Genomic DNA, 230,686 nt, shown 5'->3' with positions numbered 1-230,686 from the left:
CCGGTTTGGCCGGGTAACCCGCTGGCAGGTGGCGTTTCGCTGGAACGGCGCCTTCGTGATGGTGGCGCTGCCCTTGCTGATTGCCTGGATGGCGACCCTGGCGGTGTGGCACGGCGGTGGTTAACGGTGGCCAAGGGGGCGAGGTGCCAGGATGAACCGGTTCATGTTCTGATAAGCGGAATCTAGGTTCACAAATTGACGGTTTTCCTGGTCATACGGCGCTGAATGAAGCCTGTGTTTTGATACGCAATCCGATTGTGTTTCATTTTTGGCACGAGATTTGATTGGTACGTCTGGCAGTTGCGAAGCTGACCGATTAAAATGGCGCATCTTTAGGTATTCACGATACTAATAACGCGGGGCCGTCCCGGTGCTGGAGAGATCCTCCCGCCGGTCGTCACGGCTGGCCCCGGCGCTGGCGAAACCGTTGGAGGCACCAGAATGGCGAGAGCAAAAATGGATTCACCGGAATTGATGGTGGCCTCCGGCGATGGTGTGCCGGTCAAGCCAGAGAAAGATCGGAAGTTTGTTGAGGCGTTGTCCCGCGGACTGGACGTGCTCCGCGCTTTCAGCCAGGGCTCCGTGATCCTGGGCAACCAGGACATCGCGCGTATCACCGGCCTGCCCAAGCCAACGGTGTCCCGGATGACCTACACCCTCACCAAGCTGGGCTACCTGAGCTACAACATCCAGTTGGAGAAATACCAGCTCAGCTCCGGCGTTCTGGCCCTGGGTTACGCCTACGTCTCCAACCTCAAGGTGCGCCAGCTGGCCAAGCCCTACATGGATGAGTTCGCCCGCCAGACCAATATGTCCGTGGGCCTGACCTGCCGCGACCGCCTGCACATGATCTATGTGGAAAACCGCATGCCGCCGGAAGCGTCCCTCCTGCGCATGGAAATCGGCCTGAAGCTGCCCATGTCCACCACCTCCGCCGGCCGGGCCTACTACTGCGCCATTTCCGACAGCGGCCGCAAGCTGATCGACGACGCCATGGCCACCAAGTACGGCGAGACCTGGCCGGAGAAGAAAAAGGGCCTGGAGCAGGCCATGAAGGACTACAAGGAGCACGGCTTCTGCCTGTCCCTCGGCGAGTGGGACCGCAACATCAACTCTGCCGGTGTGCCCATCCATCTGCAGGACGGCACCATCATGGCGCTGACCTGCGCCGCGCCGTCCTATCTGGTGCCCGCCGAAAAGCTGCGGGAATCCATCGCCCACCAACTGGCCATGCTGGCCAGCGACATTGAATCGCTGGGGGTCTGAGCGGCCGGACACCTGAGTAAATAGTCGGGCGCGCCGGCGATTACCCAAGTTGAATCGCGTCGGGCGGGCAGGAACTGACGAAACCGTGCGGAGCCATGGATGGCGGAGCCGAGCGTACAGGGACGTATTCACAGCGTGTTTCGTCAGTTCCTGCCCGCCCGACGCAGGCTCCAAGGGCTGAAACCCGCAACCCGAGCCAGAAAAAAACCGCAGCCGAGAGGTTGCGGTTTTTTTGTGCCTGCTATTTAACTGGCGGTTGAAACGGCGTATAAACTTGTATTAAATCGTACGTATGTTTCGCTAGTTAAAACCACATTCCATATAAGTAAGAAGGCAAGGAGAGGTTATGTCCGAAGTCGTCAGCTATCGCCGTGAAGGTGTCGTCGGTGTGATCACCGTGAACTATCCGCCGGTCAATGCCCTGGGGCACGCCGTTCGCGCCGGGCTGGTGGCCGCCATCGAGCAGGGCCAGAAGGACGCGGATGCCAAGGTGCTGCTGCTGGTGTGTGAGGGCCGCACCTTTATTGCCGGCGCGGACATCCGGGAATTCGGCAAGCCGATGCAGGAGCCGGGCCTGCCGGAGGTGGTGCACATTATTGAAAGCAGCGAGAAGCCTGTGGTGGCCGCCATTCACGGCACCGCCCTGGGCGGTGGCCTGGAAACCGCCCTGGGTTGCCACTACCGCGTCGCCCTGGCCAGCGCCAAGGTCGGCCTGCCGGAAGTGAAGCTGGGCCTGCTGCCCGGCGCCGGCGGCACCCAGCGGCTGCCGCGCCTGACCGGCGCCCAGAAGGCGCTGGACATGATCACCACCGGGGATTTTGTGGGCGCCAGAGACGCGCTCGCCCTGGGCATCATTGATGAGGTCGCCGAGGGCGACGACGTTCGGGGCGCCGGCCTGGCCTATGCCCAGCGCATCGCGGACGAGGGCAAGCCGGTTCGCCGGGTCCGGGACCTGACCGACAAGGTCAACGCCGAGAAAGGCAGCGACGTGTTCAACCAGTTCCGGGACGCGCTCAAAGCCCGCGCCCGTGGCCTGTTCTCCCCGTTCAAGTGCGTGGACGCGGTGGAAGCGGCGTTCAACCTGCCGTTTGACGACGGCATGAAGCGCGAGCGGGAGCTGTTCACCGAGTGCATGGCCTCGCCCCAGCGCGCCGGCCTGATCCACGCCTTCTTCTCAGAGCGGGAAGTGGCCAAGGTCAAGGGCCTGAGCAAGGACACCCCGGTGCGGGACGTGAAGACCGTGGGCGTGATCGGCGCCGGCACCATGGGCGGCGGTATTGCCATGAACTTCGCCAACGTGGGGATTCCGGTCACCATCGTCGAGGTGAAGCAGGAGGCGTTGGACAAGGGCCTGGCCATCATCCGCCGCAACTACGAGAACTCTGCCAAAAAGGGCAAGCTGACCCAGGCGCAGGTGGAAGAGCGCATGGCGCTGATCACCCCGAGCCTGACCTACGACGACTTCAAGAGCGTCGACCTGGTGATCGAAGCCGTGTTCGAGAACATGGCCATCAAGAAAGAGATCTTTGGCAAGCTGGACGCGGTCTGCAAGCCCGGCGCGATCCTGGCCTCGAACACGTCCACCCTGGACATTGATGAGATTGCCTCCGCCACCAAACGTCCGCAGGACGTGGTGGGCATGCACTTCTTCAGCCCGGCCAACGTGATGAAGCTGCTGGAAAACGTGCGCGGCGAGAAGACCTCCGACGAAGTGAAGGCCACCGTGATGGCGGTTGCCAAAAAGATCAAGAAAGTGGGTGTACTGGTGGGCAATTGCCACGGCTTCGTGGGCAACCGCATGCTGCACAAGCGCGGTGCCGAGGCGATGGCCCTGGTGAACGAAGGCGCCACGCCCCAGCAGGTGGACAAGGTGCTGACGGACCTGGGTTATCCGATGGGCCAGTTTGCCATGTCGGATCTGGCGGGCATCGACGTGGGCTACCGCATCCGCGAGGAGCGCCGCAATGCCGGTGAGCACGTAGAGCCGAGCTGGATGGACAAACTGTTCGAGCAGAACCGTCTGGGCCAGAAGACCCAGGCCGGCGTCTACCGCTATGAGGAAGGCAGCCGCAAGCCGATCCCGGACCCGGAAGTGGAGGCCATCATCGAGGCGTTCCGCAAGGAGCAGGGCATCACCCCGCGGGAGATCACCGACCAGGAAATCCTCGAGCGCTGCATGTACGTGATGATCAACGAGGGCGCGAAGATTCTGGAAGAGGGCATCGCCGACCGCGCCCTGGACATCGACATCGTCTGGATCTACGGCTACGGCTTCCCGGCCTACCGCGGCGGCCCCATGTTCTGGGCCGACCAGATTGGCCTGGACAAGATCCTGAACGCGGTAAAGACCTACCAGGAGACCGTCGGCGGCGAGCAGTGGAAGCCCGCCGCGCTGCTGGAAAAGCTGGTTGCCGAAGGCAAGCGCTTCGGGGATCTCTGAGGCCTTGGGACTCTGGGGTCGAAAACGGGTTCAGATGAGCTTCATCTGACCCCAGGTCCGCCAAGTCCGAGGCCACCTCCGGGTCAGATGACATTCATCTGACCCCGGCTTTGAACCCCGGCTTTTACCTCCGGGTTCAGATGAACGCTTTCATCTGACCCCAACATCAAACTCCCGGGGTCAGATGAGGTTCATCTGACCTCTACCCACACTCTGCGGAGACTCACCATGTCAGACGCCGTTATCGTTTCCACCGCCCGCACCGGTCTGGGCAAGTCCTACCGGGGCGCGCTGAACAACACCCATTCGGTCGATATGGCCGGCCACGTGATCGCCGCGGCGGTTCAGCGCGCCGGCATTGATCCGGCGATTGTTGAGGACGTTATCCTCGGCGCCACGTTCCACGAGGGCGCCCAGGGCAAGAACATGGCACGGCTGGCGGCCATCCGCGCGGGCCTGCCGGTGACCACCGCCGGCCTGTCGATCAACCGGTTCTGCAGCTCCGGCCTCCAGTCCATCGCCATCGCCGCGCAGCGGGTGGTGTCCGAGAAGGTGCCGGCCATGGTGGCTGGCGGCGTGGAATCCATCTCCCTGGTGCAGAACGACAAGCTCAACAGCTTCCACGCCACCAACGAGTGGCTGATGAAGCATAAGCCCGAGCTTTACCTGTCCATGATCGAGACAGCGGACATCGTGGCCCAGCGCTACAACGTCAGCCGGGAGGCCCAGGACGAGTACGCGCTGATCTCCCAGCAGCGCACCGCCGCCGCCCAGGAAGCCGGTAAGTTCAACGATGAGATCGTGCCCTACGACACCACCATGCTGGTGAAGGACAAGGAAACCGGTGAAGTCAGCCAGAAGGCCGTGACCTTGAACCGGGACGAGTGCAATCGCCCGAACACCACGCTTGAGGGCCTTCAGGGCCTGGACCCGGTGCGCGGCGAGGGTAACTTTGTCACCGCCGGCAACGCCAGCCAGCTGTCCGACGGCGCCTCCGTGTGCACGGTGATGAACAGCACCTATGCCGAGAAGCACAACATCGAGCCGATGGGCATTTTCCGCGGCTTTGCCGTGGCTGGCTGCGAGCCGGACGAGATGGGCATTGGCCCGGTGTTCGCCATTCCGCGCCTGCTGGAGCGCACCGGCCTGACCATGGACGACATCGATCTGTGGGAACTGAACGAGGCGTTCGCCTCTCAGGTGGTCTACTGCCGTGACCGCCTCGGCATCCCCATGGAAAAGCTGAACGTGAACGGTGGCTCCATTGCTGTTGGCCACCCCTACGGTGTCACCGGCTCCCGCCTGACCGGCCACGCCCTGATCGAAGGCAAGCGCCGCGGCGCCAAGTACGTGGTGGTCACCATGTGCATCGGCGGTGGCCAGGGCGCCGCCGGCCTGTTCGAAGTGGTCTGATCCGGGAGCGTCGCCATGCAGCAGCACATCATCAACACCCAGGACCTGGCCTTCCAGCTGTTCGAGCTGCACCGGGTGGAGCGGGTCCTGCGGTTCGAGCGCTACGCCGACCACAGCCGTGAGACGCTTCAGGCGGCGCTGGACCTCGCCCTCAAGGTGGCGGCGGAAGCGTTTGCGCCCCACGCCCGCCTGGTGGACGAGGAAGAGCCCCGCTTTGAGAACGGCCGGGTGACGATGCGGCCGGAAGTGCAGCGCGCGCTGGATGTGCTCAAGGGCACCGGGCTGATGGCCGCGAGCCAGGATTACGAGCGCGGTGGCATGCAGCTGCCGGCGGCGGTGGCCCAGATGTGCGTGGGCATGCTCAAAGGCGCCAATGTGGGCACGCAGGGTTACGCGGGGCTGACCATCGCCGCCGCCAACCTGATCCTGGCCCACGGCACCGACGAACAGAAGCGGCGCTACGCCGAACCCATGCTGGCGGGGCGGTTCTTTGGCACCATGTGCCTGACCGAACCCCACGCCGGTTCCTCCCTCGGGGACCTGCGCACCCGCGCCGAGCCCCAGGCGGACGGCAGCTACCGGCTCTTCGGCAACAAGATCTACATCTCCGGCGGCGACCACGAACTGAGCGAGAACATCGTTCACATGGTGCTGGCGCGGCTGCCGGACGCTCCGGCCGGGGTCAAAGGCATCTCCCTCTTCCTGGTGCCGAAAATCGCGGTGAACGAAGACGGCACCCTGGGCGAGCGCAACGACGTCGCCCTGGCCGGCCTGATCCACAAGATGGGCTACCGGGGCACCACCTCCACCATGCTCAACTTCGGCGAGCGGGACGGTGCTATTGGCTACCTGGTGGGCGAGCCGCACCGGGGCCTGGCGGCCATGTTCCACATGATGAACGAAGCCCGCATCGGCGTCGGCCTGGGCTCGGTGATGCTCGGCTACACCGGCTACCAGCACGCCCTGGCCTACGCCCGGGAACGGCGGCAGGGCCGGCCGATGGGGGAGAAAGACCCGGCCAGCCCGCAGGTGCCCCTGACCCGCCACGCCGACATCCGCCGCATGCTGCTGGCCCAGAAGGCCTATGTGGAAGGTGGCCTGGCCCTGTGCCTGGAAGGCGCCATGCTGGTGGACGAGAAGAAATTTGCGGAAACCGACGAACAGCGCGCCCAGGCCGCCGGCCTGCTGGACCTGCTGACGCCGGTGATCAAATCCTGGCCGTCGCGCTACTGCCTGGAGGCCAACAGCCTGGCCATTCAGGTGCACGGGGGCTACGGTTACACCCGGGAGTACCCGGTGGAGCAGTTCTACCGGGACAACCGCCTGAACCCGATCCACGAGGGCACCCACGGCATCCAGGGCCTGGACCTGCTGGGGCGCAAGGTGTCCCTGGCCGGCGGTGAGCATTACCAGCGGCTGATGGCCCGCATTGAGGCCACCATCGACGAGGCGCGCCGGCAGGAACGGCTGGCACCGAACGCCGAGCGCCTGGCCGGTGCCGTGGCCGCCATGGCCGCGGCCACCGACCGGATCAACGCCGAGAAAGCGACGGGCAACGCCGAGAAGGCCCTGGCCAACGCCACCGTCTACCTGGACGCCTTTGGCCAGGTGGTGGTGGGCTGGCTGTGGCTACGCCAGGGCCTGCAGGCGCTCGCCGGACTGGCGGGGGACGGCGAGCAGAGCGCCGCCTTCTACCAGGGCAAACTGGCCGCGTGCGATTACTTCGCCCGCTACGAGCTGCCGGCGGTGGAAACCGCTGCCGCCCTGCTGGCGTCCCTGGACACCACCGCCCTGGAGATTCCGGACGACGGGTTCTGAGCACGTAAAACCGACTTATCCAGACAACAACGCACACAGGAGCAGCCATGGATCGTCAAGCCAAAGCGGTGGTCTGCCGGGAATGGGGCCAGCCCGTCCAGGTCGAGACCATCACCGTTGAGGGCCCGAAGCGGGGCGAGATTACCCTGAAGATCGCCGCCTGCGGCGTCTGTCACAGCGATCTTTCCGCCACCACCGGCAAGATTCAGTACCCGCCTCCCCTGGTGCTGGGCCATGAGGCCGCCGGCGTGGTGGTGGAAGTGGGCGAGGGCGTGACCGACTTCCAGGAAGGCGACCACGTGGTCAGCTCGTTCATCTCCATGTGCGGCAAGTGCCGCCAGTGTGTCCGGGGTCGCCCGGTGCTGTGCGAGAACGCCCGCAAGGCCATGTTCACCCTGCCGGACGGTACTGTGCGCACCAAAGACGCCAACGGCGAGCCCCTGAACGTGTTCGGCGCCTGCGGCGTGATGGCGGAGTACGCCACCATGCACGTGGACAACTGCGTGAAAGTGGAACCCGGCGTGCCCCTGCAGAACGCCGCCCTGGTGGGCTGCGCGGTGATGACCGGCGTTGGTGCCGTGTTCAACACCGCCCGGGTGGAGCCCGGTTCCCGCACCGCCGTGTTCGGCATTGGCGGCGTTGGCCTGAACGCCATTCAGGGCTGCGCCACCGCCGGCGCGGAGATGGTGATCGCGGTGGACAACAACCCGAAGAAACTGGCCATGGCGAAGGAATTCGGCGCCACCCACACCGTGGACCTGAACGAGGTTGACGACGCCGCCAAGGCCATCAAGAAGCTCACCGGCGGCGGCGTCGACTACGCCTTCGAGTGCGTGGGCGCCGGCCCGGTGGTGGAGCAGGCCTACAAGGCCCTGGGCCGGGGCGGCACCGCCGTGGTTGTGGGTGTGGCCGATCCCAAGGACAAAACGTCCATCACCACCCTGACCCTGCCGGCGGATGAACGCACCCTCAAGGGTAGCTGGCTGGGTTCGTCCCGTCCGCAGCATGATTTCCCGCGTATTCTGGGCCTGTACAAGGCCGGCAAACTGAAACTGGACGAACTGATCACCCGCACCTACACCATCGATCAGGCCGCCGAGGCCTTCGACGACATGGTGGCCGGCAAGAACGCCCGCGGCGTGATCGTGTTCGACTGAGCGATTTTTACTGAAGGGGGAACGGCAATGAAGGATCTGAGCAAGAACTACATCAACGGTGAATGGGTGGCCTGGTCCGGCGAGACTATCGACGTGCACGAGGCCGGCACCGGCCAGGCCATCGCCCGGGTGCCGTCGTCCGACCGCGTCACCATGGAGCGGGCCATTGCGGCCGCCAATGAGGCGTTTGATCGCTGGTCTGAGAGCACCCTGGAGGCCCGCATCAAGGTGCTGGAGCAGCTCCACGCCGGGCTGAAAGAGCGGGCCGCCGAGATTGCCGAAACCGTCTGCCGGGAAGTGGGTATGCCTATCAAGCTGGCCACCGGCATCCAGGCCGGCCTGCCGGCGACGGTCACCAAGACTTACCTCGACATGCTGCCGTCCTACCCGTTCACCGAGATGTCCGGCAACTCCGAGGTCCAGTACGCGCCGGTGGGCGTGGTCGGCTGCATCACCCCGTGGAACTACCCGTTGCACCAGGTGATCCTGAAGGTGGTGCCGGCCCTGGCCGCCGGCTGCACCATTGTGCTCAAGCCCTCGGAAATCGCGCCCCAGAGCGCGTACATCCTGGCGGAGATCCTGGACGGCACCGACCTGCCCAAGGGCGTGTTCAATCTGGTGTGCGGCCTCGGCCAGAGCGTTGGGGACACGCTGATCAAACACCCGGACGTGCGCATGGTGTCGTTCACCGGCTCTACCCGCACCGGCCATCTGATTGCCCACGCCGCCGCCGACGACTTCAAACGCATTGCCCTGGAGATGGGCGGCAAATCCGCGTCCGTGGTCCTGCCGGACGCGGACCTGGGCGCAGCGGTGAAAGGCACCATCAACAACTGCCTGCTCAATTCGGGCCAGACCTGCACCGCGCTGACCCGCCTGCTGGTGCCGGCGGACAAGCACGATGAGGCCTGCGAACTGGCGGCGGCCGCCGTGGCCAAGATGACCCCGGGCAACCCGCTGGAGGAAACCACCCGCCTGGGGCCGCTGGCGTCCGCGCAGCAACGGGACAAGGTGCTGGATTACATCCGCCTGGGCATTGAGGAAGGGGCCACCCTGGTGGCCGGCGGCGCCGAGTTCCCGGAAGGCTGCGACCCGAACGGCTATTTCGTTCGCGCCACCGTGTTCGGCAACGTCCGCCCGGACAGCCGCCTGGCCCAGGAGGAAATCTTCGGCCCGGTGCTGTGCGTGATTCCCTACACCGATGAAGCCGACGCCATCCGCATCGCCAACGGCACCGCCTACGGCCTGTCCGGCGCCGTCTGGTCTGGCGACCAGGACCGCGCCAAGCGGGTGGCCGGCAAGCTGCGCACCGGCCAGGTGTTCGTCAACGGCGGCGCCTTCAACCCGCTCGCGCCGTTCGGCGGCTTCGGCCACTCCGGCCTCGGCCGGGAGTTCGGCAAGTGGGGCCTGGAGGAGTTTCTCGAGGTGCGGGCACTGCAGCTGTAACCCTGGGGTCAGATGAAAGCGTTCATCTGACCCCGAAGTTCGGCTCGGGTTGGCGGGATAACCCTGGGGTCAGATGAAGGCTTTCATCTGACCCCGGCTTTGGCCCCGGGCCTCAGGCCTTGCCGCCGAGCAGGATGCGGACCGCGGTGCACGCGTCTTCCAGCTCCTCATCCCGGGGCTCGCGGCCGCCGAGGATGTCGCTGTAGAGGCAGGATTCGGCGAGGCGGACCATGAAGGACGACAGGCTGTCGATGTTCATCGGCGGGGTGATGTATCCCCGGGCCACCTGGTCCCGAAGGATGCGGGTGTTGGCCTCCACCGTGCGGCTGCGCAGGGTGGATTTGGACGAGGTCAGGATCTTGAGGGCGTACTCCGGATCTTCATTGATGAACCGGCGCAGGGGCTCGAAGTGCATGACGGTGGAGTTGATGTGTCGGTATACGCCCACAATAAAATCAATGCCCTGGCCGGGGGTGTTGGCCAGCGCGTCCTGCCGGAGCGGTTCGTACAGGGACCAGAGCACCTCGCCGATCAGCAGATCTTTGTTGCCCACCCAGCGGAACAGGGTGGCTCGGCCGATGTTGAGTTCATCCGAGAGAGACGCCAGATGAATGCGTTCACCTTTTAACCACATGCGCCGGGCGCGTTTGAACGCGTCGGCCGGCGTCGGCCTGGTTGTTGTTCTGGCTGTCACAGGAACCTCGTACCACAGTGCCGGACCATTCTAACGACAAAACGGACAACCCGCTATGAAGACACGTATCACCGAACTCTTTGGCATCCGCTACCCGATCATCCAGGGCGGCATGCACCACGTGGGCTTTGCCGAGCTGGCCTCGGCGGTCTCCAACGCCGGCGGCCTGGGCATTCTCACCGCGCTGACCCAGCCGACGCCAGAGGACCTGGCCCGGGAAATCGCCCGCTGCCACGAGATGACCGACCAGCCGTTCGGCGTTAACCTGACCTTTCTGCCCTCGTTCAAGGCGCCCCCGTACCCGGAATTCATCGACGCCATCATCCAGGGCGGGGTCAAGGCGGTGGAAACCGCCGGCCGCAGCCCGGAAGCCTACCTGCCCCAGCTCAAGGCGGCGGGCATCAAGGTGATTCACAAGTGCACCTCGGTGCGCCACGCCCTGAAGGCCGAGCGCATCGGCTGCGACGCGGTCAGCGTGGACGGCTTCGAGTGCGGCGGCCACCCCGGTGAGGACGACATCCCCAACTTCATCCTGCTGCCCCGGGCGGCGGAAGAGCTGACCATTCCGTTCGTGGCCTCCGGCGGCATGGCGGACGCCCGCAGCCTGGTGGCGGCCATGGCCCTGGGCGCCGAGGGCATGAACATGGGCACCCGCTTCCTGGCCACCCGGGAGGCGCCGGTGCACGACAAGGTCAAGCAGGCCATCGTCGAGGCGGACGAGCTGCAGACCCGGCTGATCATGCGCAACCTGCGCAACACCGAGCGGGTGATGAATAACGCCGCGGTGGAAGAAATCCAGCGCATCGAGAAGGAAAAGGGCGAGGCGGAAACCATCGACGACATCCGCCATCTGGTCACCGGCGCCAAGAGCAAGCTGGTGCTGCACGAGGGCAAGCTGGACGAGGCCGCCTGGAGCTGCGGCATGGTGGCTGGCCTGATCCACGACATCCCCACCTGCGACGAGCTGATCGGCCGCATCATCCGCGAGGCCAACGACCTGGTGCGCCAGCGCCTGGCGGGCTTCCTGGAGGACTGAGCGATGACCACCCTGGCACAACTGACGGACGGCGGCTGTTTCTTCGAGGGCCCGCGCTGGCACGACGGTCGCTGGTGGGTCTCGGATTTCTACCGCCACGGCGTGTTCACGGTCACGCCGGAGGGCCGGATGGACCGGGTGCTGGACATGCCGGAGCAGTCCTCTGGCCTGGGCTGGCTGCCGGACGGCTCGCTGCTGGTGGTGTCCATGCTGGATCACACGGTGCTGCGCTGGCATCCGGAGTTGGGCCTGTCCACCTACGCGGACATCGGCGAGTACGCCACCGGCCACCTGAACGATCTGGTGGTCTCGGCCGAGGGCACCGCCTGGGTGGGCAACTTCGGCTTCGATCTGATGGGCGGTGCGGACGTGGCCCCGGCCACCCTGGTGCGGATCGACACCGACGGGACCGTCTCGCCGGCCGCGGACGACCTGTGGTTTCCCAACGGCATGGTGATCACACCGGACGGTGGCACCCTGGTGGTCGGGGAAACCTTCGGCAACGCCATGACCGCGTTTACCATCGGCGCCGACGGTTCACTCACCGACCGGCGACCGTGGGCGGCGTTTGGCCCCCGCCCGGCCCTGGGCAGCCGCCGGGACATGCTGGCGCAGCTGTCGGTTGGGCCGGACGGCTGCTGCCTGGACGCCGAAGGCCAGATCTGGATCGCCGATGCGTTCAACCAGCGATGCATCCGGGTGGCCGAGGGCGGCGCCATCACCCAGGAAATCCGAGCGCCGGAAGGCCAGGGCGTGTTTGCCTGCATGCTCGGCGGCGACGACGGCCGCACTCTCCTGCTGTGCTGCGCGCCGGATTCCGCCGCCAGCCGCCGCAAGGCTGCCCGGGAGGCGGTGCTGATGACCGCCCGGGTAGACGTACCCCACGCCGGCCGGCCCTGAACGGATCTCCGGAATCGCACTGGCGGGCCCGGTGCAGCGCGTCTACAGCCAGAGATCCCCCACCGGCGTCTCCGGGCTGAAGTGGTGGCGGATCTGCGCCTGCAGCAGTTCCGCCGTCGCCAACGCGTCAATCAGGGCGTTATGGGCGGCGTAGTGGGGCAGGCCGTAGCGGGCGCGACTGTCACCGAGCCGGATCGACGTCGCCTTCTGGCCCACCAGCCGCTGCCACCGGCTCGGGCGCCGGTTCGGGTGCACGTGCGCTTCGATGGCCATGGTGTCGATCAGCGGAAACCGGATGCCTTCCCCCAGCCGCCACTGTAGCGCCACGTCCAGGAACGGCCGCTCGATGTCCCGGAAATGCACCACCGGAATGCGGCCGTTCAGCCGCTCGAAGAACGGGTCCAGCACCGCTTCGAGATCCGGCGCCTGGTCGATGTCGCTGTGGGTGATGCCGTGGATGGTGATGGAGGTCTGGTGCAGGGGCAGCCGGGGACGCACCACCTGGTGCCAGCCCCGGCTGACGGCGATGGCGTCCAGGGTGAAGGGCACCGCGCCGATACTGACGATGGAATGCTGGTTCGGGTCCAGCCCGGTGGTTTCAAAGTCCACCGCCACCAGTGGCACCTGGCCGATGGGGGTGTCCGGGGGCGGGCAGCCGGCGCCATAGAATGCCTTCAGGTACGGCGATCGGGCTTCCTCCGCCAGCACGCCGTATTGCTCCGGCCAGGACCGCTGGGCCAGGTCCCGGCGGGATTGGGTGTCAGGCCTGGACATATCGCCCTCCCTGGGCGTTGTAGCGGAACCGCAGAAACTTCTGGGCGTTGCTGACCACCTGGAAAGCGTCCTTCAGGTGGCTGCGCTCGAACGGTGACAGGTCCTCTGGCCGGACGTTGTTGTCCGGTTCCCGCCCGGCCTCGATGGCCAGCGCCTGATGGCGGATGCGCACGATAGAAATGAACTCCAGGGCGTCCCGGAGGTTGCCCACGTCGTCATCGAGCAGCAGGTTGGTCTGAGCAATCGCCTGCAGCCGGTCGAAGGAATTCTGCGCCCGGGAGCCACAGGCCAGGGCGTGTACCCGGATCAGATCGGACAGGGGCGCCGTTCCCCGGCGCTTGAGGTTGAAGGATTTGCGGTGCTGGCCGTCCTCCTCCAGCACAAACGTGCGGAAGAACCCCAGGGGTGGGGTGCGGTTCAGGGCGTTGCGGGCCAGCAGGGTGAGGAAGCGCTGACTCTTGCTGGCGGTGTCCGCCACCAGGGCCTTGAGGGTCTCGGCAAAGTCCGTCTGGCCGTAGATGCCGTCCAGGTCGAAAAAGATGTTGCTGTTCAGCAGCGCTTCGCCGCTCGGGTTCTCCATCCAGTTACGGAAATAGGTTTTCCACACCGCCAGTGGCTGCCGCCACTTGGGGTTGGTGGCCATGATGTCGCCGGTGCAGTACTTGTAGCCGCACTGGGCGAGGCCATCGCTGACGAATTTGGCCAGCGCCAGGAAGTAGGCGTCGTGGTCTTCCGGCACGAAGGCGTCGTCCAGGATCATGGCGTTGTCCTGGTCGGTCACCACCAGTTGCTCGTCCCGGGCCATGGAGCCGAGGGCCATGAAACAGTAGGGCACTGGCGGCGGCCCCAGTTGCTCCTCGCCCAGTTCCAGCAGGCGCTGGGTGAAGCTGCGGCCAATGCCGGCCATGGCGCTGCCAATCATGTGGGAGTTGGCGTCCTCGTTCACCATGCGCACGAAGGTGTCGCGCACGTCCCGGCTGATGCGCTTGAGCCCCCGGACCGTGTTTTGATGGTGGATGTTGCTCACCAGGTACAGGCTGCTCTGGCTCTCGTACTTGACGATGTCGGACAGGGCGATCACCCCCCGGACTTCGCCCCGGTCCATCACCGGCAAGTGATGGACGTTGTTGTGCAGCATGGTCAGCAGCGCCTCGAAGATGAAATCCCGGGCGTCGATGGTGATCAGGTCGGCGGACATGATGTCCCGGATCGGGGTTTCCGAGGGCAGCGCCTCGCACAGGGCGCGGGTGCGCAGGTCCCGGTCGGTGATGATGCCTTCCAGGCGTGGTCGGTCGCCTTGTTCGTCCATCAGCAGCAGCGCCGAGACGCCGTGTTCGGTCATGATCCGGGCCGCCTCCTGCAGGCGCACGGTGGTGGGTGCTGTCACCGGCCGGCGGGAAATCAGACGGGTGACCCGGGAGGTCATCAGGTCGTTGGATTTTTCCCGGCGGGACAGGGCCGAGCGCAGGCGGCTGCGGTCCTCGATTTCCACGTAATCGGCAAAGTTCTCGTCGTTCTCGAACAGTTCCTGAAAGATCGAATCCGGAATCCGATAGATCAGGGTGTCCTCAATCGCGGTGGCCGGAAACCGGGTTTTCTTGTGCATCAGCAGGCCGAACTGGCCGAAGATTTCCCCCTCGCCGATCCGGTTGTACAGCTCCCCTGACCGGCGGAACACCTCCACCGCGCCGCTGCGGATGTAGTACAGCCACTGGTTCGCTTCTCCAAGTTCCAGAATGGGCGTGCCCGCCCGGAAATATTCGATCTCGATGTTTTCCACCACCCGTTCCAGCAGGGACTCGGGCAGGTCGTCGAACGGCGGGTACTGGGCCATGTGATTGCGGATGTCGATGAGTTCCGGCTGCATAACGCTCCCTGGCGGGCCCGAGCGGGTGATCGGCGTGGTTCGGTGTTCGGAAAAATGTCCGTTAATCAACGACTATAGCAATCGACCGCGTCGGTGGCCACGGCCTCGCCATTGACCGGCTGGTAAGCGCTTGCTAGCCTTGCCGCACTTTTTCCAGGTGTCCGTCGCGAAGCGCGACGGATGAAACGGGAAATCGGTGCGCCAGGCTCCCCGCCCGGCAAAGCCGATGCTGCCCCCGCAACGGTAAGCAGGTAAACGGCGACCAATCGCGCCACTGTGCCCTCGGGCATGGGAAGGTGGTCGTCCGGGAACGCGCCAGTTCCGCCTGCCAGCCCGGAGACCGGCCTGGAAAAACACCCGGGGCTGCGGTGGGCGGCCGGGTGGGTTGCATCGGCCTGTTCTGGTACCCGCCCCCTGTGGCGCCCGCCCGGCCCCGCGCCCGCCTGCCCCCGTTCCGCAGCCAAGCCTGAACCCGCGCGGGTGCGCGCGGCTGCGGAGTTTTATCATGTCAAAACTGTCAGTTTCCCTGCTGGCGTCGGCCATTGCCTTCGCCACCCCCGCCGCCTGGGCGGCATCGCCCTCATCCTCTTCCTCACCGGATTCGTCGGCGGCTGAACCGGGCCGGGCGCTTGATCCGATTGTGGTCACCGCCACCCTCGGGCCAGAAACCGTGGGCGAAAGCCTGTCGTCGGTCACCGTACTCAATAACGATCAGATCCGCCGCCAGCAGCCCCGGGAGTTCCGGGACCTGCTTCAGGCCCAGCCAGGCGTGAATGTGGTGTCTGACGGCAGCTACGGCAAGACCACTAGCGTCTTCCTGCGCGGCGCGGGCAGCTCCGGTACCGTGCTTTTGCTGGATGGCATCCGGCTGCGGTCGGCCACCGCCGGTATACCGCCCTGGCAGTTCCTGCCGCCGGACCTGATCAGCCGGTTGGAGGTGGTCCGCGGTGCCAAGAGTTCCCTGTACGGCGCCGATGCCGTGGGCGGCGTTATCCAGGCGTTCACCCTGGATCCGAAACCCGGGAAAGGCGGCTGGGTGGAGGCGTCCGGCGGCTCCAACCAGACCGGCTCGGCGGGCGCCGGTGTCACCCTGAACGAGGACGGCAATTCCCTGCTGGTGGCGGGGGATCACCTGGAAAGCGACGGCACCAGCCTGAGGGAGGGCGGTGAGGACCGGGGCTTCCGGAATACCGGGGGGCTGGTCCGGGCCCGGCACGCGTTCGAGCAGGGCGGCGGAGTCGGCGTCACCTTCCTGCAATCCTCCGGCAATACGGAGTTCGAAGGCGGTGACACCGACTACACCATCCAGGCCGGCAGCCTCTACCTGGACGCGGTTGCCAGCGACACCTGGCGCACCCGGGTGCAGTTCACCCAGTCCCGGGACGAGCAGGAAACCTACGGCGACTACCCGAGCGTGTACGACACCCTGTCCCGCTCCGCCCGCTGGGAAAACACCCTCACCGCCGGCGTGCAGCAATTCATCATCGGCACCGAACTGTCCACCGATGAAGTGGACGGCACCGATACCTTCGCCGAGGACAGCCGCACCAACACCGCCGTGTTCGGCCAGGCGCTGCTGAATTTCCAGAAAACCGACGTCACCGCCAGCCTGCGCATGGACGACAACGACGCCTATGGCCGCAAGGAGACCGGTGGCCTGGCCCTGGGCTATCGGTTGGATGCGTCCCATCGCGCCCGCCTGAGCTACGCCACCTCGTTCCGGGCGCCCACCTTCAACGACCTGTACCTGGTGACGCCGTACTACACCGGTAACCCCGACCTGTCTCCGGAGAAGGGGCAGATGGTGGAAGCCGGCATCTCCGGCCACTACACCACCTTCTTCTGGGATGTGGCGGTGTACCAGAACGACGTGCGGGATCTGATCACCTACGTCTCCGACCCGAACACCTTCATTGGCACGGTGGAAAACGTGGAAACCGCCCGCATTCGCGGCGTGGAACTGAGTGCCGGTTACCAGACCACCCGCTGGGACCTGCGGGGCTCCCTCGCCTACGCCGACAGTGAGAACCGGGACACCGGCAAACGCCTGCCCCGGCGCGCCCGCACCACCGCCCGGCTGGACGTGGACCGGCTGTTCGGCCTCTGGTCCGTCGGCGCCAGCGCCGTGGCCGAAGGTGACCGCTACAGCGACGCCGCCAACGACCTTCCTCTTGCCGGCTTTGCCACCCTGGACCTGCGGGGCAGCTGGCAGTTCCTGCCGGACTGGACCGCGAGGCTGAAACTGGCCAACGTGTTCGACCGTCGCTACGCCACCAGCGTGGGCTACGACAGCGCGACCTTCGAGCCCTTTGACTACCTGGCCGCCGGCCGGACGGTCATGGCCACCGTGCGTTATGATGTGAGCCTCTGAAGACGTGGGAGCAGGCAATGACGGGACGGTGCGGATGAGTCGGGCCGTGGTGTGGCTCAGGCCGGTGTTCGCGGCGATCGCCATTGCGCTCAGCGGCGCGATGCCCGCGGTGGCCGCAGACCGCTGCGCTACCGATGCCCTGGACCGCAACGTTTGCCTGCCCGCCCCGGCCCGCCGGGTTGTGTCCCTCTCCCCCGGCGCCACCGAGCTGCTTTACTCCGCCGGCGCTGGAGACGCTGTAGTCGCGGCCAGCGCCTGGAGCGACTATCCGCCCCCGGCCCGGGATCTGCCCAGGGTGGGTGACGCCAACCGGCTCGACCTTGAAGCCATCGTGGCCGCCCGCCCGGACCTGATCGTGGCCTGGACCGACGGCAACAGCCGGTCCCAGCTGGAGCGTCTGTCTGACCTGGGGCTGACGGTGTTCTGGCTGACGCCCCGGACCTTTGATGACATTGCCCGGGCCGTTGTGGACCTGGGCCAGTTGACCGGGCACGACGCCCTGGCCCGGGACCGGGCGAACCGGTTCCTGGCGGGTCTGGCCGCCCTGCGTGACCGCTATCGGAACGCCCGGCCGGTCCGGGTGTTTTACCAGATCTGGGACGAGCCCCTGATGACCGTGAACCGGGACGAACTGATCAGCAAAAGCCTGGCACTGTGCGGCGCCGTCAACGTGTTTGCCGATGCCGACCGGTTGGTGCCCCGGGTGTCCCGGGAGTCGGTGCTACTGGCCCGGCCGGAGGCCATCCTGACCGCTGCGCCGGAAACCGATGCGGAGCGCGCCCTTGCGGCCTGGCGGGCGTTCCCGGATCTGCCGGCGGTGGCCCACGATAACCTGCTCGTGCTGCCGCCGGACCGCTTGCAACGGCCCACCCTGCGCATGCTCGACGGGGCCCGGGACCTCTGCCTGCGCCTGGAGGCCGCCCGTGGCCGTCTCTGATCTGCTACGGCCGCTGCTGCTGCTGGCCGCCCTCAGCCTGCTCGCCCTATTGGCGTCGGTCAGCCTGGGCAGCGCCGATCTGAGCCTGGGCCAGACCCTGCAGGTGCTGGTGGGCGGCGGCAGCGATCTGGACCGCACCCTGATTCTGGATCTGCGTCTGCCCCGCAGCCTGAGCGCGTTTGCCACCGGCGGCCTGCTGGCCGTGGCCGGTGCGCTTATGCAGGTGCTGTTGCGCAACCCGCTGGCTGACCCTTACGTACTGGGCCTGTCCGGCGGCGCGGCGGTTGGCGCCCTGCTGGCGATGCTGGCGGGGGCGGCCGGCGTTCTGGTGTCCGGGTCCGCGTTTGCCGGCGCCCTGCTCTCGACGTTTCTGGTGTTTGGCCTGGCCCGGGCCACCGGCGCCTGGACGCCGGCCCGCCTGCTGCTCACCGGCGTCGTGATTGCCGCCGGCTGGGGCGCGGTAATGACGCTGATTCTGGCCACGGCGCCCGGGCGCCGCCTGCCCGGCATGCTGTACTGGCTGATGGGGGACCTGTCCCAGTCCGGCCGTCCCTGGCCGGCGCTCTCGGTGCTGGTGGTGGCGTGCGCCCTGTTGCTGCCCCTGGGCCGGACCCTGAACGTGCTGGCCCGGGGCACCGCCCAGGCGGCGGTGCTGGGGGTGGCGGTGCGGCCCCTGGAGTGGCTGGTGTACCTGACCGCCAGTGCCCTGACCGCAGTGGCGGTGACCACCGCCGGTACCGTCGGGTTTGTGGGCCTGATTGTGCCGCACATGCTGCGCCTGGCCCTGGGCAGCGACCAGCGGCTGATCCTGCCGGCCTGTGCCCTGGCCGGTGGCACGCTGCTGGTGGTGGCGGACATGCTCGCCCGCACGGTGGTGGCGCCGGAGCAACTGCCGGTGGGGGTGATCACTGCCCTGATTGGCGTGCCCGCCTTCCTGTTCCTGCTGGCCCGGAGCCGCTGAGATGAGCCTGCGCGCCGATGAACTGGTGATCGACATTCCCGGCCGGGCGTCCGGCACACCCCTGTCACTGGCGTTCAATGGGGGTGAGGTCTGGGGCATCCTCGGTCCCAACGGCGTCGGCAAAAGCACCCTGCTGCAAACCCTGATCGGCCTGCGTCCGCCCCGGGCAGGGCAGGTGTTGCTGGACGACCGCCCGCTGCCACGGGTGCCGCGTCGAACCCGGGCCCAGCGCCTGGGGCTGGTGTTTCAGGAGCATCAGGACGGGTTTCCGGCCACGGTGCTGGAAACCACGCTGGCGGGCCGCCATCCCTGGGCCTCACCCTGGCGGATGGAGTCCGCGGACGATCTGGCCCGTGCCCGGGCCGCCCTGGAGCGCCTGGACGTCATGCCTCTGGCGGACCGCCAGGTGCATACCCTGTCCGGCGGTGAGCGCCGTCGGGTCGGTATTGCCACGGTACTGACCCAGTCGCCTCAGGTCTGGTTGCTGGACGAACCTACCAATCATCTGGATTTGCACCATCAGGTCGCCGTGATGGGCCTGATCCGGTCGCTGGCGGAGGAAGGGCGATCGGTGCTCATGTGCCTGCACGATCTGAATCTGGCGGCCCGCTGGTGCGACCGCATCCTGCTGCTGTTTCCGGGCGGGGACGCCTGCTGGGGACCGGCCCGGGACATGCTGGTGCCGGCGGTGCTGGAGGGATTGTACGGGCAGCCGCTGCGGTCCACAGAGCTGGACGGCTACCCGGTGTTCATGCCGGCGTAACGCCGGAACGTTCGGTCAGGCCGGCTTTGACGGCCCTGGGAGCGCTGCCGGGCGGGTCGCCGATGCGCGCACCGGTTCGGCGGCGGGCAGCCAGACCTCCACGCACAGGCCCGTTTCGCCGTCCTGGCGCCCGGTCAGGGTGAGGCTGCCGTGGTGCAGTTCGGCGATGCGCCGGGCGATGGCCAGGCCAAGCCCGGCACCGGCGCCCTGGCGCTGGTCCAGCCGGGTGAAGCGGCTGAGGGCCCGTTCCCGTTCTTCCGGCGCAATGCCCGGCCCCTGGTCGCAGATGCGTACCAGGAAGCCGCCGGTGTCTTCCCGCACGCAGGTGGTCACCCGAGTGCCTGCCGGGCTGTACTGGATTGCGTTGGCGAGCAGTGAGCGCATCATGGTGCTGATCAGCGCGTCGTGGCAGGACACCGGCGCCAGCGCGCAGCGGTTGTCCAGTTCCGGTTCGATCTGCTTTTTCAGGGCCAGCGGCGTTACATCGGCAATGCTCTGCTCCACCAGCTCGGTCAGGTCCCGGCGCTCCGGGCGGAATCCGACGCCCGAATCCACGCGGCTGAGCAGGAGCATCTGTTCAACGAGATGGACCATGCGGTCCACGGCGGCAATCAGGTCGCCGGCTTCCTCCGGGTTCTGTTCCGCCAGCCGCTCCAGGTTCAGACGCAGGGCCGAGAGAGGTGTGCGAAGTTCGTGGGCGGCGTCGGCGGAGAAGCGCCGCTCCCGTTCCAGGGCCTGGTTCAGGCGCCGAAGCAGGCCGTTGACGGCGTGCACCAGCCCGGAGACTTCCTTCGGCGCCAGGCGCACGTCCAACGGGTGGATGCGCTCCGGCGCCATGTCCCGGATCGGTCGCTCCAGCTTGCGCAGCGGCCGAAAACCAAACTGGATAGCGCCGATCACGGTAAGGATCAACAGCGGCAGGATCACAATCAGCGGCAGCACGTTGCCCATGGCAATTTCGCCGCTGAGCTCATCCCGGACGTCTTCCCGCTGGGCGGTCCGTATCCAGAAACCGGTCGCCGGGTCCTGAAGGGTGAAGGTCCGCCACCGGAAGTCCCCGATGCGCAGCCAGTCATAGCCGGCGATCAGTCCCTCCCGGCCCTCGTCACCCTGAAGCGTGTCCAGCACAGGGGTCCCGTCCGGTGTCCACACCTCAAACGCGATTTTCCGCTCGTATTTATGGCCGGCGCCGCCGGGCAGCACCTCGTGGCCCGCCTCGCTGTGGGATTCGTCGTCATCGTCCGTGTTGACCGCCTGGGGAACGGCCAGCGTTTGCGCAAGGGTGGCCGCCAGCTGGTCCCGGGGCTGGTCCGGGGAGAAATTCCGAACCAGGCCCTGGACAATCCGGGTGCTCTGGGCCAGCTCGGCGTCAAACAGCTCGTCCATCTGGTGGTCGCTGGCAAAGAAACCCCAGACGGCGGCAATCAGGGTAATCACCAGGATGGCGCCGGTAATCAGCAGCGCCAGTTTGCGGGTGAGGCTCATGAGCGGGGGGTACCCTCGCCCTGTCCGGCGTTGAGCAGATAACCCACGCCCCGGACCGTCCGGATGGCCTGCTTGCCAATGCGGCGGCGAAGGTGATGGATGTGCACTTCCAGGGCGTTGCTCTCGACGCCCTGTTCCCATCCGTAAAGCTGCTCTTCCAGCCGGCGGCGGGTGGCCACCTGGTTGGGGTGCCGCATCAGGTAATGCAGCACCTGGAATTCGCTCCGGGGCAGCGTGCTGATCTGGTCGCCCACCGTCAACTCCCGGCTGTCCGGATTCAGGGTGATGTCGCCGACCGTCAGACCGTTGCTCTGGCTGTTGCCGGCGCCGCGTCGGCAGACCGCGCGGATGCGGGCCTTGAGCTCGGCCATGGCGAAGGGTTTGGTGAGGTAGTCGTCGGCGCCGGAGTCCAGGCCTTTGAGCTTGTCGTCCAGGGCGTCCCGGGCGGTCAGGATGATGATCGGCGTCTGGCTGCCTTGCTGTCGCACCCGTCGGACGATCTCCAGCCCGTCCAGGCGGGGCAGGGTGAGATCCAGGATCACCAGGTCAAAGTGTTCGTTGGTGATGGCGTTCAGGGCCTGCTGGCCGTCGTCCACCCAGTCGACGGTGTTGCTGTCTTTGCGCAGCATGTCGAGCATGGTGCGGGCCAGCATGTGATCGTCCTCTACCAGGAGTATCCGCATCTGTCTGTCCGTGGTTGGTCACGCATCGTCGGTCGGGGTAACGCAGACGGGGCCAGGCAATGCCGGGCCCCGCGGCGACCGCTTGGATCAGTCGTCGATCTCTTCCTTCACCGGCTTGCCGTCCACCGGATTGTAGTAGATTTCAACCCGTTTGCCGTCCTTCTGCCAGCCGTAGATCTCGTAGCAGTTGGTGTCGGTGACGTTGAATTTCTTGATTTTGTAGCCTTGGTCTTCCAGGGACTGGCGGAAGGTATCCGCGTTCTGCCAGGTGGACTTGTCCGCGGTGGTGCACTGGGGGTCGGCCAGGGCAACGCCGGACAGGCTGGTGGCCAGCAGAACAGCGGCGGAAAAACGGATGGCTTTGATCATGGTCTCGCTCTCATCGTGGATGTCAGAAAAAACCGTCAGGAACGGGCGTCCGGTCAGGCGTGGTCGTCTTCCGCAGGCGCCCGCTTTTTGCCGGTGATCATTGCGCGCGCCAGGTTTTCACCGTGGCGCCGGCTGGCCACAAACACACCGGCGATGTGTGCGACCACCAAAACCAGAACACTGTTAGCGAGTACACCGTGAACGTCCTGAAGCCAGCCCTCACCCCAGAAGCGGTCGGTGGTCTGCAGCCAGCCCGTAAACGCGGTCAGCGACAGCAGCACCAGCAGGGTGATGATCATGGCGCCGCCGGCCGGGTTGTGGCCAAGGTGCCGGCGCTCGCGGCCGGCGACGATGTCCTTCAGGTAACCGAACACTTCCCGGGGCGGGCGCACGAAGTGGCTGAAACGGGCGTACTCTGGCCCGACCAGGCCCCAGAGCACCCGGAAGGTGAGCAGGCCGGCGATGATGTAACCGGAAATCTTGTGGGGGCCGTTCCATTCCCCGCCGGTCAGCCAGGAGAAGGAATAGAAGCCCACCAGGGACCAGTGGAACAGCCGGACCAGCGGGTCCCAGACGCGATGATATTCAGACATTGTCGGCTCCTTGGATGAGGCCTGTGGGCTGAGCGAGCGAGTGCGCCGTCGTGGGCGCCTGCGCGCCGGCGGACGGGTGGGCCGCTGGCAGGTGAAACAGTATGAAACGGCGGTTCTGGTCAATGGCGCTGCCCAGCGTCGCCAGTTTGTCCCGCCATGCCCGCTCCCGGCGCGGTACCGCCAGCAACAGGGGTTCGGCCGGGGCACCGTTGGCGAGCAGTTGCTGGAGCTGGTCCGGCTGGATCAGCCGCACCTTACCTTCGCCATAGAAACGGGCGGAGAACGGCAGGCGATCCAGGTAGGTTACCGGCACGTCCGGCAGCGATGGGCGTTGCTCGGTGCGCTGGATCATCGCCATTTCCGTGTTCAGATCGTCCGGGTTCAGCACCAGCCAGCCGGTGGCCAGGGTGCCGAGCACCGGCATCATGAACACGCCGGCGGCCACCAGGGGGCGAATCCGCAGGCGGGTATTCTCAAGCGCCGGCGGGGCCATCACACCCGCCGCCAGCACCGCCAGGAAGGGCAGCCCGGGCAGCACGTAGGTCCACAGGATGTTGCCAGAGAACGTAAAGAAGACCGCCGGGGTCAGGGCCGCACCGATCACCAGGCCGGTCACACCCCGGCTTTGCCCTTGCCAGGCGCCGAGATTGGCGGGCGCCTTCCAGCGCCGGCGCACGGCCGCCCACAGGGCGAGCGGCAGCCAGGGCAGGCTGGCGCCCAGCAGGTACAGCCAGATGGTGCCCCGGGGATACTCGTGGGCGCCGCCGTACAGATCGCCGGCCCAGTCGCTTACCAGGAACCGCTTGAAGTGTTCGCCGACAATGAAGTAGTCCAGGAATCCGGGGGTCTTGATCTCCGCCAGGATGTACCAGGGCAGCACCAGAATCGCGGTGGCCACGGTGCCATACAGCCAGGGCAGGCGCTGCCAGAGGGTCTTCCACTGGCCGGTAAGCAGGGCCCAGAAGAACACCGGTACGCCGGTCAGAACCACCGCCACCGGGCCTTTGGCCAGCAGGCCGACCACCAGCCCCAGGAAGAACACCCAACCCCAGGCGGCATGGCCGCCCTGCAGGCGGAGAATCAGCCCGGACAGGGTCAGGGTGGTGCCCAGGGCCAGGAACGAATCGGTCATCACCGTGCCGGCGCTGACGAACCCCAGTACCGTTGTGGCGTAGATCAGCGCGGCCCAGAGGCCCCGTTCCCGGGCGTCGGGGCTGTCCGGTGCCGGGTGCAGGCCGCGGCGGGTGCGGTAGATCAGCCAGACCACGGCCAGGTTGGCCAGCCAGGACGGCAGCCGGGCGGCAAACTCATTGACGCCAAGCAGCTTGAACGACACTGCCTGCAGCCAGAATGACAGCGGCGGCTTGCCCCAGAACGGCACGTTGGTGTCGAACCAGGGGGTAATCCAGTCGCCGGTCTCGGCCATGGTGCGGGCGATTTCCGCGTAGCGCGGCTCGGTGGTGTCCGCCATGGGCAGGAACGCCGACAGCCCGAGCCGAACCGCGAGTGCCGCCACCAGCAGCCACAGCAGAGTGTTAATGGTCCGTGTCATCGTTGGCAACTCGCAGTTTTTGGTAGGCGTCTTCCTGGTGCTCGTCGCTGTCGTCAGCGATGATGTAAACGGGGCGCTGCTTGGTCTCAAGGTAGATTCGGCCCACGTATTCCCCGAGCAGACCCACGCACAGCAGCTGAATGCCGGAGAGGAACGTAATGATGGCAATCATGGAGGCGTAACCCGGCGTGGAGACGCCCATGATCAGCGCCTTCAGTACCTGCCAGGCGCCAAACAGGCCACCGGTGGTGGCCGCCGCCAGCCCCAGCACCAGGGCCACCCGCAGCGGCCGGATGGAAAAGGACGTAATGCCCTCCATTGCCAGGTGCATCAGCTTGAGGTAGTTCCACTTGGTCTGGCCGGCCAGACGCGGGTCCCGGTCGAACTCCAGGGTCACGGTTGGCATCCCCACCCAGGCAAACATCCCCTTGAGGTAGCGGTTGCGTTCCGGCAGCTGGTTGATGGCGTCCACCGTGCGCCGGCTCATCAGCCGGAAATCCCCGGTGTCCACCGGGATGGGCGCGTCGCTGATGCGATTGATCAGCCGATAGAACGCCGAGGCCGTGGTGCGTTTGAGCCAGCTCTCGCCGGCCCGGGTGCGTCGCTTCATCAGCACCACGTCCGCGCCTTTACGCCAGTGCGCCACCATCTCGGGAATCAGTTCGGGCGGGTCCTGCAGATCCGCGTCCAGCAGGATCACCGCCTGGCCCCGAGCGTGATGAAGACCGGCGGTCACCGCGGGCTCCTTACCAAAATTGCGGGACAGCTGCAGCACCCTGATGCCGGGCAGCCGGCGACGGGCCTGAAGCAGCAGGGCCACGGAGTTGTCCCGGCTGCCGTCGTCCACAAACAGGAACTCAATGGTGGTAGCCAGGGCCAGGCGGAGTTCGGTCAGACGATTCAGCAGGGTAGGCAGCACGTCCGCCTCGTTGTGGACCGGAATGACCAGGGTCAGCTCCGGCGCAGCGGGGGCGGTGCGGCCCTGGGTTGAGGGCGGCGAAAGGGCGCTAGGCGTTGTCATGGAACACGTACCGTTGGGCAATCTTGAAATTGAACAGGGTGACCAGGCCGGTGGCCAGAAGCTGGGCGACGGTGATGGTCAGCTCAAAGTGGAGTAGCGCAGAGAAAATGGCCAGGTTCAGGCACCAGCCCAGCATCGCACCGCCCAGGTAGCGGGGAAACGCCACCCGGTGCCGAAGCGCGGAGGTAAAGGTGAACCGGTGCTGTCCCAGGTAGTTCAGAACCAGGCCGACGGTCGCGCCGGCGGCGGTGGCCAGCCTCGGGTCCAGGCCCGCCTCGACCAGCGCCGCCATCACCAGCCAGTGGGCCAGCGTGGCCACGCCACCGGTGACCAGAAATCTGGGCAATCGCGAGCCAGTGCGTGTGTCTGGGGTCAGGTCCATTGGCAGTTCCGATCTGCGTTGTGTCATGGCCGCTGACTCTAGGCGGCATTACTTAATCCAGCCTTAACCGGCGCTTATCGGCGGCCCTCTGGCGCTCAGACCCTCCGGTTCGGGAAATAGGCGCTTATGACTTTTCGGAATACTGGCATGTCGTTCCAGGCGATACCAGTAGCCTCCGTCCTATTTCACGACCTGCGTTCCTTAAGCCCGGTTTAAGCCAAAGGGAGCAGCCTGTTAATCGAGGTTTAAGACCCGGGACCTAGCGTGGAAGCCGTCAAGGGCCGCCTGTCGGAACATCCGGTTCCGTCCCGTGCCCGGGAGCGTTGTATGACAGACCCTGTTTCGTCGTCAGGGCGGGTATCGCTGGACGGTCCGGATGTGCTGCCAGTGCTTCGTATTGGCCGTCGCTGGCTGTCGGAGGTTCGCCCCGGGTCAGCGACGGCCGCCTCGGTGGCCACCTTTATCAGGGACCGGTTCCGGGTGGCTTACGGCGCAGAACCCGCGCTGCGGATTCCCGGCCTGTTGGCGCTGACCTCTGGAGAGGGTCGGCTGATGGCCGCCGTTGGCGCCCGCAACGCCGGCCGGGAGCGGTTGTTCCTGGAGGATTATCTGGTGGTGCCGGTGGAGCAACAGATGCCGGAACCCGGTGTGCCTCGCCACCGTATTGCCGAAATCGCCCATCTGGCGGGCGTGGAAGCCGGCGTCAGCCGGCACCTGTTTACGGCGCTGGCCCTCTGGCTGGACGCCGCCCGATACGACTGGGTGGTCTGTACCGGCACCGGGCAACTGCGCAACAGTGTTCATCGCCTGGGCATCGAGACCCCGGTGCTTGGGCCTGCGGACCCGTTGAGGCTGCCCGACGGCGGCGCCGACTGGGGGCGTTATTACGACCACCGCCCCGTGGTTATGGCCATTCACGTGGGCCGGACCCTGGAGGCGCTTGGCCACTTGGGCCTGACCCGGCGGGCGCTGTTTCTCGGCCGGCCGGAGCTGACCCTGGGGGCGTTGTCTGGCACCGGGTCCGACGCTGGCCGCAGTGACCTGGCGGCCGGCGGCTCCGGGGATTCTGGAGAGTGTGGAGAGCGTTATGGCATCACTGCCTGATGAATTGCGGGCTGCGGCCCGCCGCACCCCGGAGCGCGTGGCCCTCCGGGACGATCGGTCAAGCCTGACCTACCGGGAAACCCTCGTTGCCGCCGAAGCGCTGGCGGGTGAGCTTCGCGCCCGTGGCCTGCATCGGCTCGGGCTGTGTGGCGACAATGCCCTCGCCTGGGTGCTGGCGGATCTGGCGTGCCTGATGGCGGGGGTGGTGTGCGTGCCGATTCCGCCGTTCTTTTCCACCGGCCAGACCGAGCACCTGATCACTCGGGCCGGGCTCGAGGGGCTTCTGGACAGCCGGGTATCGGGGGAGACGCCCATCGACGATGGCGCCGAGGCCCTTGGCCACGGCGTGAGCCTGGTCTGCCTGCCCGCCGTCTCTGCCGCTGAGGGCCTTCCGGAAGGCACCGCCAAAATCACCTTCACCTCCGGCAGCACCGGCACCCCCAAGGGCGTGTGCCTGTCCGAGGCGCAGATGGCGGCCACGGCCCTTGCCCTGCGGGAGCGCCTGGAGGGCGTGGCCATGGCGCACCATCTGTGCATCCTGCCCCTGGCCACGCTGCTGGAGAACATCGCCGGCATCTATCTGCCCCTGTTGATGGGCAGTACCGTTACCGTCTTGCCCCTGGCCAGCCTGGGCATGAGCGGCAGCAGCGGGCTGGACCTGCCTCGCCTGATTGCCGGCCTGAACCGGGTGGCGCCGGACTCCCTGATTCTGGTGCCGGAACTGGCCCTGGCCCTGGTGACGGCGGCCGAGCAGGGGGCCTTGATGGCATCTTCGTTCCGCTTCCTCGCGGTGGGTGGAGGCCGGGTGTCCGCGGACCTTCTGGCCCGGGGGCGCAAGGCCGGGCTGCCGCTGTTTGAGGGTTACGGCCTGTCCGAGTGTGCCTCCGTGGTGGCGCTGAACGTGCCCGGCGCCGAGCGCGCCGGCACCGTCGGCCGGCCGCTGTCCCATGTGGAGGTCCGGACGGACGACGACGGTCATATCCGGGTGCGGGGCAATACCTTCCTGGGCTATCTCGGGGAGCCGCCGGCGGCGCCCGGTGGCTGGCTGGATACCGGCGATCTGGGGGCCCTCGACGGCGATGGCTTCCTGGCGGTGCAGGGCCGGGCCAAGAACCTGATTATTACCGGCTTTGGCCGCAACATCAGCCCGGAGTGGCTGGAGAGCGAGCTGGTCCAGCGCCTGGGCGCGCGGCAGGCGGTGGTGTACGGCGACGGCGAGGTGCACCCGCGGGCCCTGCTGGTGATCCCGGATTCCCGAGGCCCGGACGCCCTCCTGGCCGCCCTCGACGGGCTGAACCACACCCTGCCGGATTACGCCCGCCTGGAGGTCGTCCACGTGCGGCGCGAGCCGCTGACGGCGGCGGACGGTTACATGACCGCCAACGGCCGCCCCAGGCGGCAACGTATCCAGGACGACCTGCCCGATCTTTTGGCCGGCGCCCAGGCCCTGTTCTGCCGGCACCCGAAAGCAGACAGCAGCACCCCAAGCAAAACGGTAAACAACACGGCAACGAACGCCGACACCTCACACCCAACGTGTACGCCAGGAGACACTCATGGCCTTTTTTGATCGCCTGCAATCTGACACTGCCGAAGCCCGCGCCCATGTGACCGGCGCTCCGGTGATCCGCGCCATCCGGGAAGGCCGGTTCTCCCTGGACGGCTACACCTGGTTCCTCACCCAGGCCTACCACCACGTCAAACACACCGTACCGCTGATGATGGCCTGCGGCGGCCGGCTGCCCGAGCGCCTGGAGCCCGTGCGCAAGGCGCTGGTGGAATACATTGAGGAGGAGTATGGCCACCACGAGTGGATCCTCAACGACCTGGCGGCCTGCGGCATTGATAAAGACTCGGTGCGTTACGGCACCCCGGACACGTCCATCGAACTGATGGTCGCTTACCTGTATGACCGCATCCAGCGGGGCAACCCGGTGGCGTTCTTCGGCATGGTTCAGGTGCTGGAGGGGACCTCCATCGAGCTGGCCACGCCCCTGGGGGAGGCCATCCAGAAACAGCTGGGCCTGCCCAGCCAGGCGTTCAGCTACCTCTATTCCCACGGGGCCCTGGACCAGGACCACTTTGATTTCTTCCGCAACCTGATGGACAGCATCACCGATCCGGAGGATCAGCGGGCCATCATCGAATCCGCCCGCATGGTGTACCGGCTGTACGGCGACATGCTGCACAGCATCCCCCTGCCGGCCCGCGCCCGGGAGCACAACCATGCAGCTGCATGACCGGACCTTCCTGCTGCTGGGCGCCACCGGAGGCATTGGCCAGGCACTGATCGAACCGATGCTGGCGGCGGGCGCCCGCCTGGTGGTGGCGTCCCGGCACCCGGAGCGGATTGCCCACCGGGCCGGGGTGTCCCCCGTGCACCTGGAGCTGGGGGCGAAGGATCTCGCGGCCCAGCTGGACCGCCTGAGCGCGGCCTACCCGGACATCGACGGGGTGATCCACTGCGCCGGGCAGAACCGGTTCGTCAGCCTCGGCGAGATGTCCGAGGCGGACCTGGACGCCCAGCTGAACGTCAACCTCCGCTCGGCCCTGCTGGTGGCCCGCCACTTTGTGCCCCGGTTCGAACGGACGGGCGACGGCGCTCTGGTGTTCGTGGGCTCTACCTTTGGCAGCATCGGCTTCCCGGGCTACACCGCATACTGCGCCAGCAAGTTTGGCCTGCGGGGCTTCACCGAAGCTTTGCGCCGGGAGCTGGCGGACACCGCCCTGCAGGTGATCTACGTGGCGCCCCGGGCCACCCGCACCGACATGAATCCGGACGCGGTCAACCGCCTGAACCAGGCCCTGGGCAACGCCATGGATGCCCCGGAACGGGTGGCCGCACAGATTCTGCGTGCCATGAAAAACAACGAGCGCCGGCGCTTTCTGGGCTGGCCGGAGCGGCTGTTCGTGGTGCTCAACGGCATCCTGCCCCGGCTGGTGGACAAGGCCATGCTCAAGCAGCTGCCGGTGATCCGCCGGTTCCTCAAACCGGAATCGCCGGCCTGAGCCGGCGCTGCACGCCGGGCCGGTAATGAACGGCCCGGCGGCTATGAGAAAACGGTATTTCACGCAATATTCACTTTTGATATATCCTTAGAACAAAGTTATCCGGTGCGCCGGAGCCAACCCTGTTCTGACATCAAGGTGAGTGTTATGCGTGCCCCCCAGGTCCAGTCATTCTTTGACGAACCGACCAACACCTTCAGCCACGTGGTCCGGGACCCGGATTCCAAGGCCTGCGCGATCATCGATTCGGTGCTGGATTTTGATTACGCGGCCGGGCGTACCGATGTCCGTTCCGCCGACCAGATCATCGCCTACGTGCGTGAGCATGGCCTCACCGTGGAGTGGATTCTGGAAACCCACGTGCACGCCGATCACCTGTCCGCCGCGCCCTACCTGCACGAGCACCTGGGCGGTCGCACCGGCATTGGCGCCCACATCGTGGAGGTGCAGGCGATCTTCGGCAAGGTGTTCAACGCCGGCACCGAGTTCGCCCGGGACGGCAGCCAGTTCGACGTGCTCTTCCGGGACGGCGATCACTTCCAGATCGGCACGCTGGACGCCCGGGTACTGCACACCCCGGGGCACACCCCCGCGTGTCTGACGTATGTGGTCGGAGACGCCGCGTTCGTCGGCGATACCCTGTTCATGCCGGACTACGGCACCGCCCGCTGCGATTTTCCCGGTGGCGATGCCCGCACCCTGTACCGGTCCATCCGTACGGTGCTGTCACTGCCTTCGGAAACCCGCCTGTTCCTGTGCCACGACTACAAGGCGCCGGGCCGCACGGACTATGTCTGCATGACCACCGTGGACGAACAGCGGCGAAACAACATTCACGCCCACGATGGCATCACCGAGGATGAGTTCGTGGCCATGCGCACCGCCCGGGACGCCACCCTGGGCATGCCCCGGTTGATCCTGCCGTCGGTGCAGGTCAACATGCGGGCCGGCCACCTGCCGCCGGCGGAAGCCAACGGGCAGGTGTACCTGAAGGTTCCCATCAATCAGCTCTGAGCGTGCCATGACCGGCTTCAAGCGGTATCTGCCCATTTTGCAATGGGCCCCGGGCTACCGGCCCGACCAGGCCGCCAGCGATCTGCTGGCGGCGGTAATGGTCACCGTGATCATGATCCCCCAGGCCCTGGCCTACTCGGTGCTGGCGGGCCTGCCGCCCCACGTTGGCCTGGTCGCCAGCATCCTGCCGCTGGTGGTGTACGCGGTGTTCGGCACCAGCCGCTCCCTGTCCGTGGGGCCCATGGCGATCACCTCCCTAATGACCGGGGCCGCCCTGGCGCCGATTGCCGTGCCCGGCTCCCCGGAGTACATCACCGCCGCGCTGCTGCTGGCGGTGATGTCCGGCCTGATGCTGCTGTTCATGGGGGTGTTCCGGCTCGGGTTCCTGGCCAACTTCCTGAGCCATCCGGTGACGTCCGGGTTTGTCAGCGCCTCATCCCTGATTATTATCGCCAGCCAGATCAAGGACATTCTCGGCATTGATATGCACGGCCAGAGCCTCTGGGTGCTGGGCCGGGATCTGTTCGCGCATCTCGGCCAGACCCACTGGCCGACGGTGGCGGTGGGGGCCGCCAGCATCGTCCTGCTCTGGGGCGGTCGCCGGTTCGCCAAACCGGCGCTGCAGCGGCTCGGGTTTACCGCCCCCCGGGCCGGTTTGCTGTCCAAGACGGTGCCGCTGCTGGTGGTGGTGCTGTCGATGGTGGTGGCGTGGACGTTCTCGCTGGATGAACGCGGCGTACGCCTGATCGGCGAGCTGTCTGGTGGCTTGCCCTCCCTGGTGCTGCCCACCACCGACGCGGGGCTCTGGCAGCAGCTCGCGGGCAGCGCGCTGCTGATCGGCATTGTCGGATTTGTCGGTTCCCTGTCCAGCGGGCAGTCCCTGGCGGCCAAGCGCCGTGAGCGGATTGATCCGGATCAGGAATTGATCGGCATGGGCGCCGCCAACCTGGCCAGCGGCCTGTCCGGCGGTATGCCGGTGACCGCCAGCCTGTCCCGCTCCGTGGTCAACTTTGAGGCGGGGGCGGAAACCCCGGCGGCGGGTGCCTACGCGGCGGTCTGCATTGCCCTGACCACCCTGTTCCTGACCCCGGCCATTGCCTGGCTGCCCCGGGCCACCCTGGCGGCGGTGATCATCGTGTCGGTGTCTACGCTGATTGATGTGCGCTCGCTGGTGCGCACCTGGCGCTATTCTCTGGCGGACGTCGGCGCCATGCTGGCCACCATCGCCCTGACCCTGGCGCACAGCGTTGAGGCGGGCATTCTCGGCGGTGTGGTGCTGTCTGTTGGCTTGTACCTGTTCCGCACCAGCCGGCCCCACGTGGCGGTGGTGGGCCGGGTGCCGGACACCGAGCATTTCCGCAACATCCGCCGTTACGACGTGCAGCTGTGCCCGAACGTGGCGTTCCTGCGGGTGGACGAGAGCCTGTACTTCGCCAACGCCCGCTTCCTGGAGGAAACGGTGCTGGACCTGGTGACCCGGGAGCCGGCCCTGAAGGATCTGGTGCTGGTGTGTTCCGGCATCAATCTGGTGGACGCCTCGGCCCTCAAGAGCCTGGAAACCATCAACGAGCGGCTGCGGGACGCGGGGGTGCACCTGCACCTGTCGGAAGTGAAAGGCCCGGTGATGGACCGGCTCAAGCGCACCGATCTGCTCGATCACCTGGAGGGCCGGGTGTTCCTCAGCACCTTCGATGCGTGGCGGGCGCTGGCGCCGTCCGGTGAGTGTCCGCCGGCGGGCGTTGCCCCCTGAAGCCCGCCCATGCGGGCGTGAGGGCCTAGCCCCGCCAGCGGGAGCGCTTCTGGAGTTTACGCTGCAGGGTGCGCCGGTGCATGTTAAGAGCCCGGGCGGTGGCGGAGACGTTGCCGTCGTGTTCCCCCAGCACCCGCTGAATGTGCTCCCACTCCAGCTCCTCCACCGAGGGCGGCGCCGGCCGCAAGTCCGGCATCGTCTCTGGCTCAAAGGCCGCCAGCAACTGGTCCACGGTGACCGGCTTGCACAAGTAGTTCACCGCCCCCCGTCGCATCGCGTCCACCGCCGTGGCAATGCTGCCGTAGCCGGTCAGGACCACCACATCAAGTGCGGGATTGCGGGCCAGCAGTTCCGGCAGCAGGTGCAGGCCGCTGTCCCCCGCCAGGTTCAGGTCCAGCACGCAGCGGGCCGGGACCGGGCCGGCCATGGCCGCCAGCGCCTGTTCCGGCGTGTGCGCCAGCACCGTTTCCACGCCCCGCCGGGCGAGCGCCCGGCCCAGCACCGTCGCGAAGGCCTCGTCATCGTCCACCAGCAACCATGGCGTTGCCTCCGTCACGGCGTGTCTCCCATTGGGGTTTCTCCCGTCGGCGTTCTGAAGGTGGGCAGGGTGACGATCAGGCGGGTACCGTCGCCGTTGGCTTCGGCCCGCAGGTCGCCACCGTGTCGGCCGATGGTGGCATTGGAGAGGAACAGCCCCACGCCCAGTCCCTGTTCCGACTCGATGATCGCCTCGCCAAGGCGCTCCGCGCTGCGCTGCAGGCCGGCGCCCCGGTCGTCCACCCGCAGGCAAAGCCGGCCATCCGGCCCCGCGCAGGCGCTGACCTGAACCCATTCGGGGCTCGCATCCACGGCGTTGGCCAGCAGGTTGAGCACGGCCTGGTCCAGGGTGGCATCCACGGCGAGGCTCAGGTCAGGGGCGTCCATGTGCCAGTGAATGGGCTGTTCCGGCCAGAGTAGCGTGGCGGATTCCCGCAGGCGTGCCAGCCAGTCCCGTGCGGGCAGGGTGGTGCGCCGGGCCGAACGGACGTCCCGGGCGGCGAGGGTGAGCTGCTGGAGCTGTTGCCGGCACAGTTCCAACTGGTGCGCCATGCTGTCCAGGTCGTCGGTCAGGCCGGGCGCCGCCGGGGACACCGGGCCGGCCTGATGGCGGGCTTCTTCCAGCAGCAGGCCCAGGGTATTGAGCGGCGTGCCCAGGCGGTGACCGACGGCGGCCGCGGACAGTCCCAACGCGATGATCTGCTCGTCCCGCAAGCGGCTCTCCCGGAACTGCGCCAACTGGTCCTGCTGCCGTTTCAGGCGCCGTAACAGGGCGCCCACCACCAGCGTCAGGGTCAGTGCGGTGACGGCAAACGTGCCCCACATGCCCAGCAGGTGCAGGCGGGTCAGCGGGCTGTCCAGGGCTCCGATGCCACCATGGCCGGTGGCCAGCGTGCCCAGGGGCGAGTGCCAGAGGATCAGGGCGGTATAGGCGCTGATGCCCGCACCCGTGACCGCGAGCGCGACCGCGGGCGGCGCGATCACCATGCCCATGGCGATGGGGAGGAGCAGAAGCGACACGAGGGGATTGATGTAGCCGCCGGTAAACCACAGCCACACGGTGATCAGCGCCAGGTCTCCGAACAGGGACAGGCTCGCCGGCAGCGGTGACGCCAGCGGCCATCGGCGAAGCCACCACCAGGCCGCCCAGGCTAGCAGGCCATAGCCGGCGCTGATGGCCAGGGCGAGCGCCGGATGGGTGACCGGCACCCAGTACTCGGCCACCGGCACGGAGAGCAGCTGAACGGCGACCATCGCCAGCCGAAGGGTAAGCAGGTATTGGGCGGCCTGGCGATTGCCGGCCTGGGGGTACGTGAGCCATTCCATCGCGCCATTATAGCGGCTCAACGGTCGCCGGACCCGGGCTTTTTGGGTAACCTGTTTGCCGTTCCCGGTCGTACCTCCGCCGAGTGGTCGTCGGTCCGGTCGGGCGGTCTGTTTCCGGTGTCATCCCAGGCGAATTCCGCATGCGCAAACGTGTTGTTCCTGTCCTTATTCTTGCCCTTGGTGTGGCGGGCTTCGCCGCGCTGGTCGCGACTCGCCCGGAATCGCCGGTGGTCAGTCCGACCGAACGCAGCTGGCGCGTCGAGGTGCAGACCCTCAGCCCGGGCACCCACCAGCCGGTACTGCCACTGTACGGCCAGGTGGTGGCGCCGTCCCAGGTGGCGGTGACCGCCGCCCTCGCCGGGCGGATTGCGACGCGCCCGGTGGCGGACGGCCAGGCCGTCCAGGCCGGCGAGCTGCTGGTGGCGCTGGACCCGGCGGACGTGGATCCGGTGCTGGCCCAGGCCCGGGCCACGGTCGCGGACCTGGAGGCCCAAGTGCGTTCCGAGACGGTCCGGTTTGCCAACGACCAGCAGGCGCTGAAGAGCGAGCAGGCGATGCGTGACAACGCGCGACGCCAGCGCGAACGGCTGGAATCGCTGGTGAAACGTCAACTGGCGTCCCGGGAGAGTGTCGAGGCCTCGGTTGATGCCGAGGCCCGGGCCGGGCTGGCGGTAACGACGCGCCAGCGAGCCATCGACGAGCATCCGGCCCGGCTAGCCAGCCTCAACGCCCGTCTTGAGGAGGCCAGGGCGACCCTTGCCGCGGCCGAACGGGACGCCCAGCGAGCCCGTTTTACCGCGCCCTTCGATGGCCGGGTGACGGACGTCAAAGTGGCGGTAGGGGACCAGGTCTCCCGGGGTACCCCGCTGCTGTCGGTGTATCCGACCGCCGGGCTGGAGCTCCGGGCCCGTGTGCCGGATGTGTTTCGTGCGGAACTGCAGGCCGCCCTCGACCAGGGCAACACGCTGGAAGCCCGTGCCCGGGAGGGTGACGCCCGTTTTCGCCTGGACCGCTTTGCCGGCAGCTCGGATCCATCCGGTCCGGAGGGCATCTTTACGCTCATGGGTGACGCCGGTGCCCTTCGCCCCGGGACCTTCGTACCGGTTACGCTGGCTCGGCCGGCCCGGGAAAACACGGTGGTGATTCCCTTCAGCGCCCTGTACGGCGCCGATACGGTGTACCTGATGGACCAGGACGACCGCATGCGCCGGGTCCAGGTCCAGCGCATCGGCGAGGCTGTGGGCGCTGGCGGCGAACGTCAGCTGCTGGTGGCCGGTGACGCCCTGACTCCAGGGGTCCGGTTGATAACCACCCATCTGCCCAACGCCATGACCGGCCTGAAAGTCACGGTGGCGGAGGCCGGTCAATGAGCCGAGGCCGCGGCATCATCGGGTTCTTCGTTCATCACCGGGTGGCCGGCAACCTGGTGATGCTGTCCATGCTGCTGGGCGGCGCCCTGGCGCTGTCCCGGATGAATATCCAGTTTTTCCCGAATTTCGCCCTGGACGTGGTCACCGTGCAGGTGGTCTGGAGCGGTGCCTCCGCCGAGGACGTGGAGCAGGGCGTTACCGACCCCCTCGAGCAGCGGCTGCGTAACGTCAACGGCCTCAAGAAGATGACCTCGACCTCGGCCCAGGGCATCGCCTCCATCACCCTGGAGTTTGTGGAGGGCACGGACCCGATCCAGGCGGTGGACGATGTCCGCCAGCAGGTCGCCGAGTTCAACAACCTGCCGGCGGACGCGGAGGAGCCCCAGGTAACCCGGGTGGAGCGTTATGAGCCGGTCGCCCGCCTGCTGGTGTCCGGCGATGTGGACCGGCGGGAGCTGCGCCAGCTGGCGTACCGCTACGAGGACGAGCTGCTGGCCCGTGGCATCGATCGCATCAGCATCCGCGGCCTGCCGGAGCAGCAGATCAGCATCAACGTGCCGGTGGAGCGGCTGGAATCCCTGAACCTGTCCCTGGACCAGATTGCCGACCGGGTGGCCGTCGTGTCCCGGGACCTGCCCGCAGGCCTGCTGGCCCAGCAGGACGCTACCCGGGAGCTGCGCTCCCTGGACCAGCGCCGCAGCCCACAGGCGTTTGAGAATATCCCCGTGCGCGCCGGCGACCGCATCGAGTTGCGCCTTGGGGACATTGCGGTGATCCGCCAGGAAGCCCGGGCGAGCCAGACCACCCTGGAAAACGACGGCAAACCCGCCGTGGAGCTGGAACTGCAGCGGGCCGAAAACGGCAACTCCCTGGTGGCCGCCGACGTGTTGTCCGCCTGGCTGGCGGACACCCGGCCGGCGCTGCCGCCGAACTTGCAGTTGCAGGTGTACGACGAAACCTGGCAGTTGCTGAGCGAGCGCATCTGGCTGCTGATCAATAACGGCCTCGGTGGCCTGGTGCTGGTGGTGGCCCTGCTGTACCTGTTCCTGCCAGGGCGGGTGGCCTGGTGGGTGGCCCTGGGCATTCCCACCGCGTTCCTGGCGTCCATGGCGGTGCTGTGGCTGATCGGCGGGTCCATCAACATGATCTCCCTGTTCGCCCTGATCATGGCCCTGGGGGTGATCGTCGACGACGCCATCGTGGTGGGTGAGGACGCCGACGCCCACGCCCGGCTGGGGGAGGCCTCGCTGTTTGCCTCCGAGGGGGCGGCCAAACGCATGTTCTGGCCGGTGATGGCGTCCTCGCTGACGACGGTCGCCGCGTTCATGCCCCTGCTGGTGGTGGGCGGGGTAATCGGCAATATTCTGGCGGACATCCCGACGGTGATGATCTGCGTGCTGGCGGCGTCACTGGTGGAGTGCTTCCTGGTGCTGCCGGCGCACCTGCGCACCGCCTTTGTGCCCCGCAAGCGGGCGGGCGCCGAGCGTCGTCCCGGGCCGGTGGGCCGTCTGCGCCAGCGCTTCGAGACCGGCTTCGACCGGTTCCGGGAGGGCCCGTTCCGGCGCTGGTCCCGCTTCTCCCTGCACCACCGGGGTGCCACCGTGGCCGCGTCCCTGGCGCTGACCCTGTTCACGGTGGGCCTGCTGGCCGGCGGCCGCATCGGCTTCAACTTCTTTCCCACGCCCGAGCCTTCGGTGTTCTACGCCAACGTCAGTTTTGTGGCCGGCACCGACGACGGCACCGTGGACCGGTTCCTGGCGCAGATGCAGACGGCGTTGAACGACACCGAGCAGGCCCTGGGCGGCCACCTGATCCGGCACGCGGTGGTGACCCAGGGCGCCACGCTGGGCGCCGAAGGCAGTTCCCGCAACGGTGACGAGCTGGGCTCGATCCTGGTGGAGTTGGTACCGTCCGACCAGCGCCGTGTGCGCAATCCAGAGTTTATCCAGGCCTGGAGGAACCGGCTGACGTTGCCGGCGGGGCTGGACAGCCTGAACATCAGCGAGCGCCAGGCTGGCCCGCCGGGGAGGGACGTCAACGTGCGCCTGACCGGCAGCGACGCCCTGGACCTCAAGCAGGCGGCCGGCCAGTTACGCCAGGCCCTGGCGAGCCTGCCCGGCGTGCTGGACGTAGAGGACGACATGCCCTGGGGCCGGGAGCAGTTGATCTACCAGGTCAGCGCCTACGGCCAGGCCCTGGGGCTGACCACCGCCGATCTGGGCCGGCAACTGCGGGCGGCGTTCGACGGCGACGTGGCGCAGATCTACCAGGACGGTCGGGACGAGATGGAAGTCCGGGTGCAGTTGCCCCGGGACCAGCGGGCGCGGCTGTCGACCCTGTCGCGGATGAGCATTCGCCTGCCGGACGGGCGCTTCGTCCCGTTGACCCAGGTGATGAACCTGGACCACCGCCAGGGCTTCCAGGCCCTGCGCCACGCGGATGGACGCCTCGCGTTGGAAGTGACGGCCGCCCTTAATGCCCGGGTGGCCACCACCAGCCAGGTGCTGGACAGCCTCCAGGCCAGCGCCCTGCCGGAGCTGGCCAAGCGTTACGGCGTGCGCTACAGCTTCGAGGGCCGGGCCGCCGACCAGCGGGAAACCATGGCGGACATGCAGACCGGCCTGGTGATTGGCCTCGGCCTGATGTACGTGGTGCTGGCCTGGGTGTTTGCCTCCTGGAGCCTGCCGCTGATCGTGATGGCGATCATCCCGTTTGCCCTGGTGGGCGCGTTGATCGGCCACTGGGTGATGGGATTGCAACTGACCATCCTGTCCCTGTTCGGCCTGTTCGGGCTGTCTGGCATCGTGGTCAACAACTCCATCATCCTGGTGAGTTTCTACGGCGAGCAGCGGCGCAAGGGCCTGGGCATCGACGACGCCCTGAACGAGGCAGCGGTGCAGCGGGTACGGGCGGTGCTGCTGACGTCGCTTACCACCATCGGCGGGTTGCTGCCCCTGCTGTTTGAGACCTCGCTGCAGGCCCAGTTCCTGATTCCCATGGCCACCTCCATCGCCTTTGGCCTGGGGCTGTCCACCGCCCTGGTGCTGTTTGTGATTCCGGCGCTGCTGTCCTGGGTGGAGCAGGGCCGGGAAGCCTGGGCCCGCCGCCGCGGCGGCCACGCCGACCCCCTCGGGGGCGACGCCGATATCGACGAGATCTCGGCCGATGGGCCGGAAGGGGGGCGACCATGACAGAACGGGCGCCGGTGCTGGCGGCCCAGGGGCTGACCCGGGCGTTCGCCAGCGGCCACCAGACGGTGTCGGTGCTGGAGCGGCTCGATCTGTCGCTGGCGGCTGGACAGTCCCTGGCGCTGATAGGCCGGTCCGGGTCGGGTAAAAGCACGCTTCTGAACCTGCTGTGCGGCATGGACAGCGCCGACGCCGGCACCATCACCGTGCTCGGCGAGCGGTTCGAGGCGGGGGATGGCGAGCCTGCCCATGTCAGGCACCGGCGCTGGGCGGCCCTGCGCCGCCAGCGTATCGGCGTGGTGTTCCAGGACGCCAACCTGATGCCCGCGTTGACCCTGCTGCAAAACGTCCGCCTGCGGGCGCAGCTGGCCGGTCAGCCGCTGGCACCCTGTCGGGACTGGCTTGAACGCCTGGGTCTGGCCGCCGAGGCCGATCGCTATCCGGACCAGGTGTCCGGGGGGCAGCGCCAGCGCGCCGCCTTGGCCATGAGCTTCGCCATGACCCCGGCGCTGATCCTGGCGGACGAACCGACCGGCAGCCTGGACCGGCACACCGCCGATGAGGTCGCCACGCTGCTGTTTGATACCCTCGCCCGTTCGCCCGCCGGTGCCAGAGGGACCACCGGAGCCGCCCTGATTCTCGCCACCCACGATCCGGAGCTGGCGGCCCGCTGCGACCGGATTATGGACCTGGGCCACCGGGCGTCCGCCGGGCGAGCCTCCACTGACACGTCGTCATGACCCTCACCGGCGCGCTGCTCAGCCATTACCGACGCCACCCCCTGCAACTGGCTGCCCTGGCCCTGATGATCCTGCTGGCCACCATGCTCTGGTCCGGTGTGCACCAGCTCACCGGCCAGGCCCGGGACAGCCTCGCCCGGGCCGAGCAGTCGCTGTCCGGTGGCCGGGAGGCCGTTCGATCTGACGGCCAGCCGGTGACCGTGGACGATTTTGTCCGGCTCCGACGCGCCGGCGTGTGCGTGATGCCCTGGCTGGAGGTGCCGGATCCGGACGGCCCCGGCCGGCTGGTGGGCATCGACCCGCTGGCGGGCCAGTGCCTGGTCTCGGACAGTCACTCCGGCCGCGCGCCTGCCCTGGACGGCGACCCCTTCGTGGACATTCACCGGGCGGCGACGGTGTCGGCCGCCACGCCGGTCGATTCCCCCCTGCACCTGATTGTCGGCGAGTCCCCCGGCCCGCTGCCGCCGGGCTATGAGTCTGCGCCCTTCCAGCGGGGTCCGGACACCGGCGAACTGGGCCGGAGCTTCCTGCTCAACCTGGACGCGCTCGGGGCGCTGGTGCTGATGATCACCGCGCTGCTGCTGCGGGCGGTGTACCGGCTGGGGCAGGCGCAGCGGGAGACAAGCTTTGTGCTGCTGGCCCGCTACGGCGTGCCGGACCGGGTGATCCGCCGGCGCCTGGTGCTGGAAATCCTGCTGCTCTCGGCCCTGTGCATTGGCCCCGGGGTCTGGGCCGGTTCCGCCCTCGCCCGCCTGCTCGGCAACGGGTTCGGGGCCTCCCTGGAAGGCCTGTTCGACCTGCCCCTGTACGCCGGCGGCACCGACTGGCTGACCCCGGCGCTGGTGATGACCGCGGTGGTAGTGCTGGCCTGCGTCAGCGACCTGCTGGTGCCGGCACGGTGTCGCGCCTGGCTGGACCGTGGCGGCCGGTCGCTGTGGCCGGGGGTGATTCTGGCGGCCGTGGGTGGTGCGGCCGTGCTGGTGGTCTCCGGGCTGGCGGCCACCTTTGCCGCCGTGGCCGTGGTGTTTGCCGGCGTGGGCCTGCTGGTGCCCACGGTGCTGTCCCATCTTGCGGACCGCCTGGCGGCCCGGGGCGTGGATGAACTGCGCCGCTGGCGCTGGCGGGAGCTGGGGGTGATGGCCCGGCGGCTGGCCCTGCCGGTGGTGGCGCTGCAGTTTACCCTGGCCCTGGTGCTGGCGGTGCAGGCCCTGGTGGCCAGTTTTGAGCAGACCTTTGAGGGCTGGCTGGACCAGAGGTTGGCGGCGGACTGGTACCTGGACGTGCCCGCCGGCGCGGACGCCGGCCCGGCGGCGGACTGGCTGGCGGGCCAGCTGGCCGGTGTGGACGGCGCCGCCTGGCACCGCATTCGCCGTGGCTCGGCGACCGTGGCATCGATCGGCGCGGACGACGGCACCCGGGCCTCCCACCGGCTGGATCTGCTGGCGGTGGCCCCCATCGGCCCACTGCTGACCCGGTGGCACCTGCTGGCCAGCGCAGACCGCCCCTGGGACGCACTGGCCCGGGGCGACGGGGTGATGATCAATGAGCAGGCCGCCCGGCGCTTTGGATGGGTCATAGGCGATCGACTCCGGTTGGGCGAGGCCGCCCCGGGGGCCGCAACAGACGGCCTGCCGGTGCTGGGTGTTTATGCCGACTACGGCCGCCCGGAAGGCGAGGTGCTGGTGGCGGGCTCGCGCTGGCCCGCCGGCCAGACGCCCTCGTTCGAGGGGTTCGCCATCGAGCCCGGGACGGCCGATATTGACCGGTTGATCGACGGGGTCACCCGGCGTTGGGGCGGCGAAGCCCCGGAGGTGCAGGAAAACCGGGCCATTCGGGCCAGCGCCAACGCGGTGTTCCAGCGCACCTTTGTGCTGACCCGGGCCATGACCCTGCTTACCCTGGTACTGGCGGGCACGGCGCTGCTGGTGATGGGGCTGGTGTTCATCACCAGCCGGGCCTGGTATTTCCGTCTGCTCCGGGCCTGGGGGCTGTCCGGCCGTGAGGTGTTCAGCCAGTTGCTGCGCCTGTGCCTGGGGCTGACGCTGGGGGTGGCGCTGTTGGCGCTGCCCTTGGGCATCTGGCTGACCTGGGTGCTGGTGGGCCGGATCAATCCTGAGGCCTTTGGCTGGTCGCTGCCGATGGCGGTGTACCCGGGGTTCTGGCTGGAGCTGCTGGTGCTCAGTGCCCTGATTGGCCTGGGCATTGCCGGCCTGATGCGCCGGTCGCTGGCGCGGGAGGCGACATCGTGAGGCCGGTGCTCCGGATTACAGAGCGCGTGGTTGCCTCGGCTCGGGCGGGGCTTACCGTACGACACCGCCTGATGGTGGCCCTGTGGTCGCTGGTTCTGGCGCTGCTGGCTGGGTGCTCCGGCGACGACGGTGCGTCCGGCCCGGGCCTGGCGCCGACCCTCAGTGGCGGCGATGCCGGCGGTTTTCTCCAGCCCGGCCCGGACACCGGCCTGCGTTTCCCGGCGGATTTTGGGCCTCACCCCCGTTACCGGGTGGAGTGGTGGTACCTGACCGCCAATCTGACCACGGCCGAAGGTGAGCCGTTGGGGGTGCAGTGGACCCAGTTCCGCCAGGGCTTCCGGCCCCGGTCGCCGGACCAGGCGCCGCCGCCGGCGGACCAGTGGCCTCTTGAGGCCGCCTGGATGGCCCACGGCGCCGTCAGCTACCAGGGTCAGCATCGATTCGAGGAACGTCTGGCCCGGGGCGATGTGGGCAGCGCCGGCGCGGTGGCCGAGCCGTTCGAGGTCTGGCTGGACGATTGGCAACTGCAGCAGGTGGCGCCGCGCCGCTGGCACCTGACGGTTCGAAGCCGACAGGCCGAGCCCGGGTTTGGCTACGACCTGACGCTGACCCTGAACCGCCCGCCGGTGCCCCAGGGCGACCACGGGTTCAGCGCCAAATCGGCCTCGGGACAGGGTTCCATGTATTTCAGTCTCGTGGACATTCGCATTGAGGGCACCGTCACCCTCGATGGCAAGCGCCTTCAGGTTGCCGGGCAGGGCTGGTTCGACCGGGAGTGGAGCAGCCAGTTTCTGAAACAGGGGCAGCAGGGCTGGGACTGGTTTGCCCAGCACCTGGACGACGGCGACAAACTGATGGCGTTCCGGCTTCGGGACGCGGCCGAGCCGTTCGTATCCGGCACCTGGATACCCGCCGGCGGCGACCCGCAGCCGCTCACCGATGCGGAGCTCACGCTGACGCCCCTGGAACGCCGGGACGGCTACCCGGTGCGCTGGCGCCTGCAGGTGCCGTCCGAAGGGGTGGATATCGAGGTGACGGCGCCGCCGGGACGTTACGTCAACGACGGCCGCTTTCCCTACTGGGAGAGCCCGGTGCGGGTCAGTGGCAACCGGGCCGGCGTGGGCTACATGGAGCTGACCGGCTACGGCGCCACCGACGATTAATCCTGGGCGTTGGCGCCGATGCGGTGGATGCTCAGGTCGGCGCCGTTGAACTCCTCCTCCTCGCTCAGGCGCAGGCCGGAGACGGCCTTGATCACCCCGTAGACCACCAGGCCGCCGCCAAAGGCCACGGCAACACCGACGACCGTGCCGATCAGCTGGGACGCCATGCTGACGCCCCCCAGGCCGCCGAGGCCGCTCTGGCCAAACAGGCCACAGGCGATGGCGCCCCAGACACCGCAGACCCCGTGCAGCGGCCATACACCCAGCACGTCGTCCAGCCGTTCGATGCGGTCCTGGGCCCATTCGAACAGGTACACGAACAGGGCGCCGGCCACGCCGCCGGTGATCAGGGCACCGATGGGGTGCATCAGGTCGGAACCGGCGCACACCGCCACCAGGCCGGCCAGCGGGCCGTTGTGGATAAAGCCCGGGTCCTTGCGGCCCAGCACCATGGCCACCAGGATGCCGCCCACCATGGCCATCAGGCTGTTGACCGCCACCAGGCCGCTGATGCCGTCCAGGGTCTGGGCGGACATGACGTTAAACCCGAACCAGCCCACGGTGAGAATCCAGGCCCCGAGGGCCAGGAACGGAATGTTGGAGGGCGCAAAGGCCACCACCCGGCCGTTGCGGTAGCGCCCTTTGCGGGCACCGAGCAGCAGCACCGCCGCCAGCGCAATCCAGCCACCCACCGCGTGCACCACGACGGAGCCGGCAAAGTCGTGGAACGGTGCACCAAACCGGGTCTCGAGCCAGCCCTGGAAGCCGTAGTTGCCGTTCCAGGCCAGGCCTTCGAAGAACGGGTACACCAGGCCGACGATCAGGCCGGAGGCGATCAGCATCGGATAGAACCGGGCGCGCTCGGCGATGCCGCCGGACACGATGGCGGGAATGGCGGCGGCAAAGGTCAGCAGGAAGAAGAACTTCACCAGGTCGTAGCCGTTGTGGGCGGTAAGCTGATCCGCACCGGCCAGGAAGGTGGTGCCGTAGGCAATGTAATAGCCCACGAAAAAATACATCACCGTGGAGATGCCGAAATCGGTCATGATCTTGACCAGGGCATTCACCTGGTTCTTGTGGCGCACGGTGCCCACTTCCAGGAAGGCGAAGCCGGCGTGCATGGCCAGCACCATGATGGCGCCGATAAGGATGAACAGCGTGTTGGCGCTTTCGGTCAGGGTTTGTACAGCACTCGTGATGTCCACGGGTCAGGCTCCTGAGTGGTTGAGTCCGGGCTTGCATGGAATGAGTGCAGGTTTAGCAACAAGTGTTCCAAAACGAGGCAAACGCCGGTGGGCTGGGGCTCGGGGATGGACACGTCGTGTCGGTCATGCCCCGACGCACAAAACTGTGCGCCACGGGGGTGCGTTCAGGGCAGGAGTGCACCAAGTTGGAACAGGGCGGCCGGGGCGGCGCGAGGGAGGGATGAATCGGGGCCTGGCGGCCAGCTACCACCAGGCCTTGCCCCACATTTCCGGGTTGGCCCAGTGGTCCGGATTGTTCCAGGCGCGTTTGTGGTTGTAGGTGTCGAGATTGTAGGTGTAGAGGGTTTTTTCGGCGTCCGGGCCGGAGGGCGGCTGGCGCCGGAAACCCAGGGCCAGGAAATCCGCCAGGGACCAGGCCGCCTCGTTGGCCACCAGCACGGCAATCTGGTGGCAGCCCAGGTTACGCAGGGTGCCCAGCAGCTGGTCGCCGTCGTCATGAGACAGGGCTTCCAGGGTATCCGTAACAAGCGCCAGGTCCACCGAATGGGCGAAACTGACGGGATTGGCCAGCTGCGCCGGGGTCATGGACTCATGAAGGGCATCGCCCCCGGCCTGCGCCTGCCAGGCCGCGCCGGCCGAATCCGCCGCCGCGCCCACGGTCAGCAGGGAGCGGGGATGAATCTGCCCGATCAGGTCGATCAGGGCCCGGTGGTCTGCAGTCTGGGTATCGGTCTGGGCATCGGTCATGGGGTCAGTCTATCCGGTTTTTGGCCATCGCGCGTTGCCTGACATGGAGCCGTGCGATATCGCCGGGTTACAGGGGCCAGTCGGCCGCATCCACGGTATGCCGGCCCACCGGTTGCTCGGCCTCACCGCCCCAGCGGTCCACATAGGTGCCGTAGGGATCAAACTGCCGGGCCTGTTTGTCCAGGTTGAAGTGACGCCCACCTTTCGGATCGGCGCCCACGCCGGCCACGTACTGCCAGTTGCCGTAGTTGCTGGCGACGTCGTAATCGATCAGCTGTTGCTCGAACCAGGCGGCGCCATAGCGCCAGTCGATCTCCAGCTCGTTCACCAGGCAACTGGCGACAATCTGTCGGGCCCGGTTGCTGAGGTAACCGGTTTCCCGGAGCTGGTTCATGGCGGCGTTCACCAGGGGATACTCGGTGTTGCCCTCGCACCAGGCCTTGAAGCGGTGTCCGTAGAAGGTGCGGTGGCCGGCGGTCTTGCCGGCCAGGCCGTCCCGGTGAAACAGCCGGGCCCCGTGGGCCAGGGCGTACCAGTGAAAGTACTCCCGCCAGAGCAGCTCGAACCACAGCCAGTAGGTGGACTCGTTGCGGGTAACGGTGCGCTCGTACTCCGCGATCTGCCCCGCCACTTCACGGGCGGACAGGCAGCCGTTCGCGAGCCAGGGGGAGAACTTGGAGGAGCTGTCCCACTGGTCCAGGGCGTTGCGGGTTTCCTTGTAGGTGGCGATGTGGTGCTCGCCGAACAGGTAAGCCTTGAGCTGTGCCAGCCCGGCCTCCTCGCCGCCCAGGAACCGCAGCGGATGCAGCGGCTCGTCGATGGCCGGGCACTCGCCCCGGTTGTCGTCGGGAAAGCCCGGGGGCGGGGGCAGGGCGCCGACGGTGCGGATGCGCATCGGGCCGCTCTCGGCCCGGTCCTGCTTTTCCACCTGCCGTCGGAACTGGGAGAACGTTGGCGGCAGCTCCGCCAGTGGCATCGGCAGCTCGCCTTCCGGCAACAGGGAGAGCGTTTCGAACTGCTGGAACACGGTCGCAGGCAGTGCTTGCCGGAGCTGCTGCCATTGCCGGGCCTCGTCGGTGCCCGGCAGGCGGGAGCGTACCACCCGATCGATTCCGTGGGCCTGCACGAGCTTCGGCAGTACCGTGGCCGGGTCGCCAAAGGCGATGTGCAGTCGCTGGCCCATGGGCCGCAGGCTGCGCTCCAGGGCCATCAGGCTCTGCCACAGAAAACGCCAGCGATGCGCGCCCATCGGCCGGCTCTGCATCGGGCCTGGCTGGAACCAGCGGGGTTCCACCACAAACACGCACAGCAGCAGGTCCGAGCGGGCCGCCGCCAGCAGCGCGGCGTTATCGTGCAGGCGCAGGTCCCGGGTGAACCAGTACAGGGTTTTCAAACCGTTCGTCCTCCACATGCGTATTCCCGTGCGGCGAAAAGCAAAGAAGCCGCCAGACGGCCAGTGGACAGGGCTTTCCAGAACCGTCCTCCGCCAGGGATGGCGGAGGCCGAGCGTACAGGGACGTATTTACAGCGGGTTCTGGAAAGCCCTGTCCACCACTGGCCGGGCACGGAGCTAACAGGCTAATGCTTGCCAGACATACGTCCACCTGCCGGATCGGGATTCACCCGTTACAATAGCAGGGACCGTTACCCAAGAAGCCCAATCAGAGGAGCATCACCGTGATCAAATCCCGAGCCGCCGTGGCCTTCGAGGCCAACAAGCCGCTGGAAATCGTGGAAGTGGACGTGGCGCCGCCCCAGGAAGGCGAAGTCCTGGTGCGCATCGTCGCCACCGGGGTCTGTCACACCGACGCCTACACCCTCTCCGGTGCCGATCCCGAAGGGCTGTTTCCCACCATCCTCGGCCACGAGGGCGGCGGCATTGTCGAAGCCGTCGGCCCCGGCGTGAAGAACCTGCAGGTGGGCGACCACGTGATCCCGCTATACACCGCCGAGTGCGGCGAGTGCAAGTTCTGCAAATCCGGCAAGACCAACCTGTGCGGCGCCGTGCGGGAAACCCAGGGCAAGGGTGTGATGCCGGACGGCACTTCCCGGTTCTCCTACAAGGGCCAGCCGCTGTACCACTACATGGGCTGCTCCACCTTCTCCGAGTACACCGTGTTGCCGGAAATCTCTCTGGCCAAGATTCCCAAGGAAGCGCCCCTGGACAAGGTCTGCCTGCTGGGCTGCGGCGTCACCACCGGTATTGGCGCCGTGCTGAACACCGCCAAGGTGGAAGAGGGCGCCACCGTGGCCATCTTCGGGCTGGGCGGCATCGGCCTGGCGGCGATCATCGGCGCCAAGATGGCGAAGGCTGGGCGCATCATCGCCATCGACATCAACCCGGGCAAGTTTGATATTGCCAAGCAACTCGGCGCCACCGACGTGGTCAACCCGAACGACTACGACAAGCCGTTGCAACAGGTGATCGTGGAGATGACCGACGGCGGCGCCGACTACACCTTCGAATGCGTGGGCAACGTCAAGCTGATGCGGGCGGCGCTTGAGGCTTGCCACAAGGGCTGGGGCGAATCCACCATCATCGGTGTGGCCGGGGCCGGCGAGGAAATCAGCACCCGCCCGTTCCAGCTGGTCACCGGCCGGGTCTGGCGCGGGTCCGCCTTCGGCGGCGTCAAGGGGCGCACCGAGCTGCCGTCCTACGTGGAAAAGGCCGAGAAAGGCGACATCCCCCTGGACGTGTTCATCACCCATGAGATGCCGCTGGAGGACATCAACAAGGCGTTTGACCTGATGCACGAAGGCAAAAGCATCCGGACCGTCATTCATTTCTGATCCGGCGCGGTGGGTGACCACCGACCGGTAAATCGCCACAAAAAAGGGGAAAGGCCGAGGCCTTTCCCCTTTTGCGTTACGGCGTGGTGTACCACGCCGCTCTGCGTTTCGGTGGACCGGTCAGGCGCCCTGCAGGGCCTGCACCACCGCCTTGGCCGCGCCCTCGGAGGAGGCCGGGTTCTGGCCGGTGATCAGCTTGCCATCCACCACGATGTGGGGACCCCAGTCGTCGCCGCGGCTGTAACGGCCGTTGTTTTCCTTGAGCATGTCTTCCACCAGGAAGGGCACCACCTTGGTCAGTTGCACAGCCTCTTCTTCCGTGTTGGTGAAGCCGGTGACCTCGCGTCCGCCCACCAGGTTCTGATCCGGTTTGATGAACACGTTCTTGAACACCGCCGGCGCGTGGCAGACTGCGCCGATCACCTTGTCCTGCTCGTAGGCGGTCTTGATCAGGGCGATGGATTTGTCATCGTTCGCCAGATCCCAAAGCGGACCGTGGCCGCCGGGGTAGAAGATGGCGTCGAACCCGTTCATGTCCACGTCCGCCAGTTTCTTGGTGCTGGCAAGCATTTCCCGGGCGTGGGCGTCGTCCATGAACCGGCGGGTGCTGTCGGTAAGCGCGTCTTCCGCCTCGCTGTTCGGGTCCACCGGGGGCTGGCCGCCTTTGGGGGAGGCCAGGGTAATGCTGGCGCCGGCGTCCTTGAACACGTAGAAAGGCGCGGTGAATTCCTCGAGCCAGAAGCCGGTCTTGTGCCCGGTGTCGCCCATCTGGTCGTGTGAGGTCAGTACCATCAGTATGTTCATGGAGTCGCTCCTTTGGCGGTTAGTCGGTGTCGCTTGTGCGTTGACTCACCACAAGACGTGGCGCCGAAAACGTCGAATTCAACCGGCAATACGACCATTCGACCGGAGCGGACCGCCCCATCAACCGTCACAGACTGGCTATACTGTGGTCAGTGTACATTCAGGACCATTGAGGATACGGACGTTATGGCCCGCTGGCTGACCCTGCTGCTCGCCCTGAGCCTGCCCCTGGCCGCCGGCGCCGATGCCGTTGATGCCCCCAGCGCCCCGACGCTGACGTTGACGGTCGGCGTGGACAACGCGCCGCCGTACCGGATCATCGGGCCGAACCGAAAGAGCGGCCTGTACCTGGACATTTTCCAGGAAATCGCCGATCGCCTGGGCTGGCAGTTACGCTACCGGGAGGCGCCGTTTCGCCGGGTGCTTCGGATGGCGGAGCAGGGCGAGGTGGACGTGATGCTGGGCCCCCTGCGCACGCCGGACCGGGAGCAGAAGCTGGTGTTCGTGGCGCCGGCCTTTCCGCCAGAGCGCCGGCTGTTCTTCTACCTGGACGACAGGAACCGCATTACCCGCTACTCGGATCTTTACGGCAAGCGTATTGGCGTGCTCGATGGCGCCCACTATTTCCACCGCTTCGATCAGGATGGCGAGCTGGTCAAGGAGTCTGCGGCGCGCTATCGCAACCTGATGCTGATGATGGAGAAACAGCGGGTGGACGTGGTGATCGCCCCGGAACTGGTGGGGCGCTACACGGTCCAGAATCTCGGGCTGGATGTCCACGTTTCGCCGTTTTTCTTTCCCGGTGAGGCGTCATGGATTGCCGTTGCCAAGGGCTCCCCGGCCGTTGCCTATGTCGACGACATCCGCGCGGCGCTGAAGCTGCTGGAGATGAACGGCACCCGCGAATCGTTGATTCTCAAGTACCTCGAACCGTTTAAAGACTGACGTCAGAGCGGTCCCCGTCTACGACCAAATACCCTTTGGTGTTAAGCAAGCTAACCGGATAGACTCGGGCGGTTATCCCTGATCTTTTGATCCCAAAGCGACACCCAAACCCAACACCGAATGACCGACCGGGGGACCGACTCAGCCATGGCAATCTGGACCAGAACACCCAACCTCGAGCAGATGACCGAGAACAGCCGCAAGACGGCCGTGGGCCACATGGGCATCGAATACCTGGAGATCGGGGACGATTACGTGCGCGGCCGCATGCCGGTAGACGAGCGCACGGTCCAGCCCTTTGGCATCCTGCACGGGGGCGCCTCGGTTCTGCTGGCGGAAACCCTGGGCAGCATGGCAGCCAACTGCTGCCTGAAGGATCCGGATACCGTGGCGGTGGGCCTGGACATCAACGCCAACCACATCCGCCCGGTCAGCAAGGGGTGGGTCTACGGCACCGCCCGGGCGCTGCACATCGGCAGCACCACCCAGGTCTGGGAGATCCGCCTGGAGAACGATCAGGGCAAGCTCACCTGCATGTCCCGGCTGACCATGGCCGTTACCCGCCGGCCGTGAGCGACGCACCGCAAGCCGGCGTCCGCAGCGACGCGACGCGGGGCGTGCTGTTTGGCCTCGGCGCCTACACCCTCTGGGGCTGTTTCCCGCTGTATTTTGCCCTGTTCGAGGGGATTCCCGCGTTCGAGGTGCTGATCCACCGGGTGATCTGGTCCTGCGTGTTCCTGGCCGGACTGATTACCCTGATGAAACGCTGGGCCCCGGTGCGCGCGGCCCTGGGCGAGCCGCGCCGGCTCGGGTTTGTGCTCGGCTGCGCGGTCTTCATTGCCCTGAACTGGGGGGTGTACATCTACGCGGTAGAAACCCGCCAGGTGCTGCAGGCCAGCCTCGGTTACTTTCTGACGCCCCTGGTGAACGTCGCCATGGGGATGGTGATCCTGAGGGAGACCATCACCCGGCTGCAGGCGGTGGCGGTGGCTCTGGCGGGCCTGGCCATCGTCTACCAGCTCGCCCTTCTGGGGGTGGTGCCCTGGATTACCCTGACCCTGGCCTTCAGCTTTGGCAGCTATGGCCTGTTCCGCAAAAAAGTCGCCCTGGACGGCCTGTCCGGCCTGTTTGTGGAAACCCTGCTGCTGGCGCCGATGGCGCTGCTGGCCTGGGCCTGGCTGGCGAGCCGGGGCCAGTCGCATTTTTCCGACAGCGCGCCGGATCTGCTCCTGCTTGTGTCGTCTGGCGTGGTCACGGCGGTGCCCCTGCTGGCGTTTGCCGGGGCCGCCCGGCGCCTGCGGCTGGCCACGGTCGGCTTCCTGATGTACATCAACCCGACCCTGCAGTTCCTGATCGCCTGGCAGGTCTTCCATGAGCCCCTGAGCCCGGAGAAGCTGATCAGCTTCGCGATGATCTGGTGCGCCCTGGCGCTCTATTCGGTGTCCGCCTGGCGGGGACGGTCCCGGCGCGGTGCGTCGTCATTGGCGTCTGGCCGTTAGCCAGCTATCATCAGAACCGACAACAAGAATCCGGGGCCTGCTCCCCGTCATAACCGTCCAACAACAACGGAAGCCAACAGCATGAACCTGAGAAAGACCTTTCTTGCCGCGGTTGCCCTGGCAACGTCCGCGTTCAGCGGCGTCTCGACGGCCCAGGAGACCTACAACCTGAGCCTGGCCCAGACCTGGGGCCCGAACATGGTGATTCTCTCCGAGACCACCAAGCATTTCGCCGAGATGGCGGAAAAGATGTCCAACGGCCGGCTGCAGATCCGCATTGATCCCGCCAACAAGCACAAGGCGCCGTTCGGCATTTTTGACCTGGTGCGCAGCGGCCAGTACGACATGGGCCACACCGCCTCTTACTATTACAAGGGCAGCATCCCCAACGCCATGTACTTCACCACCATTCCGTTCGGCCTGATCGCCCCGGAAATGTACGCGTGGTTCTACTACGGCGGTGGCATGGAGCTCATGGAAAAGGTCTACAAGCCCTACGGCGTGCTGTCGTTCCCGGGGGGCAACACCGGCAACCAGATGGGTGGATGGTACAACAAGGAAATCAACTCCGTTGACGACCTCAAGGGCCTGAAGATCCGGACCCCGGGCTTTGCCGGTGAGGTCATGTCCGCCCTGGGCGCGGCCGTGGTCAACCTGCCGCCGGGTGAACTTTACGGCGCCATGGAGCGCGGCACCATCGATGCGGTCGAGTGGGTCGGCCCGGCCCTGGACTTCCCCCTGGGCTTCCAGCAGGTGGCCAAGTACTACTACTCCGGCTGGCAGGAGCCCGGCGCCGAGGTGCAGTTCCTGATCAACGATAAAACCTGGGACAAGCTGCCGGCGGACCTCCAGGAAATCCTGCGGGTGGCCATGCGCACCGCCGCCTATGACATGTACATCGAGAGCGTACACAAGAACGCCGTCGCCTGGGACGAAATGAAGGAAAAATACCCCAACGTGACCCACAAGGTGTTCCCGCCGCAGGTCATCAACGCCCTGCGTGACACCACGGAGAAGCTGCTGGACGAGGAAAAGGCGAAGGACCCGCTGGCCAAGGAAATCATCGAGTCCCAGCGTAACTACCAGAAGGTGGTGCGCAAGTGGATCGACATTTCCGACAAGGCTTACCTGAACAGTGTGTCCACGGACTGATCCATAGCGACCGTCGGACGTATTGAGTCCAGCCTACAAAGGGGTGCGGCATCGACAGAGCCGCGCCCCTTTGTGTTTGTAACGCTTTTTGTTTGTAACGCTTTCTGGAAAAATAGGCCGCTCTTCATGCAGCGCGGCGGGCAGCGGGCAGGGCCAATGACACAGACACTGCTTTCACTGAGCAATCTCACCAAGCAATTCGATGGCAAGACCGTGCTGGATGCCCTGGACCTGGACATCTTCGACGGCGAGTTCATTACCCTGCTGGGGCCGTCCGGCTGTGGCAAGACCACCCTGCTGCGGCTGATGGCCGGCTTTGAGCACCCGGACGACGGCCGCATCACCCTGGCGGGCGAGGACCTGACCCACACGCCTCCCGAACACCGCCCCCTGAACACGGTGTTCCAGCACTACGCGCTGTTTCCCCACATGACGGTGTTCGATAACGTCGCCTACGGCCTGAAGATGGAAAAGCGCCCGGCGGCGGAGATCCGCGAGCGGGTGAACGAGGCCCTGGCCATGGTGCAGTTGGAGGAGTTCGGCCGCCGCAAGCCCCAGCAGCTCTCCGGCGGACAGCAGCAGCGGGTGGCCATTGCCCGGGCGGTGGTGAAACGGCCGCGTCTGCTGCTGCTGGATGAGCCCCTGTCCGCCCTGGACTTCAAGCTGCGCCGGACCATGCAAGTGGAATTGAAGCGCCTGCAGCGGGAGCTGGGCATCACCTTTGTGTTTGTCACCCACGATCAGGAAGAGGCGCTGTCGATGTCTGACCGGGTGGTGGTGCTCAAGGACGGCCGCATCCAGCAGCTGGGCACGCCCCGGGAAGTCTATGAGCGCCCGGCCAATCTGTTTACCGCCCGCTTTGTAGGCGAGACCAATTTCTTCCCGGGCACCGTGACGACGGTGAACGGTGAGGACATTGAGGTGGATGTGTTTGGCCTGAACCGGCGTTTGCGCAAGCCGTCGTTTCCGGTGGCTCCGGGGCAGCCGGTGCATGTGCTGCTGCGCCCGGAGGACATCCGGGTGCTGGAGCCATCGGACGAGACCCACGGCGTGCCCGGCCGCATTGTGGAGCGCAACTACAAGGGCAGCACCCTGGATTCGGTGATTCACCTGGACGACGGCACCGAGGTTCTGGCCAGCGAGTTTTTTGACGAGGACGATCCCGCCTTCGACTATCGCCTGGGCGAGCCGGTGCGGGTGAGCTGGGTGGACGGCTGGGAGTGGCTGCTGCCGGAAGAGGCGGCGATGCCCGCCGGGGACGACAGCGCCGATGTCTAGCCTGCGTCAGCAGCCGTTCCGCGCGGCCGTCCTGACGCTGGTGTGGGGCTGGCTGCTGTTTTTGGTGCTGGCCCCCAACCTGCTGGTGGTGGGCGCGAGCACCCTGACCCGGGACCCGGCCAATTTCCTGTCCCTGCCCCTGAACCTGGACGCCTATCGCCAGCTGTTCGATCCGCTCTACCTGGATGTGTTCCTGCACTCCCTGACGATGGCCGCTACCACCACGGTGATCTGCCTGCTGATCGGCTACCCGTTCGCCTGGGCCCTGTCCCGGGTGCGCAAACAGCGGCAGATGTTGCTGATCTTCCTGTTGATCGTCCCGTTCTGGACCAATTCGCTGGTGCGCACCTATGCCCTCAAACTGCTGCTGGCCACCAACGGACTGATCAATTCCGCGCTGCTGGGCCTCGGCTGGATCGACGAGCCCCTGCGCATGCTGTACACCGAGGGTGCCGTCATCGTCGGCCTGGTCTACCTGCTGCTGCCATTCATGATTTTGCCCCTGTACTCGGTGTTCGAGGACCTTCGGGGTGAACTCCTGATGGCCTCCCACGATCTCGGTGCCGGGCGCCTGCCCACCTTTGTGCACGTGGTGGTGCCGCTGACCCTGCCCGGGGTGCTGGCGGGCGTCATGCTGGTGCTGCTGCCGGCCATGGGCCTGTTCTTTGTGCCGGACATCCTCGGCGGCTCCCGCAACCTGCTCGTGGGCAACGTGATCAAGAACCAGTTCCTGGACGCCCGCAACTGGCCCTTCGGCGCCGCGGCCAGCATTGTGCTGACCCTGACCATGGCGGTGTTGATGCTGGCGCACCGCCTCAGCAAGCGCCACATTGGTGAGGAGGACTCGCCCTGATGCGTTGGTTGCCCCGGGCCTGGCTGGGCCTCATCTACCTGCTGCTGTACGTGCCCATTGCGGTGCTGGTGGTGTTCTCGTTCAACGATTCAAAAAGCGGTTACACCTGGGGTGGCCTCAGCCTGCGCTGGTACGAATCACTGTTCCGGAACAACGCCATGGTGGAGGCCATGTGGAACTCCCTGTGGCTGGCGCTCTCCGCCGCCACCGTGTCAACCCTGATCGGCGCACTCACCGCCCTGGCCCTGCATCGCTATCGGTTCCGGGGCAAGCGGCTGCTCAACGGCATGCTGTTTGTGGTGATGATGTCCCCGGAGATTGTCCTGGCCATCTCGCTGCTGGCGCTGTTCCTGCTGGTCGGCCTTCAGCTGGGTTACGTCTCCCTGCTGCTGGCCCACGTGACCTTCTGCCTGCCGTTCGTGGTGATTACCGTAATGGCCCGGCTGAGCGGGTTTGACGACCGCCTGCCGGAAGCCGCCCGGGACCTTGGGGCCAGTGATTTCACCATGACCCGGACGGTGCTGATCCCGGTGATCATGCCAGCGTTGCTGGCGGGCTGGCTGCTGGGGTTTACCCTGTCCCTGGACGACGTAGTGGTGAGCACGTTCGTCAGTGGCCCCACCTATGAAATCCTGCCGCTGCGCATCTATTCCATGGTGCGGGTGGGTCTGAAACCGGAGGTGAACGCCCTGGGCACCCTGCTGCTGGTGTTCTCTCTGGTCATGCTATCGCTGTCGCAATGGATAACTACGAGGAGCAAATCATGAAAAAACTCGTGCTGGCCGGCCTGCTGCTGGCGGGGCTCGCGGGCTGCAGTTCCGATGAGCCGAAGGTGCTGAACCTGTACAACTGGTCCGAATACATGCCCCAGGAAGTGCTGGATCGCTTTGAGAAAGAAACCGGCATCCAGGTGGTCTACACCACCTATGACAGCAACGAGGCCATGTACGCCAAGCTCAAGCTGCTGGACGACAGCGCCGCCTACGACCTGGCCGTGCCGTCCACGTATTACGTGAGCAAGATGCGCAAGGAAGGCCTGCTGATGAAGCTGGATCGCAGCAAGATTGAGGGCTTCGACAACCTGGACCCGGAGCTGACCAACCTGGACGTGGACCCGGACAACCAGTACAGCGTGCCGTACCTGTGGGGCACCACCGGCCTGGCGGTGGATACCGCCGACATCGACCAGCCGGTGACCGCCTGGGCGGACCTGTGGAATCCGGAGTTCAAGGGCAAGGTGATGCTCACCAACGACATGCGGGAAGTCTTCCACGTGGGCCTGCGGGTGCTGGGCTACTCCGGCAACAGCACCAACCCTGACGAAATCGAAGCCGCCTATGAAAAGCTCAAAGCGCTGATGCCATCGGTGCGCACCTTCAATTCCGATGCGCCCCGGGTCCCCTATCTGGAGGGGGAAACCGACGTGGGCATGATCTGGAACGGCGAGGCCGTGATGGCCCAGGACACCATGCCGTCCCTGCAGTACGTGTACCCGAAGGAGGGCATCATCGCCTGGCTGGACAGCTTCGTGATTCCCAAGAACGCCCGTAACCCGGAAGCGGCCTACAAGTTCATCAGCTTTGTGCTGCGCCCGGAGATTTCCGCGCTGATCAGCGAGGACATCGGCTACGCGACGCCGAACCTGAAAGCCCGGGATCTGCTGGACCCGGCGGTGGCCAACAACCGGGCCAGCTACCCGAACGAGGAAGATATGAAGAACGCGGAGTTCCAGCTGGACATCGGCGACGACGCGCTCCAGGTATACGCCAAGTACTGGGAAAAGCTCAAGTCCGGTGAGTGATCCCCGGATTGGCCACCCCGGGCCTTAGGCCTGGATCGTTGGGCACAAAAAAACGGAGGCCGAGGCCTCCGTTTTTTTGTGGGGTTTTCTCTCGCTATTTATCGGCGAAGGCGATGTCCCGCAGAAACAGCGCGATGTCCGGAAAGGTGATGATCAGCGCGGCGGCGCCAATCAGCATCACAATGAACGGCGGTGTCCCACGAATCACCTCCAGGTAGGGCCGCTTGAAGATGGCGATGGCGGTGAAGATGTCGCAGCCAAACGGCGGCGTCGCCGAGCCGATGGCCACCTGCAGGGTAATCAGAACCCCCACCAGCACTGGATCAAGCCCGGTGGCTTTGACCGCCGGCGCGAAAATCGGCGTCAGTACCAGGATCACCACGATCGGGTCCACGAACATGCAGGCGATGAAGAACGCGATGGAGATCGTCACCAGCACGCCGATCGGCCCCATCTGATCAATGCCCACTGACTCCAGGATGGTCTGGGGAATCTGGGCGAAGGAGATGATCCAGGAAAAGCCGTTGCCTACGCCCACCAGGATGAACACCACGGCGGTGATCAGGCCGGTGGACTTGGCGATCTTCCAAACATCGCTCATGCGCAGGGACCGGAACACCCCGAACTCCAGCAGGAACGCGTAGAGCACACAGACTGCCGCCGCCTCCGTGGGGCTGAAGATGCCGCCATAGATGCCACCGACGATGATCACCGGGAAAAACAGGGGCCAGAGCGCGCTTCGCACGGCGCTGAATCGCTCACCCCAGGTGGACTTGGGCTCGGTGGGCACCTTGTTGATGTGAGCGTAGATCAGGCAGTAGATGGAGAACATGAGCAGGATCAGCAGCCCCGGCCCGATGCCGGCAATGAACAGCTCGGCGATGGAGGTTTCGGACACCACGCCGTAAATGATCATGCCGATGCTTGGCGGAATCAGGAACGCGATGTCGCTGGAGTTGATGATCAGGGCCAGGATGAACGGGTCCTTGTAGCCGGCCTTGAGCATTTTCGGCCGCAGGGGCGAACCCACCGCCACCACGGTGGCCTGAGTCGAGCCGGAGACGGCGCCAAACAGGGTGCAGGAGGCGGCGGTACTGACCGCCAGGCCGCCCTTGATGTGGCCGATAAAGGCCATGACCATGTCGATCAGGCGGTTGGCGGACTGGCCGCGGGTCATGATGTCCGCCGCCAGGATGAACATGGGAACGGCAATCAGCGAGGCGGGCCGGATACCCCCCATCATCTGCTGTACGAAGGTCTGCATCTGGCCGAAGCCGTCAAACGTCATCACGAAGCCGATCACGGCGCCCACGATCAGCGGAACCATCATCGGGAAGCCCAGCAGCAGCAACCCGACCATGACGATCATCATTATTGTTGCCATGTGTTTACCCCTTATCCTGGCGGTCGGCGTTGTCGTCGGGATCGTGGTCGTCGTAGCCGTCGGTAACGGCGGTCGACAGGTAGACCTCATCGCTGGTGATGTTTTTCACCGCCGTCAGCAGGTACTGAATGCCGGTGATGGCAAAACCCAGCGGGGCCCAGATGTAGATCCACCAGATCGGGAACCCGAGCGCGGGCAGGATGCGGCCCCGACTGTACAGGGTTTCGATGTAGCCGTAGGAGTAGTAGCAGAGCGCGAACATGATGACCGAGGTGACCAGGGCGATCACGATCATCAGCCCTTTGCGGCCTTTGTCCGGCAGGGCGTCGTAGAACGCGGACATGCGGATGTGGCGACCGTGGCGGGCGGCATAACCGATGCCGGCAAAGGTCACCAGTATGATCAGGATGCGGTTGATCTCACCAGAGAAAAACAGCCCTTCCTGAAACACGAAACGGGCAATCACGTTGACGCAGGTGTTCAGCGCCATGAGGATCACGCCCAGGGCCAGCAGGACGGCTTCGACCTTGCTGATGAAGACGTCAATCACGCCCAGGAATCCGGGCAGGCCGGACTCGTAGGTGCCGGTATCGTCTTCAACTTCCGGAGACTTCTCGGACATGGGATTTCAGCTCCGATGACGCGCCCGCACGGAAGACGACGGGGCGGGCGCGGGGTTCTTTCACTCAGTCTAAAAGGCTCCCCGTAGGGAGCCTGGTTCGGTGTGTCGCTCAGTCAGACTGAACGTTTTTCAGGTCTTCCTTGAACTGGTCCAGCAGTTTCTTACCGCTGTCGCCGGTCATCTCGATGAACTTCTTCTCCACCTGCGGTGCCTTGGCCTTGAAGGCCCCCATCTGCTCTTCGTTCAGGTCGGTCACCGTGACCTTATCGCTGGCCTTCTCGATTTTCGCCAGGGCCTTATCAGCCAGGCCGTCGATGTGCTTGACGATCTTGTCGAAGGCGTAGTCGCTGGCGTCCTGGACCAGTTTCTTGTCCTTGTCGGACAGCCCCTGGTAGAAGTCCTGGTTGGCCATCATGGCGGTGGTGAACCAGCCATGGTGGGTGAAGGTCAGGTTCGGGGATACCTCATACAGGCCGCCGGACTGGATCCAGAAGATCGGGTTTTCCTGGCCCTGGATCATGTTGGTCTGCAGCGCACCGTACACTTCGCCCCAGGGCAGCGGGGTCGGGGTGGCGCCGAAGGCTTCGTAGGTGGCGGACAGCAGCGGGTTGGTCATGACCCGGATTTTCTTGCCGTCGAAATCCGCCGGCTTGGTGATTGGCGAGTCCGCGGTGACCACCATCTCCCCTTCCGGGTACATCTTCAGAAGCTTCAGGCCGTGGTCGGCGTACAGCTTCGGGAACATTTTGTTGATGGCTTCGCTTTTGCGGAAGAACTCCACCACCGTATCCATGTCCGTGGGCATCAGGTAGGGGATGAAGAAGATCTGGGCTTCCGGAATCAGCGCGCCGGTAAAGCCCGGGGACTGGTTCACGAATTGCAGGATGCCTGCCTGGGTCTGTTCCATGATGTCGCTGGATTCGCCCAGTTCACCAAACCGGTAAATCTTCAGTTCGTGGTCGGAATGGTCCTCAATGTATTCCTTGAATTTGTAGGCGAATACATCCTGCACGTCGCCTTCGTACTCCTCGTGCGCATAGCGCCAGGTGTCGGCATTGACGACACTGGCGGCGGTCAGACCGGCCAGGGCCAACGCTGAAATCCCGGCCAGTTTCCTGAATTTGCTCATGCTGCTCATCGGGTTGTCTCCGCTCGTTTTTTTCATTAAACCGTTGTTACATTTATAAAGACTGGCAAAACACGGTGGATTACGCAAGAAATCGGCGGAAATAAGTGGCCTCGGTAACGAACCTGGCGGCAAATAGCAAGTCTCTGAATTTACGGCTGATTCGGCCCCTGATGCAGGTCTTTTTAGCGGTATTTTAAAAGCATCAAAGGGGGTTAGGGCGACCGAGTTCAGCGGGTTTCGGCAAGAATATCGAGGGCGTGCCGGCGGGCCGCCGGATCGTGGATGTCCACGGTAAACATGAGTTCATCCACCTCAACGGAGGCCAGGGTCCGGGCCAGCTGCTGGCGGATATCCGCGGCGTTGCCCTGAACCTGCAGCGCCAGGAAATCTTTTACGCCGGCGGCCTCGCCCGCGTTCCACAGCCCGTCCATGGATTCAACCGGCGGTTTCATCCACAGCGGCTGGCCCCGGAACAGGGCCAGGATGCGCTGGTAGCTGGTGGTGGCCAGGTAGCGGGCTTCATCAAGGCTGTCCGCGGCCACGGCGGGCAGCGCCAGCATGCTGTAGGGCCGGTCGAGCTGCTCTGAGGGCTGGAAATAGCGCCGGTACAGGGTCAGGGCTTCCCGGTAGAGGCGGGGCGCAAAGTGGCCGGCGAAGGCGTAGGGCAGGCCCCGCTGGGCCGCGAGCTGGGCGCTGTAAAGGCTGGAGCCGAGCAGCCAGATGGGCACCCGGGTGCCGGCGCCGGGTATGGCTTTGACCGGCTGGCGGGGTTGCAGCGGGCCGAGCAGGTGCTGCAACTGCGCGACATCTTCCGGGAACTGTTCGGCGCCCAGCCCGTCCCGACGCAGCGCCCGGGCGGTGACCGGGTCCGTGCCCGGTGCGCGCCCCAGGCCCAGGTCGATCCGGTCCGGATACAGGGAGGCAAGCGTGCCAAACTGTTCGGCAATCACCAGGGGCGGGTGGTTGGGCAGCATTACGCCGCCGGAGCCGACCCGGATGCGCCCGGTCTGGCCGGCAATGTGGCCGATCAACACCGAGGTGGCGGAGCTGGAGATGCCCTCCATGTTATGGTGTTCGGCCAGCCAGAACCGGTTGAATCCCAGGCGTTCGGCGTGTTGGGCGTAGGCCACGCTGTTGGACAGGGTGGTGGCCACGCTGTCGCCTTCGCGCACGGAGGCAAGTTCCAGCAGGGAATAGGGCAGGGTCTGGCTCATGGGGCTCCTCGTGTCGTCACTGCCGGTCATTGTCAGGGCTGACCGTAACAGTGCGGTCTATCGTATCATTTTCAACGATGGGTTCGGCTTGGCCGCCATCGATAACCCCGATTGAGGAGGCACCCGTGGCTCACGCAAGCGACTACTACGAAAGCGACACCACCCTGGCACAGTACCTCGAATTCCATTTTGGCGAACCTTGGCACGGCGAAGCGAATTTCCCGATGGAGTTGGCCCGGCTTTGCCTGGACGCCCTCGACGGCCGCGACGCCGGCCGCGCCCTGGACCTGGGCTGCGCCTGCGGCCGGGCCACCTTTGAACTGGCCACCCGGTTTGCCCACGTCGACGGGGTGGATTTTTCCATCGCCTTTATCGAGCAGGCCCGTGCCATGGCGAGAGATGGGGTGGTTCGTTACGCCAGGCCGGAGGAGGGCGCGCTGGTGAGCTACCAGGAGCGATCGCTCGCGGCGTTGGGGCTCGGGGACACGCCGTCCCGTGTGGCGTTCCACCAAGGCGATGCCTGCGCCCTCGATTCTCATTACCGGGACTACGATCTGATCCTGGCCGCCAACCTGATTGACCGGCTGTACGATCCGGCGGCGTTTCTTACCACGGTCCACGAACGCATTGCGGATCTGGGCCTGTTGGTGATCGCCTCACCGTACACCTGGCTTGAGGAATACACGCCTCAGGAGGCCTGGGTGGGCGGTTACCGGAAGGATGGCGAGGACGTGAGCACGCTGGACGGGCTCAAAGCCATGCTGGCCCCGCACTTCCGCCTGATGGCGCCGCCCCGGAGTTTGCCGTTCGTGATCCGGGAAACCCGGAACAAGTTTCAGCACAGTTTCTCGGAAGTGACCGTGTGGGAAAAACGCGATGACCCGGGCGCCTGAGGCCCGAGCCATCGCCGGCGAGCGGTGATTTACTTCGCCAGGTCCAGATCACCGGCCTGGTAGTTCACCGGAATGAACGAGTAACCCTTGTCGGCCGTGGTCAGATGGCCGACGCCCGGGAACGACAGGTGGGCGCCGCCCACCAGGTAGCCCTTGTCGGCAGCCCGGTCGAACTCCGCGTTCCGCACCACCACGGCGGTTTTCGGGTCGGAATCGAACTTGATGGCGACGTCCGGCTCGGCGAACTGCACGGCGGCGACGTGGATCAGGTCGCCCCAGAGCATCAGCACCTGTCCGTCACTTTCCACCCGGTATACGGTGTGGCCCGGGGTATGGCCGTGGGTTTCCTCGGCGGAAATGCCCGGCGCCAGTTCGGCACCATCTTTGAACGCCTTGAAGTGGCCAGCGTCCACGTATGGATTCAGGGATGCCATGGCCCCCTGGAAGAAGCCCTTGTCGCCTTCGGCGGCTTGCTCGAGGTTGTCCTTGTTCAGCCAGTAGTCGGCGTCATCGCTGGCGGCGCGCACAGTGGCGTTCGGAAACACCATCTTGCCGTCGGCCACCAGGCCGCCCACGTGGTCCGGGTGCATGTGGGTGATCAGGATCTCATCCACCTGCTCCGGCTGGTAGCCGGACGCCCGGAGGTTGTCCGCCAGTTTGCCGAGGGTGGGGCCGAACAGGCTGCCGGCGCCGGTGTCCACCAGGATCAGCTTGCTGCCTGTGTTGATCAGATACCCGTTAACGGAGGTTTCCAGCGGTGCGGAAAGATAATGGTTCGCCAGGCGTTCCTTGATGTGGTCCACCGAGGTGTTCAGCAGCAATTGGTCCACGGGCAGTTTGACTGTGCCGTCGGAGAGTGCGGTGATCTCGTACTGGCCCAGCGCCATGCGGTAGTAACCGGGCGCCTGTTTTTCAGCCAGGGGCGCGTCGGCGACGGCCTGGCCGGCGAGGAAAACGGTGCTGGCGACAGCGGCGCCGAGCAGTGAGCGACGAATGGTAAGCATGAAACCTGTCCTCCGTGGGTGGCTGCCAATATAGGCAGAAAACAGTTAGGTTCCCATCATACGGAGCATTGCGCCCAGTCGATCAGTTTCCTCCAGGGCCCAGATACAAAAAAGCCCCCGGCAGTACCGGGGGCTCGGAACCGGCAGCGGGCTGCGGTTAGAGGTCTTTGATGGCGCTGGTGGTGGCCTGGAGGACGTCTTTGGCGTCGCCCTTCACCATCAGGCTGTTCTCCCGGATGAACAGGCCGTTGGGGATGCCAGCAAAGCCCGGGGACAGGCTGCGCTTGACCACCACCACGGTGCGGGCCTTGTGCACATCGAGAATCGGCATGCCGTAAATGGGGGAGCCCGGATCCTCGGCGGCCGCCGGGTTCACCACGTCGTTGGCGCCCAGCACGATGGCCACGTCCGCTTGCGGCAGCTCCGGGTTGATGGCGTCCATGTCCTTGAGCTGGTCGTAAGGAATCTCGGCTTCCGCCAGCAGCACGTTCATATGCCCGGGCATGCGGCCGGCCACCGGGTGGATGGCGTAGCTGACGGTGGCGCCGCGCTTCTCAAGCTGGTTGGCCAGCTCCTTGACCGCGTGCTGGGCCTGGGCCACGGCAAGGCCGTAACCGGGCACCATCACCACCTTGCGGGCGCCGTCGAGCAGCAGCGCCAGATCGTCCGGGGTGGCGTACTTGACCTTGCCCTCGTAGAACTCGCCCTCGTCCTGCTTGGGGCCGCTTGAGGTCTGGCCGAAGGCGCCGCCAAACAGCACGTTGGGGAGGGAGCGGTTCATCGCCTTGCACATGACGGCGGTGAGGATCAGACCGGAAGCGCCCACCAGGGAGCCGGTGATGATCAGGCCCTGGTTATCCAGGACGAAACCCGTGGCTGCGCCGGCGAGGCCGGAGTAGGCGTTCAACAGGGCGACCACCACCGGCATGTCGGCACCGCCGACCGGCTGCACCAGGCCAACGCCCAGCAGCAGGCACAGGCCCACCAGGGCCGCAAGCACCAGCGGGTTCGGGTTGGCGTTGTTGATGAACAGGGTGCTGCCGACCACGACGGCAATCAGGCAGATCAGGGTGACCGCTTGCCAGGCCTTGGCGCGACCGGTTTCACCCAGGCTGCCCCGGAGTTTCAGGACCGCCACCAGGGAGCCGGTCAGGGTAACCGCGCCGATGACGATGGACGCCATGATGGCCACGGACCAGCCGGTGGTGCCCAGAATGTTCGCGTCGAAGGCGTGCAGCCAGGTGCTGGAGGCAACGGCCACGGAGGCGGCGCCACCGACGCCGTTCAGGGCGGCGACCAGCTCGGGCATCTGGGTCATGGCCGTGCGCTTGGCCAGCCAGACGCCGATGCCACCACCCACCAGCATGCCGGCAATGATGGTGACGTAGCTGATGATCTCGCCGTCGAGCATGGCAGCCACAACCGCGATGAGCATGCCGATGGCGGCCAGCTGGTTGCCCCGGACCGCGGTCTTCGGCTTGGTCATGCCCTTGATGCCGAGGATGAAGCAAACGGCAGCGGCCAGGTAGGAAAAGTTGATCAATGCAAACATGGTTAGTCCTTCCGCTTGAACATGTTCAGCATGCGGTCCGTGACCAGGAACCCGGCCACGATGTTGATGCTGGCCAGGGTCACGGCGATGAATCCAAGCACGCCCGCCACGCTCGGTGACAGGTCGGTGCTGCCGGCGCTGATGATGGCGCCGACGATGACGATGCCGGAAATGGCGTTGGTGCCGCTCATCAGCGGGGTGTGCAGGGTGGGCGGCACCTTGTTGATCAGCTCAACCCCGATGAACAGGGCGAGAATGAAAATGGTGAAGCTCAGAACGAACATCTCCATTACGCGTCCTCCTTCTGGGACTGGGCTTTCTCAGGGGCCGGTTTGGCCTTGGGCTCCTGGCCGTGCAGGACCTTGCCCTCACGCACCACCAGGGTGGCGGCGACGATGTCGTCCTCGAGGTCCGGCACCAGGGCGCCGTCCTTGGACATGTTGAACAGGAAGCCGGTGATGTTACGGCTGAGCAGCTGGGATGCGTGAACCGGTACCCGGGCCGGGTGGTTCACGTGGCCAACCAGGGTAACGCCGTCCACGTCCACTTTCTTGTTCAGCACCGTGCCTTCCACGTTGCCGCCGCGCTCGGCGGCCAGATCGACCACCACCGAACCGCTCTTCATGCGGTGCAGCATGTCCTTGTCGATCAGGCGCGGAGACGGCTTGCCGGGGATGGCGGCGGTGGTGATCACCAGGTCCGCGCGGGCGACGCAGTCGGACAGCTGCTGACGCTGGGCCTTGTAGAACTCCTCGCTCTGGGCCTTGGCGTAGCCGCCGTCGTTGGAGGTGTCGCCCTCGGGCACTTCAATCTTGATGAAGTCGGCGCCCAGGGATTTCACCTGTTCTTCCACTTCGGGGCGAAGGTCGTAGGCTTCCACCACGGCGCCCAGGCGGCGAGCGGTCGCAATGGCCATCAGGCCGGCAACACCGGCGCCGATCACCAGAACCCGGGCCGGGTGGATGGTGCCGGCGGCGGTCATCAGCATCGGGAAGTAGCGGGGCAGGGCCATGGCACCGGCCAGCACCGCGCGGTAACCGCTGATGCCGCCCATGGCGCTGAGCACGTCCATGGACTGGGCGCGGGTGGTGCGGGGCACCAGGTCCAGGGCGTAAACGTCCACGGACTGGCCGGCCAGTTGTTCCATCAGCGGCTTGTTGAACCAGGGGTCCAGGATGCAGATCAAGGATGACTCCGGCTGGATCAGCCGGGCTTCGTCCGCGTCCGGGGCACGGACCTTGAGGATCACGCGGGCCTGGCGGTACAGGGCCTCGGCGTCGTCGGCGATGATGGCGCCGCAATGGCGGTATTCGTCATCGCTGAAATGGGCGGCCAGACCGGCTCCGCTTTCCACCACGACTTCATAGCCGGCTTCCAGCAGTTCGGTCACGCCCGACGGTATGATCGCAACACGGTTCTCACCGGTCGTCCTCTCCCGAGGTATGCCAATCATCATGAGAAATGCTCCGTTTTAAGGTAAATGACCAGGACGGGGGTATCAGGGTCTCGGAATGGGGCGAGCAGACGGCCGCCGCCGGGATTGCCGGCGGCATAACCGTGGGGAAAAACTGTGAGCTGGCTCGCCATTTCGTGACCTCGTGGGCTGTCCCTGAACAAAAGGCCTAGTACTTTAGTCGAAATGGCGAGCAATTAGAACCGCTTTCGGCAATACGTATTTATCGAAAAAATCGATTCTGACAATGCCAAGGGTCAATTAGGAAACCGGGGTTCACTTCATCTCAAAGCCGCGGCCCACCAGGAAATCCCGCATGTGGGGGCGCAGTTTGCTGGTGAACAGGGGCTTGAGCTGCTCGGACCAGTTGGTGTCCTTGGTGCCGCCGGTGCGCTCCCGGTAGTAGGTGTGCATGCGGTCATCAAAGCCGGCCACCAGAGCCTCGTCGTCGCTGTCGCTGTAGTAGTCTTCCTTGAGAATGGCTTCCACGGGCAGGCGCGGCTTCACCTCGGGGTTCTGGTCCGGATAGCCCAGGCACATGCCGAACACCGGGTACACGTGGTCCGGCAGCTTGAGCAGGCGGGACACCTCGGCCGGGTTGTTGCGAATGCCGCCGATGTAGCACAGGCCCAGGCCCTCCGATTCCGCAGCCACGGCCACATTCTGGGCCATCAGCGCGGTGTCCACCGTCGCTACCAGCAGCTGTTCGGTCATCCCCTCAATCACCTCGGCACCGGCCCGGCCCGCGGCCTCCGTCGGCCGCTTCAGATCGGCACAGAACACCAGAAAATCCGAGCACTCCGCCACGTAGGTCTGGCCGCCGGCCAGTTCCGCAATCGCCTTGCGGTTGTCCGGGTTGGTTACGTGGATCACGGTATAGGCCTGGATGTGGTTGGAGGTGGCGGCGGCCTGGCCGGCCTCGATCAGCGCCCGGAACAGATCACGGGGGATGCGCTGCTCGGTGAACTTGCGGATGGACCGGTGGGTTTTCAGTCGTTCGATGGTGGGATTCATAATGCTCCTTCCTTTACAGGGGAATGAATGAGTGGCGTGCTGGCGCGGAACGCCGGCCCAGAAATCACGTAGGCTGCGCCCGGGTTGCTGGCCAGCGGTTCAGCAGGCGGTTCAGGCACGCCATCGCCGCCAACGTGGCCACCAGGGCCACGGCCATGGACGAAAACCGGTACAGGGCACTGAACACCAGGTCCTGGCCGGGTGAGAGGTACTGCCCGAACAGGATGCCCAGGGTGGTCAGGCCGCCAAAACCGACCGCTGACCCGCTGCCTTCCAGAATATGTACGCGGGCAAACAGCATCAGGCCCAACCAGAACGCAAGGGCCACCAGAATGACGTGGTGGTTCTGATTATACAGAAGAAGTTGCAACAGCAGGGCCAGGTTGCAGCCGAGCAGCGCGCCGACCGCCCGTTTCACGGCGGACACCCGCGCGCCGGGATAGGTCAGGGCGAACAGGATCAGCACCGTGGCCATCTGGGCGGAGAGCGAATCCCGCAGGTCCAGGGTCTGGAACACGGCGAAGGACAGGGTGACGGTCAGGCTGCCGATCAGAGTCTCATGGCGCACCTGCTGCGCCGGCTTGGCGGGCCGGATCGGGGGCTGACGCGGCTCGATGTCAGGAAACAGCGCATGCATCAGCCCGGCAATCAGCACCGCCAGGGCGCTGGCGACCCCATTGCTGAATACCAGATCATACACGTCCGTGTTCGGGTAGCTGGCAAAATGCAGCATGATGCTCAGGGTCAGCACGCCGTTGGCGCCGAACAGGAACAGCGGCCCCCGGGCCATCAGGCGGAAGCGCCCGGCGAACATCAGGAACACCAGCCCGAGGTTGATCAGCGGCATGTGCTGGGTCAGCCCCATCACCAGGGTGACCTCGAGGCCGGTGGCCACCGCGCTGGCCAGAAACTGGCGGACCACATGGGCGTTGAGTACCGGAATCATCGCCAGCAGAAACATCGGGAACACGGTAAAGAATACGCCGTAGTTCCAGCCCATCAGCTTGGCGACCACCAACCCGGTCAACCCGCCAAAGGCGATCCGCAGGGTCTGGCGCAGGTCGTTGGCACTGAGCCGACGCGGCGTGGCCGGGGCCTCAGTAGACATAATGCAGCACGCTCAGCAGGCCGATCTGAGCCCTGCCGATCCAGCGGGCCAGGGGACTGTCCACCGGCGCCAGCTGCACGGTGGCCCGGGCGCCGCTCGGGGGCAGGGTGTCCGGGCGCTGGTCGAGCTGCAGATGCACCCGGATGCGTTGGGCATCCCGCACCCAGCGATCGGTTTGGGGAATGTCGGTCAGGGTGCCGTCGGCGGCAATCTGGCCGTCCCGGACGCCGGCGTCCCGGGTGGTCAGGCGGGCGGGAAAGACCTGGCCGGGAAAGCCGTCCAGGGCGACCCAAGCGCGTTCGCCCGCGTTCGCGTGGCGAAGGCTTTTTTCGCGAAAGTCGGCAACCACATCCAGATCGTTGCCAATCTCCGCCATCACGGGGCTACCGGCACTAACCAGGTCACCGGGGGCCAGCTGTTGGTTGCTGATCCAGCCGGCCTGGGGCGCCCGCACGGTGGTTCGATCCAGATTAAGCCGCGCCGTGGCGAGGACGTTTTGGGCCTGGCGCAGGCGCAGGTTGCGGTCGCCGGTCTCACCCCGTTTTACCGTCAGCGCGGTAACGCTGGCTCGGGCTGCCTGCACCGACGCGGCGGCGGACCGATCGGCGGACATCAGCGCATCGTATTGCTGGCGGGAGATGTTGCCGCTGTTTCCCAGGGCTTCGGCCCGTTGCCGCTGGCGGCTGGCCTGCTCGGCGGCCGCGCGGACGGAGGCCAGCCGGGCCCGGGCGGCCGCGAGGTCGGCGTCCAGGGCGGCGTTGTCCCGGGTCACCTGCTCGAGCGCGAGGGCGGCTTTGCGAACCGCCAGCTGGTAGGGCTCCGGATCGATCCGGAACAGCACCTGGCCGGCCTGGACGGGCTGGTTGTTGGCCACCGCAACGTCTACCACCGGGCCGCTCACCTGCGGGGCAATGCGGGTAACGGTACGCAGTACCCGGGCCTGGGGCGTGACCGGCAGGAACGCGTCCGCGATCAGGTAATAAAGGAAGAGTCCGGCGAAGACAACCAGGGCGATGCGGACCCAGCGGCGGAAGTGTTGGTCGGGTGTCATTGCGGTGTCCTGTTAGGGCTTGTTCAGGCAGAGGCAGGCGTTGCGTTCGATGCGGTCCAGCAGCGTACTGAGATGCTGGCGCTCGGCGCTGGAGATGCCGTCCAGCAGGCGGGCGCGTGCTTCGCTGGCGTGGGCGTCGAGATCGGCCAGTACCCGCTGCCCGGCAGCCGTCAACGTGACTTCCCGCACCCGGCGATCGTCGTTGCAGAGCTGCCTGGCAATCAGCCCCTGCGTCTCCAGTTGCCCGAGGGTGCGTGTGAGGGACGGCAGCTCAATGCTGAGGGCGTCCGCCAGTCGCTTCTGGCTGGTGCCGTTGCCCAGGTGCCGGAGCATCACCAGCAGGGTCCAGCGGGGCGGTGTCAGCCCGAGGGGCGCAACGGTCTGGCTGATCACGGATCGCCACAGGCGGTGGACGTGAGCCAGTTGCAGGCCGAGTTCGGCGTCGGTATTGGTGGATAAACTTAGCATGCGAAGTATGTTATCATCGGATACTTAGCCTGCAAAGTAGTTTTTCGTGTTTGATTGGTTGTTTGTTGTCTGTTCTTTACTGCCCGCGAGGATGCCTTGACCCACGACAGCCCCACACCTCCCGACGCCGCCGCGAATTTTCGCCGGGTCTGCGTCGCCCTGACCGCAGTGTTCGTGGTCTATTCCATGCTTCAGGTCACCGTGCCCGTTCGGGCGCTGGACCTGGGGGCCTCGCCCCTGTGGCTTGGCCTGGTGTTCAGCGCGCCGTTTCTGCTTCCGTTGTTGATTGCCATTCCCATGGGCGGGCTGATCAATCGCTGGGGCGGCCGTCGGATGATGGTCTCTGGCGGAATACTGCTGCTGGCCGGGTTGCTGGTGATGCGCTGGCTGCCGGGCTATCCCGGCCTGCTGATTGGCCAGATGGCGTTTGGCCTGGCGCAGATGAACCTGGTGCTGGCGGCCCAGTCGGTGGTGTCCGGCCTGGCCCGGGGGGAAACCCTCGAGCGGTATTTCGGCTGGTACACCACCTGGTTGTCCGGCGGGCAGGTGGTGGGGCCCCTGATGGCCGGGGGCCTGATTCACTGGACCGGCGGCACCGACTGGCCGCTGCTGGCGGCGGCCCTGGTGGCGCTGGTCACGGTCATTGCCTCGGCCGGGTTGACCGGTTCGGCTGCGGAGCGGGTGCCCGGTGACCGGGCCAACACCGGATTCCGGGCCCAGGGCCGTCTACTGATGGGTAACGGCGCTGTGCAGGTGTCGGTGGGTGTCACCGCCGCCGCCATGTTTGCCATGAGCGTGCACGGCAGCTACCTGCCGGTCTATCTAGAGCACCTCGATATCGGGGCCTCGGTGATCGGGGTGCTGGTGAGCCTGCGCGCGATGTCCGCCATGGTGATCCGCCCGTTCATGACCCAGATAATCCGATGGCTGGGCGGGCGAAGCGTGACCCTGGTTCTGGCTCTGGGGCTGCTCGGCGGTGGGCTGGTCCTGCTGGGGATGACCGGGCAGGCCGTGATGATTGGCCTGTTCTCGGTGCTGGTGGGCATCGGGTCCGGGCTGTCCCAGCCCCTGTCGATGGTGATCATGGCGGAGAACGTGTCACCGGCCCAGCGGCCGGGGGCCCTGGCGATGCGCCTGATGGCCAATCGGGCGGTGAATTTCCTGGCGCCGCTGGCGTTCGGCGCCCTGCTGGGCGCCGGCGGCTTTGGCCTGGCCTTTCCGGTCACCGGTATTGTGGTGGCCGTCGCCGGCGCCTTGCTCTGGGCTTATCTGCGACGGCTGAACCGGCCGAGCTGAGATCAGCCCAAGTGCCGGGCCAGGAATTCCAGGGTGCGGCCGTGGGCCAGTGCCGAGGAGGGCTGGTGGTAGGCCGGGCGAGCCCAGCAGTTGAACCCGTGGTCCGCGTTCGGATACTCGTGGATGGTGGCTTCCCGGTGGTCGGCAAAAGCGCCCCTCACGCTGGCTACGGCTTCTGGCGGGATGTGCTTGTCCAGGCCGGCGAAGTGGAACAGGATCGGCGCTGTCACCTGGGGTGCGAGCTCCAGACTGTTCTGGATGCCGCCGCCGTAATAGCACACCGCTGCGTCCGGCTTGCCGCTGGCGGCTGCCCGGAACGCCAGCCGGCCACCCATGCAGTAACCCATGGCGGCAACCTTGCCGGTTACCTCCGGCCGGGCCCGCAGCCGGTCGACCGCCTGCGCCATGTCCAGGCCGGACTGCTCGACGTCGGCCGCCTGCATCATGCGGAAGGCCTTCGCCGTGCCGTCCTCGTCGTAGTCCAGGTCTACCCGTTCTTCCTGTCGCCAGAACACGTCCGGCGCCAGCACGACGTAGCCATCCAGCGCGTACTGCTCGGCCACCGCCCGGATGTGCCGGTTCACGCCCCAGATCTCCTGAATCAGCACCAGGCCCGGGCCGCTGCCGGCAGGCGGCAGGGCCAGGTAGCCGGAGAAGGTCTTGCCGCCGTCGCTGGCAATCTCAATCCACTGGGTCTGAACGTCGGACATACTCACCTCCTGAACACGTGTCGTGAAAACCATCATGGTGGGAGACGAGGATACGTCGTGTCCTTACGGTTTGTTCACCGATGCAATCTCGTACACTGAGGTGTTGCCGCTGACTTCATTGCCCACAATCAACAGGGCCTTGCCAGTGGGGCTGTGGTCCGCAGGAACAAACTTGAAGCCTTCCGGCCCCAGGTCGCCGGTGTCCGGGGCGTAGCTGCTGTCCGTACCGTCCGGCTGGACGGCCGGGTTTACGTCCCGGTCGTTCACGTACTGCACGAACTCGGGCGCCGCCGGCTTGCTGATGTCGTAGACCATGATGCCGCCCATCCGCTCCAGCCCGATAAAGGCGTAGATGTGCCCGTTGACCTCACCCACGGTGATGGCTTCCGGCTCGGCGCCCTTGTTGTCCGAACGGTCATCCCCGGTGTTCTCGGCGTTGTCGTTGTTGAAGTTCTCGCCATATCGCTCCGCCGTGATGCGGCCGAAGGCGTCGCCGGAATCGTACACCTGCTCGCCGGTGGCCATGTTCCAGATGGAAAACGAACGGCCGCCGTAGGCGTACAGGGTGGTGAAGTCCGTGCCGCCGTTCTTGCGCACGGTGGTGACGTAGGAGAACTTCAGGCGGCGCAGCTCGTCGTCCTCGCCGAAGCCGCCGTTGGAGGCAGACGTCAGCGGGCTGGTCAGGGTGACGTTATCCGCGGCGTAGTAATCCTTGGCGGAAAAGGCGTCCACGCACACGTTGTTGGCGGTGTCGAAGAAGTAGCCGGCGGTTTCGCACGTTGGCTGGTCTGACACGCCATCGAGCCAGTCCTGGCGATCGTCGCCCTCGTTGGCCGTGACCACGTAATCGACGCCGGCGACGGTAAACGCTGCAATCGAGTCCGGCATGTACATGCCCATCACCGGCCAGTTCTTGAGGTTTACGCCGTCCTTCTGGCTGGCGTCCAGGGTGTTGCCCGCCAGTGAGTGGTCCTTGAAGCCGAGGCCATAGAGGCGATCGACCCGGGCGTTGGCCAGGTCAATCACTGCGATGGCATTGTTTTCCTGCAAGGTCACATACGCCGTGCTGCTGTCCGGGCTCATCGCGATGTATTCCGGTTCCAGGCTCTGGGCGACGGTGGGCAGGTTGTCGGGATTGGTGGGGCTGTACCCGTCGATGATCAGCTTATCCAGGGGCAGCTCGCTGGCGCGGGCGTTGCCACTGTTGAAATCGGAGAAGCCGACGTTGACCGCGCTGAAGTCGCTGACGGTTACCAGGCTGACGCTGCCCTCCGGGTCGTGGACAAAGCCCTCATCCGGCTCGCCTTCGTTGGCGACCAGCACCTTGCTGCCGTCCGGGGTGAAGGTCACCATGTCCGGCCCTGCGCCGACCGAGACCGCTTTCGCAAAGGTCAGGTCCGCCAGGTTGATGAACACCACCCAGCCGGCGTCGGTTTTTGGGTTGGCCTGTACGGCGATGGCGGCGTAGGTGTCGTTGGTGGATACGGAGGTAACGTCGCCGACCAGGGCGGCATCTGCGACCACACTGTTGCTTACCAGCAGCGTGGGTATGTCGAGGGTCAGAGCCGGCGTATTCAGGCCACGGATGGCGGCCCCGTCGGCGGCGTTATAGACATTGACCGCACGCACTTTTCCGCTGGTGGAAAAGATCTGGCGATTAACGGCATCAAACGCGACGATTTCTGCGGCGGAGACGTCGAACCCCTGGGACGCGGAGCGGCCAACGCGGGTCAGCTCAATGGTCGTGTCCGGGGTCTCGGCGTTGTCGCCGGCGACCGGTGACGAGTTGCTGTCCGAGCCGCAGCCGGCCAGTCCGATCAACATGAGCGGAAGGCCGACGGCCAGTCCGTGGCGGGAATAACGCATGGTGGTTCTCCAGAGTCAAAAAGGCAAAACCTGACTCTGGCAAGCGTGTTTGACGTTTCCGTGTCTGTCGTGTGTCGGTTTGGTGTCAGCGGGCTTGCCACTGTTTCAACAGGGCCTCGTAGCGGATGGTGCGCCCGGGCGGCTTTTCGTTGGCCAGCTTCGGCTTCGGCGCGCCGGGCTGGGCCAGCCAGTAGTCTCGCCCTTTCACCTGTCCATCCGGCACGACACGGGGCGGGCAGTTCTGCGTCTGAAAATTCCGTTCGATCACTTTCAGGGTGCGGTCCTGCTGCTCGGCGAGGTTGTCCAGGGCCTGCTGCGGGCTGAGTTTGCCGGTAACCGCGTCGGCAATGTTGGTCCACCAGAGTTTGGACAGTCGCGGGTAATCCGGCACGTTCAGGCCGGTGGGCGTCCAGAGTGCGCGCTCCGGGCTCCGGTAGAACTCCACCAGGCCACCCAGCCGAGGCGCTTCCTCGTCCATCTGCGGAGAATCCAGATCGGACTGGCGGATCGGCGTCAGCCCCACCAGGGTCTTTTGCAGGGAGACGGTGTGGGACACCGCGAACTGGGCATACAGCCAGGCCGCCCGCTGGCGCTCCAGGGGCAACGCGCGGGGCAGGGTCCAGGCGCCCACGTCCTGATAGCCGGATTTCATACCGTCCTGCCAGTAGGCGCCCCGGGGCGAGGGTGCCATCCGCCATTTCGGCGTGCCGTCCGGGTTAGTGACCGGCAGGTTTGGCTTGGTCATGTCCGAGGTGAACGCGGTGTACCAAAATACCTGCTGGGCAATTTGGCCCTGGGCGGGCACCGGACCGGCTTCGGAGAAGTTCATGGAGACGGCCTCGGGCGGCGCGAACCGCTTCAGCCAGTCGAGGTATTTCTCCAGAGCGTACACCGCCGCCGGGCCGTTGGTGGCACCGCCCCGCTTCACCGAAGAGCCCACCGGATTGCAGCCCTCCATGCGGATGCCCCACTCGTCCACCGGCAGGCCGTTGGGCAAGCCCTTGTCGCCGGCGCCGGCCAGGGACAGCCAGGCATCGGTAAAGCGCCAGCCAAGGGACGGGTCGGCCTTACCGTAGTCCATATGGCCGTAAACCCGCTGCCCGTCGATTTCTTTGACGTAGACGGTGAAGAATTCGGCGATGTCCTCGTACGCGGACCAGTTCAGCGGCACCCCCAGCTCGTAGCCGTAGCGCGCCTTGAAGCGAGCCCGCAGGTCCGGGCGCTGGAACCAGTCATAGCGGAACCAGTACAGGTTGGCGAATTGCTGATCCGGCAGCTGATAGAGCTTGCCGTCGGCGCCGGTGACAAAGTCCAGACCGATGAAGTCGTTCAGGTCGAGGGTAGGCAAGGTGAACGCCTTGCCGTCGCCGGCCATGAAATCGCTCAGGGCCAGGGCCCAGCCGCTGCGGGAATGGGTGCCGATGTTGTCGGAATCGTTCACGAACGCGTCGTAGCGGCCCTTGGCCGTCATGATGCGCTGCAGGTTGATCTGCTGTATCACCTCGCCTTCGGGCTTCAGGTCATGAGTCACGTGAATGCCGGTGAGCTGGCTGAAGGCCGGCGCCAGCACCGTGGACTCCCAGGCGTGGGTGGGCAGTTGTTCCGACAGCACCGCGATGTCCATGCCCTGAAGCGGCTTGGCTACGGTGACAAACCACGCCAACTCTTCCGCCTGTTGCTCGGCGGAGAAGGTGGATTCGGGAAACGTGTCGGCAATCAGGGCGCGAATCTGAGCCTGCTTGTTGGCGGGCAGGCGATCGAACAACGGGCCGGCCAGGGCGGAGGTGCCAAACAGGCACAGGACGACGGTCAGCAACAGCGACGATTTCATGGTGACCTCTGATTATGTTTGTTTTCGGACACCTATCGAGGATATTTCTTAACCAAACATTCGTCAACGAAAAACAAGAAAAGCTGTCATATTTTGTTCAACTTACTGAAATAAAAATTAAAAAGCTGAATTTGCGGCGCCAGGCGAAAGAGCTAGTTAGGCTGCAACGAAAATTTCTGCGCAAAAAACGCTTTCATTCACTTTTTCTTGGCGGTAAGTTTGTTCTGTTTCGAACCGCATTTGTTGTTAACCGAACATGAATGCGATTCGGCGGCGCGGCCGGAGGGCGCAGTCTGCCGGCCCGTTTTTCAACAACACGTTTCTCTAACAACAACAGGAAGCGAACATGACTCAGAACAACAATGTCTCTCGTCCGGTCCAACGTCGTTCTTTCCGCAGGGCACCCCTGGTGGTAGCACTGTCCCTGGCCGCCAGCGGCCTGGCCACGCAGGCGTCTGCCGAGGTCGCTTTCCAGACCGACAGCGGCTGGGAATTCGGCGTAAATGGCTACATCCCGGTGTTTGCGCTGACCAGCGACAACGACAACACCGAAGAAAACGCCTTCCGCATCACCACAGGTTTCAACCCGGCCACGGCGCAGTTCAACATCCGTGCCCCACGTCAGTTCGGTCTGGATGTGTCTGGCCACTTCCAGCTTAACAGTCATCTGTCCGGCGCCGACGGCGTGCAAAACTCGGGTTTTGGCAAGGTCGATTACGGTCGGGTGTCCGGCGTTGAGAGCCGGGTGGCGGAATTCGCGGTGGCCGGTGATTTCGGCACCTTGAACATTGGTAAGGGCTTCGGCATCTTCGGCGTGCCGGCCATTGGCGACAACGGCAGTGGCCTGGGTGTGGGCCTGTTCAACCCGAACGCGGGCGACGCCACCGCCGGCCGTATTGGCAACGGCTACTTCTACGCCAACTTCAACCCCCGGGTGATCTACACCTCGCCGAGCCTCAGCGGCCTGCAGTTCAAGGTGGGTGTGTTCCAGCCGGAGAAACCGAAGGATGGCACGTCAGCGCTGAACGCTGCCGTGGCGACGGAATCACCGCGCATTGAAGCAAACGCGGTCTACACCGCCGACATGTTCAGCCTCTGGACCAGCGGCTTTACCCAGTCCGTCACCGTCAACGACCCGTCCGTGGACGATTTCACCATGTCCGGTATTGATGTGGGCGGTTCCGTTTCCGTGTCTGGCCTGTCCGTTCGGGGTAACTACTCCACCACCCAGGGTACGGGCAACTACGTGTTCGGTGGACACGGTATTGCCGGTGGCTCCCAGGAAGAGACCGCAGACCAGTGGTACGTTGAGACCACCTACGACATCAACCGGACAACCATCGGTGCCAGCTACGGCGAGGGTTCCGATGACCTCACCGACGTCGATACCGACCTGACCATGCTGTTTGCCCGCTACCGGGCCACCGACAACTGGACCGTCATGGCGGAGATCCAGGATTTCGGCAGCAGCGCGCCGGACAGCGATTACAACGCCTTCATCGTCGGTTCCCAATTCACCTTCTGATGGCCGGGGGCCGGTGCAACGCCGGCCCCATCGGTTGCCCAAACGAATAAAGCCGGGTGCCCGCAACGGGCACCCGGCTTTGTCGTGCCTGCGTGACACAAACGCAGGGCCTAAAAAAGCTCCGGCCGGCAGAGCCGACCGGAGAACACAGCCTGAGAGAGAGGATCAGGCGCTGTGGTGGAGCACGGCTGTCGGGCCGGGGTGAACCAGCTTCAGGCCGGACAGGTAGTGATCAAGGCTGGCAATCTGCTGCTCGGTGGCGTGCAGGCCCTGTTTGGTGCGGCGCCAGAGCACGTCTTCCGCGTTCAGCGCCCACTCCTTCTTGACCAGGTAATCAACCTCGGCCTGGTACAGACTGCCGGTAAATAGGCGGCCGAGATCGTCCACGGACTCGCAGCCCCGCAGGATTTCGTAGGCCAGGGTGCCGTAGGTGCGCACGTAGCGGCTCACCATGATGTCCGGCAGCCAGGGGAAATCCTGCCGAAGACGAGCGGCCAGGCTGTCATGGTTGTCGAAATCGCCGCCGGGCAGGGTGGCGGTGCGGGTCCAGGGGCCACCAGCGCTCGGGAAGAACTGACAGACCTTGTTCGTGACCGATTCCGCCAGCTTGCGGTAGGTGGTGATCTTGCCGCCAAACACCGACACCAGGGGCGCCTTGCCCTTATCGTGGCTGACTTCAAAACTGTAGTCCCGGGACGCCTTCTGGGCGTCGCCGTCTTCGTCGTCCATCAGCGGACGGACACCGGAGTAGGACCAGACCACGTCCTTGGGTTCGAGCTGACGCTTGAAATGATCGTTGATGATCTTCAGAAGGTAGTCGGTCTCCTCCGGGGAAATTTTCGCCTTGCTCGGATCACCCTCGTAGTCCACGTCCGTGGTGCCCACCAGGGAAAACTCGTCCTCATAGGGAATCACGAACACAATGCGCTCATCTTCGTTCTGAAGAATGTACGCTTCGGTGTCTTTGTTCAGGCGTGGGACCACGATGTGGCTGCCCTTAACCATACGAATGGTCTTGGGCGCTGGCATTGGCAGCGCTTCACCGAACAGCTTGCTCACCCAGGGGCCGGTGGCATTCACAATCATCGACGCGGAGACGGTCGCCTCGGCGCTGTTCTGGGTATCCCGCAGGGTAATGGTCCAGTCCTTGGCGCCCCGCTCGGCCCGTACACACTTGGTGCGGGTAAGGATCTTGGCCCCGTACTGCTGGGCCTTCTTGGCGGCCAGCACCACCAGCCGGGCATCGTCCACCCAGCCGTCGGAATACTCAAACCCTTTGGTAATTTCGGGCTTGAGCGGATCGTTGCTGGTGAACTTGATGGACCGTGAACCGGGCAGCAGCTCGCGTTTGGCCAGGTGGTCATACAGAAACAGGCCGGTGCGGATCATCCAGGCCGGCCGCAGGTGCGGGCGGTGGGGCAGACGAAAGCGCATGGGCCACATAATGTGCGGCGAGTTGCGCAGCAGTGACTCTCGTTCAGCCAGGGCCTCGCGCACCAGGCGGAATTCGTAATGCTCCAGGTAGCGAAGGCCACCGTGAATCAGCTTACTGCTGTTGGACGAGGTGGCCGAGGCCAGGTCGTTCATTTCGCACAGAAGGACTTTCAGGCCGCGACCGGCCGCGTCCATGGCGATGCCGGTGCCGTTGACGCCGCCACCAACAACAACGACGTCAAAGTGCTCATGCTCCATAGTCATTGTTACCTTTCTCCTGTTCGCATCGGCGCGCGCGGAGTCACTTCCAGTCACGCTGTCGATAATGATTCGAGTATCTCGAATATTATGCGAAACCGAAAAAGGTTCGTAAAGGAAAAATAGGAAAAAAAGCGAAAAATTGACGGCGCATCACAATTACCGGTGCCGGCAAGCAAAACCAGGGCGGTCAGATGATCGGTGCGTGCGCGGTTTTGGTGCGAAAACGCGCCTAGACGATGTGCAGGTCTACGCTGTGTTCGTCGAGCAGGTGGCGGATTTCCGCCGGCGGTTCACGATCCGTAAACACGTGGTTGGCCTGGGTGATGTTGCCAAGGCGGACCATGGCGCTGCGGCCGAACTTGCTGTGGTCGGCGGCCAGCAGAACCTGGTTGGAGTTGGCAATGATGGCCTGGGCCACACGGACCTCTCGGTAGTCAAAATCGAGCAGGGAGCCATCGTTGTGGATGCCGCTGATGCCGATGATGCCGAAGTCCATTTTAAACTGGTTGATGAAATCCCGGGTGGCCTCGCCGACGATGCCGCCGTCCCGGTTCCGTACCTCGCCACCGGCGATGATGATGTGGAAGTCCTCCCGGGCGGAAAGGATGGACGCCACGTGCAGGTTGTTGGTGACCACCTGCAGGTTGTTCTTCTCCAGCAGGGCTTTGGCGATGGTTTCGGTGGTGGTACCGATGTTGATGAACATGGAGGAATTGTCCGGAATCATCCGCACCAGGGCTTCGGCGATCCGCTCCTTGGCGTCCAGGTCCATGATCTTTCGGGCCTGGTAGGCGGTGTTGACGGTGCTGGAATCAATGCCCGCGCCGCCGTGGTGTCGCCGCAGTTTCTTCTGCTTGGCCAGGTCGTTCAGGTCCCGCCGGATGGTTTGAGGCGTGACTTTGAACTGGTCCACCAACTGCTCGGTGGTCACAAAGCCATTCTGCTGAATGAGCTCCATGATCAGATCCTGTCGTCGACGTTGTGCCATAGTCTTCCCCTGGTGTTCGTGTTCCGCCCCGGTCCACGTGTGCCTGTTGTTGTTCAATCCCGAACGGCGGTAAGGAGGTCTGCAAGGAGTTTACTGATTTTCAGGGGGTTGTGCAGCTATTGGTGGTCGACGGGTGACAAAGGTGTGCGTTTGCGGTCAAAATACCTTGGAAAATTTTTTCAAAAACGTAAAAATACGAACAAATAAGAAATTTCCGAGGCAATGACCATGAGCCAGTACCTGCTTTCCATTGACCAGGGCACCACCAGTTCCCGGGCCATTCTGTTTGATCTCCAGGGCCAGCCCCACGCCGTTCGCCAGCAGGAATTTCCCCAGCAGTTTCCCGCATCCGGCTGGGTCGAGCACGATCCGGAGGAGATCTGGAACTCTGTGCGCCGCACCATCGATTCGGTGGTGGCGGAGGAAACCACCGCGGCGGACGAGATTGTCGCGGTGGGGATCACCAACCAGCGGGAAACGACCGTGGTGTGGGATCGCGCCACCGGCAAACCGATCTACAACGCCATTGTCTGGCAGGATCGCCGAACGGCGGCCTTCTGTGAGTCCCTGAAGGCGCGTGATCTTGAGGCGGATGTCAACGCCCGCACCGGCCTGCTGATTGATCCTTACTTTTCCGCCACCAAGGTCCGCTGGATCCTCGACCACGTGGACGGCGCCCAGGCGCGGGCGGAGCGGGGAGAACTGGCCTTTGGCACCATCGACAGCTTCCTGCTGTGGCGGCTCACCGGCGGCAAGGTCCATCGCACCGACGCCACCAACGCCAGCCGTACGCTGCTCTTCAATATCCATACCCAGGACTGGGACGACGAGTTGCTGAAGCTGTTCGACGTGCCCCGGGCCCTGTTGCCGGAGGTGCTCGATTCCGCCGATGATTTTGGCGTGGTCTCCGAAGGTGGTGCCCTCAACGGCGCTCGAGTGCTGGGCATGGCCGGCGACCAGCAGGCCGCTCTGTTCGGCCAGACCTGTTTCGAAAGCGGCATGGCCAAAAGCACCTACGGCACCGGCTGCTTCCTGATGTTGAACACCGGCGACCAGGCGCTGGCCTCCCAGCACCGGCTGCTGACTACGGTGGCCTACCGGGTAAACGGCAAGCCAACCTATGCCCTCGAGGGCAGTATTTTTATTGCCGGCGCCACCATCCAATGGCTGCGGGATGGCCTGCGGCTGATTCGCGACGCCTGCGAAACCGAGCCCATGGCGGAGGGAACGCCGGTGGATCACGGGGTCTATCTGGTGCCCGCGTTTACCGGCCTCGGCGCGCCTTACTGGGACCCGAACGCCCGGGGCGCCATTTTTGGGCTGACCCGGGACACCGGCATCAAGGAAATTGTTACCGCCGGCCTGCAGTCGGTGTGCTACCAGACCAAGGATCTTCAAAAGGCCATGGAAAAGGACGGCCTGCGACCGGTCAACCTGCGGGTGGACGGTGGCATGGTGGCCAACAACTGGGTGTTGCAGTTCCTCGCTGACATCCTGGGGGCGCGGGTAGACCGGCCCTCCCTGGTGGAAACGACGGCCCTGGGCGCCGCCTATCTGGCGGGGCTGAAGGCCGGGGTCTATTCCTCCCTGGACGAATTGGCGTCACTCTGGCGCTGTGACCGCACCTTTGAGCCGGCCATGACCAAGGCCAAGCGGGATGAGCTGTACGACGGCTGGATTGCGGCGGTCAACCGACTGTAATCCCGCCGTCGTCACACTGTCTGTCGGCGTCATCCCGGACGCAAGGCGGGGCGTCAGCGAACGCCCAGCTCCCGCAGGCGCTTGTACAGGGTGTTTCGGCTGATGTTCAGTTCCCGGGCGGTGCGGGAAATGTTGCCCTCGTGTTTCTGGTACACCCGCAGCGTATCCGGCACCGGGGTCTTGCCGTGGCTCCGCTCCGGTGCGGCCCGCTGGGTGCGTGACGGGTCCGGAGCGGAGATCGGTTTCGGGGTAACGCGGGTGTCATCCGGCCCCTTCTGGGCGGTGATGTGCCCGGCGTCATGGGTGTCCCGGCCGCCGAGGTTTGTCGTCCCTCCCAGGCTTTCCAGAAAGTCCGCCGGCAGGTGCCAGGGTGCGAGGGTGTCTCCGTCGGCGATGGCGATGGCCACGCGAAGCACGTTCACCAGCTGCCGGATGTTACCGGGCCAGGGGTGTTGCTCCAGGGTGTTCAGCACTTCCGGCGCCAGGGTGTCCGGCTGGGTGTCGTCCCGGTAGGTGCGGTACAGGTGTTCGATAAGCTCCCGCCGATCGGTGCGCTCGCGCAAGGCGGGCAGCGCCACGGACAGGCCGTTAATGCGGTAATAGAGATCGGCACGGAACTGGCCGTCGCGAATCCGATCATTCAGGGATCGGTTGGTGGCAGTCACTAGCAGCAGGTCCACCGGCACGCTGTCGGTGCCGCCCACCGGCGTCACCTCCCGCTCCTGCAGCACCCTCAGCAACCGGGCCTGGGCTGCCAGCGGCATTTCGCCGATCTCATCCAGGAACAGCAGGCCAGTATGGGCCTTGCGGATGTAGCCGAGGGACCCCTGCGCCCGGGCGCCGGTAAACGCGCCCGGTTCGTACCCGAACAACTCGGATTCCACGAGTTCCGGCGGAATGGCCGCACAGTTCACCGACACCAGGGGCTTGTCCCGGCGGGCGCTGCCCTGATGCAGCGCTTTCACCAACACTTCTTTTCCCACTCCGGTCTCCCCGGTGATCAGCACCGGCACGCCCCGGGCCAGCACCTTGCGGGCCTGGTCCGCGCAGCGGCGCACACTGGCGTCGCCGTATTCAATCTGCTCCAGCCCCGGAGTGCCCGGGCCGTCCGTGGCCGCCGTGTCCGGGGGGGCGCCCGTACGCTGGGCCGCCGGCGGGCGACGCAGCCGGGCGCTCAGACGCACCTTGTCCCGGGTGACCAACTGAAACGGCGTGCGTTCGGGGTAATCCAGAATGTCGTCGCTCCGGGTTCGGAACAGGTCACTCAGGGCCCGGTTGGCGGTGGTCGTGCCCAGTAACTGATCTGCCCGCTGGTTGCTGGCGATCACCTGCCCCCCCCGATTGCACACGAGGATGCCGGACCAGGGGCTGTCGAAATTGTCGGCGTTGGAACTCAGCGTGATTTGCGGATGGCTGCCGCCAAACTGCTTCATGATCAGGCGGTTTTCCACCGACAGAGAGAGCAGGCGGACCATGCCCAGGGTGTGGGCCTGGGGCAGGTAGGCGTCGCTGAATACGCTGAGTACTCCCGCTAACTCCCGATTGGCACGGAAAATCGGCGCCGCGGACCCGATCAGGGTTCGGTTCAGACGAAGAAAATGTTCGTTTCGCTGCACCTGGATGGGTTCGCCCACGGCAATGGCGGTGCCAATGGCGTTGGTGCCACAGGCTTCCTCCCGCCAGCTGATGCCAGGCTGGAAGCGGTGCCGCAGGCGGATGTCGGTAATCCGCTCATCGCCCCAGCTGCACAGGATGGTGGCGTTCGGGTCCGCCAGAAGGATCAGGCAGCGGCTGTTCGACAGCACGTTCCGATAGTAGGGCAGCACCTCCGCTTCGGTGGCGGATCGCAGTTCCTCCAGCGTCGCGTCATCCGTCAGTGGCAGCGGGGTATCCACGGGCTCCTGGTCGTGATTCAGGCCCCAGGCGACGCAGCGGTTCCAGGAGGCTTCAATCCAGTGTCGGTAGTCGGTGGCGGCGGTTCGTTTCATGGCGGGTAGGTTCGCTTTGTCGGGTCCGCTTGTTCGTTTTACGGCGAAAGGCCCTGGTGTCTTAGCATTCTGACCGGGGGAATGCACGGAAAACTGTTCAATATTGGACAGTTCAACTGTTCAATGAGCTGTTCAGATTACACAAAACAGTGTTAAACGAAAACCATGATTTTCGGTTAGGAACATGCTGCCCTGACGTAAATTGCTAGCGTTTCCAATTAGATACGGGTTTATACCTAGGCTTTGTGAAAAAATGGTACGGCGTTTGCGTTACAGTGCTTCGAAATCGAATTTCCGGGCGCGCCACGGTCGCCCGGCCCGTTTTCACAACAACAAAAAGGTAAGCCTATGTCCCTAACACTGGAGAATGTCTCCCGTGAGGTCGACGGCGTCGATTACATCCGAGACGCCAATCTCACCTTTGAAGCCGGTTCGTTCAACGTATTGCTGGGCCGGACGCTGGCGGGAAAGACCTCACTGATGCGTCTGATGGCGGGTCTGGACAAGCCCACGGCCGGGCGCCTGCTTTATAACGGTCAGGACGTGACCGGCCAGCCGGTTCAGCAGCGCAACATCTCGATGATCTATCAGCAGTTCATCAACTACCCGAACCTCACGGTGTACGAGAACATCGCCTCGCCCCTGCGCCTGGCCAAGATGGCCGACAGCGAGATCGACCGGCGGGTGCGGGAAACTGCGTCCATGCTGCAGATCGAGCCGCTGCTCAAGCGCTACCCGCTGGAGCTGTCCGGTGGTCAGCAGCAGCGCACCGCCATGGCGAGGGCACTGGTCAAGGACGCCACCCTGATCCTGTTCGACGAGCCTCTGGTCAACCTCGATTACAAGCTGCGGGAAGAGCTGCGGGCGGAACTGCGGGCGCTGTTCCGGGAACGCCAGTGCATCGCCGTGTACGCCACCACCGAGGCTAACGAGGCCCTGGCCCTGGGTGGCACCACCACCCTCCTGCACGAAGGGCAGGTGGTGCAGACCGGTCCGGTGATGGATGTGTACCGGGCACCGGTCAGTACGCTGGCGGCGGAACTGTTCAGCGAGCCGCCCATGAACATGATCCGGGGCCGGGTGACCGACACCGAAGTCACCTTCGACGAGTACTCCCACCACGCGCTCACCCGCGAGCTGGCCCAGCTGGCCCCGGGCGACTACTGGTTTGGTATCCGCCCGAGCCACATCGGCCTGGTGCCGGCCCACAACGACGATTTCGAGATGTCCATGGAGGTGGCCCTGAGCGACATCAGCGGCTCGGAAACCTTCATGCACGTGCAGAACCGACATTTTGAGATGGTGCTCCAGCTGATGGGCGTACACCAGTATCACACCGGCGCGCCCATCAAGGTGTACCTGCCGGTGGACAAACTGTTCGTGTTTGACCAGAGCGGTTCGCTCGTTCACACCCCGTCCCAGACGCGTTCAGGAGGACTCTGATGGCTGAAATCACACTCAAGTCCCTGGCCCACAGTTACAGCGATACGCCCGAGGGCCCGGACGACTACGCTATTCGCCAGCTCGACCATGTCTGGGAGAAGGGTGGCGCCTATGCGCTGCTGGGGCCTTCCGGCTGTGGCAAGAGCACCATGCTCAACATCATTTCGGGGCTGCTGCAACCGTCTGAAGGCGACATTCTGTTTGACGGCAAGCGGGTGAACGAGCTCTCGCCCCGGGACCGCAACATCGCCCAGGTGTTTCAGTTCCCGGTGATCTACGACTCCATGACGGTGTACGACAACCTGGCGTTCCCCCTCAAGAACAGCAAGGTCCCGGCCTCCAAGATCAAGGCCCGGGTGCACGAGATCGCCGAAGTGCTGGAGATCGGAGACAAACTCTACAAAAAGGCCCGCAACCTGACCGCGGACGAAAAACAGAAGGTTTCCATGGGCCGTGGCCTGGTTCGGGAGGATGTCTCCGCCATCCTGTTTGACGAGCCGCTGACGGTGATCGACCCGCAGCTGAAGTGGAAGCTGCGGCGCAAGCTCAAGCAGATTCACGAGCAGTTCGACATCACCATGGTGTACGTCACCCACGACCAGCTCGAGGCCTCCACGTTCGCGGACAAGATTGCGGTGATGTACGGCGGCCAGATTGTCCAGTTCGGCACGCCGACCGAACTGTTCGAGCGGCCCAACCACACCTTCGTGGGCTTCTTCATCGGCAGTCCCGGCATGAACCTGATCGAGGTGCAGCGCTGCCCCCGTGGCGTCTGCTTCGGCGGCACCGTGGTGCCCCTGGAACCCTGGCAGGTGGACGTGCTGCAACGGACCAAGTCCAGCAACCTGAAAATCGGCATCCGGCCGGAGTTCATCCAGGTGTCCGAGATGGCTACTGAGGAGACCTTCGAGGCCGAAGTGCTCGATGTGGAGGACCTGGGAACCTACAAGATCGTCACCGTGCGGCTGGACCAGGAAACCCTGAAAGTCCGGCAGAACGAGGACTTCGAGGCCGCGGTGGGCAGCCGTATCCACCTGACGTTCCCGCAGCCGTGGCTGATGCTGTACGTCGACGAATTCCTGGTAGAGGAGCAGTCATAATGGGCAAGATCCAGAACAACCGTGCCTGGTGGCTGGTGCTGCCGGTGTTCATTCTCGTCGCGTTCTCGGCGCTGGTGCCGCTGATGACCGTGGTGAACTATTCGGTACAGGACATTTTCGGTCCGGGCCAGGCTTACTACGTGGGCACCGAATGGTTCACCTCCGTGCTGCATAACGAGCAACTGCAGGAATCGCTGGTTCGCCAGTTCCTGTTCTCCGGCGCCGTGCTGCTGATCGAAATTCCCCTCGGTATCGGTGTCGCCCTGATGATGCCCAAAACCGGGGTCAAGGCGTCCTTGTGCCTGATCCTGCTGGCCCTGCCGCTGCTGATTCCCTGGAACGTGGTGGGCACCATCTGGCAGATCTTTGGCCGGAGCGACATTGGCCTGTTTGGTTGGGGCCTCAACGCCCTGGGGCTGGACTACAACTATACCGCTGACACCGTGGACGCCTGGCTGACCGTGCTGCTGATGGACGTCTGGCACTGGACGCCGCTGGTGGCCCTGCTGTGCTATTCCGGCCTGAGGGCGATTCCAGAGGCGTTCTACCAGGCCGCCGAGATTGACCGGGCCTCCAAGTGGGCGGTGTTCCGCTACATCCAGCTGCCGCGCCTCAAGAACGTGCTGATCATCGCCTTCCTGCTGCGGTTCATGGACAGCTTTATGATCTACACCGAGCCCTTCGTGCTCACCGGCGGTGGCCCGGGCAGTTCCACCACCTTCCTGAGCCAGACCCTGACCACCATGGCCATCGGTCAGTTCGACCTGGGCCGCGCGGCCGCCTTTTCGATCATCTACTTCCTGATCGTACTGCTGGTGTCCTGGCTGTTCTTCACCGCCATCACCCAAGCGGACAAAGAAAAATAAGGAGAAAGTCATGCAACAGACCCGATCCAAGAACCTGGGCATTGCAGCGTTTATTCTGCTGCTGCTGACGCCGGTGTACTGGCTGCTGAATATGTCGTTCAAGACCAACGAGGAAATCCTCAGCGGCCTGACCTTCTTTCCGCAGCAGTTCACCCTGCACAACTACGCGGTGATCTTCACGGACCCGAGCTGGTACAACGGCTACATCAACTCGATGATGTACGTGTCCATGAACGTGATCATCACCCTGCTGGTGGCGCTGCCGGCGGCCTACGCCTTCAGTCGCTACAAGTTTCTGGGGGACAAGCACCTGTTCTTCTGGCTGCTGAGCAACCGGATGGCACCGCCAGCGGTCTTCCTGCTGCCGTTCTTTCAGCTGTACTCCTCCGTGGGCCTGTTTGATACCCACATTGCGGTGGCGCTGGCGCACTGCCTGTTCAACGTGCCGCTGGCGGTGTGGATCCTGGAGGGCTTCATGTCCGGGGTGCCCCGGGAGTACGACGAAATGGCCTACATCGATGGCTACAGCTTTCCGAAGTTCTTCGTGAAGATCTTCATCCCGATGATTCGCTCCGGTATTGGCGTGACGGCGTTCTTTGCCTTCATGTTTTCCTGGGTGGAACTGCTGCTGGCCCGAACGCTCACTTCGGTGGACGCTCAGCCTATCGGCGCCATCATGACCCGCACCGTCGGTGCCAGCGGTATCGACTGGGGCGTGCTGGCGGCAGCCGGTTCGCTGACCATCGTGCCGGGTATCCTGGTGATCTGGTTCGTACGCCATCACGTGGCCACCGGCTTCGCGCTGGGCCGGGTCTAATCGAAGAGGAGACAAGACATGCTCGCGTGGATGAACTGGACGCCCAGCGTCGCCATCTTCTTTTCCGTAATTGCTGCCATACTGGTGATGATGACCGTTTTCGAAATTGTCTCACCGTGCGTGGAACGCAAAGGCTTCCTGCCCATTGCCACCACCCGGGGAGACCGGTTGTTCATCGGCCTGCTCTCGGCCGCCTATATTCACCTGGCCTTCCTCGGCTTCACCACCGTCACCCTCTGGGTGGCCCTGGTGGTGTCGGTGATCTGGCTGCTGGTGTTGCTGCGCTGGGGCTGATAGTGAGAATGAATGTTCGTTATAGATTGTTAGCGAACATTCGCTCCAAAAATTTTTCTTAAAACGGTTGTCATAATTTCGAAAACGAACTATTTTTAAGACTGGGATCGGAAACGATCACCTTCGTTCTCCGGTCAGGAAAGAATAGCGGCTTGGAACGCTATGCACAGGAGGCGAACCGGCACCGGAACGCCTCATCAACAAAAACAGAAACGAGGTTGGATATGTTCAACAACAATAACTATCCGAAGTCTCTGTTGCTCAGCGCCGCCGTTGGCGTCGCAGCGATGGGACTGAGCCTGCAGGTCAGCGCGGACCAGTACACGGACGCAGCTGAGAAGTGGGTGAACCAGGCTTTCAAACGTTCCACGCTCTCCAAAGAAGAGCAGCTCAAAGAAATGAAGTGGTTCGCGAAGGCCGCCGAGCCGTTCCGCGGCATGGAAATCAACGTGGTGTCGGAGACCCTGGCCACTCATGAATACGAGTCCAAGGTTCTGGCCAAGGCCTTCTCAGAGATTACCGGCATCAAGCTGACGCACACCCTGATCCAGGAAGGGGACGTCATCGAGAAGCTGCAGACCCAGATGCAGTCCGGCCGTAACATCTACGACGGCTGGGTCAACGATTCCGACCTGATCGGCACGCACTTCCGCTACGGTAAGGTCGTCCCGGTCGAGGACATGATGAAAGGCGACGGCAAGGACTTCACCCTGCCAACCCTGGACCTCAACGACTTCATCGGCCTGGCCTTCACCACCGGCCCTGACGGCAAGCTGTACCAGCTGCCGGATCAACAGTTTGCCAACCTCTACTGGTTCCGCGCCGACTGGTTCGAGCGCCCGGACCTGAAGAAAAAGTTCAAGGAAATCTATGGCTACGACCTGGGCGTGCCCGTCAACTGGTCTGCCTATGAGGACATCGCCGAGTTCTTCACCGATAAGGTCAAGACCATCGATGGCGAGCGCGTTTATGGTCACATGGACTACGGCAAGAAAGACCCGTCCCTCGGCTGGCGCTTCACGGACGCCTGGTTCTCCATGGCCGGTGCCGGCGACAAGGGCCTGCCCAACGGCCTGCCCGTGGACGAGTGGGGTATCCGCGTTGAGGATTGCCATCCGGTTGGCTCCAGTGTTTCCCGCGGCGGTGCCACCAACGGGCCTGCGGCGGTCTACGCTACCCAGAAATACGTTGACTGGCTGAAGAAGTACGCGCCGCCCGAGGCGGCCGGCATGACCTTCTCCGAGGCCGGTCCTGTCCCTGCCCAAGGTAACGTGGCCCAGCAAATTTTCTGGTACACCGCCTTCACCGCCAGCATGATCAAGGATGGTCTGCCGGTTGTAAACGAGGACGGTTCACCCAAGTGGCGGATGGCCCCGTCGCCCCACGGTCCCTACTGGGAAAAGGGCATGAAGCTGGGTTATCAGGACGTGGGTTCCTGGACCTTCCTGAAGTCCACCCCGGAGAAGCGTCGTCTGGCGGCCTGGCTCTACGCCCAGTTCACCGTCTCCAAGACCGTGTCCCTGGAGAAGACCATCGCGGGCCTGACCCCGATCCGCAAGTCTGACATCAACTCTGACGTCATGACCGAAATGGCGCCGAAGCTCGGTGGCCTGGTGGAGTTCTACCGCAGCCCGGACCGCAACCGCTGGACCCCGACGGGCACCAACGTGCCGGATTACCCGAAGCTGGCTCAGCTGTGGTGGCAGTACGTTTCCCAGGCTGCCAGTGGCGAAGCCACCCCGCAGAAGGCCCTGGACGGACTGGCCGACGCGCAGGATCGCGTGATGCAGCGCCTGGAGCGTGCCAACGTGCAGCCGACCTGCGGCGTGAAGCTGAACGAACCGCGTGACCCGCAGTACTGGCTGGATCAGCCGGGCGCACCGAAGCCCAAGCTGTCCAACGAGAAGCCGCAGGGTCAGACCATTCCCTACGATGAGTTGCTGAAACAGTGGGCCGACGCTCGTCAGAGCTAAGCCCCTAACCGAGCATTGCCTGTCGCGTAACGGACCCTCGGGGCGCGGCAGGCAGTGCACCGTTGTCACGGTGGGTTTTGGCCGGTTTGCTTGACTAGTCCCCCCTTTCAGAGCATCTCAGGATGTCGCACCTTCGCGGCTTCCACCGGCCCTTTTTCCACCCGTTTTCAAAGCCCTTGACGCAGGGCTCAGGGGTGCAACCTATGAAACGGACCTCTGTTATCCATCGCTTGTATGCCGGATTTGGCATTCTGTGTCTGATTATTTTCGGATGGGGATTGTTCAACCTCTCCGTCCTGTCGTCTTTCTCCCGAACCAACAGTGAACTGACCGACCGTGTGTTCCCGCTGGACCAGCAGGTCCGGGACGTGGAAGCCCGGCGCGCGGAGTTGGACAAACAGGTGCTCGCCCTCGCTGGGGCAGACACCATCGACGCGCTCAATCAGCGCCTCGCCAGCGCGGACAGCCAGCGCAAGCCGCTGATCGACGCGATCCGCCAGCTGTCCAATGTCGTCGGCGGCACGGATACGAGTAACCCCGCGGCGGCGCTGGTGGCCCAGGCGGAACAGTTGGAAGGCCGGCTGTCGGCCATGGCCGAGGCGAAACGAACCGCGCTTCGCTCGTCGGCGACCGTCGATAACAAGCTCGGCGGCTTTCTGGTCAACAACGCGGACATCAAACGGTTGCTGATTCGGGAGGGCACCGAACCGGCGGGCAACGACATCTACATCCGGGACCTGTTCACCACGGTGATGGACAACCTGACCAGCATCGAGCTGCTGATCATGCAGCTGGTGAGTACGGAAGATACCGAAAAGCTGACCAAGATCGTTGACGACCTTCGTTTTGCCACCAAGACCTGGGTGCAGGACGTTCAGGCCCTGGTGGACGAAATCCCCCGGCTCGAAACGCTGCCGGCCCTGGTCCAGAACTTCAACGACGCGGTGAACAATGACGACGGCGTCATCGCCGAATACTTCCAGTACCGACAGGGCCGCCAGGCCGCTGCCGCCGAGGTCAAGCAGTCCGAGGCGCTGTTGTCGTCCATGGCGGACACCCTGGATGGCCTGTCCCGTTCCGTAGGCGATCAGGCCCAGGGCGCGGTGAACCGGCTCGACGAGAGCACCGTGCGGGCGGAACGCATCATCTACATCCTGCTGCCCCTGGTGTTGCTGTTGTCGCTGGTGACGTCCGTCCTGCTGGGCCGCATGATCAGCCGGCCACTCAAGGCGACGCTGGCACACCTCACGGCCATGGCCAACGGCGACTACCGGGAGCGGCTGACGATCGCGGCGTCGGGGGAGTTCCAGGACCTGAAGCAATCCGTCAACCAGCTGGCCGACGCCATGGCCAAGGTGTTGGCGCAGTTGCAGCAGGCCGGCCGGGATCTTTCGGACATCGCCAGCGAAAACACGGAGTTCTCCCAGCGGTTTACCGACCGCATTCGGCAGCAGTCCGAAGAGCTGGACGGCATTGCCAGCGCCATGACGGAGATGGAGTCCAGCGCCCGGGAAGTGGCCGGATCCGTCCGCCACACCCATCAACTGGTGGCCTCGGTGAACGACCAGACCGCCCGCAACCTGGACGATGCGGACCGCGGCCGTGAAAGCGTCGACGAGCTGGAGCAGCAGTCCCAGCGCACCTCCGCCAAGCTGGCAACGCTCCGGGATGCGTCCCTGGATATTGGCCGCATCACCCAGGCCATCGACGACATTGCGAACCAGACCAACCTGCTGGCCCTGAACGCCGCTATTGAATCGGCCCGCGCTGGTGAGGCAGGCCGGGGCTTTGCGGTCGTCGCGGATGAAGTGCGGACCCTGGCCCAGAAGACCACCCAGAGCACCGATCTGATCCGGGATCTGGCAGGCCGCCTGCAGGCCGAGGCGGAAGAAGCCGTCGCGTTCATGGATCAGGGGCTGGAACGCCTGTCTTCGGTGAAGGCCGTGATTGTGGCCGTGTCCGACGGTGCCGGGCAGGTGCAGACCGCGGCCCGTGACATTCACCAGGGCGCCGAACAGATTCGCGCCGGCATGGATGAGCAGGAGCAGGTCAGCCAGTCGGTGGCCCGGCAAGTCTCCGACATCAGCGTGGCCGCTGGCCACACCCGGGACGAAATCGGCCGGCTCGTGCGCACGGGCGAGCGCCTGAAACAGTCGGTCAACAACATCGAGTCGCTGGTGTCGTCGTTCCGGACCTGAGGAACAGGCCGGCAGCACCGCGACTGCAGGAGGCGAAGCCCTCTCGGGCTTGCCAAGGACATCAGGGTGAGAGGATCTCACCTTTTTTTCGGCTAGGGATGTTCGTTTTAGAAAATAATTCGCGCCTTAAACGTTCGGTTGCAATCAAATGCACCGGCATGGGGCGCAAGGGTCACGGATATGGAACAGATTGATGAGATCAAGGCTCGGGAAATCCTCGATTCCCGGGGATTTCCCACGGTGGAAGTGGAAGTGCGCCTGCGCAATCGGGTCCGCGGTATTGGGCGGGTGCCGTCCGGCGCGTCCACCGGCAGCCGGGAAGCGCTGGAAAAGCGCGACGGCGATCCCGCCCGCTATCAGGGCAAGGGCGTGCTGGGGGCCGTCGAGGCGGTGAACCGCCGGATCGCGCCGGCCCTGGCCGGCGCCAGCGTGCTGGACCAGAAAGTGAACGACCGCCTTCTATGCGAGCTGGATGGCACCCCGAACAAATCGGAGCTCGGGGCCAACGCCATCCTGGCGGTGTCCCTGGCCATGGCCAACGCGGGCGCCAACTACCGGCAGCAGCCCTTGTTCCGGCACCTGGCGGAACTGTACGGCTACGCCGAACCCTGCGTGATGCCGGTGCCGATGATGAACATCATCAACGGGGGCGCCCACGCCGACAATACGGTGGATCTTCAGGAGTTCATGATTCAGCCGGTAGGCGCCTCCAGCTACGCCGACGCCCTGCGCATGGGGGCGGAGACCTTCCACGCCCTCCGCTCTCTGTTGCGCAAAGGACGGCTGTCCACCGCCGTGGGCGACGAAGGCGGTTTTGCGCCCAACCTGCGTTCCAGCGAAGAGGCGCTGGATCTGATTCTGGCCGCCGTGGAAAAGGCCGGCTACCGGCCGGGCACCGACGTTGTGCTGGCCCTGGACTGCGCCGCCTCCGAGTTTTTCCGGGACGGTCGCTACCACCTTGAGGGTGCGGGCAAGACCTTTGATTCCGAGGGCTTTGCGGATTACCTGATGTCCCTGGCCATGCAGTACCCGATTGCCTCCATTGAAGACGGCATGGATGAAAATGACTGGTCCGGCTGGCGCCTGCTGACGGAGCGCCTGGGGGAACGGGTCCAACTGGTCGGTGACGATCTGTTTGTGACCAATACCTCGCTCATCGCCGAGGGTATCCGCCGGGAGGTGGGCAATTCGGTGCTCATCAAGCTCAACCAGATCGGCACCCTCTCGGAAACCCTCGAAGCCATTGGCATGGCCCAGGACGCCGGCTACACCGCGGTGATTTCCCACCGCAGCGGCGAGACCGAAGACACCTTCATCGCCGACCTGGCGGTGGCCACCCGGGCCGGCCAGATCAAGACCGGTTCCCTCAGCCGGTCTGACCGCATTGCCAAATACAACCGACTTCTGCGCATCGAAGAGGACCTCGGCGCCCGGGCCTTCTACCCGGGCCCGGGAGCCATCCGCTGCGCCCTGGATACCTGATTTGACTCGTTGAGGAGACGCGCCATGACACGACAACCGGTGTTGATTGGAAACTGGAAAATGAACGGCAGCCTGCAGTCCAACCAGGCCCTGCTGGTGCGCATGCTGCCGCGCCTGCGGCCGTTCCGGGACGGCATTGAACTGGCGTTCTGCCCGCCTGCGCCTTACCTGTTTCAGGTGCGGGACCTGCTGGGCTATACCGGCATCAAGCTGGGGGCGCAAACCGTGTCGCCCTTCGTCAGCGGTGCCTACACCGGCGACGTCAGCGCCACCATGCTGCAGGAGCTGGGCTGCCGCTACGCGCTGGTCGGCCATTCCGAGCGTCGGGTGCTGTTTGGCGAGACCAACGAGACCGTGGCCGCCCGCTTCCAGGCGCTGCTGAACGTGGGTCTGACGCCGGTGTTGTGCATCGGCGAAACCGAGCAGGAACGGGACGCGGGCCAGACCCTGGCGGTCCTGCAGCAGCAGTTGCAGGCGGTGATCGACCAGGTCGGCGTGGCCTTCCTCACCCGGGGTGTTATTGCCTATGAACCGGTCTGGGCGATCGGCACCGGCAAGACCGCGACCCTCGAGCAAATTGCCGAGGTGCACCAGGCCATTCGCGCTTTCGTCAATAGTCAGCCCGGCGGTGCCGAGCAGGGCGATCGGCTGATCCTGCTGTACGGCGGCAGCGTGAAAGCCGACAACGCCGGCGCCATCTTCGGCCTGCCGGACGTGGACGGCGGGCTGATTGGCAGCGCCTCCCTGAACGCCGACGCCTTTGCGGCGATTGCCGGTGCCCTTGCCGACGCCAAAGGCATTACCCCGGGCCAGGCCGATGTGGAACGCGAGGTGGAATCATGACCACGTTGACGGTCCCGGACCGGTCACCCCCCGTTGCCCGTTTCCGTTTTCCGGACCGGGGCAGCGTGCCCGAGGTCTTTCTCCACCACTATGGCGCCGGCTCGGCCTCGATCCGGCATGTGCTGATCGACGGTGAGCTGCTGCCCTGGGCCGGCCGCTACGCGGATGTGATCAGCGCGATCCGGGTGCACGAACGCCCGGACGGGCCGCCGGAGCCGTTGTGCCTGGGGCAAGCACCCATGATGGACGCCGCCAGCGCGTTACGGGCCCTGGCCGCCGCCAAGCTGGCCTACGGCGGGGGCACCGGGCTGTGGCCCAGCCTGTCGATCGCGGAGCGCATTGACCACGTCGAACGATTCCTCAGCGCCATGCGGGAACAGCGGGACGAGGTGGTGGACCTGCTGATGTGGGAAATTGGTAAAACCCTGGCCGACGCCGGCAAGGAGTTCGACCGCACCTGCGATTACATTGTGGACACCGTGCACGCGCTCAAGGAACTGGACCGGCGTTCGTCCCGGTTCGAGGTGGTCGGCGGCGTGGTGGCCCAGACCCGGCGCCTGCCGGTCGGCGTGGCGCTGTGTATGGGGCCGTACAACTACCCCTTGAACGAAACGTTCAGCACGCTCATTCCCGCCTTGATCATGGGTAACACGGTGGTGTTCAAGCCGGCAAAGTACGGCGTTCTGATGATCAAGCCGTTGATGGACGCATTCCGGCGATGTTTTCCCCCCGGCGTCATCAACATCGTGTTTGGCAGCGGGCGGGAGATCGCCGGTGCGCTCATGGCCAGTGGTGATGTGGATATGCTGGCGTTTATCGGCACCCATCGGGGCGCCGTTGCGCTCAAGCAGAGGCACCCGCGCCCGCACCGGCTGCGATCGGTGCTCGGGCTGGACGCCAATAACCCCGGCATTGTGCTGCCGGACGCGGATCTGGAACTGGCGGTACGGGAATGCGTCGCCGGCGCGCTGTCGTTCAATGGCCAGCGCTGTACCGCCCTGAAACTGCTGTACGTGCACGAGTCGGTGGCGGAACCCTTTGTCCGCCGCCTGACGGCGGCCGTGGACGCCCTGGTGCCGGGATTGCCCTGGTCCCAGGGGGCGCACCTGACGCCGTTGCCGGAACCCGGCAAGACCCGCTACCTGGCGGACCTGGTCCAGGACGCCCGGGAACGGGGTGCCCGCGTCCTGAACGCCGGCGGCGGTGATATCTACGGCAGCTACTTCCATCCTGCGGTCCGGTATCCGGTTACCCCGGACATGCGGGTTTACGGGGAAGAACAGTTTGGCCCGGTGATCCCGGTGGTGGTGTTCCGTGACGAGCGGGAGGTGATCGAGGCGGTGGGCCGGTCGGACTACGGGCAGCAACTGAGCCTGTTCGGCAATCATCCGGAGACCCTGGGCCGGCTGATCGACCAGCTCGCCGGGCAGGTCGGCCGCATCAACCTGAACACCCAGTGCCAGCGCGGGCCGGATACCCTGCCGTTCAACGGACGCAAGGATTCCGCCGAAGGCACGTTGTCGGTAGCGGACGCCTTGCGGGTATTTTCCATCCGCACCACGGTGGCGACCCGCGCGGTGGAGCGAAACCGGGATCTGGTCAGCGACATTGTGCGGGGGCGGGCGTCACAGATCCTGTCCACCGATTACCTGTTCTGAAGCTGTTCGGTCTGCGTTCCGGCGGGTACACTGAGCGCTCCAAGACCCGCCTGGAGCGCAGTGAGCCCGCCGATGTCCGACCCATCCCCTGAACCGCTGCCTGGGCGGGACGCCAGTGAGGTACCCCTGTCGGTTCAACTGCGGCAGGAGACGGCTCCCGCCCACCGCCGACTGGATCACCAGCCGGTGCTGGCTTGCCTGGTCGGCAACGAGCTGACCCTGGACCGCTACCGGGACAGTCTGTTGGCCCTGGCCCGGGTGTGGGTGCCGCTTGAACGGTGGCTGGATCAGGCGCTGATGGCGAGTCGCGACGACGCCTCTCCGTTTTTCCTCCCCCGACGTCAATCCCTGCTCAGGGATCTGGCGATGTTGGCGGATGGCCATTCCCACTTGCCCGCCGGCCGTTGGATGCCGGTGCCAGACGGGCTGGACGCCGGCTCACCGGCCCACCGGGTGGGCTGCCTGTACGTCCTCTCGGGCGCACAGATGGGCGCGGTTCTGCTGGAACGCTCGGTGGCGGCCGCCTTACCGGATGCACCCCGGCACTTCCTGACGACCCGATTTGAGGACGCGGGCCCACGCTGGCTTCAGTTCCGCCACTTTCTTGACCACCGGTTTCCGCTTGCAAGCGACCAGAGCACCGCAATTGACGCCGCCAACCTGACCTTTGAGGCGTTTTTGTCCGCCCTGGAGCACCCCGCCCGCCCGTCGTCTCTGTGATCTGAAAGCGGCCTCCGGCGTATGTCCTCGGACGATACACAGGGCTGGGTGCCCGGCATCGAGGCGGAATACTCGCGCGCCAGCCGCCATCCATGACCGCCACGGTCGCCGCAACGACCTCCCCGAGAGAGACAGCCATGGGCTCTGACTTCAGTGTTTCCTACACCCTCCAGGAAGGCGTTGCGATGCTTCAACTGCGGGGGCGTTTCGATTTCAGCCAGTACTCCGTGTTCAAGGCGGAACAGGAACGCGTGACCGATCGACAGGACGTCCGGCACATCGTGATGGATTTTGCCGATCTGAACTACCTCGATAGCGCGGCCCTCGGCCTGCTGCTGGTTCTCCAGGAGCGCGCGCGCGAGCGAGACCAGTCCGTCACGATCCGCCACGCCCGGGGCCTGGTCCGGGACATCCTGGACGTTGCGCATTTCGACCGACTGTTCGTTATTGAGGACTGACATGCCAGAGCTGCACGCTGCGATAACGCCACAAGATCGCTTGCACGTACTGGTGGTTGACGACGACGTCACCATACGTCGGCTGCTTGGGTCCTTCCTCCATGCAGAGGGTCATACCGTGTCTTTCGCAGAGCATGGCGGTGATGCCCTGGCGCAGTTTGAGCGGGACTCGGGGTTTGACCTGTTCATGATCGACGTGACCATGCCCGTGATGGATGGGCTGGCGCTCTGTGAGGCCCTGAAAGACCGGCTGGACCGGTGGGTGCCGATCATGATGATGAGCGCCAACGCGGCCGAAAGCGACGAGGTGGAAGGGCTCGACATTGGCGCCGATTACTACCTCACCAAACCCATCAGCTTTCCCTTACTGCGGGCCCGTGTGCGGGCGTCCCAACGTATTGCGCGACTGCAACGTGACCTTGAGACCACCAATGCGCGGCTGGCCGACTACTACAACCGCAGCCGGGCCGACAGCGATCTCGCCCGGGAACTGTTGGACCGCCTGCTTCATCAGGGCGAAGAGAAAGCCCTCGAGGCTCGCTATATCCTCAACCCGGCGGGCGACTTCAATGGCGACATTATCCTGTCCATCCGCAGCCCGTCCCAGCGCCAGTACAGTTTGATCGCCGATGCCACCGGTCATGGCCTGCCCGCTGCGCTGGCGCTGATGCCCGTGGTCGAAACTTTCTCCCGCCTGGCCCGGGAGGGCTACTCGCTGGAAACGGTGGTCCGGGAGCTCAACGCCAGGCTCAGGTCCAGCCTGCCCCACGGGCGGTTTGTTGCGGCGACCGTGGTCATGGTGGAGCCGCACATCCAGCGCATGTCCGTCTGGAACGGCGGCAGCCCCAGTGCCTACGTCATCGACAATACCGCGCGTACCATCGTCAAGCGCTTCCAGCCTCGCCACCCGCCGCTGGGCATCCTGTCTGACGACGATTTCGATGCCCGCACGCAGCACCTGGCCTATCGGCCGGAGCATACCCTGGTGGCCTGCACCGACGGCGTGGTGGAGGCCGAGGCTGCGGACGGCACCATGTTTGGCGCCCGTGGGCTGGAGGCGGTCCTGACCGCGGCCGACCGGAGTGAGGATCTTCTCGCGGAGCTGGGCCGGAGGCTGGATGCCTTTACCGGCGCTGATGGGGCCCGGGATGACCGGAGCGTGCTGCTCCTGCCGTTGGCAAACCTGACGTCGTCCCTGCCCGAAGGTCAGGAGCCTTCAGCCGAGCCTCACTCGGCCAGCGACGTCACGTCAAGGGCAACCGGCGGGTGGTATTTCGCGGTCGGTGTGCGCGGGAACACGCTGAAAGAGGCCGAGCTGGCGCCGATCATCAACGGTTTGTTTGGCCAGATGGGCCTGAGCGGGGAGCAGGCGGACCGGGCGCACGTGTGCGTGACCGAGCTGATCAACAACGCCATTGACCATGGCATTCTCGGCCTGGATTCATCCCTGAAACAGACGCCGGACGGCTTTGAGGCCTACTTTCGGGAGCGTCGAAAACGTCTCCGTGCGCTCCGGGACGGGGTTATCGTGATCCGAACCCATCTGGACCAGCTGGACGATGCCTGGCATTTGCGAGTGGCGGTCAGCGACAGCGGCGAGGGGTTTGGTGCCGCGCCGCTGCGGGATGGGGCCAACCGGGCCCCCCTGTTCGCGGGCACCGCCTCGAACCCGGACAGCGTTCGGCACGGCAGGGGTATCCATCTGGTTCGGCGTCTCGCGGACCGGTTGGCGTTCCACGATGACGGCGCCACCGCGGAATTTCACATTACGGTCACGACACCAACTGCGGCAGCAGGGCCCGGATCTCCGTCATCAGGGAATTGAGGATGCCGTCGGTCTCGTCAAAATGGCGCTGGGCCGCGTCCACGTCACCCCGTTTCATGGCGGATTCCAGCGCCGTGACCCGCTCCATCAGGCCGGCGTCCTCAAAGTAACCGACCAGACCTTTGATGGAGTGAGCCGCATCGTAGTGGGCCACCACGTTACCCAGCATTAGCGCTTCCCGGATGCGGATCAGGTGGGTGGGCAGGTTCTCCAGCAGCAGGCCGAGAAACTCACCGAGCAGATCTTCGTTGCCGAGGAAGGCCTTTTTCAACTGGTCCAGGTCCAGCACCCGGGTGTGGTCCGGGGCGCCTGCGGGCGCCGAAGGGCTGGCGGCTGCCACCGGAGCCTCCCCCGCCACCACCGCGAGGCCGAGATCGGCCAGCAGCGCCCGCACCGACGTCCCGCTGACCGGCTTCGCCAGATGGGCGTCAAAGCCCACCCGCAAACAATGTCGGCGCTGCTGCTCGCCCACGTCCGCCGTGCAGGCAATCATCCAGGGCAGGGGGCGGCCGCGCTCACTGAACTCCTGCCGGGCACGATCGAGGAAGGCTTCGCCGTCCATCCCTGGCATGTGCAGATCCACAAACACCAGATCCGGTTGCAGGTTGTCCAGCAGCGCCAGGGCCCGGCGCGCGGACGGGGCGCTGTACACCACCGGGAAACCCAGGCGCTTGAGCAGGGTTTCCAGGATCTTGCGGTTGATCTCGTTGTCGTCGATCACCAGGGCGTGGGACACCGGCCGGCCTGCCCCGGTGGCGCCACCGGTGGTTGCCAGGGGTGCCGCCAGGCTGTCCGGCGGCGCCAGGGGGAGGCGGAGGGTAAAATGGAAGGTCGAGCCCTGCCCCGGGGTGCTGTCCAGCTCGATGTCCGAACCCATGGCCTTCACAATCTGGCGGGAGATGGCCAGGCCCAGGCCGGAACCGCCGTGGACCCGGGTGGACGAATTGTCGAGTTGCTCGAAGCTCTCGAAGATGCGCGCCTGATGCTCAGGGGCAATGCCCGGGCCGGTGTCCGCCACCGCCAGGTGGAGACGGGCCAGTGACGGCGCGTCCGGGTCGCTCGTCAGCCGGGCGCGCAGCTCCACGCGGCCTTGCTGGGTAAATTTGACGGCGTTGTTCACCAGGTTCATCAACACCTGTTTCAGGCGGGTGGCATCCCCCACCAGCGGGGTGCTTTCCGGCAGGTCCGTGTTCAGCGCCAGCGCGAGGATGGTGCCCACCGAGTCGGCCCGGGGCCGGAACAGGCGCTCCACGTCCTGCAGTATTTCGTCCAGGCGGAACGGCTCGTTGGTCAGCGCCAGGTGCCCATTCTGGATGTGGGACAGGTCCAGCAGGTCGTTGAGTATGTCCAGCAGGTGCCGGGATGACTGGTCCAGGGTGTCCACCAGGTCCGCCAGGGGCTCGGGGATCTGTTCCTGAAGCTGCTCGGTCACCCCCATGATGCCGTTGAGCGGGGTGCGCAGTTCGTGGCTGATGTTGGCCAGGAACTGGCTCTTGGCCCGGTTGGCCCGTTCGGCGGCGTTGCGGGCGGCGCGGATGGCCTGCTCCTGCTCCCGACGATGGGTTACGTTGGCCTGGGAGGCAACAAAATGGGTAATCCGGCCCTGGTTGTTGCGGATCGGCTCGATGTAGATCTCCACCCAGTAGCTCTGGCCGTTCTTGCCGTAATTGAGGATTTCCTGAACCACCGGCTTGCCTTCGTCCAGGTGTTTGCGGATGCGCTCCCGGTCAATGTCAGCGGTGTCCGGCCCCTGCAGGAAATCCCCGGGTACGCGCCCCATCGCTTCGCTGGCGGTGTAGCCGGTCAGGGTTTCGAAGCTTTGATTGACCCACTCGATGCGTTCGTTGGCGTCGGTGATGATGACCGCGTTCTTGCTCTGGCGCGCCACCTGGCTGAACACCTTCAGGTTACTCTGGGCCTGCTCCGCCAGACGCTGGGTGCGGCTCAGCTCGGACTGATCGTTGAACAGCAGTACGCAGGTGTGCCGGCCCTGATCGAGGGTGGACAGCAAGCGCAGCTCCGCCCGCCCGTCCGGCAGGTCCGGAAACTGGATGCGGGTGATCTTGCGCCGCTCGGCGTTGGACTGGCCGAGGCGCTCGGGAGTGAAGTAGCGATCGTAGTCCACGTCCGGGAACAGCTCGGCAAACAGGGTGCGGGTGTCCTGGGCGAAACGTTCGGACAACCGCTGACGCAGGGCCGCGTTCACGTAGCTGATGCGCTCGCTGAACGGGTCGAACATCACCACATAGCTGTTGCTCACGTCCAGCAGGCTGCTCAGGTGCTGCACGAGGGTATCGGTGAGCCGCTGCTCAATGCGCTGGGTAATCTGGCGGGCCAGCAACCGCAGGGCTTCCTGCTGGCTGTCTGACAGCGATCGTGGCTGGGGATCAAACACGCACAGGGTTCCCAGGGCCAGCCCGTCCTGGGTGATCAGGGGGGCGCCGGCGTAGAACCGGATCATGGGCCCGGCGGTCACCAGAGGGTTGTCCCGGAACCGAACGTCCGCCTGGGCATCCTCAACGACCAGCAGTTCGTCCCGAAGAATGGTGTGGCCGCAGAACGAGAGGTCCCTGGGCGTTTCGGCAACACCCAGGGGCCCGGTCGTGGACTTGAACCACTGGCGTTCCTGATCGATGAGGGATACTGTAGAAAACAGCGTGCCGCAGAACATGGCGGCCAGTCGCGTCAGGTCGTCAAAGACGGCTTCCGGCGGCGTATCGAGGATATCAAGACGATACAGCTGCTCGAGCCTGGTTTCTTCGTTATCCGGCCTCTCGGGGGCCTTCATGCTGTTGTCCACCCATTGTTCATGGAGAGTGTGTAACTTAATACGATCATAGCAGGCGGAAGGGTTTGTGAAAGATCGTTATATCAGGCGCGACCACCATGACAGAACGGTTCTCCGACCAGTTTGATTTCAACCGATGTGAAGACGAGCCTATCCGCACCCCCGGGGCCATCCAGTCCCACGGGGCGGTGCTGCTGCTGGATGAGCACAGCCTGGCGCTGACCGGCTTCAGCGAAAACGCGGCGGCGGTCCTCGAGCAGATCACCGGCCAGCCGCAGCCGTCGGCGCAGGCGTGGCGCGCCGATGCCGAGCCCCTGGCTCCTCTGCTGGCGCCCCTGAAACAGGCGCTGGATGCCAAAGCTGCCCCGGCGTTTCCCCTACGCTACCCGTTAGCCGGTGGCCGCCGCCCCTGGCAGGCCACGGTGACCCGGCGGGCAGGGCGCCTGCTGCTGGAGCTGGAAGCGGGCCTTAGGGCCGGTGGTGGCGCCGTCGACACCACGGTGGCGGACCTGGCCCAGTTGATCGGCCAGGTGAAGGCGGCCCGTTCGGTGTCGGAGCTGGTGCAGACCGCCGCCGCCGCCGTGCGCAGTATCACCGGCTACGACCGGGTCATGGTGTACCGGTTCGCCGAGGACTGGCACGGCGAGGTGGTGGCCGAGAGCAGCGCCGAAGGCATGGTTCGGTTCCTGGGCCTGCACTTTCCGGCCGGCGATATCCCTGCCCAGGCCCGGGCCCTTTACCTGGAAAACGAGATTCGCATGATCGCCGATGTGGACGCCCCGGTGGTGCCCATCATCAGCGTGTCCACCCTGGCCCGGGACACCCAGCCGGACCTGAGCGATTGCGCCCTGCGAGCGGTCTCGCCCATCCACCTGCAGTACTTGCGCAACATGAACGTGGCCGCGTCCATGTCCATCTCGCTGATCCGGGACGGCCGGCTCTGGGGCCTGATTGCCTGCCACCATCGCAAGCCCCGCTACCTGCCGGTGGATGCGCGGCTGGCGGCCCGTCTGGTGGGGGACGTGCTCTCCATGTGCCTGCGGCTGGTGGAGGACAGCGACGTGATGAAGGCGCGCCTGCGCCACAACCTGCGCCAGACCGAGCTGCTCCAGCGCTTCGTGCAGAGCGACGAGCTGGTGCCGTCCCTGGTGGCGAACGGCGAGGAGCTGCGCCAGTTGTTCGGGGCCAGCGGGTTTGCGGTGGTGGATGGCAACCGGGTGCACAGCACCGGTGATGCGCCGGACGCCACCGATCTTCTGGTGCTGGCCCGCGGCCTGCGCCGGGAGATGGAAACGCAGGGCCAGGTGCTCTGGTCCACCAGCGAGTGCCGGACCGAGTGGTTTGAGGGCCAGGCATCCCAGGCAGCGGGTCTGCTGGCGCTGGCGCCGGCGTCGGATGACCGGGTGTTGGTGGTGTGGACCCGGGCGGAGGCGCCGGAGCAGATCACCTGGGCCGGCCGGGCCGACAAGCTGCCGGACGATCCGCTGAACCCCCGCGCCTCCTTCGAGCGCTGGTCCGAGCTGAGCCGGGGCAAGGCCCGGCCCTGGACCAACTGGGAGCTGGAAGCGGCCGAGGGCATGCTCTCGGCGTTGCAGAAGCTGGCCCTGCGGCAGTTAGAGCGGTTGCAGCGGTTGTCGGAAAACCTCGCCCGGTCAAACAAGGATCTGGAGGATTTCGCCTTCATTGCCTCCCACGACCTGCAGGAACCGCTGCGCAAGATCGAAGCGTTTTCCTCCATGATCACCGAGGAGCTGGATGCCCCCAAACCGGACACCGACCTGCTCCGGGATTACCTGAGCCGGATTACCGGCGCCTCGTCCCGTTTGCGACACCTGGTGAGCGATCTGCTGACCTACTCACGGGTCGGTCGGCTGGACTACGAGCAGGCGGAATGTGACTGGGCCGAGGTGCTGGGCAAAACCGTGGACCTGCTGGACGTGCGCACGGCGTATGTGGATGCCCGGGTCACGATACGGGGGGAGTTTCCGGTCACCCGGAGCGCGCCGGTGCTGCTGCGCATGGTGTTCCAGAACCTGCTGTCCAACGCGCTGAAATACGGCGACGCCGAGCGCCTGAACGAGATTACGGTGGAAGGGCGAAAGCTGTCGGATGGCAGCTACGATATCCGTGTCTCGGACACCGGCATCGGCTTTGATCCGGAGATGTCGGAAGCCATCTTCAAACCCTTCCTTCGCCTGAACTCCAAATCCCGTTACCCGGGTTCCGGTATTGGCCTGGCCATTGTCCGCAAGGCCGCCAGCCGGCTTGGCGCTACCGTTACGGCGAGCTCGGTGCCCGATCAGGGCAGTGAATTCCGGGTGTTGGTGCCGGCGGAGCTGGCCGCCCCGGCCGGCGCCTGACGCGCCCGAGCCGGAACGGTATCCAGCCTCAGGCGCCGCTGTTTTCCCGGGGCTGGAACAGGTTTTCCCGGGGCAGCGACAGCTGGCATTCCGGCAGTTTGCCCACGGACCAGTAGCGGTCCAGTTGCAGCACCAGCTGGCCCAGGTCCTGGAACCGCAGGGGCAGGCGGATGACCGAGCTGACCCGGCGTTCGTAGAGGGTTTGGATGTCGGTGCTGGTAATGCCGGAGTCCAGGCCGTAAAAGCCAATCAGCGGCACTCGGGATATGGCGGAATGCAGCTTCAGGTCCACCGGCGTGGCCAGGTCCTCCGGCCCCTCGATCATGAAGAAGATGAGCTTGATGTCGAGGTCCACCGTATGGGCCTGGGCCGCCATGGCGTCGGTCAGATCGTCCACGTCGGAAAACGTCAGAATGTGCTCCACCAGGCCGGATTGCACGAAGCTTGCCCAGAGTTCCCGGGGCAGTCGGGGGTGATTGCCAATCAGGATGGCCGCGCTGTTATTCGCCAAGGTGCGCCTCCGTTCTCCTGAGCTGGCGCAGCCGCTGGTTCCAGTCGTCAAACGGCAGGGGTTTGGCCAGCAGGAAGCCCTGGACGGAATCCACCGCCAGGTCTTGCAGGATCGCCAGCTGAGCGTCCGTTTCCACGCCTTCGCCGATCACGGTCAGGCCGAGCCGCTTGCCCACGCACACCACCGCCTCGCAAATGCCCCGGCAGGCCTCGTTCTCGGCCACCTCGGCGATGAACGAGCGGTCGACCTTCAAACACGTGACCGGCAGATCCTTGAGGTAGGCAAAGGAGGAGAAGCCGGTGCCGAAGTCGTCAATGGACAGGCCAAAACCCGCTTCCCGAAGTTCCCTAAGGGTCTCCTGGGCGACCCGCTCCACCAGGACACGTTCGACGATCTCGAACTCGATGACCTCCGGCGGCACGTTGTACTGGGCGGCGAGCCGGCTCATATCGCCGGCGAAACCCGTGTCCAGCAACTGGGCCGCGTTCAGGTTAAAGGCGATCCGGTAGGGTAGGGCCGGCTCCGGCAGGGCGCCGTTATTGGCCAGCAGTTCAAAGGTCTTGCGAATAAGCGCCCGGTCCATCTCCAGCATCAGGTTGGCCCGCTCGGCCGCGGGAATGAACTGGTCGGGCATCAGCAGGCCCCGCTCCGGATGGGGCCAGCGCATCAGCACCTCCACGCCCGCCAGGGTGATGGCGTCGGCGTGGAAGCGGGGCTGGAAGTAGGGCACGAATTCATCGTTATCAATGGCCCGGCGCAGGTCCTGTTCCAGCTCTAGGCCGGTCAGCAGGGCTTCTTCGAGTTCATCATCAAAGAAGCTGACCCGGTCACGGCCGCCTTCCTTGGCCGCATACAGGGCAATGTCCGCGTAGCGCATCATCTCCAGGGGCGAGCGGGCGTGTTCCGGATACAGGGCGATGCCGAAGGAGCCGGTGATGCGCCCGGAAATGCCCCGGATGGGCGTCGGGGCTCGCAGTGCCTTCAGCAGTTTGGTGGCGATGGTGTGCAGTTGCTCTGGTGATTGCACGTCCTCGATCAGCACCGCGAATTCGTCGCCGCCCAGGCGGGCCAGGGTGTCTTCTTCCCTCAGCCCGCGGCTGAGCCGGTCGGCCACCAGCCGCAGCAGCATGTCGCCGACGTCGTGGCCCAGGGAATCGTTGACCTGCTTGAAGTCGTCCAGGTCCATGGCAAGTACCGCGCAGCGGCTGCCGTGACGGTCGGCGCGGCTGACCGCACGCTTGAGCTGCTCTTCGAACATCAGGCGATTGCCCAGGCCGGTCAGGCTGTCGTGCCGGATCAGCTGGTGCATGTCTTCTTCGTGGCGCCTTCGCTGCAGGGTGTGGAGGATGGTGCGCTCCAGCAGCGTCGGAGACAGGTCGGCCTTGGTGACAAAATCCCAGGCCCCGGCCTCAATCACCGCCTCGTTCACCGCAAAATCATCGGTGGAGGTGATCACGATGATGGGCAGGGACTTTACCAGGTCGCTGTGCCGGCGCAGCACCTCGTCGGCCTTGAAGCTGCCCCAGTAGTAATCCAGGAAAATGGCGTCAAACGCCTGCTCCGCACACAGGGCGAGGGCCTGGTCGAGATCCGGCTCAACCTGGACCGTGGCGCTGAACCGGGTCATCCGGCTCAACTGACGGCTGATGATCAGGGCGTCGTCGTAATCGTCTTCAACGAGCAACACGCGCACATCAAGAGGTTTGGTCGTCATCAGGCAGTGCTACCAGGCTGAACCAGTAAAGTTGCAGTTCACTTACTACGTTGAGAAAACCGGAGAAGGTCACTGGTTTGGTAATGAACGTACTTGCGCCGAGCTCGTAACACCGGTTGATGCCGGTCTGGTCGTCGGAGGTGGTCAGAATGACCACGGGAATGTGCTGTAGGTTCTTGTCTGCCTTGATCTGGGCCAGGGCTTCCTCACCGTTCATTACCGGCATGTTCAGGTCCAGCAGGATCAGGCCCGGCATGGGGTAGGCCTCGCGATCCTGGTAGCGGCCCTCCCCGCGCAGGTAATGCATCAGCTCGCGGCCGTTGTCGACGATGTGGAGCGGTGAGCGAAAGCGGGCCTGCTGGAACGCTTTGCGTACGATCAGTTGATCGTCTTCGTCATCTTCGGCGAGGACGATCGGTACCTGCTGCATAAAGGCCTCTCTGAAACGGGGGGTAAACCAGTATTGTTATAATCCCGTTTTGTGAAGATTGCGTAATATCTCCTGGCGATCACGGGATCGGTTGCCTTAAGCCCCCTACTATCAATGACCTGTGACGCCATGATTCCAAACATACAGCCTGCCGCACTGAACGCAAAGACCCTCCAACGCTTTTTTCTGTTCGGCTTTGTGATCGTTGCCACCGCGGCCGGCTCCCGGCAACTGGGGCTTGAGGGCCTGCCTATTTCCATCATCTGGCCTCCGAGTGGGCTGATCCTGGGCGCCGGCCTGGTGCTGGGATTGCCGGTGGTGGTGTTCAGTGCCGCCCTGCTGGCGGCGTGGCTAATGCTGGCCCAGGGCGCGAGCCTGGCGCCCGCGCTGCTGCTGGCGGGCAGTGAGCTGGCCGGGGCCACGGTGGGCATCTGGCTGGTGCGACGGGTGGCGAATGCCCAGTCGGCGCTGCAGACCCAGAACCGGGAACGGGTGCGCTACCTGTATGCCGGCCTGGCGGCGGCCACGGTCACCGCCGCCATTGGCGCGGGGGCAATGATCCTGGCCATGGGCAACCAGTGGTCGTTCAGCGGCCACGATGTGTTTCTGGTGTATTGGCTCCTCGAAGGCCTGAGCGTGCTGCTGTTTGCGCCCCTGGCGTACTACGTTCTGATCAACCCGCGGCGGTTTATCGATGCGGTGCGGGAGGATATCCGCTCCCGGGTGATGCGGCAGTGGTACCTGTCTGCCCTGGTGCTGACGGCGCTGGTGTGGGTGCTGCCGGATCTTGCCGACAGCACCTACGCCCTGGCCATGGCGTTCGCGTTTTTCCCGCTGCTGTGTTGGCTGGTGCTGACTGCCCGGCCGGCGTCGGTGCTGGCGCTCATTCCACTGATGGCGTTGCTGTTCATGGTGTTCAGCCTCAAGGGGCTGGCGGGATTGCCGGCGCTGGACACCATCAATCAAGTGGTGCGCTCGCTGCTCATGCTCACCGGGTTGATCCTGCTGGTGCAGGTGATTGCCGTGATGAACCATTCCCGCAATCAGTTGTTGGACACCTTCCGACAGCAGGCCAACACCGACTTTCTCAGTGGCCTGAACAACGATCGGGCTTTTGCCGCCCGGGTTGACGGCCTTCTGGCGGCGGTGCGCAATCAACCGCTGCCGGCCATGCCATCGCCCCGGGAGCACTGGCTGGTTTACCTGCAGGTGCTGGATTTTGACAACCTGGAGGATCTGCTGGGCTTTCGCGCCAGCCGTAATCTGGAGCTGATGTTCGCGGCCCGCCTGATGGGCACCTGCGGCCCGGACGCCTACCCGGCCCGCCTGGGCAACGGGATTTTCTCGCTGGTGATCCTGGACGCGGACAAACCGGCCCTGGACCGGTGGCTACAGACCCTGTATGACGCCTTCGATGACCAGACCTTCGGCAGCGAGGGTCATCACACCCGGGTCCGCGTCTCGGTGGGCGCGGTGCGGCTGGACGGCCTGCTGGCGGACCAGAGCCAGTACCTGAGCGCCGCCACCCAGGCGTCCCTGATGGCCCGGGAACGGCTGCCCCGGATCCAGGTGGTGTGGGACGTGGAAGGCCTGATGCGCAGTCGCCGTGGGATGACCCAGCGGCTGGAACTGCTCAAGGACGCCCTGTCCGAGGATCGTCTGGTGCTGTTCGCCCAGCCCATCTGCCCGATCGGCCGGGCCGATGACAAACTGTCCTACGAAATCCTGATTCGCCTGCAGGACACCAATGGCGATTACCTGCCCCCGGGGGTGTTCCTGCCCATCGCCGAGGCCTACGGTTTCATGCGGCAGATTGACCAGTGGGTGATCCGCCACACCCTGCAGGCCCTGGCGGACAACCCGGAGTGGCTTGCGCGCACCCGAAAATGCTCCATCAATCTGGCCGGCACGAGCCTGTCCTCCGATGAGATTCTCGGTTTTGTGGCGGAGCAGTTCGAGGCCACCGGGGTGCCGCCCCACAAGATCGGCTTTGAGGTGACCGAAACCCAGCACATCCAGAGCCGGGACATGGCCGAGCGGGTGACCCAGGGCCTGCGGGCCATGGGTTGTGGCGTGTCCCTGGACGACTTCGGCACCGGCCTGGCCAGCTTTGATTACCTGAAGAGCTTCCGGTTCGACACCCTGAAGATCGACGGTGTGTTCATCAAATCCCTGATCGACAGCGAGCACGACCGCCGCATCGTCAAGGCCACCTGCGACGTGGCCCGGGGCATGGGCCTGAAAACCGTGGCGGAGTTTGTGGAGAACCAGGCTGTGGCGGACCTGCTGGAGGAGCTCGGCGTGGATTATGGCCAGGGCTATGGCCTGGGTAAGCCGGAGCCGCTGGCCGGCCTGTTTCGCCGGCCAGCGGTGGTCACCGCCTAGCGCTCAGCCCGTTGCCGGCGTTCACCTGGCGCCGGCAGCCCTCCCTGGTGACCGGGTGTTAGCTCAGGTGGCTCAGCAGGATCTCGCTGAGCACCGCCGGGCATTCCACCGAGGGCACATGCCCGATCCGCTCCAGGATGATCGGCGCCCCGGCGCCGGCGCACTCGGCCAGGGTCGCCAGGGATTCCGGCGGCGTGGCCAGATCATCGGCGCCGGCCACCAGCGTCAGCGGCGTGCGCCGCTGGCCGAGGCGTTCGCGGAAATCGGTGTCGGCCAGCATCTGGCAGAGCAGGGCGTAGCTTCGGTCGTCGCCCCGGCCGGCGGCGATCGCCCAGCCCTCCACCAGGGCCGGCTGCTGCGCCACCGTGGCCGGCCCGAACCACCGGGTGACAATGCCCGGTGCCATCCGCGCCAGGCCCTTTTGAAGCACGTCCGCGGCGCGTGCCGCCCAGCTGTCCGGCGTGCCGATCACGGCGCCGGTATTGGTCAGTACCGCGCCGGTCAGACGGCCGGCGTGGTTCGTCAGCAACTGCTGGCCGATGACGCCGCCGATGGAGGTGCCGGCAAAGGCGAAGGTCTCGGCACCGGCCAGGTCGGCCAGCGCCAGGGCTTCGCCCGCCAGGTCCTCCGGCGTAATCCGGTCCACCGCTTCGGGCCAGTCCGCGCTGTCGCCGTGGCCCGGCAAATCCCAGGTCAGCACCCGGAAGGTGGCCAGCAGCGCCGGAAGCATCTCATCCCAGACCAGCTGGTTCATGCCCAGGGGGTGCGCCAGCACCAGCAGGGGTTTGGCCGCTTCGCCCAGCAGGCGGTAGCAGAGGGTGCGGCCGTTGTGTCGGTAAAACGCCATGGAATCTTCCCGTTCAGGCTCGTTCGATGAGTGTAGCAATGCCCTGGCCAACGCCCACGCACATGGTGCACAGGGCGTAGCGGCCGCCGGTGCGCTGAAGCTGGTGGGCGGCGGTCATCAGCAGGCGGGCGCCGGACATGCCCAGGGGGTGGCCCAGGGCAATGGCGCCGCCGTTCGGGTTTACCCGGGGATCGTCATCGGCGATGCCCAGTTCCCGCAGCACCGCCAGGCCCTGGGCGGCGAAGGCCTCGTTCAGTTCGATCACGTCGATATCATCGATCCCGATACCCTGCTTCGCCAGCAGTTTGCGTACGGCCGGCACCGGGCCGATGCCCATGATGCGCGGCTCCACGCCGGCGGTGGCCATGCCCAGAATTCTCGCCATGGGCCTGAGCCCGTGCTGTTTCACCGCCGCCTCGCTGGCCACCAGCATGGCGGCGGCGCCGTCGTTGACGCCGGAGGCGTTGCCTGCGGTCACGGTGCCGTTTTCCCGGAAGGGCGTTGGCAACGCGGCGAGCTTTTCCAGGGTGCTCGCGCGCGGGTGCTCGTCGGTGTCAAACACCAGCGGGTCCTGCTTCCGGCGCGCAATGGACATCGGTTCGATCTCGTCGGCGAAGAGGCCGTCCTGTTGCGCCCGGGCGGCTTTCTGCTGGGAACGGAAAGCGAACATATCCTGGTCTTCCCGGGAAATGCCGAACTGTTCGGCGACGTTCTCCGCCGTTTCCGGCATGGAATCGATGCCGTACTGCTGCTTCATCAGCGGGTTCACGAAACGCCAGCCGATGGTGGTGTCTTCCACGTTCTGGCCCCGGGAAAAGGCGCTGTCGGCCTTGCCCATCACGTAAGGGGCGCGGGACATGGACTCGACGCCGCCGGCCAGCACCAGATCCAATTCACCGGCGCGGATGGCCCGGAAGGCCGTACCCACGGCGTCCATGCCGGACCCGCACAGCCGGTTCAGGGTGGTGCCGGGCACGCTTGTGGGCAGGCGGGCCAGCAGCGCCGACATGCGGGCCACGTTGCGGTTGTCTTCACCGGCCTGATTGGCACAGCCCATCATCACGTCGTCGATGGCGGCCGGGTCCAGGTCCGGAGCCTGGGCCAGCACGGCCTTGAAGATATGCGCGGCCAGGTCGTCCGGGCGCACGCTGGCCAGGGTGCCGCCGAAGCGGCCGATGGCGGAGCGGCGGGGATGGCACAGGAATACGTTTGTCATGATGGACCTCACTGCTGGCCTGAATGGAGGGCGTGTGTGCGGGCCTTCAGATCGCGCAGCACCTCCAGCTCCCGGGCGGTCGGCGCCGGCGTGGTGTCCAACTGGTCCGCGAAGCGGATGTCCCAGCCGGTGGCCTCGATCACGTTGTCCCGGGTAACGTTCGGGTGCAGGGAGGTCACCACCAGTTCTTTGGTGTGCGGGTCCGGCTTGAGAATGCACAGATCGGTGATCACCACGGTGGGGCCACGGCCGATGTTGGGCACCTTGTCCCGGGCGGTGCCGTCCCGGCCGAAGCCGACGGTGGTGATAAAGTCCACGTCCTTCACGAAGGTGCGCCTGGAGTGCTTGACGGTAATGAACACTTCCTTCGCGTTGGTGGCGATTTCCGGGGCGCCGCCACCGCCGGGCAGGCGGACCTTGGGCTCGCGGTAGTCACCGATCAGGGTGGTGTTCAGGTTGGCGTACCGGTCGATCTGGGCGGTGCCGAGGAAACCGACGCTGATGTGCCCGCCCTGAAGCCAGTAGCGGAACATCTCCGGCACGGACACGGTGGTGAGGGCGGATTCGCACAGCTCTCCGTCGCCGATGGACAGGGGCAGCACGTCCGGTCTGGTCTGCAGGGTGCCGGATTCATAAATCAGCGTCACATCCGGCGCGTGGGTCAGCCGGGCCAGGTTGGCCGCCTCGCTGGGCAGGCCAATGCCCACGAAGCAGGTCATGTCGTTGGTCAGTGCCCGGGCGGCGGTGACGCTCATCATCTCGGAAGCGGTAAATTCAAGGCTCATCACGCGGCTCCTTTCTCGAATACGTTCTCGTTCAGCCAGGCCTGGAAAGTGTCCCGGTCCCGGGCGATAGCGTCCCAGTCTTTGTAGAAGGCGTTGTCCCGATCGTAGTAGCCGAGGGCGTACGAGGGCCGGGCGCCCCGGGGCGCTTCGGCGATGGCGGTGATGGCCCAGGACGGCAGCACGCAGGCGTTCACCGAGGCGCGCAGATCGTCAACGATTTCCTCCACGGTAACGATGCTGCGCTTGGCCGCCAGCACCACCTCCTTCTGAATGCCGACAATGCCTTCAACCAGCACATTGCCCTTGCGATCCGCCCGCTGGGCGTGAATGACCGCCACGTCCGGGCGAATGGAGGGCACCGCGGCCAGGCGTTCGCCGGTGAACGGGCAGTCGATGAAGCGGATCTGATCGTTCACCTTGGGCAGGTCGCTGCCGACATAGCCGCGCAGGATGGCTAGCGGCAGTCCGGCGGCACCGGCCTCATAGGCGCAGGCCATGGCGGCGTGGCTGTGTTCGAGGATCTCCAGGCGGTTTGGCCAGCCTTTCTCAACCGCATCCCGCAGGCGGTGCAGGGAGCCCACGCCGGGGTTGCCGCCCCAGGAGAAAATCAGCTTTCTGGCGCAGCCGGCGCCGATCATCTGGTCGTAGATCAGGTCCGGCGTCATGCGGATCAGGGTCAGGTCGCGCCGTTGCTGGCGGATGATCTCGTGGCCGGCGGCAAACGGGATCAGGTGGGTAAAGCCTTCCATCGCCACGGTGTCGCCGTGGTCGATGTGTTTGCTCACCGCGTCCTGAAGGGAAAGGAATTCAGCCATGGCAGTGTCTCCATTGTGCTTCGGTGGTACGTTCGTTATGCGAACATAAGTTTAATATGCGAACATAATGGCGCGGCGGGTTTTGCGTCGTCAAGTACAAATTTTCACCAGCGGGCAAAAATGCACGGATGTTCGGATACCGAACGAGCTGTTACCATGCCGGCAGAGCAGCATTCGAGGACATGAGGAGCCTGTGATGGACGAACCGACCCTGAAGCCGGGAGACCGGGATTACGTGGGAGCGCTGGCCTCGGGGCTGGAGGTGCTGCAGGCGTTTGACGCCGAGCACCCGAGGATGACTCTGAGCGAAGTGGCGGCCCGCACCGGAATGGACCGGGCCAAGGCCCGCCGGTTTCTGCTGACCCTGCACGCCCTGGGGTTCGTCCGCCGTTCCGGCCGGGATTTCGAGCTGACGCCCCGGGTGCTGCAGCTGGGTTACGCCTACCAGTCGTCCAACCGTTACCGGGCGGTGGTGCAGCAGGTGCTGGAGGACATCACCGCGGAGCTGGGGGAGTCCTCCTCCCTGTCCGTCCTCGACGGCGATGAGGTGGTGTACCTGGTGCGCTCGGCGGCTCCGCACCGGCTGATGGCAATCACCCTGTCGGTGGGTACCCGTCTGCCGGCGGTCTACACCTCCATGGGGCGGGTGCTGCTGGCGCAGCTGACGGACGAGGCCCTTACGGCGATGCTGGCGCAGGTGCCGTTGCACCACCATACGCCCTCGTCCATCACCGATCCGGAGGCGTTGCGGGCGGCTATCGAGGCGGTGCGCGGGCAAGGCTATTGCGTGGTGGACCAGGAGCTGGACCTGGGGCTGCGTTCGGTGGCGGTGCCAGTGTTTGACGGCGCCGGGGCGCTGATCGGCGCCATCAACATTAGCACCAACGCGGCCCGGGTCAGTCTGGAGACCCTGAAAACGGTCTATCTGCCCCGTCTGCAACAGGCGGCGGCGGACATCCGCGCCATGGCGCGCTAGTCCGGACGATGCCCCCGGCGTTTACGGATAGCGCCCCGTCAGCCGGTTGTCCACCAGCTCTGCAAGAATGGTGTTGGTCAGCCGCATGATGGCGTTGGGGCTTTCCCCGCGACGGCGGGAGGCCAGCACCGGGCTGGTCACGTCGTCCTCCGCCAGGGGCACATAGTCCACCCCTTCCCGCTGCAGCCGGCGCACCTGCTCCGGCACCAGCGCGAACCCCATGCCGGACGCCACCAGGGACAGCGCCGTCTGGACATCATTGACCTGTTGCATCACCCGGGTGCGCAGGCCCCGCCGCCGGAAGAATCCCAGAGTAATGTCGGAAAAGTTCGGCCCCGGGCCGGACGGGAAGGTGATCATCGGCACCTCCGAGAGGTCCGCCAGGGACGGCGGTTTGCGGGTCAACGGGTGGCCAGCGGGCAACGCGGCGATCAACGGCTCGTCAAACAGGTTTTCCTGCTCCACGTCCGGGTCCTCAATGCGCAGGCGCCCGAACCCGATGTCGATCTTGCCCGCCTTCAGGGCCTCTACCTGGTCTCGGGTCTTCAATTCATGCAGCACAATCTCCAGGTTCCGGTTCTGCCGCAGGCGCCGAACCATCAGCGGTAGCTGGCCATAGAAGATGGTAGGCACAAAGCCGATGGAGAAGATGGTTTTCTGGTGCCGGGCAATGCGCCGGGTTTCGTCCACGCTGATGCTCACCCGCTCCAGGATCTGCCGGGCCTGCTCCAGGAAAAACTCGCCCCCCGGCGTCAGCTCCAGGCCCCGGGGTTTGCGCACGAACAGCTGCACACCCACCTCTTCCTCCAGCTGCTTGATCGCACGGGTCAGCGGCGGCTGGGCAATAAACAGGGTTTCCGCCGCCCGGGTCAGGTTGCGGGCCTCGGCCACCGCCACGAAGTACCGCAGGTGTCTCAGCTCCATCCATACCTCCAGGGTATTGGTTATTACTTAATCAATATTGGTTCACATCCGTGAAACTTCGTACGGTTCCAATCACCGGCTTTCTTTTCTGGCGATCTGGAGACCCTGATGCCCGCAACCATAGAGTCCATTGAGGCGATTCTGGTCGATGTCCCGACCATCCGTCCCCACCAGCTATCTATGACAACCATGGGGGTTCAGAGCATGGTCATCGTCCGGATGAAGGATTCGGACGGCCTTGAGGGACTGGGCGAGGCGACCACCATCGGCGGCCTGGCCTACGGCCCGGAAAGCCCCGAGGGCGTGAAGCTGACCATCGACACCTATTTGAAACCGCAACTGATCGGCCAGCCGGCAGAGAACATCAATACCTTGAAGGTAATGGTAGACCGAAGCACCCGGGGCAACAACCTGGCCCGCTCCGCCATCGAAACCGCCCTGCTGGACCTGCAGGGCAAGCGCCTGAACCGGCCCGTCTCCGACCTGCTTGGTGGCGCCGTGCACACCCATCTGCCGGTGCTGTGGACCCTGGCCAGCGGCGACACCGATCGGGACATCGCGGAAGCCCTCGACCTGGTGGAAACCCGCCGCCACAACGCCTTCAAGCTGAAGATCGGCGCCCGCCCGCTGCGGGACGACGTGCGCCACGTGGCCGCCATTAAAGCGGCGCTGGGGGAGCAGGTCAGCGTGCGGGTGGACGTCAACCAGGCCTGGGACGAGAGCACCGCCGCCCGTGGCATGGCCGAGCTGCAGGCCGCGGGCATTGATCTGGTGGAGCAGCCGACGCCGATGAAAGACCACGCCGCCCTGGTGCGCCTGTCCCGGAAGTTCCATCTGCCGATCCTGGCGGATGAAGCGGTGGCGGACGCCAAGGATCTGTACCACCTGGCCGCCGCCGGGTTTGCCGGCGCCGTCGCCATGAAAATTGCCAAGGCCGGCGGCCCGGCCCGGGCCCTGGAGCAGGCCACGGTCGCCCGGGCCGCCGGCATCGGCCTGTACGGCGGCACGCTGCTGGAGGGCACCATCGGCACCGCCGCCGCCCTGCACGCCTGGGCCACTCTGGACACCCTGCACTGGGGCACCGAGATGTTCGGGCCCCGCCTGATGAAAGACGACATCGTCGCCAATCCGCTGACCTTCCGGGACAACGGCGTTGACCTGCCCCGGGGGCCCGGCCTTGGCGTGGTGATCGACGAAGACAAGCTGGCCGAGTACCGCCGGCGCACCTGAGGCCCGACAACCGCCGGCCCGCCCGGCACACGGAGGACACCATGCTGTTTAAAGTCGAAATGACCGTGAACCTGCCCCACGACCTGCCGGCCGAGGTGGCCGCGGACATCAAGGCGCGGGAAAAAGCTTACGCCCAGGACCTGCAGCGGCAGGGCAAGTGGCGCCACCTGTGGCGGGTGGCCGGCAGCTACGCCAACGTCAGCATCTTCGATGTGGCGGACAACGCCGAACTGCAGGACCTGATCAGCCAACTGCCGCTGTTTCCCTACATGGACATTACCGTGGCACCCCTGTGCCGCCACCCGTCCTCGGTACACGAGGACGATCGCTAATACCGGTGCCCTGCCGACAGGGCACCGCTGCCAACCCAACCAACGCTGAGTGCAACAACAAGAACGCACCGAGGAGAACCACCATGACCGTCAAAACCATGAACACCGCCGATGTGAAGGACCTGCTGGAGAAAGTGGCCGGCTTCAACCAGGACGGGGGTAACGAGCGGGTGAAGCAGATTGTTCACCGCGTCATGCACGACATTTTCCAGATCGTCGAGGATTTCGACGTCACGCCGGAGGAGTTCTGGCAGGCGGTCTACTACGTGGGTGACCTGGGCGCCAACGGCGAAGCGGCCCTGCTGGCCCCGGGCCTGGGCATGGACAAGTACCTGGACATCCGCATGGACGCCGAGGACGAGCAGGCCGGCCTGGCCGGCGGTACCCCGCGTACCATTGAAGGCCCGCTGTACGTGGCCGGCGCCCCCATCAGCGACGGTTTCGCCCGCATGGACGACGGCTCCGATGACGCCGCCGAGACTATGATCCTGACCGGCCAGGTGACTGACGAGAACGGCCAGCCGGTGGCCAACGCCGTGGTCGATATCTGGCACGCCGACACCAGGGGCGCCTATTCCTACTTCGACGCCTCCCAGAGCGAGTACAACCTGCGCCGGCGCATCCGCACCGACGAGCACGGCCGCTACACCGCCCGTTCCATTGTCCCCTCCGGCTACGGCTGCCCGCCCGAGGGTTCCACCCAGAAGCTGCTGAACCTGCTGGGTCGCCACGGCAACCGGCCCGCGCACATCCACTTTTTCATCTCTCGGCCGGGCTACAAGCACCTGACCACCCAGATCAACCTGGCGGGGGACGAATACACCTACGACGACTTTGCCTTTGCCACCCGGGAAGAGCTGGTGATTGACGCCACCCGCGTGGATGACCCGGCCCGGGCCGAGGCCTTTGGCCTGAACGCGCCGTTCACCGAGGTGGTGTTCGACATCCAGCTGGTGCCCACCGACAAGCCCGAGCTGCAGACCCGCCACGAGCGCAAGCGCGCCCTGGAAAGCGACGCGGCCTGAAGCGGCCTGTCGCACACTGAGGAGCAAAGACCATGATCCGTCAACTGGACCGACTCGAGAACACCGTCCGCCACGCGGTGGACGCGGATGCCAGCACCGGCCGCTACCGGTGCGATCGCAGCATCTTCACCGATCCGGAGCTGTTCGAACTGGAGATGAAACACATCTTCGAAGGCAACTGGGTGTTCCTGGCCCATGAAAGCCAGATTGAACAGCCCGGCGATTACTACACCACCACCGTGGGCCGACAGCCGGTGATCATCACCCGCACCAAAGAGGGTGACCTCCGGGCCATCCTGAACACCTGCACCCACCGGGGCGCCACCCTGTGCCGGAAGAAGCGGGGCAACAAGACGTCCTTCACCTGCCCGTTCCACGGCTGGACCTTCAAGAACGACGGCACCCTGCTGAAGGCCAAGGACCAGAAGAAGGGCGGCTACCCGGACAGCTTCAACGTGGACGGTTCCCACGACCTGAAGCGGCTTCCAAAATTCGGCAACTACCGGGGCTTTCTGTTCGGCAGCCTGAACTCGGACGTGCTGCCCCTGGAGGAGTACCTCGGTGAGACCACCAAGGTGATCGACGCCATTGTGGACCAGGCCGAGGACGGGCTGGAGTTGTTGCGGGGTGCCTCCACCTACACCTACGAGGGCAACTGGAAGCTGACCGCCGAGAACGGCGCCGACGGGTACCACGTCAGCACCGTGCACTGGAACTACCTCTCCACCATGGGCCAGCGCAACTACGAGAAGGGCGGCACCGAGGCGGTGGACGCCAAGAGCTGGTCCAACGAGGGCGGTTTCTATTCGTTCGAGAACGGCCACATGATGCTGTGGACCCGCCTGACCAACCCGGAGGTGCGCCCGGTGTACCAGCACCTGGATCGCCTGGAGCAGACCCTGGGGGAAGCCCGCGCGGATTTCATCGTGCGCACCACCAAGAATCTGTGCCTGTACCCGAACGTGTACCTGATGGACCAATTCTCCACCCAGATCCGGGTGCTGCGGCCGATCGACGTCAACAAAACCGAGATCACCATCTACTGCTGGGCCCCGAAAGGCGAGCCGGCGGCGGACCGCGCCCGGCGCATCCGCCAGTACGAGGACTTCTTCAATGTGTCCGGCATGGGTACGCCGGACGACCTGGAAGAATTCCGGGGCTGCCAGGAGGGCTACTACGCCAAAGGCCTGAAGTGGAACGACATGAGCCGGGGCGCCAAGCACTGGATCGAGGGCGCCGACGACTGGGCCAAGCGCATTGCGCTCAAACCGATCCTCAGCGGTGCCCGCCCGGAAGACGAAGGCCTGTACGTGACCCACCACCAGCACTGGGTGGCGGAAATGACCAGAGCCGTCGAGACCGAACGGGCGCGCTACATCGCCCTGGCCAGCGACCCGTCAGAGGAGGCCTCCGCATGACCCTGTCTTTTGAACAGATCCAGGCCTTCCTGGTGCGCGAGGCGCGCCTGCTGGACGACCGGGAATGGGACGAGTGGCTGGCCTGCTACCACGAGGACGTCACCTTCTGGATGCCGGCCTGGGACGACGACGATGAACTCACCGAGGACCCCCAGACCGAGATCTCGCTGATCTACTACCCGAACCGCACTGGCCTGGAAGACCGGGTGTACCGGCTCAAGACCGAGCGCTCCGGCGCCAGCTCCCTGCCGGAACCCCGCACCAAGCATTTCCTCAGCGGGCTGGAGATCCTGTCCCGCAGCGAGGACGCGGTGAGCCTGCGGTTCAACTGGCTGACCAAATCCTACCGGTACAAGAAAACCCAGGAATACTACGGCACCTCCTTCTACACCCTGGACCTGAGTGGCGATCGCCCGCTGATCCGGGACAAGAAGATCGTGCTCACCAACGACTGCATCAACCAGGTGGTTGACGTCTACCACCTGTGATCGGAGGGCATTCCCATGACCTACAACGTGGCACTGAACTTTGAGGACGGGGTCACCCGGGTGATCACCTGCAACCCCGGGGAAACCGTGCTGGACGCGGCCTACCGGGCCCAGATCAACCTGCCCATGGACTGCTCCGACGGCGTCTGCGGCACCTGCAAATGCGCCTGTGCCAGCGGTGAATACGAACTGGGGGACGATTACCTGGAGGACGCCCTGACCGACGACGAAGCCGCCGAAGGCCTGGTGCTGACCTGCCAGATGGTGCCCGCCGGCGACTGCGTGGTGGACGTGCCGGCGGCCGCCAGCCTGTGCAGCAAGGGCGCCCAGGGGGCGATTCCGGGCACGGTGGACGAGGTCAACCTGATCTCGCCCACCGCCATTGAGGTGAAAATCCGGGCCGGCGCGGACCTGGGCTTCCTGCCGGGGCAGTACGTGAACATCGGCGTGCCGGGCACCGACGAAACCCGGGCCTACTCGTTCAGCTCCCGCCCGGGCAGCCGGGACTTGAGCTTCCTGATCCGCAACGTGCCGGACGGGCTGATGAGCTCCTGGCTGGTGGGCCGCGCCCGCACCGGCGACGCCGTGGACCTGACCGGCCCCATGGGCGTGTTCTACCTGCGCCCGGTGGAACGCCCGGTGCTGATGCTGGCCGGCGGCACCGGCCTGGCGCCGTTCCTGGCCATGCTCGAGAGCCTGAAGGAAAAAGGCTGCGACCAGCCGGTGCACCTGATCTACGGCGTCACCAACGACGACGACCTGGTGTGCCTGGCCGCCCTGGAGGCGTTCGCCCGGGACATGGAGAATTTCACTTTTAGAACCGTGGTGTCCGGTGAAGACAGCACCCACCCCCGCAAGGGCTATGTGACCGCCCACATGGACGACGCCCCGGTGAACGACGGTAACGTGGACGTGTACCTGTGCGGGCCCCCCGCCATGGTGGATTCGGTGCTCGGCCATTTCCGGGGCCAGGGCATCGAGCCCCACGGCTTCTACTATGAAAAGTTCACCCCGAGCGTGGCCCCGGCCCGGGAGAAAGTGGCATGAGCGGCCGCTTTGACCGGCGGGTGATGGTGGTCACCGGCGCCGCCCAGGGCATCGGGCGTCGGGTGGCGGAACTGGCCGCTGCCGAGGGCGCCCGGCTGGTGCTGGTGGACATCGCCGACTACGTGCAGGGTGTGGCCGCCGACCTGCGGGACCAGGGCGCGGACGTGCTGGCCCTGCAGGCGGACCTGGAGGCCTGGGAGGGCGCCGAGTCGGTGATGGCCCGGGCCCACGAGCGGTTCGGCCGCATCGACATCCTGATCAACAACGTCGGCGGCACCATCTGGGCCCAGCCTTACGAGCACTACACCCCGGCGCAGATCCAGAAGGAAATCCAGCGGTCGCTGTTTCCCACCCTCTGGTGCTGCCGGGCGGTGTTGCCTCACATGGTGGACCAGCAGGCGGGCGTGATCGTCAACGTGTCCTCCGTGGCCACCCGGGGCCTGATGCGGGTGCCCTACGGCGCCGCCAAGGGTGGGGTGAACGCGCTCACCGTGAACCTGGCCTACGAGTACGCCGGCCAGGGCATCCGGGTGAACGCCACCGCCCCCGGCGGCACCGAGGCGCCGCCGCGGTTGACGCCCCGCAATACGGAGGCCCAGAGCGAGCAGGCGCAGGCCTGGTACCAGCGGCTCATTGACCAGACCAACGCCCACAGCTTCATGCACCGTTACGGCACCCTGGACGAGCAGGCCGCCCCGATCCTGTTCCTGGCCTCGGACGCGGCCAGCTACCTGACCGGCACGGTGCTGCCGGTGGCCGGTGGGGATCTGGGATAAAAAAAGCCCCGCCGATGGGCGGGGCTGGACGTGCAGGGCGCCGGCGCGGACTGAATTCCGGGCCGGCGCCGGTCGTGCGGGAGCCGCCTACAGCCAGGTCAGGCCCGCGCTGATGATCACCCCGGTGATGATCAGCAGCATCAGGCAGTAACCCATGATGTCCTTGGCCTTGAGGCCGGCAATGGCCAGCACCGGCAGGGCCCAGAACGGCTGCAGCAGGTTGGTCCAGGCATCACCCCAGGCCACGGCCATGGCCACCCGGGGAATGTCCGCGCCCAGCTGCTGGGCCGCCGGCAGCATGACCGGTGCCTGCACCGCCCACTGGCCGCCGCCGGAGGGCACGAAGATATTGACCACGCCGGCGCTGATGAAGGTCCAGAACGGCAGGCTGGCGGCGGTGGCGATGTGGGCAAAGCCCTCGGAAATGCTCGCCGCCAGGCCGGAGGCCGTCATGATGCCCATGATGCCCGCGTAGAACGGGAACTGGATGACGATGCCAGCGCCGCCCTTGACCGCCTCGTTCAGGCTGTACAGAAGGCGCTTCGGGGTCTGGTGCAGGATGATGGACAGGAACAGGAACAGGAAGTTGACGATGTTCAGGTTCAGGCCGCCGTTGTTCACGAAATACTGGAACAGGAACGCCAGGCCACCGACCCCGATGATCCAGGCCAGCAGGCGGCTGTTTTCCAGGTAATCGGCGGGACGGTTGATCACCACCCGGGTGTCCGGCTCGTCGTCCAGCAGCTTCGGGTCCACGAACACGCTGTCTTTTTCGTCCGGCAGCATCAAGCGGTTGATCGCCGGAATCACGAGGAACATGGCCGCCACGATGGCCAGGTTAAAGAACGCGAAGATGGTCTGGCTGGTGTCGATCACGCCGATCAGGTTTTCGGTGAAGTGCCCCTTGGTGGCGATGACCAGCGGGATGGAGCCGGCCAGGCCCCCGTGCCACACCACAAAGCCGGAGTAAGCGCTGGCGATCAGCAGCGGGTAGTGCACCCGGATCTGCCGGGCCAGGGCCTTGGCAAACAGCGCGCCTACCACCAGGCCGAAGCCCCAGTTGATCCAGCTGGCAATCAGCGCCACAAAGGTGACCAGCACAATGGCCTGTCCCGGGGTGCGGGCGAGGGACGCAATGCGGTTGAGAATGCCCCGCACCAGCGGCGTGCTGGCCAGCATGAAGCCGGTGACCAGCACCAGCAGCATCTGCATGGAGAAGGTCAGCAGGTTCCAGAAACCGTCGCCCCACATCTTCACCACCGCCATCGGGCCGTGGCCCTCGAACACCATGGCCGCCACAAAGGCCACCAGGGTCAGGATGATCACGAAGATGTACGGGTCCGGCAGGTATTTTTCCACCAGGCTCACGAGCGGCCTGGATGCTTTGTTCAGCATCGGGTATCCCCCTGTTGTTGACACGGTTGTTGTTCTGAAAATCCCTTCAAGCGTAGCAGGTTATGGCACACCCTGGGATTCGCCAAAGGGCTCAGTGACAACGGGGATACCCGCTTTCTCAGGGTTTCTGCCGTTGCCGGAAGCGCCGTTCCGCCGGTTTCTGCAGCGGCGCCCGCATGGCCCGGGCAAACGCCCGGACCCCGGACAGCATCGGGCTGACCCCGGCCCACAGGCCCCGGTCCTGCAGCAGCCGCAGGCTGCCGAACAGGCCGGGGGCCGGCTCCGGCTCCGCCGACAGCCCGGCTTCAGACTCGGCGGCCCCGGCGGCCAGGGCTTCAATCAGCCGGTCCAGCCGTTCCGGCGGCACCCGTCCCAGGGCGGTGGCCAGCAGGCACAGGTTCTGCAGGCCGTTCAGGCTTTCCGGCCGGTTGAGCCCGTTGAGCAGCCGTTCCGCCACGTCCGGAGAACTTTCCAGCAGGTTGTTGACCAGCCGGAGCACGCCCTGGTCGTGCAGGTTGCGGGTGAGGCGGTCCAGCTCGTCCCGGGCACCGTCCTCGGGCGCCCGCTCGGGTACGTGGTAGGGAATGGATTTGGCCATCAGACAATCTCCGGGTTGTTGGCGGAACCGGGGGGCGTCACGTAATCCGGCCGCTGCCATTTGCGCTCGGCCTGGGCCCCGTCCTGGGGCCGGGCGCGGTGGTAGCGGGGGTTGGTGGCGGGCAGCGCCGGCGGGCCGCTGGGCTCCAGCACCTCCAGTTTGGCGGCGACTTCCTTATACGCCGGCGTGTTGGTGTCCCGGTCGACGTCGCTGGAGGTGAGCACGTTGATCGCCCGCAGGTTGCGGGTGGCGTTCTCCGGCACGTACACCTGCTTGCCGGTGACCCGGTCGGTCACCACCACCGGCAGCTCGATGGACCCGCGCCGGGAGGTCAGCCGTACCCGGGTGCCGTCCACCAGGCCCCGCTCCCGGGCCAGGGTCGGGGAGACTTCCACAAAGTTGCCGGGAATCAGTTGCGAGAGGCCTTCTGAGCGGGCGGTGAGGTTGCCCTCGTGGAAGCTCTCTAGCAGCCGGCCGTTGTTCACGTGCAGGTCGTACTCGTCGTCCGGCTGCTCGTCCGGCGCCTGCCAGTGCACCGGGTGGAACCGTGCCTTGCCGTCGTCAAAGTGAAAACCGCCGGTGTACAGGTGCTCGGTGCCGGTGCCGTCCGCGGAGATTGGCCACTGCAGCGAGCGCCAGCCGGCCAGTCGCTCGTAGCTGGCGCCGGCGAACAGGGGCGTCAGGCTGGCGGCTTCGTCCATGATTTCGGACGGATGCTGGTAGTGCCAGGGTGCGCCCAGATGCTGGGCCAGCTCCGTGAGAATGCGCCAGTCCGGGCGGGCGTTGCCCAGGGGCGGCATCACCTCGTACAGCCGCTGCAGGCGGCGCTCGGTGTTCACGAAGGTGCCGTCTTTCTCAACGCTCGGGGTGGCCGGCAGCACCACGTCGGCAAACTCGCAGGTGCGGGAGAAGAAAATGTCCTGCACCACGAAGAAGTCCAGCTTCTCGAAGGCGTCCTGAACGTACAGGGCGTTGGCGTCCACCACTGCCATGTCCTCGCCGATCACATACAGGGAGCGCAGGCGCCCCTCGTGGATGGCGTCCACCATCTCGTGGTTGTCCATGCCCGGATTGCCGGACAGGGGTACGCCCCAGCCGTCGGCAAACTTGGCCCGGACCGCCTCGTCGTCCACGCTCTGGTAGCCCGGGAAGGTGTCCGGCATGGAGCCGAAATCGCTGCACCCCTGCACGTTGTTGTGGCCGCGCATGGGGTAGGCGCCGGTGCCCCGGCGGTCGCCGTTGCCGGTGAGCAGCAGCAGGTTGGCGATGGCGGTGGAGGTGTCGGAACCGCCCATGTGCTGGGTGACCCCCATGGCCCAGACCGCGCACACGGTGTCTGCCTCCGCGATCATCCGGGCCGCCTCGGCCAGCCGCTCGGCGGGGATGCCGGTGACCGACTCGCCGTACTCCAGGGTGAAGGGCGCCAGGCTCTCCCGGAACTCGTCAAAGTGATTCACTTTCTCGGCGATGAAGTCGCTGGCCTGCAGGCCGTGATCGAGGATGTAGCGGGCGAAGGTGTTCAGGCAGACCAGGTCGGTGCCCGGGGTGGGCTGCAGAAACAGGTCCGCCCGGGCGGCCATCTCATGGCGGCGGATGTCCAGCACCACGTGTTTCTGGCCGTTGTGCTTCTGCGCCTGGCGAAGGCGGGTGGCCATCACCGGGTGGCTCTCGGCGGTGTTGGAGCCGACGAACAGCACCAGTTCGGCCTGCTTCAGGTCCTCCTCGCAGCCGCTGTCGCCGCCGTAGCCCATGGTCCGGAACAGGCCGGTGGTGGCCGGGGACTGGCAGTAGCGGGAGCAGTTGTCGATGTTGTTGGTGCCCATCACCGCCCGGGACAGCTTCTGCATCAGGTAGGACTCCTCGCAGGTGCACTTGCTGGAGGCCACGAAGGCGAGGCTGTCCGGGCCGGTCTCGTTCTGGATCTCCCGGAAGCGGCGGGCAATCAGGGCGTAGGCCTCCTCCCAGGTGGCTTCCCGGAAGGCGTCGTTTTCCCGGATCAGCGGCTGGGTCAGGCGGTCCGGGGCGTTCACGAAATCCCAGCCGAACTTGCCCTTCACGCAGGTGGAAATGCCGTTCACCGGGGCCTCCGGGTGCGGCTGTACTTTCAGGATCTCCCGGCCCCGGGTCCACATCTCAAAGCTGCAGCCGACGCCGCAGTAGGTGCACACGGTCTTGGTGCGGGAAATGTCCGGTTCCCGCCAGTCCGAGTCCATTTCCGAGAGGGCGATGATGGGCTCGTAGCCGAGGGTGGGCTCCAGGCCCTTGATCAGATCGATGGCCGGCCGTTTGACCGCGTCGGGCATGCCGGTAAGCGGCCCGGCCTGGCCCAGCATGGATTTTTCCATCAGCGCGTTGCAGGGGCACACGGTGACACAGTGGCCGCAGGACACGCAGCTGGAATCGCCAGCGTCCCGGCCGCCGTCCCACAGCACCCGCGGGTGCTCGCTGGCCCAGTCGATGGACAGGGTGCCGGTGACCTGCACCTCCTGGCAGGCCTCCACGCAGCGACCGCACAGGATGCACTGGTCCGGGTCGTAGCGGTAGAACGGGTGGCTGCTGTCCACCTCGTAGGGCTTGGGTTGGTATTCATAGCGCTGGAACGGCAGCTCCGCCTGCACCACCGCGTTGTGCACCTGGCAGTCGCCGTTGTTGTTGTCGCACACCGAGCAGTACAGCTCGTGCCGGGCCACGATCCGGTCCAGGCCCTCGCGCCGGGCGTCCTTCGCGTCGTCGCCGCCAATGTCCACCGCGAGTCCGTCCCGGGTGCGAACGGTGCAGCCCCGCACCAGCTTGCCATCAGCCTTTACCCAGCAGCTGTCGCAGCTCTGGATGGCGCCGAGGGTGGTGTGGTAGCAGATGTGGGGCAGTTCAACCTGGTGGTCCGCCAGGAAGTCGATCAGGGGTTGATCGGCCGGCCCGGTCAGTGATTGACCGTCCACGGTAATCGTACAGCTGTTCGGATGAGGCATGCGCCGGCTCCTGTCGCTGATGAATGGCGGCGCATCCCGTCTGGCGTGGCAGCTCAGCGAATCAACCGGACGGGGCACCCGAAGGAGAACCCTCAGCGTAGGACAGGATGTTCGCCCTGTGAAATGACGCGGGCTAAAAAGTAGCTGGCGATGGTTGTTCTGGATCAATCAGCCCGTTAAACAGCGCCCGGTATCCGGGCACCAGGCCCGAGGCCCGCCAGGCCTCCGGCGGGCAGGGCGAGGGCGGTTCCCGGAGCAGCCGTTGCAGGGTATCGGCGGCGGCCTCGGCTTCCGCCTCCGGGTTGTCCTCCTGGCTGTCGTACCGGCAATCCGCCGGCACGTATTCCCGGTACGCTAGCCGGTTCGGCGCCAGGGGCAGGCAGCCGGCCGCCATGGCCTCGAGCATCGACAGCCCCTGGAAATCGTGCAGGGCGGTGGATACCACGATATCGGCGGTGCGCAGCAGGTGGTCATAATCGGCCCGGTCGGGCAGGAAGCCCCAGTGGGCAATGCGATCCGGGAACTGCTCTCGCAGCCGGTCCAGCGCCTTGGGGTGGCTGCGAAACCGCTCGCCCACCACGCTCAGGCGGAACCGCTGGCCGCGCCGATCCAGCGCCTGCACCAGCCGAAGCAGGCGCTCCGGGCCCTTGTCGTACTCCCAGCGGTGGTTCCACAGCAGGTGTGGGCACTCGGTGTTGATCGCATCGCTACGGGGTGTGAAGAGGTGGTCGTCAATGGGCACCGGCAGCACGGAGGACCGGGCGTCGATGCGACCGACCACGCCCTCCGGGACCGCATCCGGCATCAGGCGCAGGAAGGCCTCCGTGCCCTCGAGAAAGCTCGTTCGGTTCCAGTCGCTGTTGAACAGCACGCGGTCGGCCGCCAGCGCCCCGTACAGGTTCACCATCTGCGGCTCCACGCTGTCCCGCTGGTTGCCGGATACCGGGAAGGCAAACTGGTTTTCGTGCATGTAGAGCACGCAGGGCGTGCGGGCGAGCTGCGGATTCAGGCCTTTGAGGGCCGCCAGATCCACCATGGAGGTGGCCAGCACCAGGTCCCAGGGTTCCTGCAGGCAGGGCTCGTCCAGCCAGCTCAGGGCGTTGCCCCGGATGCGCCAGCGGAAGTAGCGGGCCGGCAATGCCAGGGTGTGCCAGTGGATATCCGGCATGGCATCGGTCAGCAGACGCCGCCAGCGCCGGTGACTGGCGGCGTCGTAGCCGGAGAGCAGCAGGATGCGGGGCCGTGATGCCTCAGTCATTCGGCGAGCGCCGCTCCCAGATCGTCACCTCGGACAGCGTGTGCTGGAACTTGTGCTGGGTTTCCCGGATCACGAACGGCACTTTCGTGGGCTCGCCCACCATCCGGAAGTGTTCGCCCAGGTGCGCTTTCAGGCCGTCCAGGGTGGTGTGGTTTTCCCCGTCCTTCTTGAAGCCGCCAATCCACTCCTCCCGGGGGGTGTGCTCCTCCAGCCAGGTGTAGGGCGAGGCGATGATCAGCAGGCCACCGGCGTTGATGCGCTCGTGGATGGCGTCCAGGAACTTGCGGGGCCGGTACAGCCGGTCGATCAGGTTGGCAGCCAACACCAGGTCATAGCCGGTGAGCTGGGGCTTGAGGTTGCAGGCGTCGCCTTGCAGGAACGAAACCCGGCCGGCGGTCCCCGCGAGACCCAGGTCCGCCAGGGTGCGGGTGTGGTAGCTCACCAGCTCGCCCTCTTCGGCCAGGGCGTAGCGAATGGTCCCCTGCTCGGCCATCTCGACCCCAAGGCGGATGAAGTTGGCGGAGAAATCGACACCGTCCACCCGCTCGAACGCCCGGGCCAGCTCGAAACTGGAGCGGCCGCAGGCGCAGCCCAGGTCCAGCGCCTTGCCGTGGGGCCGATCACCCATGGCGGCCAGGGCCAGCTCGGCCATCGCCTTGGGGAAGTTGTCCACGTTGAACCACCGGTCGCCGTAATGGAACTCGGCGTATTCCGTCAGCAGCTTGTCGCTCTCGTAGTAGGCGTTGGGCTGAACCGCCTCGGCGTCCGACGCAATGTAGCGGAACCCGGCGTGCTGGAAGAAGTGCCGGCGGAACGCATAGCGGGCGGAGAGCCGGGCCTCGTTGCCGCAGGAAATCCAGGAGCCGCCCTTGATCAGGTTGTGCTGGCCATCAAAGGTGGGCGTGGTGAAATCGTCGTACAGTGGGTGCACCTGGAAGTTATCGAACGGGTAGGTGGGAGTTTCGGTCCACTGCCAGACGTTGCCCACCACATCAAACCACTGGCCGTGGCGGAACCGGGTGACCGGGCAGGAGGACGCGCCGTGGTCCAGGTGCAGGTTGGCGTTGGCCGGCGCCTTACCCACCTCCTGAACGCCCGCCTCCTCGCACAACCGGTGCCATTCGTCCTCGGTGGGCAGGCGGATGGGCAGGCCGGTTTCCTCCCGCTTCCACTCACAGAACGCCTTGGCCTCGTGGTAGTTCACCTCCGCCGGCCAGTCCCAGGGCATGTCGACTTCTTCGGTCATCAGGCGCAGGTGCCAGCCATTGTGCCAGCGCCAGAAGGTGGGGTGCTTCGCCTTGGCGAACGTGCGCCAGGCCAGGCCTTCCTCGCTCCAGAACCGGTCCTGCTGGTAGCCGCCGGCTTCCACGAACGCCAGGAACTCCTGGTTGCTCACCAGGTACTGGCTGGCCCGGAACTCGTCGACCTCGGCTTCATGATGGCCGTATTCGTTGTCCCAGCCGTAGTAGGCGTCGTCGTAGGGTTTGCCGAGGCGCACCTTGCCGGCGGGCACCGGCAGCAGTTGGTTTTCCGGCGCCTCGCCGGTCTGCCGGTTAGGGGCCCACTCCGGCTGCGGGCGAACCCGGGCCAGATCGTGCTGGCGGATCAGCACGGAGGAGGTCTCCAGGTGAATCCGCTCATGCTCGATGCCCATCACGATTGGCCACCAGGGGCTGTCCCAGTTGATCGGCAGAGACAGCGGGAGTTGCTCGATCAGCCCCAGTACCGTCTCACGGACCTGGGCCCGGTAGTCCCGCACCGCCTGCACACTGGGCCAGTCGTAGTGCTCGTCGTTCAGATCGTCCCAGCTCATTTCATCCACGCCCACCGCGAACACCGATTCCATGTGCGGGTTGATGCGCTCCGGCAGGGTTTTCGCGAGCACCAGCTTGTTGATGAAAAACGTCGCGGTGTGGCCGAAGTAGAAAATCAGCGGATGGCGCAGGGGAATCGCCTTCTGGTAATAGCCCGCATCGTCCGCCAGGCAATCAAACAGCCGGGTGTAGGTATCAAAGGTGTTGGTGAAGTACCGGGCGATGGCTTCCCGCGTTGCATCCGGCTCCCCCGTAACCAGGTTGGGGGTGCGCAGCAGGCCGGCGGGGCCGGCATGGGTGGTGCGTGAGGGAGCGGCAGGAATCGTGGAAGACATCGGGAACGGTCCTTTTCAATGCGTCGTCGGTTAGGCACGTGAGGGCAACAGAGTGGGATCTGTTCGCCGTTGAACCTTCTACGCTGAATCTCCGGAGAGGGATTTGCCGCGTCGGGCGCCGGCCTGAATGACCACCGGTTCTTGACCACCATCAAGCGCGGCTTCCGCCAAACCGGCTTACTGATCGTAGCGGCTTTGCCGCTGATCTTCACCCTCAGACACTTTGTCCCGGCCACACACGATCCCGGAGGCTCATCATGATGGACCGACTGTTCAAGGACCGCGAGAGCGCCGGCCAGGCGCTGGGTGAGGCCCTCAAGGCCCGCCATCTGCCGGCTAATACCCTCATTCTGAGCCTGGAGATGGACATCCTGAACCTGCGCAAGCGCGGCGCGGCCCCGGTTCTGGTGGCGGTGCCGGTGGGCCCCCAGGGAACCGCCGAGCGGTTTGCCGATATCGCCGATGGCTGCGTGTGCCTGCTGGAGCCGGTGGTGTTCAACTCGGTGGGACTGTGGTACCTGGATTTCCACCAGGTGACCGAGGAGCAGGTGCTCGAGGCACTAGGCAATAGCCACCCCGGACAGCCGACCCAGAATCATCTGTTCCAGGGCCCGGGCCGAGGGTGACAGTGAGCGATCCGCCCGCTTGATAATGCCGATGTGCCGGACCAGCCGCGGGGTGTCCAGGGGAATGAAGCGGAGGCTGTCACTCGCCTTGGGGAACGCCAGCCGCGGCAGGGTGGTGATGCCCCGGCCCGCCTCTAGCATGGCCAGCAGGGAAATCATGTTGGACATGTAGAAATCGCTGTTCTCCACCAGGGACGCCGCCGGCGTGCGCGCCAGCAGCCGGGTGGTGCCGTTGGCGATGAAGCGCTCGCCGGCCAGGTCTTGCCAGCTCAGGCTCGCCTGGTTGGCCAGGGGATGATCCTGGCGCACCACCACCCCCACGTTGTCCTCAAACAGCGGGGTAAACACCAGCCGCTCGTCCTCCGCCCACACGCTGCTGATGCCCAGATCCACCTCCCCATTGGCCACCAGCCGGCACACGAATTCCGCGTTCTCATCGTGCAGGTGAATGTTGATGTTGGGGTATTCGGTGGTGAAGTGGGCGAGGAAGTCCGGCATCAGCCGGCTGGCCACGGACGGCACCGTGGCGAGGGTGACCCGGCCCTGGTGCCCGAGGGCAAAACGGTGCAGATCGCTGGCCAGCCGGTCGTGCTGCTGGATCAGGTCCTCAAACCGTGGCAGGCAGTACTCGCCAAACGGCGTGAGCGTGCCCTTGGGGCTTCGCTCAAACAGCCGCCCGCCAAGGCGTTCCTCCAGCTCCCGGATGGCCATGGAAATCGCCGGCTGGCTGCGGTGCAGGGCCCGGGCCGCGCCCTGGATGCTGCCCTCGGTGTGCACGGCAACCACATAGCGCAACGGCTGGATCTTGAGTTCCGGAATCATGGGATAGCCTGCCGGTGATGGGTCTTCCTGGAGTATAAGAGGTTCTTATAAATTTTCTGAAATTTTTGATTATCCTTAATTGTGAGCGGGCGCTAGGCTACAGGGAATCGTGAAGGAGAACCTTATGGCATCGCAGCACCCGCTTTTCATCAACGGCGAATGGGTCCCCGGGGCCTTGAGCCCCATCCCGAACCAGAACCCCTCGGACCTCAGCGACCGGATTGGCGACTACGACCAGGCCAGCGCCGGGCAGGTGGAAGACGCCATCCGCGCTGCCCGTGCCGCCCAGCCGCAGTGGGGCGCCACCGGCCTGGAGCACCGTTACGGCGTGCTGATGGCCATCGGCAACGAGCTTCTCGAACGCCAGGAAGAGCTGGGTGCCCTGCTGTCCCGGGAAGAGGGCAAGCCCCTGGCGGAAGGTCGCGGCGAGGTGGCCCGTTCCGGCCAGTTTTTCCACTACTATGCCGCCGAGGTGCTGCGCCAGATTGACGAGCGGGTGGCCTCCGTGCGCCCGGGCGTGGAGGTAGAAACCCGCCGGGAACCGCTTGGCGTGGTGGGGGTGATCAGCCCCTGGAACTTCCCGATGGCGACCGCGGTGTGGAAAATTGCGCCGGCGCTGGCCTTCGGCAACGCCGTGGTGTTCAAACCGGCGAACCTGGTGCCCGCCAGCGCCTGGGCGCTGGCCGAGATCATCAGCCGCCAGAACCTGCCCGCCGGCACCTTTAACCTGCTGATGGGCAGCGGCGGCGAGGCCGGCGAAGCGCTGATCACCAGCCCGATGATTGACGCCATCTCCTTTACCGGCTCCCTGGAAGTGGGGCGCCGCGTGGCCGCCGCCACCGCCGCCAACCTGCGCAAGTGCCAGCTGGAGATGGGCTCCAAGAACGCCCTGGTGGTGCTGGAGGACGCGGACCTGGACCTGGCCGTGGAAGCGGCGTTTTCCGGCGCCTACTCGGGCACCGGGCAGAAGTGCACGGCCTCGTCCCGGCTGATCGTGGTGGATGCGGTGCACGACGAATTCGTGGCGAAGCTGACCCAACGGCTGGCGGGGGCCAAGGTAGGCCCGGCGCTGGCGGAGGGCACGGTGATTGGCCCGGTGGCCAGTGCCGCCCAACTGGCGTCCAACCAGCGTTGGGTAAGCCGGGCGCTGGAAGAGGGTGCTACCCGGGCCTTCGGCGGCGACAACCTCGATGTCGGCGTGAACGGCCACTACATGCAACCGGTGCTGTTTACCGACACCACCAACGACATGGCCATCAACCGGGACGAAGTGTTCGGCCCCATCGCCTGCGTGATCCGGGTGCCGGATTACGAGACCGCGCTGACCACCTTGAACGACACCCGCTACGGCCTCACCGCCGGGCTGGTTACCCGCTCCCTGCAGCGGGCCAGCGATTTCCGGGCGCGGGCGGAGACTGGCTGCGTGATGGTGAACCTGCCCACCGCCGGCACCGATTACCACGTGCCGTTCGGCGGCCGCAAGGATTCCAGCTTCGGGCCCCGGGAGCAGGGCCAGTACGCCCGGGAGTTCTACACCGTGGTGAAAACCTGTTACATCAAGGCCTGAGGGGGTTGGCATGTCTCGGTCCGTACTGACCATCGACGGTCTTCAGTATTCCAACTGGTCCCGCGAGATTTTCGAACAGATGCGCGAAGGCGGCGTGGACGCGGTGCACGCCACCCTGGTCTACCACGAGAACTGCCGGGAAACGCTGCTCCGCTTCGGCGAGTGGCAGCGCCGCTTCGAGGCCTACGGTGACCTGATCATGCCGGTGCGGGATCCGGAGGACATCGAGCTGGCCCGGGCCTCGGGCCGGGTCGGCGTGTTCTTCGGCGCCCAGAACTGCTCGCCGATTGAAGACGACATCGACCTGGTGGCGATCATGCGCCGCCTGGGCCTGATGATCATGCAGCTGACCTACAACAACCAGAGCCTGCTGGCCTGCGGCTGCTACGAATCCGAAGACAGCGGCATTACCCGCTTCGGCCGCCAGGCGATTCGGGAAATGAACCGGGTGGGCATGCTGATCGACATGTCCCACAGCGCCGAGCGCTCGACCCTGGAAGCGGTGGAGCTCTCCGAGCGGCCGGTGATTATCTCCCATGCCAATCCGGCCAGTTTCCACCCCGCCAAGCGCAACAAATCCGACCGGGTGCTGAAGGCCATCGCCGAGAGCGGCGGGCTGCTCGGCTTTTCGGTCTACCCGTTCCATCTCAAGAACGGGCCGGACTGCACCCTGGATGACTTCTGCGGCATGGTGGCGGATGCCGCCGAGCTGATGGGGATGGATCATATCGGCCTGGGCACGGACCTGTGCCAGGGCCAGCCGGAATCGGTGCTGACCTGGATGCGTAACGGCCGCTGGTCAAAATCGATGGATTACGGCGAGGGCAACGCTGGCAACGCCGGGTGGCCGCAGCCGTTGTCGTGGTTCAGGGACAACCGGGATTTCCCGGCGATCATCGAGGGACTGAAACAGAAGGGATTCGGCCAGGACGACATTGAAAAGATCATGGGGCGTAACTGGCTCCAGCAACTGATCAACGGAACGCGACCGATGGCGGCATCGGCGGCGTAATCCCTAACCGCTCCAACAACAAAAACAGGACATCCTCATGACGCAATCCATTGGTTCAACCGCCGTTCCGGAAGCGCGCGTCCGCCGCTTCGGGGACCCCGTGGTGCTCTGCCTGACGGTGGGCTTTGTGCTTCTGTTTATCGGCTTGTCGCTGTACGACATCGAGTGGACCGCGACGCTGATCAGCGATGGCTTTGCCTGGACGGCCCGTTCGCTGGGGTCGTTCTTCCAGCTGCTCCTGCTGCTGACCTTCCTGATCGCCCTCGGCGTGGCGGTGTCGCCCGCGGGCAGTGCCAAGGTGGGCAACCTGAGCGTGCCCGAACTGAGCACCTTCAAGTGGCTGTCCATCATCATGTGCACGCTGCTGGCCGGCGGCGGGGTGTTCTTCGCCGCCGGTGAGCCGGTGTACCACTTCGTGGTCACGCCCCCGGCCTTCCACACCACTCCGGCCACGCCGGAAGCGGTGGCGCCGGCGCTGGCGCAGTCGTTCATGCACTGGGGCTTTCTGGCCTGGGCCATTCTCGGCACCCTGTCCGCCATCGTGCTGGCCCACGCCCATTACGTAAAAGGCCAGCCGCTGCAGCCTCGCGCCCTGCTGTACCCGGTACTGGGTGACCGGGTGAACGGTTGGTTCGGCGGGGTGGTGGACGCGGCCTGTGTGATTGCCGTGGTGGCCGGTACCGTGGGGCCGATCGGCTTCCTGGCGACCCAGGTCAGTTTTGGCCTGCACGAGCTGTTCGGCGTATCCGGCGGCTACGGCACTCAGCTGGTGATCCTGGTGGTGCTGGCAGGCGTGTACGTGACCTCGGCCATGACCGGTATCCACCGGGGCATCCAGCTGCTCAGCCGGATGAACGTGTTCCTGGCGCTGGCCATTGCCGCCATCATCTTTATCTTTGGCCCCACCCTGTTCCTGACCAACGCCTTTACCCAGGGCTTCGGGGAATACATCGGCTCTTTCTTTGCCATGGCGACGGTCACCGACATCACCGCCGAGGGCTGGTGGATGCAGTGGTGGACGGTGTTCTTCTTCGCCTGGTTCCTCGGCTATGGTCCGCTCATGGCGCTGTTCGTGGCCCGCATTTCCCGGGGCCGCAGCATCCGGGAGATGATCCTGGCCGTGGGCATCATGGCACCGATTGCCACCACCATCTGGTTCACCCTGCTGGGGGGCTCGGGCATCTTCTACCAGATGACCGGCGTGATCGACCTGGCGGATGCCCTGAGCAAGTTCCAGTTCGATGTGGCCACCCTGACCATCGCCCAGGCCCTGCCCGGCGGCGCGTTGATGGCCGTGGCCATCCTGTTGCTGACCACGATTTTCGTGGCCACCACCGGCGACTCCATGAGCTACGCCATTGCCGTGGTCAGCGTGGGCCATGACGAGCCGGAGCCCATTGTGCGGGCGTTCTGGGGCGTCACCATGGCGCTGATGGCGGCAGTGCTGCTGTACATGGGCGCCGGCCAGATCAGCGCGCTGCAGCAGTTTATTGTCATTACCGCCATCCCGGTGTCGCTGATTCTGCTACCGTCCCTGTATGCCGGCCCGCAATCGGCCTACGCCATGGCCCGGGAGCAGGGCATCATCCCGCCGAAGGGCGAACTGCCGCAGGCCGTTTCCGTACAGCCGGGTGTCGAGGCCAGAGGAGAGTAGATCCGTGAACCACAGTGCCGAACATCTCGCTGACCCCGAACTGCGACCGGCCCGGTGCGTGATGAACCTGGTCCGGCTGGGCAGCTTCCACGCCAGCCGGCTCAGCTTCACGCGCTCCCTGGTGCGCCAGATGGCGAGGGAGCATTGGTCGGTCACCCGCGCCCGGTTTGATCTGGACGACGACGGGCACGGGGTGGCCATCTACCGGCTGGACACGCCCCACAACCGGTACCACGGCGTGGTGTTCTCCCAGGCGCTGGACCCGGAAAAGCGCTCTGACCGTGTTATTGCCGAGGCCTGGGACGTGACCTTTGCCATCGTGGAGGGGGAGGTGGACGACCGCCTCCTCGAGCAGATGGCGGCGAACGTGCCGCTGCAGGAGGCGGGCCGTCAGAACCCGCGCCTGCTGGTGCTCTCCCGGGCCAACAAGAGCCTGCGCAATTTCGGCGATTTCGTTGACGCGCTGGCCTCGGGGCGGCAGCCGGACCCCGCCTGGCTGACCCGGGTGGGCTACCTGTACCGGACCACGGCGGTGTACGGCAATGGCAAGTTCGGCATCGCCGATTACGCGCGCCTGCAGCAAAGCCCGGATTTCCGTCGGCCATTCTCGGCCCAGATGTTTGCGGTGTACCTGCTCCGGCACTTTTCCATCGAACAGGTAAACCACATCGCCGCCATGCGCGCCCCGGACGTGGCGGTGCCCCTGGCGCCGGCGCTGCAACGCTACCTGGGCATTGGCAATTCCACCGGCCTGGGCATGGCACCGTTTCTGATCAACCATCCCCGGCTGATCCAGCAGTGGGTGTATTGCCGGGAATGGGCGCTGGCCCACGCCCGCCAGCGCCGGCCGGACGCGGCCAGCCGGCAGCGCCTGCTGGACCTGATGCACCGGGTCCAGCGGCACTTTGAACAGACCGTGACCGAGGACGAGGCCCAGACCCGTCGCAACCGCGAGACGGTGGCGGCCCTCACCCAGTCCATTGGCTGGCTGGAACGCACCCCGGCGAACGCCACCCTGTGGACGGATCTGCTCGACTGGGTGGCCACCCAGGGCTCCCTGGAGGCGGAAGAGCTGATCAATACCTTGCTGATCGAGCTGTACCCGGACCTGATCGACGCCGTGGAAGATAACCTGGGGTGCGACGACCAGTTGGACCTGCAGCCGGAAATGCGGGTCTCTGCCCTGAAGCAACTGATCGAAAGCCGCTACGGCTGGGCGCTGGACTACGACCCGGACGACCCCAACCACCACTACTGGTTCTGGTACCGGTCCGCAGAAAAGGAAGAGCCCAGGCTGGGCGTGCGCGCCGAAGAGCGGGGAGCGGAAAAGGAAATGCCCGTGGCCATTGGCCCGAGGGTGTACCGGACCCACCAGTTGCTGGGTGAATTCCTGGCGCTGGCGCCAAACGCCTCCGTGGTCGAGTTCCTGATGGCCCATCCACACCAGAAAGAGTGCGTGCGGCGTATTCAGACCCTGGCGCAGACGCCCTACGGCGAGATCCAGGCCAATCTCTGGCACCGGGACATGAAGCCCATGCACCTGCTGCGCACGAAATTGTCATTCTTCGGCGCCAGCCGGTTTGATCCGAAATCCGACCGCTGGGTTCGGGTGACCCTGTTCCAGGGCGCGCCGCTGCTGGACGAGCTGGGTGGCCAATGGCCGGTGGGTGGCCGCCGTCTGGCCGAGCTGGACGACTGGAGCTTTCCGGTGGAACCCCAGGCAGGTGCCCTGTGAACGTCTCCCACAATGAGCTGGAGGGCATCTGCCGCAAGGCGTTTCAGGGTATTGGCTTTTCCGAGGGAGACGCCGCTGACGCCGCCGATATGGTGGCCTGGATGGAAGTGCACGGGCTCGGCGGTATTGCGGCGCTGAAGAAAGGCGTCCATTTTTTGCTCAAAGAGGGGGAGAGCCAGCCGCCGTCGATCATCTATCAGGACGCCGACGTCACCGTGCTGGACGCCCACGGCAACAGCATCCTGGGCAACGCCAGCCTGGCCCTGGAGCTTGGCTACGTGCGGGCCCGGGCCCGGGGGCTGTCGGTGACCAAGATCCGCCACTGCCACAACCGGATCCTGGTGATTGGCTATCTGTCGAGGTTGGCCCGGCGGGGCATGAACGTCACCGCCTTCTGGCGCAACGCCCACGATCCGCTGACCGAACTGGTGGTGGGCTTCCGGGCCGGGCACCCCATTCCCGATCTCTGCTTCTACAGCCTCGAGGCGGTCCCGGACGACATTGAGAAGAACGACGGGATCACCCTGGTGATGGCCAATCACGTGGACCTGATGCCGGGCCTGCGCTCCAGCCAGCCCCTGACCAACCTGATTCAGCACTCAGAGCCCGATCTGGTCGCCCGCAAGGCACAACTGCTGACCGCCGGCATGGAGGTGGACGACGACCTCTGGAAAACCCTGAAGTCACTGGCCGACCGACTGCTGGTGGAGGCGACGGAAGACTCCCGCAGCGGCGCAGGCGCCGGCACCAACGACAACGACTGACCCCGGAGACCCCCATGGCCCTGGACGGACAGAAAACCCCGGTGGCAACCCAGTTGCCGCAATCCAAAGCGCCCCTGGAATGGGCGGTGACCGCCCATGGCATCCTGTTTACCGCGCAGATTCCCATCGACGCCAGCGGCCAGGTGGTCGATGGGGGGATTGAAGCCCAGGCCCGCCAGACCCTGGAGAACCTGAAACACACCCTGGACTGCGCCGGCTGCGGCATGGCGGGCCTGACCCAGGCGCTGATCTACGTGACCGACCGGGCCCATCTGGTAACGGTGAACGCCGTGTACGCGGAGTACGTGTCGTCGCCCTCCCCGAACCGGGCGGCGCTGATTGTGTCGGGTTTTGCCCGGCCCGAGATGCTGGTGGAGATTGTGGCCTACGCGGCGGTGGAGGGTTGAAGTTTCCGTTTCCGGCCCCGAGGGTATAAAGGGAACCCACAACGGACTGGAAAGCGAGGTAACGCATGTCATTGAAAGACGAACTGATCCGCAAGGCCGAAGCGCAACTGGATGCCTGGGAGAAAGAAGCCGACTCCCTCAAGGCGGACGCCAAAGCCAAGGAGGCCGACGCCCGCAGCCAGAAGGCCAGCGCCGACCTCCAGGAAAGCGCGTCCGACGCCCTGCGCTCCGTTCAGTCGAAGATCGACGACGGCCGCCAGAAGCTGGATGAGGTGAAAAAGAGCAGCGAGGACAACGTCGACTCCCTGCGCAAGAAACTGGCGGATCTGGTCGGGCCCTGAGGCCAGCCGCCGCGCCGGTCAGCCGCCGATTTCCAGCACCACCGCCGGTTGACCGGCTCGTAGCGGAGGGTGCGGGCGCTGGCGTCGATCAGCCGTGCGCCGCCCGCCGAATTTCCTCAAGCATGGCGTTCGATGCCGCCGACAGGGGCGTGCGCGAGGGCGTGATGATGCCCAGTGTTCGCGGCACCGAAGGCTGGCACAGGGGGCGCCAGTCCAACCCCGCCACCGAAATCTGGTTGACGCTCAGGGACGGCAGTGCCGCCACGCCCAGACCGGCGGCCACCATCCTCCCCGCCGTTCCAATCTGACTGACCTCACAAAACAGATCCATGGCCACGGGCAAGGTTTCCAGTACCTTCTCGATGGCCTGCCGGGTGCTGGACAGGCGGCTCAATTCAATCAGCGGATAACGCAGCAGGTCTTCCCAACGAACCTCGTCGGCGTCCAGCAGCGGGTGCCCGACGGGGCAGACCGCCACGAACCGATCCTCCAGCAAGGGTTCGAAGTGAAAGCTGGCGGTGTCCGGAGGCTGTACGGACAGCCCGATGTCGGCCCGGCGTTCCCGTACCAGGTCATCAATTTCGCTGGCCAGCACGTCGTTCACGCTGATGGCGATGTTGGGGAACTGCGCCCGGAAATCCGCCAGTACCCGGGGCAGAAAGCCGGCGGCCAGGGTCGGCAATGCTGCCAGGGTCACCTTGCCCCGCTGTTTGCGGAACAGGTCGCCCAGATCGGTGAACGCCTCCTGCCAGTCGCCAATCAGGCGCCGGGCCACCGGCAGAAACACCTGCCCCTCAGGGGTCAGCTGTACGCCCCTGGATGTGCGTTTGAACAGGGCGCCGCCGACAATGTCCTCGAGCTTGCGGATGGAGATGCTCAATGCCGGCTGGGACATATGAAGCTGCTCGGACGCCTCAACGAAGCTGCCCGTTGCCGTGATGGCGATAAACGCCTTGAGTTGACGGATGGAGGGATCCATAAGTTTTATAAAACGATCGTTCCCTATAATTTATTGGACAAATATTAGCCCAGGCGTCAATGATTGCAACACCGTTGAAACCGTTTCTGCACGGCCCTTGGCTGGTCGATGCAGGGCGTTTGATCCGAACGAAAGCAATAACAACAAGGCAGGGCGATGCAGACAACTCATCATTGGCGTCCCGGGCGTATTGCCATCATTGGCTGCGGCACCATCGGCATCAGCTGGAGTGCCTACTTTGCCTCCCGCGGGTTGGTCGTGGTGGCCTTCGATCCCAACCCCGCCCGCCGCGAGGCGTTCCTGCCCGCCGTGTCCGAGATACTCCGCACCCTGCCGGGCGAGCCTGCGCACCTGCCGGTGGTCTGTGACGACCAGGGGGAGGCCGTCGCTGACGCCGATCTGATTGTCGAGAACGCCGCCGAGCGGGTGGACGTCAAACAAACCCTCATCAAGACCCTTCAGGATCTGGCGCCTGCCCGGGCGCTGATCGTTAGCAGCACCTCGTCGCTGACGCACTCCGACATTTCCAGCGCCGCAGCTCACCCGGAACGGGTCTTTACCGCGCACCCGTTCAATCCCCCGCACCGGATCCCCCTGGTGGAGCTCTATGGCACCGATGCCGACGCGGTGGAGCGCCTGCGGGGCTTTTACCAGGGCATCGGCAAGCAGCCGATCGTGCTCAAGCGGGAGATGGTCGGGCACGTGGCCAACCGGCTGACGGCGGCGCTCTGGCGGGAAGCCCTGTATCTGGTGCAGGAGGGTGTGGCCTCGGTGGAAGACATCGATCTGGCCGTGACCGCCGGCCCCGGATTGCGCTGGGCCATTCAGGGCCCGTTCATGACCTATCACCTCGGCGGCGGGCCTGGCGGTATCCGGCACTACCTGGAACACCTTGGCCCGAGCCAGCAGTATCGCTGGGCCAGTCTGGGCCAGCCGGACGTGACACCCGAGTTGACCGAGCAGGTGGTGGCGGGCGTTGAAGCCGCCTGTGCCGGCCGCAGTGTCGCGGAGCTGGCGGACCAGCGCGACCAGCTGCTTGAAGCGATCAACGCCGTGTTTGATCGCGCCGGGCGCGACGCCGACTAGCGCCGGCCAGCGACCCCCCTTTTCCCAGCCTCCGGACGTCCCGCCGGAGGTGACAACAACGACTAACCGGGACCTCGAGGAGAACACAATGAAAGCATCAACCAACAAGAACCGGCTTTCGCTCGTCAAATGGATCGGCACCGTCGCGCTGACGGTGGGCCTGGGCTCCATGGCCCAGGCGGCACCGAAGGAACTGTCGATTCTCAGTGGCTCGCCGGGCGGTACCTGGTACCCGATCACCGCCGGCATCGCCGAGATTTTCACCAAAGAGGGCACTCGGACCAACGCCGAAGTTGGCGCGGGGCTCGCCAACGTTGCCCGGATCAGCGCCGGCCAGGCCCAGCTGGGTGTCACCACCTCTACCGTGCCCCCTGTGGCCCAGAAAGGCGAGGCCCCGTTCAAGCAGCCGGTCACCAACATCCGCGGCCTGGCCGTGCTGTTTCCCAGCTACCAGCACGTGGGGGTGACCAAGGCCTCCGGCGTGACCACCGTTGAGGGCATGAAGGGCCTGCGGGTGAACTGCATGGCCATCGGTAACTCCACCGAAGCCGCGTTCGCCGACCGCCTGAAAGCGGCCGGTATGACGGAGGACGACCTGGACTGTGCCCGCGGCAGCCACACGTTTGCCTCCAACGCCATCAAGGATGGCAACCTGGACGGCTTTACCCTGCTGTCCGGCTTCCCCAATGGCACCTTCACCGAGCTGTTCCACGCCAAGGACATGCGCCTTTTGCCGCTGCCTGAGGCGGAAGCGAAGAAAATGGCGGAGATGAACCCCGGTTACGCCTACACCACGATTCCGGCGGGCAGCTACCCCGGACAGGACCAGGACATCCCCACCGTTCGCTCGGACCTGGTGATGATCGCCAACGCCGATATGTCGGACGATGACGCCTACTGGATCGTCAAAACCATGCTCGACCACATGGCGGACCTGCGCAAGATCCACGCCGTGATGCGGCCGCTGACCGCCGAGTACATGGCGTCCATCAAAGGCCTGCCGATCCACCCCGGAGCCCTGCGTGCCTATAAGGAAGCGGGCATCGAGATCCCCGCGCAATAACGGCCTTTGGTCCTCGTTCCAGTACGTGCCCGAGAGGGGAGCCTTGCAATGATCAGAGCGTATTTTGCCGAAAAGTCGTATCTGGCCCGGTGTTTGTCGGTCGTGGCCATCGCCATGTCCGCGTACCAGCTGGTGACCGCCTACGTTGGCACACCGATCTCCGAAATTCATTTGCCCATCCACCTCGGGTTCGTTCTGGTGCTGGTGTTCTGGCTGTTCCATAAACCGGCCACCGGAGGCCTGCGGTACCTGCTGATCGCCCGGGACCTGATCCTGACGGTCATGGCACTGGGTGGCTGCGGCTACCTGGCCATTAATGCCGGTGAGATCCAGCAGCGGATGCTGTACTTCGATCCGCTGACCACGGCCCAGCTGGTGTGGGGCTGCCTGCTGGTGGTGGCCGTACTTGAGGCGTCCCGCCGCGTCATCGGCTGGCCCCTGGTGATTCTCGGGGTGTCGGCCCTGCTGTACGCCATGTACGGGAACTACCTGCCGTCGCCGTTCTGGCACCGGGGTAACTCGGTGCAGGCGGTGATCGAGACCACCTACCTGACCCAGGACGGCCTGTGGACGTCACCGCTGCGGGTCACGGCGTCCTACGTGTTCCTGTTCGTGCTGTTCGGGTCGTTCCTGGTGGCCTCCGGTGCCGGGGAGTTCTTTACCGATCTGGCCCAGTCCCTGACCGGCCGTTTTACCGGTGGCGCCGCCAAAACCGCCGTGGTGTCCAGTGCCCTGATGGGGTCGCTGTCCGGTAGTTCGGCGGGCAACGTCGTGGTCACCGGCTCCTTTACCATTCCCGCCATGCGCAAGGCCGGCTTCTCCGGGCGGTTTGCCGGTGGCGTTGAGGCGGTGGCGTCTTCCGGGGGACAGTTCATGCCGCCGGTCATGGGCTCGGCCGCGTTCATCATGGCCGAATTTATCGGTATTCCCTATGTGGAGATCGCCAAGGCCGCGCTGATTCCCGCCATCCTGTATTTTGTCTCTGTGCTGGCGATGGTGCATTTTGAGGCCCGCCGGTTGAATCTGAAGCCTGAGGGCAGTTCCGAATCCGCCTGGGCGGTGATTCGCCAGCGGGGCTACCTGTTGCTGTCCGTGGTGACCATGCTGGCGGTGCTGTCTTACGGGTACTCGCCCACGCTGGCGGCGCTTTACGCCCTGGGTATGCTGGTGGTGACCCAGCTGATCTTCGAGCCCAGGCTGCGCAGGGATTTCCTGCTGAACTGCCTGACGGCGATGGATGACGCGCCCCGGGTCATTGCACAGATCACCATTGCCAGTGCGGTCGGCGGCATCATCGTGGGCGTGGTCACCCAGACCGGCCTTGGCCTGCGCATGAGCTCCATCGTGCTCGATTTCTCCCAGGGCTACCTGCCCCTGTTGCTGGTGCTGACCATGCTGTGCGGCATCGTGCTGGGCATGGGCATGCCGACGCCCGCGGCCTACATCATCCTCGCGGTGCTGCTTGCCCCGGGGCTGGTGGATGCGGGCGTGCCGGTACTGGCGGCCCACCTGTTTGTCATGTACTGCGCCGGCATCTCGGCGATCACGCCTCCGGTGGCTCTGGCGTCCTACGCGGCGGCGGCCATCGCCAACGCCGATCCCTGGAAAACCAGCCTGACGGCCTTGCGGCTGGGGCTGGCGAGCTTTCTGATTCCCTTTATCTTCGTGTTCGGCCCGTCGTTGCTGGGCCTGGGCTCCACCACGGCCATGATCGTGAACACGGTGGGCGCGGTGATTGGCGTGCTGGCCATGTCCAGCGCGCTGATTGGATGGTGCCTGGTGACGATGAATGCGGGTCTCAGGCTGGTGCTGTTTGTCGGCGCGATCCTGCTGATCATGCCGGGGGCCATCGGGGATGTGGTGGGCCTGGGGCTGATTATTGGTGTGACCGCGTATTGCTGGCAGCGGGCCCGGCAAACCAGCGCCGACGCCGTGCTGGAACGGTCATGACCTCGGGCCCCGGCGCACGATCTGACGAATTCATCAACGATTTCCTGAAAGGTTATGGAGTATGAAATCACGATTGCCGCTTCCGGACGTGGCGGGGCTCTCTGTGGAGCAACGCCAGATTTTTGATTCCATCCTGCAGACCCGGGGCAATCTGGACGGGCCTTTCCTGGCTTGGTTGCACAGCCCGGGCTTTGCCCGCCGGGCCGAGCAGCTGGGGGCGTTCTGCCGCTACGACACGTCGCTGTCGTTGTGTGAGTCCGAGCTGCTGATCCTGTGTGTGGCGGCGCACCACGCGTGCGTTGGCGAGCAGCAGATCCACGAGCCGATTGCCGCCCGTGCGGGTATCAGTGCGCTGAACATCGAGCGGATACGGAACGGGCGAGTGCCCGAGTTTTCAGAGGAGCGGCTGAACCTGCTGTACCACACCGCCACCGAGCTGCTGCGGTCCAATCGCATCAGCGGTGAACGGTTTGCGGAAGCGGAGGCGTTGCTCGGCCGGCCGGCCCTGGTGGAGGCAGTCGGTGTTATCGGCTACTACTCACTGGTGGCGTATACCCTGAACGCGTTTGAGATGGGGGTGGCTTAGCCCGCCCCATCCACCAGCGCCGCAATGTCTTCGCCAATCTCCCTGTGGGCCAGCAGCTGATCAAACCAGCGGCTGGCCACCTCGCTGCTGGTGAGCCCCAGCAGCGTGCCCAGTACCATCCCCCGATGCACGTTATCGCCCCCGAGGTTGGTGTTCGCCCGTAGCGCCTGCCAGGGATCGTCGTGGTATTTGCAGGCCAGGTACAGCACCACGGGCCAGGCGTCGGAAATGTAGCAGGCGGGTGAATACAGCCGGCCCACCACCTGGGTGTCCGGAAGGTTCCGGCGCACCAGCGCCAGCGTATCCGGCGCGCCGGTCCCCTTGCCGGCGTCGGCAAAGACCTCATCAAGCGAGGCCCCGTCCGCGGGGGCGTCCAGCAACTGGCAGAGCAGGGCAACGTAACCATCGCAGACCCGCATCAGGCTCTCGTCGGGATGGGTCAGCGCCAGATGTTCCCGGCAAAGGGTCTGGATTGCCGGCACCTCGGCGCCCCGCAGCCGCTCGGACAGGGCCAGCGGGCCGATGGTCACCAGCCCGCCGATGGAGGGGGTGTCATGGGTGACCATGGCGCACTGGTGGGCGGGCCGGCCCTGGGCGTAACGGGCAAAGAAGCCCCGGTGGTAGGATTCGGCGTAGGTGTCGTTGTGCCGGGGCGGCTCGGCGGTCATGAAGTCGATGTAGGCGCTCAGGAATGCGTCCCGGTCGTAGTGCCCGCCCGCGTCCGCCAGGCATCGCATCAGCACCCGCGCGCACTGGGCGTTCAGCGTGGTATCGCCCGCCGCCATGCCGTGGTGATAGTGCACGTTGGGCCGGTTCCACAGGTGCGCCCGGCCCTTGAGAATGATGTCCCCGACCACTCGCGGGGCCTGGCCGGTGCGCTCTCCCGCCCGACGCCCCCCTCGCTCCGTGGAGTGCAGCGACATGATGGAGGACGGGTGGTACGCCGGCGCCGCCTCGAATCGCTGGATGCCCCCGGGGAACGCGGTGAGGATGTCCATGGGGTTGTAGTACCAGTGCACCGGCATGGCCAGGGCATCGGCCACAAAGGCGGTTTGCAGGGCGCTGGTGGCGCGTTCGGCGCGGGTCTCTGGAATGGGCATAATCGGGCTCCTGATCTGTCTGAAGCCTTTACGACGACCGGGTTCCGGTGGACCAGAGCCGTCGATTCGCACGGGCGGCCAGACAACTTCGTAGCATTTTGCAAAAACATCGGAGCTTTTTGTTAGACCGAATCCCCGCCACGGCCTAATGTTTTTTTATAGTTTGTTCGCAGACATGTCATCGTTGTCGAGATGAGCGTCCGTGCAGACTGGTTTCTCATCCCAAAAAAAACAGCGAAATACCGGAGAATAATAATGTTAAAAGCCAAATTACTGATCGCGGCTGCCGCGTTCTCATTCGGCGTCGCAGCAAACGCGGCGGCGGACACCGTCACCTTCGGCGTTCAGGCGCCCATTACCGGCCAGTACGCCAACGAAGGCCAGGGCATCGAAAAAGCCGTTCGCTTGCTGGCCAAGCAGTTGAATGCGGATGGCGGCCTTCTGGGCAAGACCGTCGAGGTGGTTGCCTGTGACGACGAAGGCAAGGCGACCCAGGCAGCCCTGTGCGGCCGTGAACTCTCCAACAAGGGCGTATTTACCGTGATCGGCAGCTACACCTCCGGCGCGACAGCGGCGTCCCAGCCCATTTTCGCCCGCGCCAACATCCTGCAGACCAGTGACGGCACCGCCGAGCAGCTGACCCAGCACGGCTACAAGCTGTTCTTCCGGAACGCGCCCCCCAACAGCGCCGAAGCCAAGTTCACCGGTGAGTACCTGGTGAAGGCCAAGCAGTACAAGCGCATTGCCATCATCGCCGACCACTCCAGCTTTGCCAAAGGCCTGGGTGAGGCGGTCACCGAGGCGGTCAAGGCCGAAGGCGGCAACATCGTCTACAACGGCTTCATCAACGCCGGCTCCCAGGACTACCGTTCCGTACTGACCTCCATCAAGTCCGAGAACCCGGACGTGATCTACTTCTCCGGCTACTACTCCGATGGCGGCCTGATCCGCGCCCAGCAGGAAGCCCTTGGCATCAAGGCTGACTTCGTCGGTGGCGACGCCAACCAGAACGTGAAGTTCGGCGAGCTGGCCGGCAAAGCGGCGGAAGGTGCGGTAATCATCAACGTGCCGGCCCCGGAGAACCTCCCGTACCCGGAGGCGAAGAGCTTCCTGAGCGACTACAACGCCGCCTACGGTGAGAACCCGCCGAGCATCTTCACCCTGACCAACGCCGACGGCATGCGCGCCATCGTCAAAGCGGTTCAGGAAACCAAGAGCTTCGAGCCGTCCGACGTGGCCGATTACCTGCACAGCCTGCGGGACTTCCCGGGCTTCACCGGCCCCCTGGGCTTTGATGACAACGGCGAGCGTCTGGGTAGCGCGTTCCAGGCCTTCGAAATCCAGGCGGATGGCAGCTACAAGACCACCTACCCGGCCAACTGATCCGGTGCGACCACTCAAGGGGTAACACGTTCATGGAAACCTTCCTGCAACAGCTCGTTAACGGGCTGACCGTGGGAAGTATCTATGCCCTGATCGCACTGGGTTACACCATGGTCTACGGCATCCTGAAACTGATCAACTTCGCCCACGGCGATCTGGCGGTTCTGGGTGCCTTCATTGGCCTGACGGTAATTACCGGTCTGGCAGGCGCGGGTGGCGCGCCTGCCAACTGGATTGTGATCGTGGCGTTTGTACTGGCTGTCCTGGTGGTGGCCATTGCAGGGGTACTTCTCGAATTCACGGCCTACCGGCCCCTTCGCCATGCCCACCGGCTCTCCGCCGTGGTCTCTGCGCTGGGCGCCTCGATGTTCATTGAAAACGGCATCATGCTGATCTGGAGTCCGCAGACGCTGACCTTCCCGGAAGGCATCATGCCAGAGACCACCTTTCACTACGGTTCCGTGGTGATCAGCGCGACCCAGCTGTTCATTGTCGCGATTTCCTTCGTGCTGATGCTGGCCCTGTACCTGTACGTGAACAAGACGCGGTTCGGCACGGCCATTCGCGCCTCGGCGATCGACCAGGACGCGGCCCGGCTGATGGGCATCAACGTCAACAAGGTCATCGTCAGCGTGTTTGTCCTCGGGCCTGCGCTCGGCGCCATCGGCGGGTTGTTTATCGGCGTTTACTACCGCCAGGCGGTGTTCGACATGGGCTGGATCTACGGCCTGAACGCCTTCATTGCGGCCATCATCGGCGGCATCGGGAACATTCCGGGCGCCATGATCGGCGGGTTGCTGCTGGGGCTGTTCAGCTCCCTTGCGGGCGGCTACATCTCCAGCACCTGGCAACAGGCCATCGTCTTCGGCCTGCTGATCCTGATCCTGCTGGTGCGTCCCACCGGTATCCTCGGCGAACGTGTGGCGGAGAAAGTATGAACACCACGACCCTCCGTCGCGCTGGTGGCATCCTCTGGGTGGTGGGCCTGATGGTGCCCCTGGCCGCCAGCAATAACTGGATCAGCATTCTCTCCATTTTTGCCATCTATGCGGTGGTCGCCCTGAGCCAGGACGTGGTCCTCGGCCGGGCGGGCATGTACGACATGGGCCACGCGGTCTATTTCGGCATTGGCGCCTACACCACCGCCGTCCTTAACACCCAGTTCGGGGTGCCCATTCTCTGGACCATGCCCATTGCGGTGGTGGTGTCGGCCGCTTTCGGGATCATTCTCTCGGCGCCGATCGTGAAGCTGCGGGGGGATTACCTGCTGGTGGCCACCATCGGTTTCAACGAGATCTTCCGCATGGCCATGGTCAACAACGTGGGCGGGATCACCGGTGGACCGGACGGCATCTTCGGCATCGGCGTGCCCAGCCTGTTTGGCTATCCGATCATGAGCCAGGGCGGCATGTACCTGATCAACTGGGTGCTGCTGGGCGTGGTTCTGGTGCTGATGAATAACCTGGACAAGAGTCGCTTGGGCCGGGTATTCCGCTACCTGAAGGAAGACGAGCTGGCGGCGACCACCCTGGGCGTGAACGCGCGCTACTACAAGATCCTGGCGTTCGCGCTGGGGGCCGGCATTGCCGGCGCGGCGGGCACCCTGTTTGCCAGCCAGCTGGCGACGGTAAGCCCGAGCGCGTTTATCTTCATGGAGTCGGTCACGCTGTTTGCCATCGTCATCGTGGGCGGACAGGCGTCCATTCCCGGCGTGCTTCTGGGCACCGTGCTGATGTTTGTGGTGCCGCAGGTGTTTCGTGAGCTGGCGGAATACCGCTACCTGGTGTTCGGCCTGGCCATGATTGTGGTGATGGTCCTCCGACCGCAGGGTATCTGGCCGAGAAGGAGTCGCCCGGAATGACTACAAACGATAATGCACTGTTATCGCTGGAAAATATCGGCATCAGCTTCGGCGGTCTGCGGGCAGTCGATGCCCTGGACCTGACGGTCAAGAAAGGCCAGATCGTCGGCCTGATCGGCCCCAACGGTGCTGGCAAGACCACGGTGTTCAACATGATCACCGGCGTCTACAAACCCACCGACGGCGTGGTCCGCTGGAAGGGGGAGGCCATCAGTGGCCTGCCGCCCTACAAGATTGCCCAGCGGGGCATCCTGCGGACCTTCCAGACCATCCGCCTGTTCACCGGCATGAGCGTGCTGGAGAACGTGCTGGCCGGCCAGCACATGCGCACCAAGCAGACCTGGTTCGCCGGCCTGCTGGCCACGCCGGCGCAGCGCCGCGAAGAAAAGGCCCTGCGCAAGGAGTGCATGGACATCCTGGAGCGCCTGAACCTGGCCCATGTCGCCCACGAAGTGGCCACGTCCTTGCCCTACGGCATCCAGCGGCGGGTGGAAATGGCCCGCACCCTGGCGGCCAGCCCGGAGCTGCTGATTCTGGACGAGCCGGCCGCCGGCCTGAACGACAACGAATCCGCCGAGCTCAACAAGACCATCCTGGATATCCGGGATTCCGGCGTCACCGTCCTGCTGGTGGAGCACGATATGAACGTGGTCATGAACGTGACCGATCACATCGTGGTGATCAGCTTCGGCCGCAAAATCGCCGAGGGCGGCCCGGAGGCGATCCGCACCAACCCCGACGTCATTGAGGCCTACCTGGGCAAGGACGACGATGACGACGACGAGGAGTTATCCGCATGAGCCTGCTGGAACTTGAGGATATCAAGGTATCCTACGGCCACATCGAGGCCATCAAGGGCGTCTCCCTGACCGTCGAAGAAGGCGAAGTGGTGACCATTCTGGGGGCCAACGGCGCCGGCAAGACCACCCTGATGCGCACCATCAGTGGCCTGCTGAAGCCCACCGCCGGCGCGCTCCGCTACGACGGCAAGGACATCACCCAGACCCGGGCGGATTCCATCGTCGAACTGGGCATCGCCCAGTCCCCCGAGGGGCGCCGCGTGTTCGGCACCCTGACGGTGGAAGAGAACCTGATGCTGGGCGCCTACACCCGGCCCAAGGCCGAGGCACTTGAGACCCGCAAGCAGGTGTACGAGCTGTTCCCGCGGCTGCTCGAACGCCGCCAGCAGCTCTCCGGCACCCTCTCCGGCGGCGAGCAGCAGATGCTGGCCATCGGCCGCGCGCTGATGGCCAAGCCCCGCCTGTTGTTGCTCGACGAGCCCAGCCTCGGCCTGGCCCCGATCGTGTTCAAGAACATCTTCAAGGCACTGGAAGACATCCGCCAGACCGGGGTGACCATCCTGGTGGTGGAGCAGAACGCCCGCCAGGCCCTGAAGCTGGCGGACCGGGGGTATGTGCTTGAAGTGGGCAAGATCGTCCATTCGGACACCGCCAAGGCGCTGATGGCGTCTTCTGAAGTTCAGGAGGCGTATCTGGGCAAGGGGTGAGGTTTACGCATCATCTCTCGTCCGGTGGGTGCACAGCGGGCCGCTTTTGCGGCCTGCTGGACTCATCAACGCGCATCATCACTGCCACCAGCCCCGACAACCCGGTACCGTAAGGCGCCATTTTCGACTGACGCAGGAGAAACCGTCGTCGCAAACATCGCCTCACAGGGCCGATGGAGCGACGCGTCCCGACTGGGATAGCGGCTTGATACCTTGCCAAATCAACCCGGATTTATGCATTCCCTAATCATAGCGAATTGCGATATATTTCCCCGATTCTATGACTGTACACAATAAAGATATATATTAAATATCGGGGTGTCCGTTGAACCATTCCTCTCTGACTCGTGTGTTCCCTCTGAACAAGCTGGCCCAGGCCGTTGCGATCGCGCTCGTGACGATGAGCGCGCAGGCCACCCCGGTCGCCGACGGCGAGACCATTACCGCGGACGATGCGTCCGGTCTGCAGTATTCAACCGCAGGTGATGTCACCGTCACCATCGACAGCAGTGCCGAGGGGGATGGTTTAACCCTCGGGGACGGCGGTCTTTCGAACCCCTCCGTTACGAAAGGCTTTTTTGATCCGCCCGGAAACTTCACCCTGAACGTCGACACCTCCGGGGCGGCCAACGGGGTCATCTTTGCCGACGACATCATCTTCGATGCCGCCGCGCCGATGGATACCCTGACCATCAACGCCATCGACGACGACGTGACCTTCCAGGGAAGCGTCACCGGGTCGTTTGGCGGCTTCTCGCCCGTGGATATCAACCTGGGCAGCGGTGCGGGCTCCACGGTGAATATGACGGTGGACACAGCGAACAGCGAAAACCTGACCATCGATGCCCTGATTGATGCGTCGTCGTTGGCCGATACCGCCACGCTGTCCATCACCAACACGAATGGCGGCCTGAACGCCGTTGGCTTTGGCCAGGCCATCGGGAGCACGTTTGCGCTGGACGCCATCAGCCTGGCCGACGCCACCAACGTTAATTTCAACGGCACGGTCAATGTCGGCGGCGGGAATATCACCCTGAATGGCTCAGCTGCGGCGGGCTTTACCAATAACGTGACCGGCAATCTCGTGTTTGCGACCGGTAATTCGGCTCAAGTGTTTCTTGGCTCAAACGCGGGCATAACCGGCAACGTGTCGGCCGCCACGGACGGTGAGGGTAGTCTCTACTTTGATCCCGCATTTTCGAATACCACCCTGGTTACTGGCACGGTGGGATCGTCAACTCAGGCGCTCTTCTCCGTCAATGTTGCAACCAGCTTCACCGGGGGCGTTGTCTCCACGTTTGGCGGCCGTGTGGATGCCCAGACCGTCAATATCGCGGGTGGCTCTGGCACGGTCACCTTCTCGGACGTCCTGGACGCGACCACCATCAACGTTGACGGGCTTGGCGTTGCCAATTTTGAGGGGGCAACCACGGGCGACGTTCTCTTCGCCAGCGGGAACTCAGCCACCGTCAATGTGGGCTCTGATGTCTCGCTGACCGGCAATGTGAACGCGGCAACGGCCGGTGAGGGGACGATCAACTTCGCTGCCCCCACGGGTAATTTTACCGTTATCAACGGCAACATCGGTGCCGGCCAACCGCTCGCCGCGGTGAACGTGACCACCGCCAGCGGGGTCACCAGCACCTTTGGCGGCACCGTTGCGGCGGACACGATCAACCTCAGTGGTACCGGTACGGCCGAATTCTCAGGCGATGCCACGGGTACGGTGAATTTCTCGGGCGCCGCGACCGCCAAGGTCAATGCCGATCAACGCATAGTTGGCGCCGTGACCACGTCGGCAAACGGCCAGGGCACGCTGGATTTTGGCCAGACGACCGTCGATACCCAGCTCGTCAGCGGCGATATCGGTACGTCGGCCCAGCGCTTGGGTACGGTGAATGTCGACGTGAACAGCGGGATCGACGCGTCCTTTGGCGGTAACGTCTTTGCCAATGCCATCAATGTGAATGGCAATACGGGGGGCACCGCGTCTTTTGGTGGCGATGTCACCACCAACACCCTGACATTGGCCAATGATCCCATCGTGTCGTTCACCAACTCGGCTGTCACCGGCAATCTCGTCACCAGCGCCGATAACACTGGCGAGGTGGTATTCGCGGGCACAAACGCGATCAACGGCTTGCTGGGCGTGATTGATGGCAACGAACTGAAATCCGTTAGCATCAACTCAGGCACGTCGACCTTTAGCGATGATCTGGCGGCTCACAGCCTCTCCATTGGCGCCGGCTCCGTCTTCAGAACCAGCCGTGCGATAACCGCGAAAGCGCAAACGGGCTTTACCAACAACGGTACGTTAAGTCTGTCTGATACCTTGACGCTGACCGGTGGCGGCGTTGCCGAGTTGGGCGGCGTGGCGGCCAGCGCCATTGACCTTCGCAGTAGCTCCTACGCGAACGATACTGTCATTAATGCGGCCGCCATGGGCCAGGTCGACGCCACCAACCCCCTTGTGGTCGCGCCCAGCGCCGACTTCACCAGCGGTCGTCTGATCCTCGTGGACACCAATGGCGGCGTGGGTACGGCGGACGACGTTGCCAAGTACGCCGTCGCCGATACGATGTCGGTGGATTACGGGGTTCAGGTCGATGCGAACTCGGACGTGATTTTGACGGCAGCGCAGCGATCCGGTGGGTCGGACAATGCGGATCTGGTCAAAACGTTGGACAAAGTGTTGACCAAGAACAGCTCGCACACCGAGGAGATTGTTTCTAACGTTAAAAAGCTCCTCAAGTACAAGCTGCTGTCGTTCTCTTATGACGTCACCTACAGAACGAGCTCGTCTGATGCCCTGAGTCTTGAGGGGGGGATGTCAGCGGGGAGCTCCCAGGAAGGGACGACCTCCGGCAAGCTGTACACAACGACGGAAACAGAAACCATCTACAAGGAAGAGATTCATGTTGACGACAATAGTGAGGACTATCGAGACCGGCTCTCTGGTACGGAGTACGAAGGTACCAGCGACGATCTTGAAAAGTTGAGAAGGGAATCCGCCCAGCGCGTTCAGGAAAAAAATGCTGACGTGATGAAGGCCCGTGAAGAGAGAGAGAAACATAAGAATAAAGATAAGCAAATGCTCAAAGACTCCTCGGGTGAATTGATTGAGAAAAATCGCCAAAAAGAGCAAGAGAAGACAGAAAGCGGTGAGTCGACTACGGGTGATAAACAGGGTACGGGCACCAATGGCGGCAGTCCTCTTTCCTCGGACCCGAGTGGCGCTTTCTGGGCGAAGGTATCCGTGGGAGACACCAATAAAGACGGCGATAATGGCAGCGGGTATCACGCCGACATCGACAGCATGGTGCTGGGGTACACGAATCAGTATCACCAGAGGACCGGATTGCAGTCTCTGGGCGTTTCGTTCTCCTATTCCAACACCGATATGAATTTCAAGACCGGTTCCGGCGATGGCAGTGAGGTCGACCTGTATCTGGCGGCGCTGTCCGGCTCGCACAACGTTGGCGATCGGATTTATCAGCTGATTGACTGGAGCATCGGTTTCGGACGCTCTTACACGAATACCCAGCGCCTCTCCAGTAACTCGCGGGTAGCGAGTGCCTACTACAACTCGGATATTCTGTTCTCGGACGTTTCCTATTCGGTGCCGCTGGGGTTATACGGCTGGCTGTTGCTGCCGAAGTCGACCCTGTCCTGGGTGCGCGTCGACAACGATGGCTTCACGGAAACCGGCGCGGGCACGGACAATCTCACCATCGAGGGCAGCCAGGTTGATACCTTCACGGCGTCGCAAAGTGCGATCTTCACCCGTGAGTTCAAACTCAAGAAAGGCACGCTCTCTCCGATTTTCAGCCTGGGTGTCAACTATGACCTGAGCGCGGATAATCCGGGCGTCCGTGGCGGGTTGGCGAACAATTCGGCAAGAATTTCGGGTAAGGGCGGAACCCCGGAGCGTTTCAGTGTCGATTATGGCGTTGGCATTGGGTATACCTCAGACAGCCGCAAGCATACGGTTAATTTCGATTATTCGGGGCAGTACAAAGATCATTATGAGAACGACACGGTCTCGCTGACCTACAACTACAATTTCTGATCGGTCCGGTAAGTGAAGTAAGGCCATGCGTTCCCTGATTGTCAGATTCGTCCTTTTCGTTGTCCTGGCCAGCCTGCTGTCATCGTGCAGCAGGCTGACGTATATCCCGGTTCGGGATCCGCTACCGCCGTTTTCCGAGCCTGATATCGATGTGTTTCAGCCGGGGGATATTGTGCTGACCTATCCCATCGAGCCCATATCCTGGCTGATGTCCATGATGGGTAGCTCCAACCCGGATCAGCTGAAAAACCCCTACAACCACGGTGAAATCGTCTTCATCGGCCCGGATGGGCGAAAAATGCTGGGGGGGTTCAGCGGACACGTCATGGGCAGGCCTCTTGAGGACAGGCTGCCGTTGTTTCACAAGGTCGTTGTCCTCCGGAACAACAATCCCGGCGTCGACAACAAGCGCATTGGTCGAGTGATGGCCCGGATTGTCCGCGATCCGCGGTATCAGGCCGCAACGTTTGATTACTCGTTCCGGGACGTGCCAGGAAGAACAAGTAAATTCTATTGCCTGGGCCTGATCAACGAGGTATTCCGGCAGGCAAATGCCCCCATACCGTTCCCGCACCACCCGTTAAAGCGCAATGCCCTTTTGACTCACATTGAGGGACTGTTGAACGAACAAATACAGGACGGCCCGGTGATCGACGAGATCTTCGATAACCCGGACTACGACGTGGTTCTGGAGTGGACCAACAACCAGGACCAGTATCTGGATACCTGGTTCTTTGAGCACATTACGCGATACACGTTCGATATCTACCAGAACGGATGGCGGCTCAGGCAATCCGAGGCGCCGACGGTCAATCTCTTCCTGTGGCTCGTTGATGACGGGGATGAGAGGCTGGATGCCGTAAAGAAGATTCTGTGGACGTTCAAAAGTTTCAACACCGAAGCGGGCATTGACTGGGAGCAGCTCTCGACCGCTGGCAAAACCGACGGTTTGTCGGAAGCGCAAAAAATAGCCCTGCTGAAAACCATCGGTGATCGCTATCGAGACGAATTCTTTGTCCGGGAAACATCACCCGCGGCGGTAACGAGTGCACAGCGCTGAAGCGGACAGACACCAGGAAGCGTCGTTGTTGAGGGGCGGGCTGCTTGTCCTGTTTACGGTGGTGCTTGTCGGCTGTTCAGCCGTGCCACCCGCGATGCAGAGAATTCACAGCGCGGAGCGCCTGGCGAGCGCTCATGGATGGCACCCCGCCACGCTGGATACCGATTCGTTCGAGATTCGTGCCTTTGTTCAGGACCACCCGGCGCCGGAAAAGCGGTTGACCGTCTACATCGAAGGTGACGGTCTCGCCTGGGAAACCCTCACCAAGATCTCCGAGGACCCGACGCCGACCCAGTTGATGGGGCTGAAACTCGCCCTGAATCACCCCGACGGCAACGCCGCCTATCTGGCACGCCCTTGTCAGTTCGTGAAAGACCTCAACCCCCGCTGCCGGCCTCCTGTCTGGACAGGCGGCCGGTTCTCGTCGGACGTCGTGCAGTCAATGAATGAGGCGACCAGCGAATTAAAGGCGATATACGGCGCCAGCCAGATTGAACTGGTTGGATACTCGGGTGGCGGAGCCATTGCCGCCCTCGTTGCCGCACAACGCACGGACGTGGTGCGGTTAATCACGATCGCCGGCACACTGGATCACAAGGTCTGGACCGAGTACCACAACGTGACGCCTTTGCACGGCTCCCTCAATCCAGCGGATTTCTGGCAAGCCCTCCGTCAGGTGCCACAGGTCCACCTGGTCGGAGGAAGCGATACGTCCGTTCCGAAAGCCGTCGTTGAGTCCTATCTGTCCAGGTTTCCGCCGGGTCAGCGGCCGCCACTGGAGGTCATACACGATTTTGACCACCTGTGCTGTTGGGACAGGGACTGGCGACAGCTTTATCCACGGATGGCGGATTGATGCCCGGCGACGCAGGCCAGCGGCGTTTTCGAGGGTAAAAAAAAGACCTGCGCTCTCACGCAGGTCTTTTTTCATCCAATATGGCGCGCCCGAGAGGATTCGAACCTCTGACCTCTGCCTCCGGAGGGCAGCGCTCTATCCAGCTGAGCTACGGGCGCATTCGAAACGGAGCTTGTGGCTCGGCGATTTCGAGTGCGCAATCTTACGTGCCTCGGCGGCGTCTGTCCAGACCCAACGTGCGGTTGTTTTCGGGGGTTCCGGTGGTGTTTCGGCTTAGACCGCCGCATCCGCCGGGCGGGCAAATTCGATGCGGTTTCGGCCGTTGCGTTTGGCCTGGTAAAGCGCGGTGTCGGCGCGCCGCAGCAGGGTGCTGAGGTCGGTTTTCCGGGGGTGGCAGGTGGCGCCGCCAATGCTGGCGGAGAGGTATACGGGCACGCCGTTGATCAGGCGGCCTTCCGCGGTGATGCGTTCAAGCAGCCGTTGGGTAACCGCGCCCACGTCGCCGTGGGTGCTGCTGTCCAGGACCACTCCGAATTCCTCGCCACCGAGCCGGCCGATGACGTCGGTATCCCGGAGTTCCCGCGACAGCAGGCCGGCGAAGAAGCGCAGGGTCTCGTCCCCCACCGTGTGACCCCAGCGGTCGTTGATCTGTTTGAAATGGTCCAGGTCGATCATCAGTACGGTCAGCGGTCGGGCCTTCGATCGCGCCTGTTCAAAGGCCCGGTTGGCGTGACGATAGAAGGCACGGCGGTTCAGCAGCCCGGTCAGGTCGTCCCGGTCGGCCAGCGCCCGCAGCGACGCTTCGGCTTCGGTAAAGGCGAACAGGGGCAGCACCAGCGCCGTTGCCGTGGCGAGCAACAGGTGGTTGATGAGGATGGCCTCCAGCAGGGGCTGGGGATCCGGGTTGCCCAGCCCTGTGAGCGACGCCCCGAGGTAGAGCACCTGGACCACCATGAGGGTGCCGTGCAGGGCGAACAGAATCTTGAGCAGCAGGGCGGGCAGGCCCGGCCGACGTCGCAGGGACTGGAGGCGATACACCGCCTGGCTGAACACCAGGGCGGTGAGCAGGGCGGTCAGCAGCCGTGGCATCAGCGGGTGCCAGGCGTAAGTCAGCACGAGCAGCAGCACGTAGCCGCTGCCGACCCACCGCCACAGTTGGGTGGATCGCCGGGCGCCGGCGATTGGCAGGCCCATCAGGCTGTGCAGGCCGGCCAGGACCAGAAACGGCGATAATCCGAGCAGAAGGTGGGCCAGCAGAACCGTGAGCGTTGGCGCATCCACCACAACCCGGAACGCCGCCAGCAGGCCGCCGACGGCAAACGTCAGGCAGGCGAGGGCCCACAGCCGAAAGCAGCGCTGGTGTTCTCTCAGGCGATACGTCGCCCAGAGCAAACCGGCAATCAGCAGGTTCACTGCCGTCGATGTGACGATCAGCGTAGGCAGGTCCAGGTTAAGCCCGCTCAAGATCCGCGTTACTCCTTCTTGGCCGAGTATATTCCCTCATCTCAAGGGTATCGAAGTCCCGCGCGTGTTGCCGTCACAAATTGTAGGGTTTGGTAGGGGAATGTTTCTTAACTGTCTTTAAAGACGTCATATCAAGCGTTGAGGGGGCGGGCTTCAGGCGTCAGGGTGACCAGGCGCTGGTCGTCACCCACCGACACGTCCCCGTCCTGAATGGTCACCTGCAGCGTCATGGAGCGCTCGGCCAGTGCCGCCAGCGCTTCGGTGCCCTCGGCCGGCAGGTTGATGACGGTGAGGTTCCGGTGGCGGGCCAGTTTGCTGTGGTGCTTGTCCCACCAGACGGGCACGCCGCGGCCTCCGTAGGTGTAGAGGATGACTTCCCGGGCCCGGTTACAGGCCTTGCGCAGTCGGTCCTCGTCCGGCAGGCCCAGCTCAATCCACAGATCGATGTCGCCCGTGAGGTTTTTTACCCACAGTTCCGGCTCATCGTCGGTGCTCAGGCCCCGGGTGAACTCCAGGCCTTCCCGGGCGTTCAGGGCAAACGCCAGCAGCCGGATCATCATCCGCTCGTCGGTTTCCGAGGGGTGGCGAGCCAGGGTGAGGGCGTGGTCGGCGTAGTAGTGCCGGTCCATGTCCGCAATCTGCAGGGTGGCTTTGAAAATGGTTGCTTTTAGGGCCATGGCGGTCTGCCTGAGAGTCAGTGAGTCGGTAAGGTGCTCAGTGTAAAGCATTTTCGGCGCGCCCGGTGGTGGGGCGCCGATCTGCCGGGTTCGCCCCGTTCCGGAGCATTCATCTGGCGCATAACGCCGTGTCGTTATTTCGATTGCCGTACGGGTTTCCCGAGACTAGCTTGTGGCCAGGCATGCGGCGTGCTGTGTCGCCGCTGTTGCAATAATAACCCTGAATCAGCGACGGAAAACGCGATGAAAAAACAACTGACGGCATTCATCGGTGCCCTCGCGCTGCTCACCGCCCCGTTGGCGGTGTCGGCCGAAGCCACCAAAGAACTGAAAATGGCGTACGACGCCGACCCGGTCACCCTGGACATTCACGAGCAGCTGTCCGGCGGCACCCTGCAGCTCTCCCACATGGCCTTCGATCCGCTCATCCGCTGGACCAAAGACCTGACCTTTGAGCCCCGGCTGGCCACCAAGTGGGAGCGGATTGACGACAACACCATGCGGTTTACCCTGCGCAAGGGCGTCAAGTTCCACACCGGTCACGAGCTGACCACGAAAGATGTGAAGTTCACCTTTGACCGGCTGAAGAAAAGCCAGGATTTCAAGGCGATCTTCCAGCCGATCACCGACATCAAGGTGATTGACGACTACACCTTTGACCTGGTCACCGCCAAGCCCTACCCGCTGCTGCTGAACACCGCCACGTACATCTTCCCGCTGGACAGCCAGTTCTACACGGGCACCACCGAGGACGGCAAGGACAAGAGCGCCATCGTGAAGAACGGCAATTCCTTCGCCTCCACCCATCTGTCCGGCACCGGCCCCTACACCGTGGTGTCCCGCCAGCAGGGCGTTCGCATGGAGCTTAAGCGGTTTGACGGCTACTGGGATACCCAGTCCCCGGGCAACGTGGACAAGATCGTGCTGACCCCGATCAAGGAAAACAACACCCGCGTTTCCGCGCTGCTGTCCGGCGGTGTGGATTTCATCGCGCCGGTACCGCCGACCGATCTCGAGCGCATTCGCAAAGACGCCGACACCAATCTGGTGACCATGAGCGGCACCCGCATCATCCTGCTGCACATGAACGAAAACCGCGTCGAGGCGTTCAAGAATCCGAAGGTGCGCCAGGCCATTGCCTATGCCATCAATCAGGAAGGCATTGCCGCTAAGATCATGAAAGGCTTTGCCACGCCGGCCGCCCAGCTGTCGCCGAAAGGCTACCAGGGCCACAACGATACCCTGAAGCCGCGCTACGACGTCGCCAAGGCCCAGGCCCTGATGAAGGAAGCCGGCTATGAAGACGGCTTCACCATCACCATGATGGCGCCGAACAACCGCTACGTGAACGACGACAAGATCGCTCAGGCGGTGGCCGCCATGCTGGCCCGGATCAACATCAAGGTGGATCTGAAAACCCTGCCGAAAGCCCAGTACTGGCCGGAATACGACGCCCGCGCCGCCGACATCATGATGATTGGCTGGCACGCCGACACCGAGGACTCCGCGAACTTCTACGAATTCCTCACCATGTGCCCGAACAAGGACACCGGGGCCGGGCAATACAACGCCGGCAACTACTGCAACCCGGAGATCGACGCGATGGTCCAGCAGGCCAACGTGGAGACCGACCGGGCGAAGCGCGCCGCGCTTCTGCAGGAGGTTGAGAAACGCCTGTACGACGATGCCGCCTTCATCCCGCTGCACTGGCAGGATCTGGCCTGGGCCTCGAAGAAGAACGTCAAGATCGAGCCGATCCTGAACGTGATGAACTTCCCGTACCTGGGTGACCTGGTCGTGGAGTAAGCGCCTTCCCAGGCTGGCCGGCCCCGGCGTTTGTCCGGGGCCGGCCGTATTTTGACAAGCACTTTCCGGACAATTTCCATGTTAGCGTTTTTGGTACAGCGGATTTCCCAGGCCCTGCTGGTCATGTTTGTGATCAGCGTGATTGCCTTTGCCATCCAGGATGGCCTGGGCGACCCGCTTCAGCAGATGGTGGGCATGTCGGTGTCCCAGCAGGAGCGGGAGGCGATCCGCGAGGATCTGGGACTGAACGATCCGCTGCCGGTCCAGTACCTGCGGTTTGCGGGCAACGCCATTCAGGGCGACCTGGGCAACTCGTACTTCTATAGCAAGCCGACCCTCGATGTGATTCTCGAACACCTGCCGGCCACCCTGGAGCTGGTGATTGGCGCCAGCCTGATCATCGTGCTGCTGTCGGTGCCCATCGGCGTCTACTCGGCCATCCGGCCCCAGGCCTGGCTGTCCAAATTCTTCATGGGCGTGAGCACCGTGGGCATTTCCATCCCCGTGTTCCTCACGGCCATCGTGCTGATTCAGCTGTTCTCCATCGGGGTGACGGTGGACTGGTTCCCATCGGATACCGGTTGGGGGCAGTGGCTGAACGGCCTGCTGTCCACCGAGGGTGGCCTGCCGTCCTACGGCCGCGGCGAGGATCTCACCCATCTGTTCGGTACCTGGAATTCCGGGTTCTTCACCAGCAGCGGCCTGCTGCACCTGGTTCTGCCGTCCATTTCACTGGCGTCCATCATGCTGCCGCTGTTTATCCGGCTGATCCGCGCCGAGATGATGGAGGTGCTGCAGAGCGACTATATCCGTTACGCCCGGGCCAAGGGCCTGAGCGCCAGCCGAATCCACTTCCTGCACGCCCTGAAGAACACCATGCTGCCGGTGATTACCGTGGGCGGTGTGCAGATCGGCATCATGGTGGCCTACACCATTCTCACCGAAACGGTGTTTCAGTGGCCGGGGGTTGGCCTGATGTTCCTGGAGGCCATCACCCGCAGTGACATTCCGCTGATCGTGGCCTACCTGATGGTGGTCGGGCTGATCTTCGTGGTCACCAACACCGTGGTGGACCTGATCTACGGGCTGGTCAACCCGACCGTGAAACTGACGGGGAAGAAAGCATGACAACGGCAACCGTGTCCCGCTGGGAGCGCTTCCGCGGGTCCTTTTTCTGGTACAGCTTCAAGCGCGAAAAAGTCGCCATTCTTAGCTTCCTGGTGCTGCTGCTGATGGTGCTGGCGGCGGTGTTCGCGCCGTGGCTGGCGCCCACGGACCCCTACGATCTGGCGCAGATCAACATCATGAATTCGGAACTGCCGCCGGTGTGGATGGCCGGCGCCGATCCGGCGTTTCCGCTGGGCACCGACGCCCAGGGCCGTGACCTGCTATCCACCATCCTGTACGGCACCCGGGTGTCTCTGCTGATTGGCTTTGGCGCCGTGTTGCTGCAGGGTGCGCTGGGCATTCTGTTCGGCCTGCTCGCCGGCTACCTGGGCGGTAAGGTGGACGCGGTGCTGATGCGCATTGCGGACGTGCAGCTGTCGTTCTCCACGCTGATGGTGGCGATCATCGTGGGCGCCGTGTTCAAGGCCAGCTTCGGCAACCTGATGTTTGGTGAGATCGCCGTCTACATGCTGATCTTCATCATCGGTGTGGCCGAGTGGCCCCAGATTGCCCGTACCGTGCGCGCTTCGGTGCTGGCTGAGAAAAAGAAGGAGTACGTGGACGCCGCCAAGGTGATGGGGTTCGGCACGGGGCGGATCATGTTCCGTCACATCCTGCCCAATACCCTGTCCCCCATCTTTGTGATCGCCACGGTCCAGATCGCCAACGCCATCATCTCCGAGGCGGCGCTGTCCTTCCTGGGCCTGGGTATGCCGGAAACCCAGCCGTCCCTGGGCTCGCTGATCAAATCCGGTTTTGACTACATCCAGAGCGGCTCCTGGTGGATTACCCTGATCCCGGGCCTGGTGCTGGTGGTGCTCGTGCTGGTCATCAACCTGCTGGGTGACTGGTTGCGGGATGTCATGAACCCACGGCTGTACAAGGGGTAACGCCATGGCACTGTTGGAAGTGAGCAACCTTGATGTCCGGTTTGCGGTGCGCGGCGGCGATCTGGAAGCCCTGCGGGGCATCAGCTTTTCCCTGGACAAAGGCGAGCGGCTGGGCCTGGTGGGGGAATCCGGCGCCGGCAAGTCGGTGGCGGCGTTCTCCATCCTTAATCTGATCGCCAAACCGGGTTACATCGCCGGCGGCCAGATCCGCTTTGACGGTCGGGACTTGGCCGCCATGAGCGAGCGCGAACTCCGTGGCATCCGGGGCAACCGCATCGCCATGATTTTTCAGGATCCGATGATGACCCTGAACCCGGTGCTGACGATCGGTACCCAGATGGTCGAAGCGCTCCAGGCGCATCGGACGATCAGCAGGAAAGAGGCGAGGGCCATTGCCCTGGACCGGCTGCAGAAGGTGCAGATCCCGTCCCCGGAGAAGCGCCTGGACCAATACCCCCACGAGCTGTCCGGCGGGATGCGCCAGCGGGTGATCATTGCCATCGCGCTGCTGCTGGATCCGGAGATCATCATCGCCGATGAACCAACCACGGCCCTGGACGTGACCATCCAGGCGGAAATCATGGCCCTGCTGTTGGATCTGTGCGAGCAGGAGAACGTCGCCCTGATGCTGATCACCCACGACCTTGGCGTGGTCTCCCAGGTCACCCAGCGCATGCTGGTGATGTACTCCGGCCGCATCATTGAACAGGGCCCGACCCGGGAAATCATCAATGACGCCCAGCACCCCTACACCCAGGGGCTGATCAACGCCCTGCCGCAGATGGGTGAGCCGGGCCAGCGGCTGTTCCAGATTCCCGGGTCCATGCCGTCGCTGAAGAACGTGCCGTCCGGCTGCCCGTTCCACCCCCGCTGTCATTTCGCCACCGACCAGTGCCGGCAGGCCATGCCCGAGTATGTGCGGTCGGGCAACGTCGATGTGGCGTGTTACGAAGTCGCCAACCTGATTGAGCAGGAGAAACGCATGCAGGAGGCCGAATCGTGACCTCCCCCCTGGTTCGTATCCGAGCGCTGGAAAAGCGCTTCGACCTGTCCGGCAGCCTGCTCGAGCAGCTCCGGTTCGAGAACGGCCGGCTCCGGCGCAAGCAGGACGCGGTGCACGCCATCAACGGCGTTGATCTGGACGTCCACAAGGGCGAGACCCTTTGCGTGGTGGGCGAATCCGGCTGTGGCAAGTCCACCGTCGCCCGCACGGTAATGGGCTTGCTGTCACCCAGCGCGGGGGAGATCCACTACGACGGCGAGCGTATTGATCATCTGGACGGCAAGGCGGTTCAGCCCTATCGGCGCAAGATGCAGATGATCTTCCAGAACCCCTACGCATCGCTGAACCCGCGCATGACTATCCAGCAAACGCTTGAGGAGCCCATTCGTTTCCACTATCCGCATTGGTCCGCCGCGGAGGTGAAGGACAAGGTGCAGTCGGTCATGCAGTCCGTCGGCATCGACCCGGACTGGGGCAGCCGGTTTGGCCACGAGTTCTCCGGCGGCCAGCGCCAGCGCATCGCCATTGCCCGGGCGCTGGCGGTGGACCCGGAATTCATTGTGGCGGATGAGCCGATCTCGGCTCTGGACGTGTCCATACAGGCGCAGGTGCTGAACCTGCTGATGGATGCCCAGGAACGTCATGGCCTAACCTATCTGTTCATCACCCACGATCTGGCCGTGGTCGAGCACTTCGGTACCCGGGTGGCGGTGATGTACCTGGGCCGGGTGTGCGAACTGGCCGATACCGCGACGCTGTTTGCGGCACCGCGCCACCCCTATACCCAGGCGTTGCTTTCGGCCATTCCCCGGCTGGAGGACGACCGGCCCAATCACATCCGGCTCAAGGGCGAGGTGCCGACGCCGGTCAACCTGCCGTCCGGGTGTGTGTTCCACGGTCGATGCCCCTACGCCAACGAGCGGTGTCGGCAGGAGGTGCCGGCCCTCATCGCCACCGACGAGGGCGGGCGGGTCGCCTGTCACGCGGTGGAGGAGGGGCGGCTGTAAGGGATCGGAGCCGGTGAGCTATGATGCTTCTGACCGGTTCCGGTTCTCTTACTGACCCCAGGGACACCCATGGAAGTACGCTGGCTCGAGGATTTCATGGCGCTTGCGCGCACCCGGCACTTTTCCCGGGCGGCGGAACAGCAGCACGTCAGTCAGCCGACGTTCAGCCGTCGCATCAAGCTCCTGGAAGAGTCCATGGGCACGACGCTTATCAACCGGCAGACGCTGCCGTTGTCGCTGACCCCGGCAGGGGAGGTGTTTCTCGACCTGTGCGAGCGGGTCGTGCGGGACGTGCGGGACACCCGGGACCGGATCGCGGCGCTGGAGGCGGAAGCATCGGCCCGCATCAGCGTTGGCTCCACCCAGGGCCTGTTCTCCCATTTTTACCAGGGCTGGGCCCGGGAAGCGGGCATCGCCGAGCGGCTGCAACTGAACCTGAAGGCCACCAGCTGGGTGGGCGAGCAGTTCCTGGACGCCCTGGAGAACGGAGAATGCGACATGGTGCTGTGCTATTGGCACGCTGACCTGCCCTGGGGGCACCGGCTCACCGCCGAGCGCTTCGACTGGCTGGTGGTGGCGCCCGAGGCCCTGGTGCCGGTCAGCGTTGCCGACGAGCAGGGCGAGCCCCGGTTCCGGCTTCCCGGTTCCCCCGAACAGCCGCTGCCGCTGATTGCCTATCACAACCGGGGATTCCTGCAGTCGGCCATTGAGGCCCATCTGTCGCGCCAGCCCACGCCCGCCAATCTGCTGCCGCTGAATGAAAACACCCAGTCCGCCAGCATCAAGGCCTTGGTCAAGCAGGGGTTTGGCATGGGCTGGCTGCCGCGGCGGATGACGGAAAAGAGCGAGCAGTTCGGCCGCCTGGTGCGGGCCGGCGACGAACGCTGGGACGTGCCCCTGGACATCCGCCTGATCCGCCGGCGCGACGCCCGCTCCGACGACCTTCTGACCCTCTGGAACCAACTGGAACGCCACCATGCCTGAACCGGATCTGTTGTCCCTCCAGCTCGATCACCTGAGCGAACTCCAGCGCCGCTATGACGCGGCGCTGGCGGCGCATGGGTACGACAGCCTGCTGATTGCCTCGGGCGCCGCGCCCTACCGCTACGGCGACGACCAGGCCTGGCATTTTCAGGGCTACGGCCCGTTCCTGCACTGGACCGGCCTGACCGGGCGAAGCCACTGCTGGCTTTGGGTGCGTCCTGGGCGATCGCCGGTCCTCTGGCTTCACGAGCCGGAGGATTTCTGGCACGCCAACCAGCCGCTTCCCCGGGAGCCCTGGCAGGACATCGTGGATGTCCGGCCACGGCCTGAGCCCTCCGCGCCACCACTGCCCGCCCCGGGTCGCCTGGCGATCATTGGGGACCCGGCGTTGATTGCGGATCTGCCCGGTGACATCAACCCGGCCGGTCTGCTGCAGGCGCTGGATGAGACCCGGGTGCACAAGACCCCCTATGAGCGGGCGTGCCTGGCGGAGGCCAACGTTCGTGCGCTGGAGGGCCACCTGGCCGCCCGTCGGGCGTTTCTCGACGGCGAAAGCGAGTTCGGCATCAGCCTGGCTTACCAGCGGGCCACCGGCCAGCGGGAGGCGGACGCGCCGTACCACAGCATCATCGGCCTGAACGAGCATGCCGGCACCCTGCATTACCAGTATTACGACACCCGCCCACCCGCGGCCCCGCGCAGCCTGTTGATTGACGCGGGCGTGCGTTACCGGGGCTACTGCTCGGACATTACCCGCACCACCGCCGGCCCGGGGGAATCCCGTTTTGCAGCCCTGGTACACGGGCTGGAATCCCTGCAACAGCGCCTGTGTGGCATGGTGGCGCCGGGCGTGGACTACGTGGACATCCACCGAAAGGCACACCAGGGGGTGGCGGCCCTGCTGACCGCCGCCGGCCTGGTGACCGGCCTGGATGAGGAGGCACAGGTGGCGCAGGGCGTGACCCGGGCCTTCTTTCCCCACGGCATCGGGCATTTTCTCGGCGTCCAGGTGCACGACGTTGCGGGCAAACCCACGCCCCCGCCGGCCGATGCGCCCTTTCTGCGCCTGACGCGGGTGCTCGAGCCCGGCATGGTGGTGACGATTGAACCCGGGCTGTATTTCATCCCGTCCCTGCTCGACGGGCTTCGGGCACACCCGGTCGGCCGCCACGTGAACTGGTCTCTCGTCAATCAGCTCCGGGGCTGCGGCGGTATTCGCATCGAGGACAACGTGGCGGTGACGGGGGAGGGCGGCCGGAACCTGACCCGCGCATCCTGAGCCGCGGTGTTTTTTTATACACAGGGGGTTGCAATCACGCCTGCGAATAACAATAATTATCACTAACTTTCTAACGGCGTGAATGAGCTTCTTCTTATGTACGTTTGCCTCTGCCAGGGAGTCACCGATCGCGAGATTCGCGAAGCCGCGGAGAACGGCGTTACCAGCATGCGCCAGCTCGGCAAAGAGCTGGGCGTCGGTCGCCAGTGCGGGCGCTGCGCCTGCATGGCCCGGGAAATCCTGCGGGAAAGCCGCACACCGGATTACCTGTCCCTCGCCAACCTGCTCGCCCAGCCTGCCTGACGGCGCCCCTTGTCATGGCCAGTCGCCCCTCGTGAGGGCGCTGGCCTGCTCAACCCGTGTTGCACCCTCACCCCTGTGCCTTGCCCGTTCGATGGGAATGGGTGCTCGTCGCAATCGCGATTTTTTATCGCGGCCAAACCGACTATCCTTGTAAATCAACAGGCAAGCCATGCCCCCTGCGGGCGTCGCTTACGCCATGACCGCACCCATACGCCCGAAAAAGGATTCCCGTCATGAAAGGCGACAAGAAAGTCATCCAGTTCCTGAACAAGGTCCTCGCCAACGAACTGACCGCCATCAACCAGTACTTCCTGCATTCGCGCATGTACAAGGACTGGGGCATCACCAAGCTGGCGGCCAAGGAATACGAAGAATCCATCGACGAGATGAAGCACGCGGATCTGCTCATCGAACGCATCCTGTTCCTCGAAGGCCTGCCGAACCTGCAGGACCTCAACAAACTGCTGATCGGTGAGAACGTTCAGGAAATGATCGAGTGCGACCTCAAGCTGGAGCACATCGCCCACAAAGACCTGAAAGACGCCATCCTGCACTGCGAGCAGGTGCACGATTTCACCAGCCGGGAGCTGTTCCGGAACATTCTGGACAGCGAGGAAGAGCACATTGACTGGCTGGAAACCCAGCTCGACATGATCGACCGCATGGGCATCCAGAACTACGTCCAGCTCCAGTCCGAAGCGGTCGAGTAAGCCAGCATGCCCGACATGGACCTGTCCTGCTTCAAAGCCTACGACCTCCGCGGCCGGGTACCGGACCAGCTCAACCCGGGCCTCGCGGAGAAGATCGGCCGCGCCTATGTGGCCGTGACCGGCGCCCGCAACGTGGTGATCGGCTACGACATCCGCCTGTCCAGCCCGGACATCGCCGATGCGCTGGCCTCTGGCCTCCTGGCCGCCGGCGCCAATGTCCACGACATCGGCCTGTGCGGCACCGAGCAGGTGTACTTTGCCACCAGCCATTTCGGCATGGATGGTGGCATCATGGTTACCGCCAGCCACAACCCCAAAGACCACAACGGCATGAAAATGGTCGGCCCGGACTCCCGGCCGATCAGCTCGGACAACGGCCTGAACGACATCCGCGACCGGGTGCGCCAGCCGTTTACCGACGCCGCCGAGCCGGGCCGGTACGAAACCCTCGAGGCCATGAGCGCCTACGTGGACCACCTGCTGGGCTACGTGGACCCGACCTCGCTGCGGCCCCTGAGCATCGTCTGCAACGCCGGCAACGGCGGCGCCGGCCTGGTGATCGACGAGCTTGAACAGCACCTGCCGTTCGAGTTCATCAAGGTGCATCACGAGCCGGACGGCCACTTTCCCAACGGCGTGCCCAACCCGATCCTGCCGGAAAACCGCGCCGCCACCGCGGACGCCGTGATCGCCAACGGCGCGGCCATGGGCATCGCCTGGGACGGCGATTACGACCGCTGCTTCTTCTTCGATGAAAACGGCCGCTTCATCGAGGGCTACTACATCGTCGGCCTGCTGGCGGACCAGTTCCTGCGCAAGACCGGCGGCGGCAAGGTCATCCACGACCCGCGCCTGGTCTGGAACACCCAGGACCTCGTGCGCGCCGCGGGTGGCGAAGCCATCGAAAGCAAAACCGGCCACGCCTTCATCAAACAGCGCATGCGCGACGAAGACGCCGTCTACGGCGGCGAGATGAGCGCCCACCACTACTTCCGGGACTTCGCCTACTGCGACAGCGGCATGATCCCCTGGCTGCTGGTGGCCGAGCGTCTGTGCCAGTCCGGTCAGACGCTCTCGTCTCTGATCGACGCCCGCATCGAGGCCTACCCGGCCAGCGGCGAAATCAACCGCACCATCGCCGATCCCCCGAAGGTGATCGCTGCCATTGAGGCGAAATACTCCGTGGGCGCGATTAAGGTCAGCCACGTGGACGGCCTGAGCATCGAGTTCAACGACTGGCGCTTTAACCTCCGGATGTCAAACACCGAACCGGTGGTGCGCCTGAACGTGGAGTCGCGGGGCAATATCCCGCTGATGGAAGCGAAAACCGAAGAATTGCTGGCGGAAATGCAGAGGCTGAACGGCAAGGGCTAGCTGGCGGGCCACCCGCCAAAGCCTGGGGCGAGACGGACGGAAGGCGGTTCAGAAACTGTACTTCGCCAGGGATGGCGAAGTCCAAGCGACACAGGGACGTGCTCGAGCGGGTTTCTGAACCGCCTTCCGGCCGGCTTGCAGTGCACCGCTGCCAAAACACCAGTGCCCGAACCCGGGCGACGGCAGAAACCGGGCCAACCACCCATCACAGCCAGTCGTTCAGCATAATCCCGATACCGAACCGCTCGATCCGGTGGTTGTAGTCGATCAGGCTCTCCCCGTACCCGTTGTAGTACTGGAAAAAGCCCTTGATGGTATCCCCCATCGGAAAGCTGTACCCGAACTCAACCGAGGTATGGTTATTGTCCGACCGCAGGTTGTTCATCAGCTTGAGCGAAAACGTGCGGTCCTCATCCAGCTTGTACACCGCGTGGTAATTGGCGTAACCCACGTACTTCTCGATGTCCGGGTTATCGTCATCGCTGCCCTCAGGAATCCGGTACCAGGGCTGCACCATGAACAGCCAGCGCCCATAGCTGTAGGCCGCCGTCCCCATGATCCGGTTCCAGCTCCGCGACCGTGGATTGGACTGCCCGTTGGACTGGTGGTTGAAGCCCAGGGTAACCCCCGACAGCGTCCCCGGCCCCAGGTCCCAGTCCGTCTGGTAGCGCAGGAACACCTCCGGCTCGTAGTTGGTCTCCCGGAAGGGCGCGGAATCGTCCTGGTTGTACACCTGCCAGAACGATTTCTGGGTGTAGCCGAACCACAGCGTGGTGCGATCGTTCAGCCAGCCGGTCAGCAGCGGAATCTTGAAGCTGATCTGGTACTTGGCCTCTTTGCGGTCCAGATCGTAATCGTAGTCTGCCGGGCCCCGGGTCGGGCTGCTGGCGTCCGGGTTCGGGTTCTTCATCCACGTGATGGGCAGGATGTAGGTCGGCCGGTGGGCGACAAAACTCCCGGAAAACGAAAACATCGCCTGCTCGGCGGCCAGGTACCGTTGCAGCAGGTTCTGCATTGCATTGTGTTCTTCGTCGGCATCCCCGGAGGCATCCTCCCCCGGCAGCTTCTGTTTCAGTACCGGCACCGCCTCGGCGGCGTCCTCTTTCGCCTGCTTGACGTCGGATTCGGACGCCGTCGCCTGTTTCTCATTGGCGTTGAAGATCTTGTCGTAGCAGGCCAGCCGCGCAACGCCATTCTCGATCAGGGCGCAGTCGTCCGGCGTCGTCGCGGGCTTGTCCGCCGCCAGGGTGGAGACCGGCAGCAGGCCCAGACCGCAGGCCAGCAGGGTAGTGCGGGAAACGGAGATCATGCAGAGGTCCTCAGGAGGGATTCAGGCTGAGCCAGGTGTTGCCGATGCCGTAGGCCCAGACGCCCGCCAGGGTCACGGCGAGAAGGGTAAACAGAAGCTTCTGCCGCTGGCGGTGCTTCGGATCGGTCAACGCGACCCAGCGCAGGTACATCAGGCCCAGGAAGCTGCCGAACACCCCGAGACTGGCCACCGTCGGAATCAGCAGCCAGGCGGTGGCGAAACCCTCACCGCCCTTGGCCTGGCCGGACAGCCACAACATGGTGGCCAGCAGCACCGCCAGGGAGCCGAACTCCACCGTCAGCAGGCGCTTGCGCCAGCGCGTTGCCGTCTGCGCCTCCGGCGCGTTCGGTCGTTTGTCGTCGGGAAAATCGGCCATGATCGCGGTCCTGCGTGTCCGTGAGGTGCGGCTATGGTAGCACGCCCGGCACGGCCGGGTTGACGCCGGGCCGGGCCTGTACTTTTTTTAATTGAGAGCACAGGAATCGGTGTTCAACGGGCGCATCGTCGCCGGGGGCAAACCATGATACGGATCGGTCTGTTGCTGTGGATGACACTGTTGGCCGGAAACGCGTTGGCCATCAGCGTGGAGGACGAAATCCGCCAGCGCATCGCGCCGGTGGGCGAGGTGTGCCTGCAGGGCCAGGGCTGCGGCCGGCCGGCGCCGGGGGCCAGTGCGGGCGCCGAGCCTCGCAGCGGCGAAGCGGTGTACACCAGCGTGTGCAGCGCCTGCCACGGCGCTGGCATTGCCGGGGCGCCGAAAATGGGGGATAAAGCGGCCTGGGCACCGCGGATCGAACAGGGCCTTGAGACGCTCATCCAGCATGCCATCAACGGCATTCGCGGCATGCCCCCGAAGGGCGGGTGTGCCAACTGCCCGGATGAAGAAATCGGTAACGCGGTTACCTATATGGTGGATCAGAGCCAGTAGCGGGACGGCTCAGGCGCCCAGGTCGCCCAGCAGCGCGCTCAGGGTGGCCTTGCCTTTTTGCTGGTTGGCTTCCCGGTCCAGGTCCCCGAGGCCCTCCCAGCGCACGTCTTCCTCGGGCAACTCGTCCAGAAAACGGCTGGGAATGGTCTCGATCTTCTCGCCGTACTGCTTGCGGGCGGCGGCGTAGGTGAGGGTGAGGGTCTCCCGGGCCCGGGTGATGCCGACGTACATCAGCCGGCGTTCTTCCTCGATGTTGCCTTCCTCAATGCTGGAGCGGTGGGGCAGAATCTCTTCCTCCAGGCCCATGATGAACACGTGGGGGAATTCCAGGCCCTTGGAAGCGTGCAGGGTCAGCAGTTGCACCTTGTCGCTGTCGTCCTCTTCTTCCCGCTGTTCCATCATGTCCCGCAGGATCAGTTTGGTGATGGCGTCTTCCACGCCCATCTCGTCGGCGGTGCCCTTGCCGTCATCCAGCATCCGGCGAATGGATTCCACCAGGTACCAGATGTTCTCCATGCGCCGCTCCGCCTGCTTGGGGGTGCCGGAATGCTGGTGCAGCCACTCCTCGTACTCGATGTCGGTAAACAGCTGCTTGATCACCGGCACCGGATCCTCGCTGTGCAGCCGCTCGCAGGTGCGATCGACCCAATGGGCGAAGCGGCGCAGCCGGTCCAGGCCCCGCTCGGTGACGTGGGTCTCGACCCCCATGTCGCCCAGAGCCTTGAACAGGCTGACGCCCCGGGAGCGGGCGTAGTGGCTGAGCTGTTCGAGAGTTCGGGGGCCGATTTCCCGGCGTGGGACGTTCACCACCCGCAGGAACGCGGCGTCGTCGTCCGGGTTGATCAACAGGCGCAAGTAAGACATCGCGTCCTTGATCTCGTTCTTGGAGAAAAACGACTGCCCGCCGGACATCCGATAGGGAATCTGATAGGCCTGCAGCTTCATTTCCAGCAACCGGGACTGGTGGTTGCCCCGGTAGAGCACGGCGAAATCCCGGAACCCCAGGCCCTTCTTGAGCTTGCGGTCAAGGATTTCCGTGGCCACCCGCTCGGCTTCCGCATCCTCGTTCCGGCAGCGCAGGATGCGGAGCTCGTCGCCGACGGCGTGTTCGCTCCAGAGGGCTTTCTCGAAGACGTGGGGGTTGTTGGCGATCACCTGGTTGGCGCAGCGCAGGATGCGGCTGGTGGAGCGATAGTTCTGCTCCAGTTTGACGATTTTCAGGCTCGGGAAGTCGCTCTTGAGTTGCACCAGGTTTTCCGGCCGGGCACCGCGCCAGGCGTAGATCGACTGGTCATCGTCGCCCACCACCGTAAAGGCCGCGCGCTCGGCCACCAGCAGCTTGACCAGCTCGTACTGGCACAGGTTGGTGTCCTGGTACTCGTCCACCAGCATGTAGCGGATCTTGCGGCGCCACTTGGCGAGCACGTCCGGACAATCGCGGAAGAGGGTGACTGGCAGTAGGATCAGGTCGTCGAAGTCGACGGCGTTGTAGGCCTTCAGGTATTCGTTGTAATGCTTGTAGACGATGGCGATCCGCTGTTCCCGCTCGTCCGCGGCCTTGCTGAGGGCCTCCGCTGGCCCCCGCATCGCGTTCTTCCAGGCGGATATGGTCATCTGCACCTGGTTCAGCTCGTCGCCGGCATCTGCACTGGCCTCGCGGAGCATGAGGTCCTGCAGCAGGGCCTTGGCGTCTTCGGCGTCAAAAATGGAAAAGCCGGGGTGGTAGCCCAGGTGGGGGTGTTCTTCCCGGATGATGTTCAGGCCCAGGTTGTGAAACGTGGACACCGTGAGGCCCCGGGCCTGCTTGCGGTCGACAATCCGGCCGACCCGCTCTTTCATTTCCCGGGCAGCCTTGTTCGTGAAGGTGACCGCTGCGATGTGGCGTCCCGGAATGCCAAGCTGTTCAATCAGATAGGCAATCTTGCGGGTAATGACGCTGGTCTTGCCGCTGCCGGCGCCGGCCAGCACCAGCAGGGGGCCGTCGGCGTATCGGACCGCTTCGCGCTGTCGGGGGTTGAGGTTATCCACAAGTACCGGGCCCATTGGAACCAAAGAGGGTTGGGAAACGTGCGCTATTCTACACCAACACGACCTGTATATTGGGGATCCATCGGCTATGATTCAGGGAAGGATGACGCCGCCGGATGCAAAAGGAACTCCAGCCTGATGACCCTGCCCCAGGACACCCAGAGGCCCGATCAGCTGCGCGTGCTGGTATTGACTGCCCAGCACGCGGATTTCCTTTGGCTCGCCTCCCTGCTGGCAGCCGACGCGGAGCTCGAGGCCGACGTGACCTGGTGCCCGGATCTGGTGGACTGCGACGATCTGGTGCGCAACGCCAGCTTCGACGTGCTGGTCTGGGACTGCGCCTTTCACAGTGGCGACGCCGCTTCCTTCCTGCAATACCTGGCGGTGTCCAGCGACGACAAGCCGGTGCTGGCGTTGAGCGCGGAATCTCCGGGCGAACGCGCCCCGGCGCTGCTGGCGGAGGGCGCCTCCGACTATCTGAGCCGGCAGGCGCTCGATCGCTGGCAACTGGCCCGGGCGGTGCGCTGCCTCTGGTACCGGGAACAGCTGGCCTGTTCCGCCCGGGGCCACCTGGGCCGGGCTCTCGCCACCGGGGTGATCAACCGTGACCTGTTCTTTGATCGCCTTCAGCAGGCCCTGCTTCGGGCCGAGCGGGCAGGCCACCGGCTGGCCCTGCTGCACCTGAACGTGGACGATTTCCGCAGCATCAACGAATCCTTTGGCTACCAGAAAGGCGACCAGTTGATGATCCGCCTGGCGGAGCGGCTGCGGCGGGCGCTGCGGCGAGTGGATGCGCTCATGCGAATTGGCGGTGACGAGCTGGCGCTGATTATCGAGCGGGTGGAGGATTCCCTCGACATCACCCGCATCATCCGCAAGGTGGTCACTGCCCTGGAAGAACCCATCGTGATTGACGGCAATGCCCTGGTGATCAACGCCAGCCTGGGCGTGGCCACTTACCCGGAATCCGGTGACAACGCCGAGAACCTCATGCGCCGGGCCAACCGGGCCATGTTCGAGGCCAAGCGGGACCCGGGCACCAGCTACCGGTTCTACGATCGCCAACTGCACATCTCCGCCGGCCACCAGCTGCGCCTGGAGGCGGATCTGCGCAACGCGCTGCGGGGCGGCGAGCTGGAGGTGTACTATCAGCCCCGGGTAGACATGGCCACGGAGGAGGTTCGGGGGGTCGAGTGCCTGCTGCGCTGGAACCATCCCCAGCGGGGCCTGGTGGGCCCGGACGAGTTCATTCCGGTGGCGGAGCGCAGCGGGTTGATCGTGCCGATCGGCTACTGGGTCATCGAGCAGGCCTGCAAGCGCCTGCAGGCGGCGGCGGAGCTGGGCTTCCCGGGGCTGGTGTTTGCCGTCAACCTGTCGTTCCGCCAGTTCCACGATCGCAAGATGACCGAAACCATCTTCCGCATCATCTTTAACGCCAACGTGGACACCAGCCTGCTGGAACTGGAGCTGACTGAAAGCGCCATGATGCACGATCCGGAGTACGCCCAGCGCTGCCTCCGGGAGTTGAACCAGCTCGGTATCAGCTTCGCCCTGGACGATTTCGGCACGGGCTTCTCCTCCCTGAGCAATCTCCAGCACCTGCCCATTTCCCTGGTGAAGATCGACAAGTCCTTCGTGCAGGCCCTTGGCCACTCGGCGGACGCCGAGCACATTATCCGGGCCATCATCAGCCTGTCCCACAGCCTGCAGATGAGCGTGGTGGCCGAAGGTGTGGAAACCGAGGGGCAGTTGGACTTCCTGCGCCAGGCCCACTGCGACGAAGTGCAGGGCTATTACTACGCCCGGCCCATGCCCTGGAACGACCTTGTGCAATTCCTGAGCAACCGCGAGGCCGCCGCTTGCTTGCGGCAGTGAGCCGCTGTACCTTTCCCGGTTAATTCGATTGCTACGTGATTCGCAGAGGTTGCATGAACAGTATCTCCCGCCGCATCGCCGAGGAGCTCGGCGTCCGTGAACAACAGGTGAACGCCACCATTGGGCTGCTGGACGAGGGCGCCACGGTGCCGTTCATCGCCCGCTACCGGAAGGAAATCACCGGCTCCCTGGACGACAGCCAGCTGCGGACCCTGGAAGAGCGGCTGCGCTACCTGAGGGAACTGGAAGACCGCCGCACGGCCATTCTCAAGAGCATCGACGAACAGGGCAAGCTGACCGACGAGCTGCGGGCCGCCATCGGCGAGGCGGACACCAAGAACCGCCTCGAGGATCTTTACCTGCCCTACAAACCCAAACGCCGGACCAAGGCCCAGATTGCCCGGGAAGCGGGCCTGGAGCCGCTGGCAGACGCGCTATTTAATGATCCGACGCTCGATCCGGAAACGCTGGCGGGGGACTACCTGAACCCCGAGGCCGGCGTGGCCGACACCAAAGCCGCCCTCGAGGGCGCACGCCACATCCTGATGGAGCGCTTCGCCGAAGACGCCGAATTACTCGGCAGCCTGCGGGATTACCTGTGGCAGCAAGGCCAGTTGAAAGTGACCGTGGTGGAGGGCAAGGAAAACGAAGGCGCCAAGTTCCGGGACTACTTCGATCACATCGAACCGCTGCGCAAGGTGCCGTCCCATCGGGCCCTGGCGGTTCTGCGGGGCCGGAACGAAGGCGTGCTCACCTACACGCTGACCGTGGAAGGCGAAGACCCGGACCGGCGTCAGCCGCATCCCGCGGAGCAGCGCATTGCCGCCCGCTGGGGCATCCGGGACCAGGGCCGGGCCGCCGACAAATGGCTAGCGGAGGTGGTGCGCTGGACCTGGCGGGTCAAGCTGTCCACCCAGATTGAGACCGATCTGATGGCCCAGGTGCGGGAAGCCGCCGAAACCGAGGCCATTAACGTGTTTGCGGCGAACCTCAAGGATCTGCTGCTGCTGGCGCCCGCCGGCCCCCGGCCGACTCTGGGCCTGGACCCGGGCCTGCGCACCGGCGTCAAGGTGGCGGTGATCGACGGCACCGGCCAGGTCGCCGGCCACGGCGCCATCTTTCCCCACGCGCCCCAGAACAAGTGGGACGCGTCCATCGAACAACTCGCCCGGTGGTGCCGGGAGTACCGCATTGAGCTGGTCGCCATCGGCAACGGCACCGCCTCCCGGGAAACCGAGAAACTGGTGGCGGATCTTTGCAAGCGCTACCCGGAGCTCAAGCTGGCCCGCATCCTGGTGAACGAATCCGGCGCCTCCATCTATTCGGCGTCCGAGTTTGCCTCCCGGGAGCTGCCGGACCTGGACGTGACCATCCGCGGCGCCGTGTCCATTGCCCGCCGCCTGCAGGATCCGCTGGCGGAACTGGTGAAAATCGAGCCCAAGTCCATTGGCGTGGGCCAGTACCAGCATGACGTGTCCCAGGTACAGCTGTCCCGCAGCCTGGACGCGGTGGTGGAAGACTGCGTGAACGGCGTGGGCGTGGACCTGAACACCGCCTCCGTGCCCCTGCTGGCCCGAGTATCCGGCCTGAACCAGAGCATCGCCCAGAACATCGTCGATTTCCGCAGCCAGAACGGCCTGTTCCGAAACCGTAAACAGCTGCTGAAAGTCACTCGTCTCGGCGACCGCACCTTTGAGCAGGCTGCCGGCTTCCTGCGCATCCACGGTGGCGAGAACCCCCTGGACCGGTCGTCCGTTCACCCGGAGGCCTACGGCGTGGTCGAGGCCATCGCGAAGAAGCACCAGCGCAAGGTGGGCGATATTATTGGCGATTCCGCGTTTCTGCGTGGTCTGAATCCCCAGGATTACGTAACAGAGCAGTTCGGGTTGCCCACCATCAAGGACATCATCGCGGAGCTTGAGAAGCCGGGCCGGGACCCGCGCCCGGAATTCCGCTTCGCGCGCTTTGAGGATGGCGTCGAGACGCTGAAGGACCTTCAGCCGGGTATGGTGCTGGAAGGCGCCGTGACCAACGTGACCAACTTCGGCGCGTTTGTGGACATTGGTGTGCACCAGGACGGCCTGGTGCACATCTCGGCCCTGTCCCACACGTTTGTGAAAGACCCCCGCGAGGTGGTCAAGGCCGGGGATATCGTGAAAGTGAAAGTCATGGAAGTGGATATCCCCCGCAAGCGCATCGGTCTGTCGATGCGCATGGATGACCAGCCGGGAGAGACCCGGGAAACCGCTGGCCGGCCCGCCCGCGAGGCCGGCCGCGCGCGCCCGAAACCGGATGCCGGTGGTCGCAGCCCGTCCGGCAACGCTGGAAAGGGCGGCAAGGGCGGTCAGGATCGTCAGCCCCAGGGCGCCATGGCGGGCGCCCTGGCCCAGGCGCTGGCTTCCGCACGCAAGGATGGGCGTTAACCCGTTATCGTTGTGTTTCATCGAGCGCGCCGGCGTCAGCCGGGGCGCCACTGCAGGAGTCAACCATGGCTGAATCCCGCCATTCGCTGTTTCGCGCGTTGTCCCGGTCCCAGTGGTCCGGCTTTCTCAAAGGGGTTGAAAAGGAAGGCCTGCGGGTCGACCGCAATGGTTTCATTGCCCAGACGCCGCACCCCGAGGCCCTGGGTTCCGCGCTGACCCATCCGCGCATCACCACCGACTACTCCGAGGCCCTGCTGGAGCTGATTACCCCGGTGTGTGACAGCACCGACGCGATGCTGGCGTCGCTCCGGGATATTCACGCGTTTGTGCAGCAGCACCTTGGCGATGAGGTGTTCTGGGCCGCCAGTATGCCTTGCGAGCTGGATGGTGATGAGAGTATTCCCATCGCCCGCTACGGCCGTTCCAACATTGGCCAGCTCAAGCACGTTTACCGTCAGGGCCTGGCGGTGCGCTATGGCCGCATCATGCAGAGCATTGCCGGCGCCCATTACAACCTGTCCCTGCCGGACAGCTTCTGGCAGCACTGGCAGTCGGTCCTGGGCGACCAGCAGTCCCTCAGGGATTTCAAATCCGAGCAGTACTTCTGGCTGATCCGCAACTTCCGCCGGCGCAGCTGGCTGCTGATGCTGCTGTTCGGCGCGTCGCCGGCGCTGGACGCCAGCTTCGTGGCGGGGGTGAAGCACTCTCTCAGCCGGTTTGATGACCGTACCTGGCAGGGCGATACCGCCACCTCCCTGCGCATGGGCGATCTGGGCTATCACAACAACGCCCAGGCCTCCCTCAACATCTGTTTCAACGAGCTGGCCACCTACACCGGCACGCTCGACCGGGCGATTCACACCACCTGGCCGCCCTACGAGGCCATCGGTACCCGCCGGGGCGATCAGTTCATCCAGATCAACACCAGCATCCTGCAGATTGAGAACGAGTACTACAGCGCGGTTCGGCCCAAGCGGACCACCGAGCGAGGCGAGAAGCCCATTCAGGCGCTGGACGCCCGGGGCGTGGAATACATCGAGGTGCGCTGCCTGGACCTGGATCCGTTTTCACCGGTGGGCGTCAACCGGGCGCAGATCGATTTCCTGGACCTGTTTCTGCTGGACTGTCTGCTGTCGGATTCGCCCCGCATCGGCGACGCCGAGTGCGACCGGCTGGACGACAACTACAAATCCGTGGTTGCCCAGGGCCGTGATCCGTCGCTGACCCTGTGTCAGGGCGGCCACCGCACGCCGGTGTCGGATCTGGCAAAGGCCCTGCTGGACCGGCTGGAGCCGCTGGCGGAGCAGCTCGATGGGTGGGAATCCGGGCAGCGCTACAGAGCCGCTCTCGCGGCCCAGAGCGAGAGCCTGGCGGCCGGTGTGCCGTCCCAGCGGGTGCTGGATGCCATGGCCGACTCGGGCCTGGGGCATCGGGACTGGGTGATGGCCCAGTCCCAGGCGCACCAGCGGCAGCTGCGGGAAGAGGGGTTGAGCGCCGTGACCCAGGCGGAATTTGATGCCATGGTGAGGGCGTCCATGGCCGAACAGGAAGCGCTGGAGGCGTCCGATACAGAACCGTTCGACCAGTTCCTGGCGCATTACCTCGCGTCGTAACCCAGGGCCCGGACCGGTGGTCTGAACCAGCGATGGCGGACCTGCCTCACAGATTTGGCGAGGGGCATTTGTCAGCCGACGGGGTGGCTGTTAATTTTTGTAACAGCACCCCGGGCATCGGCCCGGATCCCCTGGCGAACGCCGGCGAAGGAGGCACAGGCCATGCCCAGAGACATCAAGCTCGGTTGGGATGTAGAAGCCCTGAACAAGGCATACCGTCAGGGCTACATGGCAGCGTCAGTGGGCATGGAGCGCAGCCGCTGCCCTTATCGCGGTGACGTCGTGATTGCCGCCTGGGAAGCGGGTTGGGAAGACGCGACGGCGGCCCGCCCGAACGCGGGGCAGGGCGACGACTTCCTATCCAATATTGCCTGACCCGCCTCAGCGCTGAACCACAAACTCCGTAAACAGCACCTCATCCACGGTGATCTCCGTCTGCTGCGTCGCGAGCGCGGCATTGATCCGTTCCTTGGCCTGTTCCGCCAGCGTGGCTTGCCCGTCGGGTGAGGTCAGTGTGTCCACGCTGGTCTGTTCCCCAAACAGCATCACCAGTTCGTGCCGCAGCCTGGGCATATGCGCCTCAATGGCTTTCCGGGCGTCAGGCAGGGATGTGCGCAGGGTGACGGAAGCCTTCAAATACGTGGCCCGGGCGCCAGGCTGGCCCACGTTGGTGACAAACGCCGGGTCCATTTCGATGTAGTCCGTGGCCTTGACGGCCTCGTCGCCGCCCTCCTCGCTGGCGGCCTGTTCGCCGTTGGCCGCCTCGGATTCGGCAAGGGCGGGAAGCGTGAGCAGCAGGGCCCATGCGGCGATCAAGGCAGTCAGGAAATTCGGTCGGCGTTTCATAGGCTTGAAGTTCACCATGGTTTAGGGTTTAGTGAGCGATCTGTGTCCTATTCTTCCTTCGAGGTGGTGCTTTGGCAAGCCGATGGCTCCCGGGTGGTGTGTTTCTGGTGTGTGCGGCGCTGTTGGCTGTCGCGTTCTACATGCAGTACGTCATGGGCCTGGAGCCCTGTCCGCTGTGCTGGCTGCAGCGTTTTGGCTTCATGGGTGCGGCGCTGGTCAGCTTGGTGGCGCTGCTGATTGGGCCCAGGAACTGGGGGCTGCGGGTGTATGGCCTGTTCCTGGCGCTGACCGCCGGCGCGGGCCTGGGTGTGGCCATCCGCCAGCTGTGGCTGCAGAGCCTGCCGCCGGATCAGGTGCCCGCCTGCGGCCCGTCCGTGGATTACATGCTGGAAGTGCTGCCCTGGAAAGACGTGCTGGCCACGGCGCTTCAGGGTACGGGTGACTGTGCCAAGGTCGTGTGGCGGTTTATGGGCCTGAGCATCCCGGGCTGGACCGCCGTATGCTTTTCTTTGCTGGTTATTCTGGGCTTGTGGTGCCTGCTCCGGCCGGGTCGCCGGCGCGAATGGGTGAACGGCTGATGCCCTGACGCTGGAAAGGGTTGCGGCTGTCCGCAGCCTTGGGGTACCTTGAATCTCCCGCTGCGGACACGGTATCCGGGCGGCTCGGATGCACATGACGGAGAGCAGGGGTATGTTGGAACATTGCCAGAATGCCAGGGAGCGCTGGGGTGGCGTCAGTGAGCTGATTGACCGCTGGCTCAGGGGCCGCCAGGAACTGCTGGTGCAGTACTGCGATCTGTCGTCCCACGCGGAGCTGGCGCCGTCTGATGGGCTGCGCGACCAGTTCGTCCGCCTTTGCGAGATGCTCGTGGACTACGTGTCGGCCGGCCACTTCGAAATTTATGAGCAACTGATCCAGGAGGCCCGTGAGTACAATGACGGCGGCCTGGAGCTGGCCTCCCAGCTGTACCCGCGGATTGAGCAGACCACCGAGGTGGTGCTCGCGTTCAACGACCGCGTGGACGGCCGGACCCTCACCGAGGCTGACCTGACATCACTGTTTGCGGAATTGTCCCGCCTGGGCGAAACCCTGGAAAGCCGGTTTGAGCTGGAAGACTGCCTGATCGAGCGGCTGCACACCGCACACAAGAACAAGGTCGAGCCCGCCTGAGACAGCGAGGTCGCGCCGGTCCCGACACACCGCGGGCCGGCAAGAAAAAACCCGGTAGCGGCCAAGCCGCTACCGGGTTTTTTGTGGGCCGCTAATCGCCTTACTGGGCCGCCGCGTCGCCGGCTTTGGCGTCGTCGGCGCTGTCGTCCGGGTTGATGTCCAACAGTTCCACGTCAAACACCAGGGTCTCGTTGGGGCCGATCGCCTGATTGCCGCCCGGGCCGTAAGCCAGGCTGGACGGGATGTAGAGCTTGTAGCGTGCGCCTTCGCTCATCAGCTGCAGGCCTTCGGTCCAGCCCGGAATCACCTGGTTGAGGGCAAAGGTAACCGGCTCGCCGCGCTCGCGGGAGCTGTCAAACACGTCGCCGGACAGCAGGGTGCCGGTGTAGTGGACCTTCACCGTGTCGTCGGCGGACGGCTTCTTGCCGTTGCCTTCCTTGATCACTTCGTACTGGAGGCCGGAATCGGTGGTCTTCACGCCGTCTTTCTTGGCGTTTTCCGCCAGGAACGCCTCACCGGCTTCCTTGTTCTTCTGGGCCAGCTCTTCCATCTGCTTCTGCTGCTTGGCCTGCATTTCCTTCTGGTAAGCCATCAGCGCTTCTTTGATCTGGTCACGGGTCAGACGCTTGGCCTTGTCGTCACCGGCGTTGCCGTGCTGGATGCCCTGGATGAACTGGTCCATCTGCAGGTCCGGCAGATCGTTGCTCATGCGCTCGCCCAGAACCAGCCCCATACCGTAGCTGACTTTCTGGATGGTGGTGTCGAGTTTCGGCTCGGCCGGTGTTTCCGGCTGGGTGGAGCATCCGGCCACCACGCCGGCCATGGTCAATGCGAGCAGGGTTTTCTTCATGTCCAGGTCCTTAACGGTTGGAAAGTGTTCGAGGGAGAAACTCCCGGGTTGTCGTTATTGAACTGCCAAAGGTAACGGGTTACGAGGCCTGATGCCACTGAAACTCCGTTAACCCCCGGCCGGTGGCGGATTAGCTGCCGGCGCTGGGGACGCGGTTGTTTGGGCCCAGGGAAAACGGGGCGCTGTAGGGGGATTGCCAGTCGGTTTCCGGATCCATGTCTCGGCCTTTCTCTGGCCGCTCAATGGCCAGGGTATTCCAGGGGCCTTCCACGGGGGGTTGGTCGGCGTAGTGCCAGTTGCCATCGTTGTCCTGCCACTTGAACACGATGTCCGGGCCGTTGGTGGGTACGGGCGAAGGCACGAGGCCCTCGAATGCGGGGATGTCCTGTAGCTTGTCCGGGCTGCTGCTGGCCACCGGGGCGGTCACCTCGTCCGGATCGTTGATGCCGAACAGGATCAGCAGCACCAGAAAGCCCAGCGCCGGAAAGGCCAGACGAATCAGCCATTTCATGAGCATGGGGATGCCGCCCCCGAGGCGGTGGTCGGAGCCAGGGCATTGGCCAACTGGCGTAGCAGGGCCTGGGACGTGTTCGCCGCCTGCGCGTCCGGCGCGGCGGCAGCCAGGTTGGAGTGGATCAGCGTCTCGGATCCGGGCATGTCGGCCTCAGCCTGTGTTGTGTTCATGAATGCGTGCCACGCCAGCGCCAGTTCCACTTGCTCGGCGGCCAGCTCGGCGCTGGCGACGCCCTCTCGCAGGGTCTGGCAGGCCGAAGCCTGTTTGGGAAGCGCCTGTCGGATGGCCCGAAGGGGACCGGTTACACGGGCCCGCCACTCTGTTACCGTAGCGGGCTCATCGCCGGTGTACGGCTGGTGACGCGTGGCGTGCCAGCCGGCACAGACGATCCGGGTGACGCTCCAGCCTTCACCCTGAAGAGCCAGGCAGGCTTCCCGAACGTCCGGCTGTCGCCAGATGCTCAAAGCGTAACGCCAGAGCGGCGTTTCCGGTTCCAGATCCTTGGGTAACTCCACGGCGAGCCTGCCCCGACGATCTTGCGCTGATAGAATGAGTTTATGTTAACGATTACTGATCTCAGTTTACAACGAGGCGGCGTCTGGTTGCTAGACGCGGTGAACCTGACGGTGCAACCCGGCCAGCGCGTGGCTATTGTCGGTGCCAACGGGGCCGGCAAATCGAGCCTGTTCCGGCTCCTGCTGGGCGACCTTCAGGCGGAGCAGGGCTCGGTCTCGCTGCCGGGTGGCTGCCGCATTGCCCACATGGCCCAGGAGGTGGCGGCCTCGGAACGGTCGGCCCGGGATTACGTGCTGGACGGGGACATCGAGCTGCGCCGTCTGGAGGCGGAGCTGGCCCGTGCGGAGCAGGCCGGTGACGACCTCGCGATGGCCCGGCTGCACGGCGAGCTGGACGTGCACGAGGCCTGGTCAGCGCCCCGGCGGGCAGAAGCGCTGTTGCGAGGTCTCGGCTTCAGCGACGCGGATGCGGACCGCCCGGTGTCGGCGTTTTCCGGCGGCTGGCGGATTCGCCTGAACCTGGCCCAGGCGCTGATGCGACCCTCCGATCTGCTGTTGCTGGACGAGCCCACCAACCACCTGGACCTGGACGCCTGCCTGTGGCTGGAGCAGTGGTTGGCCCGCTACACCGGCACCCTGCTGTTCATCTCCCACGACCGGGATTTCATGGACCGGGTGGCCACGCATCTGGCCCATTTCGACCAGCGCAAGCTGGTGTTCTACACCGGCAACTACTCGGCCTTCGAACGCCAGCGGGGCGAGCGGTTGGCCCAGCAGCAGGCCAGTTTTGAGCGTCAGCAGGCCCGGGTGGCCGAAATCCAGCGCTTTATCGACCGCTTCAAGGCGAAGGCCACCAAGGCTCGCCAGGCCCAGAGCCGGATCAAGGCACTGGAACGGATGGAGCGGATCGCCCCGGCCCACATTGATTCCCCGTTCAGCTTCGAGTTTCCGGTAGCGGACAAAATCTCCAATCCGCTGCTGTCGATTCGTCACGGGAAGGCGGGGCACGGCCAGACGGTAATCCTGGACCCGGTGAACGTCACCCTGCTGCCCGGCAGCCGGATTGGCCTGTTGGGCCCGAACGGCGCCGGCAAATCGACGCTCATGAACGCCCTGCGGGGTGCGGATACCCTGATCGGCGGCGAGCGCACCTGCGGTGAACACCTGGCCATCGGCTACTTTGCCCAGCACCAGCTTGAATCCCTGGACCTGGACGCCAGCCCCTTCCTGCACCTCCAGCGGCTGTCGCCGAAGGCGTCCGAGCAGGCCATCCGCAACTTCCTCGGCGGCTTTGATTTCCACGGCGACGATGCCCTAGCGCCGGTGCGCTCGTTCTCCGGGGGTGAGAAGGCCCGAGTGGCGCTGTCGATCATTGCCTGGCAGCGGCCCAACCTGCTGTTGCTGGACGAGCCCACCAACCATCTGGACCTGGAAATGCGTCAGGCCCTGACCATGGCCCTGCAGAATTTTGACGGCGCGATTGTGGTGGTGTCCCACGACCGGCACCTGCTGCGCAATACCGTGGACGATTTCTGGCTGGTGAGCGATGGCCGTGTCAGCGTCTATGACGGAGACCTGGACGACTACGAGCGCTGGCTTGCGGACCGCCGTAAGGCCCAGGAAACGGCCGGAGAGGAGCGTCCGGCCACAGGCCCCGTCGGTGGCGCCGGCGAATCCGCCGAAGACCGCAAGGCCCGCAAGCGCCAGGAAGCCGATCTGCGCAAGACCCTGAGCCCCTATCGCAAGCGCCAGTCTGAGCTGGAAGCCGGGATAGAGCGCGCTCAGGGACGGCTGTCCGGGATTGAAGAGGCACTGGCGGACCCGGCGCTTTATGAACCGGGCGGCCAGGCGCGCCTGAAGACGCTGCTGGCCGAGCAGGCTGACGTTCGGCGCCAGATGGACGCGGACGAGGCCGAATGGCTGGAACTCTGCGAAACCGTCGAGGCGTTGGAAGCACGCCTGGAGCGCGTTGACTGAGCGCGGCTGAGCCCGGGATTGCCCTGTTGCGTCAGTCGATGGCGTTGTCGCCGCCGTCCCTGATGGTCAGCTTGAGGTTCTGTTTGGCCAGGTAGTCCCGCTCGTTGGTGAGGTCCGCCAGGGTCAGTGGGCGGTCGTCCAGCCAGCCTTTCGGAAACGCCAGGGTGAGCTTGTCGCCATGGGCTGTCAGCCGGGCCTCCGGTGGCGGCTCCAGGTTGCGCGGATGCTGGATCAGTACCGCCAGCCGAAGCAGCACGCACAGCCGCCGCAGTCGAAGGCTTTCCTCGGGTTCCAGGCCCTCGAAGATCGACGGCGCGAACTTGCGGCGATGGCCCCGAACCAGAATCGCCAGATCCTGCTGGAACTGCTGGCTGAATCCCGGCAGGTCCGAATACCGGAGCAGGTAGGCGCCGTGTTTGTGGAACTGGCTGTGGGAAATGGTCAGGCCAATCTCATGCAGTCTGCAGGCCCATCGCAGCACTTCTTCATCGTTGGCGTGGGCGATGCCCCAGCTTGCCGCTACCTGCTGCCACAGCGCCACGGCGGTTGCCTCTACCGCCGCGCCGTGTTCCTGATCCACGTGGTAGCGTTCCTGCAGGCCGCCGATGGTGCGCTCGCGCACGTCTTCGTGCTGAATGCGCCCGGCGATGTCGTACAGCAGGCCTTCCCGCAGCGCGCCGTCGGTGAAGGTCATCCGGTCAATATCCAGGGACTGGAAAGCGCCCATCAGGATGGCAAAGCCGGCGGGGAAAATGGACTGGCGGTCGTCCCGCACGCCGATGTCCTGCAGGCGGTCGGTGTGGCCCATGTCCACCAGACGCTGACGCAGCTCCTGCATGCCGGAGCGGGTAATGGTGCCGTCGGTCAGCTTGAGGCTGGCCAGCACGCTGGAAATCGCCTTGATGGTACCGGACGAGCCAATGGCACTCTGCCAGCCCAGGGCCCGGTAGCGGCGCTGGATGTTCAGCAGTTCCTGCTCGGCGTGGGTGATGGCCAGGTCCATTTGACGGCGGGAAATACGGCCGTCCCGGAAATACTGGTGACGGAACGACACGCAGCCCATGTGCAGGCTTTCGAGCTGCTCAGGTTCGAAACGCTGGCCAATGATGAACTCGGTGCTGCCGCCGCCGATGTCGATGACCAGCCGGCGCCCTTCGTCGTCCGCCAGGGTGTGGGAGACGCCCAGGTAAATCAGGCGAGCTTCCTCCCGCCCGGCGATGATGTCCACCGGGTAACCCAGAACGTCTTCCGCACGGCTGATGAACTGATGTGCGTTGCGGGCCACCCGCAGGGCGTTGGTGCCGACCACCTGCACGGATTCCCGGGGCATGCCCTGCAGCCGCTGGGCGAAGCGCCGAAGGCAGTCCAGGGCTCGCTGCTGGGCGCTCTCGGTCAGCCGGTTACGCTCATCCAGGCCGGCGCCGAGCTGCACCTTCTCGCCCATCTTTTCCAGGGTGCGGATTTCGCCGTGGACCAGCCGGGCTACCACCATGTGAAAGCTGTTGGAGCCCAGATCGATGGCGGCGAGGGTCTGTGGCGCGCCGGTTTCAGCGGCGCTGGCCTCGGTGTGGGCAGGGTAGTCGGCCGTCACGTGGGTCGGATTCCTTATGGCGCGGAACGTGCCGGTACTATAAGCGATCTGTCTCGCCGCTGTCAGCAGCGAATGGGCGCCGCCCGGCAGGCCCGAGGCGTCCGTAAAACCCGTGGTGGGAGTTGTACGGCTTCACATCGGGACGACGCATCGCGTAAAGTATGGCATCCAGAGCGAAACCGAGGCGGCATTGTTCGCCGTTCTTGTCATTCTTAACTGCATCTCTGTGGGGCGGTCGTCTTTACCGGCCTGTGTCCCGGTTCCGGGGCGCCCGGAGATGCCTCAAGCAGGAAAGGGTAATGAGCGCAAATATTGTTAACGTCACCGATGCGTCCTTTGAGCAGGACGTCCTGAAGTCTGATGTCCCCGTACTGGTGGACTACTGGGCGGAATGGTGTGGCCCCTGCAAGATGATCGCGCCGGTGCTCGAGGAAATCGCCGACGAGTACGATGGCAAGTTGAAGATTGCCAAGCTCAACATCGATGAGAACGAGCAGACCCCGCCCAAGTTCAACATCCGGGGCATCCCCACGCTGATGCTGTTCAAGAATGGCAACGTGGACGCCACCAAGGTGGGCGCGCTGTCCAAATCCCAGCTCGCCGCCTTCCTCGACAGCAATCTCTGATCCGCTGTTGTTGCAAAGCCGCCCCTGAACGCTGCGTCACGGGCGGCTTTTTCGTGTCATGACCGCACCATTATCAACGATCCAGACGGCGCCTGAAGCCCCGGTTGCTGGCCTGCTGCTGGCCGGCGGCCAGGGCACGCGCATGGGCGGGCTCGACAAGGGCCTGGTGGACTGGCGGGGCAGGCCCATGGCTGGCTGGGTGCACGATGCCCTGGCATCGGCGGTCTCACCGGTGCTGATCAGTGCCAACCGATCCCTGGAGGTTTACGAGGGGCTGGCGCCCGGCCGGGTGATCACCGACGCACCCGTGCACCGGGGCCAGGGACCGCTGGCGGGCCTGCTCCGGGGCCTGGAGGAGACCGAGCGGCTGGGTGTGGCGGCGCTGCTGGTGTGCCCGTGTGACACGCCGGAGATCACCCCGGACACCTTGCGCCGGTTACTGGCCGCCTGGCGATCGGCGCCGGAACGGCCGGTGGTGGCCGAGTCCGAGGGGCGCCAGCACCCCCTGCACGGGGTGTATCCCGTGTCCGTGCGGGAGGCGCTTGCAACCTGGCTGAACAGCGGAGAGCGCCGGGTGATGCGTTTTGCCGAGTCGGTGGGCGCGGCGGTGCTGGATTGCCCGGGCGCCTCGGCTGCCTTCCGCAATCGAAACCGGCCGGAGGATCTGGGCCCGGGCAAGACCGGCCGGTAGCGGCGGTTTTACTCCCAGGCGTTGGCCCGGTCCCGGTCTGACGCTTTCTGCTCGACCCAGTGTTCGCCGCTGGCGGTCAGTTCCTTCTTCCAGAAGGGCGCGGAGGTTTTCAGCGCGTCCATCAGGAATTCACAGGCGGCAAAGGCGTCGCTGCGATGGGCGCTGGCGACGCCGACAAAAACAATCTGATCGCCGGTGGCGAGACGGCCGACCCGGTGGATCACTCGCACGGACTGAACGTCCCAACGCCGGCTTGACTCGTCAATCAGCCCCTGGATCACCTGCTCGGTCATGCCCGGGTAATGCTCCAGTTCCAATCCGGTCACGCCCTGGCGGTCACCGCTGTCCCGCACCAGCCCGGTAAACGTGGCAACGGCGCCGGTGCCATTGCCGGTCGCCCGGAGCGCCTGGTACTCCGCACTCGGGTCAAAATCCTCGGTCTGCACGCGAATCATGTCAGCCTCCGGTAACCGGGGGAAAAAACGCCACCTCATCGCCGGCGGCCACCGGCGTGCCCGGCCGGGCCATGGTCTGGTTAACGGCAATCATGACCGGCTGGCCGCCGGTCAGGCTGGCCCAGGCGCCGCCCCGGGCGGCGAGAGCGTCCAGCAGGTCCCCCGCGGTCAGCCCGGTGGACGCTGGCCACTGCAGGGTGTCGGTATCGAGATCTTCCCGCAGACGGGCGAAGAAGCGAATGGTCAGGGTGTCGGACGCCATGATCAGCTCACCAGTTCATCAAACGAATAGAAGGTCAGGGTATCACCCTCGGCCAGGGTCGTGTGCTCTGGCACCACCGCCAGGCCGTCGGCCCAGCAGGCGGAGCTGAGCATGCCCGAGCTTTGGTTCGGAAACGCTTCGACCGCGACCCGGCCACCGCGCTCGGCTTTGCGGGCCCGAACAAACTCCCGGCGTACAGAGGCGGCTTCGACGGAAAACGCCGCCGGCAGCCGCTCGCCAAGCACCGGCCGATCTACCCGGCCCAGGCAGCGGCGGATCAGGGGCATGGCCACCACCAGGAAGGTCACCAGCACGGCCGCCGGATTGCCGGGCAGGCCCAGCACCGGCGTGCCGCCCAATACCGCGAATGCCAGTGGCTTACCGGGTTTGATGGCCAGCCGCCAGAGGGTCAGCGCGCCGTCTTCTTCCAGAACGGCGCGTATGTGGTCTTCCTCGCCCACTGACACGCCGCCGCTGGTGATGACCAGGTCGGCGCTGGCCGCGGCCTCCCGCAGGGCGCTACGGGTGGTGTTCCGGGTGTCTCCGAGGGTGTCGCAGCGAACCACCTCGCAGCCGGCCTGGGCGAGCAGGCCAAGCAGGGTGTACCGGTTGGTGTTATAGATCTGCCCCGGCCCGAGGGGCTGGCCCGGCTCCACCAGCTCGTCGCCGGTACTCAGGATGGCCACCCGAAGGCGCCGGCGTACCGGTACCTGGGCCACGCCGATGGAGGCCAGCAGGCCCATTTCCTGGGGTCGAATGCGGGTGCCGGCGGCCAGCGCCACGTCTCCGGCGGCCAGATCCTGCCCCGCCCGTCGGATGTTCTGCCCGGCAGTCACGGGGCTGCGGATCTGGATGCCCTCGTCTGACACCGAGACGTTTTCCTGCATCACCACCGCGTCCGCGCCGGCGGGGATTTCCGAGCCGGTAAAGAGGCGGGCGGCGGTGCCGGGCGCCAGCGGTTCGGGTGCCGTACCTGCCGGCCAGCGGGCGGAAACCGGTAGCGCGCGGTCGGTGAGGTCGGCGGCGCGCAGCGCGTAACCGTCTACCGCGCTGTTGTCCGCCGGCGGTACGTCGGCCGGTACGGTTTGGGCGCTGGCGAGAATGCGCCCGAGGGCGGCGTCCAGAGGCACCCATTCGGTTTCCTGAACGGTGGGCGCCTGGGCCAGAATGGCGGCGATGGCGTCGTCAACGGAGGTCAGGGCAGGGCCTGCCATAGTGTGCTCCTGAAGGTCTGGGCGTCAGCGGCTGGCGCGGGCGCCGATCACGTCGCCCAACCGGGCGAAGGCCGGGTTCTGGGGTTTGCGGCGCACCAGGGCGGAGAAATTGCAGGGCTTGTGGCGGCTGTCGAGCTGACTGCGCACAATGCCGTTCCAGCCGGTGCGACAGGCCCCGGTGGAGCCAGGCAGACAAAAAATGACGGTGTGGTTGGCCAGGCCACCGAAGGCCCGTGACTGGACAGTAGACGTGCCAATCTCCTTGGCGGACAACCGGCGGAACTCCTCGCCGAAGCCGTCAATGGTCTTGTCCAGGAGGGGGCCAACGGCTTCTGGCGTGCTGTCCCGCTCGTGGAAGCCGGTGCCGCCGGTGATCAGGACCACGTGAATCTCGGGATCGGCAATCCAGCCCGCCAGCAAGGCGCGTACCAGATACACGTCGTCCGGCAGGATGCGCCGGGCCACCACCCGGTGGCCGTCCTCGGCGGCGCTGTCCTCCAGGAACTGGCCGGACGAGTCCTGATCGGCGCCCCGGCTGTCTGAGACGGTCAGGATGGCGATGTTCAGGGGAAGGAGATCTTGGGTGGCTTCGCTGCTCATGGTGATGGGCTCCGCGTGGATGCTGTTTCCCTTAGAGTGCCGCCAGAGCGGGGCGATTGGAAGATGCATGGGGCTTCATAACCCATAGGGGTTAACCCTGGCCTGGCCGGCGGGATAAATTTGGCGCAATTTTGTTCGGCGCACTTGACAGGCGCGGCTGCGGTGGCCGATGATCCAACCTACCCGGTGAACGGTCGTTCCCACTCTACTGGCTTCAGCACTTAATTCCGGACCTTGTCTTCCCCGGGCTGCTCCATCTAGCCAGCGACTGACTCAGCGTTTGTTATTACTTAACCTTGTAACAAAACCCAGGCAGGGCACTCCTGTCTTCTCAATCGTCTTTTATTCCCATTCCTGAAAACTCAATACACTATGAATCTTACTGAACTCAAGCAGAAGTCCATGCCCGAACTGCTCGATATCGCGCAGGAAATGGGCCTGGAGAACCTGGCCCGCTCCCGCAAGCAGGACGTCATTTTCACCATCCTGAAGAAACACGCCAAAAGCGGCGAGGATATCTACGGGGATGGTGTGCTTGAAATCCTGCAGGACGGCTTTGGCTTCCTGCGTTCCGGTGATGCCTCCTACCTGGCCGGCCCGGACGATATCTACGTGTCTCCCAGCCAGATCCGCCGCTTCAACCTGCGCACCGGCGACACGGTGTCTGGCAAGATCCGTCCCCCGAAGGATGGCGAGCGCTACTTCGCGCTGCTGAAGGTCAACGAGATCAACTTCGACAAGCCGGACAACGCTCGCAACAAGATCCTGTTCGAGAACCTGACGCCGCTGTTTCCCCAGGAGCGGCTGGTGCTGGAAGCGGGCAACGGCAGTACCGAAGACCTCTCGTCCCGGGTTCTGGATCTGGTGGCACCCATCGGTAAGGGCCAGCGAGGCCTGATCGTCTCCCCGCCGAAGGCCGGTAAGACGCTGCTGATGCAGGGTATTGCGCAAGCCATCACCCGTAATAACCCGGAATGTCACCTGATGGTGCTGCTGATCGACGAGCGCCCGGAAGAGGTCACCGAAATGCAGCGCACCGTGCGCGGCGAAGTGGTGGCGTCTACCTTCGACGAGCCGCCGGCCCGTCACGTCCAGGTCGCGGAAATGGTGATCGAGAAGGCCAAGCGTCTGGTCGAGCACAAGAAGGATGTGATCATCCTGCTGGACTCCATCACCCGTCTGGCCCGTGCCTACAACACCGTGATTCCGTCTTCCGGCAAGGTGCTCACCGGCGGTGTTGACGCCCATGCCCTGGAGAAGCCCAAGCGGTTCTTCGGTGCCGCGCGGAATGTGGAGGAAGGCGGCAGCCTGACCATCCTGGCCACGGCCCTGGTGGACACCGGTTCGAAGATGGACGAGGTGATCTACGAAGAATTCAAGGGTACCGGCAACATGGAAGTGCACCTGGACCGCAAGATGGCCGAACGGCGCATCTACCCGGCCATCAACATCCGCCGCTCCGGCACCCGCCGCGAGGACCTGCTGATGTCCGAGACCGATCTCCAGAAGGTGTGGATCCTGCGCAAGCTGCTGCACTCTATGGACGACGACATCGGTGCCACTGAGTTCCTGCTCGACAAGCTCAAGGACACCAAGACCAACGACGAGTTCTTCCAGTCGATGAAGCGCCGTTAAGTCGGTGTCTTTGTGCCCTGGCGTTTTGCGCCGCACCCTCTGAGTTGTCGGTTTTGCGCTCAGGCATTGTTGCCGTCAGCGAAGGGTCACGCCTCCCCGGACACGCCGTGAATACGTCCCTGTAGGCTCGGTCTTGCCATCCCTGGCAAGACACGGTCCGGGGAGGCGTGACCCTTCGCTGAGGTTGAGCGGCGTGCGCGCATCACGATAAACCGACGTCAGGTGGATTCTCCGGCACAGTTTTCCCCTGTTGGTGGCGGGCAGTCGCCTGAGGCATGGCGAACGGGGCGGGGGGGGGGGGGGGGGGGGGGGGGGGGGGGGGGGGGGGGGGGGGGGGGGCGCGCCCGCCCCCGGGCCGCGCGCGGCGGGGGGGGGGGGGGGCGCCCCCCCGCCCCCCCCGCCCCCCCCCCCCCCCCCCCCCCCCCCCCCCCCCCGCCCCCCCCCCCCCCCCCCCCCCCCCCCCCCCCCCCCCGCTCCGTTCCCGCACCCGGTCCAAAGGTCCGAACGCGGCCAAACTCCGTACTTTGGTCAGCATTAACGCGGAGCGACGAATGAAATACAGCGATTTGCGGGACTTTATTCACCAGTTGGAAGCGCTGGGTGAACTCAAACGGATCTCGGTGGAGGTGGACCCCCACCTGGAAATGACCGAGATCTGCGACCGCACCCTCCGCGCCGGCGGGCCGGCGCTGCTGTTTGAAAACCCCAAGGGCTATGACATGCCCGTGCTCGCCAACCTGTTTGGTACGCCCCGCCGGGTGGCCCTCGGCATGGGCCAGGACAACGTCACCGCTCTGCGGGAAATCGGCAAATTGCTCGCCTTCCTTAAGGAGCCCGATCCCCCCAAGGGCTTCAAGGACGCCATCGAAAAACTGCCCCTGTTCCGGCAGGTCATGCGCATGAGCCCCAAAGTCCTGCGCTCCGCACCCTGCCAGGACATCGTCATTGAAAAAGACCAGGTCGACCTGTACCAGATTCCCGTCCAGCACTGCTGGCCCGGGGACGCTGGACCCCTCGTCACCTGGCCGCTGGTAATCACCCGCGGGCCGGACAAAGAGCGCCAGAACCTCGGGATCTACCGGCAACAGGTGACCGGCCGCAACCGGCTGATCATGCGCTGGCTCAGCCACCGGGGCGGCGCCCTGGACTACCAGGCGTTCCGCAAGGCCAACCCGGACAAACCCTATCCTGTGGCGGTTGCCCTCGGCGCCGACCCAGCCACCATCCTGGGCGCGGTGACGCCAGTACCGGATACGCTCTCTGAATACGCCTTCGCAGGCTTGCTCCGGGGCGCCCGAACCGAGCTGGTGAAAGCCGGCCTGAGCGACCTGCAGGTGCCCGCCAGCGCGGAAATCGTGCTCGAGGGGTTCATCTACCCGGACGATATGGCGCCGGAAGGGCCGTTTGGCGACCACACCGGGTATTACAACGAAGTGGACCAGTTCCCCGTGTTCACCGTGGAACGCATGACCCATCGTCGGGACCCGATCTACCACAGTACCTACACCGGCCGGCCCCCCGACGAACCCGCCATTCTTGGCGTGGCACTGAACGAAGTGTTTATTCCTATCCTGCAGAAGCAGTTCCCGGAAATCGTCGATTTCTATCTGCCGCCAGAGGGCTGCTCCTACCGTTTGGCCGTGGTCACGATGAAAAAGCAGTACCCCGGCCATGCCAAGCGCGTGATGATGGGGGTATGGTCGTTCCTGCGTCAGTTCATGTACACCAAGTTTGTGATCGTTACCGACGACGACATCAACGCCCGGAACTGGGAAGACGTGATTTGGGCGATCACCACCCGTATGGACCCGGCAAGGGACACCACCCTGGTGGAAAATACGCCCATCGACTATCTGGATTTTGCCTCGCCGGTGTCCGGGCTGGGCTCGAAGATGGGGATGGACGCCACCCACAAGTGGCCTGGGGAAACCGATCGGGAGTGGGGCACCGCCATCACCATGACGGACGCGGTGAGGGCGCGGGTGGACGAGATATGGGCGTCGTTGGGTATCGACGCGCCGGCCGGCACTGACGCTTCTGGGCATTGAAACCCCGGACGCCTGCCCCGATACCTTTTTTACAGGGTTAATACGTCGCGCCCCAGTCTGACGGACGGGGGCGCCGGTTCAAGCATAAGGGAGAATACCGCCACTATGGCCGCCGATCATCCGCCGCGCGAAGTCCAGGCACAGGTCCGCAGCGTGCGACCGCTCAGCCACGATGTTTATCGGATTGAGCTGGCGCTGCCCGACGGGGCGCACCCCGCCTTCCGGGCCGGCCAGTACCTGTCCGTGAACCTGCCCGGTGCGGATCCCTGCTATTTCTCCATCGCCAGCAGCCCGGCCCAACCGCTGATTGAGCTTCATATTCAGGCGTCGCCGGATTGGGTGTCTGCCCAGCGGGTGATTGACGCCCTGATGGCCGGTGGCCCGGTCACGCTGGCGCTACCCCACGGTCGGGCCTGCCTCTCGGCGGTGCCGGATAAGCCGCTGATCCTGGTCGCCGCCGGCACCGGTTTCGCCCAGATGAAAAGCCTGGTGGACTATCTGCGGGAGCAGGGCTTTCAGCGCCCGGTTACGCTGTTCTGGGGCGTGCGCAGGCAGGAGGACATGTACCTGAAGTCCCTGGCGGAAACCTGGCAGAAGGACTGGCCGCCGTTCCGGTTTATTCCGGTGGTGGGTGACAGCGAGGACAATGACTGGAGCGGCCATCACGAGCAGCTGGTGAAGGCCGTTCTGGCCTCCGGCGCGGACTGGCCGGGCACGGAGGTGCACGCCAGCGGTTCTCCGGCCATGGTGTACACGCTGATGGACGCTCTGGTGGCGGCGGGTTTGCCGCAAAAGGCGTTTTTCTCGGACGTGCTGGAGTACGCGCCCCGGTGAGTTAGGGCTGGGGTCAGAGGAAAAAGGGGCCGGATCAGGACGTTCATTGAACGCTCGGATCCGGCCCCTTTTTCATCTGACCCCGTTTTACCTTTAAGCCCGGGGCATCGGCAGATCCGGCAGGCCATTGTCCTGGGCCAGGCCCTGCATCAGCAGCTCCATGCTGGCGGCCTGCTCACCCATGTGGGCGTTCAGCCGGCTCAGTTCGGCGAGGGCTTCACGGCTGCGGCGCAGGCGAAGGCTGGCCTCAAAGTATTCCCGGGCTTTGCCCCAGAGCTCGTTCCGCAGGCTCAGGCGGCCCAGGGCGAGCAGCAGTTCGGGGTTGTTTGGGCGGTCCTTCAGCCACTGTTCGGCCAGCAGCAACTGTTCGTCCAGTTTTTGCCCGGACAGCCGACCGTATAGGTTGATCAGCTCGTCGCTCCAGTGGTTGCGCAGCACCTTGCGGAGCAAGGTCTCAGCCTGTTGCTCATCGCCCAGGCGGGCGAGCAGGCGGGCGTAATCGCGAATCGTGTGCTCGTCCCGGCGCAGGAAGCCTGGCAGTTCGTCCCAGAGGCGGGTGATGGGCTCGAGGGTGGCGTCCGGGTCCGCCTTACGGCGCCGCTCGCAGTCCTCGGCGGCCTGCTCCAGCAGGTTGTGCCAGGCTTGCCGTTCCAGATCGTGCAGCTCGCTGTCTGGAATGACATCCCGTTTCTTCAGTTCCGGCAGCAGCCGGGCCAGTTCCCGCCAGTCTTCCAGGCGCAGGTAGGTATTTTTCAGCAGCTTGAGCACGAACGGGTGATGCGGCGACTGTTTGCGCAGGCGTACCAGCGTGGCCAGCGCCTGTTCAAGACGGTTGCCCGCCAGCTGCAGTTGGGCCTGGGTGATACCAACGGCAAGGTCGGAGCCGGGGGTACTTTCGAAGGCCTGGCGCAACAGGTCATCGACGGCGCCGTGGTCGCCGGCCTCAAAGGCGGCTTGGGCGGCGGCCAGATAGTTGATCAGCGGGGTGTCCGTCTGGGGCGCGGAGGCGGTTAGCAGTTTACGGGCCCGGGGCCAGTTGCCTTCCGCCAGCGCGAGCAGGCCCTGGGTGGTCCGCCGGCGGGCCCGACGTTCATTGCTGCGTGCCAGCCAGCCGGCCACCAGGCCCCCACCCTGGCGCAGCCGGCCAATCAGCCGCAGGCCAATCACGATGGCCGCCACCAGTGCCATCAGCGCCACCAGGCCGACCCAGAAGTTGGTCTCCACCAGATAGTGGCCCAGGCTGATCCGGATGTAACCCAGGTCGTACTGGACGCCCAGGGCCAGCAGTGTGCCCACAAGCAGGGCCACGAGGACAATCAGGAGCAGGCGAATCATGACGCCGTGCCTTTTGCATCGGTGGTATTGGCGGCCGGGGTTTTAGGGCCGGATGCCCCGCCGGATGTGTCGCTGGCGCCTCCGGACTGCGATCCTCGGCCATCCAGACGTCGCTTCAGCAGGTCCAGGGAGCGGCTGATGTCCGGCAGGGCAGGGTCCACGTTCCGGCCCGCCAGTTCGGTCAGGGAGCCGGCCAGCGCCTGGACGCCGGGGTATTCCGGGTTGTACCAGTCGTCGATGGTGCGGCGGGCCTTTTCCAGGGCCTGGACGTACAGGGTCTGATTGCCCCGCAGCACGGCCATTTCGGCTTCCTCCAGCATTAATTGCAGGTTCAGCCGGGCATAGGCGCTCTGGTCCGGAGACAGCAGCGGTTTGACCGGTTCATCCAGGCGGCGGACCACCACAATGCGGGAGAGCGTATCCGTGACGGCGTTCCAGGCCCGAGTGAAGACGCTGGGGCCGCCCTCGACGGCGTCCCGGGCGCTTTCGCCCCCACCGTCGGTACCGGCAACGAAGCCGGGTGCTGCTTCTCGGATCAGGGCCTGGTCGGTAATCTGCTGGACCTGATCAATCGCCGCTTCCAGTGCCAGGTAGAGGCCGGTGCGATCCACGTTTTCGATGCTGCGCAACGCCATTCGTTCCTTGGCAACCGCTTCGCGCACCGGGTATACGCCCACATCATCGGATTCTTTCAGCACGTCATCGGCGGCCGCCAGTGCCTTGGCGGCGCCGCGGATGTCTTTTTCCACCTGTAGACGCTGATTGGCGATGCGGAGCAAATATTCGGCTTCCGCCAGCAGCCAGTCTGTGCGGGTCCGGTTGCCGGCATCCAGCAGTGTCTGGGCGTTGTGGTCGATCTGCCGCTGCTGGGTGGCGATGAGCTCGCGCTGGGCCGCCAGCTTGTCCTCCAGGGCTTGCAGCCGGCTGGCACGCTGGCTGCCCAGGTCGCCGAACTGGTCCTCAAACTGGCGGGTGTCCTGTTGCAGCTGCTGCAGTCGTTGCACCGTGGCCTGGTGTTCGCGCCACTGCTGCCAGTTCCACACCGCCAGGGCGATGGCCAGGATCAGTGCCAGTGTCGCCAGCAGCCAGAGCGGCCAGGTACGACGGGGCCGCGCGGGCGGCTGCTGGATGGGGGCCGGGAGTTGGTCTGTGGTGTTCGTCACGGGTGTCCTTACGTTCCTGTCCGTTGGGCGTTGTCCGGGGGAATCCGCTCCGGTGTCTCAGCGCTGCGGTGAAAGCTCGGCGGCCACCGCGGCCACAATATCCCCGTCGGCCATGCCGGCTGGGAGTCTCGATCGGGCAAAGCCGGCAGCCCGGGCGCTTCGGGCCACGCGTTCCGCCGGCACAATCATCAAACTATCGTATAGATTATGGCCGCCGTTCGCACCCTGTGCATTGACGGCGCCGCCCGGCCGGTTGGCCACCAGGGCCGCCAACTGGTCGATGGTTTCCCCGGAGAGCGCGACGATGGCCTCTGGGGCAAACTCGTCCAGCGCTGCCCGCAGCGTGGGTTCATCGGGAGTGGCGGGCTGCCGTCGGTACAAGGGGAGCGCGGTCACCCGGGCGCCCCGGCGTTCCAGCGTGTCGCGGATCAGTTCCCGGCCGTGTTCACCCCGGGCGATCAGCACGGATTGCCCCTGGACGTGGCGCAGGGAAGGCAGCGTGAGCAGGGCCTCGCTGGTCCAGCCGTCTGCGGGCCGGCGCACGGACAAGCCATGGCTGGCGAGAACCCGGGCGGTGCCGGCGCCCACTGCGTACCAGCGCAGCCCGGTGGGTAGCTGCGGCCACCAGGTGTCCAGGGCCTCCAGCAGCCGTCGGGCGGCATAGGGGCTGACCACAATAATATGGGAAAACCGGTCCAGGTCTAAAAGCAGTGACCGCTGCTCGGGGGTCTCCGGCAGCGGCTCGCGCACGATCAGTGGCAAGGTGCGGATGTGCGCGCCGGCGGCCTCGAAGGCCTGGGCGAGCCGGGACGCCTCCGGTTCCGGCCGGCAGATCAGCACCCGCCGGCCGACCAGGGGGTGGCTCTCAGCGTGGGGTGTGGCCATAGATGTCCGCCAGTACCCGGTCCGCGCCCTGGGCCAGCAGCTGTTCCGCCAGATCCCGCCCGAGTTGTTCGCCGTCCCGGCGGTGGGCCCGGCCTTCGGCCCGGAAAATTTCCCGGCCGTCCACCGAGCCGACCAGCCCGCGAAGCCAAAGGGTGTCGTTGTCTTCCAGCAGCGCGTAGGCGGCGATGGGCACCTGGCAGCCGCCTTCCAGCCGGCGGTTCAGGGCCCGCTCGGCGCGGACCCGGTCGGCGGTATCGGGGTGATCCAGCGGCGCCAGCAGATCCCGCAGTTCCCGGTCGTCCAGACGGCATTCGATGCCCAGGGCGCCCTGGCCAACGGCGGGCAGGGACAGCGTATCGGGCATGCAGTTGCGGATGCGGGCTTCAAAACCCAGCCGCTTGAGGCCGGAACTGGCCAGTATGATGGCGTCGTAGTCGCCGGCGTCGAGCTTGGCCAGGCGGGTATTGACGTTGCCTCGCAGCACGTTGATGACCAGGTCCGGGCGGTGGGCCCGCAGCTGGGACTCCCGGCGCAGGCTGGCGGTGCCGACCACGGCGCCCCGGGGCAGGTCGTCGACCGAAGCGTAGTGATTGCTTACAAAGGCGTCGGTGGGGTCTTCCCGTTCGCAGATGGCTACCAGCCCGAGGCCTTCGGGAAACGCCATGGGCACGTCCTTCATGGAGTGCACGGCCAGGTCGGCGCGTCCGTCAAGCATGGCCTCTTCCAGTTCCTTCACGAACAGTCCCTTACCGCCGATCTTGGCCAACGGGACGTCCAGGATCTTGTCGCCCTGGGTCTTGATGACCACCAGTTCCACGCCGATATGGTCGTGCAGGCGTTCCAGCTCCGAGCGGATGTGTTCCGCCTGCCAAAGGGCCAGGGCGCTGCCCCGGGTAGCGATGCGAAGGGTGCGTTTGGGCATGTCACTCACAGTGGAAATCGGAAATGTTCTGCAAGGGTAACCCGCGCGGGCAAAAATGTCCCGCCGTCAGCCCGGCCGGTGTGTCTGCAGCCACTGGCGCACATCGGCCGCATGACGGCGGCTGACGGGCAGGGGCGTGCCGTCGTGGGTCAGCCGGACCTGGTGCTGACCTTCCCGCGTTCGTTCCAGGGCCCGCAGGAACCGGACGCCCACCAGGGTGTTCCGGTGAATTCGCAGCAAATGGTCGGGGTAGGCCGCTTCGAGCTCTTTCAGCGTGAAGTCGCACACCGTCTCACCCGCGGTGTGGTAGAGCGTGACGTACTTCTGGTCCGCCTCGCAGTAGCGCAGCTCCGCCAGCGGGATCAGCTCGGTGCCGCGGTGGGTTCGCACCGCAAGCTGGTCGGCTGGGGCCGGCGTCGCCGCGGTCGCCAGCGCCTGCTGCTGAACCCGGTTGACCCGGCCGATACGGGCGAGGGCGTCGGCCAGTGCTTCCCGCCGCACCGGCTTGAGCAGGTAGCCTGCTGCCTGCACGCCAAAGGCCTGCAAGGCATAGTGATCGTAGGCGGTGCAGAAGAGGATCGCCGGGGGCTGCGGCAGGCGGCTCAGGCGCTGTGCCGCCTCCAGGCCGTCCAGGCCGGGCATGCGGATGTCCAGTAGAAGAATGTCTGGTGCCTGCTCGGCGACCTGCTGAAGGGTCTGGTCGCCGTCCGCCGCTTCGCCGCAAACCCGGTAGCCGGACAGTTCCCCCAGCAGCCGGCGCAGGCGTTCCCGGGCCAGCGGTTCGTCATCGGCAATCAGTACGGTCAGCTCGGATCGGACTGGCTGGGTCATGGCGTCTGTCCGTTGCGGGTCATGGATTCCGTGGGCGCTGCCCGGGATGGCTCCAGCTGGTCCCGGACGCTGCGGCGCGGCAGGCGCAGGGTCACGGTGTACACGTCATCATGCTGGCTGTGTTTCAGCACCGCCGGTTCGCCGAACAACGCCTGCACCCGGGACTGCACGTTGGCGATGGCTACCCGGTTGCCCTGGTGGGGGCGATGGTGGGTATCGCGCTGGGGTTCCGGGGCCGGATTCTGCACGATCAGGTACACAAAATCACGGCGCTGGGACACCTCCACGCGCACGGTGCCACCCTGGGGCCGGGGCTGAATGCCGTGGTAGATGGCATTTTCCACCAGCGGTTGCAGGGTCAGCGGCGGAATGGCCTGTTGTTCGAGGCCGGGGCTGATGGTCCACTCCACCGTCAGCCGGTCCCCGAGCCGGAGCGCCTCAATGGCCAGATAGCGCCGGCACAGCGCCAGCTCCCGCTCCAGGGGAATCAGCCGGTCGGTGGTGCGCAAGCTGGCCCGGAACAGCTCGGACAGGTCCAGCACCGCTTCCTCCGCCAGATCCGGGCGGGTGGCAATCAGACTGGCGATGGTGTTCATGCTGTTGAACAGGAAGTGGGGCTGGATGCGGGCCTGCAGTGCCGCCAGGCGCGCGCCCATCTCGGCCTCGCGCTGCTGCTGCCACTGGTGTTGCAGGTAGAAGTAGCGCAGCACCATCAGCACAATCAGCAGGGCCACCAGCAGTTTGCGGGCCACGGTATGCCACACAAATCCCTCGCCGGCGGGGTTCAGCACGCCCTCGGCAAACAGGCTGAAGGCGAGCACGTCCAGCAGCACGATCAGGACCATCACGAGGGTGGCCCGGGGCACGGTCAGCCGGGCCAGCCAGCGGCGTAGCAGGCACAGGACCGCCGCGCTCGTGAGGGTGGTCCACTGCACGAACAGGGACAGCAGGCCGAAGTAATTCCAGTCGATCCAGCCGGTGTCAGCCTGCACCACCGCGAGCACGAGCACCAGCAGTTCGCTGGTGATCAGCAGCAGGAACACGGCGCGGACCCGGCACAGGTCGGGCACGTAGAAATCGTTGCCGGCGGCGGGGGCGTCGTCGTTCAGGGCGGTCTCCTCCAGCGTCACGGCAGTGGTATACTCCCGCCACTGCCCATGAATCCCATGCCCGCAAATGATGCCGGGCCGAGACCAGGAAAGATAGACCATGACCGACCCGAAAACGCCGGATCAGACCACAGCCTCCGAAAAACCCTGGGGCGGCCGCTTCAGTGAGCCGACCGACGCGTTCGTCGAGCGTTTTACCGCCTCCATCGGGTTCGATCAGCGCCTGTATCACCACGACATCACCGGCTCCATTGCCCACGCCACCATGCTGGCAGCGGTCGGCGTGCTGACCGAGGGGGAGCGCGACCAGATCATCGAGGGGCTGCAGAGTGTCAAGGCGGACATCGAGGCGGGCAAACTGGAGTGGTCGGTGAGCCTCGAAGACGTTCACATGAACATCGAGGCCCGGCTGACCGACCGCATCGGCATCACCGGCAAGAAGCTGCACACCGGCCGCAGCCGGAACGACCAGGTGGCCACCGACATCCGCCTGTACCTGCGGGATGAGATCGACGTGATCGCCGAGGAGCTGCGGCGCCTGCAGGCCGGCCTGCTGGACCTGGCGGAGCGTGAAGCGGATACCATCATGCCCGGGTTTACCCACCTGCAGACCGCCCAGCCGGTCACCTTCGGCCACCACCTGCTGGCCTGGTATGAAATGCTGGTGCGGGACGCCGAGCGCCTGCAGGACTGCCGCAAGCGGGTGAACATCATGCCCCTGGGCGCCGCCGCCCTGGCCGGCACCACCTACCCCATCGACCGGGCCATGACCGCTCGCCTGCTGGGTTTTGACCGGCCCTCCGAGAACTCCCTGGATTCCGTATCGGACCGGGATTTCGCCATCGAATTCTGCAGCTTTGCGGCCCTGCTGATGACTCACCTGTCCCGGTTCAGCGAGGAACTGGTGCTGTGGACCTCCGCCCAGTTTGATTTCATCGACCTGCCGGACCGCTTCTGCACCGGCTCGTCCATCATGCCCCAGAAGAAGAACCCGGACGTGCCCGAACTGGTGCGGGGCAAGACCGGACGGGTCAACGGCCACCTGGTCAGCCTGCTGACCCTGATGAAAAGCCAGCCGCTGGCCTACAACAAGGACAACCAGGAAGACAAGGAGCCGCTGTTTGACACGGTGGATACCGTCAAGGGTTGCCTGAAGGCCTACGCCGACATGGTGCCCGCCATCCGGGCCAAGGCCGACAACATGCGGGTGGCGGCCAAGCGCGGTTTTTCCACCGCCACCGATCTGGCGGATTACCTGGTCAAGAAGGGCGTGCCGTTCCGGGATGCCCACGAAATCGTCGGCAAGTCGGTCGCGTTTGGCGTGGCAGAAGGGCGGGATCTGTCGGACATGTCCCTGGACGAACTGCGTCAGTTCTCGGACATGATCGGAGAAGACGTGTTTGACGTGCTGACCCTGGAAGGCTCCGTGCAGGCCCGGGACCACCTGGGCGGTACCGCACCGGATCAGGTCCGGGCGGCGGTCGGCCGGGCCCGGGCGAGCCTGGGCTGACCAGAAAGCCTGCCCTGAAGGCTTGGCCCCCGGATCGCTCTTGGGGCCGGTTCAGCCGCCGATACGGCCGGTGGTGAGGTCCACCGCCGCCGGCGTCAGATCGGACAGCGGCCGGGGCCGGGACAGTCGGAAGCCCTGGCCGAAGTGAATGCCCAGGGCCCGAACCTTGCGCAGGGATTCGTCACTCTCGATAAAGGTGGCCACGGTGTCCTTGCCGGCGGCCTCCGCAATCCGGTGCAGTGCGTCCACCATGACCTGCTGCACCGGATCATCCTCCAGATGGTCCATCATTCGCCGGTCCAGTTTGATCAGATCCACCGGCAGCCGGGCCGCCAACTGATAGCTTTCCACGGACGCGCCGGCGCCATCCAGGGCCACCCGGCAGCCCACCCGGTGCAGGGCATCGCACAGCACCGCCACGTCGTCCGGGTACTGGGTGGCGTGGGCTTCCCGGATTTCCAGCACCATGCAGGCCGGGGCGTAGGGTGAGCGTGCCAGTTCCGCCTCCAGAAAATCCGCAAAACCGTCGTCCAGCACGCTGGCCAGGGACAGGTTGAACCCGCAGTACTTGATGCGGGGCTCCAGCAGCCGGTGTCGCCCCAGCCAGGCCAGGGTCTGGCGGATCACCTGCCGGTCCAGCTTGCGGGCCAGATCGAACCGCTCCGCCACCGGCAGGAACTGGTCCGGATGCAGCGGTGCCTGGCCCTCGTCCCCCGGTATCCGGCACAGGATCTCGATGTGGTCACCCCAGGTGGCGCTGGCCACCGGTTTGAGAGACTGGAACTCCAGGGTCAGGCTGCCGGCATCCAGCGCCGTACGAATCTGCGCGAGGCGCTGGGCGGTTATCGCATCGTCCACGCCTTCGCTCAGGGCCTGCGCGGTGTGAATCCGGTTCCGGCCGGAGCTCTTCGCGGTCTGGCACAGATCGGCGGCCTGGCCGAGCAGGGTCTCCGGATCGGCGGGGGCGTCGGGGTTCAGAATCAGCAGCCCGCCGCTGGCGGTGGTGCCCAGGCTGTGCCCCTGCCACTGGAAGCGGAACTCGCCCACCAGCGTCAGAATGCCGTCGGCAATCTGCCGGGCCTTGGGTTCCGGGCAGTGTTCCATCAGCAGGGCGAAGGTGTCGCCGGATAACCGGGCCAGGGCATCCCGCTGGCGTACCCGGGCGCTGAGATTGCCGGCCAGCTCCCGGAGGTAGCGGTCGCCGGTGCCATTTCCGGCCTGCTCATTGAATCGCTCGAATTCGTCCAGATCCAGATAAAGCAGGCTGACGGCAGTGTCCCGCCGGGGTGCCTGTTCCAGGGCCCGGGCCAGCCGGTCGAGAAACGCTCGCCGGTTCATCAGCCCGGTGACCGGGTCGTGGCGCAGGCGGGCGCCGTCGGTGGCGCTGTGCTGGGGCCGATGATGCATGGGCCGGCCCACCTGCACGGCGCCGATAACCTCGCCGTGGTCCCTGGTCAGCGTCTGGTAGTGAAACTCGTGTACCGGCAGTTCCGACGGCTGGTGAGTCAGCGGCATTTCAATCACAAAACCGCCCCGTTCGAAGGCCCGGTGCCAGAGCCGTTCAATCAGCCGCAGCTCGTTGGGGTGGTTGGCCAGCAACGTCGGGAGCGCATCGCCGGGCCGGGGCCTCTGGCCGAAGGCGCGTTGGAACTCGCGCGCGTAGGCGTCGTTGCAGTACCGCAGGGTCAGTGCGGTATCCACGGCGACCACCAGATCGGCGGTGGCCTGGCCAGTGGCGGCCAGCAGCGCCCGGGCTTCGCCCAGCGCCTGGTTGGCCTGGGCCTGGCCGGAAATGTCCACCAGGGTGCCGGCCAGCCGGGACTGGCCGTTGTCCTGACGCAGCCGCTGACCGCTGATGCGGGCCCGGCGAACGGTCTGGCGGGCGGTCAGCAGGGACACGTCCAGGTGGAATGGCCGACCGGTCCGGATGCAGCGCCGCACCAACGCCCGCAGCCGCAGCTGGCTGCCCTGGCAATAGAACAAGGCCTGCTCCGGCGTCAGGGCCGTGCCCGGCCGGATGTCCAACTGGTGGTAAACGCCGTCGCTCCAGAACAGCTCATTGCGGGCCAGATCCAGTTCCCAAAGGCCAAGGCCAGCGTCGGCCTGCGCGGCGTGCAGCAGGCGGGGGTCCATGGCGCTCGGGTCCCGCACGCTGATGGTGGCCGCCGCGGCCTGGTCGGTGTCGCGAACGCTGTGCTGGAGGGACAGGGTGGCGGTGAAGAAAAATCCCTCCCGATGGCGGAACGTTACCCGCACCGGCTCGCCCGTCGCCAGGCGGTCTCGGTTGGCCGGCATCATCGGATTGTCTTCCCGGGAGGCCAGGATCCGGTACACCGGCTCACCCACAAGCTGGTCCGGCGTGTGGCCCAGCATCGCCTCACAACCGGTGTCGGCGTGCTGGATGATGCCGCCATCGTCCAGGGTGATCAGGGCGCTGGCGTTGGCGCGGCCAGAGCTGTCCGGCCGGTCTCGGCGAATCTGGAGTTCTCTCAAACTGACGGTCTCTTTAACGGAGCTGCGCAGAATCTGGATATCCTGCACATCTTTTATTTTTCTGTCGGTTTTGCCACGATTCGACCATCATACTCAGACTTTTGTCGAAAAGAACCTCTGCGCCGGAGCTACCTTGACCCGCCACGCCGCCATCGCCCTGGACTTTGATGAGGGCATTGATCGCAAGACCCTGCGACGGCTCCGGGACCGGTTTCTGGCGGTCAACCGGGAGCGCTGGGCGCGTGCCCATTCGGCGCTGACCTACCGCCAGCAGACCGTTCTTGAACTCCTGCCCCTGGCCTTTCACCTCAACCATCCCGCGCTGCCCGGTTACCAGGATGTGGCCTGTCCGTTTGGCCTGAGCCAGTACCAGCCGGCGCCGGAAACCCTGAACGCGGCCCGCCGCCTGGCCAGGACGTTCGCCGTGCGGGATCAGGGCGCGCGGGTGCCGGACATCCACGCGCTGTTCCTGATGGGCAGCCCGGGTACGCTCGGGCACTCCGTGGCCAGTGATCTGGACGTGTGGCTGTGCCATCGCCCCGATCTGCCCGAGGATGGCGCCCGGCAACTGGAGCGCAAGGCGGAGCGGCTGTCGGCCTGGGCCCGGGAGTTTGGCGTTGAACTGCACGTGTTTGTTTTCAGCGCCGATGATTGGCGGGCCGGCCGGCAACGGGTGGAGGTGACCGGGGAAAACTGCGGCAGTGCCCAGCACTTTCTGCTGCTGGATGAGTTCTATCGCACCGGCATCCACCTTGCTGGCCGTGTGCCCCTGTGGTGGCTGGTGCCGGCGGAGGACGAACATCGCTACGACGACTGCATCCGCCGTTTGGTGGATTACCGGTTTGTCCGTGCCGACGACTACATCGATTTTGGCCCGGTGCCGTCGGTTCCCCGGGAGGAGTTTCTCGGTGCCGGTGTCTGGCAGTTGTACAAAGGCATTGATGCGCCCTGGAAAGCCATTCTGAAGCTGCTGCTGATCGAATGCTACGCGAGGCGCCCCGAGTGGCCGCTGCTCAGCCTGTCGTTCAAGCAGAGGGTGTTCGGCGGCGAGCTGGACGCTGACGCGCTGGACCCCTACCGAATGCTCTTTGAGCGGCTCGAGCGGTTTCTGGACGGGGACCATGCGACCGACCGGCTGGCGCTCGCCCGCCGAAGCCTGTACCTGAAGTCGGGCCTGCCCCTGAGCCGACTCGAGGGAGACAGCACGGAGGATTGGCGCGCCCGCCTGCTGTCTGGTCTTGTCCGCTGCTGGGGCTGGACCGGCGCCGAGCTGGCCTGGCTCGACGACCGCCGGAGCTGGCGCGCCGAGGATGTGGTCAGCCTTCGCCGGTTGGTGGTCGCCGAATTGACCCACAGCTATCGGCTGCTGTCCCGGATGGCCCGGGAAGCCGGCCAGCAGGCCGCCATCACCGAGCAGGACATGAACCTGCTGGGGCGCAAACTGTATGCGGTGTTCCAGCGCAAGGCTGGAAAGATTGAGCAGATCAATCCGGGGCTGGCGCCGTCTCTGGAAGAGGAAAACCTGTCGTTTCATCACCAGGCCGAGCAGGGCGTGGCCGGCGATGGCTGGCTGCTGTACCGGGATCTGGAAGATCCGTCCGACGCTTTCTGGAAGCCGGTTATACGGCGCTCGGGCAACCTCAGTGAGCTGGTGCTCTGGGCCTATTTCAATGGCCTGCTGACCCGGGCCACCCGGCTGAACGTACGGGCCGGGCCCGGCAGCGCATCGGTGACCGAGCTGCGTGAAATGCTGGCGGCGCTGACCGGGTTCCTGCCGTTGCCGGTCCGGCCCGCCACCCGGGAGGCGCTGTCCCGGGGCGTCAGGCCCCTGCGGCATTTGCTGATGGTGAACGTGGGGGTGGATCCGCAAGCACACCTGACGGACCGCGGGTTGCACCGGCTCAGCGCCCGCCACGACTCCCTCGGCTTCAGTGGTCTCCGGGAGAACCTGGTGCTGAGTATTGATCAGGTCACACTGAACAGCTGGCGGGAAGTCAGCATCCAGCACTACGCCGCCGGCGACACCGTCATTCAGTGCCTCAACCACATCCTGGCAAGCACCGCCTGGAGCGGCGGGCGGGTTCCGGAAGTGCACCTGTTCAGCGTCAGCCGTGGCCACGGCAACGCCATCGCCCGCCGCCTTCAGACCTTGTTCGACGACCTGCTAGGGCGTTTCTTTGCCGGCGACAACGGCCCCCATCCCCTGCGCTACGTGATTGAAATGGAGCGACGTTACTTCCTGCTCCAGTTTCAGCATCGAGAGCCCGGCGTGCAGAGCTTCAATGACAAACCGGCCCTGCTGGCTGCGCTGGCGGCTCCCCAGGACGACTACCGGCCGGTGGTGTTTGACCGCCACGCCCTGGAAGAAGAGCCGATGCTACGAGCGGTCTGTGAGGCCACCGGCTCGGGCTCGGTTCAGGTGTTTTTTCGTCCCGGCCCGGACCGGTGCGATCTGTGGGTGGTGGATGAGCAGGGCTCGGTGCTGACCCTGGGGCCGGTGGCCCAGGCGCCCCGGTATGTGCTGCTGCCGCTGCTGCGATTTCTGGACAACCTGCTGGAGCGTCGTTTATTACGCCAGCCGGATATCGGCCGAGCCGCCGGCGAGGTGGCCTTTGCGGAGCTGGTCAACCAGGACGGCCGCTGGGTGGCCCAGCCCCGGCGTACGCCGGATGCCGGCTTGCCGCTGCCAGGGCTGGAGGTGCAGGCGGTTGGTGTGCGCCTGCCCGATGACCGGATGGCGTTCAACCTGTACTGCGGGGATCAGGAATTTACCGTGGAGGAGTATGGCGAGCGGGTGATCCCGGCCGTCGCGCATTACCTGGGCAGCCGCCGCCGGGGCGGCGAGAGCTATCCGGTGTACCTCACCGACCTGCACCTGCCCCACGATCTGGACGCCGGCCTGTACCAGCCGGATATCCAGACCTGCCAGTACCTGCAGTATCGCCAGCAGATCGAGAAAGCCCTGACCGACCACCTTCCCGCCCCGTGATCTCGCTCGTAAGGCCGGGTGTCGGGTATACTTCGCGGCAAACGACCTTACGAAGAGGCGCTCATGCGAATTCAGAGCATTACGGTTGTCGCCGTGTTTCTGCTGCTGGCCGGCTGCGGCCAGAAGGGCCCGCTGTACCGCGACACGACACCGGCGCCGGTGGCAGACACCGTGCAGCCCGTGGACACCGGTACCGCCGACAGCCGCCGGGATCCGCCCGGCCAGTGACCGGTTTGGTCACCCCGGATCATCCGCGCCTCTGACGACCCAGACCGCGCCCCAGGACGCATCAGGACACCCATGGATCACTTTACCTATCGAAACGGCGAGCTTTACGCCGAAGACGTGCCCGTTCGCTCGCTGGCCGAGCAGTACGGCACCCCCGCGTACGTCTATTCCCGCGCCACCCTTGAGCGCCATTTCCGGGCCTACGATGAGGCCCTGGAAGGCCGCCCCCACCTGGTGTGCTACGCGGTCAAGGCCAACAGCAATCTGGCGGTGCTGGACGTGCTGGCCCGGCTGGGTGCCGGTTTTGACATTGTCTCCGCGGGCGAGCTCGAACGGGTGCTCCGGGCCGGCGGTGACCCGGCCCGGGTAGTGTTCTCCGGCGTCGGTAAGCAGGCCTGGGAAATGCGCCGGGCCCTGGAAGCGGGCGTGCGCTGCTTTAACGTTGAGTCCGAAACCGAGCTGGACCGCCTGAATCAGGTGGCCGGGGAACTGGGCGTGCGCGCGCCGGTGTCGCTGCGGGTCAACCCGGACGTGGACGCCGGCACCCACCCGTACATTTCCACCGGTCTTAAAGAAAACAAGTTCGGCATCGATATCGCCGACGCGCCCCGGGTCTACGCCCGGGCCGCCGCTCTGCCCAACCTGGACGTGCAGGGCGTGGATTGCCACATCGGCTCCCAGCTGACCTCGGTGGCGCCGTTCCTTGACGCCCTGGACCGGGTGCTGGCGCTGATTGACCGCCTGGCCGCCGACGGCATCAGCATTCGTCACCTGGACCTGGGGGGCGGCCTCGGCGTCACCTACCATCAGGAAACCCCGCCGGCGCCCTCCGAGTACGCGGCGGCGGTGATCGACCGGCTCGGTGACCGGAAACTGGAGCTGGTGCTGGAGCCGGGCCGCTCCATCGCCGCTAACGCCGGCATCCTGGTGACCCGGGTGGAGTTCCTCAAGTGCACCGAACACCGGAACTTCGCCATCATAGACGCGGCCATGAACGACCTGATCCGGCCGGCCCTGTACGGTGCCTGGCAGGCCATTATCCCGGTGGCGCCCAGGGATGACGTGGACGAAAAGGCCTGGGACCTGGTGGGCCCGGTGTGTGAGACCGGCGACTTCCTGGGCAAGGACCGCAAGCTGCGCCTGGCCCCCGGCGACCTGCTCGCCGTGCGTTCCGCCGGCGCTTACGGGTTTGTCATGGCGTCCAACTACAACACCCGCAACCGGCCCCCGGAGCTGATGGTGGACGGTGACCGGGTGCACCTGGTCCGCCGCCGGGAAACCCTCGACGATCAGCTCGGTCTCGAGCACCGGTTGCCGTCATGAGCGGGCCGTCAGAGCATCGTGATGAGGGGCAGGGCAACCGCCGCAGCCAGGGCCCCAGCCTACGGTTCACCAAGATGCACGGGTTGGGCAACGACTTTGTGGTGATCGACGCCATCAGCCAGCCGTTCCGACTGCGCCCGGAGATGATCCGCGAGCTGGCGGACCGTCACTTCGGCATCGGTTTCGACCAGTTGCTGGTGGTGGAGCCGCCGGGGCTGCCGGACGTGGATTTCCGCTATCGCATTTTCAACGCCGACGGCTCCGAGGTGGAGCAGTGTGGCAACGGCGCTCGCTGTTTCGCCCGGTTTGTCCGGGATCAGCGTCTGACCAACAAGCGGGTGATCCGGGTCCAGACTGCCAAGGGCGTGATTGAGCTGCGGGTCAACAAGGACGGCTCGGTGCGGGTCAACATGGGGGTGCCGGAACTCAATCCGCCGGCCATCCCGTTTGCCGCCGACCGCCGCAAGGATGTGTATACCGTGGACGTGGCTGGGCAGACGGTTGAGCTTACGGCGGTTTCCATGGGCAACCCCCACGGTGTTCTGGTGGTGGATGATGTCGACACCGCGCCGGTGTCGACCCTCGGGCCACAGTTGGAACGCCACCCCCGGTTCCCGGCGCGGGCCAACATCGGATTCCTGCAGGTCATCGATCGGGGCCACGCCCGGCTTCGGGTGTTCGAGCGGGGTTCCGGCGAAACCCTGGCCTGCGGCAGCGGCGCCTGCGCTGCGGTGGTGGCCGGCCAGCTCCGGGGCCTGCTGGACAGCCGGGTGGAGATGGAGCTGCGGGGCGGTCGCCTGGTCATCGAATGGCCCGGTGAAGGGGCGCCTGTTATGATGGAAGGGCCAGCGGCCACGGTGTTCGAGGGCCAGCTGCGGCTGCCCGGCGAGGCGCCGTCCCGGCGTCGCCGGAATGGCCGGTCAACAAGAACACGATCCTGACGATCGGGAGATCCCCATGACAGATTCAGCGGCCCGCCAGAAGGCCGACGCGCTATCCCCGGAACTGGTTGCCGACTACCTGCGGCAGCACCCGGATTTCTTCCTGGAGCAGGACGAGCTGCTGCGGAGCCTTACCCTGCCCCACGACAGCGGCCGGGCGATCTCCCTGGTGGAACGGCAGGTGCACCTGTTCCGGGAGCAGCGGGATACGCTCCGTCACGAGCTGACGGAGCTGTTGTCCATCGCCCGTCACAACGACCGGCTGTTTGAAAAGAGCAAACGCCTGTTGCTGCACGTGATCGAGGCCCGCAACCTGACCGAGATGGCGGCCGCCATTGACGACAGTATCCGCTCCGATTTTGGCCTGGACGCGGCCAGCGTGCTGCTGTTTGCCGAGCCTGCCGTCGCCGGTCGATCTCCGGTCGAAGGTGCACTGCACGTGGTCGCGCCCGAGCAGGCCCGAGAACGGCTCGGCTCGCTGCTGGACGGCGAGCGCGCCGTCTGCGGGCAGTTCCGGGAAGCCGAACGGACCTTCCTGTTTCCAGACCGGGACGCGCCCATCGCCTCCGTAGCGCTGGTGCCGCTGCGGCATCAGCAGCTGGTCGGCGTGTTCGCCGTGGGCAGTTGCCAGCCCGGGTATTTCGACCAGAGCATGGGCTCGCTGTTTCTGACCTACATCAGCGACACCCTGAGCCGTCTGCTCCCGCCCATGGTGCAGCGCCACCTGAGCGCCAGCCCGGTTGCCGACATGGCGCTGGAGTCCCGATAGGGTGGGGGATTTGCATCGGCTCCGCGAACCGCCGTCGGCGCTGGCGCAGCCGGTGAAGGCGTTCATTCACTACCTCGCCTCCGAGAAGCGGCACTCTCCCCGTACCTGCGACAGCTACCAGCGAGACCTGTGCCGGCTGGCGGGCTGGTTGGGGGAGTCCGGTGTGGCCGGCTGGGCCGATGTCCAGACCCAGACGCTGCGTCGCTACGTGGCGACCCTGGCCCGGGAAGGCCTGAATGGCCGCAGCATTGCACGCCACCTCTCGGCCATCCGTCGCTTCTTCGATTATCAACTTCGGGAAAAGGCCGTCACTGACAACCCGGCGGTCGGCCTGAAGGCCCCCAAGAGCGGCCGCCGCCTGCCCGGTGTGGCCGATGTGGACCAGCTCGCCCGCCTGCTGGACGCCGCGCCCGAAGACCCCCTCGAGATCCGCGACCTGGCCATGTTCGAACTGATGTACTCCTCCGGCCTGCGGCTGGCGGAACTGGTGGGCCTGGATCTGCCGGCCCTGGACCTCCGGGGCGCGGAAGTCCGGGTGCTGGGTAAAGGCGGCCGTGAGCGCCTGTTGCCGGTGGGCAGCCGCGCCCGGCAGGCCCTTGAACAGTGGTTGTCGGTGCGCCCGTCGCTGGCCGATGACGGCCAGCCGGCGGTGTTTGTCAGCCGGCGGGGCGATCGCCTGAGCCGCCGCAGCGTTCAGGCCCGCCTGACTCGTTGGGGCCTGTGCCAGTGCGCTGACCAGAAGCTCCATCCCCACCTGCTGCGGCATTCGTTTGCAAGCCACCTGCTGGAGTCCAGCGGCGACCTGAGGGCGGTCCAGGAACTGCTCGGTCACGCGGACATTGCCACCACCCAGGTCTATACTCACCTGGACTTCCAGCATCTGGCGCGGGTATACGACCAGAGCCATCCCCGGGCGAAGCGAGGCGCACGCCGGGCCGACACCTAAGGAAGAGCAGTCCATGGCAACCGACTCGTCCTGGAAGGACAAATACCTCCAAGAGCTGGACGACGCCGAGCGTCGCCAGCAGCAGTGGCAAGCCGAACGCAACACCCTGGAGCGCATGCTGGTCCGTACCAGCCTGGCGTCCGAAGGCCAGAGCCCGACCCTGGACAGCTTGCTGGAGCGGCTCAGGGACGATCTTCGCAAACGCCGGTGGAACGTCGATAGCTGGCGCGAACTTCAGGATCAGATCGACCGGGAGATCACCCGCCTGGACCAGGCGCCGGCGGCAACGCGGCTCGCCCCGGAAGCCTCGCCGGTGGACAGCCCCGCCGCCCGCGCGCCGTCTCCTGATCTCAACCTGGATGACCGCAATGATCGCTTGCGTATCGCCCGCCGGGTGGGCCAGCTTCTGGGCCAGATGCTGGCTCAGGTTACCCTGGAGCCGGAAGCCGAGGCCCGGGCGCGAAGCCTGCAGGCGTCGCTGCTGTCCAGCGACAACTGGGAGGAGCTGCGGGAAGGCCTGAACCACGTTGCCGATCTGGTGATTGCCGCCATTACCCTGAGTAAACGGGAGTTTGAGGCATTTCTGCGGCGCCTTGACGAGCGGCTGGACACCCTGCGGGCCCACTGCCGGGCCCAGGCGGACGCCCACAGTGACCGGCAGACCGCCACCGACGCCCTGGACAAGGGGCTCCGGCTGGAGTTGGAAGGCGTCGGCCAGTCCCTTCGGGATGCCGACGACCTCGACAGCCTCAAGTCATCGGTCAGCGGCCATCTGAACGCCATCGTGGCCGCCCTGGATCGCTTCCGGGCGGAGGACGCCACGAGGGAAAAGCATCTGAGCGAGCAACTGGCGGCCATGCAGGAAAAGGTGGCGGCGATGGAGGCCAATTCCGAGCAGATGCGCGAACAGGTGCGCCGCGAGCGGATGCGGGCCATGACCGATCTGCTGACCCAGTTGCCGAACCGGGAGGCGTGGCAGGAGCGTCTGGCGTTTGAGTACAACCGCTGGCAGCGCTACGGCCACCCACTCAGTGTGGGTGTGCTCGACATCGACCATTTCAAACGGGTGAATGATTCTTTTGGCCATAAGGCCGGAGACCGGGTGCTGCAACTGGTGGCCCGGGAGCTTCGGGAGCGGCTGAGGTCCACCGATTTTATTGCCCGCTACGGCGGCGAGGAGTTTGTCCTGCTGTTTCCCGAGACCCCGGTGGCGGAGGCCGGCCAGGTGCTGGATGCGGTGCGGGAGCATATCCTCGGTCTGCCGTTCCATTTTGGCGGCCAACCGGTGCAAATTACCGTATCCGCCGGTGTGGCTGGCCTGGTGGACGGCGACGCCGAGGATGCCGCCTTCGACCGGGCCGACCGGGCGCTCTATCAGGCCAAGGACGACGGCCGCAACCGGGTCGTGATTGAGCGGGGCGCCTGAGTGAGTCGACGTATGAACCGGACGCTTCGGGCAAGCCTGGTGATGCTGTGGGCCCTGTGGCTGGCCCTCGGTGCCCTGCCGCTGAGGGCCGACCCACCCCAGCCGTCACCGTCGCCGGTCCTTGGCGAAGCGGACCTGGCGTGGCTGCAAAAGCAGACTCGGTTTGTGGTCGGGGTCTACAGCGGCCAGATTCCCCTGGCGTTTGATACCGGCGACGGCGTTCTGGCTGGCACCTACATCGATTATCTGGCCCGCCTTTCGGACAAACTGGGGGTGCCGGTTCAGCCGGTGGTGCTCGACAGCGCCACCGGGAAACCGGTGGATGCCTCTGCCCCGACGCCGGACGCGGTACTGACAACCCTGCCGGCCAACGCCGAGGTGCCCAGCGGTCGACGCACGACGCGCCCGCTGATGAGCCTGACCTACGGCCTGTTTGCCGGTGCCGGCGATGCGGGGGTTCAGTCCCTGGCGGACCTGGAGGGTGGCCGGATTGCCATTATCACGGGCGATCCGAACCAGTACGCCATGCTCGACCCGGTCAACGATTTCTCGCCGGTGCTGGTGACCGGCGTGGGCGAGGCGATCAGCGCCGTGCTGTCCGGCAAGGCCCAGGCCATGGTGGGCCCGGTGCCGGTGGTGTCGGACTACCTGCAGTCCGCGATGATCAAGGGCATTGGCCTGGCACGGCTGCTGGAGAACAAGCCGGTGGACGTGGTGCTGTCGGTGCCGGTGGGCAAGCCGCGCCTTTACCGGGTGCTGGACCGGGCCATCGAAGCCATCAGCCTGCAGGAGCACCGAGCCATTCGCCGGTCCTGGCTGCAATCGGATGTCCGCTCCCTGTCCGAAGAGGGCCTTGCGCTGTCCGCCGCCGACCGCGACTGGCTGCAGGCCCATCCGAAGCTGCGGCTGGCACTGCGCTCGGACTGGCCGCCGTTTGAGTTCTCCCAGGACGGCCGGGCCAGTGGCCTGGTGCCCGACCTGGTAAGCCACCTGGAAGACCGCCTGGACGTGACCTTCGAGCGCACCATGATCGACAGCCGCACCAAGGCCGAACAGATGCTCGAGGACGGCGAGGTGGACGTGCTGCCGGGCCTGTCACGCACCCCCCGCACCGAAGACCGTTTTCTGTTTACCCGGCCCTACCTGAGCGTGCCCATTGTGCTGGCGATCCGGGACGACGGCCGCTTCATCGGTGACCTGCGGGAACTGCGGGATGAAAAAGTCGGGGTAGTGAACGGTCACGCCGCCCACGATTACCTGTTGATCAACCATCCGAACCTGAACCTGTACCCGATGGATTCGGTGGAGCAGGGGCTGCTGGCCTTGTCCAACGGTGACCTGGACGTGATGGTGACCCAGATTCCGGCGGTGAGCTACACCGTCGCCCGCCTGGGCCTCTCCAACCTGCGCATCACCAGCATTACGCCTTACCAGTACGATCTGCGGCTGGCGGTTCGCAAAAACCAGCCGGAGCTGCTGAGCATCCTCAACAAGGCGCTCTCCAGCCTGGATAAATCGGAAACCGAGGCCATCTACAACCGCTGGATCCACCTGGATATTGAGCAGGAAACCGATTACACGGTGGTGCGCCGGGTGGTGCTGATTGCCATCGTGGTGGTGCTCATCTTCCTGTACTGGAACCGCAAGCTGTCCCGGGAAGTGGACGAGCGCATCCGCTCGGAGAACGCCCTGCGCCGCAGCGAGGACGAACTGCGGGCCGCCAAGCTCGAAGCCGAGCGGCTGGCCCGGCAGGCCGAGGCCGCGAGCCGGTCCAAAAGCGAGTTCCTGGCCAACATGTCCCACGAAATCCGGACCCCGATGAACGCGGTCATCGGCTACAGCGACCTGCTCAGCAATACGGTGACCGACCCTCAGCAGCGCAACTACCTGGACGCGATCCGGGCCGGCAGCCGAAGCCTGCTGATGCTGATCAACGACATCCTGGACCTGTCCCGCATCGAGGCGGGCAAGATGCGGCTGGATTACGCGCCGGTCTCCGTACGCCGCCTGCTGGGGGACGTCCGCCATATCTTCGACCTGCGTGCCCGGGAGCAGGGCATCACCCTGGAAGTGAGCGTGGGCTCGGGCCTGCCCGATACCATGGTCCTGGACGAGACGCGCCTGCGTCAGGTGCTGTTCAACCTGGTGGGTAACGCCATCAAGTTTACTCACGAGGGCGGGGTGACCGTGCGGGCCCGGTCCTCAGCGCTGGATGCGGAAACCGGCCCCGACGGGGTGGAGCGACGCTACTGCCGGCTTACGGTGACGGTCCGGGATACGGGCATTGGCATCGCGCCGGACCAGCAGGAGCGCATCTTCGACGCGTTCGAACAGCAGGAAGGCCAGAACACCCGCCGATACGGCGGCACCGGCCTCGGCCTGGCGATCAGTCGCAAGCTCGCCCGCATGATGGGCGGCGAGCTGTCCGTGGACAGCGAGCCGGGGGTGGGTTCGGTGTTTACCGTGACCCTGCCCAGGGTAGAAGTTGCGGCGGAACAGGCGGCCGATGAGGGCGAGCCGAAAGAGGAAGAGCGCCTGCTGGCCCAGACCCTGAGCATGCAGGAGCGGGGTTGGCTGCGGGAACAGCTGGGCCGGGATTTTGGCAACGAGTGGGAAACCGTTCGGGAAAGCGGCGATCCGGAGCAGATGAAGGATTTCGCCCGGCGGCTCACTGCCTGGGGCCAGCGCCACCGCTCGCCGTCGGTGGCCCGCTATGGGGAAAAGCTGCTGGCGGATGTGGATGCGTTCAACCTGGATGCGGTCAACAGCGCCCTGGACGCGTTTCCAAAACTGCTGGGCCGGAAAACCTGAGGTTACAGGCAGTCGAACTGGGAGCGACGGTCGAAGGCGACTGAAACCATATCGTAACCGGACTCGGACAGTCGGCGGATCAGTTCCTGGTCTTTAAGCAGCGTCATGCACACTTTGTGGACGCTGGCCTGGAGTTGCTCGGTGGCCGGTTCGCTGGCGGGGAAGCGAAAATCGACGATCAGGTATTTGCGATCCACCGCGGAGGATGCGGGAATATCCTGGCGTTCAACGCTCTGGTAGCCGATATAGGCGATCTGGTCCCGGGGGAACACCTGGCTCATCAGCACGTCGATGTTCTCGGCGTGCGCCACCGGGGCCGACAGCAGTGCGCCCGCAAGACACAGACTGAGGGTTCGGGAAGTGGCCATGGGGTTCGGCTCCTGGCGGCGATGGACGGATTGTAATTAAGTGTAACCTGACGTTACAGAACATTATCGCAAAGCGGGTCGCACTTTGCGTCATCGACGGGCACTATTTTTCAATTGTTTGCAGTCCCGCGCCCCGCTCCCTCCGGGCCGGGGCGCTTCGACTAAGATCAAGCAGAGAACCACAGGTTCATCGGCAGGAGGAAACACGATGTATCAACTGGTGTTCAGGGGCGAGTGTGTGGCCGGAACCGACCAGCAGACGGCCCGTAACAACGCCCGGGCCCTGTTCAAGGCGACGGTGGAGCAGGTAGAGCGAATGTTCAGCGGCCAGCCGGTGGTGATCCGCAACCGCCTCGAGCAGGCGCAGGCGGAAAAGTATCGGGCGGTGCTGGAGAAGCACGGGATGATCGCCTACGTGCAGCCCATGGCCGGCACGGCGCCGGAGGCCTCAGGTGAACCCACACCAGAGCCGGCGCCAGCACCCGCTGCGGCACCCACGCCCAAACCGGCCGCCCGGGCGCCCGAAGCGCCGGCGCAACGGGCCGCCGGCGCGCCGTCAGCCCGGCCGGCCGTGTCGGTGGCGGTCGAACCCGGCGAGCGCCTGGCGGTGGCCGGGGAGCGGGTGGACGACATCCTGGCTGGCTCCGGCCTGACGCTGGACCCGGTGGGGGTGACTCTGGCCCCGGCCACGGTATCGGAGCCCCCCATGTTCGAGCATCTGGACGACTGGAGCCTGGCGCCGGTGGGCGCGGATCTGGGTCATGATCGGGAGGCGCCGCCGGTGGCTACCCCGGACATCTCCCACCTGTCCCTGGTGGACGATGCCGACACCCCGAAGCGCTGATGCCATGATCCGCAGGTCGTCTTCAAGGGCGCCGGACGTTCGTGCCTGTCTGTGGGGGTTGGTGTGCCTCGCGGCCCTGACCCTGGGCGTGGCGCCCGCGCTGTCTGCCGCAGCCGCCGGTGGTAACGACGGCCGTACCGGCGATGTCAAAGCGCGCCCCATGGTCGCCCTGGTCCTCAGCGGCGGCGGCGCCAAAGGCATGGCCCACGTGGGTGTGTTGCGGGTGCTGGAGGAAATGCACGTGCCGGTGGACCTGGTGGTGGGCACCAGCGCCGGGTCGGCCGTAGGAGCGCTGTACGCGTCAGGCATGCCGGTGGCGGAGATCGAACGGCGCTTCATGAACCTGGACTGGCTGTCGAGCTTCCGGGACGATCCGGGCCGCGTCTACAAGCCCATCCGCCGCAAGGAATCCGAGTGGCGCTTTCCGCTGGCGCCCGGACTGGGACTGCGCGCCGACGGCGTGCACGTGGGCGGTGGCCTGGTGGCCGGCCAAAACCTGGGCTTTATCCTCAATGAACTGACCGAAGACGCTACCCTGGTGGACGACTTCGACCGGCTGCCCATCCGATTCCGGGCGGTGGCTACCGACCTGGCCACCGGGGAGCCCGTGGTGATTGGCCATGGCAACCTGGCCGATGCGATCCGGGCCAGCATGAGCATTCCTGGCGTCTACAGCCCGGTCGAGCGGAACGGTCGGGTGTTGGTGGACGGCGGCATCGCCAACAACCTGCCGATCAGCGTGGCCAGGGACCTTGGGGCGGATGTGATCATCGCGGTGGACATCACCGACCCTCTGTCGGACCCGGACCAACTGCGGGAAGCGTTTTCCGTGGTGGGGCAGCTGACCACCCTGCTGACCCGGCGGAATACGGACCAGCAGCTGGACCTGCTCGGGCCAGGCGATGTCCGGATTCATCCAGACCTCGAAGGGCTGACCTCGTCGGATTTCTACCAGGCCCCTCTGCTGTTTGAAATTGGCGCAACCGCCACCCGTCGCCACGCCGTGGCGCTGCACCGGCTGTCGGTGTCCAGCGAGGCTTGGGCCGCCTATCGCTCCCGCCTGGCCACCCGCAGGGTCAACGATGGCGCCATCGCCCGGGTGGAAATCGATACGCCCCGGAACCTCGCCCGGGACTTCCTGCGGGAGCGCATCCGTCAGCAGCCGGGGGAGCCTCTGGACGTGCCGGCGCTGCAGGAGGACCTCAAACGCATCTACGGGCTGGGCTATCACGAGACGGTGTCCTACTCCCTGCTGCCTTCCCCGGACGGCCCGGTGCTGCGCATCCGGCCCGCCGAAAAATCGTGGGGGCCGAACTACCTCGCCTTTGGCCTCAACTACGAGGACAACGTGGACGGCGATACCCACTTCAACCTGGCCTCGGCCCTGCGGGTAACCGAGCTGAATCGGCTGGGGGGCGAGTGGCAGACCGGCGTGCAACTGGGTACGGACCCCTGGATCCGCACCCAGTGGTATCAGCCCCTGGCCTATGGCTATGACCGGTTCCTGATCCTGGGTGGCCAGTACAGCCGCACCAACGTGGCGCTCTATGAGGACACCGAGCAGGTGGCGGAGGTGGACGTCGGCCGCCGCAGTGCCGATCTGGGTGTGGGCATGGAACTGGGGGGCAACGCCGAGGTGCGGCTGACCTATGTGCGCGGCTATGCCACCGTCGACAAGCAGATTGGCGGTGAGCCGGTGCCGGACAACTCGGTGAACAGCGGCAGCCTGCAGCTTCGCCTGGTGCACGATTCCCTGGACGACGCCTCATACCCCACCAGCGGCGGATTCGCCGGCCTGCGGGCGCGGTTTGAACGCCCGGGGCTGGGATCGGACCGGCGGTTTGATTCGGTCACCAGTCTGCTGATGGCGTCGGGGGACTGGCGTGGGCTGAGCGTGACCGGCCTGCTGTTCGCCGAGGACGTGCTCAAGGGCGAGGCGGGCATTGAGAATCAGGTGCGCCTGGGTGGGTTCCGGCGGTTGTCAGCATACGCGCCAGGGCAGATTACCGGCACCAGCGCGGCCATGGCCGCTGTCTACGCCCGGCAGCGCTTCGGCGGGCCCATTGTGCCCTGGTTTGCAGGCACTGGCCTGGAAGCGGGCAACGCCTGGGATTCCCTCGGAGAGGCGAGCTGGACCGATTCGGTCAAGTCCGTGAGCGTGTTCGCCGGCGTGGATACCTTCTTCGGGCCGGTCCAGGCGGCGGCCGCCTACAACTCCGCCCAGGACTGGACCGCCTACCTGAACGTGGGCTTTACCTTCACCCAGCTCTTCTACGAATAGCGCCAGGCGCGGACCCCTGTGAACGGCGGACGGATTTACGCGGAGCGCGAGGAGGCGGCGATGGCGTCCAGCACCTGCTGGCACTGCTGCAGGGCGAAACGGTGCAGGATGCCGGCCAGACGGTCGTCGTCCCGGTCCCGGATGGCGTCGATGGATTCCCGCATGTGGGCCAGGTTGTCTTCCAGCACCTGCAGGCCGCCCCGCTGAAACGCCACGAACGCGCAGCGGCGAGCCGAGGGCCAGAGGTCGTCGATGGCAGTCACGATGAAATAATTGTCGGCGTAGGCCAGAGACGCCTGGGTGTATTCAATGCCCAGGGCGAGGAACGCTGGCAGATCGTTGCGGTTGAAGCAGTCCCGCATCTGCTCGTAGAGCGCTTCGAGCCGCTCCATGTCGGCCGGCTGCCACTGGCGGGCCAGCTTTCGGCCGGTGTGGGTCAGGTACAGTTCCAGAGTGTCGTACAGGCTGCGCACGAAGTGTTCGTCCAGGGGCGTCACAAACGCGCCCTTGCGTGGCACGCTGCGGATCAGGTGGCGCTTTTCCAGCACCAGCAGGGCCTCGCGAACGGAGCCGTTGCTCACGTTCATGTCTTTGGCCAGGGTGCTCTCGTACAGGCGCTCACCGGACCGGAACTGGCCGAAGGTGATGCGGTCTTCCAGGTGGCGGGCCACCTGTTCGGTCAGGGTCTCACGGGGCTGGAACGCGGTCATGGGGTACAACGGGCCTGCACGGACAACGATGCCCGAATAGTCGCACAGGCTGGCGCCCACTGCCAGTGCGTTACAACAACGGTGCGCCCAGGCGGATGGCCCGGCAGGTCAGCCGGAACAGCAAGGAGCGCTCCTCGTAGTCGCCGGGCGTCATCAGTTGGCAATGGGCCAGATCGTCCTCCAGCATCCGGGCCACAGAGTCGACGAAGTCCCCGTCCACCATAATGGCGGTAATCTCGAAGTTCAGGCGCATGGACCGGTTGTCCAGGTTGGCGGTACCAATTGCCGCATAGCGGTCGTCCACCAGCACCACCTTCTGATGCATGAAACCCGGCTGGTAGCGATAAATGTTGATGCCTGCCTGGCAGGCCTGGACCAGGTATGAGTAAGCGGCCAGGCGGATCACCGGGTTGTCGGACACCTCCGGAATCAGGATGCGCACGTCTACGCCGCGCAGTGCCGCGAGTTGGAGCGCATTCATCACCTGGAAGTCCGGCACGAAGTAGGGGGAGGCAATCCAGATCCGTTCCCGCGCATTGTTGATGCAGTTGAGGAAAAACAGGGTGCAGGTTTCCCAGGTATCCGCCGGGCCGCTGGGCAGGATTAGCACGTCCTCGGCGCCGGGCGGGGGCTGGTTGTTGTACGTCCAGTTCAGCTCGGGCAGTTGGTCGCTTGCCCAGTTCCAGTCTTCCAGCCAGGCCAGCTGGAGGCCCGCCACCGCCGGCCCTTCCAGGCGGCAGTGGGTATCCCGGAACGGGTCCTGCTCCAGTGCCGTGCCCAGGTATTCGTCTCCCAGGTTGATGCCGCCCACGAAACCGGTGGTGCCGTCGCACACCAGCAGCTTGCGGTGGTTGCGGAAGTTAATCTGGAAGCGGCGGCGGCGGACGTTGCCGTTGCCGAAAGACGCCACTCTGGCACCGGCATCGGCCAGTTCCCGAAGGTAGCGCCGGGGCAGCCAGACGCTTCCGATGTCATCGTACAGAAACCAGACCTCCACGCCCTCCGCCAGTTTTCGCTCCAGGATGGCCTTGATGCGCTGCCCAACCCGGTCCGAGCGCACCAGATAGAATTCCAGCAATATGTAATGACGGGCGTCTTCCATGGCATCGAACAGGGCCTGGAAGGTGGCCTCGCCGTCCTTTAGCAGGGTGCAGCGGTTGCCGCTGGTGAACGGTTGGCGGCCAAGTTTGCTGAGTACGGCCAGCTCGTCGCGGCCGGCTCCGGTGGCGTCGGCCGGGGCCGGGCAACCGATCTGTTCGAGCTGGTTGAACAGGTCCCCCAGCGCCTGGTCACCCAGGCGGCGCGCCTTGATGTACCCGCCAAACCGGCTGCGGCCAATCAGCAGGAACAGCGGCACGGTAAGGTAAGGCAGGCCGAGCAGGCCAATAATCCAGGCAAGGGCCCCCTGGGAGGTGCGGTAGGTCAGCAGGATCCGGTACACGCACCCGAGGGCGGCCAGGTAGAACAGGGCCAGTCCGATGGCAAGCAGTGACAGGTGTTCCATGGCCGGAGTGGCTCCTTGGTTGGCCCCGCAGGCGTCTGCCGGGACGGCACGGAAGTTGGTTCGCGCCGGTTGTCTGGCAGGCTGTCGATGGTAATGTATCCGGTCTGGCATGCATCCTTCAAACGCGGAGACGAACTGACCATGACTGTGGCGCTTTATCATCGGATTACGGGGGAGGGCGCGCCCCTCATCCTTCTGCACGGACTGTTCGGCTCCCATGAGAACCTCGGCGGCATTGCCCGCCGGCTCCAGGACCAGTGGCAGATCCATGCGCTGGACGAACGTAACCACGGCCAGTCGCCCCATACCGAAACCATGGATTACCCGGCCATGGCCGAGGACGTGATTGCCTACATGGATGCAGCCGGCCTGGACCGGGCGAGCTTCCTGGGCCACTCCATGGGCGGCAAAGTGGCCATGCAGGTGGCCTTGATGGCGCCGGAGCGGGTGGAACGGCTGATTGTGGCCGACATCGCCCCGGTAACGTACAAGCCCCGTCACGACGCGATTCTGGAAGGCCTGAGCGCGGTGGTACTGGACGGAGTGCGCTCCCGCAGCGAGGTAGACGAGCAACTGGCGCCCTACGTGGACAGCGCGCCCACCCGACAGTTTCTGCTCAAGAACCTTGAGCGGGTGCCCCGGGACGAGCAGACCGAGGGCGGCCCGGTGTTCCGGTGGCGCCTGAACCTGCCGGTGATCGAGGCCTGTTACGGCAACCTGGCAGCGGCCCCGGCGGGTGACGGGCCCTTCAACGGGCCGGTACTGTTCCTCAAAGGCGCCGATTCTGCGTACATTCAGGAGAAACACCGTGACACGATCCTGCGGCTGTTCCCAAACGCGGAGGTTCGTGTGATTCAGGACACCGGCCACTGGCTGCACGCGGAAAAGGCCGACACGTTTGCCGCGCTGTGCCGCCGCTTTCTGGAGGCCGGCGCGAACGCCGGTTGAGGAGCTCCCATGAAATGGCTGCTGACGCTGCTGATCCTGTTCATTCTCACTGGGGGCTTTCTGCTGAGCCCGTCTCCGGTGGACAGCGCGGCCTGGCAGCCGCCCGAGGCACCGGCGCTGTCCGGTCCGCTGGCCCCCAACGAGCGGCTGCAGGACGCCGATCTGCTGGCGCGAGGGCAGGTTAACGGGCCCGAAGACGTGGCCATCGGCGCGGACGGCCTGCTGTATACCGGTACCGCGGACGGCCGCATCGTGCGGATTTACCCGGACGGTCACACCGACACCTGGCTGAATACCGGCGGCCGCCCCCTGGGTATGGCGTTTGACCGTCGCGGCCGGCTGATTGTGGCGGATGCCGACGAGGGGCTGCTGGCCATCGGCCCGGACCGGATCGTGACCATTCTGGCGCGGGAGCAGGGCGGTACCCTGTTCCGGTTCACGGACGACGTGGCAGTGGCACCGGACGGGCGCATTTACTTCACCGACGCCAGCGACCGCTTTCACCAGAAAGACTACCGGTTGGACCTGCTGGAAACTCGCCCCCACGGCCGCTTCCTGCGCTACTCCCCGCGAACCGGACAGGTGGAGAAGCTGATTGGCAACCTGTATTTTGCCAACGGCGTTGCGGTGTCCCCCGACGGTTCGTTCGCGCTGGTCAACGAGACCTGGAAATACCGCATCCTGCGGTACTGGATCAAAGGCCCGAAGGCCGGCCGCACCGAGGTCTTCGCGGACAACCTGCCGGGCTTTCCGGATAACCTCTCGATCGACGGTCAGGGGCGGGTGTGGGTGGCGTTCCCGACCCTGCGCAACGCCACCCTAGACGCCCTTCATCCCTATCCCTGGCTCAAGAATCTGGTGGCCAAGCTGCCTGACACTCTCCAGCCCAAACCCCGGACGTATGGGCTGGTGGTGGCCTATGACCACCAGGGCCGGCCGCTGCTGAGCCTGCACGATACCGCCGGCAGCCACCTGAAGGAGATCACCTCGGTGACCCCGGGCAACGGATCGCTATACTTTGGTTCACTACACAACGATCGGATTGGCCGGCTACCCTTGGGCGCCTTTTCCGCTGCCGGAGACGACCAACCATGAACCCGATTGACTGGGATCTGCCGGACCCGTTCACCCTGGACATCGACGTTCAGGCCGCCGACACCGACCGGCTAGGCCACGCCAACAACGTGGTGTACCTGCGCTGGCTGGAAGACGTCAGTTGGGCACACATCGAAAGTCTCGGGATGACCTGGGCCCTGCACGAAGAAACCGGCAAGGCCATGGCCATCACCCGCACGGAAATTGACTACCTGGCCGCCGCCAACGCCGGCGATCGGCTCGTGCTGGGCACCTGGCTGACCGGATTTGACGGCCGCTTCCGATCTGCCCGGCAGTTCCAGCTGGTGCGGCCGGCGGACGGCAAGACCCTGGTCCGGGCCATGTCCACCCACGCCTGCGTGGATCTGAAAACCCAGCGGCCATCCCGTGCCCCGAAGGCGTTCGCCGAGATCCTGGCGGGTGCGTCGGTGGCGGGAGGACGGGGGCTGCCGGACGCCTGAGGCTGGCCTGGCCCTGGAATTCTGCTAGTCTGAAGTCGGCACCTCAGCGGTGCGCCAAGGCGGACATCCCTGCCACTCTGTCACAGTTGGAGACGTTCATGGAACACAACGCTGAACCGGCCCGGGCCGGGACCATGCGCCGGGTTGTTTACGACCGTTTTGGCGAGGCTGACGTGCTGACGGTGGTGAGCGGTGCCGTCCCCGAACCGGGCGCCGGCCAGGTGCTGGTACGGGTGCACGGTGCCGGTCTCAACCCGATCGACTGGAAAACCCGAAAGGGCCTGGGCTTTGCCGCCCGCCAGATCGAGAACGCACTGCCCTGGACACCCGGCTACGACATCGCTGGGGAAGTGGTGGCGGTGGGGGATGACGTCACCACCCTGGCACCGGGTGATCGGGTGATGGGGATGGTGGGTTTCCCCTCCGGGGGTGGTGCCTACGCCGAGTACACCCTGGCCCAGGCGGATGAGCTCGCGGTCGTTCCGGACGAGCTGGACCTGGTCACCGCCGGAGGCGTGCCGCTGGCGGCGCTGACCGCTTGGCAGGGGTTGTTCGAGATGGGCAAGCTGGAGTCCGGCCAGAAGATCCTGATTCACGCCGGCGCCGGTGGCGTTGGTCATTTTGCCGTCCAGTTCGCCCTGGAGCGGGGCGCCCACGTGATTGCCACCGCCTCGGCCCGCAACCGGGACTTCCTCGCGGAGCTGGGGGTGCACGAGGTGATCGACTACCACGACAGCGATTTCACCGAGGAGTGCTACGGCCTGGACATGGTGCTCGACCTGATGGGCGGCGACATTGGCAAACGGTCGCTGCAAACCCTCGGCGAGCAGGGCGTACTGGTCACCATCCCCACGGTCACCGCCGACGAGATCATCAGTGCCGCCGAGGTCATGGGACTTCGGGCCCACGGTATGACGGTGCGCCCGGACGTGTTCCACCTGGAGGAAATTGCCGAGCTGATCGAAGACGGCGATGTGCGGGTGCACGTTGACCAGAGCTTTTCGCTGGATCAGGCCCGGGCCGCCCACGAAACCCTGGAAGGTGGGCACGTCCGTGGCAAGCTGGTGCTTGACTGCCGCTGATCAGTTGGCGGGCGCCTGGGCTTCCCCGGCCTGGGCGTCCTTTTCAGTGTCTTTGTCTTTTTCCTTTTCCTTTTCCTTTCGCTCCTTCGGCGCCTGGGGCGGGACCAGGCTGATCAGAAGCCAGTCGTCCTCCGGTTTGAGACCGTCCATCTGCCGCACCGGCACAATCCGGTCTTTGCTGTCGAACACGAACAGCACCAGGGCCTGGTGCTGGTAGGTCTCCAGGAACGCTTCGTAATCAAAGGTTTCGCTGAGCTGGGTGGTACGCACGCTGTAGCCCTGGCTGACCAGGCTGGCCAGCTTGGCGTAGCTGACGCCATCGAACAGGCCGCGGGTCAGCTGGATTTTCTCGGCGGTCTGGTGCCGGGCGTTCTGGTCCTGGTCGCCCTCGGACAGGGTGAACACGTGCTGGCTGCCGAACCAGTCCAGGAAGTGGTACGTGGCCAGGGAATTCATGTGTTTGTAAGGGGATACCACCAGCAGGTTACCGATGCCGGTCAGGTCGAGGTGGGTGGCGGCGTGCTCGGACACCGGGTTGCCGAAGTACACCGACAGATTCGCCATCCGGGCCTGCCGGACGTTTTCCCAGTTGGTGTCCGCCAGGGTCACCGGCACCTCATGCTTGCGCAGGGCCTGGGCGATCATCCGGGCCACCGGGTTGGCACCGAGAATCAGATAGCCGTAGGCCGCCGGCTCCGCCACGCCAAGCAGGTGCGCCAGCGGGCGGGCGGTCAGGCTCTGCAGGGTCACGGTAGCGATGATCAGCATGATCACCAGGGGCACCAGGGCGCTGGCGCTGTCATAACCCAGGCGCTGGAGCTGGAACGCAAACAGGGCGGACACCGCCGCGGCGACGATGCCCCGGGGCGCGATCCAGCTCAGGAACAGTTTATCCTTGAGCGTCAGGTCGGTGCCGATGGCGGACAGGAAAATGCTCAGCGGGCGGGCGACCAGGACGAGGGCGCCGATCACCACCACCAGGCCCCAGCCGAGGTCGGCAATGGCGTTGAACTCCACCCGGGCCGCCAGGATGATAAACAGGGCGGAAATCAGCAGCACGCTGAGAGATTCCTTGAATTCCAGAATGCTCTCGATGGGCACCTGCTTCATGTTGGCCATCCAGATGCCCATGATGGTAACCGTCAGCAGCCCGGATTCGTGGGCGACCTCGTTGGAGAACGCATAGACACCCAGCATAAACGTCAGGGTGCCGGCGTTGTGCAGGTACTGGGGAATCCAGTGTTTGCGTAACACCAGCCCGTTCAGGTACCCGGCGACTGCGCCCACCAGCAGGCCGACCAGAACGGTTTTGCCGAACAGCACCAGGGCGTGTTCAAACACATTACCCTGGCCCCAGGACACAATGCCCTCGAACACCAGAACCGCCAGCAGGGCGCCCACGGGATCAATAATGATGCCTTCCCAGCGTAGGGTGTTAGCCAGCTTGGCCTTGGGTCTCACTGATCGCAGCAGCGGCGCGATCACCGTGGGCCCGGTTACAATCGAAATGGCGCCAAACAGCAGGGACACCTGCCAGGATAGGTCGAGCACCCAGCGGGCCGCCAGGGTGCCGGTGATGCAGGCCACCACCGAACCCACCGGCACCAGGTTGCGGACCATTTTGCCGTGGCCGCGGATTTCTTCGAACCGAAGGGTCAGGCTGCCTTCAAACAGGATGATGGCGACCGCGAGGGACACCACCGGGAACAGCAGATCGCCGAATACTGCCTCGGGCACCAGCACGCCGGTTACGGGCCCGGCCACCAGGCCGCCGGCCAGCAGGAACAGGATCGCAGGCATGCGAACCCGCCAGGCGAGCCACTGGCAGGCCAGAGACAGCACGCCAATGGTGGCAAGCAAAAGCACGGTGCTGATGGGCATGGCGGTGTCGGTTCCTTCCATCGGGGCGGTCCTCAGGGTTGGGCGTTGCGGGCCAGCCGGGCGAGCAGGCGGGCGGCGGCGATCAGGCCGAAACTGCCGGTGACGGGGCTGGCGGCACCAAAGCCGGTGGCGCAGTCCAGGCGCACGGGGCCGGCGGTGTCCGGTTTTTGCAGGCAGACTTCACCGTCAGCGGCGGGGTAGGTCAGTTGCTCCAGCGAATACACCGCCTCAATGCCAAACCGGCGTTTGGGATTGCGGGAAAAGCCGTATTCCCGGCGCAGCAGATTGCGCACCTTGGCGAGCAGCGGGTCCTGGGTGGTTTTGCTGAGATCGGCCACACGGATCTGGGTCGGGTCCATCTGCCCGCCCGCGCCACCGGCGCAGATCACCGGCAGTTTGCGGCGCTGGCAGTGGGCGAGCATGGCAGCCTTGGCTTTGACGCTGTCGATGGCGTCAATCACGCCGGACAGGTCGTCGGTGAGCAGCTCGGCGACGTTCGCCGGGGTCAGGAAGCCGAAGTGCACCCGGATATCGGCGTGCGGGTTGATGGCCCGCAGGCGCTCGGCCATGGCGTCGGTCTTGGTGCGGCCATACTGGCCGTCCAGGGCGTGCAATTGGCGGTTGGTGTTGGAGACGCAGATGTCGTCCATGTCGATCAGGGTGAGGGTTCCGACGCCGCTGCGGGCCAGGGCCTCGGCGGCCCAGGAACCCACGCCCCCGAGGCCGACCACAGCCACGTGGGCGTTTCGGAACGCCGCCAGTGCCCGGCGGCCGTAAAGCCGCTCGATGCCGCCGAAGCGAAACCCGTAATCGTCGTTCATTCAGCCTCCGATTCCCGCCCGGCAACGCCGGACTGCCCGTGGGAGGGGCATTGTAACCCAGCGCCGGAGCGGGCACGACTGCACTGCGGGGAATCACGGATGGGGCGGGGGAAACGAAAAAAGCCACGCGTAAGCGTGGCTTGAAAGAAAGGCCCGGATCTCTGGGAGCCGGGCTGGACTAGTTCAGAGACACTAATCAACGTACCTATTGTCAGACAACGTAGGCCGAGCCGGAAGGTCACAACTTGCCAAAAGTCGGTCATTTCCGGCCAGCCATGGCCCGTTAAGCCGCCCAGTGGTCGTCGCTGAACGCCATCAGAGTGTCCTTACCGCTTTCAATATCCGCCAGTAACCACTGAATTTCCGGCAGCAGCTTGTCGAAGAAATACTGCGCGGAGGCCTGCTTGGCTTCCAGCAGTGGGCGGTGGCCGGTGCCTGCTTCCAGGCGCTCGGTGGCCACGGCGGCCATCCGGGACCAGAGATAGCCAATGACCGTCAGTGCCATCAGCCGCAGATACGGCGTGGCAGCGGCGCCGGCCTGCTCCGGGTCCTTGGGGGCGTTGCTGGCGAGCCACATCGTGGCCTGTTCCAGTGCCTTGACGGCGCCCTTGAGCGCTTCCCGGTGGGGCGCCTCCGGATTGGCCTTGAGGTAGCCCGTCAGCTCGGCAAACAGGGTGCGCACCAGCTGGCCGCCCTTGAGGCTGAGCTTGCGGCCGACCAGGTCCATCGCCTGAATGCCGTTGGTCCCCTCGTAAATGCGGGCAATGCGGCCGTCACGCACCAGCTGCTCCAGCGGCCAGTCCTGGGTAAAGCCGGAGCCCCCCAGTACCTGCAGGCCCCAGTTGGCGTTGTTGTAGCCTTCGTCGGTCAGGAACGCCTTGACCACCGGGGTGAGCAATTGCACCAGATCGTCCGCCTGCTCTCGCACCGCCTCGTCCGGGTGCGCCACCGACAGGTCCAGCTGCTGGCCGGTGAACAGGGCCAAGGCGCGCATGCCCTCGTTCAGGACTTTCTGGCGCATGAGCATTCGGCGCACGTCCGGGTGCACCAGAATCGGGTCGGCCGGGCCGTCCGGGTTCTTCGGTCCGCTCAGGGACCGGCTCTGCAGGCGCTCGCGGGCAAACCCGAGGCTCTCCTGATAAGCCATTTCCGCCAGGCCCAGGCCCTGCATGCCCACCATCAGCCGGGCCTCGTTCATCATGGTGAACATGGCGCGCATGCCGTCGTTGGGTTCGCCCACCAGCCAGCCGGTGGCGCCTTCAAAGTTCATCACGCAGGTGGCGGAGCCCTTGATGCCCATCTTGTGCTCAAGGCCGCCGCAGAACGCCGGGTTGCGCTCCCCGGAGCCGGGCAGGAACTTGGGCACCACGAACAGGGAAATGCCCTTGGTGGTGTCCGGCGCCCCCGGCAGCTTGGCCAGCACCAGGTGCACGATGTTGTCGGTCAGATCATGCTCACCGCCGGTGATCCAGATCTTGGTGCCCTCGATGGCGTAGCTGCCGTCCTCGTTGGGCGTGGCGCGGGTACTGATCAGGCCCAGATCGGTGCCGCACTGTGGCTCGGTCAGGCACATGGTGCCGGTCCACTCACCGGAGATCAGCTTTTCCAGATAGGTCTGTTTCAGCTCGTCCGAACCGTGGGTGTGCAGGGCGCTGATGGCGCCGTGGGTCAGGCCGGGGTACATGCCCAGGGACAGGTTGGTGGAGCAGACCATTTCATCGACGATGAATTTCAAGGTGTGGGGCAGGCCCTGGCCGCCAAACTCTATGGGCGCATCCAGTGCGGTCCAGCCGCCCTCGACGAAGGTCCGGTACGCCTCCCGGAACCCGTCCGGCGTGGTGACATTCTTTGTGTCGGTATCGTAGTGGCAACCTTGTCGATCACCCACCTGATTGGTGGGCTGGATGACATCGGCGGCGAGCTTGCCCGCTTCTTCGATGACCGCGGTCATCAGGTCCGGGGTGGCGTCCGCGTAGGGCGCCAGCTCATGCAGGCGGTCCGCGCCCAGTACGTCAAACAGCAGAAACTTCAGGTCTTCGATGGGGGCCTGATAGCGCATCACTCTCTCCTTTTTTTGATCGGCAAGCCGCGGGCGCGGGCGGCCGTCAGCCAGCGCCCATTCAAACCATCGATTAATACGATCGTTTGAATTTCTGGGATTATGGATTGACCGGAAATTTATGATGAAAGATTTCTATGGAAGCGGTTTGGACGATTAATAACCCTGTTAATCAGCGATTTGCTACGATTTGGGTTCTTCGAAAACGCGCAGCAACATTCCACGCGGGAGCCCGACCGACAGCGCCATGACCGACGCAATCCCCACGACCAACCTAGTGATCGCCGGCATCAGCGGTGCCGTTGGGGGTGCGTTGGCCAGACACTGCCTGCAGGCCGTGGAAGATGTCCGAATCCTCGGGCTCTGCCGGCGGCCGGACGCGGTGGATACCACCGGGCTCGATGATCGGGTGTTCCTCCAGGCCTGGGACGCGACCACCGCCACGCCGGACAGCGTTCGTGAAAGGGCGGAGGTTGCGTTCGGCGCACCGGAGGCAGGCATTGATCTGATCATTTATGCGGCCGGGCTTCTGCACGACAGCGACCTGTTCCCGGAAAAGCGCCTGGAGGATGTGTCGTCCGAGGCCATGGCCAGGGCGTTTGCCGTCAACTGCACCGGCTTTGCCACGCTCATGCGGGGCCTGGTGCCCTTCCTGCGGCACCGTCGCCTTAAAAAGGTGGTGGCGATTTCCGCCAAGGTCGGGTCGATTGGCGACAACGGTTTCGGCGGCTGGTACGCCTACCGCAGCGCCAAGGCGGCGCTGAACATGGTGGTGCGGAACCTGTCCATCGAGCTTGG

The 230,686-nt window shown here is 65.1% G+C and carries 197 protein-coding genes, 1 tRNA gene and 1 riboswitch (2 of these 199 only partly in view); of the genes, 119 read left to right on the top strand and 79 right to left on the bottom strand.

The window, feature by feature from the left end; all coding sequences use genetic code 11:
* The 7 genes from V3388_RS10990 to V3388_RS10960 all read left to right on the top strand — a co-directional run.
* A protein-coding gene (locus V3388_RS10990; protein ID WP_336367594.1) for a hypothetical protein crosses the window boundary here: on the top strand, positions 1–124 show its 3' end. 1,262 nt of this gene lie to the left of the window's left edge; the window shows 124 of its 1,386 coding nt (coding positions 1,263–1,386); the start codon falls outside the window, past its left edge; it ends in the stop codon at positions 122–124.
* Positions 125–456: 332 nt separating this feature from the next.
* Entirely contained in the window at positions 457–1,266 is an 810-nt protein-coding gene (locus tag V3388_RS10985; RefSeq protein ID WP_336367932.1) for an IclR family transcriptional regulator, read from the top strand.
* A gap of 346 nt (positions 1,267–1,612) precedes the next feature.
* Positions 1,613–3,706, top strand: coding sequence for a 3-hydroxyacyl-CoA dehydrogenase NAD-binding domain-containing protein (locus V3388_RS10980; protein WP_336367593.1), 2,094 nt, complete (start codon positions 1,613–1,615; stop codon positions 3,704–3,706).
* A 228-nt stretch (positions 3,707–3,934) separates the two neighbouring features.
* Positions 3,935–5,119 carry an acetyl-CoA C-acyltransferase gene (locus tag V3388_RS10975; RefSeq protein WP_336367592.1) on the top strand — a complete coding sequence of 395 codons (1,185 nt, stop codon included), beginning with the start codon at positions 3,935–3,937 and terminating at the stop codon, positions 5,117–5,119.
* A 15-nt stretch (positions 5,120–5,134) separates the two neighbouring features.
* Entirely contained in the window at positions 5,135–6,937 is a 1,803-nt protein-coding gene (locus V3388_RS10970; RefSeq protein WP_336367591.1) for an acyl-CoA dehydrogenase, read from the top strand.
* A gap of 47 nt (positions 6,938–6,984) precedes the next feature.
* Positions 6,985–8,094 (top strand): Zn-dependent alcohol dehydrogenase, encoded by a 1,110-nt coding sequence (locus V3388_RS10965; protein ID WP_336367590.1) that lies wholly within the window; start codon positions 6,985–6,987, stop codon positions 8,092–8,094.
* Positions 8,095–8,121: 27 nt separating this feature from the next.
* The gene (locus V3388_RS10960) at positions 8,122–9,540 is read left to right on the top strand and encodes an aldehyde dehydrogenase family protein (RefSeq protein WP_336367589.1); all 1,419 of its coding nucleotides are present in this window, start codon (positions 8,122–8,124) and stop codon (positions 9,538–9,540) included.
* Positions 9,541–9,652: 112 nt separating this feature from the next.
* Here V3388_RS10960 and V3388_RS10955 read toward each other — a convergent pair whose 3' ends face one another.
* A complete protein-coding gene (locus V3388_RS10955; protein WP_336367588.1) occupies positions 9,653–10,174 on the bottom strand; it encodes a QsdR family transcriptional regulator in 522 nt (173 codons plus the stop codon).
* Positions 10,175–10,289: 115 nt separating this feature from the next.
* Between V3388_RS10955 and V3388_RS10950 the strand changes: the two genes are divergently transcribed.
* Both V3388_RS10950 and V3388_RS10945 read left to right on the top strand, forming a co-directional pair.
* On the top strand, positions 10,290–11,270 hold the full coding sequence (locus V3388_RS10950) for an NAD(P)H-dependent flavin oxidoreductase (protein ID WP_336367587.1): 981 nt from the start codon (positions 10,290–10,292) through the stop codon (positions 11,268–11,270).
* A 3-nt stretch (positions 11,271–11,273) separates the two neighbouring features.
* Entirely contained in the window at positions 11,274–12,170 is an 897-nt protein-coding gene (locus V3388_RS10945) for an SMP-30/gluconolactonase/LRE family protein (protein ID WP_336367586.1), read from the top strand.
* Positions 12,171–12,212: 42 nt separating this feature from the next.
* Here the strand turns inward: V3388_RS10945 and V3388_RS10940 are convergent, their stop codons facing one another.
* Both V3388_RS10940 and V3388_RS10935 read right to left on the bottom strand, forming a co-directional pair.
* A complete protein-coding gene (locus V3388_RS10940; protein ID WP_336367585.1) occupies positions 12,213–12,944 on the bottom strand; it encodes a 3'-5' exonuclease in 732 nt (243 codons plus the stop codon).
* Positions 12,931–14,811, bottom strand: a complete 1,881-nt coding sequence (locus tag V3388_RS10935; protein ID WP_336367584.1) for a putative nucleotidyltransferase substrate binding domain-containing protein — start codon at positions 14,809–14,811, stop codon at positions 12,931–12,933. The genes V3388_RS10940 and V3388_RS10935 overlap by 14 nt, the downstream gene beginning before the upstream one ends.
* Before the next feature lie 138 nt (positions 14,812–14,949).
* Positions 14,950–15,174: riboswitch (cobalamin riboswitch) on the top strand.
* Between the two features lie 142 nt (positions 15,175–15,316).
* On the opposite strand from V3388_RS10935, the gene V3388_RS10930 reads away from it, so the two are divergent.
* The 4 genes from V3388_RS10930 to V3388_RS10915 are packed head-to-tail and all read left to right on the top strand — an operon-like array spanning position 15,317 to position 19,843.
* Positions 15,317–17,182, top strand: a complete 1,866-nt coding sequence (locus V3388_RS10930) for a TonB-dependent receptor plug domain-containing protein (RefSeq protein WP_336367583.1) — start codon at positions 15,317–15,319, stop codon at positions 17,180–17,182.
* Between the two features lie 34 nt (positions 17,183–17,216).
* Positions 17,217–18,119 carry a cobalamin-binding protein gene (locus V3388_RS10925; RefSeq protein ID WP_336367582.1) on the top strand — a complete coding sequence of 301 codons (903 nt, stop codon included), beginning with the start codon at positions 17,217–17,219 and terminating at the stop codon, positions 18,117–18,119.
* Position 18,120: 1 nt separating this feature from the next.
* Positions 18,121–19,080: a FecCD family ABC transporter permease gene (locus V3388_RS10920; RefSeq protein ID WP_336367931.1), complete on the top strand. Its 960-nt coding sequence runs from the start codon at positions 18,121–18,123 to the stop codon at positions 19,078–19,080.
* Position 19,081: 1 nt separating this feature from the next.
* Positions 19,082–19,843 carry an ABC transporter ATP-binding protein gene (locus V3388_RS10915; RefSeq protein WP_336367581.1) on the top strand — a complete coding sequence of 254 codons (762 nt, stop codon included), beginning with the start codon at positions 19,082–19,084 and terminating at the stop codon, positions 19,841–19,843.
* A gap of 15 nt (positions 19,844–19,858) precedes the next feature.
* Here V3388_RS10915 and V3388_RS10910 read toward each other — a convergent pair whose 3' ends face one another.
* From V3388_RS10910 to V3388_RS10880, 7 genes are all read right to left on the bottom strand, one after another.
* Positions 19,859–21,328 (bottom strand): ATP-binding protein, encoded by a 1,470-nt coding sequence (locus V3388_RS10910; protein ID WP_336367580.1) that lies wholly within the window; start codon positions 21,326–21,328, stop codon positions 19,859–19,861.
* Entirely contained in the window at positions 21,325–22,011 is a 687-nt protein-coding gene (locus V3388_RS10905; protein WP_336367579.1) for a response regulator transcription factor, read from the bottom strand. The genes V3388_RS10910 and V3388_RS10905 overlap by 4 nt, the downstream gene beginning before the upstream one ends.
* 87 nt (positions 22,012–22,098) lie before the next feature.
* On the bottom strand, positions 22,099–22,380 hold the full coding sequence (locus V3388_RS10900; protein WP_336367578.1) for a PepSY domain-containing protein: 282 nt from the start codon (positions 22,378–22,380) through the stop codon (positions 22,099–22,101).
* A 53-nt stretch (positions 22,381–22,433) separates the two neighbouring features.
* Positions 22,434–22,973, bottom strand: a complete 540-nt coding sequence (locus V3388_RS10895; RefSeq protein WP_336367577.1) for a cytochrome b/b6 domain-containing protein — start codon at positions 22,971–22,973, stop codon at positions 22,434–22,436.
* Positions 22,966–24,525, bottom strand: coding sequence for an ArnT family glycosyltransferase (locus V3388_RS10890; protein ID WP_336367576.1), 1,560 nt, complete (start codon positions 24,523–24,525; stop codon positions 22,966–22,968). Before V3388_RS10890 ends, V3388_RS10895 begins: the two co-directional genes overlap by 8 nt.
* Positions 24,509–25,546: a glycosyltransferase family 2 protein gene (locus tag V3388_RS10885; protein ID WP_336367575.1), complete on the bottom strand. Its 1,038-nt coding sequence runs from the start codon at positions 25,544–25,546 to the stop codon at positions 24,509–24,511. The genes V3388_RS10890 and V3388_RS10885 overlap by 17 nt, the downstream gene beginning before the upstream one ends.
* Complete coding sequence (locus V3388_RS10880; RefSeq protein ID WP_336367574.1) at positions 25,533–25,928, bottom strand: GtrA family protein; 396 nt, start codon at positions 25,926–25,928, stop codon at positions 25,533–25,535. The genes V3388_RS10885 and V3388_RS10880 overlap by 14 nt, the downstream gene beginning before the upstream one ends.
* A 327-nt stretch (positions 25,929–26,255) precedes the next feature.
* Between V3388_RS10880 and V3388_RS10875 the strand changes: the two genes are divergently transcribed.
* From V3388_RS10875 to V3388_RS10855, 6 genes are all read left to right on the top strand, one after another.
* Positions 26,256–27,032, top strand: coding sequence for a thermostable hemolysin (locus V3388_RS10875; RefSeq protein WP_336367573.1), 777 nt, complete (start codon positions 26,256–26,258; stop codon positions 27,030–27,032).
* Complete coding sequence (locus V3388_RS10870) at positions 27,016–28,602, top strand: AMP-binding protein (protein ID WP_442915638.1); 1,587 nt, start codon at positions 27,016–27,018, stop codon at positions 28,600–28,602. The genes V3388_RS10875 and V3388_RS10870 overlap by 17 nt, the downstream gene beginning before the upstream one ends.
* Positions 28,589–29,272 (top strand): TenA family transcriptional regulator, encoded by a 684-nt coding sequence (locus V3388_RS16410; protein WP_442915637.1) that lies wholly within the window; start codon positions 28,589–28,591, stop codon positions 29,270–29,272. Before V3388_RS10870 ends, V3388_RS16410 begins: the two co-directional genes overlap by 14 nt.
* On the top strand, positions 29,259–30,041 hold the full coding sequence (locus tag V3388_RS10865; RefSeq protein WP_336367572.1) for an SDR family oxidoreductase: 783 nt from the start codon (positions 29,259–29,261) through the stop codon (positions 30,039–30,041). Before V3388_RS16410 ends, V3388_RS10865 begins: the two co-directional genes overlap by 14 nt.
* Before the next feature lie 147 nt (positions 30,042–30,188).
* On the top strand, positions 30,189–31,055 hold the full coding sequence (locus tag V3388_RS10860; protein WP_336367571.1) for an MBL fold metallo-hydrolase: 867 nt from the start codon (positions 30,189–30,191) through the stop codon (positions 31,053–31,055).
* Between the two features lie 7 nt (positions 31,056–31,062).
* Entirely contained in the window at positions 31,063–32,805 is a 1,743-nt protein-coding gene (locus V3388_RS10855; protein ID WP_336367570.1) for a SulP family inorganic anion transporter, read from the top strand.
* A gap of 25 nt (positions 32,806–32,830) precedes the next feature.
* Here V3388_RS10855 and V3388_RS10850 read toward each other — a convergent pair whose 3' ends face one another.
* Complete coding sequence (locus V3388_RS10850) at positions 32,831–33,361, bottom strand: response regulator transcription factor (RefSeq protein WP_336367569.1); 531 nt, start codon at positions 33,359–33,361, stop codon at positions 32,831–32,833.
* Entirely contained in the window at positions 33,358–34,689 is a 1,332-nt protein-coding gene (locus tag V3388_RS10845; RefSeq protein WP_336367568.1) for a sensor histidine kinase, read from the bottom strand. The genes V3388_RS10850 and V3388_RS10845 overlap by 4 nt, the downstream gene beginning before the upstream one ends.
* Before the next feature lie 119 nt (positions 34,690–34,808).
* Here V3388_RS10845 and V3388_RS10840 point away from each other — a divergent pair, with 119 nt between their 5' ends.
* From V3388_RS10840 to V3388_RS10820, 5 genes are all read left to right on the top strand, one after another.
* The gene (locus V3388_RS10840) at positions 34,809–36,038 is read left to right on the top strand and encodes an efflux RND transporter periplasmic adaptor subunit (RefSeq protein WP_336367567.1); all 1,230 of its coding nucleotides are present in this window, start codon (positions 34,809–34,811) and stop codon (positions 36,036–36,038) included.
* A complete protein-coding gene (locus tag V3388_RS10835; protein WP_336367566.1) occupies positions 36,035–39,229 on the top strand; it encodes an efflux RND transporter permease subunit in 3,195 nt (1,064 codons plus the stop codon). Before V3388_RS10840 ends, V3388_RS10835 begins: the two co-directional genes overlap by 4 nt.
* Positions 39,226–39,966: an ABC transporter ATP-binding protein gene (locus tag V3388_RS10830; protein WP_336367565.1), complete on the top strand. Its 741-nt coding sequence runs from the start codon at positions 39,226–39,228 to the stop codon at positions 39,964–39,966. Before V3388_RS10835 ends, V3388_RS10830 begins: the two co-directional genes overlap by 4 nt.
* A complete protein-coding gene (locus V3388_RS10825; protein WP_336367564.1) occupies positions 39,963–42,215 on the top strand; it encodes an FtsX-like permease family protein in 2,253 nt (750 codons plus the stop codon). The genes V3388_RS10830 and V3388_RS10825 overlap by 4 nt, the downstream gene beginning before the upstream one ends.
* A 71-nt stretch (positions 42,216–42,286) precedes the next feature.
* A complete protein-coding gene (locus tag V3388_RS10820; protein ID WP_442915649.1) occupies positions 42,287–43,378 on the top strand; it encodes a lipocalin-like domain-containing protein in 1,092 nt (363 codons plus the stop codon).
* Here V3388_RS10820 and V3388_RS10815 read toward each other — a convergent pair.
* The 3 genes from V3388_RS10815 to V3388_RS10805 all read right to left on the bottom strand — a co-directional run bounded on the left by V3388_RS10815 (position 43,375) and on the right by V3388_RS10805 (position 46,723).
* Complete coding sequence (locus V3388_RS10815) at positions 43,375–44,583, bottom strand: ammonium transporter (protein WP_336367562.1); 1,209 nt, start codon at positions 44,581–44,583, stop codon at positions 43,375–43,377. The genes V3388_RS10820 and V3388_RS10815 overlap by 4 nt on opposite strands.
* 243 nt (positions 44,584–44,826) lie before the next feature.
* Positions 44,827–45,330 (bottom strand): DUF6231 family protein, encoded by a 504-nt coding sequence (locus V3388_RS10810; protein ID WP_336367561.1) that lies wholly within the window; start codon positions 45,328–45,330, stop codon positions 44,827–44,829.
* A 67-nt stretch (positions 45,331–45,397) separates the two neighbouring features.
* A complete protein-coding gene (locus V3388_RS10805; RefSeq protein WP_336367560.1) occupies positions 45,398–46,723 on the bottom strand; it encodes a DASH family cryptochrome in 1,326 nt (441 codons plus the stop codon).
* 284 nt (positions 46,724–47,007) lie between these two features.
* Here V3388_RS10805 and V3388_RS10800 point away from each other — a divergent pair, with 284 nt between their 5' ends.
* Positions 47,008–48,120 (top strand): S-(hydroxymethyl)glutathione dehydrogenase/class III alcohol dehydrogenase, encoded by a 1,113-nt coding sequence (locus tag V3388_RS10800; RefSeq protein ID WP_336367559.1) that lies wholly within the window; start codon positions 47,008–47,010, stop codon positions 48,118–48,120.
* Positions 48,121–48,240: 120 nt separating this feature from the next.
* Here the strand turns inward: V3388_RS10800 and V3388_RS10795 are convergent, their stop codons facing one another.
* Positions 48,241–48,924 carry a type 1 glutamine amidotransferase domain-containing protein gene (locus V3388_RS10795; protein WP_336367558.1) on the bottom strand — a complete coding sequence of 228 codons (684 nt, stop codon included), beginning with the start codon at positions 48,922–48,924 and terminating at the stop codon, positions 48,241–48,243.
* Between the two features lie 186 nt (positions 48,925–49,110).
* On the opposite strand from V3388_RS10795, the gene V3388_RS10790 reads away from it, so the two are divergent.
* The 8 genes from V3388_RS10790 (at position 49,111) to V3388_RS10755 (ending at position 56,452) form a co-directional block, all read left to right on the top strand.
* Positions 49,111–49,869 (top strand): substrate-binding periplasmic protein, encoded by a 759-nt coding sequence (locus tag V3388_RS10790; RefSeq protein WP_336367557.1) that lies wholly within the window; start codon positions 49,111–49,113, stop codon positions 49,867–49,869.
* Positions 49,870–50,016: 147 nt separating this feature from the next.
* Positions 50,017–50,442, top strand: a complete 426-nt coding sequence (locus V3388_RS10785) for a hotdog fold thioesterase (RefSeq protein WP_336367556.1) — start codon at positions 50,017–50,019, stop codon at positions 50,440–50,442.
* Positions 50,439–51,368 carry an EamA family transporter RarD gene (gene rarD, locus V3388_RS10780; protein WP_336367555.1) on the top strand — a complete coding sequence of 310 codons (930 nt, stop codon included), beginning with the start codon at positions 50,439–50,441 and terminating at the stop codon, positions 51,366–51,368. The genes V3388_RS10785 and rarD overlap by 4 nt, the downstream gene beginning before the upstream one ends.
* An 81-nt stretch (positions 51,369–51,449) precedes the next feature.
* Positions 51,450–52,520: a TRAP transporter substrate-binding protein gene (locus V3388_RS10775; protein ID WP_336367554.1), complete on the top strand. Its 1,071-nt coding sequence runs from the start codon at positions 51,450–51,452 to the stop codon at positions 52,518–52,520.
* A gap of 156 nt (positions 52,521–52,676) precedes the next feature.
* Complete coding sequence (gene potA / locus V3388_RS10770) at positions 52,677–53,798, top strand: spermidine/putrescine ABC transporter ATP-binding protein PotA (protein ID WP_336367553.1); 1,122 nt, start codon at positions 52,677–52,679, stop codon at positions 53,796–53,798.
* The gene (gene potB / locus V3388_RS10765; RefSeq protein WP_336367552.1) at positions 53,791–54,651 is read left to right on the top strand and encodes a spermidine/putrescine ABC transporter permease PotB; all 861 of its coding nucleotides are present in this window, start codon (positions 53,791–53,793) and stop codon (positions 54,649–54,651) included. Before potA ends, potB begins: the two co-directional genes overlap by 8 nt.
* Positions 54,651–55,418: a spermidine/putrescine ABC transporter permease PotC gene (gene potC, locus V3388_RS10760; RefSeq protein WP_336367551.1), complete on the top strand. Its 768-nt coding sequence runs from the start codon at positions 54,651–54,653 to the stop codon at positions 55,416–55,418. Before potB ends, potC begins: the two co-directional genes overlap by 1 nt.
* Positions 55,415–56,452, top strand: a complete 1,038-nt coding sequence (locus tag V3388_RS10755) for an extracellular solute-binding protein (protein ID WP_336367550.1) — start codon at positions 55,415–55,417, stop codon at positions 56,450–56,452. The genes potC and V3388_RS10755 overlap by 4 nt, the downstream gene beginning before the upstream one ends.
* Positions 56,453–56,546: 94 nt before the next feature.
* Here V3388_RS10755 and V3388_RS10750 read toward each other — a convergent pair whose 3' ends face one another.
* The 4 genes from V3388_RS10750 to V3388_RS10735 all read right to left on the bottom strand — a co-directional run bounded on the left by V3388_RS10750 (position 56,547) and on the right by V3388_RS10735 (position 60,801).
* Entirely contained in the window at positions 56,547–57,836 is a 1,290-nt protein-coding gene (locus V3388_RS10750) for a TRAP transporter large permease (protein ID WP_336367549.1), read from the bottom strand.
* 4 nt (positions 57,837–57,840) lie between these two features.
* Entirely contained in the window at positions 57,841–58,458 is a 618-nt protein-coding gene (locus tag V3388_RS10745) for a TRAP transporter small permease (protein WP_336367548.1), read from the bottom strand.
* Between the two features lie 109 nt (positions 58,459–58,567).
* Positions 58,568–59,596, bottom strand: coding sequence for a TRAP transporter substrate-binding protein (locus V3388_RS10740; protein ID WP_336367547.1), 1,029 nt, complete (start codon positions 59,594–59,596; stop codon positions 58,568–58,570).
* A 218-nt stretch (positions 59,597–59,814) separates the two neighbouring features.
* The gene (locus V3388_RS10735) at positions 59,815–60,801 is read right to left on the bottom strand and encodes an LLM class flavin-dependent oxidoreductase (protein ID WP_336367546.1); all 987 of its coding nucleotides are present in this window, start codon (positions 60,799–60,801) and stop codon (positions 59,815–59,817) included.
* Positions 60,802–60,926: 125 nt separating this feature from the next.
* On the opposite strand from V3388_RS10735, the gene V3388_RS10730 reads away from it, so the two are divergent.
* Positions 60,927–61,694, top strand: a complete 768-nt coding sequence (locus tag V3388_RS10730; protein ID WP_336367545.1) for a putative 4-mercaptohistidine N1-methyltransferase — start codon at positions 60,927–60,929, stop codon at positions 61,692–61,694.
* Positions 61,695–61,723: 29 nt separating this feature from the next.
* Here the strand turns inward: V3388_RS10730 and V3388_RS10725 are convergent, their stop codons facing one another.
* The 8 genes from V3388_RS10725 to slyA form a co-directional block, all read right to left on the bottom strand.
* Positions 61,724–62,698 carry an MBL fold metallo-hydrolase gene (locus V3388_RS10725; RefSeq protein WP_336367544.1) on the bottom strand — a complete coding sequence of 325 codons (975 nt, stop codon included), beginning with the start codon at positions 62,696–62,698 and terminating at the stop codon, positions 61,724–61,726.
* 157 nt (positions 62,699–62,855) lie between these two features.
* On the bottom strand, positions 62,856–64,250 hold the full coding sequence (locus tag V3388_RS10720; protein ID WP_336367543.1) for an NAD(P)(+) transhydrogenase (Re/Si-specific) subunit beta: 1,395 nt from the start codon (positions 64,248–64,250) through the stop codon (positions 62,856–62,858).
* Positions 64,251–64,252: 2 nt separating this feature from the next.
* On the bottom strand, positions 64,253–64,540 hold the full coding sequence (locus tag V3388_RS10715; RefSeq protein ID WP_336367542.1) for an NAD(P) transhydrogenase subunit alpha: 288 nt from the start codon (positions 64,538–64,540) through the stop codon (positions 64,253–64,255).
* The gene (locus tag V3388_RS10710) at positions 64,540–65,706 is read right to left on the bottom strand and encodes a Re/Si-specific NAD(P)(+) transhydrogenase subunit alpha (RefSeq protein ID WP_336367541.1); all 1,167 of its coding nucleotides are present in this window, start codon (positions 65,704–65,706) and stop codon (positions 64,540–64,542) included. Before V3388_RS10710 ends, V3388_RS10715 begins: the two co-directional genes overlap by 1 nt.
* A gap of 273 nt (positions 65,707–65,979) precedes the next feature.
* The gene (gene nfsA / locus V3388_RS10705; RefSeq protein WP_336367540.1) at positions 65,980–66,717 is read right to left on the bottom strand and encodes an oxygen-insensitive NADPH nitroreductase; all 738 of its coding nucleotides are present in this window, start codon (positions 66,715–66,717) and stop codon (positions 65,980–65,982) included.
* Positions 66,718–66,781: 64 nt separating this feature from the next.
* Positions 66,782–67,825 (bottom strand): DUF2955 domain-containing protein, encoded by a 1,044-nt coding sequence (locus V3388_RS10700; RefSeq protein ID WP_336367539.1) that lies wholly within the window; start codon positions 67,823–67,825, stop codon positions 66,782–66,784.
* A complete protein-coding gene (locus V3388_RS10695; protein ID WP_336367538.1) occupies positions 67,815–68,876 on the bottom strand; it encodes an HlyD family secretion protein in 1,062 nt (353 codons plus the stop codon). Before V3388_RS10695 ends, V3388_RS10700 begins: the two co-directional genes overlap by 11 nt.
* A 12-nt stretch (positions 68,877–68,888) precedes the next feature.
* Positions 68,889–69,344 carry a transcriptional regulator SlyA gene (gene slyA / locus V3388_RS10690; protein WP_336367537.1) on the bottom strand — a complete coding sequence of 152 codons (456 nt, stop codon included), beginning with the start codon at positions 69,342–69,344 and terminating at the stop codon, positions 68,889–68,891.
* A 96-nt stretch (positions 69,345–69,440) separates the two neighbouring features.
* Here slyA and V3388_RS10685 point away from each other — a divergent pair, with 96 nt between their 5' ends.
* Complete coding sequence (locus V3388_RS10685) at positions 69,441–70,640, top strand: MFS transporter (RefSeq protein WP_336367536.1); 1,200 nt, start codon at positions 69,441–69,443, stop codon at positions 70,638–70,640.
* A gap of 2 nt (positions 70,641–70,642) precedes the next feature.
* On the opposite strand, the gene V3388_RS10680 is transcribed toward V3388_RS10685, so the two are convergent.
* The 3 genes from V3388_RS10680 to V3388_RS10670 all read right to left on the bottom strand — a co-directional run bounded on the left by V3388_RS10680 (position 70,643) and on the right by V3388_RS10670 (position 75,047).
* Positions 70,643–71,350 carry a dienelactone hydrolase family protein gene (locus V3388_RS10680; RefSeq protein WP_336367535.1) on the bottom strand — a complete coding sequence of 236 codons (708 nt, stop codon included), beginning with the start codon at positions 71,348–71,350 and terminating at the stop codon, positions 70,643–70,645.
* 63 nt (positions 71,351–71,413) lie between these two features.
* Entirely contained in the window at positions 71,414–73,216 is a 1,803-nt protein-coding gene (locus V3388_RS10675; protein WP_336367534.1) for a choice-of-anchor I family protein, read from the bottom strand.
* Positions 73,217–73,301: 85 nt separating this feature from the next.
* The gene (locus tag V3388_RS10670; RefSeq protein ID WP_336367533.1) at positions 73,302–75,047 is read right to left on the bottom strand and encodes an ABC transporter substrate-binding protein; all 1,746 of its coding nucleotides are present in this window, start codon (positions 75,045–75,047) and stop codon (positions 73,302–73,304) included.
* A 346-nt stretch (positions 75,048–75,393) separates the two neighbouring features.
* Between V3388_RS10670 and V3388_RS10665 the strand changes: the two genes are divergently transcribed.
* On the top strand, positions 75,394–76,572 hold the full coding sequence (locus V3388_RS10665) for a porin (protein ID WP_336367532.1): 1,179 nt from the start codon (positions 75,394–75,396) through the stop codon (positions 76,570–76,572).
* A 165-nt stretch (positions 76,573–76,737) separates the two neighbouring features.
* On the opposite strand, the gene glpD is transcribed toward V3388_RS10665, so the two are convergent.
* Together glpD and V3388_RS10655 are read right to left on the bottom strand one after the other, a co-directional pair.
* A complete protein-coding gene (glpD, locus tag V3388_RS10660) occupies positions 76,738–78,270 on the bottom strand; it encodes a glycerol-3-phosphate dehydrogenase (protein WP_336367531.1) in 1,533 nt (510 codons plus the stop codon).
* Between the two features lie 226 nt (positions 78,271–78,496).
* Positions 78,497–79,255 (bottom strand): DeoR/GlpR family transcriptional regulator, encoded by a 759-nt coding sequence (locus V3388_RS10655; RefSeq protein ID WP_336367530.1) that lies wholly within the window; start codon positions 79,253–79,255, stop codon positions 78,497–78,499.
* 228 nt (positions 79,256–79,483) lie between these two features.
* On the opposite strand from V3388_RS10655, the gene glpK reads away from it, so the two are divergent.
* Positions 79,484–80,956, top strand: coding sequence for a glycerol kinase GlpK (glpK, locus tag V3388_RS10650; protein WP_336367529.1), 1,473 nt, complete (start codon positions 79,484–79,486; stop codon positions 80,954–80,956).
* Between the two features lie 53 nt (positions 80,957–81,009).
* Here glpK and V3388_RS10645 read toward each other — a convergent pair whose 3' ends face one another.
* Complete coding sequence (locus V3388_RS10645; protein ID WP_336367528.1) at positions 81,010–82,944, bottom strand: sigma-54-dependent Fis family transcriptional regulator; 1,935 nt, start codon at positions 82,942–82,944, stop codon at positions 81,010–81,012.
* Positions 82,945–83,292: 348 nt separating this feature from the next.
* Between V3388_RS10645 and V3388_RS10640 the strand changes: the two genes are divergently transcribed.
* From V3388_RS10640 to V3388_RS10580, 13 genes are all read left to right on the top strand, one after another.
* Complete coding sequence (locus V3388_RS10640) at positions 83,293–84,387, top strand: ABC transporter ATP-binding protein (RefSeq protein ID WP_336367527.1); 1,095 nt, start codon at positions 83,293–83,295, stop codon at positions 84,385–84,387.
* Positions 84,387–85,487: an ABC transporter ATP-binding protein gene (locus V3388_RS10635; protein WP_336367526.1), complete on the top strand. Its 1,101-nt coding sequence runs from the start codon at positions 84,387–84,389 to the stop codon at positions 85,485–85,487. The genes V3388_RS10640 and V3388_RS10635 overlap by 1 nt, the downstream gene beginning before the upstream one ends.
* Positions 85,487–86,353 carry a carbohydrate ABC transporter permease gene (locus V3388_RS10630; RefSeq protein ID WP_336367525.1) on the top strand — a complete coding sequence of 289 codons (867 nt, stop codon included), beginning with the start codon at positions 85,487–85,489 and terminating at the stop codon, positions 86,351–86,353. Before V3388_RS10635 ends, V3388_RS10630 begins: the two co-directional genes overlap by 1 nt.
* A gap of 10 nt (positions 86,354–86,363) precedes the next feature.
* Positions 86,364–87,170 carry a carbohydrate ABC transporter permease gene (locus V3388_RS10625; protein ID WP_336367524.1) on the top strand — a complete coding sequence of 269 codons (807 nt, stop codon included), beginning with the start codon at positions 86,364–86,366 and terminating at the stop codon, positions 87,168–87,170.
* A gap of 18 nt (positions 87,171–87,188) precedes the next feature.
* Complete coding sequence (locus tag V3388_RS10620) at positions 87,189–87,464, top strand: DUF2160 domain-containing protein (protein WP_336367523.1); 276 nt, start codon at positions 87,189–87,191, stop codon at positions 87,462–87,464.
* A gap of 224 nt (positions 87,465–87,688) precedes the next feature.
* Positions 87,689–89,437, top strand: coding sequence for an ABC transporter substrate-binding protein (locus V3388_RS10615; RefSeq protein ID WP_336367522.1), 1,749 nt, complete (start codon positions 87,689–87,691; stop codon positions 89,435–89,437).
* A gap of 278 nt (positions 89,438–89,715) precedes the next feature.
* The gene (locus V3388_RS10610; protein ID WP_336367521.1) at positions 89,716–91,635 is read left to right on the top strand and encodes a methyl-accepting chemotaxis protein; all 1,920 of its coding nucleotides are present in this window, start codon (positions 89,716–89,718) and stop codon (positions 91,633–91,635) included.
* A gap of 180 nt (positions 91,636–91,815) precedes the next feature.
* Positions 91,816–93,117 carry a phosphopyruvate hydratase gene (gene eno, locus V3388_RS10605; RefSeq protein ID WP_336367520.1) on the top strand — a complete coding sequence of 434 codons (1,302 nt, stop codon included), beginning with the start codon at positions 91,816–91,818 and terminating at the stop codon, positions 93,115–93,117.
* 24 nt (positions 93,118–93,141) lie between these two features.
* Positions 93,142–93,960 carry a triose-phosphate isomerase gene (gene tpiA, locus V3388_RS10600; protein ID WP_336367519.1) on the top strand — a complete coding sequence of 273 codons (819 nt, stop codon included), beginning with the start codon at positions 93,142–93,144 and terminating at the stop codon, positions 93,958–93,960.
* Positions 93,957–95,618, top strand: coding sequence for an NADP-dependent glyceraldehyde-3-phosphate dehydrogenase (locus tag V3388_RS10595; protein WP_336367518.1), 1,662 nt, complete (start codon positions 93,957–93,959; stop codon positions 95,616–95,618). Before tpiA ends, V3388_RS10595 begins: the two co-directional genes overlap by 4 nt.
* 72 nt (positions 95,619–95,690) lie before the next feature.
* Positions 95,691–96,338: a biliverdin-producing heme oxygenase gene (locus V3388_RS10590; RefSeq protein ID WP_336367517.1), complete on the top strand. Its 648-nt coding sequence runs from the start codon at positions 95,691–95,693 to the stop codon at positions 96,336–96,338.
* A gap of 137 nt (positions 96,339–96,475) precedes the next feature.
* Positions 96,476–96,796, top strand: a complete 321-nt coding sequence (locus V3388_RS10585) for an STAS domain-containing protein (RefSeq protein ID WP_336367516.1) — start codon at positions 96,476–96,478, stop codon at positions 96,794–96,796.
* 1 nt (position 96,797) lies between these two features.
* On the top strand, positions 96,798–98,621 hold the full coding sequence (locus V3388_RS10580) for an ATP-binding SpoIIE family protein phosphatase (RefSeq protein ID WP_336367515.1): 1,824 nt from the start codon (positions 96,798–96,800) through the stop codon (positions 98,619–98,621).
* Here V3388_RS10580 and V3388_RS10575 read toward each other — a convergent pair.
* The gene (locus V3388_RS10575) at positions 98,569–101,409 is read right to left on the bottom strand and encodes an ATP-binding protein (protein WP_336367514.1); all 2,841 of its coding nucleotides are present in this window, start codon (positions 101,407–101,409) and stop codon (positions 98,569–98,571) included. The genes V3388_RS10580 and V3388_RS10575 overlap by 53 nt on opposite strands.
* A 98-nt stretch (positions 101,410–101,507) precedes the next feature.
* Between V3388_RS10575 and V3388_RS10570 the strand changes: the two genes are divergently transcribed.
* Positions 101,508–103,769, top strand: coding sequence for an ATP-binding protein (locus tag V3388_RS10570; protein WP_336367513.1), 2,262 nt, complete (start codon positions 101,508–101,510; stop codon positions 103,767–103,769).
* Between the two features lie 28 nt (positions 103,770–103,797).
* Here the strand turns inward: V3388_RS10570 and V3388_RS10565 are convergent, their stop codons facing one another.
* The 3 genes from V3388_RS10565 to V3388_RS10555 are packed head-to-tail and all read right to left on the bottom strand — an operon-like array spanning position 103,798 to position 106,424.
* Entirely contained in the window at positions 103,798–104,280 is a 483-nt protein-coding gene (locus tag V3388_RS10565) for a hypothetical protein (protein WP_336367512.1), read from the bottom strand.
* A complete protein-coding gene (locus V3388_RS10560) occupies positions 104,270–105,994 on the bottom strand; it encodes a putative bifunctional diguanylate cyclase/phosphodiesterase (RefSeq protein WP_336367511.1) in 1,725 nt (574 codons plus the stop codon). The genes V3388_RS10565 and V3388_RS10560 overlap by 11 nt, the downstream gene beginning before the upstream one ends.
* On the bottom strand, positions 105,975–106,424 hold the full coding sequence (locus V3388_RS10555; protein ID WP_336367510.1) for a response regulator: 450 nt from the start codon (positions 106,422–106,424) through the stop codon (positions 105,975–105,977). Before V3388_RS10555 ends, V3388_RS10560 begins: the two co-directional genes overlap by 20 nt.
* Before the next feature lie 129 nt (positions 106,425–106,553).
* Between V3388_RS10555 and V3388_RS10550 the strand changes: the two genes are divergently transcribed.
* Complete coding sequence (locus V3388_RS10550; RefSeq protein WP_336367509.1) at positions 106,554–108,809, top strand: sensor domain-containing phosphodiesterase; 2,256 nt, start codon at positions 106,554–106,556, stop codon at positions 108,807–108,809.
* 58 nt (positions 108,810–108,867) lie between these two features.
* Here V3388_RS10550 and V3388_RS10545 read toward each other — a convergent pair whose 3' ends face one another.
* The 4 genes from V3388_RS10545 to V3388_RS10530 are packed head-to-tail and all read right to left on the bottom strand — an operon-like array spanning position 108,868 to position 112,472.
* Positions 108,868–109,656, bottom strand: coding sequence for an alpha/beta fold hydrolase (locus V3388_RS10545; protein ID WP_336367508.1), 789 nt, complete (start codon positions 109,654–109,656; stop codon positions 108,868–108,870).
* A gap of 13 nt (positions 109,657–109,669) precedes the next feature.
* Positions 109,670–110,872: a 3-oxoadipyl-CoA thiolase gene (gene pcaF, locus V3388_RS10540; protein WP_336367507.1), complete on the bottom strand. Its 1,203-nt coding sequence runs from the start codon at positions 110,870–110,872 to the stop codon at positions 109,670–109,672.
* A gap of 8 nt (positions 110,873–110,880) precedes the next feature.
* On the bottom strand, positions 110,881–111,657 hold the full coding sequence (locus V3388_RS10535; RefSeq protein WP_336367506.1) for a CoA-transferase subunit beta: 777 nt from the start codon (positions 111,655–111,657) through the stop codon (positions 110,881–110,883).
* The gene (locus tag V3388_RS10530) at positions 111,657–112,472 is read right to left on the bottom strand and encodes a CoA transferase subunit A (RefSeq protein WP_336367505.1); all 816 of its coding nucleotides are present in this window, start codon (positions 112,470–112,472) and stop codon (positions 111,657–111,659) included. The genes V3388_RS10535 and V3388_RS10530 overlap by 1 nt, the downstream gene beginning before the upstream one ends.
* A gap of 196 nt (positions 112,473–112,668) precedes the next feature.
* On the opposite strand from V3388_RS10530, the gene V3388_RS10525 reads away from it, so the two are divergent.
* Entirely contained in the window at positions 112,669–113,448 is a 780-nt protein-coding gene (locus V3388_RS10525; protein WP_336367504.1) for an IclR family transcriptional regulator domain-containing protein, read from the top strand.
* 21 nt (positions 113,449–113,469) lie between these two features.
* Here the strand turns inward: V3388_RS10525 and V3388_RS10520 are convergent, their stop codons facing one another.
* The gene (locus tag V3388_RS10520; RefSeq protein WP_336367503.1) at positions 113,470–114,372 is read right to left on the bottom strand and encodes a LysR family transcriptional regulator; all 903 of its coding nucleotides are present in this window, start codon (positions 114,370–114,372) and stop codon (positions 113,470–113,472) included.
* A gap of 108 nt (positions 114,373–114,480) precedes the next feature.
* Between V3388_RS10520 and V3388_RS10515 the strand changes: the two genes are divergently transcribed.
* The 7 genes from V3388_RS10515 (at position 114,481) to benD (ending at position 120,688) form a co-directional block, all read left to right on the top strand.
* Positions 114,481–115,602, top strand: a complete 1,122-nt coding sequence (locus tag V3388_RS10515) for a muconate/chloromuconate family cycloisomerase (RefSeq protein WP_336367502.1) — start codon at positions 114,481–114,483, stop codon at positions 115,600–115,602.
* A gap of 41 nt (positions 115,603–115,643) precedes the next feature.
* On the top strand, positions 115,644–115,934 hold the full coding sequence (gene catC, locus V3388_RS10510) for a muconolactone Delta-isomerase (RefSeq protein WP_336367501.1): 291 nt from the start codon (positions 115,644–115,646) through the stop codon (positions 115,932–115,934).
* A gap of 83 nt (positions 115,935–116,017) precedes the next feature.
* Positions 116,018–116,959, top strand: coding sequence for a catechol 1,2-dioxygenase (gene catA, locus V3388_RS10505; RefSeq protein WP_336367500.1), 942 nt, complete (start codon positions 116,018–116,020; stop codon positions 116,957–116,959).
* 32 nt (positions 116,960–116,991) lie between these two features.
* Entirely contained in the window at positions 116,992–118,377 is a 1,386-nt protein-coding gene (locus tag V3388_RS10500) for a Rieske 2Fe-2S domain-containing protein (protein ID WP_336367499.1), read from the top strand.
* A complete protein-coding gene (gene benB, locus V3388_RS10495; RefSeq protein WP_336367498.1) occupies positions 118,374–118,865 on the top strand; it encodes a benzoate 1,2-dioxygenase small subunit in 492 nt (163 codons plus the stop codon). The genes V3388_RS10500 and benB overlap by 4 nt, the downstream gene beginning before the upstream one ends.
* Positions 118,866–118,880: 15 nt before the next feature.
* Entirely contained in the window at positions 118,881–119,912 is a 1,032-nt protein-coding gene (gene benC / locus V3388_RS10490; RefSeq protein WP_336367497.1) for a benzoate 1,2-dioxygenase electron transfer component BenC, read from the top strand.
* Complete coding sequence (benD, locus tag V3388_RS10485) at positions 119,909–120,688, top strand: benzoate diol dehydrogenase BenD (RefSeq protein ID WP_336367496.1); 780 nt, start codon at positions 119,909–119,911, stop codon at positions 120,686–120,688. The genes benC and benD overlap by 4 nt, the downstream gene beginning before the upstream one ends.
* 87 nt (positions 120,689–120,775) lie before the next feature.
* Here the strand turns inward: benD and V3388_RS10480 are convergent, their stop codons facing one another.
* The 5 genes from V3388_RS10480 to ovoA form a co-directional block, all read right to left on the bottom strand.
* Positions 120,776–122,083, bottom strand: a complete 1,308-nt coding sequence (locus V3388_RS10480) for a short-chain fatty acid transporter (protein WP_336367495.1) — start codon at positions 122,081–122,083, stop codon at positions 120,776–120,778.
* A 118-nt stretch (positions 122,084–122,201) separates the two neighbouring features.
* Positions 122,202–122,681, bottom strand: coding sequence for a DUF1641 domain-containing protein (locus V3388_RS10475; protein WP_336367494.1), 480 nt, complete (start codon positions 122,679–122,681; stop codon positions 122,202–122,204).
* The gene (fdhF, locus tag V3388_RS10470; protein WP_336367493.1) at positions 122,681–125,650 is read right to left on the bottom strand and encodes a formate dehydrogenase subunit alpha; all 2,970 of its coding nucleotides are present in this window, start codon (positions 125,648–125,650) and stop codon (positions 122,681–122,683) included. Before fdhF ends, V3388_RS10475 begins: the two co-directional genes overlap by 1 nt.
* Positions 125,651–125,783: 133 nt before the next feature.
* Positions 125,784–126,908: a tRNA-queuosine alpha-mannosyltransferase domain-containing protein gene (locus V3388_RS10465; RefSeq protein ID WP_336367492.1), complete on the bottom strand. Its 1,125-nt coding sequence runs from the start codon at positions 126,906–126,908 to the stop codon at positions 125,784–125,786.
* Complete coding sequence (ovoA, locus tag V3388_RS10460) at positions 126,901–129,057, bottom strand: 5-histidylcysteine sulfoxide synthase (RefSeq protein WP_336367491.1); 2,157 nt, start codon at positions 129,055–129,057, stop codon at positions 126,901–126,903. The genes V3388_RS10465 and ovoA overlap by 8 nt, the downstream gene beginning before the upstream one ends.
* Before the next feature lie 257 nt (positions 129,058–129,314).
* On the opposite strand from ovoA, the gene V3388_RS10455 reads away from it, so the two are divergent.
* Positions 129,315–129,683, top strand: coding sequence for a hypothetical protein (locus V3388_RS10455; RefSeq protein WP_336367490.1), 369 nt, complete (start codon positions 129,315–129,317; stop codon positions 129,681–129,683).
* Here V3388_RS10455 and V3388_RS10450 read toward each other — a convergent pair.
* Positions 129,618–130,505, bottom strand: coding sequence for a LysR family transcriptional regulator (locus V3388_RS10450; protein ID WP_336367489.1), 888 nt, complete (start codon positions 130,503–130,505; stop codon positions 129,618–129,620). The two genes, V3388_RS10455 and V3388_RS10450, sit on opposite strands and share 66 nt — an antisense overlap.
* Positions 130,506–130,629: 124 nt before the next feature.
* On the opposite strand from V3388_RS10450, the gene V3388_RS10445 reads away from it, so the two are divergent.
* The 7 genes from V3388_RS10445 to V3388_RS10415 all read left to right on the top strand — a co-directional run bounded on the left by V3388_RS10445 (position 130,630) and on the right by V3388_RS10415 (position 137,985).
* Positions 130,630–132,072: an aldehyde dehydrogenase family protein gene (locus tag V3388_RS10445; protein ID WP_336367488.1), complete on the top strand. Its 1,443-nt coding sequence runs from the start codon at positions 130,630–130,632 to the stop codon at positions 132,070–132,072.
* Between the two features lie 10 nt (positions 132,073–132,082).
* On the top strand, positions 132,083–133,084 hold the full coding sequence (locus tag V3388_RS10440; protein ID WP_336367487.1) for a membrane dipeptidase: 1,002 nt from the start codon (positions 132,083–132,085) through the stop codon (positions 133,082–133,084).
* A 37-nt stretch (positions 133,085–133,121) separates the two neighbouring features.
* Positions 133,122–134,738 (top strand): BCCT family transporter, encoded by a 1,617-nt coding sequence (locus V3388_RS10435; RefSeq protein WP_336367486.1) that lies wholly within the window; start codon positions 133,122–133,124, stop codon positions 134,736–134,738.
* 61 nt (positions 134,739–134,799) lie between these two features.
* On the top strand, positions 134,800–136,473 hold the full coding sequence (locus V3388_RS10430; protein ID WP_336367930.1) for a hypothetical protein: 1,674 nt from the start codon (positions 134,800–134,802) through the stop codon (positions 136,471–136,473).
* Positions 136,470–137,237 carry a DUF3726 domain-containing protein gene (locus V3388_RS10425; protein ID WP_336367485.1) on the top strand — a complete coding sequence of 256 codons (768 nt, stop codon included), beginning with the start codon at positions 136,470–136,472 and terminating at the stop codon, positions 137,235–137,237. The genes V3388_RS10430 and V3388_RS10425 overlap by 4 nt, the downstream gene beginning before the upstream one ends.
* A 14-nt stretch (positions 137,238–137,251) precedes the next feature.
* Positions 137,252–137,644 (top strand): RidA family protein, encoded by a 393-nt coding sequence (locus V3388_RS10420; protein ID WP_336367484.1) that lies wholly within the window; start codon positions 137,252–137,254, stop codon positions 137,642–137,644.
* A 65-nt stretch (positions 137,645–137,709) separates the two neighbouring features.
* Positions 137,710–137,985, top strand: a complete 276-nt coding sequence (locus tag V3388_RS10415; protein WP_336367483.1) for a hypothetical protein — start codon at positions 137,710–137,712, stop codon at positions 137,983–137,985.
* Between the two features lie 88 nt (positions 137,986–138,073).
* On the opposite strand, the gene V3388_RS10410 is transcribed toward V3388_RS10415, so the two are convergent.
* A complete protein-coding gene (locus V3388_RS10410; RefSeq protein WP_336367482.1) occupies positions 138,074–138,964 on the bottom strand; it encodes a LysR family transcriptional regulator in 891 nt (296 codons plus the stop codon).
* Positions 138,965–139,120: 156 nt separating this feature from the next.
* On the opposite strand from V3388_RS10410, the gene V3388_RS10405 reads away from it, so the two are divergent.
* From V3388_RS10405 to V3388_RS10390, 4 genes are all read left to right on the top strand, one after another.
* The gene (locus V3388_RS10405; protein ID WP_336367481.1) at positions 139,121–140,050 is read left to right on the top strand and encodes a 3-hydroxyacyl-CoA dehydrogenase NAD-binding domain-containing protein; all 930 of its coding nucleotides are present in this window, start codon (positions 139,121–139,123) and stop codon (positions 140,048–140,050) included.
* 88 nt (positions 140,051–140,138) lie between these two features.
* Complete coding sequence (locus V3388_RS10400) at positions 140,139–141,113, top strand: TAXI family TRAP transporter solute-binding subunit (protein WP_336367480.1); 975 nt, start codon at positions 140,139–140,141, stop codon at positions 141,111–141,113.
* A 48-nt stretch (positions 141,114–141,161) separates the two neighbouring features.
* Positions 141,162–143,063 carry a TRAP transporter permease gene (locus tag V3388_RS10395; protein ID WP_336367479.1) on the top strand — a complete coding sequence of 634 codons (1,902 nt, stop codon included), beginning with the start codon at positions 141,162–141,164 and terminating at the stop codon, positions 143,061–143,063.
* A 61-nt stretch (positions 143,064–143,124) separates the two neighbouring features.
* Positions 143,125–143,649, top strand: a complete 525-nt coding sequence (locus tag V3388_RS10390) for a carboxymuconolactone decarboxylase family protein (RefSeq protein ID WP_336367478.1) — start codon at positions 143,125–143,127, stop codon at positions 143,647–143,649.
* Here the strand turns inward: V3388_RS10390 and V3388_RS10385 are convergent.
* Positions 143,646–144,749: an ADP-ribosylglycohydrolase family protein gene (locus V3388_RS10385; protein ID WP_336367477.1), complete on the bottom strand. Its 1,104-nt coding sequence runs from the start codon at positions 144,747–144,749 to the stop codon at positions 143,646–143,648. The genes V3388_RS10390 and V3388_RS10385 overlap by 4 nt on opposite strands.
* A 255-nt stretch (positions 144,750–145,004) precedes the next feature.
* Here V3388_RS10385 and V3388_RS10380 point away from each other — a divergent pair, with 255 nt between their 5' ends.
* The 8 genes from V3388_RS10380 to V3388_RS10345 all read left to right on the top strand — a co-directional run bounded on the left by V3388_RS10380 (position 145,005) and on the right by V3388_RS10345 (position 155,485).
* Positions 145,005–146,132: a branched-chain amino acid ABC transporter substrate-binding protein gene (locus tag V3388_RS10380; protein ID WP_336367476.1), complete on the top strand. Its 1,128-nt coding sequence runs from the start codon at positions 145,005–145,007 to the stop codon at positions 146,130–146,132.
* A gap of 32 nt (positions 146,133–146,164) precedes the next feature.
* A complete protein-coding gene (locus V3388_RS10375; protein ID WP_336367475.1) occupies positions 146,165–147,070 on the top strand; it encodes a branched-chain amino acid ABC transporter permease in 906 nt (301 codons plus the stop codon).
* Entirely contained in the window at positions 147,067–147,993 is a 927-nt protein-coding gene (locus V3388_RS10370) for a branched-chain amino acid ABC transporter permease (protein ID WP_336367474.1), read from the top strand. Before V3388_RS10375 ends, V3388_RS10370 begins: the two co-directional genes overlap by 4 nt.
* Positions 147,990–148,793 carry an ABC transporter ATP-binding protein gene (locus V3388_RS10365; protein WP_336367473.1) on the top strand — a complete coding sequence of 268 codons (804 nt, stop codon included), beginning with the start codon at positions 147,990–147,992 and terminating at the stop codon, positions 148,791–148,793. The genes V3388_RS10370 and V3388_RS10365 overlap by 4 nt, the downstream gene beginning before the upstream one ends.
* A 2-nt stretch (positions 148,794–148,795) precedes the next feature.
* Positions 148,796–149,500 (top strand): ABC transporter ATP-binding protein, encoded by a 705-nt coding sequence (locus tag V3388_RS10360; RefSeq protein ID WP_336367929.1) that lies wholly within the window; start codon positions 148,796–148,798, stop codon positions 149,498–149,500.
* Positions 149,501–149,825: 325 nt separating this feature from the next.
* Entirely contained in the window at positions 149,826–153,569 is a 3,744-nt protein-coding gene (locus V3388_RS10355; protein ID WP_336367472.1) for an autotransporter domain-containing protein, read from the top strand.
* Positions 153,570–153,594: 25 nt separating this feature from the next.
* Positions 153,595–154,629: a hypothetical protein gene (locus V3388_RS10350; protein WP_336367471.1), complete on the top strand. Its 1,035-nt coding sequence runs from the start codon at positions 153,595–153,597 to the stop codon at positions 154,627–154,629.
* On the top strand, positions 154,616–155,485 hold the full coding sequence (locus V3388_RS10345; protein ID WP_336367470.1) for an alpha/beta hydrolase: 870 nt from the start codon (positions 154,616–154,618) through the stop codon (positions 155,483–155,485). The genes V3388_RS10350 and V3388_RS10345 overlap by 14 nt, the downstream gene beginning before the upstream one ends.
* An 81-nt stretch (positions 155,486–155,566) precedes the next feature.
* On the opposite strand, the gene V3388_RS10340 is transcribed toward V3388_RS10345, so the two are convergent.
* The 3 genes from V3388_RS10340 to V3388_RS10330 all read right to left on the bottom strand — a co-directional run bounded on the left by V3388_RS10340 (position 155,567) and on the right by V3388_RS10330 (position 157,626).
* Positions 155,567–155,643, bottom strand: a tRNA-Arg gene (locus V3388_RS10340).
* Positions 155,644–155,758: 115 nt separating this feature from the next.
* A complete protein-coding gene (locus tag V3388_RS10335) occupies positions 155,759–156,949 on the bottom strand; it encodes a GGDEF domain-containing protein (RefSeq protein ID WP_336367469.1) in 1,191 nt (396 codons plus the stop codon).
* 131 nt (positions 156,950–157,080) lie between these two features.
* Positions 157,081–157,626: a YaeQ family protein gene (locus V3388_RS10330; protein WP_336367468.1), complete on the bottom strand. Its 546-nt coding sequence runs from the start codon at positions 157,624–157,626 to the stop codon at positions 157,081–157,083.
* 243 nt (positions 157,627–157,869) lie between these two features.
* Between V3388_RS10330 and V3388_RS10325 the strand changes: the two genes are divergently transcribed.
* The 10 genes from V3388_RS10325 (at position 157,870) to V3388_RS10280 (ending at position 168,149) form a co-directional block, all read left to right on the top strand.
* Entirely contained in the window at positions 157,870–159,432 is a 1,563-nt protein-coding gene (locus tag V3388_RS10325; protein ID WP_336367467.1) for an ABC transporter substrate-binding protein, read from the top strand.
* Between the two features lie 78 nt (positions 159,433–159,510).
* Positions 159,511–160,560 carry an ABC transporter permease gene (locus V3388_RS10320; protein WP_336367466.1) on the top strand — a complete coding sequence of 350 codons (1,050 nt, stop codon included), beginning with the start codon at positions 159,511–159,513 and terminating at the stop codon, positions 160,558–160,560.
* On the top strand, positions 160,557–161,489 hold the full coding sequence (locus tag V3388_RS10315) for an ABC transporter permease (RefSeq protein ID WP_336367465.1): 933 nt from the start codon (positions 160,557–160,559) through the stop codon (positions 161,487–161,489). Before V3388_RS10320 ends, V3388_RS10315 begins: the two co-directional genes overlap by 4 nt.
* A 4-nt stretch (positions 161,490–161,493) precedes the next feature.
* Positions 161,494–162,492: an ABC transporter ATP-binding protein gene (locus tag V3388_RS10310; RefSeq protein WP_336367464.1), complete on the top strand. Its 999-nt coding sequence runs from the start codon at positions 161,494–161,496 to the stop codon at positions 162,490–162,492.
* A complete protein-coding gene (locus V3388_RS10305; protein ID WP_336367463.1) occupies positions 162,489–163,499 on the top strand; it encodes an ABC transporter ATP-binding protein in 1,011 nt (336 codons plus the stop codon). Before V3388_RS10310 ends, V3388_RS10305 begins: the two co-directional genes overlap by 4 nt.
* Before the next feature lie 69 nt (positions 163,500–163,568).
* Positions 163,569–164,483 carry a LysR family transcriptional regulator gene (locus tag V3388_RS10300; RefSeq protein WP_336367462.1) on the top strand — a complete coding sequence of 305 codons (915 nt, stop codon included), beginning with the start codon at positions 163,569–163,571 and terminating at the stop codon, positions 164,481–164,483.
* Positions 164,476–165,762 carry a Xaa-Pro dipeptidase gene (pepQ, locus tag V3388_RS10295; RefSeq protein ID WP_336367461.1) on the top strand — a complete coding sequence of 429 codons (1,287 nt, stop codon included), beginning with the start codon at positions 164,476–164,478 and terminating at the stop codon, positions 165,760–165,762. Before V3388_RS10300 ends, pepQ begins: the two co-directional genes overlap by 8 nt.
* Positions 165,763–165,858: 96 nt before the next feature.
* The gene (locus V3388_RS10290) at positions 165,859–166,065 is read left to right on the top strand and encodes a bacterioferritin-associated ferredoxin (RefSeq protein ID WP_336367460.1); all 207 of its coding nucleotides are present in this window, start codon (positions 165,859–165,861) and stop codon (positions 166,063–166,065) included.
* Between the two features lie 233 nt (positions 166,066–166,298).
* Complete coding sequence (bfr, locus tag V3388_RS10285; protein ID WP_336367459.1) at positions 166,299–166,775, top strand: bacterioferritin; 477 nt, start codon at positions 166,299–166,301, stop codon at positions 166,773–166,775.
* Between the two features lie 15 nt (positions 166,776–166,790).
* Positions 166,791–168,149, top strand: coding sequence for a phosphomannomutase (locus V3388_RS10280; RefSeq protein WP_336367928.1), 1,359 nt, complete (start codon positions 166,791–166,793; stop codon positions 168,147–168,149).
* Between the two features lie 205 nt (positions 168,150–168,354).
* Here V3388_RS10280 and V3388_RS10275 read toward each other — a convergent pair whose 3' ends face one another.
* Positions 168,355–169,458, bottom strand: a complete 1,104-nt coding sequence (locus tag V3388_RS10275) for a phospholipase A (RefSeq protein WP_336367458.1) — start codon at positions 169,456–169,458, stop codon at positions 168,355–168,357.
* Positions 169,459–169,468: 10 nt separating this feature from the next.
* On the bottom strand, positions 169,469–169,834 hold the full coding sequence (locus V3388_RS10270; protein ID WP_336367457.1) for a hypothetical protein: 366 nt from the start codon (positions 169,832–169,834) through the stop codon (positions 169,469–169,471).
* Positions 169,835–169,978: 144 nt separating this feature from the next.
* Between V3388_RS10270 and V3388_RS10265 the strand changes: the two genes are divergently transcribed.
* A complete protein-coding gene (locus V3388_RS10265; protein ID WP_336367456.1) occupies positions 169,979–170,386 on the top strand; it encodes a c-type cytochrome in 408 nt (135 codons plus the stop codon).
* Between the two features lie 9 nt (positions 170,387–170,395).
* Here V3388_RS10265 and rep read toward each other — a convergent pair whose 3' ends face one another.
* On the bottom strand, positions 170,396–172,414 hold the full coding sequence (gene rep, locus V3388_RS10260; protein WP_336367455.1) for a DNA helicase Rep: 2,019 nt from the start codon (positions 172,412–172,414) through the stop codon (positions 170,396–170,398).
* 138 nt (positions 172,415–172,552) lie between these two features.
* On the opposite strand from rep, the gene V3388_RS10255 reads away from it, so the two are divergent.
* From V3388_RS10255 to rmf, 4 genes are all read left to right on the top strand, one after another.
* Entirely contained in the window at positions 172,553–174,289 is a 1,737-nt protein-coding gene (locus V3388_RS10255; RefSeq protein WP_336367454.1) for a GGDEF/EAL domain-containing response regulator, read from the top strand.
* 53 nt (positions 174,290–174,342) lie between these two features.
* The gene (locus V3388_RS10250) at positions 174,343–176,712 is read left to right on the top strand and encodes a Tex family protein (protein ID WP_336367453.1); all 2,370 of its coding nucleotides are present in this window, start codon (positions 174,343–174,345) and stop codon (positions 176,710–176,712) included.
* 65 nt (positions 176,713–176,777) lie between these two features.
* Positions 176,778–178,325: a glutamate--cysteine ligase gene (gshA, locus tag V3388_RS10245; protein WP_336367452.1), complete on the top strand. Its 1,548-nt coding sequence runs from the start codon at positions 176,778–176,780 to the stop codon at positions 178,323–178,325.
* 162 nt (positions 178,326–178,487) lie between these two features.
* Positions 178,488–178,700 carry a ribosome modulation factor gene (gene rmf, locus V3388_RS10240; RefSeq protein ID WP_336367451.1) on the top strand — a complete coding sequence of 71 codons (213 nt, stop codon included), beginning with the start codon at positions 178,488–178,490 and terminating at the stop codon, positions 178,698–178,700.
* A 6-nt stretch (positions 178,701–178,706) separates the two neighbouring features.
* Here rmf and V3388_RS10235 read toward each other — a convergent pair whose 3' ends face one another.
* Positions 178,707–179,171 (bottom strand): flagellar basal body-associated FliL family protein, encoded by a 465-nt coding sequence (locus V3388_RS10235; protein ID WP_336367450.1) that lies wholly within the window; start codon positions 179,169–179,171, stop codon positions 178,707–178,709.
* 71 nt (positions 179,172–179,242) lie between these two features.
* Between V3388_RS10235 and V3388_RS10230 the strand changes: the two genes are divergently transcribed.
* Both V3388_RS10230 and rsd read left to right on the top strand, forming a co-directional pair.
* Positions 179,243–179,749, top strand: coding sequence for a disulfide bond formation protein B (locus tag V3388_RS10230; RefSeq protein WP_336367449.1), 507 nt, complete (start codon positions 179,243–179,245; stop codon positions 179,747–179,749).
* Between the two features lie 112 nt (positions 179,750–179,861).
* On the top strand, positions 179,862–180,341 hold the full coding sequence (rsd, locus tag V3388_RS10225; protein WP_336367448.1) for a sigma D regulator: 480 nt from the start codon (positions 179,862–179,864) through the stop codon (positions 180,339–180,341).
* Between the two features lie 100 nt (positions 180,342–180,441).
* Here rsd and V3388_RS10220 read toward each other — a convergent pair whose 3' ends face one another.
* The 3 genes from V3388_RS10220 to V3388_RS10210 all read right to left on the bottom strand — a co-directional run bounded on the left by V3388_RS10220 (position 180,442) and on the right by V3388_RS10210 (position 182,220).
* On the bottom strand, positions 180,442–181,191 hold the full coding sequence (locus V3388_RS10220; RefSeq protein WP_336367447.1) for an FKBP-type peptidyl-prolyl cis-trans isomerase: 750 nt from the start codon (positions 181,189–181,191) through the stop codon (positions 180,442–180,444).
* Between the two features lie 130 nt (positions 181,192–181,321).
* Positions 181,322–181,708 (bottom strand): DUF4124 domain-containing protein, encoded by a 387-nt coding sequence (locus tag V3388_RS10215; protein ID WP_336367446.1) that lies wholly within the window; start codon positions 181,706–181,708, stop codon positions 181,322–181,324.
* Positions 181,699–182,220 (bottom strand): TIGR02444 family protein, encoded by a 522-nt coding sequence (locus V3388_RS10210; protein WP_336367445.1) that lies wholly within the window; start codon positions 182,218–182,220, stop codon positions 181,699–181,701. The genes V3388_RS10215 and V3388_RS10210 overlap by 10 nt, the downstream gene beginning before the upstream one ends.
* A gap of 42 nt (positions 182,221–182,262) precedes the next feature.
* Between V3388_RS10210 and V3388_RS10205 the strand changes: the two genes are divergently transcribed.
* The gene (locus V3388_RS10205; protein ID WP_336367444.1) at positions 182,263–184,197 is read left to right on the top strand and encodes an ATP-binding cassette domain-containing protein; all 1,935 of its coding nucleotides are present in this window, start codon (positions 182,263–182,265) and stop codon (positions 184,195–184,197) included.
* A gap of 31 nt (positions 184,198–184,228) precedes the next feature.
* Here the strand turns inward: V3388_RS10205 and ppx are convergent, their stop codons facing one another.
* Positions 184,229–185,716, bottom strand: coding sequence for an exopolyphosphatase (gene ppx / locus V3388_RS10200; RefSeq protein ID WP_336367927.1), 1,488 nt, complete (start codon positions 185,714–185,716; stop codon positions 184,229–184,231).
* Between the two features lie 371 nt (positions 185,717–186,087).
* Between ppx and trxA the strand changes: the two genes are divergently transcribed.
* Together trxA and mobA are read left to right on the top strand one after the other, a co-directional pair.
* Positions 186,088–186,414 carry a thioredoxin TrxA gene (trxA, locus tag V3388_RS10195; protein WP_336367443.1) on the top strand — a complete coding sequence of 109 codons (327 nt, stop codon included), beginning with the start codon at positions 186,088–186,090 and terminating at the stop codon, positions 186,412–186,414.
* Positions 186,415–186,472: 58 nt separating this feature from the next.
* Positions 186,473–187,105, top strand: coding sequence for a molybdenum cofactor guanylyltransferase MobA (gene mobA, locus V3388_RS10190; RefSeq protein WP_336367442.1), 633 nt, complete (start codon positions 186,473–186,475; stop codon positions 187,103–187,105).
* Between the two features lie 8 nt (positions 187,106–187,113).
* Here the strand turns inward: mobA and V3388_RS10185 are convergent, their stop codons facing one another.
* The 4 genes from V3388_RS10185 to moaB are packed head-to-tail and all read right to left on the bottom strand — an operon-like array spanning position 187,114 to position 189,636.
* Positions 187,114–187,560 carry a molybdenum cofactor biosynthesis protein MoaE gene (locus V3388_RS10185; RefSeq protein WP_336367441.1) on the bottom strand — a complete coding sequence of 149 codons (447 nt, stop codon included), beginning with the start codon at positions 187,558–187,560 and terminating at the stop codon, positions 187,114–187,116.
* 1 nt (position 187,561) lies between these two features.
* The gene (moaD, locus tag V3388_RS10180) at positions 187,562–187,822 is read right to left on the bottom strand and encodes a molybdopterin converting factor subunit 1 (RefSeq protein ID WP_336367440.1); all 261 of its coding nucleotides are present in this window, start codon (positions 187,820–187,822) and stop codon (positions 187,562–187,564) included.
* Positions 187,823–187,824: 2 nt separating this feature from the next.
* Positions 187,825–189,036 carry a molybdopterin molybdotransferase MoeA gene (locus tag V3388_RS10175; RefSeq protein WP_336367439.1) on the bottom strand — a complete coding sequence of 404 codons (1,212 nt, stop codon included), beginning with the start codon at positions 189,034–189,036 and terminating at the stop codon, positions 187,825–187,827.
* A gap of 24 nt (positions 189,037–189,060) precedes the next feature.
* A complete protein-coding gene (gene moaB, locus V3388_RS10170; protein ID WP_336367438.1) occupies positions 189,061–189,636 on the bottom strand; it encodes a molybdenum cofactor biosynthesis protein B in 576 nt (191 codons plus the stop codon).
* Positions 189,637–190,008: 372 nt separating this feature from the next.
* On the opposite strand from moaB, the gene rho reads away from it, so the two are divergent.
* The 3 genes from rho (at position 190,009) to V3388_RS10155 (ending at position 194,153) form a co-directional block, all read left to right on the top strand.
* Entirely contained in the window at positions 190,009–191,271 is a 1,263-nt protein-coding gene (gene rho, locus V3388_RS10165; protein WP_336367437.1) for a transcription termination factor Rho, read from the top strand.
* 551 nt (positions 191,272–191,822) lie between these two features.
* Positions 191,823–193,319, top strand: coding sequence for a 4-hydroxy-3-polyprenylbenzoate decarboxylase (gene ubiD / locus V3388_RS10160; RefSeq protein ID WP_336367436.1), 1,497 nt, complete (start codon positions 191,823–191,825; stop codon positions 193,317–193,319).
* 105 nt (positions 193,320–193,424) lie between these two features.
* A complete protein-coding gene (locus V3388_RS10155; protein WP_336367435.1) occupies positions 193,425–194,153 on the top strand; it encodes an NAD(P)H-flavin reductase in 729 nt (242 codons plus the stop codon).
* 93 nt (positions 194,154–194,246) lie between these two features.
* Here the strand turns inward: V3388_RS10155 and V3388_RS10150 are convergent, their stop codons facing one another.
* The 6 genes from V3388_RS10150 to V3388_RS10125 all read right to left on the bottom strand — a co-directional run bounded on the left by V3388_RS10150 (position 194,247) and on the right by V3388_RS10125 (position 200,419).
* Positions 194,247–195,488, bottom strand: coding sequence for a heme biosynthesis HemY N-terminal domain-containing protein (locus tag V3388_RS10150; protein ID WP_336367434.1), 1,242 nt, complete (start codon positions 195,486–195,488; stop codon positions 194,247–194,249).
* Positions 195,485–196,651: a uroporphyrinogen-III C-methyltransferase gene (locus tag V3388_RS10145; RefSeq protein WP_336367433.1), complete on the bottom strand. Its 1,167-nt coding sequence runs from the start codon at positions 196,649–196,651 to the stop codon at positions 195,485–195,487. Before V3388_RS10145 ends, V3388_RS10150 begins: the two co-directional genes overlap by 4 nt.
* 57 nt (positions 196,652–196,708) lie before the next feature.
* The gene (locus V3388_RS10140; RefSeq protein WP_336367432.1) at positions 196,709–197,536 is read right to left on the bottom strand and encodes a uroporphyrinogen-III synthase; all 828 of its coding nucleotides are present in this window, start codon (positions 197,534–197,536) and stop codon (positions 196,709–196,711) included.
* Entirely contained in the window at positions 197,517–198,458 is a 942-nt protein-coding gene (gene hemC / locus V3388_RS10135; RefSeq protein ID WP_336367431.1) for a hydroxymethylbilane synthase, read from the bottom strand. The genes V3388_RS10140 and hemC overlap by 20 nt, the downstream gene beginning before the upstream one ends.
* Positions 198,459–198,524: 66 nt before the next feature.
* Positions 198,525–199,289 (bottom strand): LytR/AlgR family response regulator transcription factor, encoded by a 765-nt coding sequence (locus V3388_RS10130; RefSeq protein ID WP_336367430.1) that lies wholly within the window; start codon positions 199,287–199,289, stop codon positions 198,525–198,527.
* Positions 199,286–200,419 carry a sensor histidine kinase gene (locus V3388_RS10125; RefSeq protein WP_336367429.1) on the bottom strand — a complete coding sequence of 378 codons (1,134 nt, stop codon included), beginning with the start codon at positions 200,417–200,419 and terminating at the stop codon, positions 199,286–199,288. The genes V3388_RS10130 and V3388_RS10125 overlap by 4 nt, the downstream gene beginning before the upstream one ends.
* Positions 200,420–200,498: 79 nt before the next feature.
* On the opposite strand from V3388_RS10125, the gene argH reads away from it, so the two are divergent.
* A complete protein-coding gene (gene argH, locus V3388_RS10120; RefSeq protein ID WP_336367428.1) occupies positions 200,499–201,908 on the top strand; it encodes an argininosuccinate lyase in 1,410 nt (469 codons plus the stop codon).
* A 51-nt stretch (positions 201,909–201,959) separates the two neighbouring features.
* Here the strand turns inward: argH and V3388_RS10115 are convergent, their stop codons facing one another.
* On the bottom strand, positions 201,960–204,401 hold the full coding sequence (locus V3388_RS10115) for an EAL domain-containing protein (protein ID WP_336367427.1): 2,442 nt from the start codon (positions 204,399–204,401) through the stop codon (positions 201,960–201,962).
* A gap of 133 nt (positions 204,402–204,534) precedes the next feature.
* On the opposite strand from V3388_RS10115, the gene V3388_RS10110 reads away from it, so the two are divergent.
* From V3388_RS10110 to V3388_RS10075, 8 genes are all read left to right on the top strand, one after another.
* Positions 204,535–207,390 (top strand): class I adenylate cyclase, encoded by a 2,856-nt coding sequence (locus V3388_RS10110; protein WP_336367426.1) that lies wholly within the window; start codon positions 204,535–204,537, stop codon positions 207,388–207,390.
* 63 nt (positions 207,391–207,453) lie between these two features.
* Positions 207,454–207,618 carry an LPS translocon maturation chaperone LptM gene (lptM, locus tag V3388_RS10105; protein ID WP_336367425.1) on the top strand — a complete coding sequence of 55 codons (165 nt, stop codon included), beginning with the start codon at positions 207,454–207,456 and terminating at the stop codon, positions 207,616–207,618.
* Positions 207,619–207,690: 72 nt separating this feature from the next.
* A complete protein-coding gene (gene lysA, locus V3388_RS10100) occupies positions 207,691–208,941 on the top strand; it encodes a diaminopimelate decarboxylase (protein ID WP_336367424.1) in 1,251 nt (416 codons plus the stop codon).
* A gap of 74 nt (positions 208,942–209,015) precedes the next feature.
* The gene (gene dapF / locus V3388_RS10095; RefSeq protein WP_336367926.1) at positions 209,016–209,882 is read left to right on the top strand and encodes a diaminopimelate epimerase; all 867 of its coding nucleotides are present in this window, start codon (positions 209,016–209,018) and stop codon (positions 209,880–209,882) included.
* A 16-nt stretch (positions 209,883–209,898) separates the two neighbouring features.
* On the top strand, positions 209,899–210,651 hold the full coding sequence (locus tag V3388_RS10090) for a DUF484 family protein (protein ID WP_336367423.1): 753 nt from the start codon (positions 209,899–209,901) through the stop codon (positions 210,649–210,651).
* A gap of 10 nt (positions 210,652–210,661) precedes the next feature.
* Positions 210,662–211,597 (top strand): tyrosine recombinase XerC, encoded by a 936-nt coding sequence (xerC, locus tag V3388_RS10085; RefSeq protein ID WP_336367422.1) that lies wholly within the window; start codon positions 210,662–210,664, stop codon positions 211,595–211,597.
* A 13-nt stretch (positions 211,598–211,610) separates the two neighbouring features.
* Entirely contained in the window at positions 211,611–213,023 is a 1,413-nt protein-coding gene (locus V3388_RS10080; RefSeq protein WP_336367421.1) for a diguanylate cyclase, read from the top strand.
* Between the two features lie 12 nt (positions 213,024–213,035).
* A complete protein-coding gene (locus V3388_RS10075) occupies positions 213,036–215,834 on the top strand; it encodes an ATP-binding protein (protein WP_442915636.1) in 2,799 nt (932 codons plus the stop codon).
* 2 nt (positions 215,835–215,836) lie between these two features.
* Here V3388_RS10075 and V3388_RS10070 read toward each other — a convergent pair whose 3' ends face one another.
* Positions 215,837–216,202, bottom strand: coding sequence for a hypothetical protein (locus V3388_RS10070; protein ID WP_336367420.1), 366 nt, complete (start codon positions 216,200–216,202; stop codon positions 215,837–215,839).
* A gap of 208 nt (positions 216,203–216,410) precedes the next feature.
* On the opposite strand from V3388_RS10070, the gene V3388_RS10065 reads away from it, so the two are divergent.
* A complete protein-coding gene (locus V3388_RS10065) occupies positions 216,411–217,046 on the top strand; it encodes a hypothetical protein (RefSeq protein WP_336367419.1) in 636 nt (211 codons plus the stop codon).
* 4 nt (positions 217,047–217,050) lie between these two features.
* The gene (locus tag V3388_RS10060; RefSeq protein ID WP_336367418.1) at positions 217,051–219,327 is read left to right on the top strand and encodes a patatin-like phospholipase family protein; all 2,277 of its coding nucleotides are present in this window, start codon (positions 217,051–217,053) and stop codon (positions 219,325–219,327) included.
* Positions 219,328–219,362: 35 nt separating this feature from the next.
* Here V3388_RS10060 and V3388_RS10055 read toward each other — a convergent pair whose 3' ends face one another.
* On the bottom strand, positions 219,363–220,037 hold the full coding sequence (locus tag V3388_RS10055; protein WP_336367417.1) for a GntR family transcriptional regulator: 675 nt from the start codon (positions 220,035–220,037) through the stop codon (positions 219,363–219,365).
* A gap of 70 nt (positions 220,038–220,107) precedes the next feature.
* Entirely contained in the window at positions 220,108–221,541 is a 1,434-nt protein-coding gene (gene cls / locus V3388_RS10050; protein ID WP_336367416.1) for a cardiolipin synthase, read from the bottom strand.
* A gap of 141 nt (positions 221,542–221,682) precedes the next feature.
* Between cls and V3388_RS10045 the strand changes: the two genes are divergently transcribed.
* The 4 genes from V3388_RS10045 to V3388_RS10030 all read left to right on the top strand — a co-directional run bounded on the left by V3388_RS10045 (position 221,683) and on the right by V3388_RS10030 (position 225,127).
* Entirely contained in the window at positions 221,683–222,489 is an 807-nt protein-coding gene (locus tag V3388_RS10045; RefSeq protein ID WP_336367415.1) for an alpha/beta fold hydrolase, read from the top strand.
* 9 nt (positions 222,490–222,498) lie between these two features.
* Positions 222,499–223,584, top strand: coding sequence for an SMP-30/gluconolactonase/LRE family protein (locus V3388_RS10040; RefSeq protein ID WP_336367414.1), 1,086 nt, complete (start codon positions 222,499–222,501; stop codon positions 223,582–223,584).
* The gene (locus V3388_RS10035) at positions 223,581–224,045 is read left to right on the top strand and encodes an acyl-CoA thioesterase (RefSeq protein ID WP_336367413.1); all 465 of its coding nucleotides are present in this window, start codon (positions 223,581–223,583) and stop codon (positions 224,043–224,045) included. The genes V3388_RS10040 and V3388_RS10035 overlap by 4 nt, the downstream gene beginning before the upstream one ends.
* Before the next feature lie 98 nt (positions 224,046–224,143).
* Entirely contained in the window at positions 224,144–225,127 is a 984-nt protein-coding gene (locus V3388_RS10030; protein WP_336367412.1) for an NADP-dependent oxidoreductase, read from the top strand.
* Here the strand turns inward: V3388_RS10030 and V3388_RS10025 are convergent, their stop codons facing one another.
* The 3 genes from V3388_RS10025 to V3388_RS10015 form a co-directional block, all read right to left on the bottom strand.
* The gene (locus V3388_RS10025; protein WP_336367924.1) at positions 225,128–227,008 is read right to left on the bottom strand and encodes a cation:proton antiporter; all 1,881 of its coding nucleotides are present in this window, start codon (positions 227,006–227,008) and stop codon (positions 225,128–225,130) included.
* Positions 227,009–227,040: 32 nt separating this feature from the next.
* Positions 227,041–227,829 (bottom strand): tRNA cyclic N6-threonylcarbamoyladenosine(37) synthase TcdA, encoded by a 789-nt coding sequence (gene tcdA / locus V3388_RS10020; RefSeq protein WP_336367411.1) that lies wholly within the window; start codon positions 227,827–227,829, stop codon positions 227,041–227,043.
* Positions 227,830–228,112: 283 nt separating this feature from the next.
* Positions 228,113–229,888 carry an acyl-CoA dehydrogenase C-terminal domain-containing protein gene (locus V3388_RS10015; RefSeq protein WP_336367410.1) on the bottom strand — a complete coding sequence of 592 codons (1,776 nt, stop codon included), beginning with the start codon at positions 229,886–229,888 and terminating at the stop codon, positions 228,113–228,115.
* A gap of 247 nt (positions 229,889–230,135) precedes the next feature.
* On the opposite strand from V3388_RS10015, the gene V3388_RS10010 reads away from it, so the two are divergent.
* Positions 230,136–230,686: the 5' portion of an SDR family NAD(P)-dependent oxidoreductase gene (locus tag V3388_RS10010; protein WP_336367409.1), read on the top strand. 208 nt of this gene lie beyond the right edge of the window; only the first 551 of its 759 coding nucleotides appear in the window; the start codon lies at positions 230,136–230,138; its stop codon lies beyond the right edge, outside the window.

It is taken from the genome of Marinobacter sp. C2H3 (genome assembly GCF_037080155.1).
In the GTDB taxonomy this organism is placed as follows: Bacteria; Pseudomonadota; Gammaproteobacteria; order Pseudomonadales; family Oleiphilaceae; genus Marinobacter.
This window is presented reverse-complemented; position numbering and strand designations above follow the sequence as displayed.

Bases quoted from the DNA above. Each gene is read 5' to 3' on its own strand.
- slyA (WP_336367537.1), bottom strand. From the start codon at position 69,344: ATGCTAAGTTTATCCACCAATACCGACGCCGAACTCGGCCTGCAACTG.
- benD (WP_336367496.1), top strand. From the start codon at position 119,909: ATGAGCGGCCGCTTTGACCGGCGGGTGATGGTGGTCACCGGCGCCGCC.
- V3388_RS10735 (WP_336367546.1), bottom strand. From the start codon at position 60,801: ATGAGCCAGACCCTGCCCTATTCCCTGCTGGAACTTGCCTCCGTGCGC.
- V3388_RS10065 (WP_336367419.1), top strand. From the start codon at position 216,411: ATGTATCAACTGGTGTTCAGGGGCGAGTGTGTGGCCGGAACCGACCAG.
- V3388_RS10070 (WP_336367420.1), bottom strand. From the start codon at position 216,202: ATGGCCACTTCCCGAACCCTCAGTCTGTGTCTTGCGGGCGCACTGCTG.
- V3388_RS10280 (WP_336367928.1), top strand. From the start codon at position 166,791: ATGGACCTGTCCTGCTTCAAAGCCTACGACCTCCGCGGCCGGGTACCG.
- V3388_RS10060 (WP_336367418.1), top strand. From the start codon at position 217,051: ATGATCCGCAGGTCGTCTTCAAGGGCGCCGGACGTTCGTGCCTGTCTG.
- V3388_RS10220 (WP_336367447.1), bottom strand. From the start codon at position 181,191: ATGAAGAAAACCCTGCTCGCATTGACCATGGCCGGCGTGGTGGCCGGA.
- cls (WP_336367416.1), bottom strand. From the start codon at position 221,541: ATGGAACACCTGTCACTGCTTGCCATCGGACTGGCCCTGTTCTACCTG.
- V3388_RS10025 (WP_336367924.1), bottom strand. From the start codon at position 227,008: ATGCCCATCAGCACCGTGCTTTTGCTTGCCACCATTGGCGTGCTGTCT.
- V3388_RS10445 (WP_336367488.1), top strand. From the start codon at position 130,630: ATGGCATCGCAGCACCCGCTTTTCATCAACGGCGAATGGGTCCCCGGG.
- V3388_RS10930 (WP_336367583.1), top strand. From the start codon at position 15,317: ATGTCAAAACTGTCAGTTTCCCTGCTGGCGTCGGCCATTGCCTTCGCC.
- V3388_RS10030 (WP_336367412.1), top strand. From the start codon at position 224,144: ATGGAACACAACGCTGAACCGGCCCGGGCCGGGACCATGCGCCGGGTT.
- hemC (WP_336367431.1), bottom strand. From the start codon at position 198,458: ATGCCCAAACGCACCCTTCGCATCGCTACCCGGGGCAGCGCCCTGGCC.
- V3388_RS10575 (WP_336367514.1), bottom strand. From the start codon at position 101,409: ATGAAGGCCCCCGAGAGGCCGGATAACGAAGAAACCAGGCTCGAGCAG.
- pcaF (WP_336367507.1), bottom strand. From the start codon at position 110,872: ATGACAAACGTATTCCTGTGCCATCCCCGCCGCTCCGCCATCGGCCGC.
- V3388_RS10520 (WP_336367503.1), bottom strand. From the start codon at position 114,372: ATGGAGCTGAGACACCTGCGGTACTTCGTGGCGGTGGCCGAGGCCCGC.
- V3388_RS10635 (WP_336367526.1), top strand. From the start codon at position 84,387: ATGGCTGAAATCACACTCAAGTCCCTGGCCCACAGTTACAGCGATACG.
- V3388_RS10515 (WP_336367502.1), top strand. From the start codon at position 114,481: ATGCCCGCAACCATAGAGTCCATTGAGGCGATTCTGGTCGATGTCCCG.
- V3388_RS10155 (WP_336367435.1), top strand. From the start codon at position 193,425: ATGGCCGCCGATCATCCGCCGCGCGAAGTCCAGGCACAGGTCCGCAGC.
- V3388_RS10435 (WP_336367486.1), top strand. From the start codon at position 133,122: ATGACGCAATCCATTGGTTCAACCGCCGTTCCGGAAGCGCGCGTCCGC.
- dapF (WP_336367926.1), top strand. From the start codon at position 209,016: ATGCACGGGTTGGGCAACGACTTTGTGGTGATCGACGCCATCAGCCAG.
- V3388_RS10860 (WP_336367571.1), top strand. From the start codon at position 30,189: ATGCGTGCCCCCCAGGTCCAGTCATTCTTTGACGAACCGACCAACACC.
- tcdA (WP_336367411.1), bottom strand. From the start codon at position 227,829: ATGAACGACGATTACGGGTTTCGCTTCGGCGGCATCGAGCGGCTTTAC.
- V3388_RS10870 (WP_442915638.1), top strand. From the start codon at position 27,016: ATGGCATCACTGCCTGATGAATTGCGGGCTGCGGCCCGCCGCACCCCG.
- V3388_RS10325 (WP_336367467.1), top strand. From the start codon at position 157,870: ATGAAAAAACAACTGACGGCATTCATCGGTGCCCTCGCGCTGCTCACC.
- V3388_RS10855 (WP_336367570.1), top strand. From the start codon at position 31,063: ATGACCGGCTTCAAGCGGTATCTGCCCATTTTGCAATGGGCCCCGGGC.
- V3388_RS10420 (WP_336367484.1), top strand. From the start codon at position 137,252: ATGGCCCTGGACGGACAGAAAACCCCGGTGGCAACCCAGTTGCCGCAA.
- pepQ (WP_336367461.1), top strand. From the start codon at position 164,476: ATGCCTGAACCGGATCTGTTGTCCCTCCAGCTCGATCACCTGAGCGAA.
- V3388_RS10835 (WP_336367566.1), top strand. From the start codon at position 36,035: ATGAGCCGAGGCCGCGGCATCATCGGGTTCTTCGTTCATCACCGGGTG.
- V3388_RS10715 (WP_336367542.1), bottom strand. From the start codon at position 64,540: ATGGAGATGTTCGTTCTGAGCTTCACCATTTTCATTCTCGCCCTGTTC.
- tpiA (WP_336367519.1), top strand. From the start codon at position 93,142: ATGACACGACAACCGGTGTTGATTGGAAACTGGAAAATGAACGGCAGC.
- V3388_RS10710 (WP_336367541.1), bottom strand. From the start codon at position 65,706: ATGATGATTGGCATACCTCGGGAGAGGACGACCGGTGAGAACCGTGTT.
- V3388_RS10475 (WP_336367494.1), bottom strand. From the start codon at position 122,681: ATGGCCAAATCCATTCCCTACCACGTACCCGAGCGGGCGCCCGAGGAC.
- V3388_RS10350 (WP_336367471.1), top strand. From the start codon at position 153,595: ATGCGTTCCCTGATTGTCAGATTCGTCCTTTTCGTTGTCCTGGCCAGC.
- V3388_RS10925 (WP_336367582.1), top strand. From the start codon at position 17,217: ATGAGTCGGGCCGTGGTGTGGCTCAGGCCGGTGTTCGCGGCGATCGCC.
- V3388_RS10570 (WP_336367513.1), top strand. From the start codon at position 101,508: ATGACAGAACGGTTCTCCGACCAGTTTGATTTCAACCGATGTGAAGAC.
- benC (WP_336367497.1), top strand. From the start codon at position 118,881: ATGACCTACAACGTGGCACTGAACTTTGAGGACGGGGTCACCCGGGTG.
- V3388_RS10900 (WP_336367578.1), bottom strand. From the start codon at position 22,380: ATGATCAAAGCCATCCGTTTTTCCGCCGCTGTTCTGCTGGCCACCAGC.
- V3388_RS10655 (WP_336367530.1), bottom strand. From the start codon at position 79,255: ATGGCACAACGTCGACGACAGGATCTGATCATGGAGCTCATTCAGCAG.
- V3388_RS10910 (WP_336367580.1), bottom strand. From the start codon at position 21,328: ATGAGCCTCACCCGCAAACTGGCGCTGCTGATTACCGGCGCCATCCTG.
- V3388_RS10885 (WP_336367575.1), bottom strand. From the start codon at position 25,546: ATGACAACGCCTAGCGCCCTTTCGCCGCCCTCAACCCAGGGCCGCACC.
- V3388_RS10620 (WP_336367523.1), top strand. From the start codon at position 87,189: ATGCTCGCGTGGATGAACTGGACGCCCAGCGTCGCCATCTTCTTTTCC.
- V3388_RS10045 (WP_336367415.1), top strand. From the start codon at position 221,683: ATGACTGTGGCGCTTTATCATCGGATTACGGGGGAGGGCGCGCCCCTC.
- V3388_RS10380 (WP_336367476.1), top strand. From the start codon at position 145,005: ATGTTAAAAGCCAAATTACTGATCGCGGCTGCCGCGTTCTCATTCGGC.
- V3388_RS10555 (WP_336367510.1), bottom strand. From the start codon at position 106,424: ATGCAGCAGGTACCGATCGTCCTCGCCGAAGATGACGAAGACGATCAA.
- V3388_RS10675 (WP_336367534.1), bottom strand. From the start codon at position 73,216: ATGCGTTATTCCCGCCACGGACTGGCCGTCGGCCTTCCGCTCATGTTG.
- V3388_RS10955 (WP_336367588.1), bottom strand. From the start codon at position 10,174: ATGTGGTTAAAAGGTGAACGCATTCATCTGGCGTCTCTCTCGGATGAA.
- lptM (WP_336367425.1), top strand. From the start codon at position 207,454: ATGCGAATTCAGAGCATTACGGTTGTCGCCGTGTTTCTGCTGCTGGCC.
- V3388_RS10080 (WP_336367421.1), top strand. From the start codon at position 211,611: ATGGCAACCGACTCGTCCTGGAAGGACAAATACCTCCAAGAGCTGGAC.
- V3388_RS10975 (WP_336367592.1), top strand. From the start codon at position 3,935: ATGTCAGACGCCGTTATCGTTTCCACCGCCCGCACCGGTCTGGGCAAG.
- V3388_RS10825 (WP_336367564.1), top strand. From the start codon at position 39,963: ATGACCCTCACCGGCGCGCTGCTCAGCCATTACCGACGCCACCCCCTG.
- V3388_RS10865 (WP_336367572.1), top strand. From the start codon at position 29,259: ATGCAGCTGCATGACCGGACCTTCCTGCTGCTGGGCGCCACCGGAGGC.
- V3388_RS10590 (WP_336367517.1), top strand. From the start codon at position 95,691: ATGTCCGACCCATCCCCTGAACCGCTGCCTGGGCGGGACGCCAGTGAG.
- V3388_RS10755 (WP_336367550.1), top strand. From the start codon at position 55,415: ATGAAAAAACTCGTGCTGGCCGGCCTGCTGCTGGCGGGGCTCGCGGGC.
- V3388_RS10250 (WP_336367453.1), top strand. From the start codon at position 174,343: ATGAACAGTATCTCCCGCCGCATCGCCGAGGAGCTCGGCGTCCGTGAA.
- V3388_RS10330 (WP_336367468.1), bottom strand. From the start codon at position 157,626: ATGGCCCTAAAAGCAACCATTTTCAAAGCCACCCTGCAGATTGCGGAC.
- V3388_RS10265 (WP_336367456.1), top strand. From the start codon at position 169,979: ATGATACGGATCGGTCTGTTGCTGTGGATGACACTGTTGGCCGGAAAC.
- V3388_RS10720 (WP_336367543.1), bottom strand. From the start codon at position 64,250: ATGTTTGCATTGATCAACTTTTCCTACCTGGCCGCTGCCGTTTGCTTC.
- V3388_RS10480 (WP_336367495.1), bottom strand. From the start codon at position 122,083: ATGCTGAACAAAGCATCCAGGCCGCTCGTGAGCCTGGTGGAAAAATAC.
- V3388_RS10725 (WP_336367544.1), bottom strand. From the start codon at position 62,698: ATGCTTACCATTCGTCGCTCACTGCTCGGCGCCGCTGTCGCCAGCACC.
- V3388_RS10840 (WP_336367567.1), top strand. From the start codon at position 34,809: ATGCGCAAACGTGTTGTTCCTGTCCTTATTCTTGCCCTTGGTGTGGCG.
- moaB (WP_336367438.1), bottom strand. From the start codon at position 189,636: ATGAGCAGCGAAGCCACCCAAGATCTCCTTCCCCTGAACATCGCCATC.
- V3388_RS10875 (WP_336367573.1), top strand. From the start codon at position 26,256: ATGACAGACCCTGTTTCGTCGTCAGGGCGGGTATCGCTGGACGGTCCG.
- V3388_RS10300 (WP_336367462.1), top strand. From the start codon at position 163,569: ATGGAAGTACGCTGGCTCGAGGATTTCATGGCGCTTGCGCGCACCCGG.
- V3388_RS10275 (WP_336367458.1), bottom strand. From the start codon at position 169,458: ATGATCTCCGTTTCCCGCACTACCCTGCTGGCCTGCGGTCTGGGCCTG.
- V3388_RS10820 (WP_442915649.1), top strand. From the start codon at position 42,287: ATGGTGGCCCTGTGGTCGCTGGTTCTGGCGCTGCTGGCTGGGTGCTCC.
- V3388_RS10700 (WP_336367539.1), bottom strand. From the start codon at position 67,825: ATGTCTACTGAGGCCCCGGCCACGCCGCGTCGGCTCAGTGCCAACGAC.
- benB (WP_336367498.1), top strand. From the start codon at position 118,374: ATGACCCTGTCTTTTGAACAGATCCAGGCCTTCCTGGTGCGCGAGGCG.
- rmf (WP_336367451.1), top strand. From the start codon at position 178,488: ATGCCCAGAGACATCAAGCTCGGTTGGGATGTAGAAGCCCTGAACAAG.
- V3388_RS10795 (WP_336367558.1), bottom strand. From the start codon at position 48,924: ATGAACATACTGATGGTACTGACCTCACACGACCAGATGGGCGACACC.
- V3388_RS10385 (WP_336367477.1), bottom strand. From the start codon at position 144,749: ATGCCCATTCCAGAGACCCGCGCCGAACGCGCCACCAGCGCCCTGCAA.
- V3388_RS10175 (WP_336367439.1), bottom strand. From the start codon at position 189,036: ATGGCAGGCCCTGCCCTGACCTCCGTTGACGACGCCATCGCCGCCATT.
- V3388_RS10970 (WP_336367591.1), top strand. From the start codon at position 5,135: ATGCAGCAGCACATCATCAACACCCAGGACCTGGCCTTCCAGCTGTTC.
- V3388_RS10405 (WP_336367481.1), top strand. From the start codon at position 139,121: ATGCAGACAACTCATCATTGGCGTCCCGGGCGTATTGCCATCATTGGC.
- V3388_RS10580 (WP_336367515.1), top strand. From the start codon at position 96,798: ATGCCAGAGCTGCACGCTGCGATAACGCCACAAGATCGCTTGCACGTA.
- V3388_RS10075 (WP_442915636.1), top strand. From the start codon at position 213,036: ATGAACCGGACGCTTCGGGCAAGCCTGGTGATGCTGTGGGCCCTGTGG.
- V3388_RS10235 (WP_336367450.1), bottom strand. From the start codon at position 179,171: ATGAAACGCCGACCGAATTTCCTGACTGCCTTGATCGCCGCATGGGCC.
- V3388_RS10965 (WP_336367590.1), top strand. From the start codon at position 6,985: ATGGATCGTCAAGCCAAAGCGGTGGTCTGCCGGGAATGGGGCCAGCCC.
- V3388_RS10390 (WP_336367478.1), top strand. From the start codon at position 143,125: ATGAAATCACGATTGCCGCTTCCGGACGTGGCGGGGCTCTCTGTGGAG.
- rsd (WP_336367448.1), top strand. From the start codon at position 179,862: ATGTTGGAACATTGCCAGAATGCCAGGGAGCGCTGGGGTGGCGTCAGT.
- V3388_RS10680 (WP_336367535.1), bottom strand. From the start codon at position 71,350: ATGTCCGACGTTCAGACCCAGTGGATTGAGATTGCCAGCGACGGCGGC.
- V3388_RS10960 (WP_336367589.1), top strand. From the start codon at position 8,122: ATGAAGGATCTGAGCAAGAACTACATCAACGGTGAATGGGTGGCCTGG.
- V3388_RS10130 (WP_336367430.1), bottom strand. From the start codon at position 199,289: ATGACCCAGCCAGTCCGATCCGAGCTGACCGTACTGATTGCCGATGAC.
- V3388_RS10785 (WP_336367556.1), top strand. From the start codon at position 50,017: ATGGCAATCTGGACCAGAACACCCAACCTCGAGCAGATGACCGAGAAC.
- V3388_RS10320 (WP_336367466.1), top strand. From the start codon at position 159,511: ATGTTAGCGTTTTTGGTACAGCGGATTTCCCAGGCCCTGCTGGTCATG.
- glpD (WP_336367531.1), bottom strand. From the start codon at position 78,270: ATGACTATGGAGCATGAGCACTTTGACGTCGTTGTTGTTGGTGGCGGC.
- V3388_RS10940 (WP_336367585.1), bottom strand. From the start codon at position 12,944: ATGTCCAGGCCTGACACCCAATCCCGCCGGGACCTGGCCCAGCGGTCC.
- V3388_RS10625 (WP_336367524.1), top strand. From the start codon at position 86,364: ATGCAACAGACCCGATCCAAGAACCTGGGCATTGCAGCGTTTATTCTG.
- V3388_RS10140 (WP_336367432.1), bottom strand. From the start codon at position 197,536: ATGGCCACACCCCACGCTGAGAGCCACCCCCTGGTCGGCCGGCGGGTG.
- V3388_RS10585 (WP_336367516.1), top strand. From the start codon at position 96,476: ATGGGCTCTGACTTCAGTGTTTCCTACACCCTCCAGGAAGGCGTTGCG.
- V3388_RS10890 (WP_336367576.1), bottom strand. From the start codon at position 24,525: ATGACACGGACCATTAACACTCTGCTGTGGCTGCTGGTGGCGGCACTC.
- V3388_RS10880 (WP_336367574.1), bottom strand. From the start codon at position 25,928: ATGGACCTGACCCCAGACACACGCACTGGCTCGCGATTGCCCAGATTT.
- V3388_RS10410 (WP_336367482.1), bottom strand. From the start codon at position 138,964: ATGGATCCCTCCATCCGTCAACTCAAGGCGTTTATCGCCATCACGGCA.
- ubiD (WP_336367436.1), top strand. From the start codon at position 191,823: ATGAAATACAGCGATTTGCGGGACTTTATTCACCAGTTGGAAGCGCTG.
- fdhF (WP_336367493.1), bottom strand. From the start codon at position 125,650: ATGCCTCATCCGAACAGCTGTACGATTACCGTGGACGGTCAATCACTG.
- V3388_RS10055 (WP_336367417.1), bottom strand. From the start codon at position 220,037: ATGACCGCGTTCCAGCCCCGTGAGACCCTGACCGAACAGGTGGCCCGC.
- rho (WP_336367437.1), top strand. From the start codon at position 190,009: ATGAATCTTACTGAACTCAAGCAGAAGTCCATGCCCGAACTGCTCGAT.
- V3388_RS10290 (WP_336367460.1), top strand. From the start codon at position 165,859: ATGTACGTTTGCCTCTGCCAGGGAGTCACCGATCGCGAGATTCGCGAA.
- V3388_RS10695 (WP_336367538.1), bottom strand. From the start codon at position 68,876: ATGACACCCGACCAACACTTCCGCCGCTGGGTCCGCATCGCCCTGGTT.
- V3388_RS10935 (WP_336367584.1), bottom strand. From the start codon at position 14,811: ATGCAGCCGGAACTCATCGACATCCGCAATCACATGGCCCAGTACCCG.
- V3388_RS10595 (WP_336367518.1), top strand. From the start codon at position 93,957: ATGACCACGTTGACGGTCCCGGACCGGTCACCCCCCGTTGCCCGTTTC.
- V3388_RS10270 (WP_336367457.1), bottom strand. From the start codon at position 169,834: ATGGCCGATTTTCCCGACGACAAACGACCGAACGCGCCGGAGGCGCAG.
- V3388_RS10525 (WP_336367504.1), top strand. From the start codon at position 112,669: ATGGACGAACCGACCCTGAAGCCGGGAGACCGGGATTACGTGGGAGCG.
- V3388_RS10905 (WP_336367579.1), bottom strand. From the start codon at position 22,011: ATGCGGATACTCCTGGTAGAGGACGATCACATGCTGGCCCGCACCATG.
- eno (WP_336367520.1), top strand. From the start codon at position 91,816: ATGGAACAGATTGATGAGATCAAGGCTCGGGAAATCCTCGATTCCCGG.
- V3388_RS10535 (WP_336367506.1), bottom strand. From the start codon at position 111,657: ATGAGCCTTGAATTTACCGCTTCCGAGATGATGAGCGTCACCGCCGCC.
- V3388_RS10205 (WP_336367444.1), top strand. From the start codon at position 182,263: ATGTTAACGATTACTGATCTCAGTTTACAACGAGGCGGCGTCTGGTTG.
- V3388_RS10550 (WP_336367509.1), top strand. From the start codon at position 106,554: ATGATTCCAAACATACAGCCTGCCGCACTGAACGCAAAGACCCTCCAA.
- V3388_RS16410 (WP_442915637.1), top strand. From the start codon at position 28,589: ATGGCCTTTTTTGATCGCCTGCAATCTGACACTGCCGAAGCCCGCGCC.
- V3388_RS10395 (WP_336367479.1), top strand. From the start codon at position 141,162: ATGATCAGAGCGTATTTTGCCGAAAAGTCGTATCTGGCCCGGTGTTTG.
- V3388_RS10430 (WP_336367930.1), top strand. From the start codon at position 134,800: ATGAACCTGGTCCGGCTGGGCAGCTTCCACGCCAGCCGGCTCAGCTTC.
- V3388_RS10915 (WP_336367581.1), top strand. From the start codon at position 19,082: ATGAGCCTGCGCGCCGATGAACTGGTGATCGACATTCCCGGCCGGGCG.
- V3388_RS10450 (WP_336367489.1), bottom strand. From the start codon at position 130,505: ATGATTCCGGAACTCAAGATCCAGCCGTTGCGCTATGTGGTTGCCGTG.
- gshA (WP_336367452.1), top strand. From the start codon at position 176,778: ATGGCTGAATCCCGCCATTCGCTGTTTCGCGCGTTGTCCCGGTCCCAG.
- V3388_RS10255 (WP_336367454.1), top strand. From the start codon at position 172,553: ATGACCCTGCCCCAGGACACCCAGAGGCCCGATCAGCTGCGCGTGCTG.
- potB (WP_336367552.1), top strand. From the start codon at position 53,791: ATGTCTAGCCTGCGTCAGCAGCCGTTCCGCGCGGCCGTCCTGACGCTG.
- V3388_RS10950 (WP_336367587.1), top strand. From the start codon at position 10,290: ATGAAGACACGTATCACCGAACTCTTTGGCATCCGCTACCCGATCATC.
- V3388_RS10185 (WP_336367441.1), bottom strand. From the start codon at position 187,560: ATGATTCGCGTGCAGACCGAGGATTTTGACCCGAGTGCGGAGTACCAG.
- potC (WP_336367551.1), top strand. From the start codon at position 54,651: ATGCGTTGGTTGCCCCGGGCCTGGCTGGGCCTCATCTACCTGCTGCTG.
- V3388_RS10415 (WP_336367483.1), top strand. From the start codon at position 137,710: ATGTCATTGAAAGACGAACTGATCCGCAAGGCCGAAGCGCAACTGGAT.
- V3388_RS10830 (WP_336367565.1), top strand. From the start codon at position 39,226: ATGACAGAACGGGCGCCGGTGCTGGCGGCCCAGGGGCTGACCCGGGCG.
- glpK (WP_336367529.1), top strand. From the start codon at position 79,484: ATGAGCCAGTACCTGCTTTCCATTGACCAGGGCACCACCAGTTCCCGG.
- catA (WP_336367500.1), top strand. From the start codon at position 116,018: ATGACCGTCAAAACCATGAACACCGCCGATGTGAAGGACCTGCTGGAG.
- argH (WP_336367428.1), top strand. From the start codon at position 200,499: ATGACCGACCCGAAAACGCCGGATCAGACCACAGCCTCCGAAAAACCC.
- V3388_RS10455 (WP_336367490.1), top strand. From the start codon at position 129,315: ATGATGGACCGACTGTTCAAGGACCGCGAGAGCGCCGGCCAGGCGCTG.
- V3388_RS10895 (WP_336367577.1), bottom strand. From the start codon at position 22,973: ATGTCTGAATATCATCGCGTCTGGGACCCGCTGGTCCGGCTGTTCCAC.
- V3388_RS10500 (WP_336367499.1), top strand. From the start codon at position 116,992: ATGATCCGTCAACTGGACCGACTCGAGAACACCGTCCGCCACGCGGTG.
- V3388_RS10745 (WP_336367548.1), bottom strand. From the start codon at position 58,458: ATGTCCGAGAAGTCTCCGGAAGTTGAAGACGATACCGGCACCTACGAG.
- V3388_RS10040 (WP_336367414.1), top strand. From the start codon at position 222,499: ATGAAATGGCTGCTGACGCTGCTGATCCTGTTCATTCTCACTGGGGGC.
- V3388_RS10545 (WP_336367508.1), bottom strand. From the start codon at position 109,656: ATGGCGTTTTACCGACACAACGGCCGCACCCTCTGCTACCGCCTGCTG.
- V3388_RS10370 (WP_336367474.1), top strand. From the start codon at position 147,067: ATGAACACCACGACCCTCCGTCGCGCTGGTGGCATCCTCTGGGTGGTG.
- V3388_RS10640 (WP_336367527.1), top strand. From the start codon at position 83,293: ATGTCCCTAACACTGGAGAATGTCTCCCGTGAGGTCGACGGCGTCGAT.
- V3388_RS10560 (WP_336367511.1), bottom strand. From the start codon at position 105,994: ATGACGACCAAACCTCTTGATGTGCGCGTGTTGCTCGTTGAAGACGAT.
- ovoA (WP_336367491.1), bottom strand. From the start codon at position 129,057: ATGTCTTCCACGATTCCTGCCGCTCCCTCACGCACCACCCATGCCGGC.
- V3388_RS10465 (WP_336367492.1), bottom strand. From the start codon at position 126,908: ATGACTGAGGCATCACGGCCCCGCATCCTGCTGCTCTCCGGCTACGAC.
- V3388_RS10670 (WP_336367533.1), bottom strand. From the start codon at position 75,047: ATGAAATCGTCGCTGTTGCTGACCGTCGTCCTGTGCCTGTTTGGCACC.
- bfr (WP_336367459.1), top strand. From the start codon at position 166,299: ATGAAAGGCGACAAGAAAGTCATCCAGTTCCTGAACAAGGTCCTCGCC.
- V3388_RS10665 (WP_336367532.1), top strand. From the start codon at position 75,394: ATGACTCAGAACAACAATGTCTCTCGTCCGGTCCAACGTCGTTCTTTC.
- V3388_RS10775 (WP_336367554.1), top strand. From the start codon at position 51,450: ATGAACCTGAGAAAGACCTTTCTTGCCGCGGTTGCCCTGGCAACGTCC.
- moaD (WP_336367440.1), bottom strand. From the start codon at position 187,822: ATGGCGTCCGACACCCTGACCATTCGCTTCTTCGCCCGTCTGCGGGAA.
- V3388_RS10790 (WP_336367557.1), top strand. From the start codon at position 49,111: ATGGCCCGCTGGCTGACCCTGCTGCTCGCCCTGAGCCTGCCCCTGGCC.
- potA (WP_336367553.1), top strand. From the start codon at position 52,677: ATGACACAGACACTGCTTTCACTGAGCAATCTCACCAAGCAATTCGAT.
- V3388_RS10015 (WP_336367410.1), bottom strand. From the start codon at position 229,888: ATGCGCTATCAGGCCCCCATCGAAGACCTGAAGTTTCTGCTGTTTGAC.
- V3388_RS10375 (WP_336367475.1), top strand. From the start codon at position 146,165: ATGGAAACCTTCCTGCAACAGCTCGTTAACGGGCTGACCGTGGGAAGT.
- mobA (WP_336367442.1), top strand. From the start codon at position 186,473: ATGACCGCACCATTATCAACGATCCAGACGGCGCCTGAAGCCCCGGTT.
- V3388_RS10400 (WP_336367480.1), top strand. From the start codon at position 140,139: ATGAAAGCATCAACCAACAAGAACCGGCTTTCGCTCGTCAAATGGATC.
- trxA (WP_336367443.1), top strand. From the start codon at position 186,088: ATGAGCGCAAATATTGTTAACGTCACCGATGCGTCCTTTGAGCAGGAC.
- V3388_RS10980 (WP_336367593.1), top strand. From the start codon at position 1,613: ATGTCCGAAGTCGTCAGCTATCGCCGTGAAGGTGTCGTCGGTGTGATC.
- V3388_RS10750 (WP_336367549.1), bottom strand. From the start codon at position 57,836: ATGGCAACAATAATGATGATCGTCATGGTCGGGTTGCTGCTGCTGGGC.
- V3388_RS10035 (WP_336367413.1), top strand. From the start codon at position 223,581: ATGAACCCGATTGACTGGGATCTGCCGGACCCGTTCACCCTGGACATC.
- V3388_RS10440 (WP_336367487.1), top strand. From the start codon at position 132,083: ATGTCTCGGTCCGTACTGACCATCGACGGTCTTCAGTATTCCAACTGG.
- catC (WP_336367501.1), top strand. From the start codon at position 115,644: ATGCTGTTTAAAGTCGAAATGACCGTGAACCTGCCCCACGACCTGCCG.
- lysA (WP_336367424.1), top strand. From the start codon at position 207,691: ATGGATCACTTTACCTATCGAAACGGCGAGCTTTACGCCGAAGACGTG.
- nfsA (WP_336367540.1), bottom strand. From the start codon at position 66,717: ATGAATCCCACCATCGAACGACTGAAAACCCACCGGTCCATCCGCAAG.
- V3388_RS10740 (WP_336367547.1), bottom strand. From the start codon at position 59,596: ATGAGCAGCATGAGCAAATTCAGGAAACTGGCCGGGATTTCAGCGTTG.
- V3388_RS10315 (WP_336367465.1), top strand. From the start codon at position 160,557: ATGACAACGGCAACCGTGTCCCGCTGGGAGCGCTTCCGCGGGTCCTTT.
- V3388_RS10615 (WP_336367522.1), top strand. From the start codon at position 87,689: ATGTTCAACAACAATAACTATCCGAAGTCTCTGTTGCTCAGCGCCGCC.
- V3388_RS10810 (WP_336367561.1), bottom strand. From the start codon at position 45,330: ATGACCGATGCCCAGACCGATACCCAGACTGCAGACCACCGGGCCCTG.
- V3388_RS10365 (WP_336367473.1), top strand. From the start codon at position 147,990: ATGACTACAAACGATAATGCACTGTTATCGCTGGAAAATATCGGCATC.
- V3388_RS10985 (WP_336367932.1), top strand. From the start codon at position 457: ATGGATTCACCGGAATTGATGGTGGCCTCCGGCGATGGTGTGCCGGTC.
- V3388_RS10530 (WP_336367505.1), bottom strand. From the start codon at position 112,472: ATGGCTGAATTCCTTTCCCTTCAGGACGCGGTGAGCAAACACATCGAC.
- V3388_RS10645 (WP_336367528.1), bottom strand. From the start codon at position 82,944: ATGAAACGAACCGCCGCCACCGACTACCGACACTGGATTGAAGCCTCC.
- V3388_RS10150 (WP_336367434.1), bottom strand. From the start codon at position 195,488: ATGATTCGCCTGCTCCTGATTGTCCTCGTGGCCCTGCTTGTGGGCACA.
- V3388_RS10630 (WP_336367525.1), top strand. From the start codon at position 85,487: ATGGGCAAGATCCAGAACAACCGTGCCTGGTGGCTGGTGCTGCCGGTG.
- V3388_RS10090 (WP_336367423.1), top strand. From the start codon at position 209,899: ATGACAGATTCAGCGGCCCGCCAGAAGGCCGACGCGCTATCCCCGGAA.
- V3388_RS10215 (WP_336367446.1), bottom strand. From the start codon at position 181,708: ATGCTCATGAAATGGCTGATTCGTCTGGCCTTTCCGGCGCTGGGCTTT.
- V3388_RS10945 (WP_336367586.1), top strand. From the start codon at position 11,274: ATGACCACCCTGGCACAACTGACGGACGGCGGCTGTTTCTTCGAGGGC.
- V3388_RS10310 (WP_336367464.1), top strand. From the start codon at position 161,494: ATGGCACTGTTGGAAGTGAGCAACCTTGATGTCCGGTTTGCGGTGCGC.